This window comes from Nocardia jinanensis (genome assembly GCF_014645735.1).
Taxonomy (GTDB): Bacteria; Actinomycetota; Actinomycetes; order Mycobacteriales; family Mycobacteriaceae; genus Nocardia; species Nocardia jinanensis.
The window spans coordinates 173,014-395,379 of sequence record NZ_BMMH01000004.1; the positions used below are offsets into that span (position 1 = coordinate 173,014).

The following is a 222,366-nucleotide window of genomic DNA, read 5'->3' on the forward strand; positions in this document are numbered from 1 at the left end:
GGGGCACCTACAACTATCGGGAGACCGTGTCGCCCTGGTTCCGCAGCCTGTTCACGGTGAGCCCGCAACCCGAGCTCATGGTCGGCACCCCGTGGACGTTCCAGGCACACGGCCTGTTCGTGCTCGCGCTGCTCGCCGTATGGCCGTACACCCGTCTGGTGCACATGTTCTCGGCCCCGGTCGGATACATGGTGCGGCCGTACGTGGTGTACCGCAGCAAGGAGATCGCGGGGCCGGACAAACGCCGCTACTCCCGCGCCTGGGACGCCCCGGTCACCCCGGACCGCTGGAGCTGAACCACCCGCTGTCTCAGGGCAACGGGATGAACTCGGCACTGTCGTCGTCGCGGGCCCCCGGCGCGACGACGACCAGGCCGTCACGGTCGACGAGACCGCCGAGGTGAGCGGTGCGGATCGTAGGATCGCCGATCCAGCCGCCGCCGGGCTGTTCGCTGTATCGGGCGGGCACGATCCGCGCCACCGCGCCGGAGATCTCTGCCGCGTTGCGCAGTGGTCCGGTGGCTCGGCGCCGGGCCGGAACGCCGGTGCGGCCGCCGACTATCGCCGGTACCAGGGCGAGTAGCGTCGCGACAGCCGCGTAAGGATTGCCGGGTAGACCGAGAACAGTCGTCGTCGAGGGTATTTCGGCAACGACGGTGGATCCGCCCGGACGCAGGGCGAGCCGGGGAACCAGGAGACGGCCCCCGCAGCGGTCGAGGGCGCCGCGTAACTGGTCGGCCGCACCGCCGCCGGTGGCGCCGACCACGACCAGCAGATCGCAGTCGGTCGCGGTGGCCAGGACCTGGTCGAAACCGTGGGCGGTATCGCGCAGATGGACCTGATCGACCACCGGGACGCCGTGGGCGGCGAGCAGATCGGGCAGGATCGGACCGATCGAATCCCGGGTCTGCCCGGCCTGTAACGGGCCGGTACTGCGGATCTCGTCGCCGGTCATGACGATGCGGGCGCGGACCGGACCGTAGACGGTGGCGGTGGTGACCTCGACCGCCGCCGCGGCGGAAACGAGCGCGGGGGTCACAGCGGTTCCCGCCGGGGCGATCTCGTCGCCGGGGGCGCGATCCTCTCCGCGCCGGCGGATATCGGAGCGCAACGGGGTATCGGGCAGCCGCTCCAGTCGGCGTTCGGTGGCGGCCCGGGCGAATTCGTCGCGCAATACACGGGTCGTACCCTCGGGGACCTGCGCTCCGGTGGCGATACGCACCGCTTCACCCGGGCGCAGCCCGTCCGGACGCTGTCCGCCGGCGAAACCGATATCCGCGCGTAGCTCCCACGGGCCCTCGCCCGCCACGGCGTATCCGTCCATGGCCGAGACATCGAAGCGGGGCAGGGCTTCGGCGGCGGTCAGCGGTGCGGCCAGGGTCGCGCCCCGGGCCCCGCGCAGATCCGACCGGTGCCCGGGAAGCCGGGTGAGCCCGTGGTGCAGTGCCTCCCGTGCCCGGTCCAGGGAGAGGGGCGTGGTGTGCTCGGGCGGACTGTGCCGGGTTGCCGCGGTACCGGATTCGCCGGGACCTCCGTCTGTGCGCGTATCGAATGCGGCACGCGCCGCATCGATCTCGCCGGGGGTATCACAGTCGTCGACCCCGGGCAGGGCGACGATATTCGTGCGGTGCGGAACCAGGACTTTCATCGGCTGATTGATCACAGTGTCCAGTTCGCCCAGCCGGGCCGCCAGCGATTCGGTCCGCCACACTCCGATGAGGTACTGGGGACGCCCCGACACATCGGCGGCGAACACCGCGTCGAAGTCCGCACTGTGCCGGAGTAATTCGCTGATCGCGGAATCGGTGAGGAAGGGCAGGTCGGCGGCGAGGACGACGATATGGGAGGCCGGTCCAGCCCCGAGCGCGGCCAGCCCGGCGGCGACGGCGGCCACCGGGCCCGAGCCCGGCTCCGGCTCCCGGGTCTGCAGGATATGCCCGCCGAGCGCCGGTCGCGGCGGTCCGACGACCACCGTCCGGCCCAGGGGCGCCACCGCGGCCAGCGCCGTCTCCAGCATGGACCGTCCGCCGACCACGAGGCCCGGTTTGTCGACGCCACCCATACGGCTGGCCCGCCCCCCGGCGAGCACGATCACGTCCGGGGCCAGCGGAGAATTCGGCATACCGTCATGCTATTCGCCGTCTGGGACGATGAGCGGACCGGTGGCCCCGCGTTCCGCGTCGAAGGCTCCGGCCCGGCCGACCGCTCCGTAGCGCGCGCCCCGCGTGAACGGTCCGCCCAGCCCTGGTGCCACGATCGCATTACCCTCCACGGAGTGCCGGATTCCGGTTTCCGGCCGATACGAGGGGGTCGCCTATGCGACAAGTGCTCAGGGGCGTGCTGCTGTCCCTGCTGCTGGTATTCGCCGGGGTCACCCAGGTGGGTGTGGCGACGGCTCAGGATCCCGACCGGCCCGTGGTCCGCGTCGGCACCGAGGGCACCTATCCGCCGTTCTCGTTCCACGATCCGCGAACCCAGCAGCTGACCGGCTACGACATCGAAGTGATCGAGGCGATCGCCGACCGGGCCGGATGGGATCTCCGATTCGTCGAGACCCAATGGGACGCGATCTTTCCCGCGCTGGATTCCGGCCGGATCGACGTGATCGCCAACCAGGTCTCGGTCAACGACGAGCGCCGGGGTAAGTACGGCCTGTCCAGCACCTATACCTACTCCCACGGTGTGATCGTCCGCCGCACAGGCGACGAACGCATCCAGCGCATGGACGACCTCGCGGGACGGACCACCGCGCAGTCGAGCACCAGCAACTGGGCGCGGGTCGCACGGGAGGCCTGGGCCGAGGTCGAGGCGGTCGAAGGGTTCGCGCAGGCGGCGGCGCTGCTCACACAGGGCCGGGTCGACGCGATCGTCAACGACAACATCGCCGTACTCGACTATCTGGCCAGTACCGGATCCACGGATATCGAGATCGTCGGCGATGCCGGGGCGGAGACCAGCGAACAGGTCCTCGCCTTCCGCAAGGACGACGCGACCTTGCTCGATCAGGCGAACCGGGCGATCACGGCCCTGGCGGCGGACGGGACGCTCGCCGATATCTCGCGGAAGTATTTCCAGGCCGATGTCTCGGTTCCCGACGGCGGTGACGCCGATCTTTCCGAGGGGCGCGGTCACCGCAGCACCTGGGAGGTGGTGCGCGGTGCGGCCTGGCCGATGTTCGTCGGGCTGGTGAAGGTGACGATCCCGCTGACCGCGCTCAGCTTCGCGATCGGACTCGTGCTCGCGCTGCTGGTCGCGCTCGCGCGGATCTCCTCCTACCGGCTCCTGCACGGTCCGGCTCGTGCGTTCATCTCGATAATCCGCGGCACCCCGCTGCTGGTCCAGCTGTTCATCGTCTTCTACGGGCTGCCCCAGATCGGATTGAAGTTCGACCCGTTCGTCGCGGCCGTCATCGCGTTCAGCCTCAATGTCGCCGGCTACGCGGCCGAAGTGATCCGGTCGGCGATTCTGGCCGTACCGAAGGGGCAGTTCGAGGCGGCGGCGACGATCGGCCTGGGGTACGCGCAGACGCTGCGCCGGATCATCCTTCCGCAGGCGACCAGAACCGCGGTGCCGCCGCTGTCCAATACGCTGCTCTCCTTGCTCAAGGACACGTCACTGGGCTCGGTGGTGCTGCTGACCGAACTGTTCCGGGAGGCGCAGCTCGCGGCGGCCGAGAGCAACGACTTCCTCGCGCTCTACTCGTTCGCCGCGCTGTACTACTGGGTGATCTGCGTCGCGCTGTCCGCCGCGCAGAAGCGACTGGAGATCCGATTCGACAGGTATGTGGCCAAATGACCGACACCACCGAGCGCAATACCGAACCCGCCCGTATCCGGGTCCAGGGGCTGGAGAAATCCTTCGGCGACCGGCAGGTCCTGCGCGGTATCGATTTCGAGTCCCGCCGCGGGACGTCGACCGTATTACTGGGTCCCTCCGGATCGGGTAAGACCACTGTGCTGCGCTCGCTCAACGCGCTGGACACCCCGGAGCGCGGCGTAGTCGGTATCGACGAGGTCGAGATCGACTTCGCCCGCCTCCCGCCGGGCCGGGCCGGGCGCCGGGAAACGAGTCGCCTGCGGGCGCAGAGCGGGATGGTTTTCCAGTCCCACAACCTGTTCCCGCATCGCACCGTGCTGGAGAACGTGATCGAGGGCCCGGTCGTCGCGCAGCAGCGTCCGCGCGAGGAGGCCGTCGCCGAGGCGAAAGCCTTGCTCGACCAGGTGGGACTCGGCGACCGCGCCGCCGCCTACCCCTTCCAGCTGTCGGGAGGTCAGCAGCAGCGGGTCGGGATCGCGCGTGCCCTGGCGCTGAAACCGCGAGTCGTGCTGTTCGACGAGCCGACCTCGGCGCTGGACCCCGAACTGGTGGGCGAGGTGCTCGCGGTGATCAAGGACCTGGCCGCTCAGGACTGGACGATGGTGATCGTCACCCACGAGATCCGTTTCGCCGCACAGGTCGCCGATCAGGTCCTGTTCCTCGACGAGGGGGTCATCGTCGAGCGGGGCCCGGCCGACCGGGTGATCGGCGATCCGCAGCAGGACCGGACGCGGCGGTTCCTGAAACGGATTCTCGATCCCGGCTGACCGGCCACGGGAGACAGGTGGCGGGTGGGGATCCGAGGGCGAGTTCGGCCTCGGCGGCCGGGCCGCGGACGAACGGCCGGGCCTGCGGTAGTCCTGCGGCGGACCGCGCTCGTTCGGTGGCTCAGTCGAACGGATGGCGCGCGGTACGCAGGTCGACTCGTCCGTCCGTGACGGGTACCCCTTCGGTCGCGAGCAGCCGCAGTTGCCGCTGTGCGAGATGGGCCGACGGTCTGCCCGAGGCGCCGAGTACCCGGTGCCAGGGCAGATCGGCGGCATCGGTACGCATGATCCAGCCCACTGTCCGCGGGGTGGACAGGCCCGCCGCCGCGGCGATATCGCCGTAGGTCGCGACCCGGCCCGCGGGGATCGACGCGACCAGTTCGCGGACGCGCTCGATCTGTTCGTCGGTGGTGACCATCGGACCTACAGTGCGGCGCGGATCAATGCCGCGGTCTCGTCGGGCAGGATCTGGGCGACCATATGCTCGCAGTCCCATTCGTGCACGGTCAGGTCGTCGCCCAGCCGGTCGGCGAGAGCGGTGAGCAGCACCGGTGTGACGAACGGCGGATCCACCTTCGTGGCCCGGACCACCACGGTCGGGAGACCTGGTTCGGGAAGTACGACCGTACGAGCGAGCTGGCCCCAGTACGCGATCAGGGCCGCCGTATCCACCCGCCATCGCATCCGGCCGTTCGCGGCGGGCACCAGGTGCTCGTCGAGTTCGGTCCGCAGCAGTTCCGGGGCGACCGCGCCCCAGCCGGTGGCGAGTTTGTCCATCCGGGCCTCGTCGGTATCGGTGTAATCGGGCGAATCGAGGGTGGCCTCGGCGATCTCGTGCAACCACGCCGGGTCCAGCGCCACGGCGGGGTCGAGCAGTATCAGGCCGCGGACCAGCTCCGGGTGCAGCCCGGCCAGACGCAGTGCGCACGCGCCGCCGAAGGAGTGGGCCACCACCAGCACCGGCGCGTCGGTTTCCACGGTGATCAGCGCCACCAGATCCGTGACGATCGTTTCGAGGTCCCACGGCGGCAGCGCGGTGGAACGGCCGTGTCCACGCAGGTCGGGGGCGATCACCCGGATATCGGGCAGTGATCCGGTGGCCAGTGCCTCCCAGCGTTTCCCGTGGCCGGTGAGGCCGTGCAGGGCCAGTAGCACCGGCCCGGTGGCCGGGCCGAAACGATGAACATGCAGTGTGGACACAGTGACATTCTTATCCGAGCGCACCGACGCCCCGGCGGGCGCGGGTCCGACGTGGTCTCGGCGGTGTCGGCCCCGTCTGTTGCAATAGCCGTCGTGGTGCGTTCGGATAGGCCGGTGCGGCTGGTGCGCCGGAAAGCGGCGGTTCCCCGGGCTCGGACCTGGGGTGCCGATCTCGGCGCGCTGTTCACCACCACTCCGGCGATCACCGCCGCGCGATCGGGCGCGAACCGGATCTGGCGGGTGCTGGGCGGGCCGGGCACCGGGAAGTCCGCCCTCCTGGTGGATGTGGCGGCCACGCGGATCGCGGGCGGCGCGGATCCGGAATCGGTGCTGCTGCTCACCCATTCCAAACAGGCGGCAGGTGCCGCCCGGGACGCGCTCACCGAACGGCTCGACCACTGGGCGGTATGTGCGCCGGTTGTCGAGGGGCTCGCGGATACGGCGGCCGACTCGATCGGCACCGACCCGCTGTTCGCGCTCCCCGATGCGAATTCCTCGCCGCCCGCAGCGGTTCTACCCGGCGTCGCCGGCGCGACCCGGGAGCCGCTGGCCCGCACCGTCCACTCCTACGCCTTCGGGATACTGCGGCGCCAGGCCGCGCGGCACGGTAACCCACCGCCGCGGCTGCTCACCGGCGCCGAACAGGACGCGGTGCTGCGGGAGATGCTGCGCGGTGATCTGGCCGATATCGCGGCCGGAGCCGGCGAGCTGTGGCCGCGGCGATTACAGCCCGCGCTGGGCCTGACCGGTTTCGCCGACGAACTGCGCGACCTCATGCTGCGGGCCACCGAGCGCGGACTGGGCCCGGAGGACCTGATCGAACTCGGTCGGCGCCGCGACCGGCCCGACTGGGTGGCCGCCGGTGGTTTCGCGTTGCGCTACGAACAGGCGATGCTGCTGCGCTGGTCGGTCGGGGTGGCCGCACCGGAGGCGTCGGCGCCCGCCCTGAACGCGGCGGAGCTGGTCGGCGCGGCCCTGGACGCACTGGCCGGCGATGCCGAACTACTGGCGGCCGAACGGGCCCGGTTGCGATGTCTGCTCGTCGACGACGCCCAGCATCTGGATCCGCAGGCGGCGCTGCTGGTGCGGGTGCTGGCCGAGGGTGCCGCGACCACGGTCGTCGCCGGCGACCCCGACCAGGCGGTTTACACCTTCCGCGGCGCGGATGCCCGGTTCCTCACCGAACTCGAGGTGCCGGCGGCCCGGCGCGTCGTCCTCTACGACAACCACCGATCCGGTCCGGCGATCAACACCGCCACCGCCCGGATCGCGTCCCGGCTGCCGGGCGCCGCCGCCCACCGGGTCGTCCGGGCCGACCTGGGACCCGAGGACCGCGGCGAACCGCCACCGGAACCCGGAGCCGATTCGCCGACCCCGGCGGAAGTGCGGGTACGCGTACTGGGCAGCCCGGCCAAGGAAGCCTCGCTGATCGCGGACCATCTGCGCCGCGCCCATCTCACCGAAGGAGTGCCGTGGTCGCAGATGGCGGTTGTCGTACGTTCGGTACCGCTGCTGCTGCCGCCGCTGCGCCGGGCCCTGCTGGCGGCCGGGGTACCGATCGCGCAGCCCGCGAACGATATCCCGCTGGCGCGCCGCCGCGGCGCCGCGTGGATGCTGCTGGGCCTGCGGGCGGTATTGGCGGGGGAAGCCACACCGCGCGGTAGCGGGTCCACCGAATCCCTCTTCGGTCCCGACGACGCGCTCGATCTGCTGGCCGGACCGCTCGGCGGGGCGGATTCGATCAGTCTGCGGCGGCTGCGCCGCGGTATCCGCCGCACCACGGTGGAACTCGGCCGCACACCCGGTCCGTACACTGCCGCGGCGGCGGACTCCCTGGTCGAACCGGTCGACGAACCACCTGTCCTCGATCCCGAGTTCACCGACGATCCCACCGCGGACCTTCCGCCCCGGGACCTTTTCGCCGATATCAGTCGTCATGCGGCCGACGCGGACTGGTACGGGCTCGACGAGCGCTACTCCGCCGATCCATGGGACGGCTTCCCACCCGAACCGCCGGCCGACGACGAGGACTTCCCGCCGGAGCCGTACTCGGCCGCCGGTCATGCCGCCGACTCGGCTGAGGGGTTTGCCGCTGACTCGCACGGTGGTCCTGGCGTCGACTCGGCCGACCTGCCCGCCACCGGCTCGGCCGACCTGCCCGCCACCGGGTCGGCCGACCTGCCCGCCACCGGCTCGGCCGACCCGCCCGCCGCCGGGTCGGCGGGTGCCATCGACACCGGGTCGGAATTTCCGGCGTCCACGGAATCCCGCGCTGCCCGAAGCGAATCGGGGTATCCGACCGCCGAGCCGGAAACCGGCGCGGTCCGACGCGTAGCCGGGAACGCGGTGGATGCGCCGACGACCGGTGTTCCCGGCCCGGTCGCCGATCCCCCGGGCGACTCCGGGGAGCCTGGATCCCGCGTTTCCGCCGCCCCCGACCGGCCTTCGGTGGAGGTATTGCGGGATCTGCTGCTCGGCTCCGGCGACGACCGGATCGTGGCCGGCCTCACCGAGGTCGAGATCGCACCACTGAACCGGGCGGCCCGCGCGCTGGACCGTGCCCGCCGGGTTCGGCGCGACGGTGGTGGGCTCGAGGATGTGCTGTGGGCGCTGTGGACCGGGTCGCGGCTGGAGCGGCGCTGGCTGGCGCAATCCGGGCGTGGGGGAGCGGCGGGTATGCAGGCCGACCGCGATCTCGACGCCGCCGTCGCGCTGTTCGACGCGGCGGCCGCCTACACCGACCGGCTGCCGGGCGCGACCATCGAGGGGTTCGTCGAATATCTGCTCCAGCAGCAGATACCGCAGGACCGGGCCGTGCGATCACACCGGGAAGAGGCGGTGGATCTGCTGAGCGCTCATGCGGCGGCCGGCCGGGAGTGGGAGGTCGTGGCCGTCGCCGGGGTGCAGGAGGGGATCTGGCCCGACCCCCGTCCTCGGGGCACACTGCTGCATACCGAGGATCTGGTGGACGATATCGCCGGGATCACCGAACGGGTCAGTCGGGCCGCGCCGATCCTGGCCGAGGAACGGCGGTTGCTGTTCGTGGCGTGCAGCCGTGCCCGGCGCTCGCTGCTGGTGACAGCGGTGGAATCGGTGACCGGCGACCGTGATCTGGTCCCGTCCCGGTTCCTGGCCGAGCTGCTCGGCGGTGATACCGACGGCGAACCCGGTGCGCTGCCGATCGCCGAACCCGGCCGGGTGCTCGCTCTGCACGCGCTGATCGCCGAATTGCGCGCCGCGGTCTGCGACCCGGGCGCCGGGGAAGAACGCCGCGGACGCGCCGCCCGGCAGCTGGCCCGGCTCGCGCTGGCCGGGATCCCCGGTACCGCCCCCGACGACTGGTACGGCGTACCCGCACTCAGCTCCACCGAGACCCTGTGGGACGACGACGCGCCGATCGCGCTGTCCCCGTCGACCGTGGAACTGCTGCGGACCTGCCCGCTGCGGTGGGCGCTGGAACGTAACGGCGGCTCGGACGGCGAGAACCCTTACGCCGTGAAGGGAACCTTGGTGCACACTCTGGTCCAGGCGCTGGCGGGCCGGGTACCACTCGAGCAGGTCCGTGCCGAACTCGCCGGGAGCTGGTCCAAAATCGATCCGGAGACCAACTGGTACTCCCGGCAGGAACTGCGCCGCACCGAAGCGATGCTGGACGCGTTCGTCGCCTGGGTGCGCAACACCCGTGGCGAACTCACCCAGGCCGGTATCGAGGTACCCGTCGACTGTGTACTGCCCGCCCCGGCCGACGATGCGCCCGAGGTCCGGATCCGCGGCCGGATCGACCGGCTGGAACGAGATGCCGAGGGCCGGTTCGTGATCGTCGATGTGAAGACGGGCAAGAACCCGGTCAGCGAAGCAGACGCGGCCCAGCACGCGCAGCTGGCCACCTACCAGGTCGCGGCCGCCGCGGGAGCCCTGGAGGAGGGGGCCACCGGCGATCCCGAACCCGGCGGCGCCCGGCTGGTCTACGTCGGGTTGCCGGCGTCCAGCGGGATCGCGAAGGAACGAGTCCAGCCCGCCCTGGACGCCGAAGCACTGGACACCTGGCGCGAGACCATTCACGCCGCGGCCGCGAGTACCGAAGGTCCCGGCTTCCTGGCCATCCGCAACGAGGGCTGCCGGCACTGCGCCGTGAAGAACAGCTGCCCGGTGCAGGACGCCGGGCGTCAGGTGACCGACGAGTGAGCGCCCGGGTCTCGCCGGGTCAGCTGGCCGACGCGCTCGGACTCCCCCCGCCGACGGCGGAACAGGCCGCGGTGATCGCCGCACCGCCCGGTCCGGCGCTGGTGGTGGCCGGGGCGGGCGCGGGCAAAACCGAGACCATGGCGGCCCGGGTGGTCTGGATGGTGGCAAACCGGCTGGTCACACCCGAGGAAGTGCTCGGACTGACCTTCACCCGGAAGGCCGCCCAGCAGCTCACCGCCCGGATTCGCACCCGGCTGGCCCGCCTGGCCGGATCCCGGCTGCTGCGCGATCTCGATCCCTCCGGCGAACTACGTGCCACCCTGGCCGGTGCGGAACCGGAGATCAGCACCTACCACTCCTACGCCGGCCGGCTGCTGCGCGAGCACGGTCTGCTGCTCCCGGTGGAACCGTCGGCGGCCCTGCTCACCGAAACCCAGCTGTGGCAGCTCGCCCATCAAGTGGTGCGCGGGTGGGACGGAGATCTCGATTCCGACCGTTCGCCGTTGACGGTCACCGAGGCGGTGCTCGCGCTATCCGGTCAGCTGGCCGAACATCTGGTGGAACCCGAGGAACTCGCCGAGGCGCACACCGAACTCGAGAAACTCGTGCACACCCTCCCACCCGGGCCGCGGCAGCGCGGGGGTCCGAACAAGGATCTGCTCTCGATCCTGCGCGCGCAGCGCGAGCGGGTCGCGCTGCTTCCGCTGGTCCAGCAATTGCGGGAGACGCTGCACCAGCGCGGCGCCCTGGATTTCGGGGCCCAGATGTCGCTGGCGGCGCGGCTGGCCGCCGAGCATCCCGAGGTGGCCACGGCCGAACGCGCTCGATTCCGGCTGGTACTGCTGGACGAATACCAGGACACCGGCCATGCGCAGCGCGTCCTGCTGTCCGCGCTGTTCGGTGCCGGATATCCGGAGCGGCCCCGCGGTCCGCGCGCCCGCGCGCCCGAGCTCGCGGTGACGGCGGTCGGTGATCCCATGCAGTCCATCTACGGCTGGCGCGGGGCCTCGGCCGCCAACCTGCCGCGCTTCACCACCGATTTCCCGATCGGTCCGGGTGTTCCGGCGCCGGTGCTACCGCTGCTCACCAGCTGGCGCAACCCGCCTGAGGCGCTCGATCTGGCGAATATGGTCGTGGAACCGCTGCGCGCGGCCGCCCGGGCCGGTGGCGGAGTCACCGTCGACGCGTTGCGCGCGAAACCGGGTGCGCAACCGGGTGTCGTCGCGCTCGCGCTCACCGAGACGGTCGCCGGCGAACGCCGCTGGATCGCCGAGCGGATCGCCGCCGAATGGGCGGCGGCGCGCGACGCCGAACGGCCGCCCCCCACCTCCGCGGTCCTGATCCGCCGCAATGCCGATGCCGCCGAACTGGCCGAAGGGTTACGCGCGCAGGGGCTCCCGGTCGAGATCGTGGGCCTGGGTGGATTGCTGTCGACGCCGGAGGTCGCCGATATCGTCGCCACCCTGCGCCTCATCGCCGAACCCGCCGCCGGTAACGCCGCCGTCCGGATCCTCACCGGCGCCCGCTGGCGCGTCGGCAGTGCCGATCTGGCCGCGCTGGCCCGGCGCGCCCGCGAACTGTCGATCAGCCGAGACCCCGGTGGCGATATCACCGATTCCACGACCCTGGCGGCGGCCCTGCACGAGGTCTCTCCCGAACCTGCCGAACGGGCCGGTCTGGCCGATGCGATCGCTGACCCCGGTCCGCCGGACCGCTATTCGGCGGCCGGGTACCGGCGGGTCACCACGCTGGGACGGGAACTGGCGATGCTGCGCGAACGGGCAGCGCAACCGCTGACCGAACTGGTCGCCGATGTGGAACGCACTATCGGTGTCGGCGTCGAGAGCCAGGCGCGCCGCGCACTGTCCGGTTCCGGTGCCGGACGCGAACACCTGGACGCTTTCGCCGAGGTGGTCGCCGGATACGCAGGCGATACCGGGGCGAACCTGGGCGGCCTGCTCGCCTTCCTCACCGCCGCCGAATCGGTGGAGAACGGGCTGGAGCCGGGCGAGGTCGAGGTCGCCCCGGATCGCGTCCAGGTGCTCACCGTGCACGCGGCCAAGGGACTGGAATGGGAGGTGGTCGCGGTACCACATGTCACCCGCGACGTATTCCCGTCCACCCGCGGGGTCAACACCTGGCTGGGTGCTCTGGCCGAACTGCCCACGACGCTGCGCGGTGATCGGGCCACCGCGGAATCACCGGACGGGGTTCCGGTGCTCGACCTGTCCGAGGTCACCGATCGCGCCGAACTGCAACGCGGTCTCACCGCGCACAAAAAGGCGCTGGCACGGCGGAGATTGGACGAGGACCGTCGCCTGTTCTATGTCGCCCTCACCCGGACCGAACGCGTCCTGCTGGTTTCTTCCCACTACTGGCCCGAAACCGGAGACAAACCCAAGGGCCCCTCGGAATTCCTGCTGGAGGTGAAAACCGCCGCCGAGCTGCCCGGCAGCGGAGTCGAGATCGCGTACTGGGCCGCCGAACCCGAACCCGGCGAACCGAATCCACTGGCCGCCACCCCGGTGACCGCTGCCTGGCCCGGGGACCCCCTCGGCGACCGCCGTGGGGAGATAGAGGCGGGCGCCGCACTCGTGCACGCGGCGCTGACGGAATTCGCCGACGGCGCGGACGTGCCGGAACCCGACGAGGACCCCGACGGCTGGATCGCCGATGTCGACGCGCTGCTGGCCGAGTACCGGGCCGGTGCGGCCGCGGCGGTGGAGGTCGAATTGCCGACCCAGCTCCCGGCGACGGCGCTGGTCGAGATGCGCGCCGACCCAGGCCGGCTGGCCGCCCGGCTGCGCCGCCCGCTGCCGTATCCGCCCAACCCGCTGGCCCGCCGCGGCACTGCCTTCCACGCCTGGGTACAACGCTGGTTCGCCACCGATCAGTTGCCCGGCCTGGACGATCTGCCGGGCGCGGCCGACGCGGGGGCGGCGGCCGACGCCGAACTGGCCCGGATGCAGGACGCCTTCCTGTCCTCGCCCTGGTCGGCACGGCGCCCAGCCGAGGTCGAGGTGCCGTTCGAAACCACTATCGCCGGGGTGGTGATCCGCGGCCGGATGGATGCGGTGTTCGCCGAACCCGGCGGCGGCTGGACCGTCGTCGACTGGAAGACCGGCGCCGAACCCGGCCCGGCCGACGAAGCCGCGGTCGCGGTGCAGCTGGCGGTCTACCGGCTGGCCTGGGCACGGTTGCTGGCGGCGCGGACCGGGGAAACCGAGGAGCGGATGCTCGCGCGGATCGGCGCCGCCTTCCACTATGTGCGCAGCGGTCGCACTGTCGCGCCGGCGCGTCTACCCGGTCCGGAGGAACTGGTCGCGCTGCTCACCGAATCGACCCGCCGGGACGAGGCCGGAAATCAGACGGGCCCGGCGCGCTGATCCGGCGTCGATCCGGCCGGAACTCGGCCCGCCGGGCCCACGCTCATCGGGATATCAGTCCCGCGGCGAGCGGCGGCTCACCGCCAGTGCCCGGGAGATCAGCGGCCATTGCAGCGGCAGCCGCAGCAGCCAGACCGCTTTGATCACCGAGGGTGCCTTCGGATTGCGCACCGTATCCACGGCCAGCTGGATATTCGCCGGGAACACCGCGATGAACAGCAGCGCCGCCAATCGACCGCCGAGCCGTCGCGTCCGCGGGATCAACAAAGCGGTGCCCACGCCGATTTCGGCGACCCCGGACCAATAGGTGTAGGTGCGCGCCTTTCCTGGCAACTGCGGGGGAACGGTCGCATCGAACTGTTTGGGAGCCACGAAATGCAGGACGCCGGCGCCGAGGAGTAGCGCGGCCAGTCGAAGCGCCGGGGTGCGACCGGAATCCGGTGCGCCCGCCGGGGTGATATCTGCCATGGCACCACCATAGATACCCGTCGCGATCGCGTGCCCGACGTGATGGCGGGCGAACGGGTAGGCTCCCGAGCTGTGTCGGAGGGACTGAGGGTGACCGGTGTGCGGGACGACCGGGCCGGTGAAGGATGTCGCCGGTGAGCTCGCGGTTCGCCGACCTCGGAAGCCGGGCCCGCGGCGCGGCCGGGCCACCGGATTTCGCGTTGGTCGGGCTGCTTCGGATCCCGGAGGCCCAGAGCAGTCCCTGGATATCGCTGACCAGGCGGGTGCTGTTCGCGGTCGGGCTGTTGTGCGCGGCGGCGATCGTCGTCTATATCGGCCGGGACGGGTATCGCGACAGCGCCGACGAGTCGGTGACCCTGCTGGACGCCTTCTACTACGCGACCGTATCGCTGTCCACCACCGGGTACGGGGATATCGCACCGGTCACCCCGTCGGCCCGGCTGGTGAACATCTTCGTCATCACCCCGTTGCGAGTGCTGTTCCTCATCGTCCTGGTCGGTACCACCCTGGCGGTACTCACCGAACGTTCCCGCCAGGCCTTGAAGATCCAGCGTTGGAGGCGCACCGTGCGTAATCACACCGTCGTCGTCGGGTACGGCACCAAGGGCCGTACCGCTATCGACGCCATGCTCGGTGACGGCGTGCAACCCGCCGATATCGTCGTCGTCGACACCGACGCGGTGAGCCTGGAGGCGGCCTCGACCGCCGGACTGGTCACCGTGCACGGCTCGGCCACCCAATCGGATGTGCTGCGTCTGGCGGGTGTCCAGAACGCGTCCTCGGTCATCGTGGCCACCAATCGCGACGACACCGCGGTCCTGGTCACTCTCACCGCCCGGGAGCTCACCAAGAAGGCCAAGATCGTCGCCTCCATCCGTGAATCGGAGAACACCCATCTGCTGCGGCAGTCCGGTGCCGATTCGGTGGTGGTGTCCTCCGAGACCACCGGCCGGCTGCTCGGGATCGCCACCACCACGCCCAGCGTCGTGGAGATGATGGAGGATCTGCTGACCCCGGAGCACGGTTTCGCGGTCGCCGAACGTGAGGTCGAACCCGGTGAGGTCGGTGGATCGCCGCGGCACCTCAGCGATATCGTGCTCGGCGTCGTGCGGGCCGGTGAGCTGGTCCGCGTCGGTGAACCGGAGGTCGATGCCCTGGAGTCCGGCGACAAACTGCTCTACATCCGTCGCGCCCGCTGACTCGCCGCGGCCGTTACCGGGCCGCGATAGTCTCGGAACGTGGCCGTATTCCAGCTCAACCAGATTCCCCTGCTGTCCCGTTCGGCGCTCGACCGTGCCGACCATCTGCGTATCGACGCGCAGGCGCTGAAAGAGGGCTGGGCCACGGCCCGGCTGCTCCGGGTCGGGCGGCGCGGTGCGGTGCGGTACGAGTCGGGCGCGCTGGTCTGGGATTCCGCCCTCGAGCTGGCGGCCGAGCCCAGTCCCGAGGCCGTATTCCTCGGTGTCGACGACGGTGTCCACCTGTGGGCGGTCGCCGATGCCGCGCTCACCGGCACACTCCGCGATCTGCGCCAGCTCGCCGATGCCCCGATCGACGATTTCACCGCCGGGGTGCTGTCGGCCGCGCTCGCGCTGATCAACTGGCACGCCAGCGCCGCCTTCCACGGGATCGACGGGACGCCGACCGTACCGGCCAAGGGCGGCTGGTCCCGGGTGGCCGAGGACGGCCGCGAGGATTTCCCGCGCACCGACCCCGCTGTGATCTGTCTCATCCACGACGGCGGTGATCGAGTGCTGCTGGGCCGCCAGCAGAGCTGGCCGGAGACGATGTTCTCGCTGCTGGCCGGGTTCGTGGAGGCGGGGGAGTCCCTGGAACGGTGCGTCGAGCGGGAGATGCGGGAGGAGGTCGGGCTCGATGTCCGCGATATCGAGTATCTCGGCAGCCAGCCCTGGCCGTTCCCCCGGTCGCTGATGCTCGGCTTCTGCGCGCAGGCCGACCCCGGACAGCCGCTGGTCTTCTCCGACGGCGAGATCGCCGAGGCGCACTGGTTCACTCGCGACGAAGTGCGCACCGCCTTGGCGGCGGGTGGCTGGCGGGCCCGGCCGGAGGAGGGCGCGGCCACACCGGCGACAGGTGCGCGGCTGCTGCTGCCCGGTTCGATATCGATCGCCCGGACGATCGTGGAATCCTGGGTGGCCGCCGGCCGGTGACCGACGTCGCGCCGCCCGCTCATCGGCGCGCCGCGATGTTCACCCTGCGCGAAGACCGTCCGGCGGGGCGGACCGGCCGGTTCGTCGCGCCTACTATGGACGACATGCAGCTTCACGAAGCGCCGGCCGAGAACGGTTCGCGCGCGCTCCCCGGACAGCACCCGGACGTCATGCCGGCGGGTGAGGCGGAATGAGTGATCTCCCGTTCGGATTCTCGCATGGCGACGACGATGATCGAGGCCGCGGCGACAAACCGGGCGGCGGCGGTGACGATCCCTTCGGTTTCGGTGCCGGTGGCGCCGGATTCGATCCGGCGTCGCTGGGTCAGATGCTCTCCTCGCTGGGTCAGATGCTCAGCGGTATGGGCCAGGGAATGACCGGCGGTGGCAGCGGCCCGGTGAACTACGACGTGGCCAAGCGATTGGCCCGTCAGCAGCTCGGCAAGACTGTTCCGCCGGTGTCCGGAGGTGCCGCCACGGCGGTCGCCGATGCCGCGCATCTGGCCGAACTGTGGCTCGACGATGCGACCACCTTCCCAGCGGGCGCGACGAGCACTGTCGCCTGGACCGCGAACGACTGGATCGAGAAAACGCTGCCCACCTGGCAGCGGCTGTGCGATCCGGTGGCCCAGCAGATCTCCGGTATGTGGACCGCCGGGTTGCCCGAAGAGGCCCGCGATATGGCCGGCCCCATGATGGGCATGCTCGGTCAGATGGGTGGGCTGGCCTTCGGCTCCCAGCTCGGTCAGGCGCTGGGGCAGCTGGCAAAGGAGGTGCTGACCGGCACCGATATCGGTCTGCCGCTCGGCCCGGCCGGTACCGCCGCGCTGCTGCCCACCGCTATCTCGGAGTTCAGCGAAGGACTCGAACAGCCGGAGAGCGAGATCATGGTGTTCCTCGCCGCGCGCGAGGTCGCCCATCAGCGGCTGTTCGTCCATGTGCCCTGGCTGCGCCAGCAGGTCCTGGGGGCTGTCGAGGACTATGCGCGCGGGATCACCATGGATTTCTCCGCGCTCGAGGACGCCGCCCGCAATCTCGATCCGTCCGCGCTCACCGACCCGTCCAAACTCGAGGAGATCCTCGCCCAGGGCAGTTTCGAACCGCAGACCACGCCCGAGCAGAAACAGGCCCTGGACCGGCTGGAGACTCTGCTCGCCCTGATCGAGGGCTGGGTGCAGGTGGTGGTTGCCGCCGCGGTGGGCGATCGGCTGCCCGGCGCGGGAGCGCTGGCCGAGACACTGCGCCGCCGCCGCGCCACCGGCGGGCCCGCGGAACAGACCTTCGCCACGCTGGTCGGTCTGGAGCTGCGGCCGCGCAAACTGCGCGAGGCGGCGACGCTGTGGCAACGCCTCAGCGACGATGCCGGAATCGCCGCGCGCGACGGTGTGTGGGCGCATCCCGATCTGCTTCCCGACGCCGCCGATCTCGACGCACCCGCGGGTTTCATCGATTCGCTGATCGGCGGGGGCGCGGGCGTTTTCGACGACCCGCTCGCGCAGCTGGCCGCGACCGAGGCCGCCGAACGCGCGGCGGCCGCCGGGAAGCCCGAGGGCGGTACGGAACCCGGCGACGGTGCCGGGGATACCGAGGGCGGCGAGCAGCGTCCCGATACCGATCCGGAAGATCCCGGCTCCGGTAAGAAGTAGCGCCGGCCCGGCCCCGGACAGGACTGTCCGGGGCCGATTCCGCACAATTTCCCGCGAGACCGGGAAAGGGTCGCGGATATACCCTCCACCTGGGTGAACAGGGTTTTTCCACAGGCCGCGAACCTGTGGATAAACCGGTCCGGCGAACTCGTTGCGCCGCAACGGCACTCGCATACTGCTCGTATGACGACGCTCCGGCCACGTGGTCCCCTCCTGCACCCCCGGGTGCCGATCCTGGTCCGCTCCACCGGGCAGGTCCAGCTCGGCTGGGATCCGGATACCGCTCTGCTCTGCGGTGTCCCGGGTCTGGAAACGCAGCAGGTGCTCGGGTTCCTCCGGTTGATGGACGGGCTGAACAGCAGACCCGCGATCATCTGGCAGGCCCGCTCGCTCGGTCTGGAACCCGGGCAGGCCACTGCCCTGTTCGAGGTGATCGATACCGCGGGCCTGCTGGTTCACCCGCCCCGTCCCGCCGGTCGCGTGCGCACGATCCGGGTGCACGGAATCGGCCCGCTCACCGACGCCATCACCGCCGGCCTACGCGATCTGGGGATCCGCCCGCAGCGATCACGCGAATACCGCGGTGATATCGACGGCCGGGCCCGCCCCGCCGACCTCGTGGTCCTCGCCGACGCACTGATCCCCGATCCGCGGTTGGTGCGCGATCTGTCCCATGCGCGGACCGCGCACCTGGTCGTCCGGCTACGCGACGGCAAGGGGATCGTCGGCCCGCTGGTCCAGCCCGGGCGTACCAGCTGCCTGCGCTGCGCGGACCTCACCAGGGTCGACCATGACGCGGACTGGCCGCGACTGGCCGCGCAATTGCTCGGACGCGTAGGTCACGCCAGCCCGGCGGGTATCGCCGCGGTGGCCGCGCTGGCACTCGGCGAATTGGAGACAATTATCGCTTGTGAACCGGGCCGTGCACCGGAGACGCTGGACCGAACCCTCGAACTCGACCTCGATACCCGGTTCCTCGACCGCCGCTTCTGGGCGCCGCATCCCCGCTGCGGTTGTCTCGGGAACGCCACTGGGGACGGCATGTGATGCCACTCACATTCGACGCCGAGGGTAATTCTCTCGGGTTTTCCGTGGCAGATAGTCGGGGTTGTCGGCCATGATGGGGGAGTGTCTGAGATCGTGCGCCGGCCTATGTCCCGCAATGCGAAGTTGGCAAAAATTCCGCTCGGGGTAGCGGGGCGCGCCGCGGTCGGTTTCGGCAAGAAGCTCGCGGGCGGCGATCGCAAGGAGATCAACACCGAGCTCAACCAGAAGGCGGCCGAACAGCTGTTCGCGGTGCTCGGGGAACTCAAGGGCGGCGCGATGAAGTTCGGCCAGGCCCTCAGTGTGATGGAGGCCGCGGTTCCGGAGGAGTTCGGCGAGCACTATCGCGAGGCCCTCACCAAACTGCAGGCCGCCGCGCCCCCGATGCCCGCCGCCACCGTGCACCGGGTCCTCGACCAGCAACTCGGCACCGATTGGCGTAAGCGTTTCCAGGAGTTCGAGGACACCCCGGCCGCCTCGGCGAGTATCGGTCAGGTGCACAAGGCGGTCTGGTCGGACGGGCGCCCGGTCGCGGTGAAGGTGCAGTACCCGGGCGCGGACGAGGCGCTGCGCGCCGATCTGCGCACCCTGAACCGGATGACCGGCCTGTTCGCGAAGGTGATCCCCGGCGCCGATGTGAAACCGCTGCTCGCCGAGATCACCGAGCGCACCGAAGAGGAACTGGACTATCGCCACGAAGCCGCGAACCAGCGGGCGTTCAGCAAGGCCTACGACGGGCATCCCGAATTCGTGGTGCCCAAGGTAGTCGCCAGCGCCCCGAAGGTGATCGTCAGCGAATGGCTCGACGGCACACCGGTTTCCGCCATCATCAGCGCCGGACAGGCCGATCCGGAGGGCACCGGTGTCCTGCGCAACCGGGTGGCCGGACTGATGGGCCGATTCCATTTCTCGGCCGCCGAGACAGTGGGCCTGCTGCACGCCGATCCGCATCCGGGCAACTTCATGATCACCCCGGAGGGCAAGCTCGCGGTGATCGATTACGGCGCCTGCGCGCCGCTGCCGGGCGGTTTTCCGGAGATGCTGGGCCGCATTCTCGCCTTGGCGGTCGCCGAGGAGTACGGCCAACTCACCGAGATCCTGCACGCGAACGGCTGGGTGCTGCCCGGCAGAACACTTACCGAAACCGAGATCGAAGAGTACCTGCGCCCGTTCACCGACCCGATCCGCACCGAATCGTTCCACTTCACCCGGCGCTGGATGCAGCGCGTGGCGGGTAAGGCGACCGATTACTCCTCCCCGGAGATGAAGACCGCGCGGGCGATGGTGCTGCCGGCCGAATACGTGATGATCTTCCGCGTGCTCGGCGGGTCGATAGGGATCTGCGCTCAGCTCGATGCCGAGGTGCCGTTCATGCAGTTGGCCTCCACCTGGCTGCCCGGTTTCCGGGAGCAGCGCGACAGCGCCTGAAAAGCGTTCCGGCGCAACAGATCATCCTCGGTGGGTTATCCGCGTGGCACTGCGGCCCTCGATAGCACCGCACAAGCGAACGAGCCGCTCATCGGCGAAGCGATGAGCGGCTCGTTTCCGGTGTCGGTGTGTACCTGTGGGGCACACTGAGTCCCTATCAGACACAGCTGGCGACCTTGCGCGGCCGGCCCCGCGGGCGTTTGCGGGCGATGACGACCCCCTGATCGAAGATCTCGCCGCCCCAGACGCCCCACGGCTCCCGCCGATCGATGGCCGCGGTCAGGCAGCCCTTACGGATCGGGCAGGAAGCGCACAGCGCCTTGGCCTCTTCCAGCTGGCCCGGGCTCTCGGCGAACCACAGGTCGGGATTTCCGGCCCGGCAGGGCAGGGCGGGAAGCCGCTGGTCCGCGGGCTCGGTTGCCACGGTGCTACACGCCACATCAGTGGTGGCCGACGGCCAGCTCTGGGTGGTGGTGACCACGTCGTTCTCCTTCAGCTTGTTGTGCAGCGGTTCGGTGTTCGTTCTGCGGAACCGGTGCCTTGTGGGCTGAAGGCCAGAAAAACAATTCTGGCCACGGTTCCGCATCTGCGTCCCGTGGCCAGGAGGTGTGGGGTTGATCCCTACCTTGGTCGGCTGTGGGGCCGCCTGTTCACGGTCGCTCGGTGTCCTTTGCGAAGGCTTTCCGGACGCTTATCTGCCACTGCGGGTGCGGTGACGGGATCGATAGCGAAGGAGCCGACAGCTGCGAATGCAGCCCCCGGGTGCCAGTTCGCGATGGACTGGTCCTGCGGTTCGACGATGCTCGGCTGATGCGAATAGCGGATACGCGCCTGCTCACCGGCAATATCGAGGCAGGACAGGCCGGTCCCCTGCAAAGCGAGGAACCCCCGGGAAGCAGCGGACGACCGCATATTCGGCGTTACGGCGACGAAGCCGTAATTCGTTGTGCCGTTCATCTGACTGCCTCCCTCCTGTACTCGTGGTCGTGATCTCGACTGTGTGTCAACTGTGCGCGTGGATGTAACCCTCCCGAGCGCGATTTCCACCTTAAGCAATCTCGCCGGAGTCGACAACCTATTTTCTACCTGCGGTTTTGCCGGGTTCGCTGCCGGGGCCGCTCTCAGTGGGAGATCGAGCGGCGCCGGGACCGGATGATGGCCAGTACCTCCGCCCCGTATTTGCGCATCTTGCTCGCGCCGATACCCAGCGCGGCCAGCGCGGCTTCGTCCTCGGGCAGCTGCTCGGCGATCGCGGTCAGTGTGTTCACACCCAGGATCCCGCGCGGGTCGACCGCCAGTTCGGCCGCCTTCTCCCGCCGCCAGTCCTGCAGGGCGCCGAGCAGTTCGGTATCCGGTTGTCCCACACAGTTCTTGCACCGGCGCAGCAGCAGTGCCTCCGAATCGAGCAGCGCGCGACCGCAAATCCGGCACACCGGGCGGTTCGCGTCGGTGGCGGGCCGGACCGGCGTGACTATCCGGGAGGCGGGGGAGCCGTCGGGTACCAAACCGGTGAGGAACCGGGAGCGCCGCCGGGTCCGGCGATCGCCGTCGCCGCGACTCAGCGCCCACGACAACAAGAGATGGATCCGGGCGCGGGTCACGCCCACGTACAGCAGCCGGCGCTCCTCCTCGAGTGCCGCCGTATCGGCGACCGAACCGTCACCGTTCAGGGTGTAGGAGATGGGCAGGGTGCCGTCGCTGAGCCCGACCAGGAACACCGCGTCCCACTCCAGGCCCTTGGCCGCGTGCAGTGAGGCCAGCGTCACACCCTGCACGGTCGGTGGGTGCCGGGCCTCGGCCCGCGCGGCCAGTTCGCGCAGCAGTGCGGCCGCCGTCAGACCCGGTTCGTGTTCGACGAGCTCCTCGGTCAGCCGGACCAGCGCCACCAGCGACTCCCATCGCTGGCGGGCCTGCGCACCGGCCGGTGCGGAAGCGGTGAGACCGATCGGAGCCAGGGCCGCCCGCACCAGGCTGATCAGTTTCTTCCCGGCGGTGGACGCCTCGGGCAGGTCCTCGCGGGCCGTGGTCCTGCGTAGTTCCTGGACAGCCTGGCGTACCTCCGTTCGCTGGAAGAAACCCTCGCCGCCGCGTACCTGATAGGCGATACCGCGTTCGGTCAGCGCCTGCTCGTAGGCCTCGGATTGCGCGTTGATCCGGTACAGCACCGCGATCTCGGCGGCCGGTGTGCCCCCGGCGAGCAGATCGTCGATCCGCCGGGCCACATCGGCGGCCTCGGTGGCCGATTCGTCGTATTCGGCGAACTCCGGTTCCGGCCCGTCCGCCCGCTGCCCCACCAACTTCAGCCGGGTCCCCGCGATCCGGCCCTGTGCCATCCCGATCACCCGGTTGGCGAGATCGACGACCTGCGGCGTGGACCGGTAGTCGCGCTCCAGCCGCACCACGGTCGCGTCCGGGAACCGGCGGGAGAAGTCCAGCAGCTGCCCGGGTCCGGCGCCGGTGAACGAATAGATGGTCTGGTTGGCGTCCCCGACGACCGTGAGGTCATCGCGTTCCCCGAGCCAGGCGTCCAGCACCCGCTGCTGCAGCGGGGTGACGTCCTGGTATTCGTCGACGACGAAACAGCGATAGCGTTCGCGGAACTCGTCGGCGACCGACGGATAGTCCTCGAGCGCGGCGGCGGTATGCAGCAGCAGATCGTCGAAGTCCAGCAGCAGACCCTCCGGCGTGGTCTTCACCGATTCGTAGGCCGCGTAGACCTCCCCGACCCGAGCGGGGGCGAACGGCGTCTCCCTCCGGTGGGCGTCGGCCGCCGCGGCGTAGTCCTCGGGCGCCACCAGCGACGATTTGGCCCATTCGATCTCGCCGAGCAGATCCTTCACACTCTCGGTACCGGACGCCAGACCTACCCGGTTCGCGGCCTGCGCGACCACCGGGAACTTACGGTCCAGCATCCGCCACGGCACCTCGCCGACCACCTGCGGCCAGAAATACCGCAACTGCCGCAGCGCGGCGGCATGAAAGGTGCGTGCCTGCACGGTCGATGCGGAATCCCCGAGCCCGAGCGCCCGCAGCCGCCCACGCAGTTCCCCGGCCGCCCGCGCGGTGAAGGTGACAGCCAGCACCTGATCGGCCCGCACCTGCCCCGCCGCCACCAGATGCGCGATGCGATAGGTGATGGTGCGGGTCTTCCCGGTACCGGCGCCGGCGAGCACACAGACCGGCCCCCGCGGCGCACGAACAGCGGCGGCCTGCTCCGGGTCCAACTCGGATAGATCGACTGCGCCCACCCCGGCAGTGTATTTCCAGCGCATGGCACAGGCGTCGCCGGTGCGCCGAGGCCCGCACTTCTGTAGCGAAATGGGGAAGCGGAGCAGCGCCCCGATCACGTGCGCAAGCGGTCGGCCATCCATAGATCGGCGGCCGACGAGCACATACGGAGTCGCGAGAACCGACGGAGTTGTGGGCCCACCCAGGTGATCGAGGTGCACGTCTGCACTCGGCGACTATCGGGCGCTCGCGGAGTTGGGTGGCTACCCAGGCGGGTCGAGGTGGTCTGCACTTACTTTCTGTCTGTTCCGGATGGTTCGCCTCTGTGGGTGGGCCGGTCCTGGTTTTTGAGCGTGTGCGATGTGCGGTCGGCGGTTCGTGGGTCGGCGACTATCGGGCGCTCGCGGAGTTGGGCGGCTACCCAGGCGGGTCGAGGTGGTCTGCACTTACTTTCTGTCTGTTCCGGGTGGTTCGCCTCTGTGGGTGGGCCGGTCCTGGTTTTTGAGCGTGTGCGATGTGCGGTCGGCGGTTCGTGGGTCGGCGACTATCGGGCGCTCGCGGAGTTGGGTGGCTACCCAGGCGGGTCGAGGTGGTCTGCACTTACCTTCTGTCTGTTCCGGATGGTCCACCTCAGCAGGCGGGGCCCGCCCCGGTTCTGGAGCGACGTAGCGAAGGAGCGCAGCGACTGAGCGAAGGAGTGAAGAACCGGGGTTAATAGGGCCCCGCCAGCGGCGCCGAAGGCGCCGCAAATAAACACTGCAATAAACGGGACCGGACGGGTGTTGCTCTCTGCGTGACTGATGTGACCGCGGACCTGACCATGTATTCGACCACCTGGTGCGGCTATTGCCGTCGGTTGAAGACCCAGCTGAAAGAGGCCGGGATCAGCTACGTGGAGGTCGATATCGAACAGGATCCGGCTTCGGCGGAGTTCGTGGGCAGTGTGAACAACGGCAACCATGTGGTGCCGACAGTGAAGTTCGCGGACGGGTCGACCGCCACCAATCCGTCCCTGGCCGAGGTGAAGCAGGCGCTGGCGCGCCAGGGCTGACCCTTCCCGGCCTCATGGGGTCGAGTGGTAGTGGATCTCATTGCTCGCGCGCGCGTGCCTGTCCCGCATTGTGCGGGTACGCATGGCTAGTGTTGACCGGGTGAATCGTCGGCTCATCACGCTCCTGGTCGCCCTGTTCCCGGTTCTGCTGTTCGGTGTGGTGGGCAGTGTGTACACCGTGCCGTTCGTGGCGCTGGGGCCCGGACCCACCTTCGATACGCTGGGCGAAGTGGACGGCTTGGAGGTCGTGCAGGTGTCGGGCGCGGAGGTCGACCGGACCAACGGTCACCTGAATATGACCACAGTCGCGGTGCGGGACGGTCTGACGATCTTCGAGGCGCTCGGTTTCTGGGTGAGCGGCCGGCATGGGATCGTGCCGCGTGCCGAGGTGTACCCGCCCGGGGTGTCCCGGGAGGAAGTCGACGAGTCGAATGAAGCGGATTTCGCGACATCGGAGAGCAATGCCGAGGTCGCGGCCATGCATCAGCTGAATCTGCCGACCGCGGTGCTGGTGCACGAGGTCTCCGCGGACGGCCCCGCCCATGATGTGCTGCGGGCCGATGATCAGATCGTGAGCGTGAACGGTAAGACGGTCGCGACCACTCAGGACGTGGTGGCCGAGGTATCGAGCCGGGCTCCCGGGACCGTACTCACCGTGGTGTACCGGCGGGACGGTACCGAGCAGACCGCGAACATCACGCTGGGGGCTCGGCCCGACGACAAGGCCAAGGGTTTCTTGGGGCTGACACCCACCGAGTCCGCGGCGCCGCCCGTGCAGATCGATTTCAACCTGGCCGATATCGGCGGCCCGTCGGCCGGGCTGATGTTCAGCCTGGCGCTGGTGGAAAAGTTGAGCCCGGGAGATCTGGACGGCGGTTCCTTCATCGCGGGGACCGGAAGTATCGACGAGAACGGCAAGGTCGGTGCGATCGGCGGTATCCAGTACAAGATGATGGCGGCCAGGGAGGCGGGGGCGGAGACGTTCCTGGTGCCGGCGGGTAACTGCAACGAGGCGAGCCAGCGGGTCCCCGACGGGCTGCGACTGGTGCGCGTGGAGACCTTGGCCGGTGCGGTGCAGGCGCTCGAGGATCTGTCGGCGGGCCAGAGCGCGCCGAACTGTAGCTGAGACCCGAACCGGATCCACGCACCGTCTTCTCCGGATGGGCCACCGCCGATGAACACAACCCTATTCGCCGGTGTCCTCGAACGTATGCCGCAGCGCTTCCACCAGGTTCGGTGCGAGGTTGGGGTAGGTGCGTAGATCGAGGTCGGCGTCGGCCTCGTCATCCTCCTCGGGCCGTAACTGCAGCAGGCACAGGCTGTTTCCCGATCGCAGTACAGCCGCGAACAGCCGGGCTTCGCGCCGTCCCGGGTGTGCGTGGGCGGCGGCCCGGCCGGCCGCGTCGGCGGCGTCCGCGTCGGCCAGCAACGGGGTGAGTGCCTCGTCGAGATCGTCCTCGGCGTCCGGAGGGAGAACCACGATCTCCTGTACCAGTACACAGCCTGCGACCGCGGGGGGCCAGCTGGTGGTGGCGAGGAACTCGTCGAGTGCCATCGATCCGCCGGCCACATGGTCGGGCAGGGGGTCTTGGGCGATCGGTGTCAGTTCGTCGGTGGCGTCTACCTGATCTATCAGCGCGGGTTCGGCGGCCACCAGGTCCGCGGTTCTGACCAGTGCGAACATCTGCGGTGATCTTTCCCAGCCCTCGGCGTCCACGAACTCCGCGACCTCGTGGACGGAACGGGCAAGGACGATTTCGGCATGCAGATCGGCGCTCACCGGACCATCCTCGCATCCGCCGCGGCGACATCGCATAATAGACACCGCTGGGCGGAGCCCACCCGAAACCAGCGCAAGGCCGGAGCGAATGCGGAGGTACGCCCAACCCCGCGGTCGCGAACATGTCCGTTTTCCGTAAAGTGGGCGCAGAGGGTCCGTACGGGCCCGACCGCAACATTTCGGACTGCGGCGCAGCGGCCGGTGGCGCTACCGGTCAACTCGCCGCCGGACCCTGGAGAGTGGCATCGTGGGCATGCGCCCCCCCGCCGGATTACCGTCGCTGTCCCGGCGCAGCCGTCTGCTGCTGGTGGCGGCGGTGGTGCTGGCCGCACTGCTGTTGGTAGGGCCCCGGCTCATCGATACCTATACGAACTGGCTGTGGTTCGGGGAGGTCGATTTCCGCGGTGTATACCTGACTGTGCTGCTGACCAGGATCGCGGTTTTCGCGGTGGTCGCGCTCGTGGTCGGGTCGATCGTCTGGCTCGCACTGTTGCTGGCCTACCGCTCCCGTCCCGTGTTCGTACCGACTTCGGGAGCCGGTGATCCCATCGCCCGGTACCGGACGACGGTGCTGGGCAAGCTGAAGTTGTTCGGGCTCGGTATCCCGGCGTTGCTGGGGATCTTGTCCGGGCTGGTCGCCCAGTCGAACTGGGTCACCGTGCAGTTGTTCCTGCACGGGGGCTCCTTCGGCCGCACGGATCCGCAGTTCGGACTCGATGTGGGCTTCTACGCCTTCGATCTGCCGTTCTACCGGATGGTGCTGAACTGGCTGTTCGTCGCGGTGGTGATCGCGTTCTTCGCGAATCTGGTGACGCACTACATCTTCGGCGGGTTGCGGCTGACCGGCCGCGAGGGTGTGCTCACCACCCCGGCACGGGTTCAGTTGGCGGTGCTGGCGGGATTGTTCGTGTTGCTGAAGGCCGTCGCCTACTGGTTCGACCGGTATCAGCTGCTGATGAGTAATCGGAAGGAACCCACCTTCAACGGTGGTTCGTTCACCGATATCAACGCGGTACTGCCGGCCAAGCTGATCCTGTTGTCCATCGCGGTCATCTGCGCATTGGCCTTCTTCGCCGGAATCGTCCTGCGTGATCTGCGGGTGCCCGCTATGGCGGCGGCGCTGCTGGTGCTCTCCTCGGTGCTGGTGGGCGCGGTGTGGCCGCTCATGGTGGAGCAGTTCTCGGTGCGGCCGAACGCGGCGGAGAAGGAGAGCGAGTACATCGAGCGCAATATCGATGCGACCCGCCAGGCCTACGGGATCACCGACGACAAGATCGAATACGTCGATTACAAGGGTGAGAGCAGCAAGAATCCGGTGAACGTGCCGGTCGACCACGCCACTATCGCCAACGCCCGGCTACTGGATCCCAACATCTTGTCCCCCACGTTCACCCAGTTGCGGCAGCTGAAGAACTTCTACGGTTTCCCCGAAGCGCTCGATATCGACCGGTATTCGCTCAACGGCCAGGTCCAGGACTACATCGTGGCCGCCCGCGAACTGTCCCCGGCCACCCTGAGCGGTAACCAGACGGACTGGATCAACAAGCACACGGTCTACACGCACGGCAACGGGTTCGTCGCCGCACCCGCCAACCGGGTCAACCGGCCGCAGTCCGAGGATCCGAACGCGGCGGGTGGCAGTAGCGATTCGGGTTACCCGATCTTCCTGGTCAGCGATCTGTTCACACCGAAGGACCAGCAGCGGATCAAGGTCGATCAGCCGCGTGTCTACTACGGCGAGCTGATATCGCAGTCCGATCCCGACTACGCCATCGTCGGTACGAAGGACGGCCAGAACCCCCGCGAGTACGACACCGACCAGGCCCGCTTCACCTACGACGGCGCCGGTGGCGTGGCGATCGGGAACTGGTTCAACCGGCTCGCGTTCGCGGCCAAATACGCCGAACGCAACATTTTGTTCTCCTCGGCGATCAGCGCCGATTCCAAGATTCTCTACAACCGGTCGCCGCGCGACCGGGTGCAGAAGGTCGCACCGTGGCTGACCCCGGACGGCAACGCCTATCCGGCGGTCGTGGGTGGGCGCATCGTCTGGATCGTGGACGCCTACACCACGCTGGACAACTATCCCTACGCCCAGACGACCTCGCTCGAGGGAGCGGTCGAGGACAGCGTCGATCAGCGCACCGGCCGGTTGCTGCCGCGTAAAGAGGTCAGCTACATCCGGAACTCGGTCAAGGCCACGGTCGACGCCTACGACGGCACCGTGAAGTTGTACGAGACCGACTCCAGCGACCCGGTGCTGCAGGCCTGGCGGGGTGTGTTCCCGGACGCGGTGATCCCGCAGGACCAGATCAGCCCCGAGCTGCGCGAGCACTTCCGCTATCCGGAGGATCTGTTCAAGGTGCAGCGCGAGATGCTGACCAAGTACCACGTGGACGATCCGCGCGAGTTCTTCACCAACAACGCGTTCTGGTCGGTACCCGCCGACCCGACCGTGGAGGGTGTATCGGCCAGCCAGCCGCCGTACTACGTGCTGCTGGGTGATCCGGAGAAGAACGGTAAGCCGGTGTTCAATCTGACCAGTGCGATGGTCGGGTACAACCGGCAGTTCCTGTCCTCCTATATATCGGTGCGTTCCGACCCCGACGGCTACGGCAAGTTCCGCATCCTGCAGTTGCCGACCGATACCCAGACCCAGGGTCCGCAGCAGACACAGAACACGATGACGACAGCGCCACAGGTCTCCCAGGAGAAGACGCTGCTGTCGAACTCGAACAAGATCAGATACGGCAACCTGCTCACGCTGCCGGTGGCCGACGGCGGCATCTTGTACGTGGAGCCGTTCTACAACGAGCGCAATACCGGGCAGAACACGGCGACGTTCCCGCAGCTGCTGCGGGTGCTGGTGAGCTACCGCGATCAGGCCGGCAGCGTGAAGGTCGGTTACGGATCGACCCTCGCCGACGCGCTGAACCAGGTGTTACCCGGCGCGGGTGCGCTGGCCACGCCGTCCGGCGGTGATCCGGCCACCCGGCCCAGTCCCGGCGCCGCGCCGCCGCAGCAGTCTCAGGGCGATGAAACCGATGAGCAGAGCTCGTCCACGCCCAATGGGACGGCGCCACCGCCGGTGAGTTCCGGATCGGCTGCCCAGGATGCCGCGGCGGCGGATCTGAACCGCAAGATCGAGGCGGTGCGCACCGCGATGCGCACCGGCAACTTCGAGGACTTCGGCCGGGCGCTGGATGATCTGGAGACCGCCGTGAAGGCCTACCAGGACGCGGGCGGCAGGTAGACCGGACAGCCCGGCGCGGTCACCTGGCCGACGGGGAAGTATCGAAGAGGCGCTGCCATCCATCCGGATGGCAGCGCCTCTTCGATATGTGGGGCAGTACGTGCCTGCCGCGGGCGACGTCGGGGGTGGGGGTCTCGTCGGACGATTTCGCCCGGTGGCAGCGGCGGATGCCGGGACCCGCGCAGGGCCCCGACTCGTCGCGGAGGTGGCGGAACTGGTCAGCACGCTGATCGGTTCGGGCGACGAGGGTCGACGCCGGTGCGTCGAAACAGCGCTCATCTGGTGCCGGACCGCACAGCGCTCATCTGGTGCCGGACCGCACAGCACTCATCTGGTGCCGGACCCATTGGCCGGGTCAGCGAGCTGTCGGCGCGGTGGCCCGGGATACGAAAGAGGCGCTGCCATCCGGGTGGATGGCAGCGCCTCTCGTTACGCACCGGGTACCGGCGCGCTCAGTGCGCGCCGGTAGGGGTCACAGGTACGAACCGCACACCGGCCAGGCGCCGGGTCCCTGGGTGTCGAGCACGTTCTCGGCGACGCGGATCTGTTCCTCGCGGCTGGCGTTGGCAGCGCTACCGGCACCACCGTTGGCCTCCCAGGTGCTCTGGGTGAACTGCAGGCCGCCGTAGAAGCCGTTGCCGGTGTTGGTGGACCAGTTGCCGCTGCTCTCGCACTGGGCGACTGCGTCCCAGTTGCCCGATTCGGCGGATGCGGTGGCCGTGGAAAGACCGAAGGGGACGGCAACGAGAGCTCCGGCGATAGCGGTCATGCCGAGGGCGCGGGTGCTGAACTTTCGGGTCTTGGTCATATGCGAATCCCTCCCTGTGCCCACCAGCAGCGCGTTGGAAGCTGCGTGCCCCTGTCCCCAGGTGATGTCGGGGTTTGATCCGAACCGTGGGACAGGGTTTCCGGTGTTCTCCGGTTCGGCCGGCCCGTCCCGGTTGGTCGGGGCCTGGGAACGACGGTAACGAAGAAATCTCGTCAGATCACGTATCGATAACTGTCAATACATCGATTGGTGCAAACCGGGAATATGCGGAAAACTCCAGGTCATATCCGGAATTACCCCTTACCCAAGCGCCTCTGTAACGACACGGATATGTGACAGGCATCACTCGAAAATCGTAATTCGTGTCACGCATATAGCGTTCGAGATACGAGGCAATCGCTCCGTTAACATTTCGATGTCGTCTGGCCGGAGGTATCCGCGTCGATATGAAGTGCCGGGAGATCGACGGGTGTCGATGGGACCGGAGATGGTTCGCGAGGCGAAGGTGTCCCCTTTTTCGCGCCGAAGAATGCATCGATGAGCTGGTGATTTGGTAGTAATCCGAAGCCGTGTGTAATGTTGTGTTCACCCAACGCGGGGTGGAGCAGCTCGGTAGCTCGCTGGGCTCATAACCCAGAGGTCGCAGGTTCAAATCCTGTCCCCGCTACTGACGAAGAGGCCCCGGAACAGCTGTTCCGGGGCCTCTTCGTTTCTCTCGTATGCCGCCGAATCAGGCGATGTCGAAGTCGAGCCCGGTATCCGTCCACTGCGGCCGTCTCGTCTCGGTGGCGCCGGCGGAGGCCGCGAACTGCGCGCCCGCTTCCTGGAACTTTGCTTCCGTACGCCCCGTGGCTGCTGCCGGTGTCGCCGGGCGGCCGCCGCCGGGCTGTGGCGGTTGTCGAAGGCCAGCTCAACGGCATGTTTTGGAGTTGGGGGCGGCAGTGCGTACTGTTGGAGACACCCAACGCGGGGTGGAGCAGCTCGGTAGCTCGCTGGGCTCATAACCCAGAGGTCGCAGGTTCAAATCCTGTCCCCGCTACTACAGGAAAGATCCCGGAGAGAATCTCTCCGGGATCTTTCCTTTTCCATATTGGGTGGATCGCCACCGGGACCCGGTTCTTCGCCGGAGGCGGGGCTGAGCTCTCGAAAGATCACCGCGCCGAAGGCTCGTATCCGGCGTGGGTGCTGTGCTCGCCGCGATGTCGCATCCGGTGACCACCACTCCCTGCGGTGCCCATATCCGGCTCGCCGCATCGCCCTGATGGCAGTGCCGGGCAGGGCGGTGCCACGAGCTCGCGCGGTAACTGTGGAGGCCGTCATCCGTTCGTGGGCCGGTGTGGGTGCATCGACCCGGCGCCGCGGGCGCCGGTGGCCGGATCCGCTGTGCCACCTGATGAAAGAGCAATCTCCTGGCTATTACATAGAGAAAAGGGGATCGGCGGCCGTTCCGGGGGATGGATATATTCCGAAACGGGTGGTCCAGAGGAATTTCCGAGGAGGCGAATGGATGATAGCGGAAATGCATCTCGTAAATTACAACGATGCGATTCGAGCGGGTTTCCGGGACCGACGCGCGGACGGCGGGAGGCTGTGTCGGGGCCGCGTGAACGGTCAACGGGGCCCGCGGGTTCGAAGTGTGCGGAGCGGACGCGATCGTGGATCGCGGTGCGGCACAGCGCCGCCGGAACGTGCGGCTGTGCTGCGTTGCCCTGTGGCGGTAGACCTGGTTTGCTGAGGCCACTGCCACGAATCGGAGGAATGAGGCGTTGTGCCATCTGATTTCATGCTGAAGGCGGTCAATGCCGCGCACCGAACATTGCTGCGCATCAGCTTCGGCCGCCTCGGAACCGAGTACTTCGGGATGCCGGCGCTGGAGCTGACCACTATCGGTCGCAAGACCGGCCGACCTCGCTCGGTCATGCTGACCGCGCCGATCGTCGACGGCGACGATTACATCATCGTCGCGTCCCGCGCCGGCGATCCGACGCATCCGGCGTGGTACGGAAATCTCCGGGACGATCCCGCCGTAGAGGTTTCGTTCCGCAACGGACCCCGTCGCGCGATGACCGCCCAAATCCTCACGACGGAGCAGCGGGCGCCACTGTGGTCCCGAATCGTCGCCGATTACCCGGTCTACGGGGACTATCAGAAGCGAACCGCCCGTGAGATCCCGCTGGTCCGGCTCACCCCCACGGTCGAAAACGCTTAGTCGCCGAGCGCGATGCCGCCGAGTGCCGAGTGCGTCCGGCGGTAGTGGCGGGCCTACGCGCCGGTGTGCGCGTGGCGGCAGCGCACACGCCGATGTTCGAGCGTCCGGTGAAGGTGGTGAACGATCTGGTGCCCGGCCTCACACTCTGTTTTCGCTCGGCTGGGCCGGTTGGCGATCTCAGCCGTTGCGACTGAGGCTCGGTGGCGCGGGTTCGGACTCTGTGGCCTGTGCCGCGGCGACCGGATCTGTCATGATGTCGCGCCACCACGATTCCAGCCGGCTGGGCTCCGGCCAGATCACGGGTGCGTGCTCGGCGGTCAGTTCCACGTCGTTCTCCTCGGGGCCGGTGTTGTCGGGCATCCTTGCCTCCTGTACGCGTGGTGCGCCGGCGGATCGCCGCGTGTTTCCTACGCTGCTCCGATTGCGCCGCCCCCGTGACCGGTGTCGCCGGAATTCCCGCGACCGAGCAACGTAGTGACAGCAGATCGCCGGACCCGCCCGGTACCAATGTGCCGCAATTCTAGCCTTTTTCGATCCGGCTGCCCACGGATTCGTCTCCGCGTGGATCCCGCGAGTTATTCGGAGCGGAACCGCCTGGTCGCACGGTATTCTGGATGTGTCTGTGCGAGAACACCTTCCGATCCTACTCGAACTCCGCCGCGGGACGCTGTAGACAAAACGACCGGTTTGTAAGATATGGCGAATGTATTGCGTAATGTGTGCGCGCAATCCTGAATTAATACCGGTGTAAATGTACTTTCATTTGATCGTGCAGAACGGCGCGGCATATGAAATCTCGGTGAAGAAATCGCCGTTCGGGCGGGTGGAAGGGAGCGGGGGCGGGAGCGGGCCGCTCGGAGAGATCGTGCTGAGTACACTGCGACTCATGTCGATGGCGTCGTCGCGGTCGCGGATTCCGGGGGCGGTCAGCGGCTACGAGGCGCGCTGGGAGCAGCACAACACCGAGCGTCAGTTGCGTATCCTGCGGGCCGCGGTGGAACTGCTCGAGGAGAAGCCGCCGGGCGCGGATGTGCCCGTGCGGCAGATCGCCGAACGCGCCGGGGTCGCCAAATCGGTGGTGTACCGGCAGTTCAGTGGCCGGGAGGATCTGGACCGGCGTATCCGGTCGTATCTGATCGACGATCTGGGGGCCGTGCTGGACGCGCAGCTGGACGTATCGTCCGGTTCGGTGCGCGAGATCATCACCCGCACGGTGCGCGCGGTCGCGGACTGGATGGGAGACCATCCCAGCCTTGCCGCGTTCGCCCGGTCCGGCCCGCCGGCGGGCGGCCCGGAAAGCATCGACGCGATCTCCAGTCTCAAAATCCGGATATCGGAACGGTCACGCGAACTGATCGAGGCGATCGCCCGCGTCATCGGCGCCGAATCGGCTGCGCTGGAGCCGGTGCCGTTCGCCGTGGTGACCATGGTCGAAGGGGTGCTCGTCGCATGGGCGGCCGACCCGGGGCAGAGTCGGCCTCGCGCGGAAATGGTCGCGGATCTCTCCGACTACGCGTGGTACATCCTCGACGGCGTGGCCCGGACGGCAGGTGTCACCGTCGACCCGGATCGAGAGCTGGCGGAGGTGGTGGCCGGATTGCGCGGCGGGGACTCGTGACCGCGTCGGATCCGGTACCGGGCCGAACGTCGTCGGTCGGCCCGGCCGTTCCGGGTCAGGCCACCGAGGCCCGGACCCGGCGTTCGGGTTCGCTGCGGTATCGCGAGCGGTCGCCGGCGATACCGAGTGCCTTCCACAGCCGGGAGGTGACCGGATTCATCAGGCCGAGCTCATCGGCGAGGGTGCGCATATCGCCGAAGTAGCCGGACAGGATCCGCCGGGAGTGGGGACTGCGCCAGAACGCCTCTTCCATCACTTCGCGCGGGACATCGAAGCGACGCGCGAACTCCGGCGGCGGTGCCATGATCTCCCCGGCCAGCCAGCGCAGCGCCAGCGGGAAGGAGACACCGCACAGTGCGGTCGAGACCGGGCCGAGCTTGGCGATATGCGCGCGCAGGAACTCTCCCGCGAAGGAGATGTGCCGCGCTTCCTCGGCAATGTGGATCTCCATCGTTCGCACCACCAGCGGAGGCAGGTTCGCGCCGTTGCGGATCATGGCTTTCTGGTAGTGATCGATCGGTTCCTCGCCGCCGAGGATTCCGAGGAACAGCACCACATGCGCGTAACCTCCGGCCACGCCGATGAACGGCGAGAGCGCCCGGAAGATCGGCCGCATACCGGGGACGTCGTCGCCGATCCGGTTCACCAGCTCCTGGAACATCTGGATGTGGTTGCACTCTTCGGTCATCTCGTGCAGGCAGTAGCGGAACTCCGGTGACCCGTTGGGCAGTTTCGCGATGTACTGCATCATCCCGCGGATCAGGACGGTTTCGAAGGCCGCGCCCACCTTGATGGTGTTGGCGATCCGCCACCGGCCGATCTCGATCTGCTTCTCGGGCGGCAGTTCCCGATACCAGCGGGTGGCACCGAGCGGATCGTATTCAGGGGACAGGATCCATCGGGGGTCGTCGCGTTCGACCGCGAGTTCGGGCGCATCCCAATCGATATCGAGATACGGATCGAACCGGCGGTGCACCGAGCCCTCCGACAGGGTTTCCAGGGTCTCACGGTACCGGGTGTCCAGCTTGGGAGCCCGCGGCAGAGTCGACGGCGTCATCGGTGCCTCCTCGTGCGTATGGCGTACATCTCTCTACGGACGAATTTACCGGGACTCTGCGTCTCAGTAAACAGAGCGCGGTCCGCCGGTGCGCAATTGTGCTTTTCACGAGGAGGGATGGGGCCGAACGCGACGTAAAGACTTCGCCGCCGGGCCGCCGGCGGTGGAACGCTTCGACGGCGTATCCGGGTCGCTATCGGGAGGCGACGGTACGGGTGTGCACTCGCAGCGTCTCGACGCGATCCCGGGTGGGATGGAAATCCAGGATGATCAGGGACGGACCTTCCGGGAGGTCGGCGCTGATCGTCACCGAGCGACCCGCCGCCAATGTCTTGCCCTGCCGCAGGCCGCGGGCCCGCGCCGCCAGTTCCGCGGTGGTGAGCGACTCGCCCGACCACAACCGCACAGCGTCCCGGTCACCGGCCAGTACGGCGACGCCATCCGTATCGCCGGCGGCCAGCGCCGCGCACAACCGGTTCGCGATCCGTTTCCCCGCGCTCCCGATACCGGTGCACGCGCGCGCCATTCCCGTGAGGCCCCGGGCACCCTGGTTGCGGAGCAACAGCCCACCGAGCCGGGTGCCGGCGCGAAGACCCTTCGGCCCGGTCCTCATGAGCTGTCCGATCATGGGGACGAGCTCCCAGTAGGCGGCCAGATATCCGATGCGCAGCGCGCCGTCCTCCTCCACCACCTCGTAGCGCAGATGCATCGGCACCCGCACCCGGGCGCCGGTGGACATGGTGATGGTGATGGTGAGATCGCGGAGCACAGTCGCGGGACCGGCGAAATCGTGGGCCACGTCGAAAGCGATGTCGTTGGGGGCGATGAAAGTGTCGTAGAACCGGGCGATCGCGTCGTTACCGATATGCGGGGCCGAGCCGACCGGATCGTTGACCACCGCGTCCGTGGCGAACAGGCCCACCCACGCCGTCCGGTCGTGCGCGGCCACGGCTCGAGGGGAGGCGAGTACTGCCTCGCGCAGATCCGCGGCGGTCGGGTCCAACGGCACGGTGACTCCTTCGGCTGGCCGGATTCCGCGCCCATAATAGAACACGTTCTATGGGTGTCCGGGTGCTGTAGCCCAGCCTGCTTGTGAAAATGTCGGTGCAGTACGGCATCATCTGTGCACGCAGCTATTCGACGAACAAGTGAGATTGCCCGGAGTGCCCCATGCCGTCGCGAACACCATCGAACGCGAAGCCGAAACCTCTGTCCGACAACGACCTCGACCAGATCGCCGCGGAGATCGATGCGGGGCGTCCGCCGATGGTCTGGTTCACCACCGCCGCGGTGGGGGTGACAGAAGGGCGGTCGGGCAAGGTGGTCTCGCTCGGCGACCCCGCCGACGGTGACTTCCTGCAGATCCGGCCCACCGGGTCCAAGGATGTACTGTCCTTCGGTCCCACCGAGGTCACGCTGGTCAAACCGCAGCGTGACAAACCGGCCACCCCGCCGTCCAAACCCGCCCCCGAGAAGAAGGAACAGCCCGTGACTCCCGCCGCGTCCCCGTCCACCCCCGCCCCCTCGGCCGCGGACCGGAAACCGGCGGGTGAGGCCCCCGCCGCGGCGAAGAGCGCTGCTCCCGAAGCGAAACCGGCCACGGCCTCGCGGACCCCCGCCGCCGCCAAGGCGACCAAGGCCCCCGCCGCCCGCAAGACCAAGGCGCCGGAGGTCACCGTGACCATCAACGGCACCGTCGACGGCGAGTGGACTGTCGATGTCGCCGCCGGTAAGAAGCGGACGGTCCGCGCAGTCCCGGTCACCGGTACGGCGGTGGCGCAGGCGGCGAAACTGCTGCCGGCGGAGGTGTCCGAGGTAGTGGATGGTCTGCTGGAATCGGTGCGGGGCGCGCAGGAGGCCAAGGTTCAGCAGTTGCAGGCCGAACTCGAACAGGCGCGCAAACTGCTCGACGAACTGTCGGACTGATACGAATCCCGCCGGTGCGGATCCCTCCCTCGGATGGTCGACAGTCCATGGGTAGGGCCCGCCCCGGTTCCGGAGCGATACAGCGGAGGAGCGCAGCGACAGCGCGTGCGATGTGTAGTCGGCCATCCATAGATCGGTGCCCCTCGGGCGCTTACGGTGTCGCGAGCCCACCCGGGTGACTCCGCACAAGCCTTCCGTCTACTCCGGACACCTCAATAGGCGGGGCCCGCCCCGGTTCTGGAGCGAAGGAGTGAAGAACCGGGGTTGACAAGGGCCCCGCCCGCCCCGCCGAAGGCGGGGCAAATAAACACAGCAAATCTATACAGCGGTTTCCCGTGGGCGCCAGCCGTGTCGGCTCGGTTCGGCCGGGGTGTATCGGATCGAGTCGTGGAACATGTAGCCGAACCCGCGCCGCTTCGCCAGATACATCGCCGCGTCCGCGTCACGGATGAGGTCGTAGATACTGGCGTCGATATCGCGTGGTCCGCCGCAGGCCAGGCCGATACTGGCCGTCAGCGGTACTTCGCCGGTGCTGAGCTGGAACGGTTTCATGAACACACCGAGCAGGCGCTCGGCCATCTTGGTCGCCTCCATGCGTTCCAGCGGTGCCAGGACGATGAACTCGTCACCGCCGTAACGGGCCACCACATCGTCGCGGCGCACAGTGGAGCGGATCCGGTTGGCGGCTTCGGCGATCAACTCGTCGCCGACGGTATGCCCGTAGCTGTCGTTGATCGCCTTGAACTCGTCCAGGTCGATGAAAAGCAGACAGAGCGAGCGTTCGGCCCAATCCCGATGGTCGCGATGCAGCACTCGCAAGAGCGCGGAACGGTTCAGCAGCCCGGTGAGCGGATCGTGGTCGGCCTGGTATCGGGCGCGCCGTTCGCTGCGGGAACTGTGCCCGATCGCCCGTTCGCTGCGGATCAGCAGTCCGATGAGCAACAGCGCCAGCACCGAGGACACGATGACCTGGTCGAGCGGGCTCAGCGAAGCCCGGGCCACCGGTACCAGCGACGAGAGCACCAGGGCGACGGCGATAACGCTGGCACGCTGGCGGGAATGGTGGAGCCTGATCGATCGCGGCGCGCCCAGCGCCGACATGGTCGGATGCAGGGCGGCCGCCCCGGCCGCCAGGTACGCGCCGATCAGCGGTAGTACCAGCACAGCCGGATCGATGGTGAGTGTACCGGCCGCGGCCAGTCGGTAACCGAGATCGGTCGCCAGTACCCCGGCCAGGGCCAGGTGCAGCAGGCGCAGCGATGTCTCCGAGCGGCTCGACGTGGCCAGCGAATGCGCCAGCAGGGTGAGCAACAGGGCATCACAGATCGGTAGCACCACCGCCGTAACCGTGTTCACGCCCGGGATATCGGAATGCAGGACTGGTGCGATGAGGAAGATCCAGGACGCCAGCAGCGCACCGAGCCCGATCAGTATCGAGTCCAGGATGACATCGGGGTGGGCGCGCGCCTGGCGCGGCCGTAGCCACAGCAGGGTCGTGAGGCCGGTGCCGATATAACCGGTGAGTGTGAGGATCTCGTCGAGAGGGGTGGACGCGTAGGTGGTCAGTTCGCGCAGCACTGTTCCGGCCGCGAAGGGGAGAGCGGCCGCGGCCAGCAGATACCACGGCAGCGGATGCGACGGTCGATGCCGGCGCAGGCCGAAAACGATCATGACGACGGTTCCCGTGGCGGCCAGGAGAGTGGCCAGTACGGACAACAGACGGGACCCGAGTATCAGATGTACCACTAGCGGCGAGCCCACCATCACGGAAAATATTGCACCGTAACGTATCCGGTGGATGCCGTGCCGCCCTGCTCCCTGCGGTTCGCTGATGATCATCAGCCCCCCTTTGATCGCTCCATTCCCGGTGAAATCGAGTCGCGTCGCAGGCCTGGGTCCTTATCTGTCTGTCGTGCTCTACCTGCCCATCGAGCCGCGGCTGACGAAAACCGAGTGTTCCTGTACGAGGGGATGTCCGAGCCGCTCGCGGTGCGATCGACCCACCAAACCTGGACTATGGATCCGATGATGACACGCAGTGTCGAATTTGTCGCTCTCTTGGCACAACAACGTCGTAACAGCTGTCTCGATGGTGGCGGCGCGGCGGATATCTGTCACCGGCGGGCGGCTCGTACGGTGGTCCGGTGACTGAACGTGAGGAGAGCGCCGACGCGCGTCGTCGGTGGTCGGCGCCGGGCCGGGTCAACCTGATCGGTGAGGCTGCCGATAGCGATACCCCTTGTGGTCACCTGTGTGGGCGCCCGGCACGCCGACGATCTGGTCCGGGTGAGTTCGCGCCAGCGGCCGGGTGAATCGGTCCGGCTACCGGCCGGGGCGCTGTCCACCGAGCGGGACCTGCTGCCGGGGTGGGCGCGTTACCCGCTCGGGGTGGTCGCGGAGTTCCGGCGCCGCGGGTATGGGATCGAAGGTCTGGAACTGGATTTCGACGGTGCGGTACCCGCGGGCGCCGGGCTCTCCTCCTCGGCGGCGCTGTGCTGTGCGGCGGCGGTGGCGGTCCGGGACCTGTGTGCGCCGACGGTCGGTGACCGGGAACTGATCGATATCGCGCGCGCGGCCGAGAACGATTATGTGGGCGCACCCACCGGGATCCTCGATCACGCCGCCTCCATACTGTGCACCGAGGGGCATGCGCTCTTCCTCGACGTGCGCGCGTTCGTCGCCGCCGAAACCGGCGGTTTCGAACAGATCCCGTTCGACCTTGCCGCGGCCGGCCTGCGGCTGCTCGTCATCGATACCGGGCAGACCCACGACCACGCTGGTGGCGGGTACGGGACTCGCCGCGCCGAATGCGCCGCCGCCGCGTCGGCTCTCGGGGTCGGATCGCTGCGCGATATCGATGAGGTCGGCGAATTGTCCGGGCTCACCGACCCGGTGCTGTACCGGCGGGCGCGGCACGTGGTGAGCGAGAACGACCGGGTGCGCGCGGTGGTGGCGCTGTTGCGGGCGGGTGCCGACCCGCGGGAGATCGGTCCGCTGCTGAACGGGGGACACGATTCGCTGCGTGACGATTTCGAGGTATCCACCGAGGTGCTCGATGCCGCGGTGGACGCCGCCCGGACATCCGGCGCGCACGGGTCGCGCATGGTCGGCGGTGGCTTCGGTGGCAGCATTATCGCGCTGGTGGATACCGCCGACGCCGGCCAGGTGGAGGATGCGGTTCGGGAGCGGCTCGCGGGCATCGGGTTTCACGAACCGCGGACCTTCGAGGCCGTGCCCGCGGCGGGCGCCGGGCCGGTCGGCTGATCCGGCCGGTGCCGCGGGACCATCGCGGCACCGGACCGGGGCGGTCAACCCGCGGTGCGGATCCGGCGCAGTGCGCCCACGAGGATGTCGACCACGAGGAAGGCCAGCAGGCTCAGGCCGAATACCGGAGCGAACCAGCCGATCAGTGCGGCCGCGGCCAGCGCTGGGACCGCCAGGATCGCCGAGCGGCGCAATGCGCCGCGGCGTGGCGGTTTGCCCACCGCGAACATGCCGGTCGCCGGGGTGGGCCGGCGCCGCCACCACATGAGGTATCCGCGCGCGATCACCGTGATCAGCCCCACGGCCGCCGCCAGCAGCAGTAGCTGGTTGAGCAGCCCGAACATCAGGCCCATGTGGAGCTGGATGCCCCAGTTCGCCAACTTCGCCATGAACGGCCAGTCGGCATAGGGGAGCCGATCGGTGACAGTGCCGGTGGGTCCGTCCACCGCCACCGAATTCGCTGTGAGTGTGCCCGACAGCCGCCGTTCCTTCACGGCGAACGCCGTGCCGTCGGCCGCCGGAATCGTGATTTCCGCGGGCCGCGTGACACCGGTCGCTCGCGCGGCGGCCTGGACTCCGTCCAACTGCTGGATCCGGTCCGCCGGAACCGTATGCCCGGTCGTATGCCCGCCGTGGTGGTCGGTGTGTGTGGTCCCGGCCGGCGCCGCGCCGGGCAGCGTGGTCTCCACCGCGGGTGTGGTCCAGCTGAGATTCTCCCGGAGCTTCTCGATATTGTCGCCGGCGTAGGTCGACCAGGTCAGACCCGTGGCCGACAGCAGCAGCGCCACCGGCAGGATCCAGATCCCGACCACCGCATGCCAGTTCAGCCGGCGTTCGCGCTCGTTGCGCGCGAGGTTCGGCACGAACAGCCATCGCACCGAATCACGCTGCCGCCGAGCCCGCACCCGCCGTATCCACAGCGCCAGCCCGGCGAGGGCGATCAACCACAACCAGGACGCCGCCAGTTCGGAGTACAAACGGCCGGGCTCACCCAAGTGCAGGTGACGGTGCACCTGGGACACCCACGCCCGGAAGGGCAGCGCACCGGAACTGCCGTACACCACCGATTCGCCCACCGGCTGCGCGGTCACCGGGTCGACGAAAACAGCGTGGCGCTCGGATTCGCCCAGGGCGGGATCACTGAACAGCACCCTGGTGGTCTCGCCCGGCGCCGGGGCCGGGGCGACCGCCACCAGGGTGAGGTCCGGCCGGACCGCGGTCCCGGCGGTCACCTGCTCGGACAGCGGGCGTTCGGGGCCGCGGGAATCCACGTACAGCAGATCCCGGTTCACGAACGATTCGATACTCGGCGAGACCGCGTAGAGCCCGCCGGTCACGGCCGCGATCAGGAGAAACGGTCCCACGAAGAGACCGGCGTAGAAGTGCAGCCGCAGCGTGAGTGCGCGGAAGGCGCCTCTGCCGGGCCGGGGTGTGCTGGTCGCCGGGGCAGCGCTGTCGGGCGCCGCGGGGACCTCGGTGGTACTCATCCTTGTTACCTGCGTCCTGTACTGGTCGGCACCCGGCGGGGAAGTAGCCGGGGTGCGCGGGACGCGGCGCGCACCGAGGGCTCGGGGTCGCCGCGCTGAGGGGGCCGGTGTCACGGGAGCAGGCGCGTGCGGGTCACCACAGCGAGGCGCAGCGCCCGGCCGAGACAGCCGGGTGGGAGATCAGACCAGGACGGCCCGCGGCGGTGCGCGGGTGCGATCTATATCGGCCGCGAAGATCCATGCGACGATCCGGTCGCGGTGCAGGGCCCGCAGCAGGGGCGGGTCCGGGACGACCGGGTGCCGGGGCGCGACCGGAACCAGCCGGGCCAGTGCTGTCGCGACGACGCGATAGGCGAATTCGGCCCCGCGCACGATCGTCGCGGCGGCGCAGGCGAGGAGGAGATGCGCCGCGAGCATGGTGGGGGTCAGTTGCAGATCGCCGTGGTGCAGATGCCCGGATCCCCAGCCGAGGCAGATATGGCCCAGCAGCTGCCCGGCCAGCAGTGCCGTGGTGAGCCCGGGCGTACCGGTGCGCAGCGGGCGCAGCCCGGTGACCAGGGCACCGACCGCCGCGGACGCGAGAGCCAGCAGTACGACGGCGGTGCCGTCGGGTGGGCTCGTCTCGGCCGCCCCTCCGTGGGCGGCCACCGAGACGGCCCCTGAGATCAGGCCGGCCGCCGCACCGCGGACGCGAGCGGCGCCGCGATGGTCCACCCGGTGGGTGGAGCCGAACCTGATACGCACTCGGGGATGATATCCGACGGCCGGGTTCGACCGCGGCGAACCGATACCCGCCCCCGCGGCGGGCGGCCGCATCCGGGGAGGTCGCCTGCGGCTCGGCGACCGCGTGGGACCCCGCCCGGACACCTCGATACCACTATTCGGCGGGATCTGCTGAGCCAGGCACGGGGAGACCGCGCCCTCGATCGATGCCACGCGGTCTCCGGAAGACGCCGACGACGGCGAAGCCACCGCCGGAGGGTGGGGCGTCGTATCGTCCGGCCCGCCGCGGCGGGACAGGCTTTCAGCTGCCGGGTTCCAGCTCCGTCAGCGGTTTCCGCAGCAGTTTCCCGGTGGCGTTGCGCGGCAGCTCGTCGAGGAAGACCACCTCGCGCGGGACCTTGTAGCGCGCCAGGTTGGCCCTGACGTAATCCTTGATCTGCTGGGGGTCGCGTGTCGAATCCGGGCCCGGGACCACCACGGCACGCAGCCGTTTCCCGAACTCCCGATCGTCTACACCGACCACCGCCGCCTCCAGCACATCCGGCCGTTCGGCGATGAGGTGCTCGACCTCCTGTGGGAACACATTCTCGCCACCGGAGACGATCATGTCGTCGTCGCGGCCGTCGATGAACAGCAGGCCGTCGGGGTCCAGATGCCCGACATCGCCGCTGGACATCATGCCGTCCACGGTCTCCTTGGTGCGCCCGTCGGTGTAGGCCTTGAAGGCGTGCGGGTTGTCGATGAAGATCGTGCCGGTGACATCGGGCTCGGTGATCCGCTTGCGGTTCTCGTCGTAGAGGGCGATCCGGACGCCGACCGGCGCCCGGCCCGCGGTGGTCGGCGATTTCTTCAGTTCCTGCGGTGTCGCGACTGTGATCACCGCGCATTCGGTGGAGCCGTACAGGTTGTAGAGCACATCCCCGAAGTGTTCGCCCGTACGCACCACCACATCGGGCTGGATCGCCGAACCCGCCGCGAAGATCACCCGGATCGACGAGACGTCGTGGCGGTCCAGCACCTCTTTCGGCTGGTCCAGGATGCGCTGCAGCATGGTCGGGACCACGACCAGTGAATCCGCCCGGTAGCGGGCGATATTGGCCAGGGTGCGCTCGGGGTCGAAGCGGCGCTGCTGGAAGACCACCCGGTTACCGAGCGCGAGTCCGAGGGAGAACTGGGACAGTCCGGTGCCGTGGAAGATGGGTGCGGCCATCACCATCGTGCCGTCGGTCGGCAGCGGCACCCGGTCGATGAACTGGGCGGTGATGAACGGGCTCACCTTGTCGCGCGGGGCGCCCTTGGGTGTTCCGGTGGTACCACTGGTCAGGATGACCGTCCCGCCCGGTTCGGCCGGGGCGGCCAGGGGGTCGGTGGACTGTCCCTCCGCGAGGGATTCGACCGTGGGGATCGCGGGGTCGGCGTTATCGGATTCGTCGACCCAGGTGAGGATCCGCGGGATATCGGCGGGAATGGCGCTCATCAGCTCGAAGAACTCGCTGTCGTGCAGCACCGCTTTGATCTGCTCGCGTTCGGCCACATCCGCGAACTGCGGTTTGGCGAATCCGGTGTTCATGAGCACCGCGCGCAGACCGAGTTTGCCGGCCGTCAGCATGCTCAGCACCATGCCGCGGTGATCGCGGGCCAGGACGGCCACCACGTCACCGGGGCGCAACCCGCGTTCGGTGAGACCGCGGGCGAAGGCGTTCGAGCGATCGTCGAGTTCGCGGAAGGTGAGTTCGCCCTTCTCGTCGACGATGGCGGGGGAATCGGGCCGGGTCTGCGCGGCATGCATGACCACGCCGGCGAACGGGCCGTATTTGGACGCGTTGCTCATCGACCGGATGGCATGGTCGAGCCGCAGCGGATCGAAGAGGCCGCGTTTGCGCATCACGTTCACGGCCAGGGCGATATCGCCGGCTCTGCGAACGGGGCCGGGCAGCGACAATGGCATCGGTGACAACCTTCCGCGGCGTACCGCCGGGATCGGCGGCCTACCTCCTCGAGCTCCAGTGCAAGCCAACCCTAGCAACCGTGCGCGGGACCGCCATCCGATTGTCTCGGACAGTAGAGAAACCGGGACATTACTGTGAGATATCCCGGTTTCCCTGTCGAGAAATGTTGTCAGACCTCGTATTCCACCAGCACCCGGCGCAGCAGTTTGCCGGTCGGGTTACGGGGCAGATCGTCGAGGAAGACCACCTCGCGCGGCACCTTGTACCGGGCGAGGTTCTCCTTGACGTAGGTCTTGATCTCGGCTTCGTCCGGGGTGTGCCCGGGTTCGGGGACCACGAACGCGCGCAGTCGCTTGCCGAACTCCGCATCGTCCACGCCGACCACCGCGGCGTCGAAGATATCGTCGCGTTCGAGCAGCAGGTTCTCGACCTCCTGCGGGAAGACGTTCTCACCGCCGGACACGATCATGTCGTCGTCGCGGCCGTCCACCATGAGCAGACCATCCTCGGTGAAATGGCCGACATCGCCGCTGGACATGTAGCCGTCGATGATCTGCTTGTGTCGGCCGTCGGTGTAGCCCTCGAAGGGGGCGCCGCTGCGGACGAAGATCCGGGCGGTGACGTTCTTCGTGGTGACGGCCTTGTCGTTGTCGTCGTAGAGGCGGACATCGCAGGTGAGCGGCGGGCGGCCGACGGTGCCCGGGGCCTTGGCCAGATCGGCCGGCTGGGCCACCGTGGCGATGGCGACCTCGGTGGAGCCGTAGAGGTTGTAGAGCACGGGCCCGAACACCTCGGTTGCCTTGACGCACAGCTCCGGCGACAATGCCGATCCCGCCAGGATGATCCCCTTCAACGCGGACGTGTCGTACTTCGCGCGCACCTCGGCGGGCAGTTCCACCATCCGATGCAGCATGGTCGGCACCGCGACGAGCAGTTCGGCCTTGTGGTCGGAGAGCATCTTCAAGGTGGCCTCGGCGTCGAACCGGCGCCGCATGACGATCTTGTTGGTCAGGCCGATGCTCACCAGGTACGTACCCAGGCCGGTGCTGTGGAAGATCGGCGAGACGATCACGACGGTGCTGCGCTTCGGGAACGGCATCCGGTCCAGGAATTGCGCGGTGGCCACAGGGCTGGCCTTCTCGCGTGGGGCGCCCTTCGGTAATCCGGTGGTACCGCTGGTGAGGATGATGAAACCACCCGGTTTGGCCGGGGCGGGCAGGGTTTCGGTGCCGTTCGCGGCGATGAGGTCGTCGAGTGTTCTCGCGCCCTCGGGCAGTTCGGCGCCCTCGTCGACCCAGGTGAGGAATCGGGGCATATCCGCGGGCAGGGCGTCGAGCAGCCCGAGGAATTCGCTGTCGTGCAGCACCGCCTTGACCTTCTCGCGTTCGCACACCTCGGCGAACTGCGGTTTGGCGAATCCGGTGTTCATCAGCGCGATCTTGACGCCGAGTTTGCCGGCTGCGGCCATGGAGAGGATCAGGCCGCGATGGTCGCGAGCGAGGATGCCGATCACGGTGCCCTCGGTGATGCCCGCGCTCCGAAGCCCGTGGGCGATCTTGGTGGACTGTTCGTCCAATTCCCGATAGGTCAGCTCACCGCGCTCGTCGGCCAGTCCGGGCGCATCCGGCGCGATCCGCGCGGAATGCATGATCAAAGTGGCCTGCGGGATATAGGTCTTGGAATCCTTCAGCGTCCGCAGCGTTTCCCCCGGATTCTTCAGATCGATGAATCCACTGGACTGCAGCAGCCCGTATGCCTTGACGACTTCCAGCGTATGCGCCAGATTCACCTTCGAACACCTCCACAGATCCTCGCGTCGGCACTCGACCTAGCGATTCCGAACGGCATATCGGTGGTCACCGTAGCAGTGAAAGTGTATTCGCTCACAACGTACGCTCCGGACAAAAAAGACATCTTTGAGGGGCCGGCGAGTCGGCCGGCCCGGGGCTGTGGCGAATATTCGACACAGCCCCGGGGCCCGGCCCGCGGCCGATGGGCTCAGTTGTAGACCGAGCCCATCGACGGGAATGTGATATCCCCGCGCACATACCGGAACCCGTCCGGATGCTCCGCGCTCACCGGTACCGGCCACCGGTGCCACAGGTTGCCGTACACCGCGGCGACGATCATGCCCGGGCCGGGATCGATCGGCCGGGTGCGGATGGTGGTGTCGGCGATGATGTCCCTGTGCTCGGTCAGCTGCTCGATACCGCTACGGCCGTTGCTGAGATTCAGCCACACCACATCCAGCCGCGCGCCGGTCTGGTTCGGGGCGATCGTGCCCGGTCCGCCGAAGAATCCGAACCGGAAACCGTCGACGTTCAGCGACAGGCCGGACCCGTAGAGTCCCGCCCCGCCGCCGCGGCCCACGGTGGATTCGGCCGGGATCTGGAACGGCTGCGCGGGCAGCGCGGCTTCGCGTGCGGCGGCGGCCACTCTCGCATCGCCCAGCAGCCGGGACACCGCCTTTTCGGCGGACGGATCGCCGGCCGCGGCGGTGTGCAGTGCCTGAGTTGCCGACGCCCAATCGACCTGGGCGGGTTCGGCGGTCGCGTGCCCGGTGAACAGCACTGTGGCCGCGGCGGTCACGACCGTGCAGGTGAGGAGTCGACGGGCAAAAGCCGGTATGCGCATAACCAGTCTCCTTGCAGAGGCGATGTACGGGGTACTGCTCAGTGACTCGGTGACGGGTGCAGCAGGTGTGGAACGTGTGGAACTCGTATCGGCGCGGCGCGGTGCCGAGTGGAAAACGGGGCCTTCGGCGCCGATCGGGACGGTCCGATCGAACAAACACTGTCACTCGGTCCCGGTGGTGTCCAGGACCGCCGCGCGGCCGGTCGGTCGCGGTTCTGTCTCTGCTGCCGCGCGCCGGCGATCAGTCGGCGGTGACGGCGCGTTCGAGCAGGTGCTGCAGGGTTCGCTGTTCCTGCTGGCTGAGTGGCTGCAAGGGGGAGTCGGCCGCGAGCAGATCGAGCAATCGCTCGCGCAGGGCGCCGCCCGCGGCGGTGAGTACGAGTTGTTTCGCGGGCCGGTCGATGGGGTGGGCGCGCCGTTCGACGGGCGGCGACCACGATCGGGTCCGCTCGGCGGCGGCGCGGCGTCGTCTGGTCGACGAGCTCGCCGAAACAGGTGACCTCGCCTTCGGCAACCATTTCGCCGATGTCGTCTTCGGCACGGTGATACGCGACGGTGACGGCAGCACGACGTGGGTGCCGCTGCCCTGAGAGCCCGGCCGACCCTTGGGCGCCGAGGGCACAGGCTGCCGGAACAGCGGAAAAGCGAAACCCGGTGTGGGCTTCACGAGCCCACACCGGGTTTGCGCCTACTTGAGTTCGGCGCTGGTCTTGCCCAGGACCCGGCGGGCCACGATGAGTTGCTGGATCTGCTGGGTGCCCTCGAAGATGTCGAGGATCTTGGAGTCGCGACCCCACTTCTCCAGGAGCAGTCGCTGCGAGTAGCCGACAGCGCCGGCCAGTTCGACGGACTTCAGCGTCACATCGGTGCCGGTGCGGCCCGCCTTCGCCTTGGACATCGACGCCTCGAGCGAATTCGGCTTCTTGTTGTCGGCCATCCAGGCGGCCCGCAGGGCCAGCAGATAGGCGGACTCGTAGTCGGCCTCCATCCGCAGGAATTCGGCCGCCGCGGCGTGCTGATTGTTCACCGGGGTGTCATAGGAGATCTCGATACCCGCGTCGGTCAGGATCGCGCGCAGTTCCTCGAGTGCGGCGCGGGTGACACCGATGGCCATGGCCGCGACCATGGGGCGGGTGTTGTCGAAGGTCTGCATGACCCCGGCGAAACCCTTCTCCACGTTCACTTCCGGGCTGCCGAGGATATTGTCCTTCGGGATCCGGCAATCCTGCAGCAGCAGCACCGCGGTATCGGAGGCCTTGATACCGAGCTTGTGCTCGAGCCGGGCCACCGACAGACCGGGGGCATCGCGTGGGACGACGAACGATTTGATGGCGGCGCGGCCGAGCTTGCGGTCCACCGACGCCCACACCACGATATGCGTGGACCGCTGACCGGCGGTGACGAAGATCTTCTCGCCGTTGAGCACCCATTCGTCGCCGTCGAGGACGGCGGTGGTGGTGACCGCGGCCGAATCGGAGCCGAAGCTGGGTTCGGTGATCGCCATCGAGGCCCACACCTTGCCGAACCGTTCCAGCTGTTCGTCGGTGGCCACCGCGGCGATGGCCGCATTGCCCAGGCCCTGGTAGGGGATGGACAGCATCAGCCCGACATCTCCCCAGGAGGTTTCCAGGGCATTGAGCAGCGCGGACATATTGCCACCGTTGGCGTTGAGGAGCACATCGGTGGTGGGCGCCTCGTCATCGGAGCGGCCGCCGCTGGCACCGCTGATCTTCTGCGTACCGGAATCACTGAGCCCGTCGACCATGGCGGCCATGGTGTCGAGCTCCACCGGGTATTCGTGCTCGCCGAGATCGTATTTGCGCGAGATCGGACGGAAGATCTGCGAAGCCACCTGGTGCGCCTGATTGGCGCTGGCCCGCAGCTTCTTGGGAAGTTCGAGATTGATCATGAGAATCTCCTGGCGATGAACCGGAAAGTTGTTCGGAGGTGGGTGGTCCGCCTCAGAGCGTTGGGGGTGTCGGCCGGTTGTCCGGCTTCGATCGGTCAGCCGCGGAGGAGTGAAGACCCGGGGTTGATAGGGCCCGAACCCCGCGGCGCCGGAGGCGCCGCCGACTACACCAGCACGACGCCTTCGGCGACCGCGATACCCCTCAGATCGCGGTACCAGCGTTCGACCGGGTGTTCCTTTGTGAAGCCGTGGCCGCCGAGCAGCTGGACCCCGTCCAGCCCGACGCGCATACCCTTGTCCGCCGCCAGTTTCTTGGCCAGTGCCGCTTCCCGGGCGAAGGTGAGGCCCTGTTCGGCGCGGGCGGCGCCGCGCAGTGTCACCAGACGCAGACCGTCGAGTTCGATGGCGATATCGGCCACCATGAACGCGACTGCCTGCCGATGGCTGATCGGTTCGCCGAAGGCCTCACGCTCGTTGACGTAGGGGATCACGTAGTCGAGTACGGCCTGCCCGGTGCCGGTGGCCAGCGAAGCCCAGCCGAGGCGGGCGAGCTGGACTGCGTCGCGGTAGTCGGCGGCGTGCTGCCCGGCGTCACCCTCGCCGAGGATCGCGTCGGCGGCGACGGCCACATCGTCCAGTACCAGCCGGCCCAGCCCGGCCGCGCGCAGGCCCATGCTCGGATCGGCTTCCACCGACAGTCCCTTGGCGTCGGATTCCACCACGAACAGCGCCGGGCGGCCGTCGAGTTCGGCGCCTACGACGAAGATCTCGGCGTCGGCGGCCGCGGGGACCAGGCTCTTCACGCCGGTCAGCTTGTAGCCGCTGGGGGAGCGGACGGCTTTGGTCTGCAGGCTGAACGGGTCGAAGAGAGCGCGGGGTTCGCTGATGACGACAGAGGCCTGCGGCACGTTCTCGCCGGTGAAGGCGGGCAGATAGGTCTGCTGCTGGGCGTCGGTGCCCCACTGGGACAGCGCGACCGCGACGCCGCTGGGCGCGAGCAGAGGTAGGGCCAGACCCATATCGCCGTGCGCGAGAGCCTCGGCGACCAGCGAGTTGGTGACGGCACCGCGTTCGGTGGCCGCGCCCTCGAGTTCCTCGGGCACGTTGATCAGTGTGATGCCGAGTTCCGCGGCCCGGCCGAGCAGATCTTTCGGCGCCGCGGCGGCCTCGTCGGCATCGTATGCGGCCGGGCGCAGGATCTCGGCCGCGAACTCGCGCACTGTCTCGACGATCATCTGCTGTTCGTCGGTGGGGGTGAGGTCGAAGTAGTCCTTGGTCTTGGACTCGTTATCGGGTAGCCGCTTGGGTGCCCCGCCGCCGGCGACCTTGTTGAAGGCGCGGGTGGCCGCACCGAGGGTGCGGAAACCGGTTTTGGTGCTCTGGTAGGTGACCCGGTCGATGGGCTTGCGCAGGTTGTACTTCTCGGCCAGCTCCGAACCGGTGATGGTGGACATGACCCGCATCGCGGCGCCCATCCAGTCCCGTTTGGGTTGGTGCAGGCCCACCCCGTTCTCCTGGCGGACGCCGTTGTGCGACCGCCGTTCGGTAGCGCTGTCTCGAATGCTCATCATCACCTGTTTCTCGCGCGGGGGTGAGGGTCGGCCCCGGGTATCTTACTGCGGAGTAAGGCTATCTTACTGCTGAGTAAGAACGGCGTCGAGTGGTCCGCTGTTCCTGGTGAGCGGACACCCCCGGCGAGGACACAGGTCAGGAAACCGAGACGCCCGCCCCGTGCTGCGGGGCGGGCGGGCGGTTGTTCCGGAGTTGCCGCGGGTGGGAGTCGCGAACTCGGATTCCGCGGCCCGCGACCGGTTACTCCCGCACGTACCAGCGCAGGGTCGCGTACGCGGTGAGACCGGCGAAGAGGACACCGACCGGCATGACCATCAGCGCGGTGGTGAAGATATCGTCGAACGTGATCTGGGGGAACACATTGCTGGCGAAAAGGTCGCCGAGCGCGCGGTCGATCACCAGGGGGCGGGCCAGGAACAGACCCGCCGTGGCCAGCAGACCGCCCGCCAGGGCGGCGGCCACCGCCTCCAGCAGGAACGGCAGCTGGGTGTACCAGCGGGTGGCGCCCACCAGGCGCATGATGCTGACCTCCGTGCGCCGGGTGAACGCCGCGATCTGCACCATATTGGCGATCAGCAGCAGCGCCGCCACCGCCTGTAGCAGTGCCATACCGAACGCCGCGTTGCGCAGCCCGTCGAACAAGCTGACCAGCCGGTCCACGATGTCCTTGTCGTTGCGGACCATGCCGACACCGGGCTGACCGTAGAACTGCTCGTAGATCGTCGGATACAGCGAGGCGTCGCTCATCTTGACCCGCAGCGAGGCCGGTAGCGGGGTCTCACTCACGTACTCCGCCAGTTCCGGCTGGTCCTTGAAGGTTTTCTCCTTCGCTTCGCGGACCGCCGCGTCCCGATTGAGGTACTGCACGTTCTCCACGCCGTCGACAGCCTGGAGGTCGGCCATCAATGGGCGGCACGGATCGTTCACGCAGTCGGGATCGGTCGCCGAGACCTCTTCGGTGAGATACAGCCGTACCTCGAGCCGGTCCAGGAAGTACTGCTCGGTCTTGTCCGCGATACGTACCGCCAGCAGACCGCCGCCGAGCATGGTCAGCGAGACCGCGGTGGTCAGGATCATCGCGATGGTCATGGTGACATTGCGGCGCAGACCCTCGGAGACCTCGCCGAACAGGAATCCCGCCCGCATTACCGGCCCACCTCGTAGCTACCCATTGCCTGATCGCGGACCAGATTGCCCTCGTAGAGCTCCACCACGCGCCGTCGCATACCGTCCACGATCAGCGGATCGTGGGTGGCCATGAGCACCGTGGTGCCCATCCGGTTGATGTGCTCGAGTAGCAGCATGATCTCGTAACTCGTCTCGGGGTCGAGGTTGCCGGTGGGCTCGTCGGCCAGCAGGACCAGCGGCCGGTTGACGAAGGCCCGCGCGATCGCCACCCGCTGCTGTTCGCCGCCGGACAGTTCGGTCGGCAGCCGATCTGCCTTACCGCCCAATCCGACCAGTTCGAGCACTTCGGGCACGGTCCGGTCGATGAACTGCCGGCGTTTTCCGATCACCTCCAGGGCGAACGCCACGTTCTGGGCGACGGTTCGCTGCTGCAGCAGCCGGAAATCCTGGAAAACACACCCGATTCGCTGCCGCAATCGCGGCACCTTCCGCCCCGGCAACCGGTCGACCCGGAAATCGGCGACCGAAATCTCGCCTTCGGTCGGTATCTCCTCTTTGAGCAGCAACCGCATGAAGGTCGATTTACCCGAACCCGACGGACCGATGAGGAAAACGAACTCACCCTTGTCGATGTGGACGTTGATGTTTTCCAGCGCCGGTCGCGTAGCGGTCGGGTACGACTTGCTGACGTTGCGCAGGGTGATCACGAGGAGACAGTGTAACCATTCGATAACGAAGCGTCCCGCTGGCTGTGCCGCACCTGCTACCGGACCGGAATCACCTGAACAGGGACCTGGTGCACGGCGGGTACGGCGGGCGCGGGCACCGGTTTCGCGGGTGCGATCTGGTCCGGTTTCACGAACAGGTACAGCACGAAGGTCGCCACCCAGCCGCACGCCAGGATCAGCGTCGATCTACGGGCGCGCATTCAGACCCTCCCGGCGCATGGCCGCGGCCACGCGCACCCGTAGCTCGCGACTCACCTCGAACTGTTTACCCGGCAGCGTCCTGGCGACCATCCGGATGTTCATCTGATCCACGGTCAGGTCCTCCACACCCATCACCGTCGGCTCGTCGAGGAGCAGCGGTTCGAGGCGGGGGTCCTGATAGGCCTGACCGCCCACCTCGTGCAGCACTTCGTTGATCCGGAGGATATCGGCAGTCGCCGAGACCGGCACATCGATCGCCGCGCGGGCCCAATCCTTGGACAGATTGGTGACTTTCACGATCTGGCCGTTCGGGACGGTGATCACCTCGCCGTCCGGGTTGCGCAATTTGGTGACCCGCAACGTGACGTCCTCGACGGTGCCCTCGGCCGGATCCTGGATACCGGTCACCGCGATCCGCACCACATCGCCGAACCCGTACTGCCGTTCGGTGATGAGGAAGAATCCGGCCAGGATGTCCTGGACGATGCGCTGCGCGCCGAAACCGAGCGCCGCGCCCAGCACCGCGGCGGGTGCGACCAGGCCCGACATCGAGAACCCCAGTCGCCCCAGCACCTCCATCGCGACCAGCACATAGGCGACGGTCAGCACCACCCAGGTGAGTACCTGTGCCAGCGCGTGCCGGTGCTTGGCCTCTTCGGAACGGACCAGCGCGTCACCGCCGCGGAACCCGGAATCGATCTTCTGGGTCACGCGGTCGCGCGCATAGGTGGCGAAACGGGCGAACAGCATCGACCCCAGTACCAGCAGCACGATCTCCAGACCGGACGACCGTAGCCACGAGGTGACATCCGAAGACAACCCCGGCGCCGCCAGGGACAGCGCCAAGGCCTGCGCCCCCTCCGAATGCATCAGACCACCTGCTCTCGCATGCACCGAACGGCTCGCGACATCCCGGAATCGGGAATCGCTAGCCCTCCTGCAGCACTGTACTCATCCGCCAGCGGATCCCGGATTCGATGAATCCGTCGATATCGCCGTCGAGTACCGCCGAAGGGTTGTTCACTTCGTAGTTCGTGCGCAGATCCTTGACCATCTGGTACGGATGCAGCACATAGGACCGCATCTGATTACCCCAGGAGGCGCCCTCGTTGGTCTTGAGCGCATCCATCTGGGCACGCTCTTCCTGCCGTTTGCGTTCCAGCAGTTTGGCCTGCAGCACCCGCATCGCGGAAACCTTGTTCTGCAGCTGGGATTTCTCGTTCTGGCAGGTGACCACGATCCCGGTGGGGATATGGGTGATCCGCACCGCCGAGTCGGTGGTGTTGACGCTCTGTCCACCGGGCCCGGAGGACCGGTAGACATCGACGCGGATATCGGTTTCCGGGATCTCGATATGGTCGGTGGTCTCCACCACCGGCAGCACCTCGACCTCGGCGAACGAGGTCTGACGGCGGCCCTGGTTGTCGAAGGGGCTGATCCGGACCAGCCGGTGGGTGCCCATCTCCACCGAGAGCGTGCCATAGGCGTACGGAGTCTTGACCGCGAAGGTGGCGCTCTTGATACCGGCCTCTTCGGCGTAGGAGGTGTCGTAGACCTCGACCCCGTACTTGTGCCGGTCCGCCCAGCGGATGTACATCCGCATCAACATCTCGGCCCAGTCCGCGGCGTCCACCCCGCCCGCGCCGGAACGGATATTGACCAGCGCGTCACGTTTGTCGTACTCGCCCGACAGCAGGGTGCGGACCTCGAGGGCCTCGACATCGGTGTGCAGTGCGGCGCGCTCGGCATCGGCGTCGGCCAGCGCGCTGGTCTGCGCGTCGCCCTCTTCTTCCTCGGCCAGCTCGTAGAGCACCGGAAGATCCTCGAGCCGCTGTCGTAACTCCGCTACCCGGCGCAGTTCACCCTGAGCGTGCGACAGCTCACTGGTGACCCGCTGCGCGTGGTCCTGGTCGTTCCAGAGCTCCGGATCGGCGGCCTGGTGCTCCAGCTCGTCGATGCGACGGCGCAGCTCCTCGATATCGAGGACCGATTCGACGGTCTTGAGAGTCGCGTCGAGTTCGGCGAGGTCGGCGGTAACGTCTGGATGCACGGTGTTCAAGGCTACTAGGAGCGTCCATCGAGGTGAAACCGCGCGGGCGGGTAGCGGCCGGACGAGGCCACGCTCAGCTCGGAACAGCGCGCAGGTTGCCGGGCCGGTGGCCGGCGAGACCGTCCAGCGCGGCGGCCGTCGCCGGGTCGGCGGGCAGGTGGACGATCAACTGCTGATCGTCGTCGGCGAACAGGTCCAGCGTCTCGTACGCCAGCCGCAGGGCCCCGGCCTCGGGGTGCGTCACTCGGGTGACACCGGTGGCCGCGGGCAGATTCGGCACGGTGGCCACCCGATCGGTGAACGCCGCGCCCGCGGTGATGGTGAGCTGGTCGGCCAGCGCCGCGATCTCCGGGTCGGCGCGGAAGGGGCCCTGTTTGAGGGTGGCCACCAGCTGGTCGGCCAGATGATCCCAATCCGGATAGACCTCGCGGGCCCGCGGATCGGTGAAGGTGAAATGGGCGAGGTTGGCGTAATGCTCCCCGTCCAGCGCGCCGGTCGGCTGCATCAGCCGTCGGTAGCCGTCGGTGCAGGCCAGGACGTCGGTGAGGCGGTTGACCACCACCGCGGCCGCGGGTTCGAGCTGATCGAGCAGCGCCTGGATCGTGGGCCGGATCTCGCGCCCCGGACGGGCCCGGCCCATGCAGTGGAAACCGGTATCGGCCTTGGTCAGCCGGTACAGGTGGATACGTTCGGCGGAGGTGAGAGCGAGAGCGTCGGCCAGGGCGGCGAGCACCTGCGGCGAGGGGTTGCGGTCGCGGCCCTGTTCGAGACGGGTGATGTATTCGACGCTCACCCCCGCCAGCGTCGCCAGCTCCGAGCGGCGCAGGCCGGGTGCCCGGCGGCGCGCGCCGGTGGGCAGCCCGACCTGGGCCGGTGCGACCGCGTCGCGCCTGCTGCGCAGGAACAGGCCCATCTCGTTCTCGCTCACAGTCCCACGGTAACGGCGCGGTACGCGCTCAGGGTGACCGTGGCACTACCACTCTCGGCACGGTCTCCCAGCCGGGCGCGCGGCGCGGCAGATTCGATTCCGGCGGCCGCCGGGCCGCCCGAGAGAACGGAGCACACCATGTCCACTACGCCTCTGCGCCTCGCGGTTGTCATCGGCAGCGTTCGGGAGGGCCGCTTCGGGCCGGTCGTCGCCTCCTGGATCGCCGCGCAGGCCGCTGAGCACGATCGGTTCGAGATCGATGTGATCGACTTGGCCGAGGCCGAGATTCCGCTGGCGCTGCCCGCTGTCTCCCCGGCGCTGGAACCGAATCCGGAGCGGCCGGCGGGGATGCGGGATCTGTCCGAGCGCCTCGCCGCCGCCGATGCGTTCGTCATCGTGACCCCCGACTACAACCGTAGTTTCCCGGCCTCGCTGAAGGCCGTCATCGACTGGCATTTCACCCAGTGGCAGGGCAAAGCGATCGCGTTCGTCGGCTACAGCGGGGCCAGCGGCGGGCTCCTGGCCATCGAACAGCTGCGTCAGGTGTTCAACGAGCTCGATGCCCACACGGTGCGCGAGTACGTCTCGTTCCCGCGCTACTACCTGTTGTTCGGGGAAGACGGAAAACTGCTCGCGCCCGAGGAGCCCGCGGCCGCGGCCCGGGTGATGCTCGACCGGCTGAACTGGTGGGCGGAGGCGCTGGTGGCGGCCCGGTCGGTGGCAGTCTGAGCGATGGACCCGGCCCCGGCCGCGCGCGACGGCACGGCGCGCGACCGCTCCGGAACCGACTCGATAGTGTTCCGGGTGTGGCTGCTCACTCCTCTGACCTCGAACTCGCATTGCGGCTGGCCGACGAGGCGGACGCGATCACCCGGGAGCGGTTCGGCGCCCTGGACCTGAAGGTCGATGCCAAACCGGACCTCACCCCGGTATCGGATGCCGATCTCGCTGTGGAGGAGGCGATCCGCCGGATCCTGCGGCACGGCCGCCCCGCGGACGCGGTCCTCGGTGAGGAGTTCGGCGGAACGGCCGAGCTCACCGGTCGGCAGTGGGTCGTGGACCCGATCGACGGCACCAAGAACTTCGTCCGCGGCGTCCCGGTATGGGCCACCCTCATCGCATTGCTGGAGGACGGTGTCCCGGTGGTCGGTGTGGTGAGCGCGCCCGCGCTGGCCCGCCGCTGGTGGGCCGCGGCGGGGCAGGGCGCGTGGTCGAGTTTCCATCCCGGGGCGCCGCAACCGATCAATGTGAGCGCGGTATCCGATCTCGGTGCGGCCAGTCTGGCGTTCTCCAGCCTGTCCGGCTGGCGCGACCGCGGTCTGCGCGAGAAGTTCGTCGACCTCACCGACGCGGTCTGGCGGGTCCGCGGCTACGGCGACTTCTTCAGCTATTGCCTGGTGGCCGAGGGGGCCGTGGATATCGCGGCCGAACCCGAGGTGTCGCTGTGGGATCTGGCCGCTCTGGACATCTTGATCCGGGAGGCCGGTGGCACCTTCACCTCTCTCGACGGACGGCCCGGGCCGCACGGCGGGGACGCGGTGGCGTCCAACGGGCCGCTGCATCAACAGGTTCTGGCCCGGCTCGGCGAGTAGTCCGGGCCCGCGCCAGCGCCTGCGGGAGCGCGGACGGTGCGATTCCGGATCCGGTGACTGTCCCCGCTCCGGCGCACCGCGAGTGGACGTGACCTGCGCGCATGGCCGACTATGGAGCGATGTCGCTCAGTACGCAGGAGGCCGATCTCTTCGAGGGTGCCCGGGGCCGCCTGCAGGCGATCGCCTACCGCATGCTGGGGTCTGCCGGAGACGCCGAGGACGTGGTGCAGGAGGTGTTCCTGCGCTGGCACGCGGCGGACCGGGACCGGATCGAGACGACGGAGGCGTGGCTGACCAAGGTGCTCACCAACCTCTGTCTCAATCAACTCGCCTCGGCGCGGGTCCGGCGGGAAACCTATGTGGGGCAGTGGCTGCCGGAGCCGGTACCGGCCGGAGACCCGATGCTCGGCCCCGCCGAGACCACGGAACAGCGCGAATCGGTCTCCCTCGCGATGCTCACCGTGCTGGAACGCCTCGCACCCAACGAACGGGTGGTGTACGTGCTGCGCGAGGCGTTCGGATACACGCACCGTGAGATCGCGGAAATCCTCGAACTCACCGAATCGAACTGCCAGCAGATCTACCGGCGGGCCAGACAGCATGTGGGTGACGGCCGATCCCGTACCGAGGTCGATACCGCCGCCGCGCGCCGCATCGCCGAGGAGTTCCTGGCCGCGGCGCTCAGCGGCGATACCGGGTCGCTGATCCGGGTGCTCTCCGGGGATGTGGTCGCCGTGGCCGACGGTGGCGGCCGGATCCCGGCCCGTAAGACGCCGGTCCTCGGTGCGCCGGCCGTCGCGCGCTACCTGGCCGGTCTGTTCCGGCCCACCGCTGCCAGGCGGGCCTACATCGGTGGCGAGCCGATGTTCTACGCGGTGGTCGTCAACGGCGACCCGGCGGTGCTCGTCGAGGTCGGCGAGCGGGTGTTCGGTGTGTTCGGCCTCGAAATGGACGCCGCGGGCGTCGCTGCGGTGCACGTGCAGGTCAACCCGGAGAAATTGGCCCACCTGGCGCGCCGATGGACCGCCGCCGGTGGTGAGCCACCGCTCGACATTCGATGGTGACCCACCTCACATCTCGTTTCTGTCAGGGTTCGCGCCGCTGTCCGGTTCAGGTAGTGAACACACAGCAGACAGGAGCGAGCCATGAAGCACCGCATCGTCGTTCTCGGAGCCGGTTACGCCGGAGCCATCGCCGCCGGTCGCCTGGCCAAGCGGTTGCACCGCGACGATTTCGAGATCACCCTCGTCAATGCCGATCCGGACTTCGTCGAACGGGTACGGATGCACCAGCTCGCGACCGGGCAGCAACTGGGGCGCCGCCCGCTGCGTGAGGTGTACGCGGGCAGCGGCGTCCAGTTCCGGACAGCGCGTGTCACCGCGATCGATGTGGACCGCAAGACCGTCGATATCGTCGGTGACCGCGCCGAAACCCTCGGTTACGACACCCTCGTCGACGCTCTGGGCAGCACCGCCGCCGACCACGGCGTACCCGGTGTCGCCGAATACGCGCACACCGCCGCCGGTAAGGAAGGCGCGCTGCGGTTGCGGGCGCGGCTCGGCGATTCGGCCCCGGGTACGACCGTCCTGGTGGTCGGGGGCGGCCTGACCGGTATCGAGACGGCAGCCGAAATCGCCGAATCCCGTCCGGACCTGACGGTCGCGATCGCCGCCCGCGGCGGCGTCGGCGATTGGCTGAGCGACAAGGCCAGGCGGCACCTGGTTACCGCCTTCGACCGGCTCGGCATCACCGTCCACGAGCACGCCGACATCGTGCGGATCACGCAGGACGGAGCGGTCACCCAGGACGGCGGGAAGATCGCGGCGCAGGTGACGGTGTGGACCGCGGGTTTCACCGTCCAGCCACTCGCGGCCGCGACCACCCTGGCGGTTTCCGATACCGGACGGATCATCGTCGACGGGACCATGCGCTCGGTGTCGCATCCCGACGTCTATGCCATCGGGGACGCCGCGTTCGCCGAAGGCGTGGGCGGCGCGCCACTGCGCATGTCCTGTGCCACCGCGACCCCGATGGCCTGGCAGGCCGCCGACGCGCTCGCCGCGCGGTTGACCGGCCGCCGGGTTCCCGAAAAGCCGATCGGCTATGTCACCCAGTGCATCAGTCTCGGTCGCCGCGACGGGATCATCCAGCGCGTGACCCCCGCGGACGAACCCACGTCCACGGTCGTCACCGGCCGGATCGCCGCCCGCATCAAGGAGTTCGTCTGCGCCGGTGCGGCCTGGAGTATCGCCCACCCGACGGTGCTGCTGCCGAGCCGCCGTCGGCGGCTCACGGCGCCGGGAGAAGTGGGTCCACGCCTCGTCGCGTCGTGACGCCGATCGCGGCCGGGTGTGCGCGGTAGCCCCTCGGGCCCCTCGGGTTCGTTATCGGTGAGCTGGTACCGGAACGGCAGATGACCCCGGGCCCATCGGGCGCGGGGGTCGTCTGCCGGCTTCGTCAGCCCATGGTCTTGGCGCCGTCGATCGCCTCGCGGATGATGTCCGCGTGACCCGCGTGCTGTGTGGTCTCGGCGATGATGTGCAGCAGTACCCGGCGCGTCGACCAGTGGGTCTCCTGGAACCAGGGCGCCTTGGGCAGCGGCCACTTCGCGTCCAGATCCGGGAGGGTGGCCACCATCTCATCGGTCCGCCGGGCCACCTCGTCGTAGGCCGCGAGCACCCCGGCCAGGGTCTCGCCGGGCAGCATGCGGAACTCGTTCTCCCGGGCCGCGAAGTCCTCGGCGGTCAGCTCGTCGAAATCCTTCGAGGTCGAGGTTCCGTCGACGATGAACTCCACCCAGCCGCGTTCGCACCCGGTGACGTGCTTGATCAGGCCGCCCAGGCACAGTTCGCTGGGTGTGGGGCGCGCTCCGGCCTGGTCATCGGTCAGCTCGCGGGTGGTGAAACGCAGGAAGAACCGCGCGGCGCGCAGTTCCGCCAGCAGGTCGGCTCGTTCACCGGAGAGGGCCGCGCCGGTGCCGGTCTGGTGGAGGGTGGAGATCTCGCTCATGGTGTTCGCCTTCCGTCGGGGAGTGCAGTACTCGGTGCGTTTCCGCGTTCGAGACTTACGGTATGACCCTTAGCGGCCACTTTCCGACCTCAATTGCGAGCTGGTGGAAATTACGATCGAAAGTGGCCGTGAGCCGCGGTGATGCTCACCTTCGGGTGGCGTCGGCGGGGGTGAGGTCGATTCCGGGCGGTGGACGCAGGCGCCGCAGGGCCCCGTCCATACCCGTCACGAACAGTGCCCAGGATCCGCCGTCGCGCGCGATCCGCACCGAGGTGGCGCCGTCGGGTGGCGTCCGGACCGGATCGGGACGTTTGATCAGGCCGGTGACGACGGCACAACCGGTCCCGGTCGCCGGGTCGACCCGGTAGACGGCGCCCACCCCGTGATCGGCGACGTACAGGTCACCGTCACGGGTGGCCTCCATATCGTCGGGGACGGCGAGCAGAGCCGGGGGACCGGCGACGACCCGGGCGTCGGCGGGTGAATACAACGGGACCCGGAAGATCCGCATGGTCAGATTGCCGGTGTAGATCGACTCACCGTCCGGAGCCAGGGCCAGGCCGTTGGTCAGCGGCAGCGGCGACCACGATTCGGTGAACTCGCCGGTCGACGGCCGGTACCGGGCGATCCCGGACGGGGCCCGCAGTACGCCGATCGTGCTGATCAACAGATCGCCGTCGGGGAGCAGGAGCAGGCCGTTCGGTCCGTTGAGTCCGGTGCGGAGCACGGTCACCGCGCCGGTGTCGAGGTCGTAGCGTTGCAGGGTGCCCGGTGGGTCGGTCAAACCGTCGCCGGTGAGGAAGTACACCGAACGCCCGGCCACTCGTACACCCGCCGGATGCTCCAGCCCGGTGACCAGCTTCTCGAATGTCCCGTCGGCCGATACATGGGCCAGGTAGCCGTCGACGATGCCGGTGACATAGAAACCACCGGCCCCGTCGGAATCCAGGTTCTCCAGATTGCCGACCCCCGCCACGAGTGTGGTCGCTTCCCAGCCGTCCGCGCACATGACCGGAAATCCCTGTGCCTGCGCCGGTACCGCGCTCACCCACGCCGCGGCCGCTGTGGCCGCGGCGAACAACGCCCATCGAGCACGTGATCGTGTCCTGGATGCCATATCGGACAACCTAAGTGATCGGATGCCGTGCCGCCGGATCCGCGCGCCCGGCGTGGGCCCGGTCGCGGTCCCCGGCGGGCCGGGCCGGGCACCGGGAGTATCCACATGTGTGCAATACGCGCGGGACCTCGATGTGCGCGCCGGACACCCCTCGGGTCGTCCGGAGGTGCTCGTAGGATGGGCCGCGTGGAATCCCCCGAAGCGCTCACCGTATCCCCTGTCGAGTCAGGTGCCGAATCCGATGCGGCACAGCGGATTCTGAGCCGGGTGTTCGGTTACGACAGTTTCCGGGGCGAACAGCGCGCCATCGTCGACCAGGTGATCGGCGGCGGCGACGCACTGGTGCTCATGCCCACCGGCGGTGGTAAATCGCTGTGCTATCAGATCCCCGCCCTGGTCCGCGACGGTGTCGGGGTGGTGGTCTCGCCGCTGATCGCGCTCATGCAGGACCAGGTGGACGCGCTCAGCGCGCTCGGGGTACGGGCCGGCTTCCTCAACTCCACCCAGTTCCCGGATCAACGGCGCGCGGTGGAGGCGCAGTACGTGGCCGGTGAACTCGATCTGCTGTACCTCGCGCCCGAACGGCTGCGTATGGAATCCACCGTCGAGCTGCTCGAACGGGGTTCGATCGCGCTGTTCGCGATCGACGAGGCGCATTGTGTATCGCAGTGGGGCCACGACTTCCGCCCGGACTATCTGGCGCTGTCCATGCTGCACGAACGCTGGCCCGATGTGCCCCGGATCGCGCTCACCGCCACCGCGACCGAGAAGACCCGCGACGAGATCATCACCCGGCTGGATCTGGGGGAGGCGCGGCGGTTCGTGGCCAGTTTCGACCGGCCCAATATCCAGTACCGCATCGAACCGAAGAACCGGCCCGACCGCCAGCTCCTGGATTTCCTGCGCGCCGAGCATCCCGGGGATGCCGGGATCGTCTACTGCCTGTCCCGCAACTCCGTGGAGAAGACCGCCGCGTTCCTCACCGAGAACGGTATCCGGGCGGTCCCGTACCACGCGGGCCTGGTCCATCGGACCCGCGCCGAGAACCAGGCCCGTTTCCTGCGTGAGGATGGTCTGGTGGTCGTCGCGACCATCGCGTTCGGTATGGGTATCGATAAACCGGATGTCCGTTTCGTCGCCCATCTCGATCTGCCCAAATCGGTCGAGGGCTATTACCAGGAGACCGGGCGCGCCGGCCGGGACGGACAGCCCTCGACCGCCTGGATGGTCTACGGCCTACAGGACGTGGTCCAGCAGCGCAAACTCATCGAGACCTCCGAAGGCGATACCGCGCACCGGCGCCGGTTGCAGCTGCATCTCGACGCGATGCTCGCCCTCTGTGAGACGGTCGACTGCCGCCGCGCCCAGTTGCTCGCCTACTTCGGCCAGCCACCGCAGCCGTGCGGGAACTGCGATACCTGCCTGAACCCGCCCGAATCCTGGGATGGCACCGTCGCCGCGCAGAAACTGCTCTCGGCCGTCCTGCGCCTGAAACGGGAGCGCGGCCAGAGCTTCGGCGCCGGCCATCTCATCGATATCCTGCTCGGCAAGCAGAACCAGAAGGTGCAGCAGTACGACCACCACGAGCTCAGCGTGTTCGGGGTCGGCACCGATCTGCGTGATACCCAATGGCGCGGAGTGGTCCGTCAATTGCTGGCCCAGGGTCTGCTCGCGGTCCATGGTGATTACGGGGTGCTCACCCTGACCGAGGCCAGTGAAGCGGTGCTCTTCGAAGGCCGCACTGTCCGGTTGCGCCGCGAACCCGACCGGCCCACCCCCTCGCGGGCGGCCCGCAGCGCGAAATCCGGTCGGTCCGCGCCCGTCGATCTCGACGCCGCCGATACCTCGCTGTTCGAGAAATTGCGGCAGTGGCGAGCCGAAACCGCCAAGGAACAGGGTGTTCCCGCCTATGTGGTGTTCCACGATGCCACCCTGCGCGATATCGCTGCGCGTAAGCCCGCCGATCTGGGTGCGCTGGGCACGGTGAACGGCGTGGGCGAGAACAAGCTGGCGCGTTACGGAGAGCAGGTTCTGGAGGTGCTGGCGGTCGGATGAGCCGCTTCGGACGGAAGTCTGTGCTGCGTAACCGCTTTCATCCGATGATTCCTCCCGCCAGTGACGATAGGGGCCTGGACAGAGGATTTAACCTGGCAGTATGTCCAACAAGCACACCCCGTGGTCGCGGTCACGCCACCGCGCCGGCTTGTCCGCCGATCAGTTCGGCAGCTTGGACCCACGCGTTGTGCCTGCCGTGACCAGTGATCGCCCCGGGGTTGCCGGGTCGTTCGAATCGCCTCGTCTTCTCGGATCTGCCGCACAGCAATCCGGGGCCGGCGACGATACGCGATCGAGCGCGGCCGAGCCCGACGGTGACGATGATCCCCCCGAGTGTCCGCGGACCCGCGCGCGGGATGTAAGCGGCGATGAACTCTCCGCGGCGAGTGGACCGCAGCCTGTTCCCGGCCGATCGGAATCCGGTTCGGCGGGCTACGAGTCCGGAGAGTCTCCCGTCGACGCTTCGGATGAATACCTGTCCGCGGAAGCCGCCTTCGCCGATACTGTGCCGCAGCAGGTGCCCCCCGCTCCGCCGCCGGCGTCGTCCCCCGTGCCGCCACCGGCATCACCGCTGGAGCGCGCGCGCCGAGACCACTACGCGGGACCGCTCCCCGAAGCCGGTAGCCCGGCGGACATCGCCTGGCCGGTGCCGGAAACCGAAGCCCTGGAACTTCTTCCCGTGAACGGTCATGCACTGCTCGGCCTGTGTATCGGGGTCGCGGTGCTGCTCGCGGCAGGCTTTTTCTATCTCGGTCGTACGAGCGGCCCGAACCATGCCGCTGCCCCCACCGCGGCCACCGCCGTATCGACAATGACTCCCCGCGAGACCGAGGCCCCGGCGCCCGCGGAATCCCCCGATATCGGGGCCGGTTTCGCCTGGGGGAAGGTTCTCACCAACGACGGCAGCACGCTAACCATCAAGAGCGAGATCAATCACTCCGAGATCGTCGTGCGCACCGACCAGCACACCAAGGTCTATGTGTTGGTCGCCACTACGATCGAGGCCATCGCCGAGGGTGCGCCGATCCTGGTCTACGGCCGTAAGCGCGCGGACGGGTCGATCTTCGCCGACACCATCACCGGCGTATCGCTACGCGCGCTGGGCCCCGGCTAGAACCGGTGTTCGGGTGGCCGGGACTCGGCCCGGCGGAAATCGGAGTCAGCGGCCACAATCCGACCGCAATTCGAGAACAATCGACAGTATGGCCAATACGAGCACGCGGACGCTGCGCCTGTTGTCGCTGCTACAGACCCACAGGTACTGGCCCGGTAATGAGCTGGCCGAACGGCTGAAAGTGTCGCCACGGACCCTGCGCCGCGATATCGACCGGCTCCGGGAACTGGGGTATCCGGTCGTCGCCCAGCGTGGTGTCGACGGTGGTTATCAGCTCGCCGCCGGGGCGGCGCTGCCCCCGCTGATGGTCGACGACGACGAGGCCGTGGCGCTCGTGGTCGGACTCCAATTCGCGATGCAGGGCATGGTCGAGGGGGTGGCGGAGTCCTCGGTGCGCGCACTGGCGAAAGTGGTGCAGGTGATGCCGCCCCGGCTACGCAAACGGGTGGAGGCCATCCGGGCCATGACGGTGCCGGGCGACTGGGGCGGCGGAAGGGCCGGCGCGGGTCCGGACCCGGCGGTGCTCACCGCCGTCGCGCTGGCCTGCCGCGACAGCGAACGGTTGCGTTTCACCTACACCGCCGCGGACGGTCGCCGCACCGATCGGCATGCCGAACCGCATCGCCTGGTATCGCTGGGGCGACGTTGGTACCTGGTGGCGTTCGACCTGACACGCCACGATTGGCGCAGCTTCCGGATCGACCGGCTCACCGGCCCCGAGGGCGACGGGTCGCGTTTCCGGCCCCGCGAACTACCCACCGCCGACGCCGCGGATTTCGTGCGGTCCGGGGTGGACAATATGCCGCATCTGCACCGGATCGATGTGCTGGTCGACGCCCCGGCCGAATTCGTCCGGCAGCGCCTCGGCCGCTGGGGCAATGTCGAGGAGATCGATACCGGCCGCTGCCGGGTCTCGATGAACACCGATTCACTGGACTGGCCCACGATGTCGCTGGGGTCGCTCGGCGCCGACTTCCGCGTCCTGGAGCCCCCGGAACTGATCGAGCACATACGGGATTGGGGCGAGCGTTTCCGCCGCGCCCATCCGGCGCCCGCCGAACCACCGGCCGCATCGTGACCGGGCGGGACGCAGATCATCCCACCCGATCCTCGTCCCGCGGGTTCAGTCCGTGCCGGTGGGCCGCACCGCACGCAACCGATGGGGCGGCTGTTCCCCGGTGATCCGCTCCGTCACACCCGGGGCGACCTCTCCTTTTCGCAGCGCCTCCGCGAATTCGGTGGTGGCGGTGGCAAGCAACTCCGGATGGGAGAACGGCATCCAGTGACCGGCGGGGACGTCGCGGCGCCACAGTCGTGACACCCACCGCGCCGTATCGTCGTAGCCCGCGGGCCGGACCGCGATATCGCGGCCCGCCACGATGAGCTGGACCGGTACGTCGGTGGTCCGTTCCCGCGGCTCGAGCAGGTGCGCGAAGATATTCGCGCGGTAGATGAGCAGGCCGTCCACCATATCCCGCTTCAATGTCGGGCCGAAGAAGATCGTCGAGGGCGCGGTGTCGTTCATGATCTGGATGACCCGGCGCCAGCGCTGCTCGGTGGCGAGCAGCCCGAACACCAGTCGCGGCAGGCCGGGGGTCATGAAGAACCCGGTATAGGCCGAGGACAGCAACTGGGTGAGCGGGTGCCAGATATTGCGCGGACTGGGCCGGCCGAGCCGGTCGCGAACCCATTTGCCCAGGTGGTCCAGATTCGGACCGGATACCGAGGTGAACGAGGCGATACGCCCGGCCGCCCGCGGCTCGCAGACGGCCTCCCAGACCTGCACCGAACCCCAGTCGTGCGCGAGGACGTGTACCGGTTGTCCGGGGCTGACCGCGTCGGCGACGGCGAAGAAGTCCGCGGCCAGTTCCGTGAGCCGGAAATCGGCGACCCGCCCGGTCCGGGTCGAGGCACCGTGCCCGCGGGTGTCGTAGGCCACCACGTGGAAGTTCTGCGCCAGCAGCGGGATCACCCCGTGCCAAAGGTGATTCGTATCGGGCCAGCCGTGTACCAGCACTACGGTTTCGGCGGCCGGATCGCCGTATTCGTAGACCGCGAGGTCGAAGGCGCCGCTGCGAACCGTACGCCGGGTCGCGGTGGGTTCGTGGTCGGTTTCGGTCACGCTTACTCCTCGGTGCTTACCGGTGCTAGAGGTCGAGTACCAGACGTCCACCCGCACAACGTGATACACACGTCAGCAGAGCACCGTCGGCGCGCTCGGTGGGGGACAAAACGGAATCGCGGTGGTCGGCGGAACCGGACAGGACGCGGACCTTGCAGGTTCGGCAGAATCCCTGCCGGCACGAGTACGGCTGGTCCGGCCGGTGTGCGAGCAGCACATCCAGAGCGGACCGGTCTGCCGGGACATCGAGTACCTCGCCGCTGCGGGCGAGTTCGATCTCGAAGGGCACGCCGTCGACGATGGGCGGCGCCGAGAAACGTTCGGAGTGCAATTCGACCCCGGGTATGCCCCGTACGGCGGCGGCGACCGCGCCGATCATCGGGGCCGGGCCGCAGCAGTACACGGCGCTTCCGCGGCGCACCCCGTCCACGAGTTCGGCGCCTGCCGGCAGCCCGTACCGGTCGTCGGTACGCACGGTGACGCGCGCGCCGAAGCCTTCCACTTCGTTCAGGAAGGGCAGGGTGTCGCGGGCGCGACCGGTGTACAGCATGGTCCACTCGACGCCGAGGGAATCGGCCGATCTCATCATGGGCAGGATCGGGGTGATACCGATCCCCCCGGCCACGAAATGCAGCCGGGTGGCGGGCGATCCGTGACCTGGCACGGCGAAGGGAAACGCGTTGCGCGGCCCCCGCACCACCAGCGCGGAACCGACCGAGATATCCCGGTGTACCTCGTTCGAACCGCCGTCGCCGTCGGGTATGCGGCGCACAGCGATCCGATAGGTCCGCGTATCGGCCGGATCACCGCACAGCGAGTACTGCCGCAGCCGCCCCGAGGGCAGCTCCAGATCCAGATGCGCGCCCGGCCGCCACACCGGCAGCGCCCGGCCGTCCACCGCGGCCAGCCGCAAGCTCACTACATCGTTGTCGGATGCCCGCACCTGCCGCTCGACGACACGGACCCGGATCCGTCGATCGTCCGCGCGGGGCGCTACATCGCGCCGGTTGGTGAGCGCGGTCCAGCGCATCCGGGCGTTCACCATCGCGTCGAGCAGGCGCAGCGTCCGGTCCCCGTGCCGCCTGCCGTACAGATCAGCGGGTAGCGGGAGCGTCGACGCCGGTCGCGGGTTCGCGACGGTCACGATGCCGCCCGGGCGGCCGGGGACTGTGCCAGGTAGGCGATGGCCTGAGCGGTGGACCCGACCGATGCCGGGCTGTACCCCGGTTTGCAGGTCGACAACGCGCTGATCAGCAGGGCCGGGATCCCCGGCAGCGCGCCCCGGCTCATCGCTCCGAGGATCTTCAGCAGTAACCGGGGGTAGCTCAGGTCGGGTAGCGATCCGTCCTCGTGCACAAGGTATTTCGTGCCGCGGACCAGCAACACCAGGAACGACGGGAAAACCAGCAGCATCAGCGCGCCCCGGCGGAAATAGCCCACGCCGAAGTACTCGGCGACCTCATGGGCCACATGGCGATGTTCCACTTCCTCGGCGCCGTGCCAGCGATACAGATCGAGCATGCGCGGATCGGCGTCGAACTTCTCCAGATCGCTGTTGAGCACCCAGTCGCCGAGGAACGCGAAGAAGTGTTCCAGGGAGGCGATCACCCCGAGCCGGTCGACCAGCTGCTGCCGACCAGCGCGGGTACCGGTGCCCTGCCGCGGGCCGACGGTCTTGCGGAACAGGTATTCCGCGTGCCGGAGGAAGGGCTCCGGATCGATACCGTTGGCGGTGAGCAGCATGTCGTGAGAGCCGGCGTGGGTTTCGGCGTGCATCGATTCCTGGCCGATGAAACCGAGCATATCCTCGCGCAGTTTCGCGTCCCGGACGAACGGGAGTGCCTCGCCGAAGGTGGTCAGGAAGCTGCGTTCGCCCTCGGGCAACAGCAGGTTGAGCGAGTTCATCACATGAGAGGCGATAGGTTCGGTGGCCATCCAGCGCAGCGGGATACCGGCCCAGTCGAAGCGCACGTCGCGAGCGTTCAACGCGACATTCCCCGGATCGGTCGCCCGCAGGGGGGCGGCTCTGCCGAACAGCCTCATCGATCCTCCTCGATCGTCACCAGTACCGCGCGCGACGCGATCGCGGCGGCAGTTCACCGGCAGATACGATCATACACATAAGTGGAACGACGGGTTACAGAAAAGGTGGGTTACAGAAAACTTACCCGCCGGTAGGCCTGCTCGGCGGTTCCCAGTTCGCGACCAGATTCAGCAGGCCCGGGAACCGGGCGTCCAGATCCTCGGCCCGGACCACATTGCGGCGTTCCAGGCCGTGTTGCCACTGCCGGATCAGTCCCGCCTCGCGCAACACCCGCCAATGATGAGTGCGTGTCGACTTCGGCCGGTCGATCTCGAACCAGCCGCAGGCTTGCGGTAGGCCGCCCGAATCGAGGTAGTAAGCGCGCACGATGCTGAGTCGCAGTGGATCGCTGAGCGCGGCCAGTACGGTTTCCAGGCGCAGTTCCGCGCGGGTGGGTTCGGGCAGCAATGCGCCGGGTGCGACCGTGTCGCCCCGGTGAGAGGTGGTATCCGGCACGGCTCTCCTCGGCTCGTAATCCAGTACGACAATTATCGTACTGGATGCTACAGTTCGACTCCGTTCGTACTTGTTCGAGAAAACTCGTACATGAGTCAGGAGCGCACTATGGCCGCAACTGCCGTACTCGATGCCCACGCGCCGGGGGACCGGCTCGTGGGTCTGCGTGTCTGGTCGGCCGCATGGCCGATCGCCGCGGTTTTCGTCCTCGCCAACGCGGCCACCCCGCTGTATGTGCTCTGGCAGGCCGAATTCGGTTTCAGCAAGAGCACTCTCACCGCGGTTTTCTGCTGCTATATGGCCGGTATGGCCTTCGCCCTCCTGGTTTCCGGGGTCACCTCCGACCGCCTGGGCCGAAAGGCGGTGCTGGTGCCCGCCCTTGTGCTGGCCATCGCCGCCGGACTGATCTTCGCTGCCGCGCCGGGCACCATCGCCCTGTTCGTCGCACGCACCCTGACCGGGATAGCCAGCGGCGCTATGGTTTCGGCAGGGGTGGCCGCGGTGGCCGATATCGCGGGGCCGTCCCGCACCCGATCCGGGGCGCTGGCCGGCGCAGTCGGGATCGCGGCCGGTACCGGGCTCGGTCCGCTGCTGGGCGGGCTCCTCTCCGAGACTCTGCCCGGGCCGACCGTCACCGTCTTCCTGCTGGAAACCGTCTTCCTGCTGGTGGCGCTGGCGATCGTCATCGCGGTACCGATCCCGCGCGCCGCCGGCCGCCACGGTGACGCCTGGATCCGCGTGCCCCGGGTGCCGCGCCCGAACCGCCGCCGGCTACTCGTCGCCGTTACCGTGGCCGGTTCCGCGCTGACCACCACGGCGTTCATGCTGTCGCTGGCGCCGTCGCTGCTGTCGGAGCTGCTCGGGACGACGAACCGGATCGTTCCCGGAGTTCTGGCGTGCTTGACCTTCGCCGTCGCCACCGGCAGCCAATTCGCGCTACGCGGTCTCCCGGTGCGCCGCTTGCTGCTGGGCTCGGTGCTGAGCACCATCGTCTGCGTGACGGCCCTGGTCGTCGCGGTCGATACATCCTCGGTGGCCGGCCTGGCCATCGCCGCGGTCCTGGCCGGGACCGCCTACGGACCGGGGATGCTCGGCGGACTCGCCCTGCTCAACTCCGATATTCCTGCCGCGCGGCTGGCCGAAGCCAACGCGGCACTCAACATCGGCGCCTACGCCTTCGCCGGGCTTCTGATCCTGGGTTTGGGCGTCCTCAGTGACCATCTCGGCTTCGCCACGGGTGTCACGTTTTTCGCGATCGTCGCCGCGACCGTGGCGCTGGCCGGTGGGTCGCTGGTCGTCACCGGACTCCGGTCGGGTGGCGAGTAGCGATATCGCGGCCCGGCCCGCCACAGGCCGGGCCCGCGCGCGCAGGAGAGTGGCCGAATATCCGCCCGTATCAGGGACCCATTCTGGAATCCCGCACCCTCGACCGCGAGGCCACTCCGGCGCCGAGACGGTCAGAACATGCCGTTGGGTATCTGCTCATCGGCGGGAACCGGTTGGACCACATCCCAGTGTTCGACGATCCGATCGCCGACCAGCCGCCAGATATCGACAACCGCGGTTCCCCGCTCGTCCTCCGGAGTCGTCATGCGGTAATGCACGACCACGTGATCGTCGTCGGCGACAACCCGCCGCAGTTCGAGCCGGGCGTTCGCTACGGGTGCGTTGGAAATGAACTCGATGAACGCGTCGCGCCCGGACGGGTTGCCCGGGCTGTGTTCGATGAAGTCCTCCCGCAGCAGGGTGCGCAGGATTTCGGTGTTACCGGCCGCGAACTCGGTGAATCCGTGGACGACGAGTCGCCTGTTGTGTTCGGCGCGGCTGTCGGTGCTGTCGGTCATCCGCTGACACTCGCACGCTGTGACCGGCGCCGTCGATTACCTGGGTGGTAGTGGCGAAGGGCACCCGACCTGGTGATACTCGAGCTGTGATCGAAGACGGGCCCATCGGTGTGCTGCTGCGGGAGTGGCGGCACCGCCGGAAACTCAGCCAGCTCGACCTCGCGATCCAGGCGGATGTCTCACCACGCCACATCAGTTTCGTCGAAACCGGCCGAACCGTTCCCAGTAGCGCGATGGTGCTACGGCTGGCCGAACACCTGTCGGTGCCACTGCGCGAGCGCAACCGTCTGCTTGTCGCGGCCGGATATGCCCCGATCTACCGGCAGCGCCCCTTGGACGATCCCGATATGGCGCGGGTGCGGCAGACGCTGGAACGGTTCGTGCGCGCCCACGAACCGTATCCGGCGCTGGCGGTCGATCGCCGCTGGAACCTCGTCCTCGCCAACGACGCGGTCGAAATCCTGCTCGACGGTGTAGACCCGGCGCTGTTGCGGTCGCCGGTGAACATGATGCGGCTGGGGCTGCATCCCGGAGGTTTCGCACCCCGCGTCACCAACCTCGCTCAGGTGCGCGCGCATCTGCTGCCGCGGCTGGCCCGCCAGGCGGCGCAGAGCGGGGATCCCGAACTGAACGCGTTGTACGACGAACTGATCGCCTACGGTCCCCGCGCCGACCACCCGCAGCCGGATCCGGCGGAGATCGCCCTGCCGATCCATCTCGAATACCGGGGTGCCCGGCTGTGTTTCATCAACGCCGTCACCACTTTCGGCACCGCCTTCGATATCACCCTGGCCGAAATCGCTGTCGAGACCTACCTCCCGGCGGATACCGCGACCGCGCGATTCCTGGTGGGTGGGGCCGAGTCCGCGGCGCCGGTGCCCTCGGGCGCATAGCGGGAGTCCGAAACCGAAAAGAAAAGCCCGCAGGTCTGTGGTCTGTGGCCTGCGGGCTTCCAGTGGAGCTGCCGGGAATCGAACCCGTTCTTGATGGCTGGTCACGGTGTCGAAATGCGGTCTACCTGCGGAAATGGTTCACGGCACATCACGCTGAATCAGTCGTTTTCACGCCCGGTTGTGCCCAAAATGTGCCCACGGCACCGGCGCAGCTCGAGTGATTCTCCGGCTCGAGCTACGCCCGGAATAGCGCGACGGTGATCCCGGCGAGCCCGAGGGCGAGCAGCACTAGGGCGATATCGTGGCCCGTCACAGCTGCACGACCGGCCAGCGGTGCCCACGGGGGTAGACGCACATTGGCGTGACGAGTGCGGCGTGTTCGGTGATCGCGTGCCGTACCGAGTCGGCGTGTTCGAACGACGGCACGACGACCGCGGCGGCGGCGTGCTCCATGATGGCGCCGGCCACGATGAGCGCGGACGCCAGCGGCCCGGTATCGAGGCGCACCGTCCACACGATTCGGTAGCCGTGATGCTCGGCGACCTTGTACACATCCACACCGTCACCGTGTGCGTCTCTGCGGATCAGCGCGATAGCTCGCGGTTGTTCCTCGACCACTGTTCACCCCTGCATCCCCGACTCACCATTGGATTGCACCCACCGCCGGGGCCGGGGAGGTCAACCCGGCGGCGGGGCTGGTGAGAAGCCTTGTGCAGGGCCCGGTCGTGCCGCTATGGCACTTTCAGAGGGTAGGGAACCGAAGTGCCACATCAGTATTCGAGTTGGATAATGTCGGCGAGCTCGCGCATCTCGGGTGTGAGCGTGCGGCGCCTGGTGATGATCCGGCTCAGGATGTCACCGGCCGATCGCTGTTCGACGAACCACGGTCGAGCTTCACGCGACAGTTTCGCCAGAACCTCGAACGCGTTGTCGTAGCGCTGTAGCTCGAGCTGGGCAGTGGCCACGTCCAGGAGATGGCGGTTGCGGTTGTCCGATGTCGGGCGGAGGTCCGGCGGGATCTCGCGCGCCAGCCGCAGCGCGATGTCGGGCCGGTCGTCTATCACCGCGTTCTCTACCCGCTTCATTGCGACGGTGGCCGGATCGAACGTCGTCCAGTACTGGTGATACGGGGCGCGTTCGGGCCGCATCGCAACCGCGCCGGCCGCGGCGAGTCGCATCATGTCCTCGGCTTCATCGGGCCGGTTGTCGCGCACAGCCGCGGCCGAACCACGCAGCAGAAGCCAGCCCCAAGTGGAAATCTCGCGGCCGGTAGCAACCGACAACCGCGGCTCGACCCGATCGGCCCACCGAGTGGCCAGATTCCGCACCTGGTCGAATCGTCGTTCGACAATCAGCAACCAGCACAGTGTGATCACCGCGGATGCCGCGTCCAGCACATTGCCGGTGGATTCCGCGTCGGATAGGGAGCGGTTCAAGGCGAGGAGTGCCGAGTCCGGTTGCCGCGTCTGTATCAGGATTGAACCAGCCAGTTGCAGCACCCGCGAACGCAGCAGCGGCGCCGCGGTGTGGCTTTCGCGGACCAACCGCGGGAGCACCCGGGCGAGTTGGTCGTACTTGTTGTCGTGGTACAGCCGGGTAGCGTGCGCGAGTGCCGCCTCGAGGCCGGGCGTCGGCTCGGCCTCATCGGTTGGGGATGTGAGGGCTTCGCGGGTGGGGGCCCACAACGCCACATTGGCCCCGGCTGCGGGCTCGGGTGGTGCGGGTGTCGGGCCCAGCAGGGTTGCCAGCGGCCGACCTAAGGCCACCGCCAGGCGGCGCAGAGTGTCTATGCGGGCGTCGTCGCGTTCCCCCTGCTCGATTTTGCGGATAAGCGACAGCGACACCCCGGCCGCCTCGGCAAGCTCGCGCTGGGTGAACCCGCGCCGCTTCCTCAGACTCTGTAGTCGCTCCCCAAGGTCCATGTGTTCAGGCTAAGTGCGGCACAGTCACACCGACCAGAGGCAATCAGGAGACTGAGACCTCGGCCAGCGACGTTCGTGAACTCGGGCAATGCTGCGGCCCGGTAGCGGTAGCGTTCCACGCCATGACATTTGAACTCGAGCCTTGGTGGGAACTCGACCTTTCCGAATCCGGCATCGAATACGACAACGACACCCGCGTCGTGCGGGATCTGCGTAGCGGCGAGAGCATCGGCCTGGCCGACTTCATGGTCGGGACCGGCACGGATCTCACGGCGAAGACGGTCGCGGATATGGTCCGGGTCCGGGGGAAGACGCCCCCGGGTGTCGGGACCTGGCACAAGGTCGAATCCGAGTAGCGATCGCGCCCAGGTTTCGGGGGCCGTACAAAAAAATTCGTGACTGGACCTGGAGTCACGGACCCCCCACCCCCTGAATATTTCGAGGGGTGGGGGGTCTGCTCTCCGCCTATCGTCCCCGGCGCTGCGGGGGTACGGGGATGACGACCATTGGCACCTTCCGACCGCCGACTTTGGCGCCGGCCACTGCCCAGGTGCGACCTCCTCGGCGGGTGATCTCGAATCCGTACGCTCTGACTGCAGGCATGGCATTGGTCCTTTCGTGTGCGTGATGGTGAACCACGAACGCCCCCGTCCGCTGGAGCGTCGGCCGGGGGCGTTCGTGTGTGGCGTGCGCTGGCAGGTCTGCGGGGCGGAAGGGGTCCGAAACCGAAGGGGTTCGGACCACGCCCCTCGCTGCCATACAGTCCCGTTCTCGCCCGGCCACGGGTGAGCGGGTGAGCTTGACGCGCGCCAGGCTCTATATGCCGGGCCAGTGACCCGGAAGGGCGGCCGCTGGCGCGAGCTGGGCGAGCCAGGTTTCCGCGGCCGGGGCGCTGTGGAGTTGAGCGATCCAGAACTCGCGACGGTTCGCGGGCACCCTGCCATCGGCTACCGCGGCAGCGACCAGTTCACGGTGTCGACGTGAACGTTCCTGCGCGGCTGCGGCGGCGACAGCCGGGGTGAGCCCGTGACGCTGGATCGTCTCGTCGGTCAGGAAGCTCACGGGGTCACCGTGCCGGTGACGACCTTGACCGCCTGCGGACGATCGACGGCATACGCGGGCACTGCGTAGACCTGGACGATCTTTTCACGGTTCTCCCGCTTGTCGATGATGTCGACGGTGAGCGGTGCCTCGAATCCGACCGTTCCGGCCTTGCCCTTGGCCGTGAGGTACACGCGGCCTTCGGGAATGTACGGGTTCGTCACCAGGGTCAGCCGGGCGGCGGCGAGTACCTGCGTGAGTTCGACGCCGTAGCCGATGCTGAGGTTCGTCGCGTCCTGTGGAGAGGTGACGAGCGTATCGAGGGTGATGCCGAGGCGGTCCTGTTCGGCGGCCAGGCGGGCGCGCATCATGTCGGCGAGCGGCCGTTCCGCGTTGGGAGTGATCCCGGTATCGGGGCCAACCGTAACGAAGGTGTCCCATGCGGCGGTCGCGACGAGACTCGCGGGCCCGGCGGCGTCGATGGCCTCGAGCGCCTTGACGTTGAGCTTTCGCAGCAGAGTGTTCGATAGCTGCAGCATCTTGTTGTTCAGGGCGGAGATATCACCGCGGGCGATCTCCTCATCCGTGACCGACACCTTGGCGCCGTAGTCGCGGACCGCGGCGAGCCGGTATTCCGGGTCGATCGCGCGGACCGCCTGGTATTCGTCGCCGGGCGCGCGCTCGACAACGTCGTCGGCGGTGTAGCGGGCGGCGCTGGACAGCCGCGGGTGCAGAATGCCGCCACCCTGGACCGGCTTGCCGTGCGGGGAGAAGAACAGCGAGACCAGCTCGTTGCCCTCTGCGAGTTCGTCGAGCTTCGCGCGGATCCAGGTCGGGTGAGATAGCACCGCCGAGACAGAGATGATGTTGTTGTCGACGCTCGGGGTCAAAATGCCCATCTGCGTTGTCCTTTCCGGGTCAGTACAGGCTGATGGCGGCGAGTGCGCCGGTGGTGGCGGTGTCGACGGCGTAGCCCACAGCCACCCCGGACGCCTTCGGTATCGCCTTACCGGCCGTGCCCACTTCGACCTCGGCGCCAGCGGTGAGGTTGGCACCGGCCACGATTCGCAGGATCCGCGCGTTTCCCCGGGCCAATCCCACGAGTTCGCCACTGGCGGCGTCGTACTTGGCGACACCGGCGGTCCGGCCGCCGGCGGTAGCTGTGGCGACGGTGAGCAGGCCCGCAGATCGGGCGCCACTGATTGCTACGAAGGTGGATGCGGCGATTGCTGCGCTGGCGCGGGCAGTGACATCGCGCCCGTCGTATACGTCGATGCTCAGATCGGGCATTTTGTTACGCCTTTCGCTCGAGGTAGTCGGCGACGGCTTGCGCGTCGATCAACCACCGGCCGCTCTGCCGCCGCGCCGGGAGCGTTCCCCGGCGGCACAGTGCCCGCACGTTCTCGTGCGAGCATCCGAGCTGTTCGGCGACTGTCGCGACGTCGAGCGCGTCATCCGTCACTCGCCACCGTGGCACCGGTACCGCTGCACTCAGTTCCGTTGTTCCGGACACGGAACGCGCGGCCGCCGACAGCTGGGCCTCGAGTTCGAGCACTCGGGGCGTGGGTCGCTGATACCGGGTATCGAGTATCCGAGTCAGTTGCCGCAGTGCGGCCGACAAGAATGCCGCGTCGTCGGCGGTGATCGACACTCCCGGCCGTGCGCTCACTGCGGCGGCCGATCGCCGATACAGTGCAGCGCGGCCAATCTGTCGAGCAATTCGGTCGGCTCGTCGAGACCACGCGGCAGCCGGGCCAGAGCCCATGCCAGCGGCACCACTACATCGGCGATATCGGCGCCCTCGGCGAACAACGCGTCGGCGGCGTGCGCCACACCGGCCTTGTCGCCCCGGTACCCGTGCAGCACCACCGCGGTCGCGGCCCGCTCGATTCGCAACGTGCGCCGTGTGGCCTCGAGGTCTTCGTGGTTCTCATCGCTCATGACTCGCTCGCCTTCTTCGGTCGACCGCGGGATGGTGGCGCGTGCACGATCCCGGCCCACACGCCGAGCGCCTGGCCGCCGAGCTCGGCGGCGGCGGTGGCGCATTGGTCCTGGACTGGGCAGCGCCGGCAGATCTTGAGCGCCGGGGCGTAGCGCGCTTCTCGCGCGGCGTCTGTCTCGCCTGGCACCGGATCGGTATCGAACAGCGGTGCCCGGCCAGCGCACGCGGCACCGGTCAGCCGCTGGTCTATGAGCTCTGCGAACGGGTGGTCGCGTATGGCCCATTCCCGCCGGAATCGCGCTGTCATCTCGCACCGCCGCAATATGCGTTGTGTCCTGCTGGGCTACGCATCGGCGTTCCGCTCGCGCCAGGCCGCGAGTGCGTTGCTGGCACGTGTGCCGCCCCAGTTCATCCGCGTCTGTACATCCCGTTTGGACGATGGCGGTGGAGTGAGCGCGTCCAGCCCATCAACGTCGGCCTCGAGATTGCCGGAGTCCTCGCCACTGATAGTGAAGCTCGGCGCCCGGTCGGTGTCGGCGGGTGCGTGAATAATTGGCTCGAGGACGCCGTCGATCGTGCTGGGTTTCAGCTCGAATCGACCGGCGACGGGTTCACGAGCAGGCGGGCAATGCTGGCGCACACCACCGTGTCGGTCCTTGTTGACGGTCAGCCACGCCGAGCCGCCCTGTCCGGGCGCGAATGCGTCTTTCACCGTGACCCGCAGGGACACACCGCCGATGGCGCGGCGCTTGGCGGTGGTGCCGCTCTGGCCGAGCTTGCGCGACTCCGCGCCCTTGGCGAGATGGTCGATTACGAGCACCGCGGCGCCGGACTTCGCCAACGGCTTCAGCACGGCACTGTGTGCCGTGGTGTATTCGTCGGCCGAGTTCGACGACGACCCAAACAGCGGCAGCATTTCGCCGAGACTGTCGACGATCGCGATATCGGGCCGCCACAGCTTCATGTCGGCAACGACGGCGACCAAGTGCCGGCGGTCGTCGGGCTCGACGTAGAGGAACCGCTCACGGTCGGCGAGCGCGGCCGTGGACGCACCGAGCGCGAGCAGCCGGGAGACGGTGGCGGCCGGTCCGTTGTGGTCCATGTCGACGACCAACACACTGCCGTCTCCGTATTCGCCCAGCAGTTCGCGGGCCGCCGAGAGGGCGAGCCACGACTTCCCGGACTCCGGGTCGCCGAACAGCGAATTGACCTCACCCGCGTAGAACAGCGCGTGCTGATCAGTTCGCACGCCGTAGGAGGGGCGCGGCGGCTCGGGCAGCGTGCCGTCCAGCATGGCGGCCACGTCGAAATAGCGCCCGTAGTCCATCGCGTGAGGCTGGTCCGGGACCGGTCCGGGACCGCTTACGGACCACTCGGAGTGGTCCGCTGGTCCCTCGGAGTTGCGGACCACTGAATCGAAGTATTCCGCCTGGTCAGCGTCGTGAACGTGGTCCGTGGTCCTGGTCCCCGACCCTAGGGGCGCGGACCGCGGACCACTCAACTCGCCGAGCTGTTCGCGGTAGTACTCCTTGCAGGTGAAGCACACCGGATCGAATCGCTCATGGTTGCGGCAGTGCGCCGTGGGCGCGGGTAGAGCCGTCATGCAACACTCCTGCTCTGCGTGCGGCGCAACGCCGCGGCCATGGCATCGACTCGCGCCCGGATCTCGTCCGGATCCGCGTAGCTGAGCGCTCTGTTGATATCGGCCAGCCACGCCCCGGCCAGCCGGTAGAACTCCTGGTCGCGCTCGGCGGTATCGAGCACGCGGCGCACACGGGCCCCGTCAGGTGAGTACGCCGTTTCGTCGACGAGCATCCGATCCAGCGCGCGCGACGCCTGCCGACACGTCCGCCGGCGCTCGGCCTCGAGGCGCCGCTCGGCCGGACGCGCATCGGGTACGTCCCGTGCGGCAGTGGTCGCCGCGTCGGCCACGGTCCGCCCGAGGATCGGGCCCAACTGCGCGCCGACGCCGTACAGCTCGAGCGCGCTATCGTTGTGCGAGGTCACCCCGACCCCTTTCTGCGGCCCCGGACGTTGCTCCGGGGCCGCGATCGTTGGTCAGGAGCCGGAACGGCCGTCGACGAGTTGGCTTGGCGCTATGTTCAATGCCTGTGCCAACAGCACGACCTCAGCCGCTTCCCAAGTAGCGCGACCGGCAAGCTTGGCGGCGAACCGGTCGGCCCCGATCCAGTCGACGAATCGGGATAGGTCACCCGGAAGGTTTTCGACGGCGGCCGCGATGTTCGTGCTTGCCGCCGCGATCCGCGCCTGAACGGTGCTCATCGGGTCTGACTCTTGGCTGACGGCCGGAGCGAACCACGCATCGGCATCGACGCCCAGCGCTTCCGCGAGCAGCAGCAACTGAGTGGCCGTCAGCTCTCCGTCTCCGTCGAGAACAGCGGACAGGTGGTGAAGCCCGAGCCCCGACAGATCCGCCAACTGCGGCACCGACATCCCGGACCGCTCGACCGCTGCGGTTATCCGCTCGTACACACTCACCGCCCGCCGTTCGCCTCTCTCGGCGATCTCGGCACGGTTGGCGAAGTGCGCCGCGGCGATATCGGCGACCGCGCGCCGCTGGGCTTCTCGCTCGGCGGCGTCGCGGTCGGCACACCTTGAACAGATGAACACCTGACCGCGAGGGCCGAACCCGACCGGCCGCATTGGCCGATCCGGGTCACGGTCGCGCAGCTGGTCGTAACCACACCCGGCCACGCACTCGAAGCCATCGGCCTGAGCGTCGGACAGGGCAGCAGGATCGAACCGGACCGGGTCTACTCTGGTCATTGGGATCTCCTCATGTGATGGGTGGGCTTCCATGGCCCGGTGAGCGGTTGCACCCGCTCCCGGGCCGCTTTCGTCGACAGGGGTACGCATTAGGCGCACTCGACGGTGTTGCGCCGCTCGTATTCCTCGACTGCGGCGAGCGGGTAGAGCACCTTTTTCCCTGCCTTGATGTAGCTGGGGCCGCGGCGCAGGTAGCGCCACTGCGCCAGCGACGCCTCCGACATCCCGTACCGCTCGGCGAGCTGGGCTGGCGTGATCGCCTCTGCCATATGCCCTCACCTGTCCTGTTCGATAATGTTGATTGACTGTCAAACTTTGTTGTTCAACGGTCACAGAATGCGCTCATGGCGGGTCAATGTCAATAACGGTCTATTAACTGACAAACTTTGTCGGTACGCTGCGGGGCATGGCAGGCAAAGAACCGGAGTACGGACAAACAGCCGAGACGGTGGCGGCGAACATCACGCGCCTACGAACCGCGCAGAATCTCACCTACACAGACGTCTCTGAGCGGGTCAAAAGCGCAGGTTGGTCGCTCACGCCGGTGGCGGTTCGGCGAATCGAGAACAAGCAGCGCAAGGTGTCGCCCGATGACTTGACCTCACTCGCCGTTGCACTCAGGGTGTCGCCGACAACGCTGCTGATGCCGCCGCATCGGACTGCTGGCGATGATGTGGAATTCACGGGAGGGCGAGCCCCTGCCATGCATGTCTGGGAGTGGCTGCGTGCGGAGTCGCCTTACCCGCTGCACCGCGGCAGCGAGGATGTGAACGTCTCCATCGCGCGGTTCCAGGCCGACAATTGGCCTGGTTGGTTCCTCGAGACCGAACGCCTCCTCGAGGAGGGGCGCCGGGCGCGACACATCCGGGCCGCCTTCGCGTGGGCAGAAGACGAGCAGGCAGCAGGAGAGCGGGCCGCGACTGATGGCGACGATTGAGCCCTACGGGACGAAATCAGGGAAGCGGTACCAGGTCCGCTACCGAAAGCCGGACGGGAAGCAGACCAAGAAGCGCGGTTTCCGCCGCAAGATCGACGCTGAGCAGTTCGCAAACACGGTCGAGGTCAAGAAGCTGACCGGCGAGTACATCGCTCCGTCGATGGGGCGGATGACGGTTGGCGAGCTGGGGCCGAAGTGGCTCGCCCGGCAGGTTCACATCAAACCGTCATGGGCTGAGCGCGTCGATTCGATTTGGCGAGTGCACATCGAACCGCATTGGGGTGCAAGGCAACTCGCATCTATCGAACGCCCGGAGGTCAAGGACTGGATCGCGGGTATCAAGCGGGCACCATCGACCGTCGCCGATATTCACGCTGTGTGGTCGATGATCCTTGACGAGGCGGTGGAGGAGAAGCGCATACCGGCGAACCCGGCAGCGAAGATGGATCTCCCACGGCGTCAGCTGGTCGAGCACAACTACCTCACGCACGACCAGGTGGCCGCACTCGCCGCTGAGGCGAAGCACTCAGAGATCGTGATGCTGCTCGCCTATTCCGGCATTCGCTGGGGGGAGATGGCAGCTCTACGGCCACGAGACGTCGACCTCGAGCGCAGACGCATTCGAATCATGCGGTCCGCGTCCAAGGTGAATGCGCGCAGTGTGATCGGGGCGCCGAAGACGTGGGAGATTCGGACGGTCGCCGTTCCGGGAGAGGTCGCCAAGATGCTGCACTCCGTCGTAGGCGCGCAGCCGAACGCGAACGGTCTGCTGTGGGCTCGGCCGGATGGCGAGCCGCTGCGGCCGCCGACGACCACGCACTGGTTCGGGGGAGCGGTGCGCCGCTGTATCGCGGCCTCGATTCCCCGTGACGAGGACGGCGAACAATCCGGGTCGGCGACATTTCCGCGGGTGACGGCGCATCAGCTCCGGCACACCGCGGCGTCGTTGATGATCGCCAGCGGCGCCCATGTGAAGACCGTGCAGCGCCAGCTCGGGCACAAGACAGCCACGATGACGCTCGACAACTACGGCCACCTGTTCGAGGACGATCTCGACGATGTGGCCGAACGGATGGGCGGCGGACTGCGGGCAGCCGCGCTGAGATGTGCCCAAAATGTGCCCACACCGCCGAAACTGCGGGTCGTCAGCGCATGAAAAAGGCCCCTCACCTGGGTTGCAGGTAAGGGGCCTTCCAGTGGAGCTGCCGGGAATCGAACCCGGGTCCTCCGCCGCTTCATCAAGGCTTCTCCGTGTGCAGTTCGCTGGGCCTCTACTCGGATCTCCCGGTCTCGCGAACAAGCCGGGATGACGATCCCAGTCGCTGTTGGATGTCCCGTACTACTCCGCGACCGAATCGCACGGTGAGCCCTCTAGCTGATGCCGGCACCGAAGCCGAGGGCATACCTCGGGCCGACAGAGACGCTATCGCTTAGGCAGCGAGAGCGTACTCGCGCTGATTGGAATCGGCGCTTAATTGGTTGCAGCGACGCTTACGGTGGTCTCTTGCCTGCACCGACACGCTTCCCTTGAATCTACGTACGCAGTCGAAACCGTTCAGCCCCGTGCGTCCCGGCACCTTGCCGGGCTAGTCATGTTAACACCTGGCCCGTCCCCGTTCATTCCCGTTTTCCGGCACCACCGCGGCTGCTCAGCGCATGCCCTTGATGCGGCGACCGATCTCACGGGTGACCTCGCGTTCGGCGGTACGCCGGGCCAGATCCTGCCGTTTGTCGTAATCCTGCTTACCTTTGGCGAGGGCGAGTTCCACCTTCACCTTGCCGTCGGAGAAGTACATCGACAGCGGTACCAGGGTCTGGTTGCCCTCGCGGGATTTGCCGACCAGGCGTTCGATCTCCCGTTTGTGCAGCAGTAATTTGCGGGTCCGGCGCGGTGCGTGGTTGGTCCAGGTGCCGTGGCTGAATTCGGGGATGTGCAGGCCGCGTAGCCACACCTCGCCGTTGTCCACGGTCGCGAAGGCGTCCACCAGTGAGGCCTTGCTCTCACGCAGACTCTTGACCTCGGTACCGACCAGCGCGATCCCGGCCTCGTAGGTGTCCAGGATCGTGTAGTTGTGCCGTGCCCGGCGGTTGGTCGCGATGACCTTGCGCCCCTTCTCCTTCATAACGACAACCTTAAGCGGCCGCGGCAACCCGATTATTCCCGGTTGCCGGTCAGCCGGGTTGCAGGATCAGATAGAGGACGAAGACCGCGACGAAGACGATGACCAGCAGCACCGTGGAAAGGCGTGGCCTGCCGGCGCCGGTCGGCCGGATCCGGCGATCGAGCCAGCTGGTCTCGACAGCCGGGTCTGTGCTCCGGGTCCGCGGTGGGCCGTCTGCGGGTTCGCCGGAGCGCTCGCCCCCGTCTCCGCCGACGGTGTCGTCGGACCCGTCCCCGGATACCATGCTCGCAGACTAGCCGTGCGGGCACATATTCGCGGACGGGGCGCGCGAATACGGTGTCAGCGAGCGTTTCTCAGGATTCGCAACGTGATTCCGAGGCCCACGAGGATGCTCGCGGTGGCGATCAGTGCGGTGGCGAGGGACTGGGTGATGGCGGCGATACCGGTGCTGAAGATGAGGCACGTGGCAAGAGCCAGCAGCGCGGTGCCCCATTCCATACCGGCGATCCGGGCGGGTCGGTTTCGCAGTGCTGTCATATTTTCGGAGTACCCGGCGCCTTGGGTTATCAAACCGTTACTGCCGTAATCTCCGGAAATGTGATAGCCGACCCGCGGGTCTGCCGTACGGGGTATGCGGTGGCGAGCCATGGCAGAACCTCCGTTTCGGAGTCGGTGCGGCGATGTGTTCACCGTAACGGAAAAATCTCCGGCTGGACACCGGGCGGCAAATCTGGAGACAACCATCACAGCGGAGCCCGGCGAATCGTGAGATTGTGCGGTCCGCTCGTGATCTTTCGGGAAAAATGCCTGTTCCAAGACATGTGGTCGGTTTCGGAGGGCTGATGAGACCTGGAGAATCCGGCGGGGGTGGTGGGCGGACCTGCCGTCGGCAAATCGTTTGCTGATAATTAACTGTAGCGGGCCTGGGGCCTCATCGATGCGGAGTGTGGAGCCGGCTGCCTAAGCTCGTGGTATGTGCAAGCCGAACCGACGTGTGCCGCGGTCCCGCGTTCTGTCCGGCCGGCGGGATCCGGCCGCGGGGACGCAGCGGTGACCGACTGGTACGAGCGCACCGGTCGAATCGCCGCGCTGACCGGCGCCGGAATCTCCACCGACAGCGGTATCCCCGATTTCCGTGGCCCGCGCGGGGTGTGGACCGAGGATCCGATCGCCGAACTGCTGTCCACCTACGACCACTATCTGGCCGATCCCGTCCTACGCGAGAAATCCTGGCTCGCCCGCCGCGACAATCCCGCGTGGAAGGCCGAACCCAACGGCGCCCACCGTGCGCTGGTGGACCTGGAGCGGGCCGGCCGGGCGCTCACGATCGTCACCCAGAACATCGACCGGCTGCATCAGCGCGCTGGTTCCACGCCGCGGCGGGTGGTGGAGATCCACGGCAATATGTTCGACGTGGTCTGCGTGCAGTGCGACTACACCGCCTCCATGGCCGGCACCCTGGAACGGGTTGCGGCGGGCGAAGCCGATCCACCCTGCCCGCTGTGTGGTGCGGTCCTGAAGGCCGACGTCATCATGTTCGGCCAGGCTCTGGACCAGCGCACGCTGGTCAAGGCGGCACTGGCTGCCGAGACGGCGGATATCTTCCTGGCCGTCGGTACCTCGCTGCAAGTGGAACCGGCAGCCTCGTTGTGCGGGCGGGCGGTGGCGGCGGGGGCCGATCTGATCATCGTGAACGCCGAACCCACACCCTATGATTCGCTGGCGACCGAAGTCGTGCGCGAACCCATCGGGACCGCGCTACCCGCGTTGGTCGGCCGTATCCTCGGCCGCTGAGACCGGGCCGAGTACCCGGTCCAGATAGTCGTTGGCGAATCGGCCCGCGGGGTCATAGTGCCGGCGGACCGCCGCGAACCGGTCCCACTCGGGGTAGCGCCCGTGCAGCGTTTCCGCCGTCTGGAAGTGGCGTTTGCCCCAGTGCGGACGGCCGTCGTACGCGTCGAAGATCGCCTCGCAGGCGCGGAAGAACGGTTCGTGGTCCATTCCCTGGTACTGGTGTACCGCGATATAGCAGGTCGCGCGGCCGCCCGCGGGAGAGAGGAACGCATCGTCGCCCGCCACCCAGCGCACCTCGATCGGCATCGGGCTGTCGAAACGTTTCGCCGTCTCCTTGATCTCTCTGATCGCCGCGGCGGAATGCTCGCGGGGGATCGCGTATTCCATCTCGGTGAAGCGGAACAGCCGGGGGCTGGTGAACACCCGGTAGGAGCGGTCGACCTGGCGCCGGTAGCTGCCCGCGTAGGCGGCGCCGCGCTGGATCCACGGAATGAGCGAGGGTCTGCGGCGGGCGAGCCGGCACAGCCCGTCGAACACATGGTTGGACAGCAGGATATCGGCGAACCAGTCCACCGTTTCCGATCGTGGTGCGGGGGCCAGATCGACTCGATTGTTGCGTTTGGTCATCGCGATCGGGCTGTGCGCGAACATGTAGAACTCGAAATGGTCGTTGCCGTCGATATAGGCGTCGAGGTCTGCGAGCACTTCTTCGACCGGCACCGGGCGCTCGATGCCCTCGAGGACGAACGAGGGCACCAATCGCAGAGTGAACGCGGTGATCACACCCAGGGCGCCGAGTCCCACCCGTGCGGCCCGCCAGGCCTGCGGACCGGACTCCTCGGTGAGTTCCACGATCCGGCCGTCGGCCGTCATCAGTTCGACCGCGTGCAGGGCGGCGGAGATATTCGGTAGCTGCCCGCCGGTGCCGTGGGTTCCGGTGGCGGTGGCGCCCGCGATGGTCTGGACGTCGATATCGCCGAGATTGGGGAATGCCAGGTTGTGCGCGTCGAGCCGGGTGTTGAGCGCCGCGAGCGTCATACCGGCCTGTACGCGGGCCAGTCCGGCTTCCCGGTCGACGTCGAGTACCCGGTTCATCCGGGACAGATCCAGTAGGACGCCGTCGGTGAGACAAGTATCGGTGAACGAGTGTCCCGAGCCCGCGACGCGGACGCGATGCCCGTCCTCGGCCGCTCGGGCGAGTTCGGCGGACAGTTCCGCGTGATCGCGCGGCGCGCACAGCCGCGTCGGCGTGCACTGCTGATCACCGGCCCAGTTCACCCATAACTTGGTCACTCGTCCAACTCTAGGGGAAAGTGGCCGCCGATGCGGAGAAACCAGGAGACGAACCGGAGGTCGGGGCTCAGCGGCGGCGGGGGCAGAAGGGCCCCGGCTTCGCTGCCTTGGCCCGCTCGACCTCGGCCAGGCTGAGGGCGTTCACGGTCAGCGGCTGCGGTGGTGAGCTCGTCGCCCGGATACCGTTCAGGGTGATCGCCATGTACCGCCGCCAGATATCGGAATCGATGGGTCGGGCGAATTCGGCCAGCGAATCGACCATGTAGATCAGTGCGAACAGATCGGTCGCCTCGATACCCGGCTGCACCACCCCGGCCTCCCGGGCGCGGTCCATCACCGCCGCGACCGCGGGGCCGATCTCGTCGCGGGGGCAGCCGAACCGGCCCGGTTCGTCACCCAATTCGAGCATGACCTCGCTGAACCCGCGGTTGGTCGCCATCCGCCGGCATGCGTACTCGAAAAGTCGTACCAGCCCGTCCCAGGGGTCCTCCGCGGCGAGCGCCTCCTCGGTGGCCTCGGCGAATTCACGGATATGCCCGGCGAAGACCTCGGCGACCAGTTCCCGCTTGTTCGCGAACCGCCGATACACCGTGCCCACCCCGACACCCGCGCGTTCGGCCACATCGTCGAGCGTGATGTCGAGACCGCGATCGGCGAACAACTCGCGTGCGGCGTCGACTATCCGCTGCTGATTCCGCGCCGCGTCGACCCGGAGCCGGCGCGGCCGGGGCGCGGTGGTGGCGAGGTTCACATCCGGCATGGTAGCAACATACGAATTAACCGTAATCGGTTTCGATCCCGCCGAGTGGATCCCGGAACAGCCACCGGTGGTGCAGGTCCGGATCTCTCCACAGCGCGCGAAGGCGATGCGGCAGCGGTAGGCGAGGCGTGGCGCTCGGGATGCCGCTGCCGTGATCGGCTACCGGACGTGTTCGGGCGGGAAACTCCGTCCTCATTTTCCGGATGGGAGCGGCCCGGTGCGTAGCCGTCGGGCAACCGGCGCCCGGTCCGCTCGTCGCTGTGGGTTCCGGCCCCTCGATGCGCTCCGTTCGGGAACTTCTGCCGCAGCGGTGATCCGGCAGCTTCCCGGCCCGCGACTGTCGATCGCCGGCACGAGGAAGACGCTGGTCATCGATGCTCTCGCCCCATATCGGCCTATTCGCGAAGTTTCCGGCGCCCGATACCGGCGATGGGTTCACCACCCCGTCCGGCCGTTCCGCCGTGGTTCGTACACTGCTCGGATCGGGAGCCGCCGGTGTGCGGTTCGCAGACCGCGGGCAGCGGTGACGGTCGTTCACCGCAGACCGGTCGTGACCGCACGAAGGCCACCCGATAGGCGGATGGCACGACGGGGCAACGCAGTACAGCACGAGCGCAACGCAGGACGGTACGAGCGCGAGAGGGGTCGGGTCATGAGAGTGTCGGGAAGGTCCGGATCAGCGGCCGCGGCGGCGTGCGCGGGGTGCGCGCGTTGACGGCGGGTTATGCGGCCACCGAGGGAGCGCTCGGTGCCGTGGCCCGCTACACGGTGACCGGACCGGACACGGCACCCGCTGGATCCCGGCCGCCCCGAGCCGTATCGGCGGTTAGCATTGTTTGCTCGGCGCTACCGGGTGCGTCCATCGCCGCGATACTTCTCGCAGCCGCGACCCCGGGGCCGCTCCGGTGATCACGATGACCAGCCGCGTGCGGCCGACCACGAAGGGAGACCCGAGCATGGCCCACAATCGAGCCGGACGGCCCGCCCGCCCAGGCGATCTGGTGGATGTTCCGGGACTGGTGACCGCCTACTACAGCCGCGTGCCCGACCCCGCCGACCCCACTCAGCGAGTGATCTTCGGTACCTCGGGGCACCGGGGCTCGAGTCTGGACGCCACTTTCAACGAAGCGCATATCCTGGCCATCACGCAAGCTGTCGTCGAATACCGGGCGACCCGGGGGATCACCGGCCCGGTCTATCTGGCCCGCGACACCCATGCCCTGTCCGAACCCGCCTGGACCACCGTCCTGGAAGTGCTGGCCGGCAACGATATCGGCGCTGTGGTCGATTCCCGCGGCCGCTACACCCCCACGCCCGCGCTGAGTCACGCGGTGGTACGCCACAATCGGGACGGGGCGCGGCACCAGGCCGACGGCATCGTGGTGACCCCGTCGCACAACCCGCCCCGCGACGGCGGCATCAAATACAACCCCCCACACGGCGGTCCGGCCGATACCGGCGCGACCGACAGCATCGCCGAACGCGCCAACGAACTGTTGCGCGGTGGTCTGGCCGGAGTGAAGCGCGCCCCGCTCACCCGGGCGATGGGCGAGGTCGGCCGCTACGACTACCTCGATCACTACATCGCCGAGCTGCCCGCGGTGCTGAACCTCGACGCCATCCGGGGCGCGGGGATACGGCTCGGCGCCGATCCCATGGGCGGCGCCAGCGTCGACTACTGGGAGGAGATCGGCCAGCGTTACGACCTCGATCTCGAGGTGGTGAATCCGAGCGTGGACCCCACCTGGCGTTTCATGACGCTCGACAGCGACGGGCAGATCCGGATGGATCCCTCGTCCCCGCATGCCATGGCCTCGCTGGTGTCCATCCGCGACGATTACGATATCTCGACCGGTAACGACGCCGACGCCGACCGGCACGGCATCGTCACCCCCGACGGCGGGCTGATGAACCCGAACCATTTCCTCGCGGTCGCCATCGAATATCTGGTGGCCAACCGGCGGGGCTGGGACGCGCTCACCAAGATCGGCAAGACCGCGGTCACCTCCTCGATGATCGACCGGGTGGTGAGTGTGCTCGGCCGGGACATCTACGAGGTGCCGGTCGGATTCAAATGGTTCGTCCCCGGGCTGTTCAGCGGCAGCCTCGCCTTCGGCGGCGAGGAGAGCGCGGGCGCGTCGTTCCTGCGGATGGACGGCACCGTATGGACCACCGAGAAGGACGGGATCCTGCTGGCCCTGCTGGCCGCCGAGATCGCCGCCGTCACCGGGCAGAGCCCGTCGACCCGCTATCACGAGCTCGAACGCCACTACGGCAGCCCCGCCTACGCCCGGATCGACGCTCCGGCAGAACCGGAGCAGAAGAAATTGCTCGCCGGTCTCACTCCCGAACAGGTGACCGGCGACGAGATCGCGGGCGAACCGATCACCGAGGTGGCGACCCGGGCCCGGGGCAACGGCGCGGCGCTGGGCGGGCTGAAGGTGAGCACCGAGAACGCCTGGTTCGCGGCGCGGCCGTCGGGCACCGAGAACAAGTACAAGATCTACGCCGAGTCCTTCCACGGGACCGAACACCTCGCGAAGGTCCAGGAGGCGGCCCGGGAGATGGTCGGACGGGTGCTGGCTGACGGGTAGGCCGCAGGCCTGCGCGGTCCCGGACGTGCGGAACAGGGCCGCACCGACCCCGGGACCGGTAAATCCCGCGCCGACGCGGGGAATTGTGGAGTCCGCCCCGGCGTTGAGTGCCGGGGTGAGTGGTGAGGCCGTGGCAGATGATCGACCCGGGTCCGGGAGCAGGAACGGATCGGGTGGACAGGCTACGGTGCGGGCGCCGGGATTGCGGCGCCTGATTCCGGCCCGCCGGCGCGTGAACCCATCGCGCAAACCCCCGCTACCCAGCGAGATATGGGTCCTGATCAGTGCCGCCTTCTGTGTCGCGATCGGGTTCGGCCTGGTTGCGCCGGTGCTGCCGCAGTTCGCGCTCGGCTTCGGCGTGGGTGTCGCGGCCGCTTCGGCCATCGTGAGCGCCTTCGCCGCGATGCGACTACTGTTCGCGCCGGTCAGCGGCCGATTGGTGCAGTTGCTGGGGGAGCGGCGGATCTATCTGGTCGGCCTGCTCATCGTGGCGATATCCACCGGCGCGAGCGCTTTCGCCCAGACCTACTGGCAGTTGATGGTGCTGCGATCGCTCGGTGGGGTCGGGTCGACCATGTTCACCGTCTCGTCGATGGCGCTGGTGATCCGGCTCTCCCCACCGACCGAACGAGGCCGCGTCACCGGACTGTGGTCGACCTGCTTCCTGATCGGCGGGTTGTCCGGGCCGCTGATCGGCGGTGCCCTCGCCGGCTTCGGGCTGCGTGCCCCGTTCCTGATCTACGCGGTCGCCCTGCTGCTCGCCGTGGCGGTCGTCTATTTCAACCTGCGCGACTCCCGTATCACCGAATCCGAATCCGGCCGGGATGTGGCTACCGTCAGTTTCCGGCAGGGACTGGCCAGGCCCGAATACCGGGCGGCGCTGTTCTCCAACTTCGCCAGTGGCGCCGCGGTGTTCGGCGTCCGGATGGCGCTGGTCCCGCTGCTGGTGGTGGAGGTGCTGGGCGAGCCGTCCGGGATGGCAGGGGTCGCGCTCACTGTTTTCGCCGCCGGTAACGCGACGGTGCTGTTCTTCTCCGGGCGTTTGTCCGACCGCTACGGCCGCCGCCCGCTGCTTATCTCCGGCGCCCTGGTGTGCGCGGTCGGCACCACGGGTCTGGGCCTCGCCCCGACCATCACCTGGCTGCTGGTCACCTCGTTCGTCGCCGGTATCGGGTCCGGTCTGTTCACCCCCGCCCAGCAGGCGGCCGTCGGCGATATCATCGGCAACCGCGCCCGCGGCGGCACCATGCTCGCCGGATTTCAGATGGCCCAGGACCTGGGGACGGTCCTGGGGCCCATCGTGGTCGGCGTGATCGCGCAGCGGCTGTCCTATGGTGCCGGTCTCGCCGTCACCGGATCGCTGCTCGCCGTCGCCGCCGTGGCCTGGCTGATCGTGCCCGAACCGATGGACCGCGCCCCCGCCGCCCCGGAGCCGGACACTGCCTCCGTGGGCCCCGGAGTCTCCGTATCGAAGACCGCGGACGACGGCGCCGGGACCACGGAGACGACCGCAAGCTTCCCGGGTCTCGAAAACCGGTCGGAAAACAGGCACTGACCCGGGCCTGCGGGATTCGCGCGTGACCGGTTCGCCCGGATACGGCAGAGTGGTCGCGTGAGCAACTCGCCGTCCGAATACACGCCGCGGCCCATGTCCAACCGGACCACTTACGCCCTCGGCGCGCTGGCGCTGGTGCTGATCGCGTTGATCGTGGTCTTCGCCTACCGCTGGGGCAGTCGCGAGGAAGCCCAGGTGCGCAACGACGGCTACGGTTCGGTGCACGACGCGGCGGTGACCGCCGCGCTGCAAAGCGACGGCGGTGTGCGGCTCGGCCACCCGGAGGCCCCCAAGACGATCGAGATCTACGAGGACCCGATGTGCCCGTCCTGCGGCACTCTGGAAACTCTGTACGGACAGGAGCTCGCCCAGAAGCTCGACGAGGGCGAACTCGCCATCCGCTACCGGTTCGTCAATTTCCTCGACCCCAAATCCTCCAGCGGCGACTACTCCACGCGTGCGATCGCCGCCCTTCAGTGCGTGGCGGATACCGGTTCCGGCGTCACCTACTCGAAGTTCCACGAGACGCTGTTCACCACCCGCCAACCGGACGAGGGCTCCGAGCTCAGCGATGACGAACTGCTCACCATCGCGACCGAATCCGGCGCCACCGAACCCGCCCGCGAGTGCATCACCTCCGGTGCCCGCCGCGGTCAGGTGGCCGATCAGGCCGCCGCTACTCTCGACGACCTGACGGCGGCCCTCGACGGCGCCGCGGCCACCCCCAGTGTGTTCGATGTCGCTACCAAGATCGACGTCAACGAGCCGGACTGGGTCCAGCAGCTGGGGCCGTGACCTCGGTTTTCATCCTGAATCCAGGCGATTTGGCTCCGGGTGTCCAGGTGGTGTAACTTCGTTCAGGCAGCCGGGGAACCGGCGGTGATCATCCGGGGCTATGGCGCAGCTGGTAGCGCACCACACTGGCAGTGTGGGGGTCAGGGGTTCGAGTCCCCTTAGCTCCACCAGGGATTATAGGTTTCTCGCATGATGGAATAGCCCGGTTTTACGACACCTTCTACGACAACGGGCTATTCCGCATATCCAGCAGATTCGTCGTGAGAGTCGCCGAACAGGGGTTTTAGTTCGTTGACGGCGTCGCGTTGCACCTGCTCGATCACCTCTGTGTATGTGTTTATCGTCATACTGATCGAGCTGTGCCGGAGGATCCGCTGAACGGTCGCCGCATCCACGCCCATGGTGAACAGCAGGGTGGCGCAGGAGTGCCGAAGATCGTGCACTCGTAGGCGCGGGAGCCCGGCCTGCTCGCACAGACGGGCGAACATGCGGTTGACGTTGCGGGGCTCGATCGGGCCGCCGACTGCGGTAGTGAACACCAGTCCGGAGTCGCGCCATTCGTCGCCGGCGGCGAACCGATGCTCGCCCTGGATGCGCTGGTGCTCGCGCAAGATCGGAACCAGCGGCGAGGGTAGCGGCAGGGTGGTGTTGGAGCCGTCGGTCTTGACCGGGGTGAGCTGCAGGCGCCCGTCGACGCGTTGCAGAGCCTGTCGGATGGTGATCCGCCCACCGGCCAGATCCACATCGTCCCAGGCCCAGGGCTTCCCCGCGCCGCAACCCGAGAGCCAGCGCCACGGCCCACAGAGCGTGCAGGCGGTGGTCTGCGGCGGCGGCCAGGAAGCGGATGGCCTCGGTGCGGGTGAACCGGCGGCCCGCAGACTTGGCTCCGCCGGAGACGTGGACCGATCGGGCCACGTTGCGGGCGAGGACCTCGTCGTCGACCGCGTCCTGCAGCGCGGCCCGCAGCACCCGCAGCACCCGCAGGACGTGGCGGATCGAGCTGATCGAGAGCACATCACCGCAGCATTCCGGGGTGTTCTTGGCGCAGCAGCGGGGTGTGCGGCGGGCGGCGTCCTTGCCCTGGGCGCAGCACTGGCACCGCGTCCGCAGGCCGTTGATAAAGGCGCGGACGTGCTGAGTGCTCAGTGCTTTGAGTTTGCGCTTCCCCAAGGCCGGCACGATGTGCAAGCGGATGTCTCCTCGGTAGGTGGCGTAGGTGGTGCGGCGAATCGACGGCCCGACGATCTCCTCGAGCCAGTGCGCCATGTATTCGGCGACGGTCATCGTGGTGACCTCGACCGGGATACCTTGGCGCTCCATCTCCTTGAGACGGGTGCGTTCGGCATCGGCCTCTTCCCAAGTGGAGCCGTAGACGCTGATGCGTTTGCGGGTGCCGTCGGTGGCGGTGACGAACAGCTTGAGCTCGTAGAGGCCGTCGCGGCGGGCGCTGATGTTGCCGGAGCCGTTCGGGTTTTTCCGGCGGCGGGCAGAGTTGTTCTTGGACATTACTGTCCCCTTTCGAGCAGGTCGGCGAGGTAGGCGTCGAAGGATGCACGGACGATCCGGCGCGACCGGCCGACGGTGACCGAGTGCAGTTTGTTCGACCAGATCAGCTGGTAGATGCTGTAGCGGGAGACCCGCAGGGCGTCCGCGGCTTCCTGGACGGTCATGAACGGATGCTCGGTCATCGCGGACCGCCTACCGAGTTCGTCTGGGCTGCGCCCTGCCGAATATTCGCGGTGGTGAATGGATTCCACGACTGTGGGTGTCCCGGCATCGCGGCGGGCGATGCCATGTGCACCGGCTGAGGCTGCGGCGCAGCCAGTGGCCGGATGAGGCCGTCACCATGGTGAGCGAGACGACCGACACCGCGAGCGCCGTCGGTTGGACCGACCGTCTCGGAGCGGGTCTCGCGGCGGGGTCGAGTAATCCGATACCAGGGGTGGGAACCGGCTCCCCGGAGCCGGTGGGTAGAAGGGATCAGGATCATCTGCATGCGGCAGCCGCCTTTGCGTGCTGTCCACTGACCTGTCCCGACTCAAGGAAAGCCGAACCGTGGCACCGGCGCGACACTCCCGTGCGCGCACCTCGCGGCGAATCCCCCCGGCGGTGATGCGCCATTGCAGGTCACACCCCATGCGTAGGGCTCCGGCAATTCGTGCAGAATTTTCGGCGCCACGGCGTGTCGTGTGAGGGTCAGAGGTCGGCGTCTGATAGACGAAGAGCGGTCACTGCATCGAATACATCCAGTACTCGGCAGGGTCCTGCACCCCGATGCAGGACCTCGCTCACTTGCTGGCCGGTTCAGGCTGCGTCGATTGCGGCCAGCGCGAACTCACACTCCACCGGCTCCCCGTGATGCCGACCCTCGCACGTGATCGCCCCGAACCTGCGGTCCAGCGCGGTCAACCGACGCCGCGACTCCGCCTCGAGGTCATCGATCCGGGATCCGGCGATCGCCTCGTAATTCTCGAGCTGGCCGGCGTTGTCCTCCAGTGGCGGCAGCCCCGCCGCCTGCCACATCCGGAAGTACAAGCCCACCGATTCGGTGTTCAACGGGGCGCGCATCGGCGCCTCCGACAACGCCGCCCACACTTCCGCCGCCGTCCCCGGCTGCGTCGGTTTGCTGGCCGCGATCCGATCCAGGATTTCGCGGCAGTGCGCCCGGAACAGCAGTTCGTGCTCCACCCGCTGATGAGTGGGCTGCAACAGCGAGAACCCGTGCCACACCCACGCTGCCTGTCCAGGGTGGCGTTTCTGCGCGGCCTGGATCTCTTCCTCGGCCCAGTCGATGCGTTCGAATACCTCACCCAGCCAGCCCACCATTTCGTCCGTCCCCGGCAGCAGCTTCTCTACCGACGACAGGGCAGAGGTCATGGTGCTTTCCATCGAGATTTACCCTCCCAACAGGGAGGGCGGGCACCGTAATACGGTGCCTGCCCTTACTTTTCACATTGAATGCGTTCACAGTCAGCGGTGAGCTGCCGCCTTCCCCGGCGTGCAGGGCCCCGCTCGATCTCTGGGCGTCCCGGGGTATCGATCGGCCCTCGTCGACTCTGCCCGGCGGTAGCGGCAGTCACCGCCTTCGTCGTGGCCGCCGACCTCCAGGTACGCCGGATACTCGTGCCCGGTCGGGGCGAACGCGATCAGGGTGAGCCCACCCTCGTCGACAGCGATGTGGGCGTCGTCGGCCACAGCGTTCAACCATTGCCGAAGAGCGCCGGGAGAAATTGACACGGGATACTCCTTCCTTGACATCGGGCCGGCCACCAAACCATGGGGTGATGGCCGCGGGCAGGATTGATTCGCGCCTTTACAGACCGCACGTGACCTTGATCGGGCAGGATGTCGGCGGCGCAGTTGTGCGCGAGATCGACGCGGCTGTTGATGGTTTCGACGTTGCTGGTCAGGTCCAGTGGTGGTTGCGTCCGCGGCCCGTGGTGGTTGAGGTGGCGCACGTGCCGGTGCCGGACACGCCTAAGAATTGAGGACGGCTGGAGACCATAGGGACGCGACCAGTTTCCCCGGTCTTTGTTAGTGCCCTGGCCTACAGTCATCCTGATCGATCACCGCAGGGGTCCATGGAATCAGGGGAGTGCAGGTGGGTAGACGTCGTCGCCGCTCGCTCAATACCGGCGTGCTGGGCATGGCCGGTATCGCCGTGTTCATCGTCGGGAGGCAAAACGACGACCACAGTGGCGCTGGACTTCGGCCGTATCACCATCGCCCCGGACCTGGTGCTGTATCTGTTCGGGACGCCCGGACAGGACCGTTTCTGGTTCATGTGGAACGAGCTGTCCTCCGGCGCGCTGGGTCCGGTCGTTCTCGCCGACACGCGGCGGCTGTCGGATTGTTTTGCTGCCGTGGACTATTTCGAGTCCCGCCGGATTCCGTTCGTGGTGGCGGTCAATTGTTTCGACGACGCCGACATCTACGCCGGCGACGAGGTCCGCGGCGCGCTCGACCTGTCCGACGCGGTACCTGTTCTGCTGTGCGACGCCCGCGATCGGAACTCGGCCAAGCACGTCCTGATCTGTTTGCTCGAGCACGTCATGGCCGTGGCCGCGGCACCGCATCCGGGATTGCCCGGCTGAGGGCCCGGTGCTTCGGTGGGAGGGTGACCGTTGCGGATCAATGTGCGCCGCCACCGTCAGCCGTGGAGGTGACGGTGGCGCGGCCGTGCTCGTCGAACCGGCGCCGATCGCGTGTCTTGATCGGCGCCGGCTCGATTCATGCCACAGGTGCGCCTTCCTCGTCCAGTGATTCCTGGATGGCGGCCTGCGCGGCGTGTGGCAGGGTGTGCATGATTTCGCGCACGCGTTGCTTGCGCCGTTGGACGGCCTGTCGCACGGGCATGCCGGGGGTAGCCTTCATCTGCGGGATGATGCCCTCCACTGCTTCGGCGCCGCCGTGGTGGTGGCCGGCATCGACAAGAGCCTGCTCGCGAGCCATCTGAGCCTCGTCCTTCTCCTCGGACATGCCGATCGGGCCGATCATGCGGCCGTTGAGGAACTGCTTGACCACCGGCTCGTCGGAGGTGAGCAGCACCTCACGCGGGCCGAACATCACCAGCCGGCGACGGAAGAGCATGCCGATATTGTCCGGCACGGTGCGGGCCAGGTTGATGTTGTGCGTCACGATGAGGATCGTGGCGTCGATCTGGGCGTTGATATCGATGAGCAGCTGCGACAGGTAGGATGTGCGCACGGGATCGAGCCCGGAGTCGGGCTCGTCGACCAGGATGATCTGCGGGTCCAGCACCAGCGCACGGGCCAGACCCGCACGTTTGCGCATACCACCGGAGATCTCACCGGGCAGCTTGCGTTCGGCGCCGAGAAGACCCGTCATCTCCAGCTTCTCCATCACGATCTTCTCGATCTCCGATTCCGACTTCTTCGTGTGCTCACGCAACGGGAAGGCGACGTTGTCGAACAGGTGCATGGAACCGAACAGCGCGCCGTCCTGGAACAGCACGCCGAACAGCTTGCGGATCTCGTAGAGCTCCTTGTCGGAGCAGGTGGTGATGTCGGTGCCGTCGATGTGAATGGATCCACGCTCCGGCCGCAGCAGGCCGATGAGCGACTTCAGGAAGACCGATTTACCGGTACCGGAGGGCCCGAGCAGCGCACTGACCTCCCCGGGCGGCAGGGTCAACGAGACGTCCTGCCAGATACGCTGCGAACCAAAGGTTTTGACAATACCTTCGGTCCTGACCTCGACGCCCATGGTGATTCCTTCGAGTCGGTGAGTTCCGTCCGATCGCACGGCAGGACGCGGGATGTCCGCCGCACAATGGAAGTATTTTAATCTATATTCTAATATTGAAGGTGGTTTGGTCGCGCCCTGTGTGCGCCGGCCGTTTCGGACAACAGATCGGACCAGCCTCGCGGCGGCCGACCTACAGCGAAGTGGGTAGGAAGATGAAACAAGCGCAACTGTCCCGCCGGATCGAGGGCAAGGTGGTCGCCGTCACCGGCGCGGCGCGGGGGATCGGGCTCGCCACGGCGAAGGCGCTGCACCGCCGTGGCGCCAAGGTGGTCATCGGTGACATCGACGAGGCGGCCGTCAAAGGGGCTGCCGCGGAACTGGGCACCGATGTCGAAGCCGTTCGGCTCGACGTCACCGACGAAGCCTCGTTCGCCGATTTCGTCGCGCATGCCGAGCGCCGGTACGGCACGCTGGACGTCTTGATCAACAACGCGGGAATCATGCCGATCGGGCCGTTTCTCGACGAGGAGTCGGCGCTGTCTAAGCGGGTGCTGGAGATCAACGCGGGCGGCGCTATGATCGGTATGCGCAGCGCGCTTCCCGGGATGATCGGCCGGGGAGCGGGCCATATCGTGAACGTGGCGTCGGTGGCGGGGAAGTCGCCGGTGCCCGGCGGCCTGAGCTACGCCGCGAGTAAAGCGGCGGTGATCTCGGCGACGGAGACCGCGCGGGTCGAGTGCGCGCGGTCGGGGGTGTCGTTCACCTGCGTACTGCCGTCGTTTACCAACACCGACCTCATCGCGGGTACGTCGGGAACCAAGTTCATCGCCAATCTCGAGCCCGGCGAGGTGGCGGAGGCGATCGTCGCAGCCATCGCCGCCCGCAAGCCGGATGTGTATCTGCCTCGGATACTCGGTCTCGTCGTGTGGTCGCAGCCGCTGCTCGGGCGCCGCCTGCGGGATTGGGCCAATCATCTGATCAAGGCCGACAGCGCATTTCTCGCCTTCGACGCGGATGCCCGCAAGGAATACGATGCGCGGATCGGCGCCCGGGCAGTCGAAGAAGGGGGGCGCCCGGCCGGTGGCGCCACGAAGCCGGAGAGTCGTTCGTGAACTGGGGCCCGGAGGCCTGGGCAGGCACCCCGGCTGCTCCTGGCCGCCGTGTCGATACGGAGCGTTACCCGGCGGTGTCGACCACGCCGGATGGGGTGCGGCGGCGGGCTCGTTCGACGAGTTCGTCGAGGAGTCTGCGCAGTGTCCACTCCAGGGCTGCGATATCCCGGCCGGCGTCGACTTGCTGATAGCCGACCAGCAGGTAGATGCCCCACTGGGCGTAACGCAATGCCTCCTCGTCCTCGGAGACCATGCGGGCCGCTTCCAGGACGACCTGCTTGCGCTGCAGGTCGACGGCATCCTGCACCTCCTTGACCCGCGGATCGACCTTGCTCCAGGCGCGGATCTCCGCCTCGGCCCGATGCGGCAATGCGAGGGTGAACTGCAGCAGGGCCTCCAGTTGGTCGATGGGGTTCGCACGTCGGCGGGCCGACTCCGCCAGCTGGGTGGTGCGGGCCGACAGCCAGTTGCCGAGGAACTGGTCGACGAAGTCTCGCCAGTTCTCGAAGTAGTGGTAGAACGATCCCGTGGTGACGCCGAGGCGTTTGCATACCGGCGCCAGCTTCACCGCGCCGTATCCCTCGGAGGAGAGCAGTTCGAGGGCGGCATCGAAGTAGTCCTGCGGGGTGGCGATCGTGGCCATGATCCTCCATCGTGATGGCGCCGCGGGTCCGGCCTTGTGCATAAGTCAACTTATGCTTACGATACCCCCACCGCGGTTGTGACGGAGGCCACGTAGGAGCGCAATGGGCTGCCGCGGCGACGGTCCGTTCGGAATCGTTCACGTCGGTGGGCTGGATAAATTTAATCAAAAATATATTAATTCATATCCGACAACTCAGCCGGAGAGGTACTGCCACCATGTTCCCTGGCGTACATGCCGTTTCCACGCCCGACAAGCCTGCCGCCATCATGGCCGGGTCGGGGCGTACGTTGTCCTATCGTGAACTCGACGAGAACTCCGCGCGGCTCGCGCGGGTACTCTACGACGGCGGGCTGCGCCCCGGCGATGTGATCGCGATGGTTTCCGACAACACCCTCGAATGCTTCGAGATCTACTGGGCGGCTCTGCGCTCGGGTCTGTATGTCTTGGCGGTGAACCGTCATCTGTCGCCGGCCGAGGTCGCCTACATCATCGATGACAGTGACGCCCAGGTCGTTATCGCTTCGGCCGGCGTGGGCGAGCTGGCCGGCTCGATGCCCGAGCTGGTCTCCGGAGTGCAGCGCTGGCTGGCGTTCGGCGGGCCGATCGACGGCTACGAGAGCTACGAACAGGCACTGGCCGCGGCGGGACCGCGGCTGACCGAGCAACCGCGGGGACAGGACATGCTGTACTCGTCCGGTACGACCGGGCGGCCCAAGGGAGTCAAACCGCCGCTGCCCGGGATTACCGTCGACCAGCCCGGCGACCCGTTGACCGCGGTCGCGGGCAAGCTGTTCCGGATCGATTCCTCGGATGTGTACCTGTCCCCGGCGCCGATCTACCACGCCGCGCCGCTGCGATGGTGCGGCGTGATCCACGCTTACGGCGGCACCGTCGTGCTGATGGAGAAGTTCGACGCGGAGCAGACGCTGGCGGCAATCGAGAAGTTCAGTGCCACGGCGACCCAGATGGTGCCCACCATGTTCGTGCGGATGCTCCAACTCCCGGAGGAGACCCGGCGCCGCTACGACACCTCGAGTCTCCGGTTGGCGCTGCACGCCGCCGCGCCGTGCCCGCCGGAGGTGAAGCACGCCATGATCGAGTGGTGGGGCCCGGTGCTGGCGGAGTACTACGGATCCACCGAAGGCAACGGTCTCAGCGTCATCACCACGCCCGAGTGGCTCCAACGCCCCGGTGCGGTCGGCCGGAGCATGCTCGGGCCGGTGCACATCTGTGACGACGCCGGCAACGAACTGGCCCCGAGGGAGATCGGCACCGTGTACTTCGAACGCGAGACGCTGCCGTTCGAGTATCACAAGGATCCGGACAAGACCGCCGCGGCGCAGCATCCCCAGCATCCGAACTGGACCGCGGTGGGCGATCTCGGATATGTCGACGAGGACGGTTACCTGTATCTGACCGATCGCAAGTCGTTCGTGATCATCTCGGGCGGGGTGAACATCTACCCGCAGGAGGTCGAGAACGTGCTGACCCTGCATCCGGCGATCTTCGATGTCGGCGTGATCGGTGTACCGGACGCCGAGATGGGACAGCAGGTCAAGGCCGTCGTCCAGCTGCATCCCGGCGTCGCACCCGAGGATTCGCTGGCCGAGGACATCATCCAGTACGTCCGTGATCGCATCGCGAACTACAAGGCGCCCAAGACCGTCGATTTCGTCACATCACTTCCCCGGACCGCCACCGGCAAGCTCGTCAAGCGTGAGCTGGAGAAGCGCTACTCACCGGCCTGATGCGGCGTCGGTACCGCCGGGGCCGGACGGCCCGGAGCATCCGATAGTCCAGTTACCACACGAAACAACACGGAGACGATGAGATGTCCACATCGCATTTCGACCAGTCGGTCGAGGCCCCCGCGGTTCGAGCCGTCGTGGCGCAAGCCCGAGACACCTTCGCTTCGGGCCGGACGCGATCGGTGCAGTGGCGGACCGAGCAGCTGCGGAATCTGGTCAGATTGCTCGACGAGCGCGAAGAGCAGATAGCGGCGGCGCTGGCCGCCGATCTGGGCCGCAGTCCGGCCGAAGCATGGTTCGGCGATATCGCCTCGACACGCGGTGAAGCGGTCTACGCACTGAAGCATTTGCGGCGCTGGCTGCGCAAGCGGCGGCAGCCACTGTCGCTGATCCAGTACCCAGGCTCGGCCTGGGTCCAGTACGAACCGCTCGGCGTGGTCCTCGTCATCGGTCCGTGGAACTATCCCGTCGTCCTGACCCTCGGCCCGCTGATCGCCGCGCTCGCCGCGGGTAACGCCGCGGTGATAAAACCCTCCGAGCTCGCCCCGGCGACCTCGCAGCTGCTCGCGCGGATCGTGCCGGAATACTTGGACTCCGAGGCAGTGTTCGTGGTCGAGGGTGACGCCGCCGTCACCCAGGATCTGCTCGCCCAGGGCTTCGATCACGCGGTCTTCACCGGTGGCACCGAGGTCGGCAAGAAGATCATGGCTGCCGCGGCCCCCACGCTGACGCCGGTGACGCTCGAACTCGGTGGCAAGAGCCCGGTGGTCGTGGCCGCCGACGCGGACCTCGAGGTGGTGGCACGCCGCATCGCCTGGGTGAAATTCATGAATTCCGGCCAGACGTGCATCGCCCCGGACTATGTCCTCGTCGATGAGCGCGTCCGGGATGCTTTGGTCGATCGATTGGCCGCCACCGTCCGGGAGTTCGCCGAGGACGACGACCCCGTGGGGCGGCGCATCGTCAACGAGCGGCAGTTCGACCGGCTTGCCGGCTACCTGGACCGGTCAGCCGGTCGTATCGTCCTGGGTGGCGGGTCGCAGAAGTCGCAACTACGGATCGAGCCGACGATCCTGGTCGACCCCGATCCCGACGACGCGGTGATGCGGGAAGAGATCTTCGGGCCGATCCTGCCGGTGCTGTCGTACACCTCGCTCGACGAGGCGATCGCCTTCGTCAACGCCCGCCCGAAGCCATTGTCGGCGTATTACTTCAGTAAGTCGAGTGCGGTCCAGCGTCGTCTGGTCGATGAGATCGCCTCGGGTGGCGCCGTGGTGAACCATATCGCGATGCATTTCCTCGTTCCGCAGCTGCCGTTCGGCGGTGTCGGTGCCAGTGGAATGGGTGCTTACCACGGTAGGTGGGGCTTCGAGGCGCTCAGTCACCGCAAGCCGGTGCTGAAGAAGACATTCCGGCCCGACCTGCAACTCGTGTACCCGCCCTACACCGAGAAGGCTATGAAGATCATGCGCAGACTCTTCTGAGCCTGCGGCCGGGTACGACAGCGCCCCCGGGATCGGAGTCGGCAACGGCGCCGAATCCGATCCCGGGGGCGCTTCGAGTATGTGGAACCGCCCCTCGGGGCTACTACGCCTGCGGTGGCAGTTGCCTGCCGATGATCTCCTTCATGATCTCGGTCGTACCGCCGTAGATGGTCTGAATCCGGGTATCGACGTACGCGCGGGCCACCGGGTACTCCTGCATGTAGCCGTATCCGCCGTGCAACTGCAGGCAGCGATCGATGACGCGCTTCTGCAACTCGCTGACGTACCACTTGCCCTTCGCCGCGTCGACGGCACTGAGCGTGCCGTCGTTGTACGCCACGACCGAACGGTCCACATACGCCTGCACGATATCGAGTTCCGTATCCATCTCGGCGAGTTCGAAGCGCACATGCTGGTTGTCGCCGATCGGGCGGCCGAACGCCCGGCGGGTGAAGCAGTATTCGCGAGTCTCCTCGAATATGGCGCGCGAGACGGCGATCGCCCCGGCGGTCACGCCGAGCCGCTCCCTGGGTAGGTGGCTCATGAGCGCGTGCAGGCCGCGGCCCACCTCGCCGAGGATATTGCTCGCCGGTACGCGAACGTCGTCGAAGAACAGCTCGGCGGTATCCTGGCCGGGTAAGCCGATTTTCTCCAGCTTGCGCCCCCGGGTGAAGCCGGGCATATCGCGTTCGACCACGAACAAGGTGAAGGCCTTCGTGCCGCCGGCCGGGTCGGTGCGCGCGGCGACGATCACCAGATCGGCCATGATGCCGCTGGAGATGAAGGTCTTCTGGCCGTTGAGGATCCAGTCGTCACCGTCGCGCCTGGCCTCGGTCCGGATGCCCTGCAGATCGCTGCCCGCGCCCGGTTCGGTCATCGCGAGCGCGCCGACGGTTGTCCCCGCGGCGAAACCGGGTAGCCAGCGCTGCTTCTGCTCGTCGGTGGTGAGGTCGATCAGGTAGTGCAGGACCAGATCGTCCTGGAGCGCGATGGTCACCGCGAACGACAGTGCGTGCGAGCGGGCGAGCTCTTCGCAGGCGACCATGCGGTAGCGGTAGTCGGACTCGCCCGATCCGCCGTACTCGGCGGGCACCTCGAGCGCGTAGACGCCACTCTTGGCGGCGGTTTCGAACACGCTCCGGTCGATCCACCGCTCGGCGTCCCATCGCTCGCGATGGGGGACCACCTCGCGCTGAACGAACTCGCGCACCGTATCGCGGTAGAGCTCGTGATCTGCGGTGAAGAGGTTGCGTTCCATGATCGGCGTCCGTTCGTGAGGGGCGGTTGGTCGTCTGAATTTAACATGTATTCGAAAAATTCAGCGAGCGGCACGGAGGTCGACGTTGGTTGACTCGCCAGGCAACAGAATTTATATTAGATTCAAATAGTGAGGTCCGTGCGTCGCCCAGGTCAGTGCGCCGGCGGGCCGATCGCTGCGGCGGAGGTAGGTGGTGGATATGTCGAACGACGAGGTTCCCGGCGAAGTGGTACTCACCCGGGATCGCGGACCGATCCGGGTACTGACCCTCAACCGGCCGCATCGAAAGAACGCGATCGACCTGCCATTGCGGTATGCCCTTGCCGAGCGGCTGGAAGAAGCGATGGCGGATATCGATATCCGGGTGATCGTACTGACCGGCGCGGCCGGGACCTTCTGCTCCGGGGGCGATATCTCCACGATGAGCCGCCAGAGCCCCGAGAGTGCCCGTCCGCGGGCCGAGGCCGCCCAGCGTGTTGTCCGCGCGATCTGGACGGGCGGTAAACCCGTGATCGCGGCGGTCGAGGGTGCTGCCTATGGTGCGGGGACATCGTTGGCACTTGCCTGTGACCGGGTGGTCACGGCCGCGGACGCGGTATTCAGTACCGCGTTCACGGGCGTCGGCCTGGCCGGTGATATGGGCATCTTCGCCTCCCTGCCCGCGCGGGTCGGCCCGGCGCGCGCCAAGCAGCTGATGCTGCTACCGGAGAAGCTCTCCGGTGAGCACGCCTGCCGGCTCGGGATGGCCGACCTGGTGGTGGAGCCGGGGCAGGCGTTGGAGCGCGCGCTGCGTGACGCCGAGGCGATGGCCACCGCGCCGCCGCTGGCCGTGGCGGCCATGAAGTCGCTGTGGGAGAGATGGCCTGCCCGGCCGGTCGACGTGCTCGGGTACGAGGTCGAGGCGCAGGTGCGGCTGTTCGGTAGCGAGGACTTCGCCGAAGGCGTCGAAGCGTTCCGGCAGCGGCGAACGCCACGGTTCGTCGGCAAGTAGCCGGTGACACCGGTAGTAGAGCCATCGAGGAATGGAGTACGGGAGATGACAACGGCGACGGATGCTGCTCCGCGCGTGGACTATTCGCGTCTGATAGAACCCGATCGGGTGCACGGTTCGCTGTACTCGGACCCCGCGGTGTTCGCCGACGAACTCGAGCGGATCTGGTACGGCGGCTGGGTGTTCGTCGGCCACACGAGCGAGGTCGCGCAGCCCAACGACTATGTCCGCAAGCAGATCGGCCCGCAGGACGTGGTGATGACCCGGGACGGCGACGGCCGGGTGCACCTGCTCGCCAACCGGTGCCCGCACCGGGGGAACCTGGTGTGCGACGCACCGCGCGGCAACTCGAGTTCGTTCCGGTGCCCATACCACGGGTGGACCTTCCGCAATACCGGAGAACTGCTCGGCTACCCGTACAACAAGGGCTACGGCGGCAAGGGAAAGCTCGACATCGGTATGGGTGCCGTCCCGCGCGTGGAGGAGTACCAGGGCTTCGTGTTCGGGAGCTTCAACCCCGATGTGGTGCCGCTTACCGAACATCTCGGTGCCGCCGCGGGCGAGATCGATCGGCTGGTCCGGCTGTCGCCCGCGGGCCGTGTCCGTCTCGACGCGGGCTGGTTGCGGCACCGCACCCGCGCGAATTGGAAGTTGCTCGCGGAGAACGAAACCGACGGCTACCACCCGCAGTTCGTGCACGGTTCCATCTTCTCGGTGACCGGCTCGACGATCGGGCCGCTGTACAGCGACAACTCGACCGCGGTGACCAGGGCACTGGGTAACGGGCACAGCGAGAACGATCTGCGGCCGGAGTTCCGCAAGTTCGCCGAGCCGATGCGCTGGTTCGGAACCACCGAATCGCGGGTTCCCGACTACGCGGCGGCGATGCGGGCGCGGCACGGGCACGAGGCCGAGCGCATCCTGATCGAGGGCGCACCGCACGTGATGATCTTTCCCAACCTGTTCATCGCCGAGATCCAGGTCTTCAACATCCAACCGCTGTCGGCCACCGAATGCATCCAGTACTCCACGGCCGTGCAGTTCGAGGGGGCGCCTGAGCTGAACCGGCGCATGCTGTCGCAGTGCATCGGTTCGGTCGGACCTGCCGGTATGTTGCTCGCCGACGACACGGAGATGTACGAGCGTAACCAGGTCGGGGTCGGTCAGCTGCGCCCGGAGTGGCTGACCCTGCGCCGCGGTCTCGTCCGTGAGTACACCGACGACGACGGCTTCCTCGTCGGTGGTGCGACCGATGAGACAGCCATGCGCGCTTTCTGGCGCCACTACACGAAACTGATGGAGGCGCGATGACCACCGCAGCAGAAACCACTGTGGCAGAACCGGGGCCGGCCGTTACCGACCTCGAGGAGATCGCCCGGTTCCTCTACCGCGAGGCACGCTTGGCGGACGAGCACGACTACGACGCCTGGGAACAGTTGTGGACCGACGACGCCAAGTACTGGGTGCCGACGTCGGATTCGCTGCTCGCCCCGGAAACGCAGATGTCGGTGATCTACGACAATCGCCGCCGGATCGGCACGCGGCTGCAACAACTGCGCACCGGCAAGAGATACGCTCAGGCACCTCCGTCGAATCTGCGCCGGGTGGTCTCGAATATCGAGATCCTCGACACCGAGGGCACCGATACCGTCGTCGGCGCGAACTTCATGCTCTTCGAATCGAAGCCGCGCGGGATCGAGATCTGGGCCGGCCGTACGACGTATCGGCTCCGGCGGGTCGCCGGCGAGGTAAAACTCGCCGCCAAGACGGTCGTCCTGGTCAACAACGCCGAAGCCATACCGACCCTCGGATTCCTGATCTAGGGCCCCGGATGAGCATCGGGATCGTGGCGAGCGAATTCGCCCAGGTGGCAATTTCGGTGGACACGTCGGCCCATGACGCGCGGCTGCGGCTGGAGGATCTGCGCACCGGGCGGGTGCGGTATTTGGACGCGCTCGAGCTGGAAACCATTGTGTGGCTGCGCGAGGAGCATCTGCGCGGGCTACTCGATCCGTCCGCGGATCGATGGCGCGAGGACGATCCGCTGCGTTGACCGCTCGGATCCCACCATATGAACGGACACGGCGCGGCGACACAGCACCGCCGCGCTCTACCGGGCCGACAACGAGCCCACGGCAATCATCGGGAGGAACGATGAAGATCGAACTGGACCGGGGGAAGTGCACCGGGCTGGGAATCTGTGAATCGCTCGCACCATGCCATTTCGAGGTGAACGACGAAGGCGAGTTGCAGGTGCTGAAAGAGACCGTGACGGAGGACGAGCGGGCCGAGGTGGAGGAGGCGGTCGCCGGGTGCCCGACCGAAGCCCTGCGACTGTCCGAATAACGGCTCGGTCACGGGACCGCGGCCGCTGCTGACACCGCCGATTGTCTTCCCGCGTAACCGCCCGGGCACCCGGCCCGCGGTGGAGCCTGCGCTCGACCGCATGCCCTGCGAACCAGCGGCGCATCACCTCCCCGAAGTGCCCGAATCGGCGCCGCGCCCGCTCGATCCGACGCCCGGCCGCGTTCTCCGGCGCGGAGTGCGCGTGCGGACTGGGAGTGCCGTGGCGAGCAGGTCGATGAAAACGATGCCTGATCCACGGCGAACGAGTCCGGCCTCAGCTCGCTCGCGTCGACCGCGAATGCTCGAGAATCCGTTCGGCGATGAGCGCCGCGACGTGCTCGGGAGACTTGGGCCCTCGGAACATGTCGGCCGGGTGACGAGCACATCATCGAGCAGATGCTGATCCGCGGCACCGTGCGGGCGCAGCGGGGGTCGGCGTGGTGCGGCGGTATCCGAACCGGGCATGAGCGCCCCGATCGCGTCCGTGTTCGACACCATTTTCGGGACGAGCCGAAGTACGGCGATCTCGGCTTCCTCGCGGAGAAGGGCGCGTTCGAGCTGCCAGTCCCCGGACAAGACCTTCTTGGACAAGGGGAGTCGATCGGGGGAATGGTGTATGCAGGCCGCCGGGGGCAGGGGAGGAGCAATCATGTGCCGGGCTCATTGCCTCGGCGGACTTTCCTCGAGGCGGGGCGGTTTCCCGAGACGGCGGGGATTCTTGCGTTCACAGGAGCGGTAGCGCGGGCTCTCCCTGGCAGGGTGCCGGATAGCGTACGTCGCCACCATGCCGCACTCGTCGGAGCGGCGGACCTCGCAAAAAGTTTACTTGATCTTCAATTATCGGCCGGTGTGGGAGGTGCGTACCCACGCGGACAGCCGGGCGGTGACAACGGTCCGGTGCGACCGTTGTCACCGCCCGGTGTGTCCAGGCTACGACCGGGTCAGGCGAGGCGCTCGATGATGGTGACGTTGGACTGGCCGCCGCCTTCGCACATCGTCTGCAGGCCATAGCGGCCGGAGGCGCGTTCCAGCTCGTTGAGCAGCGTCGTCATCAGGCGTGCCCCCGAAGCGCCGAGGGGGTGGCCGAGCGCGATCGCGCCGCCGTTGACGTTTGTTTTGTCCGGATCGGCGCCGGTGTGCTCGAGCCAGGCGAGGACGACGCTGGCGAAGGCTTCGTTGACCTCGAACAGATCGATGTCGTGCACCGAGAGACCGGTCTTCGCCAGCGCCCGGTCGGTGGCGGGCAACGGCGTGGTGAGCAGGTTGACGGGGTCGGAGCCGAGCACCGACATGTGATGGATCCGCGCGCGCGGCGTGAAACCGTGGGTGCGGACCGCCTCCTCGGACGCGATGAGCAGGGCCGAGGACGCATCGGAGATCTGGCTCGCGACCGCCGCGGTGACCCGGCCGCCCGGAGTCAGCGTCTTCAGCGACGCCATCTTTTCCAGGGAGGTGTCGGCGCGTGGGCCCTCGTCGTGCTCGAGCTCCCCGACCGCGACGATCTCGGACTTGAATCGTCCCTCCTCGCGGGCACGCAACGCGCGATCGTGGCTACGCAGCGAGAACTCCTCCATTGCCGCGCGATCGAAGCCGAAGTCGGCGGCGATGCGCTCCGCCGAGACGAACTGGGAGATTTCCTGGTCTCCGTACCGTGCATGCCAGCCCTGCGATCCGGTCCACGGGTCTTTCGCGCCGTACGGCTCGCCTGCGACGAAGGCGCTGAAGATCGGGAATTGGCTCATCTTCTGCACGCCGCCGGCGACGATGAGGTCGGCGGTACCGCTCATCACCGCCTGCGCGGCGAAGTGCACGGCCTGCTGCGACGAGCCGCACTGGCGGTCGATGGTCACGCCCGGCACGCTTTCGGGAAGACCGGCGGCCAGTGCGCTGGTACGCGCGATATCGCCGGCCTGGGAGCCGATTGTGTCGAGGCAACCGAAGATGACATCCTCGACGGCGGCCGGGTCGAAGTCACCTCGGTCGACCAGCGCGCGAATGGAATGAGCGCCGAGGTCGGCGGCGTGGATCCGGGCGAGCGCGCCGTTGCGGCGTCCGACAGGGGTACGGACGGCGTCGACGATATAGGCCTCGGGCATTTTATCTCCTTGAGAGCGAAGCGAACTCTGATTCTCAGAGCGAGTGGGGAGCGGGAGCGCCGAGCCCGTGACGGACCAGCGACTGGGCGGTGGATATCACTGCGGTGATGGATCCGGAGCGGGGGCTCCACCACTCCGGAGTCCAGTTGAGCGCGCCCATGACGAGCATGCGTGCGACGCGCAGGTCGAGATCCGGGCGGATACTGCCCTCGGCGTGCGCCTGCTCGAGCAGCCCACGCCACAGTGCGAGGTACTCACCGCCTTCGGTGCGCAAGCGATTGCGGACCTCGTCGGGCAGTTGCCCCAGGTTCCGCGTGACCGCGGTGGCGAAATCCGAGAGGTGTAGTTCGACATCGAGATGGGCCGCCACGGCGATACAGATGCGTTCCATTGCGGAGGTGTCTGCGGGTAGCTCGGCCAGGGCGGTCTCGACATGGTCGCGTAATCGCTGCTGACCGACCGCCATCACTTCGGCGATGAGTTCGTCTCTGGACTCGAAGTAGTAGTAGACCGCCGGTGCGCGCAACCCCGCCTGCGCCGCGATATCGGCGAGTCGAGTCTCGGAATAGCCTCTGGCGCTGATGACTCGAGCGGCCGCGGCCAGGATGCGATCTCGGGTTCCGGCGGCGTTGCCGTTTCGGGTTCGGCCCCGGCCCGTTGCCCGCCGGGCTTCTTGTCCGGGGGTCACGGCATCGAGTATCCGCCGCTCACCGAGAACACCTGACCGGTGACCTGGCGGGCGGCGGTCTCCGAACAGACCCAGGTGACCGCGGCGGCGATATCGTCGGCCACGGTCAAGCGGCGCAGCGGTATGCCCTTCTTCAGTGACTCGATCTGCTTCTCGTCGAAGACGGTGTCGCGGCCGGCCGACCACAGACTGGAAGAGCCGACCGCCGCGTCGTTTTCGGGGATGACGAGGCCGGGGCAGACGACATTGGAACGGATTCCATGGCGGCCGTGCTCTTTCGCGATCGTTCTCGCCAGCGCGATCACCGCCGCTTTCGTGGCGCCGTAGACGCCCTGGCGTATCTCGCCGAACGCGGCATCACTGGAGATGAAAACGATCGAACCGACGCCGGCTTCGCGCATGACGCCGAGGGCGGCCTGGCTACAGGAGATCGCGGCGAAAAGGTTGACCTCCACCAATCGCTGCCAGCGGGCACGGTCGGTGTCCTCGGCGATGAAGCCGGGGACGCTCCAGCCGGCGTTGTTCACCAGCACGTCGATACCGCCCCATTGCGCCACCAGGCCGGCGACCACATCTTCGGCGGCCCCGGGCCGGGTGAGATCGGCCTCGGCGATCTCACAGGCGGTGGCGCCCAGTTCGAGCGCCTCGGCCCGGACCTTGGCAGCTTGATCGCCGTCGATATCACAAATGGTCACGCGCGCGGCCTCCGCCGCGAAGCCGTGCACGATGCCGCGTCCGATATTCGACGCGCCTCCGGTCACCAGGACACGAGCCGCGCGCAGTCCGAGATCCATAGGTGTCTCCTCGTCGAGTCTGCGGTGGTTGACGTCCCCATGTTAGCTAATTTATCTTAGATTCGAAAATAGTTAACTTCGAACGGAGGGTGCATGAGGGTCTTCGACGGGATCGCGGAACTGGTGGCGGTGAAGGGTGAGCAGCTCGGGTCCAGTGACTGGCTGCTCATCGATCAGAAACGGGTCGACACCTTCGCCGAGGCCACCGGCGATCACCAGTGGATCCATGTGGACCCCGCGCGAGCATCCGACGGTCCCTTCGGGTCGACCATCGCGCACGGATTGCTGACGCTGTCGCTGCTGCCGTCTTTCCAGCACGAGATCTTCCGGGTCGACAACGTGACGATGGCGGTCAACTACGGTCTGAACAAGGTCCGGTTCCCCGCGCCGGTGCCGGTCGGTGCAAAACTGAGGGCGACCTCGTCGGTCGTGGAGGTGACCGAGCTGGACGGCGCGGCCCAGGTCACGCTGTCGACGGTCATCGAGATCGACGGCTCCGGCAAACCGGCCTGCGTCGTGGAGTCGGTCGTCAGGTACATCGCATGAGTGGCGGGCTGGTCGAGGGAAAAGCCGCGCTGGTCACCGGCGCCGCGCAGGGAATCGGATTCGAGATCGCGCGGCGGCTCGCCGAACACGGGGCGCGGGTCGCTGTGGTGGACCTGGACCGGGACCGCGCGCGAGCGGCGGCCGCCGATATCGGCGGCGGGGCCATCGCGCTCGGCTGCGATGTCACCGACGAGACCTCGATAGAGGAGTCCGTCGCCGCCACGGTGCGGGAATTCGGTTCGCTGGACGTTCTGGTGAACAACGCCGGAATCACCAGGGACGCGTCGTTGCGCAAGATGCGCGTGGCGGACTTCGAAGCGGTGATCGCAGTTCACCTCAAGGGCACCTGGCTGGGGGTGCGCGCGGCCGCGTCGGTGATGCGGGAGGCGGGTGCGGGTTCGATCGTGAACATCTCCTCGTTGTCGGGCAAGTCCGGCAATCCGGGCCAGACGAATTACAGCGCAGCGAAGGCGGGCATTGTCGGCCTGACCAAAGCGGCGGCGAAAGAGCTGGCGCACAAAGGTGTTCGTGTCAACGCGGTGCAGCCGGGTCTGATCAGGACCGCGATGACAGAGGCGATGCCGCCGGAGGTCTTCGCCGAGCGGGAAGCCGCGATCCCGATGAAGCGCGCCGGTGACCCAGCGGAAGTGGCGGGCGCGGTGCTGTTTCTGGCCTCGGACCTGTCCAGCTATATGACGGGCGCGGTTCTCGAGGTCGGCGGCGGGCGGCTGATGTGAGCGGCCCTGCCGAAGCCGGGGATCTGCTGGTCGATCGGCCCGCCGCCGGGATCGCGCGCATCACGCTCAACCGGCCGGAACGGCTCAACGCCATGACCACCGGCCTGCTCGATCGGCTGGTCCGCGCGCTCGACGAGATCGCCGGGGCGGGAACAGCACGGGTCGTCGTGGTGACCGGGGCGGGGCGGGGGTTCTGCGCCGGCTTCGATCTCGACGAGGTCGCCGAAACCCGTGACCAGGGTATTCCGGGCCTGCTCGCGCGCCAGGAACGCTGGGCGGACGCCGTGCGGCACGTGGTGGAGTTGCCGATCCCGGTGATCGCCGCGATCGACGGTCCGGCGGTCGGGGCGGGAATGTCGTTGGCGCTGGCCGCCGATCTGCGCGTGGCGACCGAGCGTGCGTCCATGGCCGCCGCGTTCGTCAAAATCGGACTGTCCGGCGCCGACCTCGGCTTGTCCTGGAGTCTGCCGCGCCTGGTCGGTGCCGGCCTGGCCGCCGACCTGATGTTGACCGGGCGCCGGATCGACGCCGCCGAAGCACTGCGCGTCGGCCTGATCAACCGCCTGTGCGCGCCGGACGAACTGTGGACGACCGCGGCCCGGCTGGGCGGCGAGATCGCCGCGAATTCGCCCTTCGGAGTGCGGCTGACCAAGCAGGCATTGCGCTACGGGGTGGACGCACCGGGGTGGTCCGCCGCTGTCGAATTCGAGAACCGCAACCAGCTCCTGGCCTCGCGGACCGCCGATATGGCCGAGGCGTTGACGGCGGTGCGGGAAAAACGCGCACCCATATTCGAGAACAGGTGAGTGCGATGAGCGAGGACGAATCGGCAGTCGTGACCGAAATCGACGGGAAGGTGGGGCACATCCTGCTGAACCGTCCCGAGGCGATGAATGCCATCACGGTCGAACTGGGGCGCCGACTCGACCACGCACTGCGGAGGTTGGCGGGGATCACCTCCGTGATCGTCATCCGCGGTGCCGGCGGGAACTTCTCGGTGGGCGGTGACTTCAATGAGCTGGAACGGCTGCGCGCGGCCGGACCGGAAGCGCTCGCACCACTGTTCGACAACTTCGCTCGCGCGTGTGCCACGATCGGTGAGCTGCCCGTGCCCGTGGTCGCAGCGGTCGAGGGTTATGCGATGGCCGGCGGTTTCGAGCTGATGCAGTCGTGCGATATCGCCCTGGTTCGATCCGACGCCCGGTTGGCCGACAACCACGTGAATTTCGGCCAGGTGCCCGGCGGCGGGGGGTCGGTTCGCCTGCCGCGGCTGGCCGGTCTGCCGCGAGCGCTGGGCCACCTGCTGAGCGGCGAGCGCCTGACCGGCGCGCAGGCAGTGGCGTGGGGGATCGCTTATCGCGACTTCGAGCCAGGGGAGTTCGAGTCCGGGATCGCGGAGTTCGCCGCTCGCCTCGCCACCAAGGCCCCTGCCGCGCTGGCCGGGATCAAGTCCCTGGTGCGCGCCGGAGTGGAACTGCCGCTCGACCGAGCGCTGCTGCGGGAACGCGACGCGGTGATCGCGCATGTGTCGGGTGCGGACGCCGCGGCGGGTATCGCCGGATTCACGACACGAGAGTGAGGAACCCCTTCGATGAGCACAGCGTTGATCGATTCCGGCCCGGTACTGCTGGACCTGGACGAGCACGGCATCGCGCGGCTGTCACTGAACCGTCCGGACGCCGCCAACGGCATGGATGTTGCGCTACTGCAAACGCTGCACCAGGCTGTCCTGCGTTGCCACGGCGAATCCGATGTGCGTGTGGTGATCCTGTCCGGCCGCGGCCGGCACTTCTGCGCGGGTGGTGACGTCAAGACCTTCGCCGAGAAGGGAACCGAGCTGCCCGACTATCTGCGCGAGGCCACCGCATGGCTGCAGATCGCGGTCTCCGCGCTCACCCAGCTGCGGGTTCCGGTGATCGCGGCCGTCCACGGATTCGCCGCGGGTGGTGGCGGTCTCGGACTTGTCTGCGCCGCTGATCTGGTCGTCGCGACCGAGTCGGCGAAGTTCATGTCCGGCGCAGTGCGCGTCGGCATGGCACCCGACGGGGGCGCGACGGCGACTCTCACACAGCTGGTCGGACTGCGTAAGGCGCTCGAGATTCTGCTGACCAACCCCACCCTGACCGCAGCGGAGGCTCGCGATATCGGATTGATCAACAAAGTGGTCTCCGACGACTCGCTGGACGACGAAGTGACGGTGCTGGCACGGACACTGGCCGATTCGGCGCCGCTGGCGCTGGCCGCCACCAAACGGCTGGTGTGGGGCGGTGTGGGTGCGAGTCTGGAGAACCAGTTGCCGCAGGAAGCGCGCACGGTTGCCGAACTGTCGGGCACCGCCGATGCGCGAGAAGGGCTCGCGGCCGTGCTGGAGCGCCGGGCCCCACGGTATTCGGGACGTTGAGCGTCCACGGGCCTACCAACGGAGGTGCAGCCCATGACAACATCCGATGATATCGCGATCGGCGATCGGCCACCGCTGAGGGAGTCGCTGTGGCAGCGCGACGAGTCGACTCCGCTGATCGACCACACCGTCGGCTCGTTGCTGGCCGATCGCGCGCGGGAGCGGCCCGGTGTGCTCGCCCTCGTGGGCACCGGGCACGGCGACGGAACGGAACGGCGGCTCACCTACGGTGAGCTGTTCGACGAAGCTGCCGCGGTATCGAAGGTGTTGCGCCGCCTCGCCGGGCCCGGTGAACCCGTGGCCCTGTGGGCCCCCAATGTCATCGAGTGGCCGATCATCGAGTACGGGGCCGCGCTGGCCGGTGTGATACTGGTCGCGCTCAATCCTGTGCTGCGCCAAGATGATCTGGCCTATGCCCTGAACCATTCCGGGGCACGGGTGCTGCTGCACGCGGACCGTAGTCGCGACTACGATATGGCGGCGGTGGTGGCCGCGGTGCTGCCCGGTTGCCGGGAACTGCGTCACGTCATCAGCCTGTCGGACTGGGCCGGGTGGCTCGCGGACGCGACGGGCGACGAACCGGGCCCGCTGCCCGCGGCGGACGATCCCGCGATGCTCCAGTACACCTCCGGCACGACCGGCAACCCGAAAGGTGTGCTGCTGCGCCACCGTTCTCTGGTCAATGTGGCGAAATTGACAATGGAAGCCTCCGGGCTGGAAGAAGGAGCGGTCTGCGTCAACCCGTTGCCGATGTTCCATACCGCGGCATGTGTGATCGGCACACTCGGGCCGCTGTGGTTGGGGACCGCTGCCGTGCTGGTGGAGCGGTTCGACCCGGCGGGCACCCTCGCGACGATCGCTCGCGAAGACGCTGCTGTCCTGTTCTTCGTCCCCACCATTCTCGGCGCGCTGGCGGACAAGGCGCGGGAGCTACCCGATCCGCCGCGGCTGCGCGCGGCACTCGGAGGCGCGGCGAATCTGCCGCCGGTGCTGATCGAGTCCGCGCGTACGGTGTTCGGCGCGACGGTGCTCAATCTGTTCGGTCAGACCGAACTCGCGCCCGTGCTGTCGATGACCCGGCCGCACGACAACTCGGCCGACCTCACCCGGACGGTGGGTAGACCATTACCCCAGGTGGATTGCAAGATCATCGATCCCGTGACGGGTGCGACGCAGCCGATCGATGTGCCCGGCGAGATATGTGCCCGCGGGTATCAGCAGTTCATCGAGTATCTCGGTGATCCTGTCGCGACCTCGCATACGGTCGATGCCGACGGCTGGGTGCATACCGGCGATCTCGGGGCGATGGACGAACGCGGCATGCTGACCGTGACCGGCAGGCTGAAGGAGCTCATCATCCGGGGCGGGGAGAACATCGCCCCCGCCGAAATCGAGGCGTGCCTGACCGAGCACGAGGCTGTGGCGCAGGCCGCCGTCGTCGGGGTCCCGGACGCGAGGTGGGGCGAGACCGTCGGCGCCGTGGTCCGGCTCGCGGGCCCGGCCCGCGCGGGCCTGCGCGACGAACTCGCCGAGCACTGCGCGAGCCGGTTGATTCCGGCGAAGGTGCCACAGCGGTGGGCGGTGATCGGCGAGTTTCCGATGACGCCGACCGGCAAGCTGCGCAAATTCGAACTCGCCGACGACCTGGTGAACGGCCGTCTGGATCCGCTGGCATGACGGTGCGATCCAGGACGGCACCGGGACACGAGGAAACAACCATGACTTCCGCCATCGACGTCCGGCGCGGGGTGCTGCGCGAGCGGTTTCCGCTATGGACGCCCCGGACACTGGGAAGCTGGCTGGACCTGTGCGCCGAGGACTATCCCGACCGTCCGTTCGTCATCACCGACGACCGGACGCTCACCTACGCGGAGACCGCGGCCTGGTCCGATCGGTTCGCGGCGGGACTGCGCGAACTGGGCGTGCGGCCGGGCGATCGGGTCGGCTTGTTGATGGCCAACCATCCGGAGTTCTTTGCGCTGAAATTCGCCATCGCCAAGGCGGGCGCCGTCGCGGTCCCGTTCAACTATCTGTACCGGGCGGCCGAATTGGCTTATGTGATCGAGCAGTCCGGTTGTTCGGTGCTGATCACCATGACCGAGTTCGCCGGGCTCGATTATCTGGCGATGCTGGACGAAGTGACGCAGGGCTGGCCCGAGGGACGCGCCACCACGCTTCCCGATCTGCGATATGTCGTCGTGTTCGACGAGAGCGGTCATCCGCCGGCACCCGGCGTGCTGACCATCGACGATGTCCATGAGCTGGGCGCAGGCCGGGCCCGCCCCGAGCCCGCGGAGCGGGGGCCGGACGATATCGCCGATCTGCTCTATACCTCCGGCACGACCGGCGCGCCGAAGGGCGTTCTGGTGACGCACGACGCGGTCCTGCGCACCGCCTATGCCTCCGCCCTGACCAGAGCGTTCGAGGACGGGCGCCGAATTCTCTTCTCGCTGCCCTCCTATCATATGTTCGCCTACATCGAGGGGCTGCTCGCGGCGATGTTCGTCGGCGGCGCGATCATTCCGCAGACCGCATTCGATTCCGTGCGGTACTTCGCGGGAATCCAACGGCACCGGGCCACCGATATCCTCTGCGTTCCGACAATGACCATCGCGCTGCTGGAAAGCGAGCGCAGGCCCGAATTCGATCTGTCCTCGCTGACAGCGATACTGTCGGGGTCCGCCCCCGCCCCGATCTGGCTGTGGGAACGAGCGCGGGACGAGCTCGGCGTCACCGAGATCGTCACCGGGTACGGAATGACCGAATGCGGTGGCGCGATGACGCTCACCCTGCCCGAGGACGATCTGCGCTACGTCGTGGAGACGGTCGGCAGGCCCAAGCTGGCGGGTGCCGCGGGAGTCGACGGCGCCGATGCCCTCACCGGGTACTCGACGGTCGATCCGGCCTCCGGCGCGCCGCTGCCCGCGCACCGGGAGGGCGAACTGGTCTCGGCCGGCCCGACGACCATGCGGGGATACTGGGGCAAGCCGGCGGAAACGGCCGCCGTGCTGCGCGATGGAGTGCTCCACTCCGGAGATCTCGGCCGGGTCCGCGAGGACGGCTACCTGGAGGTTACCGGGCGGACCAAGGAGCTCTACAAGAGCGGCGGCGAACTGGTGATGCCGAAGGAGATCGAGGATCTGCTCAGTGGCCACCCCGGCATCAGCCAGGCGTTCGCGGTCGGAGTTCCCGACCAGCGATGGGGCGAGGCGGGATGCGTATGCGTGGTCACGGCGCCGGGCGAAAACATATCCGCCGACGCGGTGATCGCCATGTGCCGCGATGAACTGGCTCGCTTCAAGGTTCCCAAACACGTGTTGTTCCTCACCGCGCAGGAACTTCCGACGACGGCGACCGGAAAAGTTCAGAAGCACGCGCTCGTGCGCTGGGCACAGGCGCGTCTCGCGCAGGCGGCCGGGGGAGGGGAGGGCTGATGCCGGTCGATGTCGATGCCGCGGACCTCGAGCTGCGCCGCTGGATACGGTCCGGCGATATGGTCGTGTGGGGACAGTCGTGCGCCGAGCCGCAGACCTTGACCGAGGCGCTGGTCAGTCAGCGCGCCGAGCTGGGTTCACTGCTCGGATTCCCCGGTATTCCGGCGACGAGAACGGTGCGGCCCGAGCACGGCGATCACCTGTCGCTGTTGTCCTACTGCGGGACAGGTTCGAACCGGGAACTGATTCGCGCCGGAATGCTCGATGTGCTGCCGTGCCACTATTCGGCGCTGCCTGCCCTGCTCGGCCAGGGACGCCATCGGGCCGATGTGGTCCTTGTGCAGGTGGCGCCGGAGGATGATCGGGGCAGGTTCAGCATGGCTGCCGCCAACGAATACCTCGGTGCGGCCATCGACTCTGCCCGGGTGGTCATCGCCGAGGTCAACGACCAGGCACCGGTGACCTATGGCGACCGAAGGCTACAGAGCAAGGATATCGATGTCGTCGTCCGGACCTCCCGGCCGCTTGCGCAGATGCCCGTGCGGCCGACTTCGGAGATCGCTCAACGCATCGCTGCCACGGTGGCCGAACAGATACCCGACGGTGCGACGCTCCAGTTCGGGATCGGCGCGATTCCCGAGGCGATTCTCGGCGCACTGCGGGGGCATCGGCACCTCGGGATCCACTCCGGCCTGCTGAACGATGCGGCAGTGGACCTGATCGAGGCAGGCGTGGTGACGAACCGCAGGAAGTCGGCCGATCCCGGGGTATCGATCGCGGGCGTGCTCATGGGTTCTCGCCGGGTTCTCGACTTCGCTCACCGCAATCCCAGGGTGGAGTTGCGAGGGACCGCATACACGCACGATCACGCGGTTCTGGCCGCACAGCGCCGCTTCACCGCGATCAATTCCGCGATCGAAGTGGATCTCACCGGTCAGGTCAATACGGAGGTGGCCGACGGCACCTACGTCGGCGCGGTCGGCGGCGGAACGGATTTCCTGCGCGGCGCGGCGCGGTCGGCGGACGGACTGCCGCTGGTCGCCCTGCCGGCGACCGCGGGGGGACGCAGCCGGATCGTGCGCGAACTGAACGGTCCGGTCAGTACTGCCCGGTCGGACGCGGGGGTGATCGTGACCGAGTTCGGCGTGGCGGACCTGCGCGGCGTGCCGCTGCGGGAACGCGCCGAGCGGATGATCGCGATCGCGCACCCGGATCATCGGACCGCGCTGGCGGAGTCCGAACAGAGAAATGAGGTTCTGGCATGAGACGAGCCGCGATCGTCGGTCCACTACGCACCCCGGTCGGTGGGTTCGGCGGTGCGCTGCGCCCACTGCCCGCCGAGGAACTGGCCGCTCTCGTTGTGCGAGAGCTGGTGTCGCGCAGCGGTATTGATCCGGAGCGGATCGATGACGTGGTGTTCGCCCAGTCGTATGCGAATTCGGAGGCGCCGTGCATCGGACGGTGGGCGGCCCTGCGCGCCGGGCTACCGATCGAGGTGCCCGGCTTCCAGCTCGACCGCCGGTGCGGCGGCGGGCTCCAGTCGGTCGCCACGGCCGCGATGCTGGTCCAGACCGGCGTCGCCGATGTCGTCGTGGCCGGCGGAGTGGAGAGTATGAGCAATGTCGAGCACTACACGACGGCCGCCCGCTGGGGTAGCCGGGCTGGCGGGATCGTGCTCCACGACCGCCTCGACCGGGGCCGTGAGCGCTCCCAGCCGGAGGATCGGTTCGGCCGCATCAGCGGGATGATCGAGACCGCCGAGAATGTCGCCCGGCTGCACAATATTTCGCGGGAGGATGCCGACGCCTACGCGGCGCGCAGCCAGCAGCGGGCCGCGAAGGCGTGGAACGACGGCCGGTTCACCGACGAGATCGTACCGGTGCCGGTACCTCAGCGCCGAGGTGAGCCCGTGGTGGTCGACCGCGACGAGGGCCTGCGGCCCGACACCACCGTCGAGGGGCTTGCCCGGCTGCGCCCGATCATGCCGGATGGCACGGTGACAGCGGGCAATTCGTGCCAGCAGAACGATGCCGCGGCGGCGTGCCTGGTGGTCGCCGAGGAGGTGCTCGCCGAGCTGGAACTGGAGCCGATGGCGTTCCTGCGCGGCTGGGCTGCCGCCGGTTGCGATCCGGCAACCATGGGATTGGGGCCGGTGCCCGCGGTTGCCAAACTGTTCGCACGCACCGGTGTCGGCTTCGACGATATCGATCTCATCGAACTCAACGAGGCCTTCGCCTGCCAGGTACTCGGCGTCCTCGCGGGCTGGGGTGTGTCCGATCGGGAGGTCGGTGATCGGCTCAATGTCAACGGTTCGGGCATTTCACTCGGGCATCCGGTCGGCGCCACCGGAGTCCGCATCCTGACCAGTTTGGTGCACGAATTGCGCAGGCGCGGGGGCGGTCTCGGACTGGAGACCATGTGCATCGGCGGTGGCCAGGGCATGGCCGCGTTGATCGAGGTCGTATGAAGCTGCAGGAGGTATCGACCATGGTGACCGGTGTGTCGTTGACCGGATACGCCACCTACGTGCCTGCTCATCGGCTGGACCGGGGTGAACTCGCCACCGCGCTGGGCGCGGGCAGCGGCAGGGGACAGCGTGTGGTGGCGTCGTTCGACGAGGACAGCACCACGATGGGTGTGGCCGCCGCCGCGCCGGTGCTGCGTTCGGCATCCGCCGCCCCGGCGGCCCTCTATTTCGCGACGACGTCCCCCGTCTATGCGGACAAGACCAACGCTTGTGCGGTTCATGCCGCGCTCGCGTTACCCGGCGAGACGTTCGCCGCCGATCTCGCGGGTTCGGCGCGATCGGCGATCGCCGGGTGGCGAGCCGCCGCGGCGACGGGCGGACTGCTCGTGCTGTCCGATGTGCGCATGGGGCGGCCCGGTTCGGCCGATGAGCGTGACGGCGCCGACGGCGCGGCCGCTTTCCTCTTCGGCGATCCGGCCGACGCGATCGCCGAGGTGATCGGCGAGTATTCGTTGTCGGCGGAGGTCTTGGACCGCTGGCGGGCGCCGGGCGATCCGCGCGGCTCGCAATGGGAGGAGCGGTTCGGTCTGGAGGCGTATCTCCCGCTGGCGAAACGGGTCGCGGGCGAGGCGCTGTCGGCAGCCGGGCTCGCCACCGCGGACCACCTCGTGGTCGTCTCCCCGAACTCGGCGGTGCGCAAGAAGGCGGGTTCCATTGCCGCTGCTATCCCCTTGGCGGAGGTGCCGCTCGGTCATGCGGGAGCCGTCGACTTCGGGTTCGGCCTCGCGCATGCCTTGGACATCGCGCGTCCCGGTGAGACGATTCTGCTGCTGTCGGTGGCCGACGGCTGCGACGCCGTCGTGTTGCGGACAACGCCGCGTCTGGCCCGGGGGCGCCAGGCGGTGCCGCTGCTGGCCCAGTGTGCAGGCGGTGTCCCGGTGAGCTATCCGACGTACCTGACCTGGCGTGGCTGGCTGGAACGTGAACCACCGCGAAGGCCGGAGCCGGACCGTCCGGCCGGTCCGCCGAGCGCGCGGGCGGCCGCGTGGAAGTTCGCGTTCTCCGGAAGCGTCTGCCGCCGTTGTGCTTTCGTGCATCTGCCGCCCGCCCGCGTCTGCAAGCGGTGTTCGGCAGTGGATGATATGGACCGCAAGCCGTTGAACGCGAGCACCGGAACTGTGGCGACCTACACCGTGGACCGGCTGGCGTTCTCCCCCTCGCCGCCGCTCGTCGAGGCGGTGATCGACTTCGACGGCGGCGGGCGATACACGCTCGAGGTCGCCGACGCACAACCCGATCAGCTCGCGGTCGGCACGGCGGTCGGCCTGACTTTCCGCAAGCTGTACGAGGCGGACGGGGTTCATAACTACTTCTGGAAAGCGCGCATCCTCGAGCCCGGCGAGCGCGCCTGGGAACCACCCGCCTCTCTGCAAGGAGTAACCCCATGAGCAGCAGTGGAATTCGCGATCGCGTCGCGATCGTCGGCATGGGCTGCACCCGCTTCGGCGAGCACTGGTCGGCCTCGGCCGAAGACCTGCTGGTCGACGCCGCCACCGAAGCAGTGCGGTCCACGCCGGGTATCGCGCTCGGCGATATCGACGCCTACTGGCTGGGTACCTTGGCGTCGGGGCAGTCGGGGCTCACGCTCAGCCGCGCCCTCGCGATCGACTACAAGCCGGTGACCCGGGTGGAGAACTACTGCGCGACCGGTTCGGAGGCCTTCCGCAACGCGTGTTACGCGGTGGCCTCGGGTGCCTATGACCGCGTGATGGCGATCGGCGTGGAGAAACTCAAGGATTCCGGTTACTCCGGGCTGCTGCGCACCGATCCGCCGAGTGACGGGACCGCGACCGAGCTGAGCTTGACCGCGCCTGCGGCCTTTTCGTTTCTGGACCCGGCCTATTGCGCCCGGTATGGCGTCGCCCCGGCCGATATGCGCGCCGCGATGACCCATGTGGCGTGGAAGAACCATTCGAACGGCGCGCTGAACCCCAAGGCGCAGTTCAGATCGGGGGTGACCAAGGAGGCCATCGAATCGGCCCCCAAGGTGGCGGGCCGACTGGGTGTGTTCGACTGCTCGGGCGTCTCCGACGGTGCGGCCGCCGCGCTGATCGTTCGCGCCGAGGACGCCCCGCGCTACACCGACCGGCCGATGTACGTGAAGGGGCTCGCCCTGGCGGCGGGCCCCGCCCTGGGGGCGACCGATCCGGGCTACGACTACACCACTTTCCCCGAGGTGGTCCGCAGCGCGCGCGACGCCTACGCCCAGGCCGGTATCACCGACCCACGCCACGAGATCTCGTTCGCCGAAGTACACGACTGCTTCACGCCCACCGAACTGGTCCTGATGGAGGATCTCGGTTTCGCGGAGCGGGGCACGGCATGGAAGGAGAGCCTCGACGGCGCCTTCGACCGCGGCGGCCGGCTCGCGGTGAATCCCGATGGTGGCCTGAAGTCGTTCGGGCATCCGGTAGGCGCCAGCGGATTGCGCATGCTGTACGAGTGCTGGCTGCAGTTCCGTGGTGCGGCGGGGGAGCGGCAGCTGCCGGATCCGACGTTGGCGTTGACGCACAACCTGGGCGGGCGTCCGGGTAGCTGCGTCTCATTCGCTTCGGTGGTCGGTGTCGCGCCGGGCTGACCGGGAGTCCCTTGACGCGGGCGTGTTATTTTATTTATATTCGATTAAATACTGGAGGTGGAGAGCATGACCGGAGTCGAAGGACGGGTCGTCGTCGTCACGGGCGCGGGCGGTGGTCTCGGGCGCGAGTACGCGCTGTTGCTCGCGCGTAGCGGGGCGAAGGTCGTCGTCAACGACCTGGGCGGCGCCCGCGACGGCTCGGGTGCGGGCACGTCGATGGCGGACGCGGTCGTCGAGGAGATCCGCGCCGGCGGCGGCGAAGCCGTCGCGAACTACGACAGTGTCGCGACCGAGGACGGCGGCGCCGGGATCATCGCGACCGCCCTGGACACCTTCGGTGCCGTGCACGGCGTCGTCAACAACGCGGGCATACTGCGCGACAAGGCGTTCCACAAGATGAGCGCCGATGAATGGGGCGCCGTGCTCGCGGTGCACCTGTACGGCGGGTATCACGTAACGCGCGCGGCGTGGCCGCATCTGCGGGAACAGGACTACGGGCGTATCGTGGTCGCGACCTCGACCAGTGGTATCTACGGCAACTTCGGTCAGTCGAGCTACGGCGCGGCCAAGGCGGGCCTGATCGGTCTGATCAACACGCTGGCGATCGAGGGAGCCCGGTACGGCATCCTCGCCAACGCCGTCGCACCCATAGCGGCGACGAGGATGACCGAGGACGTCGCGCCCGCGGAGGTGCTGGAAAAGCTGCCCGCCGAACAGGTCGCTCCGGTCGTCGGATATCTGCTCAGCGACGAGTGCACTGATACGGCGACCGTCCTGGTCGCCGGTGGCGGGCAGGTGCATCGCGTCCAGCAATTCCAGTCGAAGGGGCTGACCTTCACCGGAACCCCGTCGATCGAGGAAATCGGCGCCTGGTGGCCGCAGATCACCGATATGGACGGCGCGGTTCCCGGCACCAACCCGGTCGGCTGATTCATCCGGGAGAACGAGAGAGTGGGAACGGCATGACGATCGAGAACCTGACCGTGGTCGGAGCCAGCCTCGCTGGTTTGCGCGCGGTGGAGGCGGCACGCAAGGCGGGCTTCACCGGCACGGTGACCATGGTGGGCGCCGAAGAGCACCTGCCGTACGACCGGCCGCCGCTCTCGAAGGCCTATCTCGATCCGCTCGGCGACGGCGCGGAACCAGATTCGACACAGTTCAGGACGGAGGACTACCTGCGTTCCGAACTCGGCGTCGAACTGGTACTCGGAGCGCCCGCCACCGGCCTCGACGTCCACGAGCATGTGGTGGAAGTAGGCGGGGATCGTCAGGTTCCGTACGGCGCCTTGGTGATCGCGACCGGCGCGTCGGCGCGGCAGCTTCCGGGGGCGGAGGGACTCGCCGGGGTACACACCCTGCGCACCCTGGATGACGCGATCGCCGTGCGTGCCGCGCTGGAAGCGGGCGCGCGGACGGTGGTCATCGGAGCCGGGTTCATCGGATCGGAGGTTGCCTCGGGAGCGCGTAAACGTGGTCTCGAGGTGACGGTGATCGAAGCGCTGCCGACACCGCTGGTGCGCTCCATCGGCGAACTCATGGGCCCGTTGTGCTCGACACTGCATGTGCGCAACGGCACCGACCTGCGCTGCGGCGTCGGCGTGGCCGGGCTGGAAGGCAACGGCCGGGTCGAACGCGTCGTGCTCGCGGACGGGACGTCACTCGAGGCCGACCTCGTCGTCGTCGGAATAGGTGCGGTGCCGGCCACGGAGTGGGTCGAAGGATCCGGTGTGGCGCTGGACAACGGTGTGGTGTGCGACGAAACCTTGCGCTCGGGCATCGAGGGCATCTACGCCGCGGGCGATGTGGCGCGCTGGCACAACCCGCTGTTCGAGCGCTCGATGCGGCTCGAACACTGGACCAGTGCCGCGGAACAGGGGGCCTTCGCGGCCAGGAATGCCCTGAATCCCGTCGCCGCGAAGCCGTACGCGACCGTTCCCTACTTCTGGTCCGATTGGTACGACAGCAGGATCCAGTTCGTCGGTGTCCCGGCCACCGACGAAGTGCGTATCGTCGACGGCGACCTCGAACGGGACGGGCACTGTGTCGCCCTGTACCGGGAAGGTGACCGGCTGGCCGGCGCCCTGACGATCAACGGGCAGTCGGTCATCATGAAGTACCGGGGGCTGTTGATGAAGCGCACCGGCTGGGCCGATGCCCTGGCCTTCGCCGAGACGAAGCGTCGCGCACCGATCTCCTGAGAGTTGCCGAGCCCGACGTCCTGGCGTTTACCGCGAGTGCCGGAGGTGGTCGGTGAGATGCCGCACGACCCGGATCCCGCCGGGTCGTGCGGCTGGATCTCGACCGCCCCGACGGCTCGACACGCACATCGGATCATGCAGGTTCACGCGCACGGGCGCGGTTCACCGGAAGACCGGCGCCGAGCCGTGCCGGCGTGTCCGGTCCGGCAGGCTCGCCCTGTGCCGGACCGCAAGCGCAGGCACGCCCGTTCGATCTTCCGCAGTCTCGGTCCGATACTCGATTTCCAGTGTGAAAGTTCTGAGGTCGAACAATTCGCCGAGGCGATAGGCGAGCGCCGGGCCGATATCGATGTCACGCTCGACTACGACGTCCCGATATGCCTTCGTTGCCCGGTCGGCGCCTGCGGGCCTCAGGATAAGTGTGGTCGGGGGTTTCGTCGAGTGTGGACCCCGCTCGATCTGCGCACCCGGGCATATGTGTCGGTACGGCAAGGGGCGCCCGCACACGGTGCGGGCGCCCCTTGCGCTCAGTCGCCGAGCCCCCCGCGAGTGACGAGCTGTCCGACGATGACGTTGCGCTGGATCTCGTTGGTACCTTCCCCGACGATCATCAGCGGCGCGTCTCGGAAGTAGCGTTCGACGTCGTATTCGGTCGAATAGCCGTATCCGCCGTGGATGCGTACGGCGTTCAGCGCGATCTCCATGGCGACCTCGGAGGCGTAGAGCTTGGCCATCCCCGCCTCCATATCGCAGCGCAACCCCGCGTCGAAGCGTTCGGCCGCGTGCAGCACCAGCTGGCGGGCGGCCGTGAGCTTGGTGGCCATATCCGCGAGGTAGTGGCCGATCGCCTGGTGCTGCCAGATCTGCTTGCCGAAGCTCTCGCGCTGCTGCGCGTAGGCGAACGCATCGTCGAAGGCCGCGCGCGCCACGCCGAGGGCGCGGGAAGCGACCTGGATACGCCCGGTTTCCAGGCCCTTCATCATCTGCGAGAAGCCGCGGCCCTCGACCCCGCCGAGCACGGCACCGGCGGGCGCGCGGTAGCCGTCGAACGACAGCTCGCAGCTCTCGACGCCCTTGTATCCCAGCTTGGGAAGATCGCGCGACACCGTGAATCCGTCGCCCGGTTCGACGAGCAGAATGCTGATTCCCCGATGCCGGGGGGAGGCCTCGGGGTCGGTCTTACACAGCAACGCGGTCAGCTGGGAGCGCCGGGCGTTGCTGATCCAGGTCTTCGAGCCGTTGACTACATACGAATCACCGTCGCGCCGGGCGACGGTGCGCATGGCTTGCAGGTCCGACCCGCCGCCGGGTTCGGTCAGCGCCATGGTCGCGCGGATTTCCCCAGTGGCCATACGCGGCAGATACCGCTGCTTCTGTTCTTCGGTACCGAAGGCAACCAGCAGTTTCGATACCACCGTATGCCCGCCCATGGCTCCGGCCAAGCTCATCCAGCCGCGGGCCAGCTCCTCGGTGACCGCGACATAGCACGGGGTCGATACCGGCGCTTCACCATAGGGTTCGGGGATCGCGAGTCCGAAGATCCCGAGCTGCTTCATCTGCTCGATCAGTTTCTCCGGGTACTCGTTCGCGTGTTCGAGGTCTCGGACGACCGGCCTGACCTCTCGGTCGACCCAATCGCTCACGGTCGCTACGACGGCCTGTTCCTCGGCGGACAACGGGGCCACGACGTCTCCTTCACTGCGGCGGCACTCTGACCATTGAGTTTAACATGTATTAAATTTATCGGCTTGAGTGAAGTCGGGAGCGGCTGATGGGTCGTGGACTACTCGGCACACCCGGCGATCCGGGCGAGTCCCGGTCATTCGTATGTCGAAGTGGGCTGATGGTCACTTCGATCGGACTGTGATCCGGTCTACCGCTCGACCCGGAGGCGGCCGCATTAGCGCCCTGAGGTCTAATATTAATTAAATTAATGAGGAGGTTTGATGAGTGGAATCGGTTCGACCGGGCAGCGGGCGTGCCTGGCGGTCCCCGGTGCCGACGAGCGAAAGCTGGCGAAGGCCGCCGCGCTCGATGCCGACGAGATCGTGATCGATCTCGAGGACGCGGTGGCCCCGGCGGGCAAACGTGCCGCTCGCGCGGCGGTCGCGTCGTGGCTGTCGTCCGGCGTACGCCTACGGGGACGCGTGGCCGTCCGGGTGAACACTCCCGGCACTTCGTGGTGCCACCGGGATATCGAGGCGTGCGTAAGGCTGGAGACCGTCCATTCGATCGTGGTTCCGAAGGTCGAGTCGGCCGCGGACCTCGCGTTCGTCGGCCGGTTGCTCGACGGGCTCGAACTCGAGGTGGGTCGCGAGCGCCCGGTCCGGGTCCAGGCGCTGATCGAGACGGCGGCCGGTCTGGCCGGTATCGCCGGCATCGTGGCGGCCACGCCGCGGTTGGACTCCCTGGTGCTCGGGTACGCCGACCTCGCGGCGTCGATCGGGCGTTCGGTGGCGGCCGGACCGGGCGCCTGGGTCGCGATCCAGGACACGGTGCTGGTCGCCGGTCGGCGCGCGGGACTAGCGGTCGTGGACGGTCCGCACCTGGGTGTTGCGGTGGACGATACCTTCCTAGCCGGGGTGCGGCATGCGGCCGACGCGGGATTCGACGGGAAATGGGTGATACACCCTGGACAGATCGACGCCGTCACCGCCGCTTTCACGCCTGCGCCGGACCGGATCGAGTGGGCCGAGCGTGTGGTAACGGCACTGTCCGAAGGTCACGGAAGCGGCGTCGGGGCGATCGATGTGGACGGGCAGATGGTGGATGAAGCTGTCGCGGCCGTCGCGCGTCGTGTACTCGCACGGGCGGATGGGGGACTGCGATGACCGCGGGTGACGGGCCGTACTTCGAAGACCTCGCGCGGGGGCAGGTCTTCGACTGGGCGCCCGCGGTCACGCTGACCGATGGCCATGCCGCGGTGCACCAGGCCATCGTGGGTGACCGATTGGCACTTGCGCTCGACCGTCCGCTGTGTGCGGAGGTCGTCGGCGCAGGGCCAATCGCGCATCCGGCGTTGGTGTGGGACACCGCTATCGGGCAGTCGACCCTGGCGACGCGACAGGTGAAGGCCAATCTGTTCTACCGGGGCCTGGCCTTCCGGCGCGTTCCCTTGATCGGGGACACGCTGCGGACCTGCACCGAGGTCGTCGCCCTGCGGCAGAACCGGTCCCGGCCCGGACGGCGCCCCACCGGGCTGGCCGCACTGCGGATCACCACCGTCGATCAGATCGGGCGGCCGGTGCTCGACTTCTGGCGGTGCGCCATGGTTTCGCTCGGTGATCCGGCGATCGAGACCGGCTATGACGACGATCTCGATGCGGTGGGCACCGACCGACCCGAAACAGATTGGACCGCCCTGGTCACCGATTGGCGACTCGACCGGTTCGCCGAGCGGATCAAGGGCTCCGGTCGACCACGGCCACAGGAGGGCAGCACTCACGCATGTGGTGGTGATGTTGTGTCCAGCGCACCGGAACTGGCACGTACAACACTGAATATCGCGGCAGTGCACCACGACGAGGAGGCCAGCGGTGGCACCCGATTGGTCTACGGGGGACACACCATCGGGGTGGCCCTGGCTCAGCTGACGCGCGCGTTCCCGAATCTGGTGACCGTCCTCGGCTGGCGCAGCTGCGACCATCTCGGACCGGTGCACGAGGGCGACACACTGCGTAGTTCGGTCACCGTCGACCGGGTGCGCCCGGGGCCCTCCGGTGGCGCGATCGTGGAACTGACCTCCTCGGTCGTCTCCGCGGCGGATCAGCCGGTGCTGAACTGGCGGCTCACGGGCCTCATGGTCTGAACGGTAGCGGCGCGGGCCATCCGGCACGGTGGTCCGCACCACCACTCGACCGCCGGATGCCGGGCGGACTCGGCAGGGTCAGCGGACACCCTCGTAGAACGTATGCCACACGACGCTGCTGAGGCCGTCGATGATCTCCGAGCCGTCGAACTGCGAATTGTCGCGTTCGTCGTGACCGAGCCATTGGTAGAGGCAGCGCTCGATCATCCAGGTGATCCAGGGAGTCACGCCGGGGACATCGACGTCCGAGCGGATGCTGCCCCGCCGTTGCTGATCGCGGAAGTGCTGGGCCATGTATTCGATCCGGCGGGCCATCACCTGCCCGTACTGTTCCCTGACACGTGGATCGTAGGCGGCGGCTTCACTGACAGCGGCCAGCATATGGCGGTGGGTGAAGTAGGCACATACGACTTGCCGGAGCGCTTCGGTCAGCACTGCGCGATTCGACTTGGGCGGGAGCTCCAGCCACGGCCGCGCCGCTTCGCCCATGATCACCGTGACATGATCGGCGAGCTCCAGCAGCAGTGCGCCCTTGTCCTCGAAGTACATGTAAAAGGTCGAGCGCGCGATATCGGCCTCTGTGATCAATTGTTCGACGCTGATCTCGGCGAAGCCGATGCCGGTGCCGAGGATGCGCTCGACGGAATGCAGCAGGCGCTGCGTGATCTGGTCGCGTCTCTCGGCCCGGGTCACCCGTGCCTTGCGAATGGTTGATCGCACTGTACGCACCCCCTTCTACCTCGACGTGATCGGATCAGTGTACGGCCGGGTACATCGTTCGATCGAGAACGAGCCGGCTGGATGGCGGCGTATGGTGGCTCGCGGTGCTGGGAGGGGCCACGCCATCGAGCCACCGGCCGAGTTGTCCACGGACCCGCGGACAACTCGGCCGGTGTGATCGGACTACTTGCCGTACGGCGGATAATCGGGCGAGGACGGGAAGCAGTGCAGCAACCCGGGGTCCTTCTCCACCAGGCGGTTCCAGTACTTCCGGTAATGCCGGAAGGTCATGAAGTCCTGGTCCTCACCGTAGACAACCTGGCCGTCGTATTCCCATTTCACCAGCGACCACCAGTTGAGGATATCGCTGTTGACCGGCCACTTGAGCCAGTTCATCGACTGGCCGACGGCGTGCAGCTCCCGGCCGAGCTCATCGACGGCGTCGATCACCTGGGTGAGCACCCGGCCGTCACGGCCGCGCTCGGCGCGCCGGGTCCCTTCGACTACCCGCGCCTTGATGCCGTCGCGGATGTAGAAGCCGGTCGTCACGGTTTCGGTGGTGCCCTCGATGGGGTCCTCATCGAACGACAGCGTGGTCTGCGGGTCGTAGAGGTGCCATCCGCTGTCCGCCGAGGCGAAAACATATGGCCAGCCCGCGCGCAGCGGGTCCTTGATATCCGCGTGCCGTGGGCCCCAGCCGCGGTCGCGCAGCGCGCCGCAGTCGATGTCGAGTACTTCACCGTCGATTTCGACGGTTCCGCGGAATCGTCCTGCCTGCTCGTAATGGCCGACCGAGAATTCACCGTCCTTGGATACCCAGTTGGCGATGCCTGGATCTTCGTCGCCGGTTTTCGAGAGCTTCATGTAGTGCGGTTCGGCCACGGCGGTCCAGGTGAGATCGATCTTGACGCCGTGGCGGTCGTATCCGAACCGGTATTCGCGCTGCGGTTCGATCATCTTGCAGCTCAGCGAGTTCGACAACTCGAAGTTGAACATCTCGGCATCCGGCGGGATGGCGAGATGCTGGTCCCAGCCGTAGTACCGGCAGTTGTATACGTCCTCGCCGGTGTGATCCCAGATCGCCGGGCCGGCCACGACGAGGTTCATATTCGGCCGGAAGTAGAAGTAGATGAACCCGCACAGGTTCCGCTCCGGAACAGTGAAACCGAGCAGACTGTTCTCGCTCCAATAGGGGTCGTCGCTGCGTTTGTGGAAATACTCGTCAGCGGCGTTGACCTCGTCGCTCCAGCCCATTCCTACTCCTTGTGCGTTGGTGTGTCCCTACGGCGAGCGATGCCGAGGCGATCGGGGAAGCTGCCCGCCAGGGGCAGCGGCAGATGGCTGTTCGATCCCCGTCCGAGCGATATCCGCTCGCACGTTCCGTCGTGAACGGCGTATTCACCGTAGGCATCGAGCCGGACGAAGGTCAAGAAGAATTCTAATATCACTTCACAAAATCCTTCGAGGATCATGCCCGTCCCGGGCCGGATCCGGCCGCTGCGCTCCGACCTTCGGCGACGGCATTCGGCTGGTTCCGCTGAGTGCGCCCGGGCTTGAACGCGGCGGAACGGCGCGTTCCGGCGGAACCGGCGGCTCGACTCAGTCCTGTGATGATCTTGCTACGACCGGCAGATTTGCCGATTCTCTGCAGGGTGCGAGCCCGATGTGGTGTGGTCGTAGGTGGAGTGCATCGCAGCCGATCGAGGTGTGAATAAGGGGTGTGATTGACAACACTCCGATAGCCGTACATACTGTTCGAACGCTTCATGCGAACCCGATGCATCTGGGGTATTGAATCTAGTTTTTATTAGAAAAATGGCGATCTGATCGGGCCGAGCCCGGTCGTCATTGCGACACCAGGAGAGATACGAATGACGCAGTCCGCTACCCCGGGCACCGTTGCCCGGGATCCCATCCCCGTGGCCGTCAACGCCGCTGATATGACTGTCGAATGGTTCCGGTCCGCGCTGGTGGATCACGTCGGGCCCGACTCCCCGGCGATCACCGCGGTCGAACTCGACCCGATCGGGGGCGGGCTGCTCGCGCGGATGGTGCGAGCTCAGCTGACTTATGCCGGTCCGACCTCGGCACCGGCGTCGGTGGTGGTGAAGTTTCCCTCTGACGACCCCGGCAGTTCCGGCCTGGCGCAGGCCATGGGGATGTACGAGCTGGAAACGGCCTTCTACCGGGACATCGCTCCGCTGCTGGCCGATATGAGTCTGCCGGCCTGCTATCACTCGTACTTCGATCCGGAGACGAACGCCTTCAATTTGGTTCTCGAGGATCTCAGTGGGCAGACCAGGCCCGGTGACGTCCTGCAGGCGAGCAGCCTCGACGACTGTGCGAGCGTGCTGGGTGAACTGGTGAACTTCCAGGCGCCGCTGTGGAACTCCCCGAAGGTGCAGGCACTGGAATGGCTGGCGAACCCGGCCAGGACGTTCGCGGTCTTCGACGGACTGACGATGGGTCTCGAGCCGTTCCTCGAACGCTTCGGCCATGGGCTCGAGCAGGATCATGTGAAGCTGTTCGAGTCGGTACTGCCCAGGGCCGGCGAGTGGGTTCGCGGCTGGCAGCCCCCGACGGTCGTGCAGCACGGCGACTTCCGGACCGACAACTTCCTCTTCGGGACCGACCCGGGTGCCGGCGCCACGGTCATCGACTTCCAGACCGTGCGGCTCGGCCCTCCCGGGGTCGATCCGGCATATTTCCTCGGTTCCTCGTTGCCGACCGAGACGCGACGGTCGGCCGAGCGGGATCTGATCGGTGACTACCACCGGAAGCTGGTCGCGGCCGGTGTGAGCGACTTCGATTTCGACGCCTGCTGGGCCTCCTACCGGGAAGGCGCCCTGTACGGAGTCTTCCTGTTCGTCGGCGCCGCCAGTCAGGTCGAATCGACCGAGCGCGGTGACCGCCTCATCGTCGATCAGATCCGCCGTTACGCCGATATGGCATTGGACCTCGACTCCGTCGGCGTAGCCGGCCTCGCATGACCCTGCGCCCGTCGAGCCTCCCGCCGGATACATCCGCATCCGGCGGGATCCGCTCGAACCGGCCGGGTGACTCATCCGTGGGTGTCCGATCCGCTGGTCACCCATAGAGCTCGGCAGCGCGATGCGGAGCCTCCGGCTCGGCGAATCGGTTGCGCGGTATCGAAGAAGTATCTGGAGGAAAAGAATGACCGAACAGACGCAGGCCGCTCCATCAATGATGGAAGCCTTCCGTGGCGTGTGGGACACCTGCCCGATGTTCAAGGAATTGCGCCAGCACGCGCCCGTGCTGCACATCCCGGAAATCGACGCCTGGATTCTGAGCAGGTATGACGATGTGATCACGGTGGTGCGTGACTCGGAGCGCTTCGGTGCCATGCCGGCGGACCTCGTCGGTGAGGTGCCCGACGAACTCAAAGAGTCGCTTCCGCACGGGTACGCCCCGTGGCAGCCGGCCCTGGTCAACACCGACCCGCCCGAGCACGACCGAATCCGCAAGCTTGCCGCGAAACCGTTGACGCCCGCGGCCGTCGGCAAGCGTGAGGGGCAGATCCGGGAGGCGGCCACCGGCCTTATCGAGCCGTTGATTCCCCTCGGCCGTGCCGATCTGGTCGATCGCTTCGCGACGCCCATGCCGGTGCAGGTGCTGATCAAGATCCTCGGAGTGTCACCGGAGGATTACAAGCAGTTCCATCAGTGGACCCTCGGTATCACCGAGCTGTTCGTCCCCACGATCTCCGAAGAGCGTCGTCTCGAGTTGGCGCGCGAACAGGTCGCTTTCAACGAATACCTGACGGAGGCGATCGCCGCCCGTCGCAAGTCCCCGGGCGATGACCTCATCAGCGGTCTGATCCTGGCCCAGGAACGAAACGAGAAGAGCCTGACCGACCGTGAGGTGCTCGGTATCGTCGGGCAGCTGGTGATCGCCGGATTCGAGACCAGCGCGGGCGCCATCAGCTTCTCGCTCTACAAACTGTGCGAGCAGCCGGACCTTCTCGCGAGGGTGCGCGACGACGTGACGTTGATCCCGAAGGTCGTCGAGGAGTCGCTGCGCCGGCTCACTCCGGCGCGCGGGGTCGTCCGGCGCGTGAAGGAGGATGTCGAATTCCACGGGCAGACGATCCCCGCAGGCGCCAACATCTTCGCGCTGGTGCAGTCCGCGAACAATGACGAGAGCAAGTTCTCGTGCCCCGAGCGTTTCGACATCGATCGCGACGCCCAGGAGATGCGCAACAGTATGCACTTCGGTGGCGGCGTACATGCCTGTATCGGTCAGTCGGTCGCACGGTTGGACGCGCGGATTGCCATCGAAACCGCTATCACCCGGCTTCCGAACCTGCGGGTCGCGCCCGGCCAGCAGATCCAGGTTCAGGACGGGATGATCTTCCATCGTCCCGAGAAGCTCGAGTTCGAGTGGGATGTCTGATATTTCGTATGCGCTGACCTCGATGCCCATGCCCTCTGTGCACGCGCGACGGGCGAGGCCGGCGGATGCCACCGATACAAAGGAGTACACACGCCGTGAAACGTCGATCTGAAATCATATGTACCTGGGGCGGTATCGTCTTCGCGGTGCTGTTCTTCGTCGGCTTCGTGTTGTTCGCGCGCTTTCTCCCGCCCCTGAGTCCGAATGACAGTGCCGCGCGGACGGCGGAAATCTACCGCGACAACACGAATGGCATCCGAATCGGTCTGGCCTTGTGCTATTTCGGTACCATGGCGTTTCTCGCCTTCGGCGCCGGTATCACCGGACAGACGCGGCGGATCAAGGGTGTCGCATCGACGCTCACCATTCTCCAGACAGCGGCGTTCGCGGCGGCATCACTGCTGCTCATTCTGCCGATCACCATGTGGTTCGCGGCAGCTTTCCGTCCAGACACGCAGCCTGCGGAGAACATCCAGATCTTCAACGACTTCGGATGGATTTCCTTCATCGCGGGATTCCCGCCGTTCGTCGTGTGGATCGCGGCCACCGGTTGCGCGATCCTGTCCGACAGCAGGGCCAACCCGCTGTTTCCGCGGTGGTCCGGATACTTCAGCCTGCTGATGGCATTCATTCAGGCGGCGCCGCCGGTTCTGCTGGTCTTCTTCAAGACGGGTCCGTTCGCCTGGAACGGTGTGCTGTCCTTCTGGATCCCGTTGACCGACTTCTTCGTGTGGTTCCTCGTCATCACGGCTCTCACCTTGAAGGCGATCGACCGGAAGTACGAAGACGAGGAGCCTGCTGCGCCTGCTGCGTCATTCGAGGCCGCAGGTGGGGGCGCCAGTCGTGCGTGATGCGCACGGCGCCATCTTTTTCACTCCGGTGAGTCCGGGCCGGAGGGGCCGCTTCAGACGGCCCGTCCGGCCCGGACTCGCGGGATGCCCAGTAATGCGTATCGGACCGCGAAGAGGATCAACATGCTCACGGTAGGCACCAGGGCCGGCAGCGTCGCCGGCCGAGGTCGTCGGAATGTAACCGAGAATGCCAAGAGGATTCCAGGCGAAGAGGGACTCTGGGTATTTCTTCTCGGCGACATGGTCATGTTCACCGTTATCTTCGCCACCTACCTGTACTACCGCGGTGCCGAGGCCGAACAGTTCGAAATCGGCCGCAGCACCCTTGACCAGAGTCACGGCGTGATCAACACGCTCCTGCTGCTGGTGAGTTCTCTGCTGGTGGTGCGCGGCGTTCGTGCGATCCGGATGCGAAACGCGGCCGCTGGTATATGGCTTTTCGCCGGCGCGCTCGCGTGTGCTACCGGATTCCTCATCATGAAGGTCATCGACTACAGCTCGATCGTGCGCAACGACTACATATCCGTCGGCGGAAACTTCTATCCGTACTATTTCGCGCTGACGGGCCTGCATCTGGTTCACCTCCTCGTCGGTGTCGGCGGCCTGCTGTATCTGCTCTATCAGGCCCGCCGCCCCGAGCGTGCGGCAGACAACCGTGGCGCCATCGAGGGGGCGGCCTGCTACTGGCATATGGTCGACCTGCTGTGGATGGTCATCCTTCCGCTGCTCTACCTCATCAAGTAGGAAACATGGAAACCACCACTGCATTCATCCGAGATCGAGTGACCGTTGTCTGGGGCTTCTTGGTCGCGGCGACCCTGTTGTCGTTCTGGCTCGGTGCCGAGCACGGTATCTCGTCGGACAACATGCGTACGGCCGTGATCTTGCTCGTGGCATTCGTCAAAGTTCGTTTGATCGGCCTCTACTTCATGGAATTACGGGACGCGCCCATGGCGTTGCGTGGAGCCTTCGAGACGTACTGTCTCACGGCCTATGTCACGTTGACCGCGTTCTACGTTGTCGCCTAGCAGGCGATACTTGCCGGGATCGCCGGCCACCTTCCCCTGTGCCCCGTACATATCGCGCAGCAGGAGGGTGGCCGGCGAATTCCGTGTGTGCGGTGCGGGATGCGAGTCCGGGAACTTGCTGCACGCCAATATTGCCGGATTTAATCTAAAACAATCCTATTTAAATAGGCGTAGCGATGAAATAAATTCCGAGCCCGAAAAAGTATTTCACGTAAGACGACTTATGTTACGCTGAGCGTGCAGTGAAACCGGGCGCACTCGGATGGTGGAGAATCGAAAGAACTCATCCTTCGATCCGATGTGACGCCCGGCCTCCCTCTGTAACCAGTTGATCGGCCATCGGTCGGTGTTCTGCACTGTATTCAATCCACAATAAAAGTGTCGAATGGGTCGCTTTCATGCCCGAGTGGTGCGTATGTGACCCGATCTCGATCGGTGGCCGATGGGTCCCGGTTCCGACGCCGGTCCGTCGGGTTCAGGCCGCCGGTAACTTCGACGAAATCAGCTTCACCCACGGCTCGATTCTCGTGCACCGGAGAATCACAATGAAGAATCAAGGACGGCTCGAATGACTGCCGCGACGACTACCCTGCCCTCGGAAGCCGAGTGGCACCGTGTCCCTCGAGATGAGGACGATCCGGAGCCGACCAGGCTTCGGCGGACCGGTCCGGGGATCGGCGGCCGCGCCCTGAACTACCTCCGCACGACACCGGTTCAGTCGATGGCGACGATAGGTCGATCCGTCCGGTTGACGGCGGCCGTTGTCCGGTACGCGGTGATCGGTGCGACGCGCCTGCGGCTACCGATTCACGAAGTCGCACTGCAGATCTGGTCGCTGTTGAAGGTCACCACGCTGCCCGCCTTGCTGATGGCCGTGCCGATCGGGGCGGAGGTGGCGGTTCAGGTCGGCGGCATCATGAACCAGGTCGGTGCGAATTCCCTGGCCGGCGCGGCGAGTGGCCTCGGCGTCGTCGGCCAAGGCGCGCCGATGGCGGCCGGATTGCTGATGAGTGGGGCGGCCGCGTCGGCCATCGCGTCGGATCTGGGCGCACGGGCGGTCCGGGAGGAGATCGACGCGATGCGCGTTATGGGCGTCGATCCGGTGGAGCGACTGGTCATGCCGCGTTTTCTGGCCATGATCGCGATCGCCCCGGTGCTGTGTATCACTATTATCTCGGCCGGCGTCTTCGCGGGCCTGGCCATCTCGAACCACGTATCGGGCGTGGTGCCGGGAAGCTTCTGGCAGTCGTTCGGAGCGTTCGCCACACCGACCGACCTCGCCTTTTCCGTGCTCAAGGCGGTGGTGTTCGCCGGGATCGTCGTACTCATCGCGAGCCTGCGCGGGCTGGAAGCCAAGGGTGGGCCGAAGGGCGTGGCCAATGCGGTCAATGCCTCGGTGGTCCTCAGTGTCTTCTGCATCTTCATGACGAATCTGTTGATCAGCCAGCTGCAGACAATGTTCTTCCCGGCGCAATTGGCATGAGGTGATGGATATGACAAGTACGAGTACATCCGCGAAATATCAGCCGTTTCCGGTGCTGCTGAAACCGTTCCGGTCACTCGGTCGTGGCGTGCTGGGGATGTTCGCCGAACTCGGCCAGATCGCCGTGTTCGCGCTCAAGACGATCTATCTGTTACCGACGACGGTGCGTCACTACCGCCAGCAGACGATGAAGACCACCAACAGCATGGCGTGGGGGTCCGGGTCGATCATCGTCGACGGCGGTGTCATCAGCCTGATGTTCTTCCTCGGTGTCGCGGTGGGCGCTGTGGTCTCCATTCAGGCGTTCACGGCTCTGGATCTGCTGGGATTCGGACCGCTGACCGGAATAATCGGCTCGTTCGCCAACATTCGGGTGATCGCGCCCATCATCACCGGAATCGGGTTCGCGGCGCAGGCCGGATGCCGGATGACAGCGGAGATCGGATCGATGCGGATTTCCGAGGAGATCGATGCGACCGAATCCATGGGCCTGCAGGCGATACCGTTCGTTGTCGGTACCAGGCTCATCGGGGGCATGTTGGTCGTGCTGCCCGGATATCTGATGGCGCTGGTCGTGAGCTTCGTATCGGGCAGTTTCATCGTCAAGGTCATGCATCGACAACCCGCCGGCACCTACGACCACTACTTCAGTCAGTTCCTGAGCGTTCCCGACCTCGCGGCCTCCGTGGCGAAGGCCCTGATCTTCTGTGCGGTCGTCACGATCATCCACTGCTACTACGGGTACTTCGCCACCGGCGGGCCGGCAGGCGTCGGCGCTGCCTCCGGGCGAGCGATCCGCGCGAGCCTCGTCGCGATCGTGGTGCTCAATTTCTGCATGACGGTCGCCATCTGGGGCCTGAGTCCGCTGCTGCAGTTCAAAGGGTAGGAAATGAGTAGAACGAGGAACCAGGATTTCCTCCGGGGTACCGACGAACAGCAATCCCGAGTGGTTTACCTGGCCGCGGCCGCGACAATCGCGGTCGTCGCGGTGATCGTCGTATCGGTCGGCTGGGTGTATCCGCGCTTCGCGCCCGATGACGATCTACGGCTGAGCCTGGATGTCCCTTCGGTGGGGCCGGGAGTGGCGGCCGGCACCAAGGTGATCATGCACGGTGCGGAAGTCGGTGAAGTGACCGCGCTCGACGAGGTGGCAACCGGGATCGTGCGGGTAGGTCTGTCGATGCAGCCGGATCGGATCGAGGGCCTGACCGACACCTTCGACGTGGACTTCCGTCCACAGAACTACTTCGGCGTGACCGCGATCAATGTGATCGCTCGTCCCGGTGGACGGAGCCCGGAATCAGGGCAGGTGCTCGACCGCATTCCCGTCGGCGATTTCACGATGTCGACAATGCTGGAGACCGGCTCACTGGTCATCGACGGCACACTGACGAAGTCGATGATCGAAACGCTGGACGAAATCATCCGCTACACCGACGGACTCACGCCGATGATCGAGGCCGGGGTGGTGGTCGCCGATCGGGCGGCCGAAGCGCAGCAAGCTGTGCCGAGCCATCTGATCGGCCGGATGAACGACATCCTGGCGGTTCTGCCTGCCTTCAGCGATCAGGCGATCGGCGTGCTGGACTCGCTGTACCAGACGAAATTCAATCGGCAACCGGACGGATCGTACGGCGTGAACGACGAGTTCATGGACGAGACCGACGAGGCCATGGAGATCATGTCGGTGGATGTGTTCGGTGGCGCGGGTAACCTGCTCGCCTCACACGGCGCGGAGCTGACCCCGCTGGTCTCGATTATCGAAGCGCTCGTCGACGGTATGCCGGGAATGATGGCCAACGGCGCGGTGGCGCGCGATCTGCGGGTCTTGATCGACCGTTACAACAGTGCGTTCACCACATCCGGTGATCGGAAAACCTTGAACCTGCGCCTGGTGCTCGATGACCTACCCGGAGTAGCCGCACCGATCGCGGCAGCGGGAGTACAGACGCAGCCGACCCAGGAGGCCCCGAAGTGAGGTTCCGAGTCGAGTTCGCGAAATTGCTGGCGAAGATCGGTGCCGCAGCGCTGGTGTCGGTGCTGCTGTTCGTGATCATCATCAACGCCATCAAGAACCCGATCGATGGCGATCAGCAGACCTACACGGCGGAATTCACCGATGTATCGGGACTGCATGTCAACGGTGACATTCGCGCGAAGGGCGTCCAGATCGGCAAGATCCATTCGATCGAGTTGCGGCGCAAAGGTGATGCCACCGTAGCCGACGTCGGGTTCTCACTGGTCACGCCGCATCGGCTGACCGAGAACACCACGCTGGCGGTCAAATACCAGAATCTCACCGGTGTCCGGTATGTCGACATGCAGGTCCCGGAGCCTGCCGGTCCGCCGGTGGATCACCTGACAACGCATCGCACGCGGCCCTCCTATGACATCACCGAGCTCTTCAACGGCCTGCAACCCGTACTCGCGACCATGGGCGCGGAGGAGATCAATCAGTTCACCGAGAACGCGATAGCGCTGCTACAAGGCGACGGTGAGGGGCTGGCTCCCATGCTCGACAGTGTGCAGAAACTCGCCGACCTCGCACACGACCGCGAACAGGTGATCTCTACCCTCACTGCGAATGTCTCCCGCATCTCCGATGCCCTCGGCGGCAGATCGACGCAGGTCGTCGAGTTCTTGAAGGCGATGAGCTTCCCGGTCGCGCGGGCCATGACCGTACTGGAGGAGATGCGCAAGACGGCGCAGTTCGGTCCGGCGTTCACCCGGCCCTTGCAGAAGTTGATCCACTCCATCGGCCTGACCGAGGATCTGGATGTCGACCGATTGCTGGGGGAGGCGTTCCCCTCACTGACGGATGCGGCAGGTGCGCTGCGCCTGCTGCCGGTGACCCTGGCCGGTCTCCAACTGCCCCATGTCACCCAGGAGCCGGGCGTGGTGGCCTGTAGCAACGGCCTGGCTCAGCTTCCCACCGAGGTCCAAGTCCTCTTGAACGGCAGCGAGGTCGTGATATGTCAGCCATCGTGAAATTTCGGAAGGTCCGCAACGGGACGAGCGGGCCGGCGACAGCCCGTCGGATCGGCCGGAGTGACACCGCGATCGGTGCCGTCGTGGTCCTCGTCACCGTCGCGATACTGGCCGCGGTGACGGTGTATTACCTGAATCCGCCCGGCCGCACAACGATCGCGTTCGAAACCACCGACGCGGCGGCATTGGATATCGGCCAGGACGTCCGGGTCGCCGGCATCTCGGTCGGTACGGTGACGAAGATCTCGGCACTTCCGGCGACTGTCCGGGTAGAGGCCGAACTCGACAGCGATACCTTTGTCGGCACCGACTCACAGGTATCGGTACGCATGTTGACGCCGGTGGGTGGCTACGCGATCACCGTGGTCCCCAGCGGGAGTGAGCCGTTGGGCGATGCGGTGATCCCGGTGGACCGAGTCGATGTCCCCTACTCGATCGCGGATGTGCTGCAGGCCTCGCCCCGGGTGACCGACGATGTCGACGGTGCGGTCATCGATGCCAACATCGAGCAGGTGGCCGATGCGCTGGAGCACAATTCGCCCTCGGTGGGCTCGCTGATCGAGGGTATGAACAGCATTGCCGCGGTCATGGATCGCCAACGCGATCAGGTGCATCAGATCGCCGGCCTGGCCTCAGAGTATCTGGAGACGTTCAACAACGATCGAGAGTTCGTTTTCCACTTCATTCGCGAGGTCGAAATCGTGGCGAGTACGTACAACACGGCCGCCGCGGGATTCAACGAGAGCTATCACCGGCTGGGCGACGTCCTCCGCAGGCTCACGTCGGTGGAGAAGTTCTATCTCGGTCACAAGGACGAATTGAAAGCCGCGGTGACCAACTTGCGAGGTGCGATCGAGGACACCCAGACCCATCTCGGGCCTGCGATCGACCGGCTGCTGGCGTTGAAAGGACAGTTGGAAGCATGGTTGACGCCCGAGGGGATGGCGGCCATCGGTGGCGGAACGGTACTGGCGTCGGAACTGTGTGTTCCGATTCCGGGGCGGACGTGCTGAGATGATCACCAAGCGCAGAGTTCTGGTGGCCGCGGCAGCCACCATCGTCGGGATTACCGCTGTCACCGCGGTCGGATACGCGGTCGGTGCGGAGGACACCCGCAGCATCGGGTCCGGCTACTGTGCCGCGCTGCCCGACGCGATCGGGCTGTACGCCGGCAACGCGGTGACCCAGATGGGGTTGCGGATCGGCACCGTCGAACGGGTGGAGCCGAAGGGCGAACGCGTCCAGGTCACCTTCAGTCTGGACGGAACCCGGCGAGTCCCGGTCAACGTGCAGGCGGTGACCCGATCCAAATCCTTGCTGGCCGACCGAAGTCTCGAGCTCGTCGGCAACTACGAGGAAGGACCGCAGCTGAGAGCGGGTGACTGTATTCCGCCCGAACGGACCCACACCCCGAAGAGCATTTCGGAGATCGCCGGTTCGGCGGCCGATTTCATCGACGCGATGGCGCCGGCCGACGGCAACCAGAGTATGGAGCGGGCCATCGCCGGTATGGCGGACGCTATGCGGTACAACGGCGTCCTCGCACAATCGCTGATGCTGCACGCTTCTGCCGCCGTGTCGGGCCCGGATCAGCTGATCGCGGATATCGGCACGAGCATCAACAATATGGCTCCGCTGACCGACGACACACTACGGAACTGGTCGACGCTGCGCTCGATCTTCGACCAGCTCCCCGCAGTCGTCGCCGCGGGCCGGGACCTGTGGCAAGGGCCCATCGACGTCGTGCAGGGCGTCGCCTACCTGACCCCGGTTTTGCTCGACATCCAACAGAACTACGGCAACGACATCTGGCCGGTCGTGCACGGTGGCGTCGTCGATGTAATCGCGCTGGCGGCGACCAGGTCGAAAGATATCCAGGCTCTGCTCGGCACAGTGCCCGCCATCGCCGACCTGATGCGACAGCAGTCGGGAACAGGTGGATTGACGCTCCGGTACCGCACTCCGACCGTCGAGTTCGGCAACCCGGATGCCCCCCAGCTGTGTGAGGTGCTCAATCGAATGCTCGCCGGCAGCTGCCAGATATCGGACGGGCGGGTTCGAGTTCCTGCCACCCGTCTGCTGGATCTCGTTGTCGCGAAAGGGAATCAGCCGTGAAACTCTCGACGAGAATCAGGTCCGGAATCGGTGTCCTCGCACTGTCAGGCGCCGTTCTGGCCACATCGTCCTGTTCGCTCGGACCGAAGGATGTACCGGTATTCCGGGGCACGCCGAGCAACGGGTACGACGTGACGATCGAGTTCGCCAGCGTCATGAGCCTTCCGGACGGCGCACACGTCATGATGAACGGCTTGAAGGTCGGTGCGGTGGATGCGGTCGAGGTCGCGCCCGAGTCGGCGCGAGTGACGGTCCGCTTCGACAGCGATACGCGCGTGCCGGACGATGTCCGGGCCGTGATCCGGCAGAACACGCTGCTCGGCGACACCTACATCGGCCTGGATCGTTCGGCCGGCGACGCGGCCACCGGTTTCCTTGCCGAGGGGGCAACGATTGCGGTGGACCGCACCGCCTCGCCGCCCCAGCTCGAAGACACGATCGCGGTTCTCGCCTATTTCGTGAACGGCGGCAGCATCCAGCGCATCCAGGACGCCATGTCCAAGATCAATACCGTCATGCCCGAGATGGCCGACGTACGCAACATGGCCTCCACCGTGGCGGTGGACCTGCGCGATCTGGCACAGAACACCGGTGAGATCGATAGGATGCTGAACGGCTTCGACGCGACCGCCCAAGCCATCAACACCAGATCCGATGTCCTGTCCACGGTGTTCACCGACACCGCGATCCACTTCTGGTATCGGTGGGCGCACAACATCGTCGGGTACGTGAGTAAGGCGCTGCCCGGGATCGGCAGCATCTTCGAGGGCGGCAACTGGATGGTGCCGATGCTGGAGTCGCTCGCCGACACCTCTGCCATGGGCCGGCAGATATGGGACGACGCCCCGGCCACCGCAGCGCAACTATCGGAATTCCTCCGGACCACCGTCCTGCCGTTCGCCGAGCGCCCCGCGGTCGACGTCCTGTCCGTCGAGTCGGCCAGCGGAAATCAGATGATCGGCGACGTCGAGAACCTGCTGCGCATGTTGGGAGCGGTCAAATGATTCTCACCCGAACCCGGATATCCGCGCTCGGTATGGCGGCCATCGCGGCCGGCTCCTTTCTCTACATGGATTCGCTGGGTCTGCGGACCGAGATCCTCGAAGACCGGCGTTCGGCAACGATGTCCATCACCGATACCAATGGGTTGCTCGTCGGATCGAAGGTACTGCTACGCGGCGTCGAGATCGGCAACATCACCGACGTCGACACGGATGCCCAGGGCGTCCGGGTGAGCTGGAACTACGAATCGGGCTATGAGATCCCGGTGAGCAGTCGCTTCCGCGTCGACAACTTGTCGGCGCTGGGGGAGACCTACCTGGCGGTACTCCCGGACACCGGGTCGGAACCCTATTTGGACGACGGAGCGGTCATCCCCCCCGACCGGGTGAAGGTGCCGACCACATTCAAGGAGCTCTCCGAGCGCTTGACACAATTCCTCGAGCAGGTGGAGCCGGCCCGGATTCAAGAATTGTTCCACGAGCTGGACACCGCGCTGCCCGAGGACGTCCGAGTCCTCGGCGATCTCGAGGCTGCAGGAGAACTGCTGGCCGCGACCATAACCAGAGAAGCCGACAACCTCTCCACCGTCATGGACACCGTGCAGCCACTGCTGCTCGACAGTGCGACAGTCCCCGGCGATCTGGCGGGGACGACGCCGGAGCTGGCGGGATTCGGTCACGGTTTCGCCGAGTTGGTCGAAGGCATCCATTTCGCGATGGTGTTCGCGCCCCTGCGCGACTCCGTGAAGTACGGGGCGGCGCCTTTCATTGCGGACGGACTCCAGGTGTTCCTCGATCTGAGCGCGGCGGACCTGAACGTGCTCGGCGTGGATCTGCTCCCCGCGGCGCGCTCGGCCAGTGCCGCGATGCAAACGGTCGATGTCGGCCGGCTGCTGGACAACGCCATGCGGGCGACCGAGTCCGGTGATGCCGTAACGGTGAACGTCCAGGTACCGGGGGGTGGTTAGCTGCGAGTTCGGTGCAGAGACCAGCCATTCAACCCGGAGAAAGTACTGCTGTCATGATTCTGAAATCGGACGAACTGGAAGATGCTGTAGCGGCGGAGGAGGCTCGCGAGGAAGAGGGCCCGGACTCCGCCGGATCCGGCACGCCGCCGGAGGCAGGCGCCCCGCCGAAGCAGGCGCGCTCACGTCTCGGCGAGCAACCCGTCACTCTGCGAACTGTGGGCATAGTGGTACTGATCGCTTGTCTGGTGGCGGCGGTCGGCGTACTCGGCTGGCAGGTGCGCGCGAAGGCGAATGAACTCGACGACCTCCGCGCTTCGGCCGCCGTCCGCGAGCAGGTCGAACAAGTTGCGCTCGACTACGCAACCGGCGCCGCCGAAATGAATTTCCGAGACCTGGCGGCGTGGCACGGTCGTCTGACGAAGGGCACCACACCGGAGCTGTCCGACCGGCTGACGAGGGCTGCCTCCTCGATGGAACAGATCATCATGCCGCTGCAATGGACATCGACCGCCAGGCCCATCGCGGCGAAGATTCTCTCGGAATCGAACGGCATCTATTCGGTGAGCTGCTTTGTCAGCGTGCTGACGAAGAACAGTCAAGCCCCGGACGGTATTCAGTCGACGGCAACGTACCAGCTGTCGATCGACAGCGAGAACAATTCGGTCATCACCGAGATCGGCGGGATAGGCTCCGCGCTGCCCACAGCCCCTGTGAACGAGCCGCCGGCGCCGCCGAGCGGGGCCGTTCCAGCACCCGGTCTGGCTCCGCCCGGTGGATAGTAGCGCGCCGGATGGTCGAGGGCGGCGATGTGCTGCCGCTCTGGACCCGCGCCGCCGCATCGCGGAGCCGGCCGGCCTGCCTTTGGAACGCGAGCAACGGGCAGATGGCCGCCCGCACGTAGGAATGTGCGGGCGGTTGACCCCCGCGTTTTATTAATCTATCTTCAATTAAGTAACTGCCATGAACCCGGTAGTTGGTATGGAATCATCGACGATCGTTTCGACCGATCGTCAGGAGGGAGTCTCGTGATGAAAGTTGTACTGGACCGGACAAAGTGCACCGGGTTGGGAATCTGCGAGTCGCTGGCGCCTGCCTTTTTCGAGGTCGACGACAACGGTGACCTCCTCATGCACAAAGAAGACGTCACCGAGGATGAAATGGCCGAGGTCGAGGAAGCCGTGAACAGCTGCCCCACCGAGGCTTTGCGGATTCTGCGGGAGTCCGCGACTGCGGCTTCCTCCGCGTCGCACTGAATCAGGAATATTACGCCTTGACGCCGCGTCCGGTATGCCTCGGCGACCGGTTGCGGCGCGTGGTGTGTTCAGAACCGGCGTCGGGTGCGCCGATCCCGTGCCGGATCATGGATTGAGCCGTGCGGATCACCGTCTCGAGCGAGCCGCGTCGCGGTGTCCACCATTCTGCCGCCCAATTGAGCGACCCCATGATCAGCATCTGGGCGATGGGTAGATCCATATCGGTGCGCAGCTGCTTCTCGGCGTCGGCGTCCTTGATCAGCCTGCGCCAGATGGCGCCGTAGTTCGCGTCTTCGGCCATCTGCCGCGCTCGGATGTGGTCGGGTACCTGGCCACTGTTGCGGATCGCCGCGGTCGCGTAGTCGGAGAGTTCGAGTTCGTGACGCAGATGTGCTTCGACCGCGACAAGGATGCGATCCAGTGGCGAGACATCGCTGGAGACCTGCTCCAGCACCTCCTCGACATGCCTGCGCATTTCGGCGACACCGCTCCACATGACCTCCTCGATCAGGTCTTCACGCGAACCGAAGTAGTAGTAGATCGCCGGCGCCTGTAGTTCGGCGTATTCGGCCACATCGGACAGGCGCGTACCCGAGTAGCCCTTGACGCTGAGGACATGCGCGGCGGCATCGAGGATGCGCTGACGGGTACGCGCCGATTTCGACTCCGCGGACTGCGCGTCGTCGGCAACGGGCTGCGCCCGACTTTTTCTAGCCATGATTCAACTATAATGCAGTATATCGGGGCCACCGGGACCGGAGGCGCATATCGGTCGCGTCGGAACGACAGGGCAGCCGAGCGCTGGATCGCTCGGATGTCGGCTCCTCTCGACCTATAGCGGGCAGACTCATTGCCGTGCGCCGCGGTGCGTGTTGCGAACGTCGGTTCATGGAACGCAGCAGCGACAAATCGGTGTCAGCGCAGCGCCGGCCCAGGCAGCCTTGGATAAGGCCGAGGTCCTTCGGTCGGGATGCGTGGTGTCTTCGGTGCCGATCGGCGAGGGTGTGGACCTGTCGATTCGCTCAGCTGGGTCCGATGCCGATCAGTCGACGGTTTGGTGACCGGGATCGGTGTCCCGACCGGACGGAGGAGACATTCTGCGACTGGTCGGGTAGTGAGCCGGTGGTGGCCGAGTTTGCCCACGCGCGGCTGCGGAGACCCGCCATGGCTCGGGCCACCGTGCCCGTCCGCCGGCACCGCGGCCGCGCCGGCCACAATGGCGGGAGCGGCAAAAAGGTTCGGCCCCGGACCCCGCCGGCAGGCGATTGTGGGGCCCGGGGCCTACCGTGCTCGAGAGCTGGTCGTGAATATCAGTGCGCGACAGGGCAGCCGGTCGTAGCGTGCATCTGTTTGACCGCGCCGGCGAAGTTGCCGACAAGAAGTTCCGGTTCGGTCAGCGTGAGGTCGGGGACGCGGTGAAAGAGCTGATCGAACATGTGACGAAGCATCGATTGGGCGAGGAAACTGCCGATGCAGTAGTGTGGGCCTCCGCCTCCGAATGCCACATGTCCCTGCGGCTTCCGGCTGATATCGAACTTCCACGGATCTACGAATACGGACTCATCCCGGTTGCCGGAGGCGTAGAACATCACCACCCAGTCACCCTTGCGGATCTGCCGTCCGCCGAGCACCGTGTCCTGCGTGGCAGTTCGCCGGAAGGTCATGATCGGGGACACCCACCGCAGGACTTCCTCGATCGCATTGTTGATGCGACCGTCGAAGTCTTCGAGAAGGTACGCGAGCTGGTCGGGATTCTCGAGAAACGCCTTGGTTCCCAAGTTGATCGACGTCCGGGTCGTATCATTTCCGGCGAACGACAACAGAACGAACATTGTTGCGAGTTCCTCGTCGGTAAGCGTTTTACCGTCGACTTCGGCGCTGACGAGATTGGACCACACATCGTCCCGGGGGCAAGCCCGTGTCAACTCGGCGAACTCGAAACCGATTGTCAGATTGCCGATCATTCCGTCCGCGAGTACCTCGGCGGGCGGCCTTCCATGCGCGACATCGGGATCGTTCCATGCGGCCATCTCGTCGGCATTGTGTGCTGCCTGATCTCGGTACTGCTCGGGCAGTCCGGCGATATCGTAGAAGGTATTCATCGGCATCTGCTTGGCGACATTCTGCACAAAGTCGCCCTCACCGAGCTCGAGCAGACGGTCGACGATCCCGGCGGCGCGGGCGCGGATGCTCTCCTCGAGAATCTTGATCTGCCTCGGGGTGAATGCGTTGCTCACGAGCTTGCGCATGGTCATATGCTTATCGCCATCCATCGCAAGGAACCCTGAGGCGGCCTCGAGGAGGTCCGGGGGAACTTCCTCCATCTGGATTCCCTCGCCGGAACAGAAGAGATCCGGCCGCCTGCTGACGTACTTGATAAGCTCATGGGAGGTAACCGCCCAGTACCCGTCGTTCTCGGGCGCCATGAGGCCGCCTTCTGCGGGAGGTTGCCAGCTCACCGGCCGATTCTTCCGCAGTTCGGCCAGTCGAACGTCTCGCTCCCGCGGGCTCATGGCCCAGAAGTTCAGGCTGGAAACTTCGACCGGATCGTACTCACGATCTGCAGGCGGTGTGGTCATCAGTGATTCTCCTGTGGTCTTTCCGAGGTCATACGCGTTCGATCAGGCCCGCTGTTCTGCTCAGACCAAGAGGTCCTCGCGACCGTCCTGCTTCAGGTGGTCGACATAGGTGGGGTAGAGCTTGCTGCCCAGCGGAGCCAGCCTGAGCATGCTCGCGAGATCCCCCCCGATCTTGATTTTGCCGCGCGCCATCGCAAGCGCGAGATTGACCTTTCCCTGCCAGTAGGCATTACCGGTGTCGGCAGTCATCCGCATGGTCGCGGTCGACCTCCCGAAGTGCTCCTCGCCGAGTTCAACCACGCCGGCAGGTGCGTCTACGACCAAGAAGGCCTGCGGCTCGGAGAACTCGAAGCCGAGAACGACGCCGGTGGCGGCCAGCTTCGGACCGATCTCCGGATCGGCAAACGCCTGCTCGAAGATCCCGCCGATGTACTTGCGAACCTCGCCCGCATCCTTGAAGGCCATGTCCGTTCCTTTCCCATGGGGCAATGCCCAGCGATGCCTAATATATCTTTGATTAAATTATCTTCCGGTAAGTCGCCGAGCCTCTCGAGTGGACGCGAGTGGGGTCTGGGCGTATGGCGCGACTCCCGGGATGTGTGAGTATCATAAGCATAAGTCAACTTATGTACAAGGTCGGGGAAGCCCTGAAACGGGGCGCTCCCGGCTGCAGCCTCAACGATCATGGCTGCTGGCCGATACTCCGGATCCGATTCAGACGTTCGAGGCGCTCAGGGTTATGGGCGCTAGTCCAGCCCGCGTTTGCCCGGTGTCCAGAATGGCTTGGTCACGATGCTGCGGCGGTTCCAGCCCCGGTCTTTGGCGAGGTGGTTGCGAATCATCTGGATGGTGCGTGCTTCGCCGGCCAGGCAGGCGGCGCCGGGGGCAGCGGGCAGGTTGAGGGCAGCGGCGTCGACGAGTTGCTCGGAGGAGGCCGCCGACGCGCCGTTGCGGGTGATGCGGTCAAGGGCCGGTCGCCGGGCTGCCACTTCTGCCCGACCAACTTTGGGCCGGCGAGGCGGATACGCATCGAGGTCGGTGTGAGGTGTTCGATCTCGTCGATATGCCCGCCGGGCATCATTTGGCTGCCCAGGTCGAACAGGCCGCCGCCCACAGTCGAAGTGTCCTTGTTGGTGTTGTTCATCGTGCCTCCACTGTCACCGTTTCTGGTCGTCGTCGGTCGAGTCTGTGCCAGGCAGTTGGGGAGGTTGCCTTTTCACGCACGCGGGCTGGGTGTGAGCTTCCTTAGGCTCACTAACGGTAAGGTGGCTATCGCTCGAATGGTGGCCAATCAATACCCCGCAACGGCCAATCGGGCACGGGGCGCACGCAGTGGCCTTGGCTACGGGAAGGATCGGCGTCATGAGTGCTTCGGGGAGTGCCGATCCGGTGACGCGGATATCGTCGCCGATCCTGAGTATCGAACGCGGCGAGGGTGATGTGGACGATCGGTTCGAGACCCACTCCCATCCCGAGCACAAGCTGCTGTGGAGCGCGACCGCCACCGTGCTCGCCACCACGTCGTCACGTGACTGGCTGATCCCGCCCGGTTACGGGCTGTGGATTCCGGGAGGAGTCGAGCACGGCGGGGCCGTCCTGCGTCCCGGTGAAGGGGCGGCTATCACCTTCGCCGCCGGTCAGGGCTCCCTCGCCTGGACCGAGCCCACGGGTGTTCGCGTGGGTCCGCTACTGGGCGAGCTCATCACCTACCTGCATCAGGTCGAGCCACAGGAGCCGGGCAGGCCACACGCCGAAGCTCTCATGTTCATGCTGCTCACTCCGCAGCCTGCCCACGACATCCAGGTCTCGATGCCGACTGATCCGCGGGCTCGTGCCGTCGCCGAACGGCTGGTCGCAGATCCTGCAGACCAGCGTGAGCTCGGTGCCTGGGCCGACTACGTCCATGCCGGCGTCCGGACCCTGTCGCGGCTCTTCGTCAATGAGACCGGACTGAGCTTCGCTCGATGGCGCACCCATGTACGTATCCGAGCCGCCATCGGGATGCTGGCCGATGGGGTGGCGGTCAAGGCCGTCGCTCATGCGGTCGGTGTAATCGGTGATAACGTCGTCCGGCTCAACTCGGTGGTGCTTAGCAGCAAGGCGACCGCGATGCCGGTGCGGTCATTGCTTGCCGCGAAGTGCAGCAGTACGCGCGAGGCAGTGGCCGCGACCTGCAGGATCCCCGCGAGCCGTTCTGCTGCGTTGGCGAGGATCCGAGATAGATGTCGGCGAGCAGGGCGCCCTGGTTCGGCGCGGTGACTTCGCGTTGGACAGCAACGGGTGCGCGGGCATTGAACTCCCGCGGGCTACGCAGATCGATGGCCGTTTTGGCGGCCAGTGGGCGACAGCGGTTGGGTGGGCGTCGCCCGGTGTAGGCAGTGCGCTGCGGTGGACCGGAACGGGTGGGCCGCTTACCTTGGGTCGGAAGCCCGTCGAGATCACGGAGGTTGAGAAGGATATCGAGGTCGGTGACGGTCACATCAACTTCCTTCTGAAATGGGACGCGGTGCGGTCGAGGGCCACCACGACCACAAGCACGACCAGGACAATTGTGAGGACGTTTCCGTATTCGAAGAGCCGGAGTTGCTGGGTGAGTTCCATGCCGATGCCGCCTGCGCCGACGATGCCGAGGAGCGACGCGGCACGCACGTTCCCGTCGAGCATGAGGAGGGTGTAGCTGGCGATGGTTGGGGCGGACTGGGGCAGCAGGACCCAGCTGATGCACTGGGGGCGGGTGGCGCCTGCGGCGGCGGCCGCCTCCCACGCGTGCATATCCATGGTTTCGAAGATGTCGGCGAACAGCCGGGCCATCCCTGCCGCCGATCCGATGATGATGGCGAGGGCGCCTGCGAGTGGTCCCAACCCGACGGCGGAGACGAACAGCAGCGCCCATATCAATTCCGGGATGGCCCGGGTGATGTTGATGGATGTACGTGCAGCGTGGTGTAGCCAGGCCTGACCGAAGACAGATCGCGCGCCGCACAGCGCCCACGGCAGCGCGAGGGCGCCGCCGACTGCGGTGCCGATGGCCGCGATGGCGAATGTTTCGCCCATGAGACGGACAGCGGTAGGGAGGATCGACAAGTCGGGCGGGAACATGCGACCGACGAAGTCTGCGATATGGGGGAGTCCGTCGACGAGGGCATCCAGCGAGAACTCGGTGGTCTCCGCCGACCACAGGACAACCACGGCGGCGGCGAGGAGGCCGGCGACAGTCGGCCATGACGGACGCCGTAATGCGGCGAGGTCGGATGTCGATGCAGGGGAGAGCGGGACGCGATCGGTATCGATGGACATTACGGCGCCCCCATCAGTTCACGCTCAGTATCTGCGTAGAGAAGGTCGAGGTCGGCCGTGGTCACCGAGCCTGTGGGGCGGTCGAAGGCGAGTTTCCCGGCCCTCAGTCCCACCAGTCGGTCCGCGACATGCCGCGCCAATTCGACATCGTGGAGATTCAGCACTGCGGTCAGACCTTCGATCCGCGCCAGTCGCACGATGTCGTCGATGACGCCGCGCGCGAGGACGGGGTCGAGATTGGCGACCGGCTCGTCGGCCAGTAGCATGTCGGGTTGCTGTGCGAGCGCGCGGGCGATCGCTACGCGCTGACGCTGTCCACCCGACAGCGCGTCGGCGCGCTTGCGGAGTTGGTCCTCGAGACCGAGTCGGCGGATGCTGTCGACGGCGATCTCCCGATCGCCGCGGCGTACGTAGTGCAAGAGGCTCGGCAGCGACCGCTGGTAGGCGAGGCGCCCGATCAGTGCATTCGACAGCACTGTCGCCCGATCGACGAGCTGGAACTCCTGAAACACCAACCCCACTCGTGCATGCGCTCGACGCTTGGCGCCTCGACGCAGCGTGCGATGGTCGACTCCATCGTGCAGCACCCGCCCCGAAGTCGGGGCCGCCAGGCCCGCGAGACAACGCATGAGCGTCGACTTCCCGGCCCCACTACGACCAAGCACTGCGACGATCTCGCCCTGCGTCACCTGCACGGATATCTCGTGTAATGCCGTGGTGCCATCGGAGTATCGATAGCTCACCGCATGGGCCTCCACCCGGGGCACGCCGGTTTGTATCGACGTCATTTCCGCGACAACTCCGCGAGGTCCACACCGAGTTCGGCTGCGGCGTCACGGAAGATTGCGAAATCGCTGTCCTGGGCCTTGTCGAATCGGGTTGCCCCGACCACTCCGAGGGCCGCTGCGTTTTTGCCGCCAACGAACGCGCGCACGATGCCCTGCCCCAATGCTGGATCGAGGTCCTTTCGTGCAATTACTACGAGTGAGACTGGAATCGGGTCGGACTCGGCGACGATCGCTTGTTGGGTGCCGTCGATCACCCCCTTGTCCACCATCGTCTGGTAGGACGATCGCGCGTCGGCGGCACAGTCGACCGAGCCCTGCTTCACGGCGAGCTCGGCGGTGTCATGACCGCCGGCGTAGATGCCCTCGATGTCGGTTTCCGGGTCGATCCCTGCACGCTTCAGCAGGAGCTTGGGAATGTAGTTGCCACTGGTCGATCCGGCGTCGACGAACGCAACCTTGCGCCCACGAAGATCATCGATCGAGTTGATGCCGACGCCTGTGCGGCATACGAACACTGAACTGTAGGCGGCGCCCCTCGCCACCACGAGCGGCTCGACACCGGCGACGGCCTGGGCGAGCGGCGTCGGAAACGGGCTGAACATGGCCACATCGATCAGTCCGGACCGCATGGCCTCGACGATCGACAGGTAGTCGCTGGTCGGCTTCACCTCCACAGTCTTGCCCGTTCCCGCGGCGATCAGCAAGGTGAGAGGCTCGAACTTTGCCTGCAGGTTCGCGTTGGCCTCTGAAGGGGGCAGCCCCACCTTCAGCACATCGGGCGCGTTGCCTTGTGTGGTGTCACCACAGGCGGTGACACCACACAGGATCACCGCGCAGGCAGCAGCGGCCAAGTTGCGGCGCAGTACCGGGTTGATGCTCACGGGCGGGCCTTTCCGAAATATGTCCGAGGTAAGTGCCCGAATATTCATCTAGACAAGTTTCTTCGGCGAAACTCAGAAGAATCCGGGCAGTGAATGCCATCTGAACAGGTATGACTCGAGTAGGATGCGAGCTGGATCGGCTAAGCGAGACCTCTAGACTAAATGGATGCCGAGCAAGATCTCCACGAGCCGGGTGCCGCTCTACCGACAGGTGCAGGACGTCCTATTACAGCGACTCGACAGTGGCGCACTGCTCCCGGGCGACCGGCTGCCACCCGAGACCGACCTGGCCGCTGAGCTCCGCGTAAACCGGCTCACAGTCCGCCAGGCGATCGGAGAACTGACCCGAGCCGGTCGTCTGGTCGCGCGGCAGGGGTCGGGTACGTTCGTCGCGCCACCGCCTCAGCACTTTCCCATCGAACTCGCCCCCAGCTACATCAACGACGCCGACGGTCTCAGTGAAGCCTTCAGAGCCGTCGGCCGCACGCTGACGGAGTCGCTGGTGGCGAGCGAGATTGTGCTCGGTGGCAGCGCGCCACAGGTCGAGAAATACCTGCCAGGAAGCCGATTACGGCGAATCGACTCTGTACTCGAAGTCGACGGCGAACCCTGGTTCGCGAACTCGCTGTGGATGGATGACCGACGGTTCGCTGGGATCGAACGACACCTCCAGGACGGCGTCTCGCTGTACACAGTCTGGCGTGACGCCTATGGCGTACGAATGAAGGCAGCCTGGCGTTCATTCGCCGCAGCGGCAGCCTCGCCGCGCGTATCGGAAGTGCTCGGCGTGCCTGCGGGTGCACCAGTGCTGCTGCGCGACGGCCTGAACCTCGATGGAGACGGCACCCCTACCGTGTACATCAACCGCTCCTGCCGCGGCGATCGTGTGCAGTTCGTTGCGAACTACCTGCATTAGATTGATCCACAGATGTCAGTTCCCGCGCCCGGGGCGGCGATGCACATGCCACATCCAATGGGCATCGGGTCACCGGGCTATGAATGCCCTGGTCAACCCGGAGCACCGCCTATGTGTGACGGGCCAGTTCGAGGATGTGTTCCGGTTCTGTCCGTTGGAACAATCGATTGGCAGCTGCGCGAGGAACCGGCACGCTCGGTTTCGCATGCTCCGTACTCGTTGGGCTTTCGACGGAGGCGGTAGAACGTAGCGAAGCGGAAGGTTTTGGCACATAACATGAATTCGCCAGAAGTAGAAGCCGATGGGGCCAAGCTGCGGTTGGACCCGAACGACCCGAGCTTCATCCTTGATCCTTATCCAACATACGCTAAATTGCGTGACGGATGTCCCGTCGCCCACAGTGCGCAGTTCGGCGGTTTCTGGATGTTGAGCCGGTACGCCGACGTAAAGGAAGCGGCGCGGGATCCTGAGCTGTTCACCTCGTCCCAGGGCGTGACATTGCCCCCGATCGGCAATCCCATGCCGTTCCTGCCGATCGAATTAGATCCGCCGGAACACATTAAATACCGGCGCGCGCTGCAGACATGGTTCTCGGTGCGGGCTATGGAGAAACTCGAACCGGAGATCCGCGAGGCTGTCACCGGGCTTATCGACCAGTTCATCGACCGCGGCGAGGCCGACTTCAGTGGTGAACTCGCCGGACCGTTGCCGCCCATCGTCATCGCGTTGCTGCTCGGTCTACCGCGAGAGGACTGGCCGCGATTCCGCGATCAGGCCGAGAAGTTGGTCGCGGCTGCGGAGGAGGAGGATCAGGAAACCAGCGCCGCGGTCGGCTTGGAACTGATGGGATAGCTGCACGGACAGATCGAGGCCCGGCGGGAGGCGCCGACCGACGATATCCTGCCTATCTCGGTTATCTGGCTGATCGAAACTACTCACCGAAGACGGTGCGAGCCTACGGCTTCGACCTTGTGATATTCGGCCGTTGGTTGCTCAGCGAAGGGCTCGGTATCGAAGATGTAACCACACCGGTGCTGCTGCGATTTCTGGCTGCGTGCCGAGCGGCGCGGCTTCCGGGACAGCCAGGGGCCCGAACGTGGTGGACCTGGCGGGTCACCGGTTGGACGGATACGCGGCAGCAACGGTGAACCGGCGGCTGGTGGCGGTGTCGGGGATGTTCGCCTTCCGCGCGATGCGCGACCCAGCCCTGCGCAGTCCGGTGCCGAAAGGCCGTGAAGCCCAGCGGTTCGTGCCTGGTGAGAAGATCGGTCTGCTGGCACATCTGGCCCGCAAGACACGCCCACGCTCAGCACTGCGGGTGCGGGAACCGCGGCGGCTGCCACGACCATTAGCGACCTCTAGGGCAGCCCGGTTGCTGGCGAGTCTGCGGACATGGCGTGACCGCGCGATCGCCGGCTGATGCTCTACTGCGGCCTGTGATCATGCGAGGTGCTCGCGCTGGAGGTCGCCGATGTCGACATCGGGCGGGGCTGGATCCGGGTCTGGGGCAAGGGCGCCAAAGAACGCGCGGTCCCGCTCGACACAGATCTGGCCCGCGTGATCCAGGGTTACCTGCTCGTCGAGCGACCCGAATTGAGTTCGGCGCGTTTGTTTCTGGTGTCCAAAGGTTCGAACCGGGGCCAGCCGCTCACCTCTGCCGGGCTGCGGACGATCTTTCGTTACCACCGGCAGCTCTCCGGTGTCACCGCCGGGCACCCGCACGCGTTGCGGCATTCGTTCGGCACCGCACTGGCCGAGGCCGGGGTCGATCTGTCGGTGATGCAGGCACTGCTCGGTCACACCCATGTCGACGCCACCGCCCGCTACATCCATTTGACCCCGAAGCGGGTGAAGGAGGAATTCGATGCCGCTCGCGCACGTATTCGCCGCCAGGAGTGACGCCGACGACATCCACCACACCTACCTCGCCGAACTCGCGCGCACCGGCCGAGGCAGCGCCCCCTACTACAGCTCGGCGCGCACGTTCCTGCAGCATTGGCCCAACCCGCAGGACTGGGCGAGCGAACCACTCGAGCTGCGGTTGTCGGCGAACTCCTCGACGCGGCCGTTCGTCACGTTCCTGATGCTGCACGACTATCTCCGGCCCGGTTACGACTACCTGCTCGAACGCAAGATTTCGAGCCTCTGGCGCGAGATCGACGCGTCTCCGATCGGAGGCGACCTTGCCCGATTCCTTTCCACTGCACGAGAACTCGGATTCAGCCAACGGGTCCGCACTGCGACCGGGTCCCAGGCGCCGGCGCGGCTGTTGATCCAGACCGGGCGCCGACTGCACCAGCTCACCGTCCCCGATCTCGACGAGTTCGCCGACGCCTGTCGCGACCGCCGCGATCGCACCGGCAAGGGCTGGCACCACTACAAGGCCGCCCTGGTCTGCACCCACCTGGTGTTGTTTCACCTCGGTGTCCTGCCCGAACCGCCACGTCGCGGCGGGCCCTGGGACTTCACGGTCCGTCTCGACGGCATCACCCCGGCGATCGCGGAGCGATGATCGACTATCTCAACGCCAAACGCGGCACTTGCACCCGCCACACCGTCTCCAGCATGGCCACCCGGCTCACCGGGTTCGGCCGGTTCCTCACAGACCTCGACCCCGCCCTGACCCGGCTGACACTGCTGGACCGCCGCCGCCATATCGAGCCCTGGCTCGCGAGCTTGGTCGATGCGGTGAACAGCAAGACCGGCAGCCGATCGGCGTCGCCGACCACGCCCGCCGCGTCGTCGCGGTCAACACCTTCCTCACCGAGATCACCGAATGGGGATGGACCGACGCACGATGCCGGAAACTGGTGTTCCGCAACGACGTTCCCTTCCTGCCGGAACCGCTGCCACGCTACATCCCGGTCGACGCCGACCGCCGCCTCGCCCAAGCCCTGCACTCGAGTGACCACGAACTCGCCGCCTCGGCGCTGCTGCTCGCGCGAGCCTGCGGCCTGCGGATCGGGGAACTGCTCGACCTCGAAATCGACTGCCTCCACGAGATTCCCGGCGAAGGAGCCTGGCTGAAAGTCCCACTCGGAAGACTCGACACCGAACGCATGGTCCCACTCGACGACGAAACAGTCGAACTCATCGACCGGATCATCGAAATACGCAGTCCCGGAAGACCTGTACCGCACCCACGCACCGGAAAACCGGCCCAGTTCCTGTTCACCCACCACGGCGGACGACTCGCCCAGCAAGCCGTCCGCCTCGAGCTCGGCCGCGCTGCAACCATCGCCGGGATCGGGCACGTCACCCCGCACCAACTGCGCCACACCTACGCAACCGCCCTGGTCAACGCCGGTGTCTCACTGCAATCGTTGATGGCGCTGCTCGGGCACGTGTCCGCGCAGATGAGCTTGCGCTACGGGAAACTGTTCGACACCACCGTCCGCACCGAATACGAACGCGCCCTCACCCTGGCCAAGGACCACCTCACCGCGCTGCCGACCACACCCGCCGGCACCAAAGCCCTACCGTTGGCCGACATCACCGGCGGCCGGGACTGGACCGACACCCCAGTGTTGAAATCACTTCTCGCCGGGGGCTTTTGCCTGCGCGCATCGGCCCAGGGCGCCTGTCCTTACGCCAATATCTGGAATCGGCGATCGGGCTCTACAGACCGAGTTGATCGACCGGCACACCGGCACTCCACCCATTCCCGACCAGCTACCCACCATCGCCGGCCGCACTGGCATCGACCTCAACCCCCTCGACGTCACCAACGACGAGGACATGGCCTGGCTCGACAGTCTCGTCTGGCCCGAACACCACGCCCGCCGCGAACGTCTCCGCCACGCCGCCGGGATCGCCCGCGGGACTATCTCGCTAAATCCACAGTCCCGTTTCCGGATCGCTCGGCGTCAGTCGGGGCGGCCCTCGGATAGCGGAGTCGCTGCTGGGTACGGAACTACGCGGAACCGCCGATTTCTACGCCGGTCGTTCCCATACCTGGAGACGAGTCACGGAAACCGGCAGTGACCTGTGGGTTATCGGAAGTTTTGCCGGTTATCGGATTTATCGGTGCTTAATATAAGCGGCGTGGCGGGGATTCTCGGTTTCTCCTACGCGGACGCCGGCGCTCTGGTCGGCGGTCTGGTCGGCGGCTTCACGCCTGCCGGATTCGTGGGGTCCGCAGTATTATCGGGCACCTTGGCCGGTGTCGGTGCCGTAATGGACGGCCGCGATATGAGCGGTGTGCTCACGGAAGCAGGCGTCGCAGCGATCGGTGCGGCCGGCGGTGGATGGGCCGGCGGTGAGCTGGCGCGGGCGGGTATGAAATTCGTGGCGCCACGATTGGCGAAAGCCGCCGCCGACGGCGCGAGCGGGGGCCTGCAGAAGATCGGGCTGGAGGCCGCCGAGACCGTGCTGGGTACAACCGGTCGGTACGACGCCGGCCTGATTCCCGCGGTGGCCGCGGGATTCGCGGGATTCTGGGCCACCGATCAGGGCAAGATGCTGACCATACCCACGGTCGATATCGGCAATGGTGGCTGTCCGGTGGAAATGCGGAGTCTGCAGATGCCCGCCGAACTCGTCGGCACTGTCGGTGATATGTACCGGAAACTCCCGGCCTACCTGTGCGATGTGTGGCGCTGTTTCGGTACCGGAAATCAGCCGACCACGCCGACGGTGAAATTGCCCGTCCGCGTGACCGCTGAGGAAACCGCCGGTATCCCCGCCTACGCAGCGAAAGTCGGAGAGTTCAATACCATGATCGACGGTTTCGTGCGCCTGGATCGCCAGGTCCTGGATCTCGTTGCGGCCGGTGTCAAGGACATCGATGAGCAGGGCCGGCTGGCGGTGAGCCGGCTCATAGAAACGGTGAACAAGGACGCGGGAACCGCGCCACCCAGCGGGAAATCGCTGGAAACCTACGCACTGGACAGAGCGAACAATGCTTTCGCGGACGGCCGGGAGATCCTGTCCCAGGCGATCGTCATGAGCCGGGGCGTGGCCGGCGATGTGGACCAGAACACCGACCGGATGAACCGCCCGCCCGAAACCCCTGAGCCCGAACCAGAAGGTCCAGGAGGTCCCGGAGGCCGGTGAGAAGTATGTGTGGTGGACGGCCGGTGGCCGGGCGGCCAGGAGCCTCCGGCCGGCCGCCAGGTCCTCATCGATCGCGGCTTGCCACCGTCGCGGATTGCGGCGGCGGCGCTCACGCGCTGCGGCGAGCCCGGACAGCAGCGGGCCCAGCCAGGCGTCCGTGGCCCGAGCAGGTGGGACCTTCAAGTTCTGGCTGGTGCTGTCGCCGTGGATTCGGCGTGTGATCGCAATATCGTGAACCCGTCACCGACGCAGCCTGCCCGTGCCGCGCGGCTCCCCGGCGAGAGTCGGAGTGAGAAGGCAGCACCCGCATTTTCGACGGACGCGACAGCTACTACCACCTCGACCTCACCCGCTGCGGGGCCGCGCCGACCGAGGCCGCGGGCGCGCTACACCGGAACTCGCCCCGCTGCCGCAACGTGCTCTGCCGCCTCCCGCCCGCCCCGGACTGCGAGGCATTGCTTGCCGGTGCGTGCTCTGGTTCGGTGATGCACACGGAGCAGCAGTGTTTCGACCCGGTCGGATGCCTGGATGGGTCAGTGCGGCAGGTCGTGTGTGTGCGCCTTCGTATCAGGCGTGGACGGCCGGCCGGAGGTAGGGCGGTTGTCCTTCCTCGGCTTCCATCTCCTGGGCCCTGTGGACCAGGTGCTGCAAGCAGCCTCGGCCGACGCCATATGTGGCTCGGGTCAGGCGGCGCGTCCGGCGGCGGGTTCGCCGAGGGCCTGCTCCCGCAGTGTGGCCAGGATGCGGGTGAGGATGCGAGAGGCCTGCATCTGGGAGCAGCCGATCGTCGCGCCGATCTCTCGCTGGGTCTTGTTCTCGAAGTAGCGCAGGATCAGTACGCGGCGGTCGTCTCGGGGAAGTTGCGCGAGTAGTGGTCGCACCGCCGCTGCGTCCTCGAGTAGGCCGTAGCAAGGGTCGATGCTGCCGAGCCGGTCGGCATGGGACAGCGCGAGGTCGCCGCTGTCGTCTTCTGCGCCGGGGGCGGCGTCGAGGGGTTCGGAGGTGTAGCCCTTGGACGCGATCAGTGCCTGGGTGATCTCCTCGACATCGGTGTCGAGTGCGGTGGCGAGGTCGCGGGCGTTGGGGGTGTGGCCCAGTTCCTGCATGAGCAGAGGTGTGGTGGCGGTGATCCGGCCGCGGAGTTCCTTCAGTCGGCGTGGGACGCGGATGGCCCAGCTCTGATCGCGGAAGTAGCGGCGTACTTCTCCCATGGCCGTGGGTACGGCGAAGGAGACGAATTTGGTGCCGGCCGCGGGATCGAATCGGTCGACGGCGTGGACGACGCCCATGCGCGCGGTTTGTTGTAGGTCGTCGAAATCGATACCGCGGCCGGCGTAGCGGCGAGCGATGTGGTCGGCCAGTGGCAGGCAACGCCCGATGATCTCGTCGCGCAGTTCGGCGTGGTGGGGGTCGGCGGGGTCGAGGGCGGCGAGTTCGCCGAGGAGGGGTTCGATTCCGTCGTAGGTGTCGCGGCCGCGGTCGGCGCGGCGGGCGGACGGCGACGGGGCCGGTCGGATGCTGCTGGAGTGTGCTGTCACGGGGAGTTCCTCACGTGCAGATGATCGAAACTGTGCGCGTCTGTGCGCGTCCTGCCGATATGGGTGCGATCTGCCACTCTCGTGTCGGCAAGGAACAATGAATCGGCTCTAGGCCGACGGCGAATTCCAGTGCGGATATGGGACGTGTGATTCCGCCGGGGATGGGTGGCGCCGGTATGTAGGACACGGTCGCGGGCGCGGATGAGTTCCCGCTGGAGCCGGGCATCGAGGTCATGCGGTCGCGGTCGGGTGGTGTCGCATGATCTCGTCCCACCAGTCGGCCAGCGGGCTGGGTTCGGGCCAGCGCACTACCGGTAAATTCGCACCTGCCGCGGTCGCGGCGGTATCGCTCCGGACGGTAACGGGTTTGCTGTTCATCAGGCTGTTCTCCTGTCGTGCCCGCCGGACGCGGGACTCGCGGTGTTGCGCTCCGGGCGTTTTCGAGAAGGACCCGACCGGGCCGGTCCTGGTGCCAACCGGTCCCCGCAACGGCCCGGCTGCCTGCCGGTCGGGTGTGACGGCCGGCGGGCGGTTGTCAGAAGTAGCCGGCCTGGCCGCTGGAACGCGCGGAGCTGATTCCTCGGCCGACAGCGCCGCCGTTATGGGCGGGACGACGATATCGGCGGTGATGAGCGCGGGGGATGCCGAGCAAGAATCCGGCAATGAGGAGGACGGCTCCGAAAATGATCATGAACAAGAACCTGATCTCTGACATCGATGAACTGTCTTGGGGTGGAGACGGACGGTGCGGTGGCCGACATCGGTGGTGTCGTGCGGGTGGGCGGGCAGCGATACGGGCGGTATCGAGATCGCGGAGCAGGGGCATCGATGCCCGGTCCGCCGGCGGCGGATACAGCTCAGCCGATCCTGCGGTGGCGATGGCGATTTCGAAGCCTTCTCGGCCTGCTATCGCTTCAGTACACTCCGCCCAGAGCGTAAAGTCAACGCTGTAGGTCTACGGTGGTGCCACTGCGGCTCCGATCTGAAAGACGAGGTCGTTCAGCCGCTCAGGGAGCACACCACCGGTAGGGTGCCGGCCCGAGCCGATCGCTTCACCCACGTCGCGACATCGACCTCGCCGGTGCGACCAGCACCTGAATATGTTCTTGTCCTTGCTTCGCACCGAGCACCTGAGGCGCTTGCCAATGCGTACTATCGACCACGTCACCGACCGGATCGGGTACTCACCCAGCGCACCCGGCCTCGGCCCGGCCACCTCGGTGCCGGAGCCGGGCCCGGGGAGACGACTCCGCCATCTCGCGGCGGGATTCGCGTGGACCTTGGTGTTCGCGTATCTGCTCGCCGAACTCGTGACCGCCACGGCATGGAAATCCGCCTACAGCTTCCGTCACGACACGATAAGCGACCTCGGCATCACCACCTGCACACCGCATGCGTGCTCACCGCTGCATCTGCTCATGAACGCCACATTCGTGGCACTGGGCTTGGTGACCATCGCCGGAGCTGTCGTGTTCCGCGACTACATCCCGCACGGACCGCGCCAATGGTCGATCGTGGCTCTCGCCGTCATCATCGGGCTGAGCACTGCCGCGACCGGGCTTTTCCCATCCGGCGACCGCATCGTCGTGCACATCCTGGCCGTGATGCCCGCGTTCATATCGCGCCACATCGTATTGATCCTGCTCGCGATCTGGCTGTGGAAACACCGCCGCCTCGTCGCGCTGTGGTCGGCATTCTGCGCCTCGACCGGGATCGTCGGCGCGGTGCTGATGATGATCGGCCTGCAGGTCGGAATCACCGAACGGCTGGTCCTCTACCCGCTACCGGCCTGGATGGCCGTGACCGGCACCGCAATCGTTCTCACACCGCTACGAGACGCTCTACGGCGATGAGGACTCCGCACCCCCGACGTGCCGGGTCGGCCGCCGAGCCACCCATAGAGCCCGCGATTTCAAGCGTAGACCTACACTGTTGACACCAGGTCGTGAGCGGCGTCTACTGGAAGTACTTACAGATCCGAGGGATCGTCATGATTGTCATCATCGGACTCGTCATCCTGATCGCCGCCGTGCTCGTCGGTGTCGCGGGAGTGTTCGCCAACAGCGGCTCCGCGCATACGTTGACCGACGACTTCGCGGTGTTCGGCTACCACGTCACCGGCTCCACCGGAGTGCTGTTCCTCTACGGCATCGTGGTCGGCGGTATCGGAATCGCCGGCCTGGCACTGCTGCTGGCAGGCGCCCGGCGTAGCGCCCACCGTCGGCGGGCCGCCCGCCGCGAACTCGAAACAGCGCGTCGCGACTACTCTGCCGGCGCGGCGCGCCCGGCGCAGCCGATCGGGGCGGAGCGGGAAGCCCCCACCTACTACACCCACACCGGCACCACCGATATCGCCGGTGAGGCGTCCGGTAACGCCGCCGCGCCGTATCCCGGTGAGCAGCCCGCACCCCGCCGCCGCGGCCTGAGCCAGATGTTCGGTCGTGCCGGTGCTCGATAGGCGGGCGCTCCGCAGCGGCGCCGAAGTCGGTCGCCGCGGCCCATCGGCCGCCCACCCGCCGTATGAGATCCCACGCAACACCCGAGGTCGGGCACCCTCGTCGTGATCGTCCTCGAAGCCTCACCCACCCCGAATGAACAGGGGCCGTCGCACGGTCCCGGTCAGGAGCGCCGCGATGACGCTACAAAATGAGCGGATCCCGCTGGATCGCGCTACCCGCTTCTCCCCCCGCAGTGGCCCGCCGCCGGCGTCGCGGCGGCTGCCGACACCGAGAGCACCGCGACCCGGGGCAGTGGACGGCGCCTGGTGGCCGCGCACCGACGACCTGGTCGCCGAATTGGCCGCTCTCGATTTCGAGGCGCTACAGCGCGGGCGGGCCCGCCCGGTCGATCGCATTATGTACAACATCGACGATTGGCGGCCCGCGCCGAAGCGGACGGCGCTCGGCGGGCGTTCGGTTCGGCTGGACGGCTACCGGCATCTACCTGCACATACCCTCAGTGTCGTCGGTCTGGACCGCACCCGCCTCGTGCTGCTGGTGATTCCCGCGCGCACCGAGGCCGCGACCGCGCAGGCGCTGCTGTCCGCCGCGTCCCGGCCCGGCAACGAACTCACTGCCGCCGAACTGGTGGCGGCCACCGACCGGTACAGCCTCGAGTACGCACAGAACGCGGACGCATTGCGTCGCTGGGACGACGAAGGTGGTCGTGCAGCGGTCCCGGCGGGCCGGCTCTCCTCCTCTGCGGGGGCCTGGGCGACTCCGGGGAGGCCGATATGACACATGACCCACAGAGCACGGGCGGCGGCCGCGACTCCGGCCGATTCCAGGCCACCACCGGCGGCGGGCAACCGTTCGCCGTACCCACCCGCACACCGCGACTACGGCTCGGCACTCCCGCGGAACGTTCCGGATGCGTCGACGGTGCTTGGTGGCCCAGGACCGACAACCTCACCACCGAACTGCACGATCTGATCAGCGTCCTCACCACGCGACTGGGGGCCACCACGCGGATCGCCTTCGACTGGAACTCGCTGAGCCTGTCCCAGCGGGGCATCGACCCTCCGGATGGGATCGAGGTCACCGGGCCACTACCGGACCAACCAAGCATGGTGATGTACGTGTTCGGTCCGCACAACCGGTGCATACGATTACTGGTGATCGATCCCGCCGCAACCGCGGCCCGCGCCGAGGCGCAGATGCGCGACGCCGTGAGCGCGGCGGCGGACCATTCGAAACCATGAACCGGCCCTCAGGGGAGTCGCTCCGGGCGGGGTGCCGCAGCCGGCGAGTCGGCAGTTGACCGCGTGACCTCGGGACGAGGGGCGGCGGATACCCGAGAGGGTGTGTCGTCACGACGCCGATGAGCCGACACCTCCCCGGGCAGTCACGGCAAGCGCGGGGCGGCGGCACGTTCACCTGAACGGAGAGGTGAAGGTGAGCTCGAAATCCTTGCCCAGCCGATCGAGCGTTTCCGGGTTGCCGAAAACGGCTTCGCCGGCCCAGTCGTCGCCCCGGGGATACACCGGACAAAGACGCTCGACGGACCCGCGGCCGAGCGTGTGCAGATACGTGGCAAAGATGAGTGAGGCTTCCATCTCCTCACGCTCGCCACCGGGGTACACCGGCCACGATTCGGTCGTGCCGTTCCAGTCGAACAGGAGTTCCCATTTCGCGCCGTTCTCGACCAGTCGCACGTTGGTGACAGTCGCCGAGCCTCGGGTGCAGGAGGCGATGGACTCCAATTCGGCCCTGTACCACTCCAGCCGACTGTCGTGGTCGGTGTCGCCGATCCCTTCGAATGTCCCATAATCGACTGTGTATCGAATCCCGAGTGCACTGAGCAGACCGCGCAGGGCGTATTCGGCGGTGTGACCGAGTAGCTCAGTGGGCCGTCGAGTTCGACGGGCTTCAAAGTCTCTCCGGGCGTGGAAGGCTCGATGATGCCGAGGTCGACGATCCGTTCGACCATTTCTCGGACGGTACGTTCGGGTGCCACTGTTCTCCTCGGGCGGTGCGGAACTCTCGTGTCGGCCTGACACCCGGCAAGGACAGGTTCGTATCGGCCGTGATCGCGCAGGTCCAGGCTGCGCACTCGGGTACCGATCGACCCATGCCGAATCGAAGGGGCGACCTCCGAGCTTGCGCCCGCCTCATGACATAGGCTGTGGGCTCGGCGACACGAAGTGTATATGTGCCCGGTTCTGCGCTCGAACAGAGATACTCGCAGTGCTCGATCTGGATCTGCTGAATCGTAGCGTCATCTTTCCTGCTCATGGTCCGCTGACCAGCAGTGTTGTGCTCGCGTCTGCGGCAATCGTTTCTTTCGGTTCAATGGCCGCCCTGGATGAATCACACGCAATGAAGGATCGATATGAAGAGCGAAAAGCGCGCTTGGCTCGCGATTTTTACAGGAACCCTCATAGCCGTCGGTGGCGGGGCGATCGCCGCACCGCCCGCATGGACGCAGCCGTCGGCGCCGCAGTCGCAAGGAGCCGGGGGCGATATTCTCCGTGCGGAAGCGTCGCAACTGGCGGTATCGGCCCCGGGACTACCCGGGACGATACCGGCGAAATCGATACGCCTCACCTACGCCAGCAGTGATACCCATAATGCGCCGACCACGGTGGTGGGAACGTATCTGGAGCCGATGCAGCCGTGGACCGGTCCGGGTGAACGCCCGTTGGTGGCGTATGCGGGTGGCACACAGGGGCAGAGCGCGGAGTGCGCGCCCTCGGCGATGGTGTCGCAGGTAGTCCGGATCCAGCCGCCGGCCGACGTAGTCTTCGAATACGACATCATCGCGATCTATCAACTGCTGGCCCGCGGCATGGCGGTAGTGATGACCGACTATCACGACTTCGGCACACCGGGCGTCCACAACTTCCTCAACCGCAAAACACAGGGCTACGCGGTATTGGACTCCGCCCGTGCCGCGTTGCGGTTGCCCGACACCGGCTTCACTCCCGCCTCGCCGGTCATACTCTATGGTTACTCCCAGGGCGGGATGGCTTCCGCGGCCGCGGCCGAACTGCAAGCGGAGTATGCCCCCGATCTGAATGTGCGCGGCGCCTACGTGGGCGGGCTCCTGACCGGCCCCCAGGACTTTATCGCGCGCAGCGACGGCCGCTCCGGCGTCGCGCCGGCCATCGGATGGATCCTCAACGGCATCGCCGCTGACTATCCCGACACCCGTCCGGTGCTCGATGCTGCGCTCAACGACACCGGTAGGGCGATCATGCACGACTCGATCGGTAAATGCGGCGGCGGCCTCTCCAGCAATTTCGCGCATCCGCAGAACACGTCGCGCTGGACCACCAGCGGGCTGCCGCTCACCGCCGTGATCGATGGCTCTCCGGAACTGAAAAGGGCATTCGACGAGCAGCGGCTCGGCGGATTCGCCCCATCGGTGCCGGTACGTATCTATTCGGCCAGGAACGACGAGGGAGCTCCGTACCCGGCCGTTCGCGGTATCGCCGCGAATTGGTGCGGTGGTGGTGCGGCCGTTCAGCTGGATTCGGACGCTTCGGTACCTGCCATCCCCGCCGGATTCCTGGGCACCCACGATGTGGCTTTCTTCCCGTCACTGATGACCTCACAGCAGTGGGTGACCGATCGCCTCGCCGACGTGCCGGCTCCCGTGAACTGCGCGGCCCTACCTTAGTCCTGCGGAGGCACAACCGATTCGGGCACCCGGATATCCCGATCGGACAGCAGGCCAGCCACCACGCATTATCGGCTGATCGCATGCGCGTGTCGTCGTACCATGCCCGGCCACCGTCGGTCCACGGCCCACTCTGCCCTGGACCGACCCGGGCCGAGCGTGCCGAGACCCGAGGCGTTCAGCGTTAGCCCTTTTCAGCAGCCATACCCCATTTGAGTGCGCCGGTCGGATTAGCGAGACGTATATGACAATCCTCAGACGCGGGAACGCGCGCGATCACAAACGCTATCTCTGGATTCTGAGCACCATAGCGCCCGGTTGCGCGCTACTACCGGCACCACTGGTGGACTCCACGGGGCTGGTGCTGTTCTGGTGGATCGGTCCGATCCTCGTGTTGGTGGTGATCCCGGTCCTGGACGTCGCGATGGGCCGCGACGGAAGCAGTCCGCGGGACGAAGACTATGAGGCGTTGTCCAACGATCGTTATTACCGCTGGTGCACGTTTCTCTTCCTGCCCATCCAATGCATCGGTCTGGCTATCGCGGGATACCTGTGGTCCGGCTCCGATCTGGGGCTGGTCGACAAATTGGGGCTGGCCGTAACGCTGGGAATCGTCTCCGGTATCGGCATCAACGCAGCCCACGAACTCGGCCATCGGGTCGAACGTCTCGAGCGTTGGCTGGCGAAAATCGCGCTGGCGCAATCCGGGTACGGTCATTTCTTCATCGAGCACAACCGCGGCCACCATGTCCGCGTCGCCACGCCCGAGGACCCGGCAAGCGCTCGCTTCGGCGAGTCACTGTGGGCGTTCATACCGCGCAGCGTAGGGGGCGGCTTCCGCTCGGCACTTGTTCTGGAGCGAGAACGCCTGTCACGCAAGGGGGAAAGGTGGTTCAGCCGGGACAACTGCCTGTTGCAGGCATGGTCGATGAGCATCGCGTTGTTCGGTTCGCTCATTCTCGTCTTCGGTCCCGTCATCATCCCCTTTCTGGTGCTGCAGGCCGTGATCGGTATCGGTTTGCTCGAGACCGTGAATTACCTCGAGCACTATGGGCTGCTACGAGCGCGCCGCGCCGACGGCCGTTACGAGCGGTGCTCACCTCGTCACAGTTGGAACAGCGACCATCTGGTCACCAACGTCTTCCTTCTCCACCTCCAGCGCCACAGCGACCACCATGCGAACCCCGGCCGCCGCTACCAGACACTGCGCAGCTCCGAAGAGGCCCCGCAGCTGCCGTTCGGCTACGCCACCATGGTCCTGCTCGCCACCGTCCCACCGCTGTGGCGCGCGGTAATGGATCACCGGGTCCTCGCCCACTACAGCGGCGACCTCACGCTCGTCAACAGGAAACTCGAGGGTGGCCGAGTGAATCGGCCGATGCCTGTTGATCGGTGAGTAGCGTGACGGCGGCATCGTATTCGGCCGGTTCCCGGGTGGAGATCCGCACCTCGACGCGCGCCTGTGCATCGCGATCAGCGCCGACCGATATCGAGAATTCTGCCCCTGGTCTGCCGAAAGTTACCGCTCACCTGCCTGTGCGAGTATCCGGCGTGCCGCGACGGCGACCGCTTCGTCGAGCATCTGCCCGTCCACTCACACGCCTGTCGGAACTGTTCGTCGGCGGCGATGCCGAGATGGGGGCCGTCGATCGCGGCGATACCGGCCGCGCGGGCAGCGATCAGCACGCGGTCCTGTACTGCGAGCCAATGTTCCGGTCGTGCGGACCGTGATCGGCCCAGTGCCGCGCCGAGGTCGGCGTATCCGGTGATCACGGCCTCGAGCCGGGTGGCGGCCGCGGTGATCTCGTCGATATTTCGTATTCCGAGCGGAGTTTCGACAAGTGCCTGTAAGCCGATCCCGGTTCCGGCCAGAGCATGATCGACATGGATCACATCCTGCGCGGACTCGGTTTGGGCAGCACGATGCTCGAAAGCGCGGGTAGCCCGGCACACGCTGCGAGGTCGGTACCGGCGGGGCGAGTTCCCACACCGTGATCGGGTTGCTCGAACCCCACCTCGACAGCCCGATCGTCGAGGCCGCGCAGTCGATCACGGTGGCCGGCGCCGATACCGCAGTAGCGGCCGGACTCGGCTGCGAACAGGGCCATCCCATGCTCCGTGTCGACCGGCTCTACTCGGACGCCACCGGCCGGACCGTCGATCTGTCGGTCAGTTACTTTCTGCCCGAGCACTACACCTATCGGGTGACACTGGTCACTTCTTGTGGCTGTCCCAGGAGACGCTGAACCAGCCGTCGAAGGAACGCAGCAGGGCTATCAGAGCCGCCTCCAGCCGCCAGTCCGACTCGGGTACGCACAGCTGTAGCCGATCCCCGAACGGCCGGAAGTCCAGGAGTAGCCGGCCGCCCGTGCGCCACCTGATGCGCCGAGGGGCGCGGGGGAGGCCGCTGTTCTCGAAGAGGGCGGCGAGGAACATGAATGGCATCAGCGGGAACACCGACCAGCACACGAGCCACCAGAAGATCCGGCCCTTGTAGCCCACTGCTTCACCCGCGCCGGGCCGGCTCACCGTCCAGCGGGTTCGTATACCTCTGCCTTTGAATGCCTTCTCGCGTACGAGAGTGCCGATGACCTCGCCCTGTGCCCCGAGCACCTGATACGTCGCCACTCCGTTGCCTGCCGATCGGGTCACCACGGTGGCCGCCCGGCTGCCGCGGTGTTCGTCGGCCCACAGGACGAACGAGCGAGCGCCGGTGTCGCGCGCCGCGAGGTATGCGGGTATACCGCCGGGCGGGAGCTCGCGCTCCACATACGCGACAGCCCGGGGCCTCCCGGATTCGTCGGTGAGCTCGACCACGTTCCTGACACATGGAGGGGGGCCGACTCGCTCCAGGTCCGCGAGCTTCACTGGAGGAATCCTCATGGTCAGATGGGCTGTCACCCTGCATACTCCTTTGTGCTGATTCCGGTGAGTGTGGAGAAGGCCGCCCTGTCGGCGCCGGCCATACGATCGGAGGTCAGGCGCCGCCCTTGCCGGTGACGGAGACGGCGGCGGGGTCCAGACCCGGCGCCGCCGTCCGGGCGAGTTCGAGGGCATCGTCCTGGTCCGCTGTACGCGCGACGACAATCCGCACGGAGGTGGATTGCAGAGTCGCGCCGGCGATCGGGTACTCGGCGGCCACCGCCTCGTATGCGGCGATCGCCTCGGTCGGGAGGACACCGTTGGTGTCGGACTGGACGCGGAGACCGGGGTGCGCGTCGGATCGCGTGGCGACCTCGACCGATGTGACATCCGACAAGGGTTGGTACCGGCCGCCGTCGCCGACCAGATCGTCGAACACCACCATGGCGTCGGCGGAGTCGACGACGGTGACCTTGGCTTTCCAGCGATAGCCGATCTTCGAGGTCGAACTACCGATATCGCCTTCCACCACCCGTTCGTCGGCCGTCAGTGATCGCCACAGTGCCACGATTTCGTGGGTTCGTGTCTCGTCCGCGTCGACGGTGAAGGTGATTCCGGCTGCCGTGATCCGGCCGGTGACCGAATTGTTCTGCGCGACATACTCTCTCAACTCGCTCGCGCGCTCGGCCACACGGTCGGGCGGGGTCCCGTCCGCGAGGATGAGAACGCCCGTCGCGGTCCCGTTGAAGGGCAGAATGTTGTACCCGTTGGTGTCGACCTTCTCGACATCCGCCGTACCACCCCAGTCTTTTTCGAAATTCGCCGCGAGCGCGCTGCCTTTGTCGATGGCGCAGCTGGTCAGCAGGGGCAGGGTCAGTACGAACGCGATGATCGGTATCGACCACCGCGCGGTGTCGCTTCGCACTGCTGTCTCCTCTGGAACGGGTGAGCAGGCCCGGAGCGGATCGGTCCCGGGCCCGGCCTGCGAGTAGTCATGGCTGCCGTAGCCTACGGCGCTGTTCGCCGGCGGGAAGGCCGAGCGCACCTTCCGCGCGCGGCCGAAGACACCCAGCGGGCACTCACCGGTCCCGATATTTCGGACCCCACCACCGAGCAGTCGCTCCTACCTGCACACTGAGTGCGGAGCGGCGCGTGACTCCGGTCACCGCGCGTTCTGTGCACGGGTGAGCGAGAGGGATCACGAATGTCGGAGACCACAACGCCGGAGCCGGTCGTCCCCAAGGGACAGCCACCGGCTACCGAAACGGCCTCATCGCGGGCGGCGACGCGCCGCGCCGTCTGGAACACACTGCGCGGATCGTCGGGCAATCTCGTCGAGTGGTACGACGTCTACGTCTACACGGTGTTCGCCTCGTACTTCGAAAGCCACTTCTTCGATTCGGCGGACAAGAACTCCACTGTCTATGTGTACGCGATCTTCGCCGTCACGTTCCTCATGCGGCCGGTCGGCTCGTGGTTCTTCGGCCGGTACGCCGACCGCCGGGGCCGCCGCGCCGCGCTGACCTTCAGCGTCTCGCTCATGGCGGCGTGTTCGCTGGTGATCGCGATCGTGCCGGGACGCGAGACGATCGGTGTGGGCGCGGCCGTGATCCTGATCCTGTGCAGGCTGGTACAGGGTTTCGCGACCGGCGGCGAGTACGGTGCGTCGGCCACCTATATGTCCGAGGCGGCCACGCGGGAGCGCCGCGGCTTCTTCTCGTCCTTCCAGTACGTGACCCTCGTCGGCGGTCATGTGCTCGCCCAGCTCACGCTGTTGGTACTGCAGGTGTTCCTGGACAAGCAGGAGATCTCCGATTTCGGCTGGCGCATAGCTTTCTTCATCGGTGGCGTGGCCGCGGTGGTCGTGTTCTGGCTGCGCCGGAGTATGGACGAATCGCTGACCGAGGAGCAGCTCGACGCGGTCCGGCGAGGCGAGGATTCCGAATCGGGCTCGCTTCGTGAACTGCTGCGGAATCACTGGTGGTCACTGCTGGTGTGCTTCCTGGTCACCATGGGTGGCACCCTCGCGTTCTACACCTACAGCGTGAACGCCCCGGCCATGGTCAAGACAGCGTTCGAAGGCCGGGGTATGACGGCCACCTGGATCAACCTGGCCGGATTGGTCTTCCTCATGGTGTTGCAGCCGGTCGGCGGTCTGATCAGCGACAGAGTGGGCCGCAAGCCCGTCCTGGTGTTCTTCGGGATCGGCGGCGTCCTCTACACCTGGTTCCTCATCAGCTTCCTCCAGGACGCCACGTCGGCGGCGGCGACAATTCTGGTGACCTGCGTCGGCTACATTCTGCTCACCGGCTACACGTCCATCAACGCCATCGTCAAAGCCGAACTGTTCCCCTCGCATATCCGCGCTCTGGGTGTCGGTATCGGATACGCCCTGGCCAACTCGGCGTTCGGCGGTACCGCGCCGATGATCTACCAGGCCGCGAAGAACGGGGGACATGTCACCTGGTTCATCGTGTACGTGACGGTCGTCGTCTTCGCCTCACTCCTGGTGTACTTGTTCCTCCTGAAGAACAAGAGCGAGACGGCACTGGATCGGGAACAGGGGCGCGCCTTCGGGTAGTGCCAGGGCATTCACCTGCGCCGGATGAGTTCGGGCCACGGCCGGCCTCTACAGCGGTACGGCGACGGTGATCATGCACGCGGTGGCGTCGGTGGAACGCACGTGTTCCGGCGTCAGCTACCGGCCAGGCGCCACAGCGAGGTGACTTCCGCGGCCCGGGCGGTGTGGAGGGGATCGGTGGTGTCCCGGGCTCGTGGATGCCGCGGCCTGATATCGGTCTTGTCCACCACGCGCAGGCCCGCTGCCTCGATACCGGCCAGCAGGTCGCCGCGCGTCCTGAGCCCGAGGTGCTCGGCGAGATCCGACAGGACGAGCCAGCCCTCGCCTCCCGGTACGAGGTGAGCAGTGAGCCCGTTCAGGAAATCGTGCAGCATGCTGCTGCCCGGGTCGTAGACACCTTGCTCCACGGCGGAGGTCGGTCGCGCCGGAATCCAGGGCGGATTGCAGACCACGAGGTCCGCGCGCCCATCGGGATAGAGGCCGGGGCCGCTGACGTCGATATACTCGGTCAATCGCAGCCGGCCGACGTTATCGCGCGCGCAGGCCAGGGCGCGCGGGCTGATATCGGTGGCCACAATATGGTCGATTCCCCGGCGGGCCAGGACGGCCGCCAGCACGCCCGTTCCCGTGCCGAGATCGAACGCGGTGCGCCGACCCGTGCCACGGGCTGCCGGTGCGGGTAGTGGCGCAGCGGCGACGAGATCGACATATTCGCCTCTGACCGGTGAGAACACGCCGTAGTGCGGGTGAACGAAGTCGTCGAGGGCCGGTATCCGCACACCCTTGGTGCGCCACTGATGTGCTCCTATCACACCGAGGAGTTCGGTGAGCGGGACAGCCATCGGCCGGGACGGTGGGCCGTAGGCCTCGGTGCACGCCTGCCGCACCTCGGGGGCCCTGCGCAAGTCCAGACGGTAGTCGTCGTCCAGCAGGACGAGGAGTCTGCCCAGTACGCGGGCGCGGTGGTGCCGAGCCCGGCGGTGCAGGTGGAAGGACGCTGCCGGGGTTTCACCCGGCGGTGGAGGCTTCCGGTCGACCCGGCGGCTCATCGCGTGCAGCAGCTGACGTGAATTCTGGAAATCGCCCCGCCACATCAGGGCGGTGCCTTCGCAGGCCAGACGGTACGCGACATCGGCTCTCATAGTGTCGTCCGCGCAGACGACCCGGTCGGGGGGCGGCGCCGCGCTCTCGGAATGCCAATGGGCCGAGCGCTGTTCGTTCGTCTCGGTCCAGTGGATCGTGGACACCGGGTACTCCTCGTGGTCGGACGTGCAGGGGGCGCGAAGTGCACTTCGATGAGGAGCGGGCGAACGATCCGTGCCGCGGTACGAGGGCGTGGCCAGGGCCGGCCGGGCTAATGCTCCCGCGTCGAAGCGCGGGCGGGGAGATCGCCGAGGATGCCGAGTACCACGATCAACCCTTTCGGAGTGAAGATGTCAAAGGTTTGCACAGTCTTCTCGCTGTGGGCAAACCACAGTGTGGTGGTCGGGCGTTCCGCAGCGCTGGAGTTATCCGTGGTGCCGCGGCGACAGGCTCTCGGTGCCCGAGTCCGATGGTCGGATCGGCCGGCATCCGCCGGTCGCCGCCGCCGAGGAAGAGCTCGGCACTTCGGTGCGGTGGCGGTGTTCGTCAGCAGTGGAAATACCGCAGGCAGGTGGAATCCGGATCGGTCGGTAGCGTGCTCGGACAAGCACGATAAGAAACTTACGACGGGGCGCGGTGTGCGAGTAGAGAATCGGCGGGCTGTGTGGAGGCGGCTGCGGACGGTCGGTGCGGTGGTCGCGGCGGTGGTGTCGCTGACCCTGGCGGGTGGGGCGGTGGCCGGTGCCGGGCCGATCGGCGCTCCGGTCCTGCGGGCCCCGGTCGGCGGATATCAGGAGCTCGTCGTGCCGTCGGGGATGGGCCCGATCGAAGTGCAGGTGCAGTGGGCGGCGCGTGGTGGCCGGTCGGCGCTGTATGTGCTCGACGGCCTCCGGGCGCCGCGCGATCACAGCCAGTGGACCAGCGATACCGATGTGCTGCGGCAGTTCGCCGGTGACAATGTCACGCTGGTGTTCCCCGTCGGCGGACATTCCAGTTTCTACGCCGACTGGTATCGGCCGAGCAGCACCAACGGACAAGTCACCCCGTACAAGTGGGAGACGTTTCTCACCGGGGAGCTGCCGGCCTTCTTGGCGCGATACGGCGTTTCGCGCACGAACAACGCGATTGTGGGTGCCTCGATGGGCGGCGGGGCGGCCCTGACTCTGGCCGCGCACCACCGAGACCAATTCAAGTTCGCCGGATCCTTCTCCGGTTTCGTGAATCCGACCTTCCCGCTGTGGAACGAGGCAGTTCGCGCCGCGATGTGGGACGAGGGCCGGTTCAACGTGGACGATATGTGGGGCCCGGCCGGTGACCCTGCCTGGTATCGCAACGATCCGACCGCGCAGGCCGAACTGCTGCGGGGTCTGCCGATGTACGTTTCGGCCGGTAACGGCCTGCCGGGGGCTCCGGATGTGCCGTACGGATTCGGTAACACCGTGAATGCGATGACCTTGGAGTCGATGGCCGCGGCCGCCGCGGGGATCTTCCGGGATCGAGTCGCGTCGCTGGGTATCCCGGCTCGTGTCGATATCGTCTCCGGCACCCACACCTGGCCCTATTGGGGGCAGGCGATCGCCACCGCCCGGCCGATGATCCTCGACGCGCTCGGTGCCCACTGACCCAGGTCATCGCTGAACATTCCACGATCGGCCAGACGGCCGATTCCGTGACCCGCGCCATTGCGTGTTCGAAATATACTGAGCCGGAATCTATCTCGAAGGGTGAGCTTTCCCTTCGCACCGGGCCGGCGGCTCGACCCGGATCCCTGAGGGCGTCCACGGGGGTTCTCGAATTCCCGAACGGGCGGTCCGGTATCCGTGGTACTTAACGGCTTGCGCCGAACGAGCGGGAATGCCGCCGAACCATTCGCCTCGAGTCAGGGCCCCTCCTCGGTGTCCCTCGAATCGGCCCGACGTCCAGGGGGAACCCATGCTGGTAGCGAGGAACCTGATCGAACTCGGTCAGGGCATACGCCGGCGGCTCGACGTGGTGGCCACCAGATGGGCCCGTGGGGCGGCACACGATCTCAGCACCACTGCCGGTGGGCAGGTCAGGGGTACTCGCATATTCGCGGAGACCGGTGAGCTGTCCCGCGAGGAGATCGAGCGCCACGTTCTGGACAGGGACTATCGCGGCGCGGACGCGCACGCGGTCTCGGCGGCCGGGAGGGCGGTGCGGGACCTGAGCGAAGAGCTGATCATGCGGTCCTCGCTGCGAGAACTCGAACGGAAGCGATGGACGCTCGGACGCGAGTTGGACGCCCGTCCGAATGCGCGGGAGGGGTTGATCCGCAAGCTGGAGGAGGCCGAACAGGAACACCGTGAGCTCACAGCGGCGCTGGATCGGCATATCGCACGTCGCGAAGACCTCGGCGTGCAGCGATGGGAGGTCCGCAACAGTGATCAGGCCGTCAGGGAACTGCGGGATTCGGAGAATCGGCGGCGTGCGGCCCGGGAGCGCATCGAGGCGCTGAAGGACCGGCGAGAGCAACTGCGTGGGGAGCTGCGGCGGTTGCGGGGTGACACCACCGCGGACGGCGGTCATGAGGTTCTCAGCGCTGCAGATCCCGGAAACTCAGTGGCGCCGGAGCCGCGCTGGCGAGATCTGGAGACCCCCCATGACGACCGAGCCGCAAGGGAGCTGCGGGATCTGACAGAAGCACGCAGGAACGTGGATTGGATGGTGGGCGAACAAGCGAAGGAGCAGAAGCGGCTGGAGAAAGAGATCCAGCGGCTGGATAACGAGGTGCCGAAGGAACGGGAACGTCAGGAAAGGGAGCAGGAGCGGCGGGAGAACCAGGAGGTGAGGGACCGGGAGCGGCAGGAGCGGGACGCGAGAAGGGACCAGGAACGTCGGGAAAGGGAGCAGGAGCGGCGGGAGAACCAGGAGGTGAGGGACCGGGAGCGGCAGGAGCGGGACGCGAGAAGGGACCAGGAACGTCAGCAGAATGCGGCAAGAACAGAAGTGTCGGCTCTGCATTCGGTCGGTAGCACCCCGGGCGGCAGCCGCAGAGTTGCTGTTGCAGATGAGGCGGACACGCCCCGAGGCGTGAGCGAGCCAGGTGTTGCGGGTTCTGGTGGGACCTCGGGTGTTGGTGGTGGGTCGGTTGCGGGTTCTGGTGGGACCTCGGGTGTTGGTGGTGGGTCGGTTGCGGGTTCTGGTGGGACCTCGGGTGTTGGTGGTGGGTCGGTTGCGGGTTCTGGTGCGACGTCGGGTGTTGGTGGTGGGTCGGGTTCCCATTCGGGCCGCAGCACCCGGAATGTTGCTATCGCCACTGGTGTCGGGGTCGCTGCGGTCGCTACCGGTTTCGGTATCAGCGCTGTTGTCGATCCCGATACTGCCGATGCTGAAACCAAAACTGGTGATGAGGATTCTGCTGGTGCCGCCGGTGCTGATGCCGGCAATAACGGTTCTGGTGCGGCCGGCGATGCGGCTGGCGGCGCGGCTGACGGCGCGGCCGGCGATGCGGCTGATGATGCGGCTGATGATGCGGCTGGCGATGCGGCTGATGATGCGGCCGGCGGCGCGGCCGGCGATGCGGCTGATGATGCGGCCGACGGCGCGGCCGGCGATGCGGCTGGCGGCGCGGCCGGCGATGCGGCTGATGATGCGGCTGGCGGCGCGGCCGGCGATGGGAGTTCTGGCGGTACCGACGATGCGCGAGCTGGAATTGTGGGTTCTGGCGGTGGCGCGGCCCCCGCGGCCCCCTCAGCCCCTGCTGGTGCCGCGGCCCCTGCTGGTGTTATAGGTTCCGGGGGTGGTGCTGAGAGCGGTCTCGGCACCGGTTCCGGTAGTAGCACCGTTTCCGATGCGAGTTCCGGCACCGATCTTGTTTCCGGCGCCGGTGCCGGCGGCGCCTCCTCGAACGATTCCGCCGAGGGGATTACGCGTACTGCGGGCAATCCGACAGCCCAGCCGGACTACGCGACGGTTCAGCCACCGTCGGGAGCTCAGCTCGCCGGGGGGAGCGGACTCGATCCTTCCAGTCTGATGCTGCCGTTGATGCTGTCGAATCTGCAGGACCCCGGCCTCGCCGACAGCGATCCAGGTGAGTACGACGAGCACGGTCCCGGCCGGGACCACGATTCCGGCTCATCTCGAGGAACGCAACATCCCACCGCGCCGCCCTCCGCTGACAGGCCGGCCACCACACCATGGCCCCACCAGCCTGTGGCGGAGGAGACAGCAGCCACACCGGCCGACCGGGAGACCGGTGAGACCGCGCCACAGCCGGTGTCGTCGCCTGCTCCTCGGGGACGGGACAAGGACGAAGGGATTACCTACACCCATGAGGCAGACGGTGTCATCGAGTGGGTTTCCGCGAGTGTTGCCCATGCCTTCGATATGGCATATGGCAACAAGAGCGGTACCGACGCGAAGGCCGCGTACGCCGATACGCACGCGAGGTGGTCCGATGTGAAGGAACTGGAACCGGTCGACCCGTACGATCTGATGAGCGGTGACGTCGTCACCTTCGATAACGGGTCGGGGATCGCACGGGTGCAGCGTACGGAAGGTGATCCGGAAGGCGGCGTCGTGGAGATCGTCATCAAGGGCCGATTGACGCCGGTCGACTCTGTGATGGCCGACGGGGCAGGAGAACTCGGGCGGTTCGCGGGTTTCGGGCATCCACGCGGTATCGAACCGCCCACACCGGAGGAGCGGGCGGCCGGTGCTGCCGTCCCGACGACTGCTGACCAGGCCGGTGACACAACTACGCTCGTCTGATCGGTGCCGTGGAGTCGATGGCCGGGCCGACATTGCCACGTACTCGTCCGAGCTCGCCCGCCGAGCGGATGGCCGCGATGGTCGCGGGGCGATATGATCGACCCGATGACTACTCGTACTGATCAAAGATCGGGGGTCCTGTTCGTACAAGGTGAGTGCTGATGCGCACCCCGAATACGAACAGTGACGATTCCCGCCTTTCCTTCTGGCTGCGCGTGCGTGAGTTCGCCGTGCCGCCCGCCATGATCGAGACCGCGACCGCCCGGCGAAGCGTCGGAGACTGGGCCGGGGCATGTGCCGCAGCAGGTTTCGATACCGATATCGATATGCGGTCGCCGGCCCGCGAGCACGGCCGGGAGGTGGCGGATCAGGTCCGTGCCGATCTTCGCCATCTCGCTCCTGATCTGCTGCGGTGGCACCTGCCCAGGATCGCTCCCGACGGATTGCTGCGGCCGGGCCTGACGATCACGCTGGCCCGATACGGCCCGCTGGATACTCGAAGACCCTGCGGCGGACGCAATTCCGTACACCTGGTGGTTCGGACCCCGCCGGCCTGGGCGGACTCCGGTCAGCGAATCGGCCTCGCACTGTGGGACGGAACAGGCTCCGGTGCCGGCGTGCATCCGCATCCCCGTCCCAACCGGCGTTTCCGGCTCGATCTCCACCGCCACCTCTGGGACGCCGGCAAAGCCGGTGATCTTCGGATACGTTCCGGGGCAGCCCAATCCACCGATCCGGGTGGTGTCGATCCCGGGCTGCGGGCGATCGTGCCCGATGGTTGCGCCGTCGACCGATTGGTGGCCGAGGCACGGGTTCTGCTGCGTGCCGAAGGACGGGAAACCGGCCAGTTGCGGGTGCGGTTCGGGGCACGGCAGGAGGTGGTTGCGGAGCTGGCCGCGGACGGCGAAGAGCCGCCCGCGTTGCGGATCGCGCAGTCGTATCCGCGGGGTGGGATATCCGCGTTGCCGGTCCTACCCTATGCGGCGACCTGGCTGCCGCCCGATCTGGAACTGATCCGTGCCGGGGCGATCGCGGCCGAGGGGCTGCATCCACTGGTCGCTTCGGCGCTGGTGCCGGGCTGTTCGCCGGCTCGTCCGTCCCGGACTACCGGCCCGCTGGACCGTGCGCATCTGGTGGTGTGCCGAGGTGAGCAGCACCGGATCGGGCTGGTCGACGGTGCGCTGACCGCGCTCGATCACGACCCCGCCGAGATCCGGCGAGAGGAACTGCTGGTCGCTTTGACCGGCACCCCGCTGCCGTGCCTACAGGCCATCGATCGAGCCCATCGTCATCCCGACTGTCTCGCCGGCGTCCGGGAACGTCTGTACCACGGCGATATCGCCGGCGCGCTGGCCGTCGTCGAGGGCCTGCTCGGCCCCGGCGCGGTGCTACGCGACGGCCCGCTACGCGACGAGTTGGAGAGCTCCGCGCAACAGCGGATCACCTATGGACTGTTCAGGGCCGGTCTGGCCGGAACCGGACCCACCCGGATGCAGCCCACTCGTCGTCGCGATCACCGCGCGCACCCGCGAAACTCCTGCTCCCGCTGACCGATATCGCGTATTCACGCCACGCCCACTCGATTCTTCTCGACCCGAAGGTGATTCATACATGCCTATTTACCCGAAGTGCGCTCCCGTCTCCGACCGAGCGCACACCTCCGAACTCGACGTCGCCGGCGAGCTGCTGGCTCTGCTCGGCGAGGTGACCACCGAACCCCGTCCCGATACCCAACTGGAGGCCCTGACGCTGGCTGTGGCCGCCGACCTGCCGGTACTCCTCTGGGGTGAACCGGGGATCGGCAAAACGGCGGCCCTCACCCAACTCGCCGAGTCTCTGGATCTTCCGCTGACCACTGTGATCGCGAGTGTGCACGAGCCGTCGGACTTCTCGGGCCTGCCCATCATCGGCGACGACCCCGCGGAGCACGGTGTCCCGATGGCCCCACCGGACTGGGCCGTCCGACTCGTCCGGGCCGGCCGCGGCCTGCTGTTCCTGGACGAACTGTCGACGGCGCCGCCGGCCGTACAGGCCGCTCTGCTCCGCCTCGTCCTCGAGCGGCGGATCGGTGCACTCCGGCTGCCGCCCGGCGTCCGTATCGTGGCCGCCGCCAACCCGCGTTCCTCGGCGGCCGACGGTTGGGAGCTGAGCCCGCCGCTGGCCAACCGATTCGTGCATCTGCACTGGACCCACGACCACGACGTGGTCGTCCGTGGCCTCGGCGGGACCTGGCCGCGTGCGACCCTGCCCCGGCTCGAGCCGGAAAAGTTCGCTGCGGCAGTAGCTTTCGCGCGCAGCGCGGTCTGTGGGCTGCTCGCTGCCCGCCCCAATCTCGTGCATCAACTGCCCAGCGGTGAAACGCGCCGGGGCGGAGCCTGGCCGTCGCCACGTAGCTGGGATATGACACTGCGACTGATCGCCTTCGCCACGGCGGCCGGCTCCGCCAAAGATGTTCTCTCCCTGCTGGTCCGGGGGAGTGTGGGAGACGGCCCCGGGTTCGAACTACTGACCAGCATCGATCGGATGGACCTCCCGGACCCCGAGGTCCTGCTCGCCGACCCGGCCGCCGCCGATCTGCCCGAACGGGGTGACCTGCGCCGAGCCGTGCTCGACGGAGTCGTGGCGGCGGTCCGGCGGCATCCGGCGAAATCTCGCTGGGACGCGGCCTGGGCGGTGCTCGTCAAGGCAGTGGAATCCGGTGCACCGGATCTGGTGGTAGTCCCCGCGACGACCCTTGCCACGCTGCGGCAGGACAACTGGGATGTACCCGCATCGATCGAAGAGCTCGCCGGAATGGTGTCGGTGGCCCAGGGTGCGGATCGCGCCGCGGCCCGCGTCGCGGCGAAGGCAGGCCGATGACAAACTCACCGGAGCTGGACTCCGGCAAACTCTTCGCCGCCCGCCTGCACGCCGTCCGGGCCCGGCCCTACCTGGCGACCGCCCTGTTCGCGCTGCACATCGTCGAATCGCGGCGAGTCCCGACGATGGGTGTGGACCGGTACTGGCGGTGCTACGTCTCGCCCGCGTTCGTGGATTACATGCCCGTGGAGGAACTCGCCTCGGTGCTGGTGCACGAGGTATCGCATCTACTGCGCGACCATCACCGCCGGAGCGACCGATTCGCCCGCGAGCACGATCTGACCGGTCCGGCGGAACGGCTGCGGATGAATATCGCCGCCGATGCCGAGATCAACGACGACGCGTTCGGTGACGGGTTGGTCCGGCCCGAGGGAGCTGTCCTGCCGGAGACCCTCGGTTTGCCCGACGGCGAGCTCATGGAGGACTACCTGCGCCAGTTCCGTCTCGGGACACATACCGACGATCTGGCCTGGCTCGACTGCGGCAGCGGCGCCGACGGGCTCGACCGCGAATGGGAGCTGGGACCCGACGGTGCGGACGGTCTCAGTGAACAGGAGCACGAGGCAGTCCGATTCCGTGTGGCGCAGGGCATCATCGGCCGCCCGGGGAACGCGCCCCAGGGGTGGCGACGCTGGGCGGAGGAGGCGTCGCACCCGCCGCAGCCATGGCGGGATCTACTCGGAGCGGCCATCCGTTCGGCGGCCGCCGCGCCCGGTGCCGGCGCGGACTACACCTATGGCCGGCCGGCCCGCCGCTCGGCCGGGGTGCCCGGGGCCGTGCTGCCGAGCCTGCGGCGCACCCCACCTCGGGTCAGCGTGATCATCGATACCTCGGGCTCGGTCAGCGACGCCGAACTGGGCAGCGCGCTGCTCGAAGTGGCCGCCATCTCCCGGGCCGTGGGCGGGCGCCGGGACCTCGTCACCGTGCTGTCGTGTGACGCGGCGGCACGGGTCGTGCATCCGTTGTGCCGTGCGGAGGGGATACCCCTGGTGGGAGGTGGGGGTACGGATCTGCGCACGGGTTTCGGCAAGGCGCTTCGCGCCCGGCCCCGCCCCGATGTACTCGTCGTATTGACCGACGGCCAGACACCGTGGCCGAGCAGCCGGCCCGGGTGCCGGACGGTGGTGGGGCTGTTCCGGCGGGCGAGTTCGTGGAGTGAACGCGATCCCGATTACCGTCCGGAGGGACCGCCGGAATGGGCGCGGGTAGTCGAAGTCGGCGTATCGAGTTGATGTGGTCGGCCGTTCTCCGTCCGGCAGATCTGCGGAGCCGATGGCCGGGCAGTGATCGCGAGTAGACGCGGCACCCGCCGCTGTGTCAACGTTGTAGATCTACATAGGGCGCGTACGCCTCGAAGAACGGAGCTTTTGTGACCGCTGAACCGCCGGGCAACCGGAGGAAAGCCGCGGCCGGTCGCCGGGACAGCCCGGTGACCCGGGCGGCCGTGCTGAGCGCAGCGCTCGCGATCGTCGATCGCGACGGGGTCGACGGGTTGTCGATGCGGCGTCTGGCCGAGGCGGTGGGCCGGGATCCGATGGTGATCTACCGGCATGTGCCCAACAAGGCGGCTGTTCTCGATGGTGTCGCGGAGGTGGTGTTCGCGGAATTGTCGGTCGATCCCACGGCATCGGATTGGGTCGCCGAAGTGCGTCGTGTGGCCCGGGAGTTCCGGCGGGTGGCCTCGGCGCATCCTCGGGTGGTGCCGCTGCTGGTGACCCGGCCGCTGGCGACCCCGCTCGGCCAGCGCCCGCCTGCGGTGGTGCGGCCGCTGGAGGACATGCTCGTGCTTCTCACACGTGTCGGGTACACCGTGGTCGACGCGTTGCACATCTATCGGGCGCTGTTCGGTTTTCTCTACGGGCACGTTCTCAACGAATTGCAGGAGATCGTGGAGCGCCCGGAGGAGACCGACGATCTGCTGCGGCTGGGGTTGTATCGGCTGCCGATCGGTGAGTTCCCGCTGGTTCGGGGTTTGGCACCGGTGCTGGCGGCCTATGACGGCGCTGTGGAACTCGAGCGTGGACTCGACATCCTGCTGGCCGGTCTCGCGGCGACGTTGCCCGGGCCGTATCCCGCCATAACACCCGGGGTGGGTGGCGCCACCCTCCCCGGGCCCGATGATGCGCCCGCCGCGCGGTGACGGTGCGTCATCGCGGGTCCTGCCGTCGTGCCCCGGCCGGGCCGAGGGTGGCGGCGAGACCGGCCAGTAGGGTGTCGAGGCCGCGTTCCAGTTCGGTGACGCCATCGTAGGTGGCCAGCTGTGATGCGAGTCCGCGCAGCAGCGGGAACTCGCCGATAGGTAGATGCTGCAGGCCGAGGCGCAGCAGGTCGGTGGTTTCCTCCGGTCGGTCGACGACTTCCTGTACTTCGTTGAGGACGTGCCCGTAGAGGAAACCGAACAGCGCCCGATAGATGCGCAGAGCGTCGCCTTCGCTGAAATCGGCCCGGGTGAGCAGGACCAGAATATGTTCCAGTGGGCGCAGGGTGCCCGGTGGCCGCAGGCCCAGTGGGGTGGCCAGGGAGCGAGTGACCAGCAGCGGCACCGCATGCGGGTGCGCCACGGCGAGCCTGCGGAAATCCCGCGCGACGAGGCGTAGCTGGTGGCGCCAGTCGGGGTCGGTGGAATCGACGGCCAGTTGCTCGAACACGAACTCGGTGACGCCGTCGAGAAGTGCGGCCTTGTTCGCGGCATGTCGATAGAGTGCCGCCGGGTCGCGGCCGAGCCGGCTGCCCAGGCGTCGCATCGACAGCCGCTCGATGTCGTCGCGGTCGATGATCTCGAGCGCGGCGGCCAGTATGGCCGGACGGGTCAGTGGATGCGCACTGCGATCGTCTGGTCGGTCACGGCCGGCGGCCGGGCCGGCCCTCGTCCTGTTCATCGCACGTTCCGCCTGTTCATATGTTGTTGATAACACCGTAATTCTACACTGTAGACATACGGTGTATCCGAGCCTAGGGTGTGGGTATGGCTGGGTTCATGCCCCGCACCACCCGGCAATTCGAGGGTACGAACAATGGCAATCACCGAAGTCGGTGTCTACGCGCACCTGAGTCCCGCCGATGTCGAAGCGCTCGGTCTCGACCTCGACGCGATCCGACGTGACATCGTGGGGAAGCGGGGCGCTCGGGACGCGGCATACATCCGCCGCACCATCGCCGCGCAGCGGGGTCTCGACGCGGCCTCTCGTCTGATCATCGCCGTGAGCCGGCGCGGAACGGGCTGGGCGCTGGGGACTGCCGGACTGGCGGTGGCCAAGAGTATCGAGAACATGGAACTCGGTCACAACGTCTGTCACGGCCAATGGGATTGGATGAACGACCCCGAAATCCATTCCGGTACCTGGGAATGGGATATGGCCGGGCTGTCGTCGCAATGGCGCTACGCCCACAACTTCCGTCACCACATGTACACGAACGTGGTCGGCATGGACGAGGATATCGGCTTCGGCGTGATGCGGGTGACCCGAGACCAGCCGTGGCGGCCGCGGCTGCTATTGCAGCCGCTGCAGAATCTACTGTTGGCGGCGGTGTTCGAATGGGGTATCGCCCTGCACGATCTGTACTCCGAACGCGATCGCGCGATCACCTCCGAGGGGAAGACCGCGGAGACCAAGGCGTTCGTGAGGAAGATCGGCAGACAGGTCGGCAAGGATTATGTGCTGTTCCCGGCGCTGAGCGGGCGGCGATGGCGTCGCACCCTCGCCGCGAACGCGACAGCCAACCTCGTGCGCAACCTGTGGGCGTATCTCGTGATCTTCTGCGGGCACTTTCCCGACGGCGCGGAGAAATTCTCACCCACTGTGGTCGAGGAGGAGACGAAGGCGGAATGGTATCTGCGGCAGATGCTCGGCACCGCCAATTTCGACGCCGGTCCCGCGCTGGCGTTCCTGAGCGGGAACCTGTGTTACCAGATCGAACACCATCTCTTCCCGGACCTGCCCAGCAACCGCTACGCCGAGATAAGTCACCGGGTGCGGGCGCTGTGCGATGTATACGATCTCCCCTACACCACCGGCCCCCTGCTGCGCCAATACCTGCTGACCCTGCGCACCATTCACAAACTCGCCCTGCCGGACAACTTCTTGAAAGCCACCAGCGACAACGCACCCGAGACAGCTTCGGAGAAAAAATTCCACGGCTACAACCAATCCGGCAACAGCGACTCCGGCGGCTCGATCGGCCGTCGGGGCCTGCGCTCGGCGCTACGCGCGATAGCGGCGCAGTCGAGGCCGGCCGGACGAAGAAAGGTGAAAATGTGCGGATCCGAACCAGCGGGCCTCCGAGTACCTCCCCGGAGCCCTGTGGAGGCGGGTTACCTCCGTCGGGCAGCGATATGAGGCCGTGCTCATGAATACGGTCACCGTCTCCTACGCGCATCTGTTCCGGCTCAGTGACGAGTGCGGGATCTTCGAGCACGCGCGGCTCACCGAGCCCCTCGTCGAATACGGGTACTGCGTAGACGATGTCGCACGCGGCCTCGTCGTCGCCGTTCGCGAACCCGAGCCCACGCCGGCGTTGCTCGACCTCACCAGGGTGTATTTCGACTATGTGATCGATGCGCTGACGCCGGACGGACGTTGCCACAATCGGCGCGGATCGGACGGGCACTGGCAGGACGAACCGAGCCTCGACGATCATTGGGGCCGGGCGTTGTGGGCACTCGGCACCGTGGTCGCACACAAGCCCGACCTGGCGCAGACCGCGCTGGCGCGGTTCATGGTCGCTGCCGAGCAGCGGCCCCTGTCCGCTCGCGCCATGGCATTCGGCGCTCTGGGTGCGGCCGAGGTCCTGCGCGTGTATCCGGAAAACCGTTGTGCACGTAGATATTTGGACTATACAAAGGATCTGATCGGTGCACCGGCGCGCCGGTTGGACTGGCGCTGGCCCGAGCCGCGACTGGAGTATGCGAACGCTGTATTGGCCGAAGCGTTGCTCGCGGTCGGCTCGCTGCCCGGTAAAGAGCGTATACAGGCGGACGGATTGGCGATGTTGCGCTGGCTGCTCGAGACCGAGACAGCCGGTGATCACCTCTCCGTCACCCCGATCGACGGTTGGGCGAGCGGGGAACCTCGGCCCGGCTTCGATCAGCAGCCCGTCGAGGTCGCGTGCCTGGCCGACGCCTGTGCCCGTGCCTACGACACCACCGGCGACCAGCGTTGGAAGGATGCCGTCATGCTGTGCGAGGCCTGGTTTCGTGGCGTGAACGACATCAGCACTCCGCTACTCGACCCGGACAGCGGCGGTTGCTCCGACGGGCTGGAACATACCGGCCGCAACGAAAACCAAGGCGCCGAAGCGACACTCGCGCTGATCTCCACTCAACAGCAGGCCCGGCGATTGGCGCAGGAGCCGTCGTAGCCGACGTACGACCCGGCATATCCCTCGACCGGTCGATCCGACGTCTCGGACGAGCCCCCGAACCGAATTCCATGGTCGGCCGCAGCAAGGCCGTGACAGGAGTATCGATCATCACGCCACAACCGAACGCGTTCGATGCTCGTCGGCGGGAGTCGTCGACTCGCCGCCTGCGGCTGGAATTGGATGCCGCGGACGAAAAGGCCGACGGTGTGTGGTGGCCGTACAGCCGGGATCTCGTCGCGGAGCTCGCGGGTCTGTTCACGGTGCTGCAGCCCGGCTTCGGACACGTCCGGCGCGTGATCTATCACCTCGATGAATGGTCGACCACGCCAGGGGAACTGGAAAGCGCCGGACGGCGGATTCGGCTCGACGGTTACCGGCATCGGCCCGCGCGCACGCTCGATATCGCCGGGGCCGGCACTACGCTCACCCTTCGGCTCATCACCCCGGCCGCGGACGCCGATATGAGCGCGGTCCGGCAGCGCTGGGATTCCGAAGGCGGGGCGGGCCCCGATATCGAAGCGTGGCTCAGGGCCAGGCGCCGTTCGGCGCCGCGGCGGGGCCGGTGAGCGGGCCTGGTCCGAGTGTCGGTACGACAAGTGGCCGGCCGGGGCGTCCGACGGTGGTCGGTATCGTCGCGCGAGCCTCGGATCTCGGTCGGTGCGGCGGGCATCGGAAATCACACCGCAGTGCGATTCCGTCTCATACCAGGGGATTACCTCGAACGAGAATCCGGCCGATAGCTTCGGTGTATAGAATTCGCCATCCCGACCCGTCGCCCCGAACAGTGCCCGCTGGATCAGATCTCCGATCTATATCGCCCGGTGGGCATCGAACGGGCGGAGGCGGGACCCCGACCTACTCTCAGGAAGATCTATGACGACACCGGCCTTGGCTACTGAGTCATCTCCACGGTCATCGCGGCGCAGCGGCGCCGACGGCGATTACGCCCGCTTGCTGCGCCGGATCTCCGCCGCGGGACTGATGAACCGGCGTCCCGTCTACTACGCCGTTCGGCTCAGCCTCGTCGGTATCGCGTTCGTGGCAGGCTGGGCGGCGTTCGTCCTGGTCGGCGATTCGTGGTGGACGCTCATGGTCGCGGCGTTCATGGCGGTGTCCTTCGCTCAGGTCGCGCTGGTCATGCACGATGTCGCGCACCGCCAAGTCTTCCGGCTGCGACGGCCGACGGAGATCGTGGGCCGAGTCGTCGGCAACGCCGGCATCGGCCTGGGCTACGGCTGGTGGCAGGACAAACACACCCGCCATCACGCCAACCCGAACCACGAGGAACTCGATCCCGATGTCGCGCCCGACGTTCTGGTCTGGTCACAACGCCAGGCCCGGGCCAGCCGAGGTCTGACTCGTCTCATCGGGCGGGCACAGGCGTACCTGTTCTTCCCGCTGCTGATGCTGGAGGGCCTGAACCTCCACGCGGCGGGCGTGCGGGCGCTCAGGAATCGATCGGTCAAACACCGCGCGTTGGAGGGTGCGCTGCTCTTCGGCCACTTCGCCGCCTATCTGGCCGCCTTGTTCGTGATGCTGCCCGCCGATAAAGCCTTCGCGTTCCTCGCTGTCCACCAGGCACTGTTCGGCCTGTACATGGGCTGCGCTTTCGCCCCGAACCACAAGGGCATGCCGACCCTGACCGGCGACGACCGCCCGGACTACCTACGCCGCCAGGTGCTGACCTCTCGCAATGTCCGGGGTGGCGTGCTGACCGACCTCGCCCTCGGCGGGCTCAACTATCAGATCGAGCATCACTTGTTCCCAAGTATGCCGATGCCGAATCTGCGTCACGCCCAGGTGATCGTCCGCGACTACTGCGCCGAGATCGGTGTGCCTTATCACGAGACCGGGCTGATCGCCTCCTATCGTGAGGCGCTGCGGCACCTGCATCAGGTCGGCGCACCTCTCCGCGCTGGCGATTGATTTCCGGGCACCGTGCCCGGTCGATCCTGGAGCGGCTCGAGGACTCCTCGAGCCGCTCGCTCGAATCATCGAAATTCGTGCTCACCCTCGAGGCCGGTCGGCCTCCGACCGCAGAAACGATGATGCGGGGCCCGGCCCGTCAGCGTTTCATCGCCCGAGGCCGGATCCACCACCGAATCCGGCCTCGCGGTGGCTGGTTCAGTAGTAGACGCCGGCGAGCATGCCCAGCATGTTCAGAAAGATGATGTATTTCAGGAAGCCAGGCATAGCGATCTCTCTCGATTGTCGGTGCCGGTCGTCGAACGGCGTCCACTTACGGATCATCGTTCGAGTCCCGCAAATCATTCTTGAACATCTGCGCCGCTTGATCTTTCGACAGGCGATGCGGATTCGTTACAACGCCCCCGTCCTGCTGCTCCACCACCTGGAGTGCGCACCCCCGGTCGTCGCGCCCGGCGGTGTCCGGAGCTGACCGCCCCGTCCTCCGGGAACCGGGCGTTGATCCCCGGGCGAGCGAGCTCGCCGACCATTACCTGCGGCCCATGGACGAGCCCGAGACCGACCGAACGGGTGGGCGAGCACGACTGGATCGTTATCGGTGCATCCGACCCGGCCGATACCACAGTGATCCTGCTACACGCGCAGACCATTGAGACGGTCTGCTACGACACCGACGCCTGAGACTCGAACGTCGAGGACAACTTCGTCCTCGTCGAGGAATCCTGGCGGTCGAATATCCGCGACCGACCACCGGGCGGAAAGCCGAGCGGTGGCAGTGCTGTTCGCCCGTGCGCGTTCACGGGAAGAACGCACCCGATTATGTCAGGATCGGCCCGCTGGGAATGGGTGCCGGTAACCGAAATCGGAATACGCTCGGGTGGTATCGGAAAGTCGAATCGTCCTCGTTCTCGAGGGATTCCCACTGTTTCATGTTCGGAAATTGTAAATTCCGCGGTGGTGCAGTCCTGAAAGGGAACCGTCCTGACGGTGGTCCCGGTGGAGCGGGTGCACGGACTGCGGTATCGGAGCGAGTACGCACGTCACCGCAGCTGTGTGGCGTGTTCGGAAACGTCTGGTGAAGGGCATTATTTGCGTAGGTGGCCCCCTGGCCACTGCCGTTCCGTCCGTGCCTGTCGGTGTGGTCCGATGCGTAGCTATCGGTTGTGGGTGGCTACGCGCGCGCCCCGAATTTACATTCTCCGTAGTTGAGTAAATCGCTACGACACGGTTAGCGTGGATTTGCTGGTGGGTGATTCTGCTCAGTATTCGATCAAATTCGTGTGGTGGTGGGAGCAGGCGAAATACGGCCCGTTTCCGCGGCCCCGGTTCAATCGGAGATGTGGGGAGGAGCTCATGGCGGTAGAGAGAAGCCTCACCGATATCGGTCTCCGGGCGGTCAGGCGTCTGAAAGACGCGACCGCCGGGATAGCGTTGGGAAAGGCGGACGATCTCCACGGGCGGGCGGCCGCACAACGGGGTGCGGTTGGAAAGTTCGAACACGACAGCGAGCTTGCAGAGAAACAGTCGGCGCTCCAACCTGGTGATCAGGGTGTGGACGCCGATGGGAGAACGCCCTCTGGGCGGGCGTTGTCGGATTTCACTCGAGAGGCAGCGATGCGGTCCAGGTTGCGGGACATGGAGCGAAAGCGGTGGAAGCTCGCGCAACAACTGGAACAGCGCCCGAATGCGTGGGAAGGACTCCGCACCGAAAGGCTGGATCGAGCCGAGCTGGAGCACCGCAGGCTCAACGCCGAGGTCGAGGACATTGTCGAAGCTCGGAGGGCCTGGGGAGCGCAGCCGTGGGAGGTTGCCAACAGTCCGCAGCGCATCAGGGAATTGCGGGATTCGGAGAATCGGCGACAGCAGGCGCGGGATCGGGTGGAGGCGCTGAAACTCCGGCGGGAGGAGCTGCGCGCGGAGCTGGGGAAGCTGCGGGGTGACGTCACACCGGAGGACAGGTCCGGGGCGGCCCGTGCCGGTGATCAGCAGAGCCGGGTGACAGCGGAGTCGCGGTTACAGGATCTGGAAATTCGTTATGACGACCGGACCGCCGCCGGGTTGCGGGATCTGAAAGGCGCGCAGCAGAACGTCGAGTGGATGGTGGGAGAACTGGCGAAGCAGCAGAGCGGGCTGGAGCGAGACATCGGACGGTTGGAGGGCGAACTGACGAAGGAACAGGAACGTCTGGCAGAGCGGCGAAGTCAGCAGCCGCAACAAGTCTTGATCGCGGCGCAGGGGATGAAGATTCCGGACCGCCCGGAGAGACCCGGGCAGAAGAGCGAGGGGCAGGAGCGCCAGGACAAAGAGCAGAAGCAGCAGGACAAGGAACAGAAGCAGCAGGGCAAGGAGCAGGACAAGGAACAGAAGCAGCAGGACAAGGAGCAGGACAAGGAACAGAAGCAGCAGGACAAGGAGCAGGACAAGGAACAGAAGCAGCGGGACAAGGAGCAGAGCAAGGAACAGAAGCAGCGGGACAAGGAGCAGAGCAAGGAACAGAAGCAGCGGGACAAGGAGCAGAGCAAGGAACAGAAGCAGCGGGACAAGGAGCAGAAGGAGCGGGACAAGGGGCAGGAAAGCCAGGAGAAGAAGGATAAGAGGGCCGCCAATTTGCGGTCGGTCGGTCTCGCTGGCGTTGGCATAGCGGCCGGGGCCGCAGCTGCTGTCGGTTTCAGCGCTGCTATCGATGCGGGTTCGGGGGACAGCGCTGGTGATGCGGATTCGGACGGCGCTGGTGATCAGGTTTCGGGGGATAGCGCTGGTGATGTGGGTTCGGTGGGTGCTGGTGATGTGGGTTCGGTGGGTGCTGCTGCCGGTCCGGGCTATGTGGGAGGCGGTGCCGCGGTGCCCACCGGTGTCGAGCCAGGATCAGCACTCGGTTCCGACCCCGTTTCTGCTTCTGGCATCGGCTTCGACGGCGACTCATCGAGTGGCCTTTCGGAAGAGAACGCCCGTGCCCAGAACAACCTGCCGTCCCCGGGGAGCTTCGGAACAGACCCAGCCGCCCTCGGAACTCCGCTCAGCGGGGGACAAGGATTCGATGCGGCCAGTCTGTTACTGCCGTTGATGTTGTCGAATCTGTCGGATCCCGGGCCGGCCGATCCCGGTCCGGACGAAGGTAGCGAAAACGATTCCGATCGGTATCACGATTCCGATCCAAGTCGGGGAGCGCAGCCCATCACCTTGCCGCCACCCGCGCAACAGGCGGTCACCACGCCGTGGTCCCGTCAGGCGTCGGCCGATGAGACATCGGTGGCGGATCCAGGACGGCAAGCCGGTGAGACCGCCCCGCGGTCTGTTCTGCCTTCCTCTCCCGCGGGGCCTCCAGACGACCGTCGGAGCGTCGTGTACACCCACACCGGAGACGGCGTGACCGAGACGGTGTCGGCAAGCGTCGCCGCCGCCTACGAAAGGGCATACGGCAACAAGAGCGCTACCGATGCGAAGGCTGCTTACACCGGTACAGACGCCGAATGGGCCGACGAGAAGATCTTGGAACCGGTCGACCCGAACGATCTGATGAGCGGCGACGTCATCACATTCGACAACGGATCGGCGATGATGCGGGTTCAGAACGAGGAAGGCCACCCCGACGGTGGCAAGGTGGATGTCATCATCAAGGGCGAGCTGACGCCGATCGAGGCTGTTATGGCGGAGGGTGCGGGAGAGCTCGGCCGGTTCGCCGGTTTCGGACACCCTCCCGGAATCGAACCGCCCGCGTCGGAGGGGCGGGACGCAGGAGCTGCTGTGCCGACGACAGGCGACCAGTCCGGTGATACGACCGTGCCCGTCTGATCGGAAACCGGAAGTGCCGCCGACCGTCTCGGGCACGCGTTCTCGGCACGCCCGTACGCGACCGGCATCTACTCCTGAGAGCCCGGGACGGTCGTCGCCGGGCATTCCGAACCGGCACCGGCGTCGCCGAGTCGGCGCCGGTTCGGAACCTGTCTCACAGCGGCAGCAGGTGATGCTTGCGCGGGTAGCGGATGACCTTCTTATCGCGCAGCAGGTTCAGCGCGCGCCGGAGTTCCAGGCGGGTGGCCGACGGCTCGATCACGCTGTCGATGTAGCCGCGCTCGGCCGCGATCCACGGGGTCGCGACGGTCGCGTTGTAGAAGTCGATCATCTGCCGGCGCAATCCCTCGCGCTGTTCCTCGGGGGTGGCGTCGAGGACCTTGCGCTGGGTCAGGCCGACGGCGCTTTCGGCACCCATGACCGCGATGCGGGCGGTGGGCCAGGCCAGGTAGATATCGCAGCCGAGGGCCTTGGCGCCCATAACGGCCCATCCGCCGCCGTAGGCCTTACGGATCACCACGGTCACCTTCGGGACGGTGGCTTCCACGTAAGCGAACAGGAACCGGCCGCCGCGCTTGATGACGCCCACCTTCTCCTGTTCCACGCCGGGGAGGAAGCCCGGGGTGTCGACCACCAGGACCAGCGGGATCTCGAAGGCGTTGCAGATATGGATGAAATGCGCGGCCTTGTCGCTGGCCTTGGCGTCGAGCGCACCCGCCAGTACGGTCGGCTGGTTGGCGACTACACCCACCGGCTTGCCGTCGACGCGGGCGAACCCGGTGATCAGATTCTTGGTGGCGGCCGCACCGATCTCGTGGAACTCGCCGTCGTCGAAGATCCGCAACAGCACGTCGTGCATATCGTAGACCGCGTTGTCCGAATCGGGGACGAGCGTGTCGAGCGTCAGATCGGACTCGGTGACCGTCGGCTCCAGTCCGGGATTCACGACCGGGGGGAGCTCGACGGCGCTCGACGGCAGGTAGCTCAGATAGTTGCGGACCCACGCGAAGGCGGCCTGCTCGTCTTTGGCGACATGGTGGATATTGCCGTAGCCGGCCTGGTTGTAGGCGCCGCCCAGCTCCTCCATATCCACTTTTTCGCCGATGGCGTCCTCGATGATCTTGGGTCCGGTGACGAACATATGCGCGCTCTCGGTGGCGACCACGACATCGGTGCAGATCGGCTGATACACCGCACCGGCCGCGCAGTTGCCCAGGATGAGCGACACCATCGGCACTGCGCCCGAGAGCGGTTCCATCATGGTCGCCAACTCGCCATACCAGCGCAGCGAGGTGACGGCCTCCTGGACCCGCGCACCGCCGGAGTCGTTGATACCGATCAGCGGGCAGCCCATCTTCCCCGCGAGTGCCATGATCGCGGCGACCTTGCGGCCGAACATCTCGCCGATAGTGCCGCCGTACACGGTCTGATCATGGGAGAACACGGCGACGGGCCGGCCGTCGACCAAGCCTCGCCCGGTGACCACACCATCGCCGTAGAGGGCGTCCTTGTCGGCGGGATTGCGCACGAGAGCACCGACTTCGATGAAGGTACCGGGGTCCAGCAGCATATCGATGCGGTCGCGGGCGGACGGTATGCCTTTACGTGCTCGTTTGGCGGCTCCCGCCTCGCCGGCCGGTTCCTGCGCGATCTCGAGCTTCTTTCGCAGGTCGGCAAGTTTTTCGGCGGTAGAACTCATCTATAACTTCCAGTTTTGTCAGCAGGAATACCGCACCGGGATCGGGGGCGGTAGCCACCGTACCCGGACCCGTGATCGTCCGGGTTTGTGAGCTCTCACCGATTGCTTTCCGCGGACCGAAAACGGGTCGTGCACCGTGTCGGCGGATGGCGTCGACCCGTCAGTGCGGGAAGATCGGCCGCCCCCCGGCTACCTGTTCTCCACGGTTCTGGCGAGGATGCCGAGAGTGGCCCGCAGTCCGGCCTCGGGAATGATCGGGAAGATTCCCGCTTCCCGGTAGGGCTGCGCGATCTGACTCCAGTCGTAGTACGACGTCACCAGGGTGCCGATCTCGCTGGGCGCCAAGCGGTAGCCGTAGCGGTGTTCGATCGGCGGCTGGATTGTTCCGGAGATCGTCCACTCGATATGGGAGCCCTGTTCGAACGCGGTGATGATCACCGTGACGTCGTATTTCCCCATAGGGAAGTCGTTGAGCGATTCACGATCCATATGCACGACGAACTCGTCCCCCACAGCGGTGACGAGCTCGCCTTCCGCGGACTGGAGCATGCCCGAACTGTCGATCGCCACATGACCTGCGGGCGAGCACAGCAGGGCGAAGATCTCGGCCGGTTGGGCCGCGATCTCGCGTTGGACCTCGAACCGTTCTTCACTCATGAGAACCACCCTCGCACAAATCGTCATGTGGCCGTCGACCGGCAGGGGCTCGTACCGCGGCGGCGAGGGTGGATCGCACCGTGTCGCAAGGCGATCCACCCTTCACGGGCACCGGGCCGGCCGTCCTACCGAGCCGGGCCTGTCCGAGTCGGGGCGTATCTATCCGTGGTGGGCTTCGGCGGTGGCTTTGAGCTCGGCGAGCCAGGTCTCGAGACCGGCGCCGAGGAAGCCGGTGGAGGTGGGTACGTCCGCCTCGACCTGTGCGCCGTTCCAGTTCTCTTCGGTGCGCACCAGGACGCCGCCGTCGACCTCGGTGAAGTTCCAGACGTGTGTGCCGTTGTCGATGTGCACACCCTCGCCGACGGCGGGGCCGGTCCAGCGGATGCACTTGTTCTGCTCGAGCTGCTGGACCGAGGATGTGATGGACAGTGTGGTGGCGGGGGAGAGGGTGGTGGCCGGTACCGGAGTGGTCCACCGGAACTGCGAGCCCGGCTGCAACGGGCCCTGATCCAGGCGCTCGATGGTCGCGACAGCCTGCTGCCACTCGGACCAGCGCGCGACATCGGTGTGCAGGTTCCACACAGTGCTCAACGGTGCGTTGATCACCGTCTCCGCGCGGTAGTGGATCGGGGCGGATTCGTCGATGCCCTGCCCTTGGCACGTGAGAGCCGCCGGGTCGGTGGGCGCGGCGGAGCCGGTGGGCGCGGCGCTCGGTGCTGCCCGGCCGGCCTCGGCGGGGCGAATGTCGTCATCGCTGCCGCATGCGCTGACGGCCGTCAGCGCGACCGCCGCGAGCGGGATCAGGAACAGGGCGCGGCGCTTACCGGACCGGCGGCGGATCTGCGAATTGGACATGGTCACTCCTCATTTCATGGGCCTGAGCCGACTGCCTCCGAGTTAGTGCCACTCGGATTAGTTAGAAGCTATAACGAACTTGTGTGAGTGTCAATAGTGAAAGTGATAGGGTCTAACAAGTGCGGAGACGATGACCGGACACAAGGAGGCCGACGATGGGAGCCAGGGCAACGGGTTCGCGCGAGCGCTATCGGACCCAGGTGCGCGAGGAGATCAAGCAGTACGCGTGGGAGCAGATCGCCACGGCCGGTGTCTCCGCGCTGTCGCTCAATGCGATCGCCAAACAGGTGGGTATGAGCGGCCCCGCCCTGTACCGCTATTTCGCCAGTCGCGACGAATTGATCACCGAACTCATCCGCGACGCCTACCGAAGCCTCGCCGACGCCCTGGAAGCCGAACTCGACTCCGGGTCCGGCGTATCCGGCCTGGCCTACGCGGTGCGGGACTGGGCCCTGCGCGACCCGCAGCGGTACTTCCTCATCTACGGCACGCCCCTCCCCGGCTACCACGCACCCGAGGACACCACCGCGATCTCGAACCGGATCATGGTGGTGCTGCTCACGGCCTTCTCCGCACTACCTCCGGCGCCGCAGCCGACACCTTTCGACGTCCACCTCGAAAGCTATCGCCGATGGGCGGGCGACGCCTCTGTACCGGCGTCGACGTTGCGCCGCGCGTTGTCCTTCTGGACCCGGCTGCACGGCGTCCTCTCCCTCGAACTCGCCGGTCAATTCACCGGAATGGAGTTCGACCCCGCCCTCCTGTTCGCCGACGAGCTGAACACCCTTCTTCCCGCCGGCCCGACAGGCTCGTCCGGGTCCTGAACCGCCGAGAGCCCCGCGACCACCGAGCGGATCATGCCTCCCCGGTGCTCATCGGTCGCCGAAGAAGGCCCGGATATCGTCGACGAGGAGTGCGGGCTGCTCCTGGGCCAGGTAGGCGCCGGCCTTGTCGATCTCGGTCCAGCGGGCCACCGTTGTGTCGCGGTCGGCGAATCGGCGGACGGTGACATCGCCCGCCGCGACGACGAACGCGGTCGGCACGGTCACCTGCGGCTTGGGCGCCCACGCTGTCGGGTCGTGGGCCAGGTCGTGGTAGCTCTGTGCGATCGAGCCCGATGTGGCGGTGAACCATTGAACGCTGACATCGGTGAGCATCCGGTCCCGGGAGATCGCCTGTTCGGGCAGGTCGGCCTGCGGGTCGCTCCACTCTTTGAATTTCTCCACCACCCAGGCCAGCAACCCGATCGGCGAATCGTCGAGACCGTGCGCGATGGTCTGCGGTCTGGTCGACATGATGATGTTGAACCCGATCCCGTCCCGCATGAATGTGTCGATCGTCGCCATCCGTCGTTGCTCGTCCTCGGTCAGACCGTCGACGTTCTCGTCCGGCATCGCGACGTAGGCGTTGACGTGCAGGCCGGTCAGCCGGTCCGGCACCTGGCGGCCCAGTTCGAGGGACAGGTTCGCCCCGCCTCCACCGCCGTGCGAGCCGAACCGGTCGTAGCCCAGCCGTGTCATCAACTCGGCGAATGCGGCCGCGGTGCGCGGCACGGTCCAGCCGGTATCGGTCAGCGGAGTGGAGAACCCGAAACCGGGCATGAACGGGATCACCAGGTGGAAGTCGCGCGAGAGCGGCTCGATCACATCGAGCAAACCCATTGCGCCACCCGGGTTGTCGTGCAGCAGCAACAGCGCTTTCGCTTCCGGCCGCTCGTTGCGGATGTGCTTGAAGTGGATCCGCTGACCGTCGATCTCGGTGGTGAACTGCGGCCACCGGTTCAGCTCCGCCTCGGCCTTGCGCCAGTCGAATTCATCCCTCCAGTAGTCGGCCAGCCCGCGCAGGTAATCCACCGGGACTCCGCGGCTCCAGTCCGCGCCCGGCAGGGCGGGCGTCCAGCGAGCCCGGGCCAGACGCTCGCGGAGATCGTCCAGATCCGGCTGCGGAATATCGACAACGAAGGGGTGGATGGCGCTCATGAGTTCTCCTTTGGAACGGAATGTTTCCTTCCGTCATTACTATAGCGGAATATTCCGTTCCGTTTCAAGTCCGGACTCGTGACGCGTGCTCGATGCCGTGTTCCACCGTTACTCGGACCGCCGACCGTTTCGAGATCGCCGATCTGTTCACCCGCTTCGCTCGTCTACCCGACGAGCGGCGGTGGGACGACACCGGCACCATTTTCACCGGGTGCGGTGCGCCCCGCTCCGGTGGCAGCGCCGCGGTCAGTCGATGGGGAATGTGGTCCGGGAGAGCTGCTCGGAGATCTCCCAGATGCGAGCGGCGTCCTCGGCGCTGCGCAGCGGCGGGTACAGCCGTTGTTCGGCGGGCGGGCCGCCGAGGTGGCCGGGGCCGCCGGGTCCGTAGAGGCGGCCGGCTTCGGCGCCGGGGTCGGTCGCGGCCAGGAGGGCGGGCAGTGTCGCGGTGTCGACGGTGCCGAGCAGGATGCCACGGGCCGAGAGCGCCCGGATCAGGCGGACCTGGGGGGTGTCGCGGTTCCGGCCGAGCTCGGGGCGGGCGGCCAGGAGGCTGGTCGGGGCTACTCCGGGGTGGGAGAGGTTGCTCGTGATGGTCCAGCCACGGGCCTTGCTACGGCGGTCCAGCTCGAGAGCGAACAGGCCGAATGCGATCTTCGACTGGCTGTAGGCGCGCTGCCCGTTGTAGCCGCGATCCCAGTTCAGGTCGTCCCAGTTGATCGTGCCACTCCGCGCGGCGATGCTGATCTGTGAGGTCACCCGGGCGTGGCCGGCGCGCAGCAGCGGAAGAATATGCCCTACGAGGGCGAAGTGGCCGAGGTAGTTGGTGCCGAACTGGAGCTCGAACCCGTCGGCCGTGGTCTGCCGGGTCGGCGGGGTCATCACTCCGGCGTTGTTGACGAGGAGGTGGACGGGCTGCCCCTCCTCACGCAGGGCGTGGCCGAGGGCCACGACCGACGCCAGCGAAGACAGGTCGAGACTGCGCAGCGAGAGCTTCGCGTCCGGGTGACGCTGCCGGATCCTCGCGATCGCGTCCTCGCCCTTCCCGGGGTTCCGGACGGGCATGATCACCTCCGCGCCGGCCCCGGCCAGTCGCGCGGCGATACCCGTTCCCATCCCGTCGCTGGCGCCGGTGACGATCGCGCGTTTTCCGGACAGGTCGGGCACGGTGATATCGATGGGTCGACGTGGCATTGTTCTGCTCCTCGTATCGGTGTGGGCTGTGGCGCGCTCGGGCCGCCCGGGTCGTTCGTCGGCTTCCACACCCGGGCCACGTCATCGAGCGTGGGCCGAGAGCAGCGGCTTATCCAGGACCTCTCGATCACAGGTTCGCCAGGTCACCTGTCGACGCGGACGGGGGGATCGGCGATCCGTGGATACCGCTGCTCGCGGGCGGTAGAAACGAAGCAGGACCCGAGTAGAAGGAGCGCCATGATCGACCGCACCGGGCTGGCGGAGTTTCTCCGTAATCGGCGTGGGGCACTGCAACCCGAAGATGTCGGTCTCCCGCGCGGCCCACGTCGCAGGACCGATGGGTTGCGGCGCGAGGAAGTCGCGGCCCTGTGCCATATGTCGGCCGATTACTACTCCCGGCTCGAGCGGGGACGCGGTCCGCAGCCGTCGCCCCAGATGCTCGTATCGATCGCCCAGGGGCTGCACCTGTCGCTCGACGAGCGGGATCACCTGTTCCGTCTCGCCGGCCACAACCCGCCGACACGAGGGGTGTACAGCGAGCACATCAGCCCCGGCTTGCTGCGCGTCCTCGATCGCCTGAACGACACACCCGCCGAGATAGTCACCGAACTGGGCGAGACCCTGCGGCAGTCTCCGATGGGTGTCACGCTCACCGGAGACTCGACCCGCTACACCGGGCCCGCCCGCAGTATCGGCTTCCGATGGTTCACCGACCCCGCCGCCCGGGAGTTCTACGCGCCGGAAGAACATGCGTTTCTCACCCGGATGTACACCGCGGGGCTGCGCGAGATCGCCACCCTCCGTGGCCCCGATTCCCGAGCCGCGGAACTCGCCGACCTGCTCCTCGCGCGCAGCGCGGAGTTCCGGCGGGTGTGGGACGACCACGAGATCGGGATACGCCCCCGCGATGTCAAGCACTTCGTCCACCCCGAGGTCGGCCCCCTGGAGCTGACCTGTCAGCGGCTCGTCGACCCGGGCCAGGCGCATATGCTTCTCGTGTACACCGCCGTCCCCGGCAGCGAGAGCTACGACAAACTCCAGGTGCTATCCGTTATCGGAGCGCAGGTACTCGGCTGACGCCGAACTGCGCGGGCCCGAGTTCGACCGATACATCAGCCGCGGGTTTCGATTCGCAGGTCGCCGGCGGTCATATTCCGGATGTGATCACTGGCGAGCATAGGGTGCGGGAAGCCGAGTTCGATCGCGCCGGCCTCGTCGTGGCGGGCCGGTCGGGGGTCGGTGAAGTCGACCTCCGGGCGCCCAGATCGTCCTCCGGCCGCGGGGTACGGGCCCCGATGATCGGTGCCGTCACACCCGGGTTCTGTAGTGTCCAGGCCGGCCCGACCCGGCCGGCGTCCGGTCACCGGACTTTCGGTTGCACCCATCTGCGTATCGCGTCGAGAGTTGTTTCGGGCGAGGTGTTGAAACAGTACTTCACTCCCGGCGAGAGTGCGTTGACCACATTGACGATTCGCTCGAACAGCAGAGTGTGCTCGGGACTCACCCGCAACCCGGCGCCGATCATCACGACCGCGAAGGGCGTGTCCGCAGCGCACCCGCGGAGTACGGTTTCCGCTGTATCGGGATCTGCGGGTAGCAGACACGACACCACATCGAGCCCCGCATCGTGCAACGCGCGATCTCCCGCGGCGATCCTCGCGGTGAGTGTCTCCTCGTCCAGACCTGGTATCCGACTGTAGTCGAGTGCGGTGGGGTGTAACCCGACGGACAATATGGTCGTCGTCCCGCTGGTGACATTCATCGTGTCTGTGTCCTCCTGTTTCGAAATCCGGATGAATACAGCTGTGACCGCGACGATCAGTAGCGCGACGCCTATTACGATCAGCCTGGTTCGCGGGCCCGGTCGCCGGCCGGAGTGATCGCCGATCACCATGGGGTGCGACCGTTGCGGTCGAAGAAGCCACCCGTGGGCCCGGTGGACTCGATGCCGGCCAGATCGACAATGGCATCTGTACCCTCGGTGACCGTCTGGAAGCCGGTGTGACCGGTGAGGTCGGTCGCCGTGTAACCGGGGTCGACGGCATTGATCCGGATATCGGGGAGAGCGCGAGCATACTGGCTGGTGATCATGTTGAGCGCGGCTTTCGATGCCGGGTACCCGAGCGTGGGCCGCACGAGGCCGGCCAGGGCCGGGTCGGTCATGGTCGCTATGGATCCCATCCCACTGGACACCATGACGATCCTGGGATTCGGGCTGGCGCGCAGCAGCGGCAGAAACGCGTTCGTCACCCGAACAGCGCCGAGGACGTTGGTTTCGAACACGGCCCCGAGGTCGTCGGCCGGTGTCTCCGCCGGCGGGGTCGACGGCCCACCGACACCAGCGTTGTTGACGAGGACGTCCAGCTGCCGAGTGCGAGTCGTCACGAGATCGAGGGCCTTCTCCACTGATTCGTCGCTGGTGACGTCCATCGGGACGAATTCTGCTCGCAAGCCCGCCCGAGTCAACTCTCGTACTGCCGTGGTGCCGCGGTCGATGTCTCGCGCGGCCAGGAACACCTGCCAGCCCATAGTCGCGAACCGCCGTACGGCTTCTCGCCCCAGCCCCTTGTTCGCCCCGGTGACCAGAACAGTCGTCGCGATCGCGGTAGTTGTCATACCTGCAGCATCGCGATCGTCGAACCGTCTCGCCAGGACCGCTCACCCATGGGACCGGCAGTACCATTCCGTCGATCGGATACCGAGGGCACGATGGAACAATGAACAGAGCCGAGCTCGCGTCCGTGCTGCGTACCGCGCGCTCCCGGATCAAACCCGGGGATGTCGGACTGCCGTCGGGACAGCGCCGTCAGGTTCCCGGACTGCGGCGTGAAGAGGTCGCCCACCTGGCGGGGCTCAGTGTCGACTACATCGTGCGGCTCGAGCAGGGACGGGGGCCGAAACCCTCCGCGCACGTGCTGGGCGCGCTGACCCGTGCCCTGCGCTTCAACGACGAAGACCGCGATCTGGTGTTCCGGCTCAGCGGCTGTGAACCGCCGCACGAGGGATATGTCCCGACACTGGTGAGTTCCAGCGCGCTCCGGACGATGGACCGGATCACCGGCCACGCGGTGCTGGTGCTATCGGCCAAATCGGATGTGCTCGTGTGGAACCCACTCGCTGCCGCGCTGCTCGGAGACTTCTCCGAATGGCCGCCGCCCCGCCGGAACCTCATCTGGCAGCGATTCCTCGGCGGCGGCCTCGACCGGGTCGTACGGACGCCGGAAGAGGAGGCGGATTCCGCCGCTCACTGCGTGGGTTGTCTCCGCACGGCGCAGGCCCGGTATCCGGAAGATCCGGATCTCATGCGTCTCGTCGCCGAGTTACGCACCGGCAGTGGATGGTTCGATGATCTGTGGTGCGCTGGGCGGTCCGGTTCGATCCGCGCCACGACCGCGACGATCGACCACCCCGAGTTCGGCATGCTCACTCTCGACTGCGACACCCTTCTGGTACCGGACACCGACCAGACGTTCGTCATCTACTCGGCCCCGCCGGACACACCGGAAGCCACCGCGATGGACCTCATGCGTATCACGGGGATCGAACGATTCACCTATTGAGCGCAGGCATATCACTCGGCAACGACATCTGCGAAATATCGGCCCCCGCACTCCGCCGCACCCGGCCGATGTTCGGGTGATGGACTTTGCCGAGCCGGCCCGGATGTCGGACTCGTCGCCGGACATCTGGACTCGGCGGACTCGCAGAGGGGGCAGCCATCGTGTGTCGCCGCCGCCGTCGGATATAACCACACCGGTCATAGGACTCGGCCCTGCGCCGACAAGTAGATGGGCCGCTCACCAGTGCGGATGATCGGTCCGCCCCAGGCCGCGCCGGTGATCATTCCTTCGCGCTGTATCTCGACGAGTCGCTCCGCGGACCAGTCGGCGCCGTCCCGTGAATATCCCATCGCTTGCAGACCTCGGCTGAAAGCTTCCGGATCCACTTTTCCCAGTGTGCCGAGCAGCGATGCGTCGAGCGGTTGATTCACGTTGTCCGCGACGAAGCCCGAGACGAGGATGTTCCCGTTCCCGACCGGCACCCGCTCCTGCATGATGAGTTCGTTGTCGGTCGCGGCTATCTTCCCCCGCGGACGCACCAGTGCCAGGGCATTGTCCGATGTTCGATCGGCGTGGGCCATGATGTAGTCGAAGGCGCCGACCTCCTGTCCGGCCGGGCTCCTGGTGTCATGGGACCCGCCTCGGTTCAGGACGTATTCCTGGAACGAGCCCTTCCCCAGTGGTCCGACGAAAGTCCTGGTGGGTGGGACAACGCTCAACCCCAGTAAGAGGCTCGCATCGTAGGCATGCGCTTCGTTTTCGGTGTACTTCTCGTTCTCGCGCCATTTGTAGATGCCGACCGGAGTGCTGTCGTAGGCGACGAGGAAAGCATTGTTATGGTGCAGATCGGTGAATCTCAGTTGCTCGCGCGGGGGCAGATTGTGGATACCGACCGGCCGGCTGGGATCGAATGCCGATGTGGCCGGATTCTTTTCCCGAACTGCGCCGCCACTCATCGGGCCGGACGCTGCCCGGCTTCCCTTCGTATTCAAGGCGTCGACCACCCCGTCCACCCCGTGCAGGACCTGGGCGCGGGAACGCGTACCGCTCGCCATCGCTGAGGCCGCCCTACCGAGGTTCCAGGTCAGCGTGTCGGGGAGGACCTGGCATGTTCGAATGAGTTTCGAAGGGCCGAACATTGTTTACCGCACCGCCTCTGTAGGTCGTGCGTCCACTGTGCACGGCCGCCGCAATGCTGCCGCCGCGCGGAGTTGCCACCGTGGCCGACTCGCGGGGCTCATCGTGGGGTGCGTCGTAGATCGGTGAAGAACTGGTGGCCGATCGGCGTCCAGCGTCCGTGTTCGGCGAGGGTCGCCAGCCCGATGGTGAGATCGGCGGTGAACTGTTCTTGTCGCTGCCGCACGAGAGCTCGTTCCCGATCGTCGTCAGGGCGATAACGGCGCATCGCTTCCGCGAGGCGTGCGGCGACCAGCGTCGCGTGCAGTACCCGGGTGAGCGGGCGAGCGACGGGCCGGAACGGGGAAGGGGCGCGGTCGGATCCATTGGTGAGCAGCTTGTCGACAGCCATCCGAGCTACCAGCTCCAGATGGGTGGCTTCGTGGACGAGAAGCTCGTAGAGCACGACGGGCCGGGTGAGTCCGGCGCGCAGGAATACGGCCCCGTATATCTGGGTCAGGGTGGCCGATGAGGAAGCGCGGGCCGAGCCCTTCGTCCAGCGGATCTCCCGCACCAGGGTTTCGGTGACACCGCCCATCTCCGGCCAGCTGCCGGCCAGCAGGGTGAGCGCGTTTCGCGTGCCGTCGAGGGTCGCCGGTCCGGGTGTCACGGATTCCAGCTCGACCGAGAGGCTGTCGTTGCGCCGCTGATCGTCGACGAATTTCTCCAGCGCGTATTCCACCCACCGGGGCGGGGTATCGCCGATGGTGGCCAGATCGAGTGGCGGAGGCGGCCCGGCCACGATCCGCTCGAGTTGCGCCACCGCCCGGTGAGCCGTGGCGAGCCGGCTCCGCTCGTCGGCCAAACCCACGAAGTGGGCGTGAGCGAGTCCCGGTGTGGTCCAGTCGGAGTCGGCCAGAGCCGGTAGCAGGGTTTCGACGCGGGTCGCGAGCCGCGGATCCCCGGGGTGGAGGAGGGCGATGCAGGTGTCGGCGACCTGTTGGTTCAAGGCTGTGCTGTAGAGGCGCCGGAGCGCCCGCCCTCCGTCCGGCGACGGGAGCCAGCGGCCGAGATCGCCGTCGAGTGGAGTTGCCGCCGAACGGAGAGTCATATCGGTTTCCGATCAGGTCCGCGAACTATCGGCCGCCGGCCTCGTGGACACTGTCTTCGTCGACGATACCACCATAAATATTGCTGAATCCGTCCATATCGTCGAGAGACAGATCGACATTCACTGATTTATCGAACATGGCATCACTCCAGAATCGTGGTGATAAAGACCCCGTCAGACTAAGGCGCTCGAGCTGCGAAAACGATGTCCGTCTTGCCACTCCTGGCGACAATGCCATCGAATGTGCAATTTGCACAAACCTCTACGAGGATTATGTCCTCGCGGCATATTGCCCGAGATCGAACCGCTGGCTAGGCTCGGATTACGCTTACTGTGGAATTCTGTAAACTTTCTATTGATTCGTCCCACGGAAAGTGCCGGATTGGACCGAAATTCGCCCGGTGATATGCCCATCAGGAATTTCCCTCGTATCGCGATACCGTCGAATTCCATGGCTATCGGCCGTACCGGTTCTCCGAGTCCGAGAACCGGTACGGTCGGCCCGAGTTCAGCGATACCGCTCGAGGCGCGGGCAGGAGCCCGGCCCCTCCCCGGGATACGAGTGTGCGCCGTGGCGGTGGGGATCAGTGCTCTGTACACATCCGGCCGGCGATTCCAGCCGGTCCGAGTTCTCGTGCTGAGTCGTGATGGTCGCGGCAGCCGGTGTCGGTGGGGATCGGATCGGATCCGGGACGGGAACGTACGCCGACGCGTCGGCGGTCGTATCGAGGTGGGGTAGATGGTCGCGTTTCCGGAGGGGTTCCCGCCGGCGTGGTGCGAGCAGGTGATGGGGCCGTATCCGCAGGGGGACGCGGGCGAGATGTGGGCCGGGGCGGCGGCGTGGTCGGCTGCGGGGGATGCGTGCCGGGCCGAGGCGGATCGGCTGGAGGCAGTGGGGACGTCGGTGCCGGGGCAGTTCGGTGGTGCGGCGGGTGGGAAGTTTCAGCAGCTGGTGGCGGAGTTGGAGGCGGAGAAGCGCCGGCAGGCCGAGTTCTGTGCGAGCTTGGCCGCGCAGTGCCGGGAGGCGGCGTTGGGGACCGACCTGGGCCAGATCACATGGCGGTGTATGGCGTTGGTGCTGATGGTCGAGTTGGTGGCGGATATGTTCCTGGCGGGGGGTGCGCCGGTGGCGGCGGCGGCGCATCGGGCGGCGGCGCGGGCCGGGTGGCGGATGGCGTTGACGCGGTTGGTGGCGTCGTTGACGTTGTCGGGGCAGCGGTTCGCGGGGTCGCGAGTGGCGATATCGGTGGGTGCGGGGGTGTCGGGCGCGGGGCTCGGTGGCGGGATCAATTGGGGTGCGCAGGTATGGCAGCAGGTTCAGGGGCGGCGTGCGGAGATCGATCGGCAGTCGGTGGTGACCGCGGCCGGCGGCGGTGTCGCGGGTGGTGTGGCGGGCGCCGGGGTGTTCTCGCTGCGGTCGGTGAACGCGGTGCTGGCCCGGCTGCACGGATCGGGTACCGGGGTGGGGACCGCGGGCGCGGCGTTGTTCGCGGGTGGGGTGTCGGGTGTCGCGGGTGGGGTCGGTGGTGCGGTGGGTGCGGCGGGCGTAGCGAGTGCGTATGCGGGGGCATGGGCGCCGCCCCGGGAGAACGAGATGTGGACGAGCATGGTCAATGGTGTGCTGGAGGGGCTGTTTTCCGGTGGCGCGCATACAGTGCACGCTTATCGCGACGCCGCCGGCTCGCGAACTCCGGCGTCCGAGGCGGCCGGTTCGGACGAGCGGAACCCTGGTGACCTCGACGGCGCTATCGCTCGCCGGCTGATCGCCGCCGGCTTCCCGGACTCCGTGCCCCATGCGGCGGCCGGGCACCCGGCCCGCACCAGCACTGCTACTCCTTTCCCGCGCGCGGACGACCTCACCCGTACTGCCGTCCAGGGCACAGTTGCCGAAATGATCGATACCCGCGCCGTATCGACGGCCGCCCCCGGGACCGGGCACGCGATCGCGGCGAACCCGTCGTCCGCAGCCCGCCTCGACGACTTGCCCGGCGCCCGAACGGGTGCCGACCCGGCTGCCGCCTCGGCGATCAGCGGAAGCACGCGCGGCTTCGGCTCCGCGACGATCACGGCGAACCCGCTCGTTCCAGATCCCGCGGCCCAGGTCGCAATGGCTGCAACGGCCACGACCCCGCTGATCGGTCAGCTGCCGGGCGTTGCGGCGGACACCCCGCCTGCCGTCGGTGGACCGGGGGATACGGGCACAACGGTAACCGCCGCCGCCGATATCGACCCGGCCGTTGCGCCCCACACCGGTGCTCGATCTGCATATCCCGATACAGCGTCCGCCCATACCTGCCCCCCGATCGAACCCGCGGCATCCCGCTGGACTTCGACAACCACCGACTTCCCCGGCCCTCGCGGAGGCACCCCGTGGTCGCGTGAGCACATCGCCGAGCCTGCCCCGATCGAACTACCGCCCGCCGCGCACACCACTCCTCCCCGGTACTCGCCTACCGCCGCCTTCTCGGCCGAGGTCGCAACCGGCGCACCGGTATATGCCGCGATCCCAGTAGCTGCTCCGAATTCGTCCGACCCCACCGCCGCCGCCTCAACCGGCCGCCGCACCGCAGCCATGCTCGGCACCGCCGAGTCCGCGGTACGTGCCCGGCTCACCCGCGGATCCACCGAAACCAGCACGATCATCACGCCATCTCGTACCGCACCACCTACCGGCAGCCGGACGACACCCGAACCACGAGGAAGCGCCACACCACTGGCCGGCGACGTATCGCCGCGCGGCGAATCCGAATCCGGGGCCGGAAAGCCGCCCACGACAACCGAAACGAGCTCCATCCTCGCTCCCGGCGGCGCAGAGGCTGCCGCCGCCGGTGGTGATGGTGGTCGTGATGGCGGCGGTGGTTCCAGAGGAACCGGCGACGGATCTCGGGGAGGTGGTGACGGTTCCGGGAGCGCCGGCGAGGGTCGCGACGGTTCCGGTGACGCCGCCGGTGACGACCAGGACGGGGCGAGCGAGGCTGTGCGGCCTACAGTCACCGCGCCCCGGACCGTCGCCCGGACCGGTGAGCATCCGGGCCGAGAGCTCAGGACACTGCGTGCGGCCGCCGGTCTCACCCAGACGGAGATAGCGAAGCTGGCCGATATGAGCCAGCAATCCATCAACCGTTACGAGAACGGATCGGCGCCGGCGCCGGCGCATGTGGTCGAGGCGTACCGGCGCGCGGCTCTGCGGGCCGGCCCCTCACGCGCCCGGGACATCGCGGTGAGTGTTGTGCACCTCGACAACAAGGAACTCGGCGCGCGGCTCGGCCGGCTGCGCACTACGGCCGGTCTCACGCAGACGGAAATGGCGGTGCGGGCCGAAACGCGTCAAGATGCTGTCTCGAGGTTCGAGCGGGGAGCGCGGAGACCGCCGCCCGAGGTCATCGCGGCGTATCTCGATCTGGCCGCTGACGTCGATACTGTGCAGGAAGTGAGCGGGTTCGCACCCGGTCCCGCCCCAGCCGAACAGACCGTCGGCACAGCTTCCGGCTCCGATGTTCGCGACCCTCTCGGTGATGAACTGCGCGGTATCCGCCGGCACCATGGTCTGACCCAATCGGAGTTCGCTGACCTTCTCGGCGTCGACCGGTCGACGATCAGCACCTGGGAGACCGGACTGTCCCGGCCTTCTCCGGATAATCTGTGGGTGTTGATCCGCAAGACGGCGATACCGGCGGAGACGGTGAAAACCCTCTACGAACGCCACTATCCGGACGCCGCGCCCAGTCCGCTGATACCTGGGATCGACGGCCCTCCCGACACATACTCCCAGTGGGCCGGTTGGCTCCGCGGTCTCCGGGACCGGTCCGGAATGAGTCAGCTGGAATTCGGACGGCTCATCGGCGTCGGGAAGGCAACGATCTGGGCATGGGAGATCGGCAGATACCAACCCCGGTTGAAGAACCTGCGGACGCTCAGGGATGCGACCGGGATGTCCAGCGGGACACTCCGTGCTGCGATGGAACACTTCTCCGGGAATCCACCGGTAGACCGCGATCCACCGGAGTGGGAGCAGCGATTCTGGGATCTGATCGCTACCCGGCCCGGCTCCGCGGAAGAACGGCGACTTCTGTACGGGATCACCGAAACCTACCCGTACACCATCTATTCGACGAAGATCGTCACCCTGCCGGAATTCATCCGGTCCACAATCCCCAGGCGCACCGATCCATCCCGGCACGACGACCTCGCCCAGCAGATGCACATAGCGATATGGCGGGCGGCGGCAAACCACGATCCGATGCTCGGCCCGTTCGAACGGCATGCGGCGAAAACTGCCCACGCCACTGCTCTGCGCGCCTATCACGAGGACAAGTACCCGAATGTCGACAGGATGACCCGCACCGCAGTAGTTTCGATCGCCGGGTACCGTCGGCAGCATCCGGGCATATCGAACGGCGATATCGATGAATTCGAGATCGCGGCGCGATCAGGGATAGATCCGGATCGCGTTCGCGAAGCCCTGCGAATCCTGTGGCGGGAGCCGGTCGTATCCACGGATGCGCCCCCACCCGAGGAGCGCGCGGAGTTCCAGCTCGCTGATCAATCGGCCCACGCGGACAACACAGACCTGCGCATGACTGTGCAACAGGCACTCTCGGCCGAACACAGCCGTCCCGATCTGGCGGAAGAGCTGGTGGTGCGATGCTTCCTGGGCAACCAACCGGTGGACGAAGCGGCCACAGAGCTCGGGCTCGAACGGCTCGACGCCCAGGGAATTCTCGACGAAGCCGTCCCGATTCTCCGAGAGGCGCTGGCCGACCGGGCGGATATGACGTGAATTGTCGCAATCGCTTTGCCGGTATCGCTCGGTCGTTCGCGTCGATGGTCGTTTCGAGGTGAGTTGGTTGGTCGCTCTGCCCGAGGGGTTTCCGTTGGCGGTGTGCGAACCGGTTATGGGGCCGTATCCCCGGGGGAATCCGGAGGGATTGCGGGCCGGGGGAGACGCGTGGGCCGGGGCGGCGCGAAAGTGTCGCGCGGAGGCCGACCGACTCGACCGTGTGGCGCTGTCGGTGCCGGGGTGTTTCACCGGCGCTGCGGGGGACGGGGCGCAGCGTGTGCTGGCGGAGTCGGCGGCGCGGAAGCGGGATCTGACCGCGTATTGCGAGGGTAAGGCCGCGGAGTGCTACGAGACGGCCAACGTGATCGAGTTGGGTCAGGTTACGTGGATTGTGATGGGGTCGGCGCTGGTAGTGGAGCTGCTGGCGACGCTGGCGATGCCTGCGGGTGGGGTCGCCGCCGCGGCGGGGGTGCGGGTTGCGGCGCGGAAGGGGTGGCAGCTGGTATGGGTGCGCTTGATCGAGTCGGTGATTGCGGTGTGTGCCCGGTTGTCGGCGTCGCGTGCGTTGTTGATCGGCCAGGGGATCGTGGTGGGTGGGGTGTTCGGTGGTGGGGTTTCGTGGGGGGCACAGGTGTGGCAGCAGCAGCGTGGGGATCGGGAGGTCATCGATTGGGAGACGGTTGTGGTGTCCGGTGCCGGTGGCGCGGCCGGTGGTTTGGGTGCGGGAGTGCTGTACTCCCGGCCGGTGGCGGGGTTGCTGGGGCGGTTGCACGGGTCGGGTACTCGGCGGGGGAATGTGGCGGGGTTGCTGGTGGCCGGTGGTGCGGCGGGCGTGGCCGGTGGGGTGACGGGCACGTTGGGGGGTGCGGTGGCGGCGAGTGTGTATGCGGGGGGGTTCACGATGCCCGAGGGGGCGGAGTTCTATCTCGGTGCCCTCAACGGCGCGTTGGAGGGCTTGTTGTCCGGGGGCGTGCACACCGTCGGTAATTCGGCCCCCGTCCCGACCTCACCCGCCGGACCGCTCGGCCGTTCCGGCCGGCCTCGACCGGGGCTGGGCGACCTCGAGGCCCTCGTTCGTACGATGACCGAGGCCGGGCCCGCTTCGGTCCCGGCCGCCGGGCACCCGATGCCGACCGCGCCCTCCGTGGACACCGACGGCACCGCGCCCCTGGTTCGAGTGGTGGGCGACGACAACACCTCGGCCGCTACGCCTTTCCCCGCCGTGTCGAACTCCACTGCCACGGTCGCGGCGATCTCTTTCCCGCTTTCCAGCAGCGACCGGACGAACACGGGTGTCCCGCGAACCGTCGCCGATCCCGCCATAACCGTCGGCGACGCGGGGGCCGGTACCTCCACTACTACGCGCCTCGACGCACTCCCCGGCCAGAACACGCGGGTCTCCCTGGTGGGCCACCCGGAAATCGCTACCCGATACCCGGTCGCGCCCGGCGAGGCGTCCGTGACCACCGCCCTCCCGGCATCCACCGGGCCGTCCACACCCCCACCGGCTGTGGACGCCGATCCGACAACATCCGCCCACACCACAGGCGGCACAGCACCGAGTGCCGACAGCGCAGGCATTCCGGTCGATGCCTACATATCCGACCCGCCCGCCCATTCCCCTGTCAGTGCCGGCGCTGCGGGGGCCGACGGCCGAGCCGGCAGGCAGACGAACACCCCGTGGACGTCCATCGCTGAGTACAGCACCTCGCCCGAACCGCCTTCGGTGCACGACAACTCATCAACCCGGCATCCGCAGACCCGCAGCCCCGGGTCCGGCAACCCGGCACCGGTACCGGCATATTCCGCATCCGCTACCAGAGGGCCTTCTCTACCCGCAGCAGCCACACCCATCGGCCGGCCCATGATGACCGGGCGCGGCGTTACCGCGATCACCACGCCACCTACCTCGGCCACTCCATGGCGTACACCCCGGTCGGGCGTGGGCGTCGTGCCGCCCTCCGGGATAGGCAATTCCGCCGACGGCGACCACATGATCCCCACTCCCGTCCGGCCTACCACCACGACAACCGGGCTCGAACCCGGCACTCGCGTCACCGCAGGACCCGAGCCCGGCGCCGATGGAGGTGCCGGTGCCGGTAACCGCGGCAGCGACTACGGCGGAATCGATGGCGGCAACAACAACGGCGATAACAAAAATAACGAAAACGACAACGGCGACAATAACAACGAGACCACATTCGGCGACTGGTTCCGTGCTCTTCGTAAGAGTCACAACATGACCCAGCTGGAGTTCGCCGAACGGCTCGGAGTCGCGATGTCGTCCATCAGTAGGTGGGAATCGGATAAGAACAAACCACTACTCGAACAGCTACGGACACTTATCGACAAGGGCCTGGTACCGGAAAGCACCCTGCAATCCACCTACCGCAAGTTCTACAGCGACCCCGGAAAGTTCCCCGACGGACTTCCGCCCCTGGTGCCCCAGGTTCACGACCCCACCGTATACCCCACCTTGGGTGCCTGGCTGGCCGATATCCGCCAATCCAACACTATGTACCAAACCGAACTCGCCGAACTCCTCGGCGTCGACGAGTCATCCATCTACTCCTGGGAAACCGGCAGACACAGACCGCCGCTCGAATACCTCCGGCGGTTCCTCGATAGGGATGTGGTCGACAATGAAGCATTGGAGGCTGCGTACCAGCACTTCTACCGGGATCCCGGCAACTTCCCCGAAGGGTTGCCGCTGCTCGTGCCACGGCTGGACGAGCCCCGGCGCTATCCGAGCATGGGCAGCTGGCTGGCCGATATCCGCAGATACCGAGGCATGTCCCAAACCGAGTTCGGGGAGCTCCTCGGTGCCAACCAAATCCAATCCGGTCGGTGGGAAACCGGGTCGGCCAAACCTTCACTCGAACAGCTACGGATACTGATCGACGAGGGCCTGGTACCGGAAAGTGTCCTGCAATCCGTCTACCAGAAGTACTACATCGACCCCGCAGATTTCCCCGGCGGAATTCCGCCACTGATGCGCCAGGTAGACAACCCCGCCGTTTACCCCTCCTTCGGTGCCTGGCTGGCCGACGTCCGTAGACAAAACAGCATGAAACCACCCGAGCTCGCCGAACTTCTCGGGCTCACCCGGGCATCCATCTTGAACTGGGAATCGGGTGTTTACAAACCTCCGATGGAGCAGCTACGGAAACTGCTCGATGAAGGCCTGGTATCGGAGAGTGCCCTGCGATCCGCCTATGAGCACTTCTACATCGACCCGGCAGAATTCCCGGACGGCCCCCCACCCCTGTTACCGTTCCGGATCCACGACCCCGCTGTCTACCCCTATTTCGGCGCCTGGCTGGCCGATATTCGCAGACACAGTAAAATGACCCGATCCGAATTTGCCGAACTTCTCGGGCTCACCCGGGCATCCATCTTGAACTGGGAATCGGGTGTTTACAAACCTCCGCTGGTGCAGCTACGGAAACTGCTCGATGAAGGCCTGGTATCGGAGAGTGCCCTGCGATCCGCCTATGAGCACTTCTACATCGACCCGGCAGATCTCCCGGGCGGACTCCCGCCCCTTGTGGTCCAGATCGACAACCCCGCCGTCTACCCCTCCCTCGGCGCCTGGCTGGCCGATATCCGCAAACAGCAGAATATGTACCAAACCGAATTCGCCGAACTCGTCGGTTTCGGCAAGGATTCCATCCAAGAATGGGAAACGGATCAGCGATACCCTGTGCTGCGGAATCTGCGGACGATCCGTGATGCCACCGGCACGTCTGCCGATGCGTTACGTGCCGCCATCGAACACTTCTACCGAGATCGGTCTGCGCACCGTGACCCTCCGGACATCGAGGAGAAGTTCTGGGAGCTGATCGCCACCGCACCGGATTCCGTGGACGAGCGCAGACTCCAGCTGGAAATCGTCGAACACTATCCGTACACCGGCTATTCGGGAGAATCGCGCACACTGAAGGAATTCGTCGACCGCAGCATTCCCCGGCGAACCGATGCCGGACGGCGCGATGATGTCGCCCAACGGGTGTATCTCGGGATATGGCGGGCGGTCGCAACCCACAACCCGATGCTCGGTTCGTTCGATCGGCACGCGTCGGCAACGGCACGCGGCAGGGTGCTGGCCTCGTACTTCGAGGACAGGTATCCGGATCTCGACAGCCCGACCCTGCATGATGTGGTGAAGGTGAAGGGGTATCTCGATCGGCAACTCGAAATACCCGGCGGCGGTACTCCCGGCGTGCCCGAGATAGCGGCCGAACTGAGAATGAAACCGGACCGGGCCCGAGAGGCGCTACGCATTCTGCAGCAGAAGCCGGGAATAGCGGTGAACGCAGCCCCACGCGAAGGGAGCCGGGGATTTCAGCTGGCTGATCCCACCGACGATATGGCCGACGCGACCTTGCGCCTGACCGTGCGTGAAGCCCTCACCGCCGAATTCGACGGATCCGACCTGGTATCGGCCGAAGAAGTGGTCATGCGTCACTTCACCTACGGCTGGCCGCTGGCGGAGGCGATCGCCGACCTCGACCTGGAACCCGCAGCTGCGCAGGACATTATCGACAGGGCGCGTCCGGCGCTCCGCGCAGCTCTCAGCGAACCCGGTGAAACCCGGTGAACCCGCGGACCGTTCCGGCGCGGAGCTGCTGGGCACACGCCGGATATCCGCGGCGAGCCGACGGTCGACCTCGGGCGAAGGGGCCACCGAAAGGAGCGGTGCCTCCCCCTGAGTGCAAGATATTCTGATCGAAACGCTCTCCGTTCTTTGTCGCGTATCCGCTGATCGGCGGGCGAGGACGTGACCGGTGAGCTCTGAAGCCGCACGGAGGGAATGTGGGCGAGTCTTTTCATATCGATCCGGACGCGGTGCGTGCCCTGACCGAGGAACTGCGCGATATCGCCGAGAGCGCGGCCCGGACAGCCCGTGACCTACAGGATGCGCTCACGGCCGCCGGCATGACCGAAACCGCGGCCAGCTGGGGCGATGACGAGATGGGCCGAGCGTTCGCGGAGTATTACCTGCCGAGTGCCGATGAGGGTATCGTCGCACTGGAAAGCAGTGCCGGCGTCCTCCGGAATATGGGTTCCCTTCTCGCCGAATCCGTTTCGGGTTTCGAAGGGCTGGACGTCGCGGCCGGCCGGTCCGTGCCCGCACGGGCCGAGGAGCCGGAGCCGCCGCTGCCGCGCTCTGGGGTGTGGTCGCCCGATAACCAGCGCTCCTCTCCTGCGGACGTTCCCACTACCGATACCCCTGCCGGTACCGGCGGGTACGACGCTGACCCGGGCGCACCGGTAGCGAACCCCGCGACCACACCAGGGGCGGAGGGTTCGGTGGAAAACAGCGATTCCGAACCCGGGACGCAAACCACACCCGGCGCGAGCGAACCCACGACCGATACGCCGGCCGCGCCGGCAACCGGCCGCCCGGACGAGCACAGCGCCGCTACCGGACCGTCGACCCCCAGTCGGTCCACGACCGGCCCCGCCCGCACGGAAAGCACACCGGCACAGACACCCCGGAGCGCCGAGCGGCCCGCACCTGGGGACCGCGTTTCCGCCCGATCGCCGTGGTCCGGGCATATATCGGCCGCGCAGTCGCCCGCCGGAGACCGCCCTGCCCCGGCTGCCCCACGCGTTTCCGGACCGGACCAGCAGGGCGGCCCGCCCCGAGCCATCCCGCCCCGAGTCACCCCGCCCCGAGCCGCACCACCAGGACGCGCCGGCCACCGCGACCGAGATGAGCGGCCCGCGGCCGGGGCACCGAACCCGCGCAGGACGAGCCCCCAGAGCGCTCGAACGCCGCCACCATCGGTCACCGACCCCGCCGTAATGCGCATAATCGACGAGTTGGCCGCCCGGCACGGCCTCCAGACGATCGGGTTCGATACAGCCGGCCTGGACGGACCCACGGCACACGAGATCGCCGCGGCCGTCGATCAGGTGCTGGACCGGCACCACACCATCGACCTGCGGGCACTGGAAATCGCCGATCTGGACGGCGCGCTGCCCGCACGGTTGGACCGGCCGGTCGTCTCCGGCGCCGGCGAACCGGAAGTCCGGGCGGCGCATATCGTGCTGGACCTGGCCGCGACCACCGACCCTGCCGCCCTGGCCGCATCCCTCGAGGTGGTGACCAGCGGCCGCCGACCGGCGCCAGGTTCCACGGATCGCCCGCTCTACGCCACGCTGGTCCGGGAACTCGGCCGAGCGTTGGCGGCTGCGGGCGACAACGCGGCACACCGCCTGACCCAGCGCACGCTGATCGCCGAATACCTGCGAACAGCCGACCTCGGCCATACGAGCGATTCGCTCGGCCGGATAGTCGGCGGCTACCGGCACTGGCGCGATCGGCTCAGCGGATGCTCCCCCACCACCCGCTTCGACCCGGGCGCCGCGCTGGCGGAGGCATTCACCGAGGTAGAGCTACGCGGCGATCGGGCGAGTCCGCCGGCCAGAGCGCTGCACCAACTGCTGGTGGACACCGGCCGGCAAAATTCCTGACTGTTCGTATCTCGCCGCTCGGGTCGGCGGGGTGCGGCGACAGCTGATCGGTCTGTGAGCTCGGGCCGCTACGTCCGATGGCACGCTCCGGGTGAAATCCGCCGGGCCGGTATTCGCGACCGGGTGCGTCCGGCTGCGATGCGCGGCATCGCCGGACAGCCGACTGTGCACACCGCACTACCGCGGGCCCGAATTGTGGCGGTTCGGACCGTTTCTCCATCCACGTACCGTCATTAATCTCGGAGTACCTCCGCATCCGGAGGGAGATGATGTCCCGTACTCGGATCGACCCGGCCGACCTCCCGGCGTGTGCTCTGCCCGGGACGACGCATCCGGTCCGATTCGGCTCGAAGGGGTGCCCAGATGGACCGGAACCAATTCGAAGACTTCGGTTCGGCCACTCGCGATATGCGCGCGCGGATGCACGACATGCTCGATGCCTACGAGCAGCAGCAAGCACAGGTCGGCGAAGTGCGGCAACAGCTGACCGATCTGCGGGTTCAGGCCGTCACATCCGACGGCTCGATCCAGGTGACCGTGGATTCCGCCGGGGCGGTGCTCGAGGTCCGGGTGACCCCGGCCGCCATGCGTGGCACCGCCGGTCAGCTGAGTGGGCTGCTCACCGATACCGCGCGCGAGGCCGCCCGGCTGGCGAAGGAGCACAGTGAGGCCGTGATGGCGCCGCTGGCAGACCTCGCGGGCGGTATGCCTGATTTATCCGAGATCGTCCCCGGAGCGCCGAGCCTGCGAGCGGATCGTGACGCAGCCGACCGGATGAAAGTATCGAACGCCGGAATTCCGGACGGACTCGACGACCCGGATTGATCGACATCCGCCTCGAATCACCCGATATCGGCTCGGACCGGCCCTTCGGGACCCTCGAACAGGGCGGAGACGCATGTGCGAGTGGGGACCTGGGAAGCGCTCAGGTGGTCCGGCCATCGTCGAGATCAACTCGCCGGGCGAGTCCGCGTAGAAGGGGCGGCCCCGGCCGCCTCCTGGAAGTCGGCGATTGCCCCGCCATGGTCCCTCGCCCAGTTCGTCAGGACGTCGATGGGCTCGACGAGGGTCCGGCCGAGGTCGGTGAGGCTGTACACGACTCGCCGTGGTGCTTCGGCACGGCGTTCGACCAGACCGTACTGCTGGAGCCGGCGCAGCGTCTGGGTGAGGACTTTGCGCGAGATGCCACCTATGAGGTCGACGAGCTCACCGTGCCTGCGCGGTCGCCGGCTGAGCCCGAAGAGTACGAGCACGGTCCATTTGTCGGAGATGATCTCGACCGCCAGTCGGGTGGGGCAGTCGGCGAGGAAGACCGGTCCGGCGGTGTTCTGCATGGAATTCGAAGGTACCAGGAGGTAACCCAGGGCTCCGTAGCGTTCTCCGGAGCAACGAATTCAGCGCCAGATGCGGAGGAGTCACCATGCCACGAGTCGTCGTGTTCGACCAGTTCGGCGGGCCGGATGTCATGCACATCGTCGAGGAGCCGGTCGTCGAACCCACGGCCGGTGAGGTACGGGTCAGGATCGAGGCGTTCGCCGTCAACCCGCTCGACCAGATGATGCGTTCCGGTAGCCTGCCCGCGGCCGTCGCCCTGCCGCACGCTCGCCTCGGCGTCGAAGGAACCGGCATCATCGACGCGGTGGGCCCCGAGGTCACCGGGCTGGAGGCCGGCGATCCGGTCATCCTCACGGCCGTTCCGGACGCGAGCGTCAGGGGTAGTTACGCCGAGTACGCCACGGTCCCCGCGAGCCGGGTCCTCGCCCGGCCTGCCGGGCTCGGAGTCGCGGAGGCGGCGGCGATCTGGGTCGCGTACTCGACGGCCTACGGCGCGCTCGTCGAGAAGGCGAAGATGCGTCCCGGCGACCACGTCCTCATAACTGCCGCGTCCGGCGGTGTCGGCCGGGCGGCGATGCAGATCGCGAATCAGATCGGCGCCGTGCCCATCGCTATCACTCGGCACGCCGCGAAGAAGGACGACTTGATCGCCGCCGGCGCCGCCGCGGTCATCGCCACCGACCAGGCGGACATCGTCGAAGCCGTTCGCCACCACACCGGCGGGACCGGCGCCGATATCGTCCTCGACCTCGTCATGGGCCCCGGTCAGCAGGATCTCCTGGAGGCGGCCCGCCCCGGCGGAACGCTGATCGCCGCGGGATTCCTGGATCCTCGGCCGACACTCTTCCCGGGAGGCACGCCGCTCACGATCTACGGTTACCGGAGTTTCGAGCACACCCTCGACGCTGTGGTGGTGCAGCGCATGGCGGCCTTCTTGAACGCCGGTGTACGCCTCGGCGCACTGTGGCCCGCCCTCGACAAGGAGTTCGCCCTCGACGACGTCGTCGAGGCACACCGCCACCTCGAGAAGGGGCTCCACGCCGGGAAGAAGATCGTCGTCACGGTTTAGGTCGTGTCCCGAAGCGGTGCCATCAGGGTGCCGGCCAGCACCCGGATAACACCGTGCCATCAGGGCTACGTCAGCGTTCTCTGGTGCTCCTGACGGTAGGCGATGTGCTCGTCGCTTCGCCCTTCACGCAGCTTTCGGACCCACTCGGGGTCGGCGAGCAGGGCGCGGCCGAGTGCGACGAGATCGAATTCGCCGCCTGCGTGTTGCTTCAGGAGTCGATCGATGCCGGTGACGTTCGAATCTCCCCGACCGGTGAAGGAGGTGGTGAACACCTCGTCGAGACCGACGGAACCGACCGTGATCGTGGGCAGTCCAGTGATCTTCTTGGTCCAACCGGCCAGCCCCAACTCGCCGTCTGTACCGGACAATTCGGGGAAGGCCGGTTCCCAATGCCTGCGGGTGGAAGGGTGCAGAATGTCGACACCCGCTCGGACGAGCGGGGTGAGCACACGGGCGAGTTCGTCGGGTGTAGCCGCGATACGCGCGTTGTAGTCACTGGATTTCCACTGCGAGTACCGATACACGATCGCCAGGTCGGGGCCGACGGCTTCGCGGATCGCCGCGACGACCTCGGCGGGAAAGCGAACGCGGGCCTCGACCGTGCCGCCGAAGTCGTCGGAGCGGAGATTGGTTCGTTCCCAGAGGAATTGATCGAGGAGATAGCCGTGTGCACCGTGCAGTTCGATACCGTCGAATCCGGTGGCCTTCGCGTTGACGGCGGCGCTGACCCAGGCGTCACGCAATGCGTCGAGGTCGGCCGCGGTCAGTGCGCGACCGGCTGCGGTTCCGTCGAGGTCGAGTCCGGATGGGCTGACGGATTCGATATCGGGATTGAGTTCGGGCTTGTCACCGCGGCTGACGCCGAGATGCCACAACTGCGGGATGATCTGCCCACCCTCGCTGTGCACGGCGTCGACCACCGCTTTCCAACCGGCAAGGCTCTGCTCCCCGTAGTGGCGCGGCACCGAGGTAGCGGGTCCTGCGGCCGGGTCGGGGATATAGGTGCCTTCGGTGATGATCAGTCCGACACCGCCCGCGGCGCGCCGTCGGTAATATTCGGCGACATCCCTGGTCGGGATACCGCCGGGCGAGAACATTCGAGTCATCGGCGCCATCGCGAATCGATTGCGCAGGTGTAGTGATTTCACATCGAACGGTTCGAACAGGCCGTCCACGGGCTGCGATGTATCGGTCACAAGCGGGTGCAACGTCGGCCGGTTCGACGGCTATTCCGTCGTGTGACGTCGGTCCTCGGCCGGTGGACGAGCGAGACCGGACACAACGCGTAAAGGCCCGGCACGAGATCACGCACCCCCGGTGTGAGCGGTGGCGGCCGAGGCTTCGCGCAGTGGCGCGATCTCGCGTTCGATGCGCTCGGTCATCACGACGCGACGGTCCAGCGCGTCCTGCCCGACGGGCAGGCGCAGTGGCAGCTGTGCGCCCGACGCCACCCGATAGATGAAAGCGGCGGCCTTGACCGGGTCGCCGAGTTGGGTGTGATTGGCCTCGTCCACCCAGTCCAACGTGACGTGAGCCGGTGTTCCGTCGTACTCGGCGATGCGGACCCCGGGCAGCTGTACCGAGGATGCGTCGAGGAAGTCGGTGCGGAAGACACCGGGCTCGACGACCATGCTCTGGATGCCGAACGGCTCCAGCTCGGACTCCAGGGCCTCGCTGATCCCGGCGACGGCGAACTTGGAGGCAGAGTACATGCTCACGCCCGGTTCGCCCTCGAATCCGGAGCGCGACCCGATGTGGACGAGCTTGCCCTTGCCCGCCCGGCGCATGATCGGCAGGACCGCGCGGGTGGTGTTGATCAAACCGAACACGTTCACGTCGAACAGCGAACGCGCCTCGGCGTCGGTGATCTCCTCGAGCGCGCCGAGCAGCCCGCGGCCGGCGTTGTTGACGAGCACGTCGATCGAACCGAACCGGTCGACGATCTCGGCCACCGCCGAAGCGATCTGCGTCTCGTCGGTCACATCGAGGCGCACCGGCAGCGTGTTCGGGTGGTCGCGGATGTCCGCGGGCAGGCTTTCGGGGCCGCGAGCCCCCAGAGCGACCTGCTCGCCCCCGGCCAGAGCGGCGCGGGCGATCTCGAGACCGAGGCCGCGTCCGGCGCCGGTGATCATCCAAACAGACATGGAGTGGATTCCTTTCCGAAAGGGTTGCTGAGCGGTGTTGCCGCGGAATCACGACTCATCCATCATCAGCGGGTCCGAGAACGTGGTGAAGGCCCACGCTTTCCTGGGACGGATTGGGCACCCCTCGCCCCCGCCATGGGCGATCGTGGCTGGGACACTGGAGCTGTGTCCGATCAACTGGAGCCCCGCCTGGCTGATTTCCTTCGCGCGGCGCGCGCCCGGCTCACCCCGGATCAGGTCGGTATGGCCGACGCCGGTCGGCGGCGCGTGGCGGGGTTACGGCGCGAGGAACTCGCGATGCTGGCGGGCGTGAGCGTCGACTACTACACCCGCCTCGAGCAGGGGCGCAGCAAGAGCGCATCCCCCGAGGTGCTCTACGCCATCGCCGACGCGCTCCGGCTCGACGGCGCCGAGCGGGCGCACCTGCACACGATCGCGAGGCCCGCCCCCGCCCGCCGCCGCCGGGCGGCCAAACCTCAGCGGCTGCACCCGGCGACGCGGACCCTGCTCGATACGTTCGACACTGCTCTCCGGCCTGCCTTCGTGCTCGGACGCCGGCTCGATGTGCTAGGGCAGAACCGCCTCGCCGCGCTCCTGGTCGCCGACTTCGACAACATGCCCCCGACCGAGCGCAACCAGGCCCGTTTCGTCTTTCTCGACCCGCACGCCCGCGAACTCTATGCGGACTGGGAACAGGTCGCGGCCGACACCGCCGCCATGCTTCGTATGGACGTCGGCCGGCACCCGGCAGACCCCGGACTGGGGCGGCTCGTCGGTGATCTGTCGATCCAGAGCTTCGAGTTCCGGCGGCTCTGGGCCCGCAACCGTGTGCACGAGCGCAGCGTCGGCACGAAGCGGTACCACCACCCACTCGTCGGTGACCTCACGATCACGTACCAGGCGCTCTCGCCCGGTGACGACCCCGAACAGACCCTGTTCGTGTACGACACGGAACCGGGATCGAGCTCGGCCCACGCACTGCAGCTCCTCGCCGCGAAGATCACTCCCACACCCACTGGTCGATTCCCGCTGTCCGCCAGTAAGTGATGTGGTCCTCGCGAGCCGGCATATCCGTCCCTTCGGCTCGGTGAACCCAGGGGGTCGGGGCAGGCGGCGGTGCGTCAGGCTTCGGCCATCGGCCGCTCACCGCGCAGCACGATGCCGAGGCGATCCGGGAACACGGCGAACACGTGATCGAGCTGGCCGGGCGACATCATCCGGTCCAGTGCGGAGGTGACACAGCCTGCGGTGAACGTGACATCGCCCGCCGAGATTCCGGCGCGCTCCGCGAACTCGTCGACGAACTCCGCGACGCCGTGGTTTCCCGGTACCCGGCTGGGTACCCATCCCTCGTACCAGATGCCGCGCAGGAAATCGGGTAGTTGGGCGGCGAGATGGGCGGAATTGGGCACGCCGATCCGGTCCCGGACGGTGTGCATCCACGCGCGCAACGCCCGCAGCGCGAACGTGAGATCTTCGGTACCCAGAGCGTCGGCGACGGCCCGCAACCAGGTGTGTGCGGTGTGCATGCCGGCGGCAAGGGGATCATTGTGATGCGTCATTGGTGCGCCTGCCTTCCGAGTGGCCGGTCCGATGCGCGGGTCGATACCGTAATTCTACGGTGTTACCAGCGGAAACAGCAGGTTCGATTCCTGCCTCCACGGCCGCCCGGAGATCGATACACGCCCGGTCGGCCGGGCGCTCTTGGCCGCCGGGATCAGGGCGGCACAGTGCGGGCGGGGTGACGGCCACTCGGAACAGCCGGCTACAGCGGAGCGCGCCCGCGCTCGACACCGCGCGGGACTCCTTCGGCGCGGAAACCCACCTTCTCGTAGACGTGGTGGGCACGTGGATCGAAGGTAGGGGCAGACGGAGCGAAATGTAATGGATACGAAGCGGTGCACGATCATCCGTGCATGACGATCGCACGGAAATTGGCCACGACAGCCGCTACCGGACTCGTCGGTGCGGCGATGGCCGTGACAGCGCCGGGCGTCGCCGCCGCCGATCCTTGCCAGCTCGGGGTATCCAACGTCGGACCCCGGACATGCGCCACGACGGAGGTCCGGACGGCCCCGGCATGGACGCTGGGGAACGGTGTCTGCGTCGGAATGCTGAGTGCCGCCGGAGTCGCCTACGACGGTCCCCTGGACCGGTACCACGCCTTTCCGGGAACTGCCCATTCCATAGAACTGCGGATTACGCAGGGCTTCTCCCCACTGGGCGATTTCGCGCCGACCATCCTGGCTTGTGACGTCACGGCGATCGTCGACTGGCGGAACCTCGATACCGGCCGGAGCGGCTCGGTGAGCCATTTCGTCCCTGCGGGCAACACGAGTTCCCGACCGTTCTACCTGCACGTGGACTCGGGCCCGGGGCGGGTCGCGCTCACCGTGCGCACCGACCGTTCGAGCGTTCCGGCGACGGCCGAAGTGTTCGTCCCCTGACCGCACCGCACCGCACCGATCCGGCCGGCGATATCGGCGCCTTGGATGCGCGGGAAGTCGATCGGGCCTCGCCACCCCGACCGTGCCCGCGGGTCTCCCAGGCGGCCGTACGCGCCCTCGCGGGTCCACAGGTCGGTGTTGTTCAGTGCTACGGCACTCACCCGGACCAGCATGTGGGGCAGAGTCTTGCGTCGAGTGATCTGCGTCACATTGCGAACCGATTTCGTTGACCTAAATGTTTATTGAGGTTTCAGGATGGTCTCACGCGAACTTCACAGCCTCAGGAGATCAACATGAGCACCGCGACCACTATCGCCGCCCGCATCCCCGCACTGAATCGTCCCGTCGCCCTGTTCGGCGCGATCGGTGCCGCCCTGCTGGCCAACCTCGTCGTCTGGCTGATCGGCGCGGCTGCCGGCGGCACATTCGAAGCGACCAACGCGGGCCAGGTGCAGAGTGTGGCTCCCGGCGGAATCATCACGTTGACGGTGGTTCCGATGCTGATCGGTCTCGGCGCGGCAGTGCTGCTGTCCTACAAGTGGATCGGTGTGCTGCGCGTCGCCGCGGTGACCGGCTCGGTGCTCGCCGTCGCCACCATCGGCATGACCGTGAATGCCGACTTCGACACCGTGTCCACGATCGCGCTGTCGATCACGCACCTGACGCTGGTCCCCGCCATAGTCGTCGCGACCGAGGGGCTGCGCCGCAAGCTGATCGAAGGGTGACATGCACAGACGGGAGGGGTGCGCA

At 67.0% G+C, this 222,366-nt stretch carries 203 protein-coding genes, 3 tRNA genes, 1 other RNA gene and 5 pseudogenes (1 of these 212 only partly in view); 118 read left to right on the top strand and 94 right to left on the bottom strand.

Annotation, left to right across the window (positions count from 1 at the left end; genetic code table 11):
* On the top strand, positions 1-296 hold the end of the coding sequence (gene narI / locus IEY68_RS11985; protein ID WP_058854400.1) for a respiratory nitrate reductase subunit gamma. Its footprint begins 445 nt before the window's first position; the window shows 296 of its 741 coding nt (coding positions 446-741); the start codon falls outside the window, past its left edge; it ends in the stop codon at positions 294-296.
* A 13-nt stretch (positions 297-309) separates the two neighbouring features.
* Here the strand turns inward: narI and IEY68_RS11990 are convergent, their stop codons facing one another.
* Positions 310-2,121, bottom strand: coding sequence for an NTP transferase domain-containing protein (locus tag IEY68_RS11990; protein WP_058854399.1), 1,812 nt, complete (start codon positions 2,119-2,121; stop codon positions 310-312).
* Between the two features lie 194 nt (positions 2,122-2,315).
* Here IEY68_RS11990 and IEY68_RS11995 point away from each other — a divergent pair, with 194 nt between their 5' ends.
* Together IEY68_RS11995 and IEY68_RS12000 are read left to right on the top strand one after the other, a co-directional pair.
* Positions 2,316-3,794 (top strand): ABC transporter substrate-binding protein/permease, encoded by a 1,479-nt coding sequence (locus IEY68_RS11995; protein WP_082681270.1) that lies wholly within the window; start codon positions 2,316-2,318, stop codon positions 3,792-3,794.
* Positions 3,791-4,582, top strand: coding sequence for an amino acid ABC transporter ATP-binding protein (locus tag IEY68_RS12000; protein ID WP_058854398.1), 792 nt, complete (start codon positions 3,791-3,793; stop codon positions 4,580-4,582). Before IEY68_RS11995 ends, IEY68_RS12000 begins: the two co-directional genes overlap by 4 nt.
* A 121-nt stretch (positions 4,583-4,703) precedes the next feature.
* Here IEY68_RS12000 and IEY68_RS12005 read toward each other — a convergent pair whose 3' ends face one another.
* Both IEY68_RS12005 and IEY68_RS12010 read right to left on the bottom strand, forming a co-directional pair.
* Positions 4,704-5,000, bottom strand: a complete 297-nt coding sequence (locus IEY68_RS12005; RefSeq protein ID WP_058854397.1) for an MGMT family protein — start codon at positions 4,998-5,000, stop codon at positions 4,704-4,706.
* Positions 5,001-5,005: 5 nt separating this feature from the next.
* A complete protein-coding gene (locus IEY68_RS12010; RefSeq protein WP_058854509.1) occupies positions 5,006-5,782 on the bottom strand; it encodes an alpha/beta fold hydrolase in 777 nt (258 codons plus the stop codon).
* A 96-nt stretch (positions 5,783-5,878) separates the two neighbouring features.
* Here IEY68_RS12010 and IEY68_RS12015 point away from each other — a divergent pair, with 96 nt between their 5' ends.
* Both IEY68_RS12015 and IEY68_RS12020 read left to right on the top strand, forming a co-directional pair.
* Positions 5,879-9,967, top strand: a complete 4,089-nt coding sequence (locus IEY68_RS12015) for an ATP-dependent DNA helicase (RefSeq protein ID WP_062998129.1) — start codon at positions 5,879-5,881, stop codon at positions 9,965-9,967.
* Complete coding sequence (locus tag IEY68_RS12020; RefSeq protein ID WP_058854396.1) at positions 9,964-13,353, top strand: ATP-dependent helicase; 3,390 nt, start codon at positions 9,964-9,966, stop codon at positions 13,351-13,353. Before IEY68_RS12015 ends, IEY68_RS12020 begins: the two co-directional genes overlap by 4 nt.
* Positions 13,354-13,407: 54 nt before the next feature.
* Here the strand turns inward: IEY68_RS12020 and IEY68_RS12025 are convergent, their stop codons facing one another.
* Positions 13,408-13,821, bottom strand: a complete 414-nt coding sequence (locus IEY68_RS12025) for a DoxX family protein (protein WP_058854508.1) — start codon at positions 13,819-13,821, stop codon at positions 13,408-13,410.
* Between the two features lie 134 nt (positions 13,822-13,955).
* Between IEY68_RS12025 and IEY68_RS12030 the strand changes: the two genes are divergently transcribed.
* The 6 genes from IEY68_RS12030 to IEY68_RS12055 all read left to right on the top strand — a co-directional run bounded on the left by IEY68_RS12030 (position 13,956) and on the right by IEY68_RS12055 (position 20,109).
* The gene (locus tag IEY68_RS12030; protein ID WP_058854395.1) at positions 13,956-15,020 is read left to right on the top strand and encodes a potassium channel family protein; all 1,065 of its coding nucleotides are present in this window, start codon (positions 13,956-13,958) and stop codon (positions 15,018-15,020) included.
* Positions 15,021-15,059: 39 nt separating this feature from the next.
* Complete coding sequence (gene nudC, locus IEY68_RS12035; RefSeq protein ID WP_058854394.1) at positions 15,060-15,992, top strand: NAD(+) diphosphatase; 933 nt, start codon at positions 15,060-15,062, stop codon at positions 15,990-15,992.
* Complete coding sequence (locus IEY68_RS12040; RefSeq protein WP_058854393.1) at positions 15,989-16,186, top strand: hypothetical protein; 198 nt, start codon at positions 15,989-15,991, stop codon at positions 16,184-16,186. Before nudC ends, IEY68_RS12040 begins: the two co-directional genes overlap by 4 nt.
* Positions 16,183-17,637: a zinc-dependent metalloprotease gene (locus IEY68_RS12045; RefSeq protein WP_058854392.1), complete on the top strand. Its 1,455-nt coding sequence runs from the start codon at positions 16,183-16,185 to the stop codon at positions 17,635-17,637. Before IEY68_RS12040 ends, IEY68_RS12045 begins: the two co-directional genes overlap by 4 nt.
* 183 nt (positions 17,638-17,820) lie before the next feature.
* Positions 17,821-18,684 (top strand): TOMM precursor leader peptide-binding protein, encoded by an 864-nt coding sequence (locus IEY68_RS12050; protein WP_058854391.1) that lies wholly within the window; start codon positions 17,821-17,823, stop codon positions 18,682-18,684.
* A 105-nt stretch (positions 18,685-18,789) separates the two neighbouring features.
* Positions 18,790-20,109, top strand: a complete 1,320-nt coding sequence (locus tag IEY68_RS12055) for an ABC1 kinase family protein (protein WP_082681267.1) — start codon at positions 18,790-18,792, stop codon at positions 20,107-20,109.
* A 157-nt stretch (positions 20,110-20,266) separates the two neighbouring features.
* Here IEY68_RS12055 and IEY68_RS12060 read toward each other — a convergent pair whose 3' ends face one another.
* A complete protein-coding gene (locus IEY68_RS12060; RefSeq protein ID WP_058854507.1) occupies positions 20,267-20,548 on the bottom strand; it encodes a WhiB family transcriptional regulator in 282 nt (93 codons plus the stop codon).
* A 682-nt stretch (positions 20,549-21,230) separates the two neighbouring features.
* Positions 21,231-23,381, bottom strand: a complete 2,151-nt coding sequence (locus IEY68_RS12065; RefSeq protein ID WP_058854389.1) for a UvrD-helicase domain-containing protein — start codon at positions 23,379-23,381, stop codon at positions 21,231-21,233.
* A gap of 776 nt (positions 23,382-24,157) precedes the next feature.
* Between IEY68_RS12065 and IEY68_RS12070 the strand changes: the two genes are divergently transcribed.
* Both IEY68_RS12070 and IEY68_RS12075 read left to right on the top strand, forming a co-directional pair.
* On the top strand, positions 24,158-24,388 hold the full coding sequence (locus tag IEY68_RS12070) for a mycoredoxin (protein ID WP_058854506.1): 231 nt from the start codon (positions 24,158-24,160) through the stop codon (positions 24,386-24,388).
* 100 nt (positions 24,389-24,488) lie between these two features.
* A complete protein-coding gene (locus tag IEY68_RS12075) occupies positions 24,489-25,514 on the top strand; it encodes a YlbL family protein (protein WP_189094221.1) in 1,026 nt (341 codons plus the stop codon).
* Positions 25,515-25,574: 60 nt separating this feature from the next.
* On the opposite strand, the gene IEY68_RS12080 is transcribed toward IEY68_RS12075, so the two are convergent.
* Positions 25,575-26,204 carry a PPA1309 family protein gene (locus IEY68_RS12080; RefSeq protein WP_058854387.1) on the bottom strand — a complete coding sequence of 210 codons (630 nt, stop codon included), beginning with the start codon at positions 26,202-26,204 and terminating at the stop codon, positions 25,575-25,577.
* A gap of 211 nt (positions 26,205-26,415) precedes the next feature.
* Here IEY68_RS12080 and IEY68_RS12085 point away from each other — a divergent pair, with 211 nt between their 5' ends.
* The gene (locus tag IEY68_RS12085) at positions 26,416-29,421 is read left to right on the top strand and encodes a UPF0182 family protein (RefSeq protein ID WP_058854386.1); all 3,006 of its coding nucleotides are present in this window, start codon (positions 26,416-26,418) and stop codon (positions 29,419-29,421) included.
* Between the two features lie 472 nt (positions 29,422-29,893).
* Here the strand turns inward: IEY68_RS12085 and IEY68_RS12090 are convergent, their stop codons facing one another.
* Positions 29,894-30,229 (bottom strand): transglycosylase family protein, encoded by a 336-nt coding sequence (locus IEY68_RS12090; protein WP_058854385.1) that lies wholly within the window; start codon positions 30,227-30,229, stop codon positions 29,894-29,896.
* 554 nt (positions 30,230-30,783) lie between these two features.
* Between IEY68_RS12090 and IEY68_RS12095 the strand changes: the two genes are divergently transcribed.
* From IEY68_RS12095 to IEY68_RS12105, 3 genes are all read left to right on the top strand, one after another.
* Positions 30,784-30,857: transfer RNA gene (locus IEY68_RS12095), tRNA-Met, on the top strand.
* A 298-nt stretch (positions 30,858-31,155) separates the two neighbouring features.
* Positions 31,156-31,229, top strand: a tRNA-Met gene (locus tag IEY68_RS12100).
* Positions 31,230-31,958: 729 nt separating this feature from the next.
* Positions 31,959-32,399, top strand: coding sequence for a nitroreductase/quinone reductase family protein (locus IEY68_RS12105; RefSeq protein WP_058854384.1), 441 nt, complete (start codon positions 31,959-31,961; stop codon positions 32,397-32,399).
* A 177-nt stretch (positions 32,400-32,576) separates the two neighbouring features.
* Here the strand turns inward: IEY68_RS12105 and IEY68_RS12110 are convergent, their stop codons facing one another.
* On the bottom strand, positions 32,577-32,759 hold the full coding sequence (locus IEY68_RS12110; protein WP_058854383.1) for a hypothetical protein: 183 nt from the start codon (positions 32,757-32,759) through the stop codon (positions 32,577-32,579).
* Positions 32,760-33,285: 526 nt separating this feature from the next.
* Here IEY68_RS12110 and IEY68_RS12115 point away from each other — a divergent pair.
* The gene (locus tag IEY68_RS12115) at positions 33,286-34,017 is read left to right on the top strand and encodes a TetR/AcrR family transcriptional regulator (RefSeq protein ID WP_063916496.1); all 732 of its coding nucleotides are present in this window, start codon (positions 33,286-33,288) and stop codon (positions 34,015-34,017) included.
* A gap of 55 nt (positions 34,018-34,072) precedes the next feature.
* Here IEY68_RS12115 and IEY68_RS12120 read toward each other — a convergent pair whose 3' ends face one another.
* The gene (locus IEY68_RS12120; protein ID WP_058854382.1) at positions 34,073-35,074 is read right to left on the bottom strand and encodes an AurF N-oxygenase family protein; all 1,002 of its coding nucleotides are present in this window, start codon (positions 35,072-35,074) and stop codon (positions 34,073-34,075) included.
* 193 nt (positions 35,075-35,267) lie between these two features.
* The gene (locus IEY68_RS12125; RefSeq protein ID WP_058854381.1) at positions 35,268-36,083 is read right to left on the bottom strand and encodes a nuclear transport factor 2 family protein; all 816 of its coding nucleotides are present in this window, start codon (positions 36,081-36,083) and stop codon (positions 35,268-35,270) included.
* Positions 36,084-36,244: 161 nt separating this feature from the next.
* Between IEY68_RS12125 and IEY68_RS12130 the strand changes: the two genes are divergently transcribed.
* On the top strand, positions 36,245-37,000 hold the full coding sequence (locus tag IEY68_RS12130) for a DUF6319 family protein (RefSeq protein ID WP_058854380.1): 756 nt from the start codon (positions 36,245-36,247) through the stop codon (positions 36,998-37,000).
* A 318-nt stretch (positions 37,001-37,318) separates the two neighbouring features.
* Here IEY68_RS12130 and IEY68_RS12135 read toward each other — a convergent pair whose 3' ends face one another.
* Positions 37,319-38,764, bottom strand: coding sequence for a GGDEF domain-containing protein (locus tag IEY68_RS12135; protein WP_229718758.1), 1,446 nt, complete (start codon positions 38,762-38,764; stop codon positions 37,319-37,321).
* A 380-nt stretch (positions 38,765-39,144) separates the two neighbouring features.
* Here IEY68_RS12135 and IEY68_RS36105 point away from each other — a divergent pair.
* Positions 39,145-39,207 (top strand): annotated as a pseudogene (locus IEY68_RS36105) (hypothetical protein); the annotation flags it as partial.
* A 7-nt stretch (positions 39,208-39,214) separates the two neighbouring features.
* Complete coding sequence (locus tag IEY68_RS12140) at positions 39,215-40,264, top strand: galactokinase (protein ID WP_229718735.1); 1,050 nt, start codon at positions 39,215-39,217, stop codon at positions 40,262-40,264.
* A gap of 44 nt (positions 40,265-40,308) precedes the next feature.
* Here IEY68_RS12140 and IEY68_RS12145 read toward each other — a convergent pair whose 3' ends face one another.
* The 14 genes from IEY68_RS12145 to IEY68_RS12210 form a co-directional block, all read right to left on the bottom strand.
* Entirely contained in the window at positions 40,309-41,751 is a 1,443-nt protein-coding gene (locus IEY68_RS12145; protein ID WP_058854377.1) for a PepSY-associated TM helix domain-containing protein, read from the bottom strand.
* A gap of 180 nt (positions 41,752-41,931) precedes the next feature.
* Complete coding sequence (locus tag IEY68_RS12150; RefSeq protein WP_229718736.1) at positions 41,932-42,495, bottom strand: hypothetical protein; 564 nt, start codon at positions 42,493-42,495, stop codon at positions 41,932-41,934.
* Positions 42,496-42,775: 280 nt separating this feature from the next.
* A complete protein-coding gene (locus tag IEY68_RS12155; protein ID WP_058854376.1) occupies positions 42,776-44,422 on the bottom strand; it encodes an acyl-CoA synthetase in 1,647 nt (548 codons plus the stop codon).
* 170 nt (positions 44,423-44,592) lie between these two features.
* Complete coding sequence (locus IEY68_RS12160; protein WP_058854375.1) at positions 44,593-46,212, bottom strand: acyl-CoA synthetase; 1,620 nt, start codon at positions 46,210-46,212, stop codon at positions 44,593-44,595.
* A 209-nt stretch (positions 46,213-46,421) separates the two neighbouring features.
* A complete protein-coding gene (locus tag IEY68_RS12165) occupies positions 46,422-47,057 on the bottom strand; it encodes a hypothetical protein (protein ID WP_058854374.1) in 636 nt (211 codons plus the stop codon).
* A gap of 241 nt (positions 47,058-47,298) precedes the next feature.
* A complete protein-coding gene (locus IEY68_RS12170) occupies positions 47,299-47,724 on the bottom strand; it encodes a winged helix DNA-binding protein (protein WP_189094222.1) in 426 nt (141 codons plus the stop codon).
* A 21-nt stretch (positions 47,725-47,745) separates the two neighbouring features.
* Entirely contained in the window at positions 47,746-48,966 is a 1,221-nt protein-coding gene (locus tag IEY68_RS12175; RefSeq protein ID WP_058854372.1) for an acyl-CoA dehydrogenase family protein, read from the bottom strand.
* Positions 48,967-49,130: 164 nt separating this feature from the next.
* The gene (locus IEY68_RS12180) at positions 49,131-50,540 is read right to left on the bottom strand and encodes an acyl-CoA dehydrogenase family protein (protein ID WP_156426127.1); all 1,410 of its coding nucleotides are present in this window, start codon (positions 50,538-50,540) and stop codon (positions 49,131-49,133) included.
* Positions 50,541-50,778: 238 nt separating this feature from the next.
* Complete coding sequence (ftsX, locus tag IEY68_RS12185) at positions 50,779-51,684, bottom strand: permease-like cell division protein FtsX (RefSeq protein WP_058854370.1); 906 nt, start codon at positions 51,682-51,684, stop codon at positions 50,779-50,781.
* Positions 51,684-52,373, bottom strand: coding sequence for a cell division ATP-binding protein FtsE (gene ftsE / locus IEY68_RS12190; RefSeq protein ID WP_058854369.1), 690 nt, complete (start codon positions 52,371-52,373; stop codon positions 51,684-51,686). Before ftsE ends, ftsX begins: the two co-directional genes overlap by 1 nt.
* 56 nt (positions 52,374-52,429) lie before the next feature.
* The gene (locus IEY68_RS12195) at positions 52,430-52,594 is read right to left on the bottom strand and encodes an Rv3103c transmembrane domain-containing protein (protein WP_156426126.1); all 165 of its coding nucleotides are present in this window, start codon (positions 52,592-52,594) and stop codon (positions 52,430-52,432) included.
* On the bottom strand, positions 52,581-53,465 hold the full coding sequence (locus IEY68_RS12200; RefSeq protein WP_058854368.1) for a mechanosensitive ion channel family protein: 885 nt from the start codon (positions 53,463-53,465) through the stop codon (positions 52,581-52,583). Before IEY68_RS12200 ends, IEY68_RS12195 begins: the two co-directional genes overlap by 14 nt.
* 58 nt (positions 53,466-53,523) lie before the next feature.
* Positions 53,524-54,645, bottom strand: coding sequence for a peptide chain release factor 2 (prfB, locus tag IEY68_RS12205; protein WP_058854504.1), 1,122 nt, complete (start codon positions 54,643-54,645; stop codon positions 53,524-53,526).
* A 73-nt stretch (positions 54,646-54,718) separates the two neighbouring features.
* Complete coding sequence (locus tag IEY68_RS12210) at positions 54,719-55,573, bottom strand: helix-turn-helix domain-containing protein (protein WP_058854367.1); 855 nt, start codon at positions 55,571-55,573, stop codon at positions 54,719-54,721.
* Between the two features lie 138 nt (positions 55,574-55,711).
* Between IEY68_RS12210 and IEY68_RS12215 the strand changes: the two genes are divergently transcribed.
* From IEY68_RS12215 to IEY68_RS12230, 4 genes are all read left to right on the top strand, one after another.
* Positions 55,712-56,302: an NADPH-dependent FMN reductase gene (locus IEY68_RS12215; protein ID WP_058854366.1), complete on the top strand. Its 591-nt coding sequence runs from the start codon at positions 55,712-55,714 to the stop codon at positions 56,300-56,302.
* A 77-nt stretch (positions 56,303-56,379) separates the two neighbouring features.
* On the top strand, positions 56,380-57,165 hold the full coding sequence (gene hisN / locus IEY68_RS12220; RefSeq protein WP_058854503.1) for a histidinol-phosphatase: 786 nt from the start codon (positions 56,380-56,382) through the stop codon (positions 57,163-57,165).
* Between the two features lie 119 nt (positions 57,166-57,284).
* Positions 57,285-58,229, top strand: coding sequence for an RNA polymerase sigma-70 factor (locus IEY68_RS12225; protein WP_058854502.1), 945 nt, complete (start codon positions 57,285-57,287; stop codon positions 58,227-58,229).
* Positions 58,230-58,310: 81 nt separating this feature from the next.
* Complete coding sequence (locus tag IEY68_RS12230) at positions 58,311-59,498, top strand: NAD(P)/FAD-dependent oxidoreductase (RefSeq protein WP_058854365.1); 1,188 nt, start codon at positions 58,311-58,313, stop codon at positions 59,496-59,498.
* A gap of 124 nt (positions 59,499-59,622) precedes the next feature.
* Here the strand turns inward: IEY68_RS12230 and IEY68_RS12235 are convergent, their stop codons facing one another.
* Together IEY68_RS12235 and IEY68_RS12240 are read right to left on the bottom strand one after the other, a co-directional pair.
* The gene (locus IEY68_RS12235; protein ID WP_058854364.1) at positions 59,623-60,174 is read right to left on the bottom strand and encodes a DinB family protein; all 552 of its coding nucleotides are present in this window, start codon (positions 60,172-60,174) and stop codon (positions 59,623-59,625) included.
* Positions 60,175-60,319: 145 nt separating this feature from the next.
* Entirely contained in the window at positions 60,320-61,291 is a 972-nt protein-coding gene (locus IEY68_RS12240; RefSeq protein ID WP_058854363.1) for an SMP-30/gluconolactonase/LRE family protein, read from the bottom strand.
* Positions 61,292-61,477: 186 nt separating this feature from the next.
* On the opposite strand from IEY68_RS12240, the gene recQ reads away from it, so the two are divergent.
* From recQ to IEY68_RS12255, 3 genes are all read left to right on the top strand, one after another.
* Entirely contained in the window at positions 61,478-63,346 is a 1,869-nt protein-coding gene (recQ, locus tag IEY68_RS12245) for a DNA helicase RecQ (RefSeq protein WP_229718737.1), read from the top strand.
* Positions 63,347-63,446: 100 nt separating this feature from the next.
* A complete protein-coding gene (locus IEY68_RS12250; protein ID WP_189094223.1) occupies positions 63,447-64,460 on the top strand; it encodes a hypothetical protein in 1,014 nt (337 codons plus the stop codon).
* Positions 64,461-64,548: 88 nt separating this feature from the next.
* Positions 64,549-65,538 carry a helix-turn-helix transcriptional regulator gene (locus IEY68_RS12255; protein ID WP_058854360.1) on the top strand — a complete coding sequence of 330 codons (990 nt, stop codon included), beginning with the start codon at positions 64,549-64,551 and terminating at the stop codon, positions 65,536-65,538.
* Positions 65,539-65,583: 45 nt separating this feature from the next.
* Here the strand turns inward: IEY68_RS12255 and IEY68_RS12260 are convergent, their stop codons facing one another.
* The 4 genes from IEY68_RS12260 to IEY68_RS12275 form a co-directional block, all read right to left on the bottom strand.
* Positions 65,584-66,582: an alpha/beta fold hydrolase gene (locus tag IEY68_RS12260; RefSeq protein ID WP_082681264.1), complete on the bottom strand. Its 999-nt coding sequence runs from the start codon at positions 66,580-66,582 to the stop codon at positions 65,584-65,586.
* 25 nt (positions 66,583-66,607) lie between these two features.
* Complete coding sequence (locus tag IEY68_RS12265) at positions 66,608-67,627, bottom strand: PDR/VanB family oxidoreductase (RefSeq protein ID WP_082681289.1); 1,020 nt, start codon at positions 67,625-67,627, stop codon at positions 66,608-66,610.
* A gap of 95 nt (positions 67,628-67,722) precedes the next feature.
* Positions 67,723-68,625 carry a metal-dependent hydrolase gene (locus IEY68_RS12270; protein WP_058854358.1) on the bottom strand — a complete coding sequence of 301 codons (903 nt, stop codon included), beginning with the start codon at positions 68,623-68,625 and terminating at the stop codon, positions 67,723-67,725.
* 121 nt (positions 68,626-68,746) lie between these two features.
* Complete coding sequence (locus IEY68_RS12275; RefSeq protein ID WP_058854357.1) at positions 68,747-69,121, bottom strand: ArsR/SmtB family transcription factor; 375 nt, start codon at positions 69,119-69,121, stop codon at positions 68,747-68,749.
* Positions 69,122-69,229: 108 nt separating this feature from the next.
* Between IEY68_RS12275 and IEY68_RS12280 the strand changes: the two genes are divergently transcribed.
* Complete coding sequence (locus IEY68_RS12280; RefSeq protein WP_058854356.1) at positions 69,230-70,447, top strand: MFS transporter; 1,218 nt, start codon at positions 69,230-69,232, stop codon at positions 70,445-70,447.
* A 131-nt stretch (positions 70,448-70,578) separates the two neighbouring features.
* Here IEY68_RS12280 and IEY68_RS12285 read toward each other — a convergent pair whose 3' ends face one another.
* Entirely contained in the window at positions 70,579-70,965 is a 387-nt protein-coding gene (locus tag IEY68_RS12285) for a nuclear transport factor 2 family protein (protein ID WP_058854355.1), read from the bottom strand.
* Positions 70,966-71,051: 86 nt separating this feature from the next.
* Here IEY68_RS12285 and IEY68_RS12290 point away from each other — a divergent pair, with 86 nt between their 5' ends.
* Positions 71,052-71,858 (top strand): helix-turn-helix domain-containing protein, encoded by an 807-nt coding sequence (locus IEY68_RS12290; RefSeq protein WP_229718740.1) that lies wholly within the window; start codon positions 71,052-71,054, stop codon positions 71,856-71,858.
* 309 nt (positions 71,859-72,167) lie between these two features.
* Here the strand turns inward: IEY68_RS12290 and IEY68_RS12295 are convergent, their stop codons facing one another.
* A complete protein-coding gene (locus tag IEY68_RS12295; RefSeq protein WP_058854354.1) occupies positions 72,168-72,476 on the bottom strand; it encodes a hypothetical protein in 309 nt (102 codons plus the stop codon).
* Positions 72,477-72,628: 152 nt separating this feature from the next.
* Positions 72,629-73,780 carry a helix-turn-helix domain-containing protein gene (locus IEY68_RS12300; protein WP_058854353.1) on the bottom strand — a complete coding sequence of 384 codons (1,152 nt, stop codon included), beginning with the start codon at positions 73,778-73,780 and terminating at the stop codon, positions 72,629-72,631.
* 122 nt (positions 73,781-73,902) lie between these two features.
* Between IEY68_RS12300 and IEY68_RS12305 the strand changes: the two genes are divergently transcribed.
* Positions 73,903-74,136, top strand: a complete 234-nt coding sequence (locus IEY68_RS12305) for a hypothetical protein (RefSeq protein WP_058854352.1) — start codon at positions 73,903-73,905, stop codon at positions 74,134-74,136.
* A gap of 460 nt (positions 74,137-74,596) precedes the next feature.
* Here the strand turns inward: IEY68_RS12305 and IEY68_RS12310 are convergent, their stop codons facing one another.
* The 10 genes from IEY68_RS12310 to IEY68_RS12355 form a co-directional block, all read right to left on the bottom strand.
* Positions 74,597-74,842: a hypothetical protein gene (locus tag IEY68_RS12310; RefSeq protein ID WP_058854351.1), complete on the bottom strand. Its 246-nt coding sequence runs from the start codon at positions 74,840-74,842 to the stop codon at positions 74,597-74,599.
* The gene (locus tag IEY68_RS12315) at positions 74,839-75,720 is read right to left on the bottom strand and encodes a major capsid protein (protein WP_058854350.1); all 882 of its coding nucleotides are present in this window, start codon (positions 75,718-75,720) and stop codon (positions 74,839-74,841) included. Before IEY68_RS12315 ends, IEY68_RS12310 begins: the two co-directional genes overlap by 4 nt.
* A gap of 19 nt (positions 75,721-75,739) precedes the next feature.
* Positions 75,740-76,111, bottom strand: coding sequence for a capsid cement protein (locus IEY68_RS12320; RefSeq protein WP_058854349.1), 372 nt, complete (start codon positions 76,109-76,111; stop codon positions 75,740-75,742).
* A gap of 4 nt (positions 76,112-76,115) precedes the next feature.
* Positions 76,116-76,490, bottom strand: a complete 375-nt coding sequence (locus IEY68_RS12325) for a helix-turn-helix domain-containing protein (protein ID WP_189094224.1) — start codon at positions 76,488-76,490, stop codon at positions 76,116-76,118.
* Positions 76,487-76,762, bottom strand: a complete 276-nt coding sequence (locus tag IEY68_RS12330; RefSeq protein ID WP_058854347.1) for a hypothetical protein — start codon at positions 76,760-76,762, stop codon at positions 76,487-76,489. The genes IEY68_RS12325 and IEY68_RS12330 overlap by 4 nt, the downstream gene beginning before the upstream one ends.
* Positions 76,759-77,070, bottom strand: a complete 312-nt coding sequence (locus tag IEY68_RS12335) for a WhiB family transcriptional regulator (protein ID WP_058854346.1) — start codon at positions 77,068-77,070, stop codon at positions 76,759-76,761. Before IEY68_RS12335 ends, IEY68_RS12330 begins: the two co-directional genes overlap by 4 nt.
* 36 nt (positions 77,071-77,106) lie before the next feature.
* Complete coding sequence (locus IEY68_RS12340; RefSeq protein WP_199804916.1) at positions 77,107-78,090, bottom strand: AAA family ATPase; 984 nt, start codon at positions 78,088-78,090, stop codon at positions 77,107-77,109.
* Positions 78,091-78,362: 272 nt separating this feature from the next.
* Positions 78,363-78,770 (bottom strand): hypothetical protein, encoded by a 408-nt coding sequence (locus tag IEY68_RS12345; protein ID WP_058854345.1) that lies wholly within the window; start codon positions 78,768-78,770, stop codon positions 78,363-78,365.
* A gap of 51 nt (positions 78,771-78,821) precedes the next feature.
* Entirely contained in the window at positions 78,822-79,550 is a 729-nt protein-coding gene (locus tag IEY68_RS12350; RefSeq protein ID WP_156426124.1) for a hypothetical protein, read from the bottom strand.
* A gap of 89 nt (positions 79,551-79,639) precedes the next feature.
* Positions 79,640-79,819 carry a helix-turn-helix domain-containing protein gene (locus IEY68_RS12355; protein WP_058854343.1) on the bottom strand — a complete coding sequence of 60 codons (180 nt, stop codon included), beginning with the start codon at positions 79,817-79,819 and terminating at the stop codon, positions 79,640-79,642.
* Between the two features lie 137 nt (positions 79,820-79,956).
* Between IEY68_RS12355 and IEY68_RS12360 the strand changes: the two genes are divergently transcribed.
* Both IEY68_RS12360 and IEY68_RS12365 read left to right on the top strand, forming a co-directional pair.
* Positions 79,957-80,487: a helix-turn-helix domain-containing protein gene (locus IEY68_RS12360; protein WP_058854342.1), complete on the top strand. Its 531-nt coding sequence runs from the start codon at positions 79,957-79,959 to the stop codon at positions 80,485-80,487.
* Positions 80,474-81,643 carry a tyrosine-type recombinase/integrase gene (locus IEY68_RS12365; RefSeq protein ID WP_058854341.1) on the top strand — a complete coding sequence of 390 codons (1,170 nt, stop codon included), beginning with the start codon at positions 80,474-80,476 and terminating at the stop codon, positions 81,641-81,643. Before IEY68_RS12360 ends, IEY68_RS12365 begins: the two co-directional genes overlap by 14 nt.
* Positions 81,644-81,681: 38 nt before the next feature.
* Here the strand turns inward: IEY68_RS12365 and ssrA are convergent.
* The 4 genes from ssrA to IEY68_RS12385 all read right to left on the bottom strand — a co-directional run bounded on the left by ssrA (position 81,682) and on the right by IEY68_RS12385 (position 83,147).
* Positions 81,682-82,050, bottom strand: a transfer-messenger RNA (tmRNA) gene (gene ssrA / locus IEY68_RS12370).
* A gap of 86 nt (positions 82,051-82,136) precedes the next feature.
* Positions 82,137-82,610, bottom strand: coding sequence for an SsrA-binding protein SmpB (gene smpB / locus IEY68_RS12375; protein WP_058854340.1), 474 nt, complete (start codon positions 82,608-82,610; stop codon positions 82,137-82,139).
* A 49-nt stretch (positions 82,611-82,659) separates the two neighbouring features.
* Entirely contained in the window at positions 82,660-82,893 is a 234-nt protein-coding gene (locus tag IEY68_RS12380) for a WLR motif membrane protein (protein ID WP_058854339.1), read from the bottom strand.
* Between the two features lie 56 nt (positions 82,894-82,949).
* Entirely contained in the window at positions 82,950-83,147 is a 198-nt protein-coding gene (locus tag IEY68_RS12385) for a hypothetical protein (RefSeq protein ID WP_058854338.1), read from the bottom strand.
* A gap of 513 nt (positions 83,148-83,660) precedes the next feature.
* On the opposite strand from IEY68_RS12385, the gene IEY68_RS12390 reads away from it, so the two are divergent.
* A complete protein-coding gene (locus tag IEY68_RS12390) occupies positions 83,661-84,404 on the top strand; it encodes an SIR2 family NAD-dependent protein deacylase (protein WP_058854337.1) in 744 nt (247 codons plus the stop codon).
* Here the strand turns inward: IEY68_RS12390 and IEY68_RS12395 are convergent.
* A complete protein-coding gene (locus tag IEY68_RS12395; protein WP_058854336.1) occupies positions 84,369-85,697 on the bottom strand; it encodes a D-arabinono-1,4-lactone oxidase in 1,329 nt (442 codons plus the stop codon). The genes IEY68_RS12390 and IEY68_RS12395 overlap by 36 nt on opposite strands.
* A gap of 67 nt (positions 85,698-85,764) precedes the next feature.
* Positions 85,765-86,457, bottom strand: coding sequence for a TetR/AcrR family transcriptional regulator (locus IEY68_RS12400; protein WP_156426123.1), 693 nt, complete (start codon positions 86,455-86,457; stop codon positions 85,765-85,767).
* Between the two features lie 956 nt (positions 86,458-87,413).
* Here IEY68_RS12400 and pgm point away from each other — a divergent pair.
* From pgm to IEY68_RS12420, 4 genes are all read left to right on the top strand, one after another.
* Positions 87,414-89,051, top strand: a complete 1,638-nt coding sequence (pgm, locus tag IEY68_RS12405; protein WP_058854498.1) for a phosphoglucomutase (alpha-D-glucose-1,6-bisphosphate-dependent) — start codon at positions 87,414-87,416, stop codon at positions 89,049-89,051.
* A 232-nt stretch (positions 89,052-89,283) separates the two neighbouring features.
* Positions 89,284-90,606 (top strand): MFS transporter, encoded by a 1,323-nt coding sequence (locus IEY68_RS12410; RefSeq protein ID WP_082681284.1) that lies wholly within the window; start codon positions 89,284-89,286, stop codon positions 90,604-90,606.
* Between the two features lie 57 nt (positions 90,607-90,663).
* The gene (locus tag IEY68_RS12415) at positions 90,664-91,401 is read left to right on the top strand and encodes a DsbA family protein (RefSeq protein ID WP_229718741.1); all 738 of its coding nucleotides are present in this window, start codon (positions 90,664-90,666) and stop codon (positions 91,399-91,401) included.
* Between the two features lie 94 nt (positions 91,402-91,495).
* A tRNA-Ala gene (locus tag IEY68_RS12420) sits at positions 91,496-91,571 on the top strand.
* Positions 91,572-91,634: 63 nt separating this feature from the next.
* Here the strand turns inward: IEY68_RS12420 and IEY68_RS12425 are convergent.
* The 5 genes and pseudogenes from IEY68_RS12425 to IEY68_RS12445 all read right to left on the bottom strand — a co-directional run bounded on the left by IEY68_RS12425 (position 91,635) and on the right by IEY68_RS12445 (position 94,638).
* The gene (locus IEY68_RS12425) at positions 91,635-92,144 is read right to left on the bottom strand and encodes a tyrosine-type recombinase/integrase (RefSeq protein ID WP_063001075.1); all 510 of its coding nucleotides are present in this window, start codon (positions 92,142-92,144) and stop codon (positions 91,635-91,637) included.
* 376 nt (positions 92,145-92,520) lie between these two features.
* Positions 92,521-92,907: pseudogene (locus IEY68_RS37080) on the bottom strand (N-terminal phage integrase SAM-like domain-containing protein); the annotation flags it as partial.
* Positions 92,907-93,089, bottom strand: a complete 183-nt coding sequence (locus IEY68_RS12435; RefSeq protein ID WP_058854333.1) for a helix-turn-helix domain-containing protein — start codon at positions 93,087-93,089, stop codon at positions 92,907-92,909. The gene IEY68_RS12435 and the pseudogene IEY68_RS37080, both read right to left, overlap by 1 nt.
* A gap of 616 nt (positions 93,090-93,705) precedes the next feature.
* Positions 93,706-94,278: a hypothetical protein gene (locus tag IEY68_RS12440; protein WP_063001079.1), complete on the bottom strand. Its 573-nt coding sequence runs from the start codon at positions 94,276-94,278 to the stop codon at positions 93,706-93,708.
* A gap of 93 nt (positions 94,279-94,371) precedes the next feature.
* The gene (locus tag IEY68_RS12445; RefSeq protein WP_156426122.1) at positions 94,372-94,638 is read right to left on the bottom strand and encodes a hypothetical protein; all 267 of its coding nucleotides are present in this window, start codon (positions 94,636-94,638) and stop codon (positions 94,372-94,374) included.
* Positions 94,639-94,727: 89 nt separating this feature from the next.
* Here IEY68_RS12445 and IEY68_RS12450 point away from each other — a divergent pair, with 89 nt between their 5' ends.
* Positions 94,728-94,889 (top strand): hypothetical protein, encoded by a 162-nt coding sequence (locus IEY68_RS12450; protein WP_156426121.1) that lies wholly within the window; start codon positions 94,728-94,730, stop codon positions 94,887-94,889.
* A gap of 93 nt (positions 94,890-94,982) precedes the next feature.
* The gene (locus IEY68_RS12455; protein ID WP_082681262.1) at positions 94,983-95,495 is read left to right on the top strand and encodes a GTP-binding protein; all 513 of its coding nucleotides are present in this window, start codon (positions 94,983-94,985) and stop codon (positions 95,493-95,495) included.
* Positions 95,496-95,631: 136 nt separating this feature from the next.
* On the opposite strand, the gene IEY68_RS12460 is transcribed toward IEY68_RS12455, so the two are convergent.
* A complete protein-coding gene (locus IEY68_RS12460; RefSeq protein WP_058854329.1) occupies positions 95,632-96,627 on the bottom strand; it encodes an ABC transporter ATP-binding protein in 996 nt (331 codons plus the stop codon).
* A 194-nt stretch (positions 96,628-96,821) separates the two neighbouring features.
* Here IEY68_RS12460 and IEY68_RS12465 point away from each other — a divergent pair, with 194 nt between their 5' ends.
* Positions 96,822-97,721, top strand: coding sequence for an SDR family oxidoreductase (locus IEY68_RS12465; protein WP_082681261.1), 900 nt, complete (start codon positions 96,822-96,824; stop codon positions 97,719-97,721).
* A gap of 64 nt (positions 97,722-97,785) precedes the next feature.
* Here IEY68_RS12465 and IEY68_RS12470 read toward each other — a convergent pair whose 3' ends face one another.
* On the bottom strand, positions 97,786-98,364 hold the full coding sequence (locus IEY68_RS12470) for a TetR/AcrR family transcriptional regulator (protein WP_058854328.1): 579 nt from the start codon (positions 98,362-98,364) through the stop codon (positions 97,786-97,788).
* Between the two features lie 218 nt (positions 98,365-98,582).
* Between IEY68_RS12470 and IEY68_RS12475 the strand changes: the two genes are divergently transcribed.
* Positions 98,583-100,115: an acyl-CoA synthetase gene (locus tag IEY68_RS12475; protein WP_058854327.1), complete on the top strand. Its 1,533-nt coding sequence runs from the start codon at positions 98,583-98,585 to the stop codon at positions 100,113-100,115.
* Between the two features lie 83 nt (positions 100,116-100,198).
* The gene (locus tag IEY68_RS12480) at positions 100,199-101,599 is read left to right on the top strand and encodes an aldehyde dehydrogenase family protein (protein WP_058854326.1); all 1,401 of its coding nucleotides are present in this window, start codon (positions 100,199-100,201) and stop codon (positions 101,597-101,599) included.
* Positions 101,600-101,702: 103 nt separating this feature from the next.
* On the opposite strand, the gene IEY68_RS12485 is transcribed toward IEY68_RS12480, so the two are convergent.
* Positions 101,703-102,857 (bottom strand): acyl-CoA dehydrogenase family protein, encoded by a 1,155-nt coding sequence (locus IEY68_RS12485; protein ID WP_058854325.1) that lies wholly within the window; start codon positions 102,855-102,857, stop codon positions 101,703-101,705.
* Positions 102,858-103,056: 199 nt separating this feature from the next.
* Between IEY68_RS12485 and IEY68_RS12490 the strand changes: the two genes are divergently transcribed.
* The 5 genes from IEY68_RS12490 (at position 103,057) to IEY68_RS12510 (ending at position 106,194) form a co-directional block, all read left to right on the top strand.
* On the top strand, positions 103,057-103,848 hold the full coding sequence (locus tag IEY68_RS12490) for an enoyl-CoA hydratase/isomerase family protein (RefSeq protein ID WP_058854497.1): 792 nt from the start codon (positions 103,057-103,059) through the stop codon (positions 103,846-103,848).
* 45 nt (positions 103,849-103,893) lie between these two features.
* Positions 103,894-105,159: an aromatic ring-hydroxylating oxygenase subunit alpha gene (locus tag IEY68_RS12495; protein WP_058854324.1), complete on the top strand. Its 1,266-nt coding sequence runs from the start codon at positions 103,894-103,896 to the stop codon at positions 105,157-105,159.
* Entirely contained in the window at positions 105,156-105,671 is a 516-nt protein-coding gene (locus tag IEY68_RS12500) for an aromatic-ring-hydroxylating dioxygenase subunit beta (protein WP_058854323.1), read from the top strand. The genes IEY68_RS12495 and IEY68_RS12500 overlap by 4 nt, the downstream gene beginning before the upstream one ends.
* A gap of 20 nt (positions 105,672-105,691) precedes the next feature.
* Positions 105,692-105,901 (top strand): hypothetical protein, encoded by a 210-nt coding sequence (locus IEY68_RS12505; protein ID WP_444543819.1) that lies wholly within the window; start codon positions 105,692-105,694, stop codon positions 105,899-105,901.
* Positions 105,902-106,002: 101 nt separating this feature from the next.
* On the top strand, positions 106,003-106,194 hold the full coding sequence (locus IEY68_RS12510) for a ferredoxin (RefSeq protein ID WP_058854321.1): 192 nt from the start codon (positions 106,003-106,005) through the stop codon (positions 106,192-106,194).
* A 941-nt stretch (positions 106,195-107,135) separates the two neighbouring features.
* On the opposite strand, the gene IEY68_RS12515 is transcribed toward IEY68_RS12510, so the two are convergent.
* The 3 genes from IEY68_RS12515 to IEY68_RS12525 are packed head-to-tail and all read right to left on the bottom strand — an operon-like array spanning position 107,136 to position 109,772.
* A complete protein-coding gene (locus IEY68_RS12515; RefSeq protein ID WP_058854319.1) occupies positions 107,136-108,290 on the bottom strand; it encodes an acetyl-CoA C-acetyltransferase in 1,155 nt (384 codons plus the stop codon).
* Positions 108,291-108,324: 34 nt separating this feature from the next.
* A complete protein-coding gene (locus IEY68_RS12520; protein WP_058854318.1) occupies positions 108,325-108,978 on the bottom strand; it encodes a TetR/AcrR family transcriptional regulator in 654 nt (217 codons plus the stop codon).
* A complete protein-coding gene (locus tag IEY68_RS12525; RefSeq protein WP_058854317.1) occupies positions 108,975-109,772 on the bottom strand; it encodes an SDR family NAD(P)-dependent oxidoreductase in 798 nt (265 codons plus the stop codon). Before IEY68_RS12525 ends, IEY68_RS12520 begins: the two co-directional genes overlap by 4 nt.
* Positions 109,773-109,865: 93 nt before the next feature.
* Here IEY68_RS12525 and IEY68_RS12530 point away from each other — a divergent pair, with 93 nt between their 5' ends.
* The 13 genes from IEY68_RS12530 to IEY68_RS12590 all read left to right on the top strand — a co-directional run bounded on the left by IEY68_RS12530 (position 109,866) and on the right by IEY68_RS12590 (position 124,193).
* Complete coding sequence (locus IEY68_RS12530; protein WP_058854316.1) at positions 109,866-110,318, top strand: MaoC family dehydratase; 453 nt, start codon at positions 109,866-109,868, stop codon at positions 110,316-110,318.
* Positions 110,315-111,055 (top strand): 3-oxoacyl-ACP reductase FabG, encoded by a 741-nt coding sequence (fabG, locus tag IEY68_RS12535; RefSeq protein WP_058854315.1) that lies wholly within the window; start codon positions 110,315-110,317, stop codon positions 111,053-111,055. Before IEY68_RS12530 ends, fabG begins: the two co-directional genes overlap by 4 nt.
* The gene (locus tag IEY68_RS12540) at positions 111,052-111,861 is read left to right on the top strand and encodes an enoyl-CoA hydratase/isomerase family protein (RefSeq protein WP_063916489.1); all 810 of its coding nucleotides are present in this window, start codon (positions 111,052-111,054) and stop codon (positions 111,859-111,861) included. The genes fabG and IEY68_RS12540 overlap by 4 nt, the downstream gene beginning before the upstream one ends.
* Before the next feature lie 5 nt (positions 111,862-111,866).
* Positions 111,867-112,634 (top strand): enoyl-CoA hydratase/isomerase family protein, encoded by a 768-nt coding sequence (locus IEY68_RS12545; RefSeq protein WP_058854314.1) that lies wholly within the window; start codon positions 111,867-111,869, stop codon positions 112,632-112,634.
* 12 nt (positions 112,635-112,646) lie between these two features.
* The gene (locus IEY68_RS12550) at positions 112,647-113,456 is read left to right on the top strand and encodes an enoyl-CoA hydratase/isomerase family protein (RefSeq protein WP_058854313.1); all 810 of its coding nucleotides are present in this window, start codon (positions 112,647-112,649) and stop codon (positions 113,454-113,456) included.
* Positions 113,457-113,489: 33 nt separating this feature from the next.
* Positions 113,490-115,133, top strand: a complete 1,644-nt coding sequence (locus IEY68_RS12555) for a class I adenylate-forming enzyme family protein (RefSeq protein WP_082681259.1) — start codon at positions 113,490-113,492, stop codon at positions 115,131-115,133.
* A 41-nt stretch (positions 115,134-115,174) separates the two neighbouring features.
* Positions 115,175-116,890, top strand: a complete 1,716-nt coding sequence (locus IEY68_RS12560; protein ID WP_058854312.1) for an AMP-binding protein — start codon at positions 115,175-115,177, stop codon at positions 116,888-116,890.
* The gene (locus IEY68_RS12565) at positions 116,890-118,155 is read left to right on the top strand and encodes an acetyl-CoA hydrolase/transferase family protein (protein ID WP_058854311.1); all 1,266 of its coding nucleotides are present in this window, start codon (positions 116,890-116,892) and stop codon (positions 118,153-118,155) included. The genes IEY68_RS12560 and IEY68_RS12565 overlap by 1 nt, the downstream gene beginning before the upstream one ends.
* Positions 118,152-119,357, top strand: a complete 1,206-nt coding sequence (locus IEY68_RS12570; protein WP_058854310.1) for an acetyl-CoA C-acetyltransferase — start codon at positions 118,152-118,154, stop codon at positions 119,355-119,357. Before IEY68_RS12565 ends, IEY68_RS12570 begins: the two co-directional genes overlap by 4 nt.
* 20 nt (positions 119,358-119,377) lie before the next feature.
* Positions 119,378-120,805 carry an OB-fold domain-containing protein gene (locus IEY68_RS12575; protein WP_058854494.1) on the top strand — a complete coding sequence of 476 codons (1,428 nt, stop codon included), beginning with the start codon at positions 119,378-119,380 and terminating at the stop codon, positions 120,803-120,805.
* The gene (locus IEY68_RS12580; protein ID WP_058854309.1) at positions 120,802-121,995 is read left to right on the top strand and encodes an acetyl-CoA acetyltransferase; all 1,194 of its coding nucleotides are present in this window, start codon (positions 120,802-120,804) and stop codon (positions 121,993-121,995) included. The genes IEY68_RS12575 and IEY68_RS12580 overlap by 4 nt, the downstream gene beginning before the upstream one ends.
* A 66-nt stretch (positions 121,996-122,061) precedes the next feature.
* Complete coding sequence (locus IEY68_RS12585; protein ID WP_058854308.1) at positions 122,062-122,925, top strand: SDR family NAD(P)-dependent oxidoreductase; 864 nt, start codon at positions 122,062-122,064, stop codon at positions 122,923-122,925.
* Positions 122,926-122,957: 32 nt separating this feature from the next.
* Positions 122,958-124,193, top strand: coding sequence for an NAD(P)/FAD-dependent oxidoreductase (locus IEY68_RS12590; protein WP_058854307.1), 1,236 nt, complete (start codon positions 122,958-122,960; stop codon positions 124,191-124,193).
* 527 nt (positions 124,194-124,720) lie between these two features.
* Here the strand turns inward: IEY68_RS12590 and IEY68_RS12595 are convergent.
* Entirely contained in the window at positions 124,721-125,878 is a 1,158-nt protein-coding gene (locus tag IEY68_RS12595; protein WP_058854306.1) for an acyl-CoA dehydrogenase family protein, read from the bottom strand.
* Positions 125,879-126,139: 261 nt separating this feature from the next.
* On the opposite strand from IEY68_RS12595, the gene IEY68_RS12600 reads away from it, so the two are divergent.
* Positions 126,140-127,024: an HpcH/HpaI aldolase/citrate lyase family protein gene (locus IEY68_RS12600; protein ID WP_058854305.1), complete on the top strand. Its 885-nt coding sequence runs from the start codon at positions 126,140-126,142 to the stop codon at positions 127,022-127,024.
* Positions 127,021-128,001 carry a MaoC family dehydratase gene (locus IEY68_RS12605; protein ID WP_058854304.1) on the top strand — a complete coding sequence of 327 codons (981 nt, stop codon included), beginning with the start codon at positions 127,021-127,023 and terminating at the stop codon, positions 127,999-128,001. The genes IEY68_RS12600 and IEY68_RS12605 overlap by 4 nt, the downstream gene beginning before the upstream one ends.
* 78 nt (positions 128,002-128,079) lie before the next feature.
* Here the strand turns inward: IEY68_RS12605 and IEY68_RS12610 are convergent, their stop codons facing one another.
* Entirely contained in the window at positions 128,080-128,694 is a 615-nt protein-coding gene (locus tag IEY68_RS12610; protein ID WP_058854303.1) for a TetR/AcrR family transcriptional regulator, read from the bottom strand.
* Between the two features lie 210 nt (positions 128,695-128,904).
* Positions 128,905-129,975 carry a DUF7064 domain-containing protein gene (locus tag IEY68_RS12615; RefSeq protein ID WP_058854302.1) on the bottom strand — a complete coding sequence of 357 codons (1,071 nt, stop codon included), beginning with the start codon at positions 129,973-129,975 and terminating at the stop codon, positions 128,905-128,907.
* A 617-nt stretch (positions 129,976-130,592) separates the two neighbouring features.
* On the opposite strand from IEY68_RS12615, the gene IEY68_RS12620 reads away from it, so the two are divergent.
* The 15 genes from IEY68_RS12620 (at position 130,593) to IEY68_RS12690 (ending at position 144,821) form a co-directional block, all read left to right on the top strand.
* Complete coding sequence (locus IEY68_RS12620; RefSeq protein WP_229718742.1) at positions 130,593-131,711, top strand: phosphotransferase; 1,119 nt, start codon at positions 130,593-130,595, stop codon at positions 131,709-131,711.
* Between the two features lie 184 nt (positions 131,712-131,895).
* Positions 131,896-133,134 carry a cytochrome P450 gene (locus IEY68_RS12625; RefSeq protein ID WP_229718743.1) on the top strand — a complete coding sequence of 413 codons (1,239 nt, stop codon included), beginning with the start codon at positions 131,896-131,898 and terminating at the stop codon, positions 133,132-133,134.
* A gap of 95 nt (positions 133,135-133,229) precedes the next feature.
* Entirely contained in the window at positions 133,230-133,985 is a 756-nt protein-coding gene (locus tag IEY68_RS12630; protein ID WP_058854300.1) for a hypothetical protein, read from the top strand.
* Between the two features lie 123 nt (positions 133,986-134,108).
* Positions 134,109-134,729: a cytochrome c oxidase subunit 3 gene (locus IEY68_RS12635; RefSeq protein ID WP_189094225.1), complete on the top strand. Its 621-nt coding sequence runs from the start codon at positions 134,109-134,111 to the stop codon at positions 134,727-134,729.
* Between the two features lie 5 nt (positions 134,730-134,734).
* Positions 134,735-135,013, top strand: coding sequence for a cytochrome C oxidase subunit IV family protein (locus IEY68_RS12640; protein WP_058854298.1), 279 nt, complete (start codon positions 134,735-134,737; stop codon positions 135,011-135,013).
* Between the two features lie 721 nt (positions 135,014-135,734).
* Positions 135,735-136,496, top strand: a complete 762-nt coding sequence (locus IEY68_RS12645) for an MlaE family ABC transporter permease (RefSeq protein ID WP_156426120.1) — start codon at positions 135,735-135,737, stop codon at positions 136,494-136,496.
* 97 nt (positions 136,497-136,593) lie between these two features.
* Positions 136,594-137,382: an MlaE family ABC transporter permease gene (locus tag IEY68_RS12650; protein WP_229718759.1), complete on the top strand. Its 789-nt coding sequence runs from the start codon at positions 136,594-136,596 to the stop codon at positions 137,380-137,382.
* 3 nt (positions 137,383-137,385) lie between these two features.
* Entirely contained in the window at positions 137,386-138,474 is a 1,089-nt protein-coding gene (locus tag IEY68_RS12655) for an MlaD family protein (protein ID WP_058854297.1), read from the top strand.
* Positions 138,471-139,484, top strand: coding sequence for an MlaD family protein (locus IEY68_RS12660; RefSeq protein ID WP_058854296.1), 1,014 nt, complete (start codon positions 138,471-138,473; stop codon positions 139,482-139,484). The genes IEY68_RS12655 and IEY68_RS12660 overlap by 4 nt, the downstream gene beginning before the upstream one ends.
* Positions 139,469-140,497: an MlaD family protein gene (locus IEY68_RS12665; protein ID WP_082681255.1), complete on the top strand. Its 1,029-nt coding sequence runs from the start codon at positions 139,469-139,471 to the stop codon at positions 140,495-140,497. Before IEY68_RS12660 ends, IEY68_RS12665 begins: the two co-directional genes overlap by 16 nt.
* Position 140,498: 1 nt before the next feature.
* Positions 140,499-141,599, top strand: coding sequence for an MlaD family protein (locus IEY68_RS12670; RefSeq protein ID WP_063916491.1), 1,101 nt, complete (start codon positions 140,499-140,501; stop codon positions 141,597-141,599).
* Positions 141,600-141,730: 131 nt separating this feature from the next.
* Positions 141,731-142,603 carry an MlaD family protein gene (locus IEY68_RS12675; protein WP_229718744.1) on the top strand — a complete coding sequence of 291 codons (873 nt, stop codon included), beginning with the start codon at positions 141,731-141,733 and terminating at the stop codon, positions 142,601-142,603.
* A complete protein-coding gene (locus IEY68_RS12680) occupies positions 142,600-143,568 on the top strand; it encodes an MlaD family protein (protein ID WP_058854294.1) in 969 nt (322 codons plus the stop codon). Before IEY68_RS12675 ends, IEY68_RS12680 begins: the two co-directional genes overlap by 4 nt.
* A gap of 53 nt (positions 143,569-143,621) precedes the next feature.
* Entirely contained in the window at positions 143,622-144,347 is a 726-nt protein-coding gene (locus tag IEY68_RS12685) for a hypothetical protein (protein ID WP_189094226.1), read from the top strand.
* A gap of 249 nt (positions 144,348-144,596) precedes the next feature.
* Positions 144,597-144,821, top strand: a complete 225-nt coding sequence (locus tag IEY68_RS12690; protein WP_058854486.1) for a ferredoxin — start codon at positions 144,597-144,599, stop codon at positions 144,819-144,821.
* A gap of 10 nt (positions 144,822-144,831) precedes the next feature.
* On the opposite strand, the gene IEY68_RS12695 is transcribed toward IEY68_RS12690, so the two are convergent.
* From IEY68_RS12695 to IEY68_RS12710, 4 genes are all read right to left on the bottom strand, one after another.
* Positions 144,832-145,539 carry a TetR/AcrR family transcriptional regulator gene (locus IEY68_RS12695; protein WP_058854293.1) on the bottom strand — a complete coding sequence of 236 codons (708 nt, stop codon included), beginning with the start codon at positions 145,537-145,539 and terminating at the stop codon, positions 144,832-144,834.
* Positions 145,540-146,131: 592 nt separating this feature from the next.
* Positions 146,132-147,400 carry a cytochrome P450 gene (locus tag IEY68_RS12700; protein ID WP_156426119.1) on the bottom strand — a complete coding sequence of 423 codons (1,269 nt, stop codon included), beginning with the start codon at positions 147,398-147,400 and terminating at the stop codon, positions 146,132-146,134.
* Positions 147,401-147,460: 60 nt separating this feature from the next.
* Positions 147,461-147,865, bottom strand: coding sequence for an SCP2 sterol-binding domain-containing protein (locus IEY68_RS12705; RefSeq protein ID WP_058854291.1), 405 nt, complete (start codon positions 147,863-147,865; stop codon positions 147,461-147,463).
* Between the two features lie 281 nt (positions 147,866-148,146).
* On the bottom strand, positions 148,147-148,389 hold the full coding sequence (locus tag IEY68_RS12710) for an SIP domain-containing protein (RefSeq protein WP_058854290.1): 243 nt from the start codon (positions 148,387-148,389) through the stop codon (positions 148,147-148,149).
* An 820-nt stretch (positions 148,390-149,209) separates the two neighbouring features.
* Here IEY68_RS12710 and IEY68_RS36110 point away from each other — a divergent pair.
* A pseudogene (locus IEY68_RS36110) lies at positions 149,210-149,437 on the top strand (helix-turn-helix domain-containing protein); the annotation flags it as partial.
* Here the strand turns inward: IEY68_RS36110 and IEY68_RS36115 are convergent.
* The 4 genes from IEY68_RS36115 to IEY68_RS12735 all read right to left on the bottom strand — a co-directional run bounded on the left by IEY68_RS36115 (position 149,437) and on the right by IEY68_RS12735 (position 152,366).
* Positions 149,437-149,613: a tyrosine-protein phosphatase gene (locus tag IEY68_RS36115; protein WP_229718760.1), complete on the bottom strand. Its 177-nt coding sequence runs from the start codon at positions 149,611-149,613 to the stop codon at positions 149,437-149,439. The pseudogene IEY68_RS36110 and the gene IEY68_RS36115 overlap by 1 nt on opposite strands.
* 262 nt (positions 149,614-149,875) lie before the next feature.
* Positions 149,876-150,697 carry a phosphonate ABC transporter, permease protein PhnE gene (gene phnE / locus IEY68_RS12725; RefSeq protein WP_058854288.1) on the bottom strand — a complete coding sequence of 274 codons (822 nt, stop codon included), beginning with the start codon at positions 150,695-150,697 and terminating at the stop codon, positions 149,876-149,878.
* Positions 150,697-151,485: a phosphonate ABC transporter ATP-binding protein gene (phnC, locus tag IEY68_RS12730; protein WP_058854287.1), complete on the bottom strand. Its 789-nt coding sequence runs from the start codon at positions 151,483-151,485 to the stop codon at positions 150,697-150,699. Before phnC ends, phnE begins: the two co-directional genes overlap by 1 nt.
* Entirely contained in the window at positions 151,482-152,366 is an 885-nt protein-coding gene (locus tag IEY68_RS12735) for a phosphate/phosphite/phosphonate ABC transporter substrate-binding protein (protein WP_058854286.1), read from the bottom strand. The genes phnC and IEY68_RS12735 overlap by 4 nt, the downstream gene beginning before the upstream one ends.
* Positions 152,367-152,532: 166 nt before the next feature.
* Here IEY68_RS12735 and IEY68_RS12740 point away from each other — a divergent pair, with 166 nt between their 5' ends.
* The 9 genes and pseudogenes from IEY68_RS12740 to IEY68_RS12765 all read left to right on the top strand — a co-directional run bounded on the left by IEY68_RS12740 (position 152,533) and on the right by IEY68_RS12765 (position 158,337).
* Positions 152,533-153,282, top strand: a complete 750-nt coding sequence (locus IEY68_RS12740; RefSeq protein ID WP_058854285.1) for a GntR family transcriptional regulator — start codon at positions 152,533-152,535, stop codon at positions 153,280-153,282.
* A 276-nt stretch (positions 153,283-153,558) separates the two neighbouring features.
* A complete protein-coding gene (locus IEY68_RS12745; protein ID WP_156426118.1) occupies positions 153,559-154,134 on the top strand; it encodes a cytochrome P450 family protein in 576 nt (191 codons plus the stop codon).
* 95 nt (positions 154,135-154,229) lie between these two features.
* A complete protein-coding gene (locus IEY68_RS36120) occupies positions 154,230-154,430 on the top strand; it encodes a hypothetical protein (RefSeq protein WP_229718745.1) in 201 nt (66 codons plus the stop codon).
* On the top strand, positions 154,379-154,702 hold the full coding sequence (locus IEY68_RS36125; protein ID WP_058854283.1) for a hypothetical protein: 324 nt from the start codon (positions 154,379-154,381) through the stop codon (positions 154,700-154,702). The genes IEY68_RS36120 and IEY68_RS36125 overlap by 52 nt, the downstream gene beginning before the upstream one ends.
* Positions 154,703-154,731: 29 nt before the next feature.
* Positions 154,732-155,181: a tyrosine-type recombinase/integrase gene (locus IEY68_RS36130; RefSeq protein ID WP_058854282.1), complete on the top strand. Its 450-nt coding sequence runs from the start codon at positions 154,732-154,734 to the stop codon at positions 155,179-155,181.
* Complete coding sequence (locus IEY68_RS36135; protein ID WP_058854281.1) at positions 155,147-155,794, top strand: hypothetical protein; 648 nt, start codon at positions 155,147-155,149, stop codon at positions 155,792-155,794. Before IEY68_RS36130 ends, IEY68_RS36135 begins: the two co-directional genes overlap by 35 nt.
* Positions 155,795-156,092: 298 nt before the next feature.
* A pseudogene (locus tag IEY68_RS36140) lies at positions 156,093-156,599 on the top strand (tyrosine-type recombinase/integrase); the annotation flags it as partial.
* A 286-nt stretch (positions 156,600-156,885) separates the two neighbouring features.
* On the top strand, positions 156,886-157,266 hold the full coding sequence (locus IEY68_RS12760) for a DUF2332 family protein (RefSeq protein WP_267886568.1): 381 nt from the start codon (positions 156,886-156,888) through the stop codon (positions 157,264-157,266).
* 60 nt (positions 157,267-157,326) lie between these two features.
* The gene (locus tag IEY68_RS12765; RefSeq protein ID WP_058854279.1) at positions 157,327-158,337 is read left to right on the top strand and encodes a hypothetical protein; all 1,011 of its coding nucleotides are present in this window, start codon (positions 157,327-157,329) and stop codon (positions 158,335-158,337) included.
* A 683-nt stretch (positions 158,338-159,020) separates the two neighbouring features.
* Here the strand turns inward: IEY68_RS12765 and IEY68_RS12770 are convergent.
* Complete coding sequence (locus IEY68_RS12770; protein WP_229718747.1) at positions 159,021-159,875, bottom strand: SigB/SigF/SigG family RNA polymerase sigma factor; 855 nt, start codon at positions 159,873-159,875, stop codon at positions 159,021-159,023.
* Between the two features lie 231 nt (positions 159,876-160,106).
* Positions 160,107-160,253, bottom strand: a complete 147-nt coding sequence (locus tag IEY68_RS12775; protein WP_156426117.1) for a hypothetical protein — start codon at positions 160,251-160,253, stop codon at positions 160,107-160,109.
* A 767-nt stretch (positions 160,254-161,020) separates the two neighbouring features.
* Between IEY68_RS12775 and IEY68_RS12780 the strand changes: the two genes are divergently transcribed.
* The 4 genes from IEY68_RS12780 (at position 161,021) to IEY68_RS12795 (ending at position 163,575) form a co-directional block, all read left to right on the top strand.
* Positions 161,021-161,728, top strand: coding sequence for a DUF998 domain-containing protein (locus IEY68_RS12780; RefSeq protein WP_082681253.1), 708 nt, complete (start codon positions 161,021-161,023; stop codon positions 161,726-161,728).
* Positions 161,729-161,865: 137 nt separating this feature from the next.
* On the top strand, positions 161,866-162,333 hold the full coding sequence (locus IEY68_RS12785; protein ID WP_189094227.1) for a hypothetical protein: 468 nt from the start codon (positions 161,866-161,868) through the stop codon (positions 162,331-162,333).
* Between the two features lie 175 nt (positions 162,334-162,508).
* Positions 162,509-163,111, top strand: coding sequence for a DUF5994 family protein (locus tag IEY68_RS12790; RefSeq protein WP_156426116.1), 603 nt, complete (start codon positions 162,509-162,511; stop codon positions 163,109-163,111).
* Positions 163,108-163,575, top strand: coding sequence for a DUF5994 family protein (locus IEY68_RS12795; protein ID WP_058854277.1), 468 nt, complete (start codon positions 163,108-163,110; stop codon positions 163,573-163,575). The genes IEY68_RS12790 and IEY68_RS12795 overlap by 4 nt, the downstream gene beginning before the upstream one ends.
* Positions 163,576-163,746: 171 nt before the next feature.
* On the opposite strand, the gene IEY68_RS12800 is transcribed toward IEY68_RS12795, so the two are convergent.
* Positions 163,747-164,028: a hypothetical protein gene (locus IEY68_RS12800; protein WP_156426115.1), complete on the bottom strand. Its 282-nt coding sequence runs from the start codon at positions 164,026-164,028 to the stop codon at positions 163,747-163,749.
* A gap of 677 nt (positions 164,029-164,705) precedes the next feature.
* Between IEY68_RS12800 and IEY68_RS12805 the strand changes: the two genes are divergently transcribed.
* Both IEY68_RS12805 and IEY68_RS12810 read left to right on the top strand, forming a co-directional pair.
* Positions 164,706-165,995 carry a lipase family protein gene (locus tag IEY68_RS12805; RefSeq protein WP_058854275.1) on the top strand — a complete coding sequence of 430 codons (1,290 nt, stop codon included), beginning with the start codon at positions 164,706-164,708 and terminating at the stop codon, positions 165,993-165,995.
* Between the two features lie 244 nt (positions 165,996-166,239).
* Entirely contained in the window at positions 166,240-167,391 is a 1,152-nt protein-coding gene (locus IEY68_RS12810) for an alkane 1-monooxygenase (protein ID WP_058854274.1), read from the top strand.
* 77 nt (positions 167,392-167,468) lie between these two features.
* Here the strand turns inward: IEY68_RS12810 and IEY68_RS12815 are convergent, their stop codons facing one another.
* On the bottom strand, positions 167,469-167,888 hold the full coding sequence (locus tag IEY68_RS12815; protein ID WP_058854273.1) for an aldolase/citrate lyase family protein: 420 nt from the start codon (positions 167,886-167,888) through the stop codon (positions 167,469-167,471).
* Between the two features lie 92 nt (positions 167,889-167,980).
* On the opposite strand from IEY68_RS12815, the pseudogene IEY68_RS12820 reads away from it, so the two are divergent.
* Positions 167,981-168,241 (top strand): annotated as a pseudogene (locus IEY68_RS12820) (UTRA domain-containing protein); the annotation flags it as partial.
* Here the strand turns inward: IEY68_RS12820 and IEY68_RS12825 are convergent.
* Positions 168,210-168,812 (bottom strand): hypothetical protein, encoded by a 603-nt coding sequence (locus IEY68_RS12825; protein ID WP_199804913.1) that lies wholly within the window; start codon positions 168,810-168,812, stop codon positions 168,210-168,212. The pseudogene IEY68_RS12820 and the gene IEY68_RS12825 overlap by 32 nt on opposite strands.
* A 160-nt stretch (positions 168,813-168,972) precedes the next feature.
* A complete protein-coding gene (locus IEY68_RS12830; protein ID WP_058854271.1) occupies positions 168,973-169,782 on the bottom strand; it encodes a hypothetical protein in 810 nt (269 codons plus the stop codon).
* A gap of 279 nt (positions 169,783-170,061) precedes the next feature.
* On the opposite strand from IEY68_RS12830, the gene IEY68_RS12835 reads away from it, so the two are divergent.
* Positions 170,062-171,438 carry an MFS transporter gene (locus IEY68_RS12835; protein WP_058854270.1) on the top strand — a complete coding sequence of 459 codons (1,377 nt, stop codon included), beginning with the start codon at positions 170,062-170,064 and terminating at the stop codon, positions 171,436-171,438.
* A 113-nt stretch (positions 171,439-171,551) separates the two neighbouring features.
* Here the strand turns inward: IEY68_RS12835 and IEY68_RS12840 are convergent, their stop codons facing one another.
* Complete coding sequence (locus IEY68_RS12840; RefSeq protein ID WP_058854269.1) at positions 171,552-172,685, bottom strand: methyltransferase; 1,134 nt, start codon at positions 172,683-172,685, stop codon at positions 171,552-171,554.
* 498 nt (positions 172,686-173,183) lie between these two features.
* Here IEY68_RS12840 and IEY68_RS12845 point away from each other — a divergent pair, with 498 nt between their 5' ends.
* The 6 genes from IEY68_RS12845 (at position 173,184) to IEY68_RS12870 (ending at position 182,251) form a co-directional block, all read left to right on the top strand.
* On the top strand, positions 173,184-174,143 hold the full coding sequence (locus IEY68_RS12845; RefSeq protein WP_229718748.1) for an alpha/beta hydrolase: 960 nt from the start codon (positions 173,184-173,186) through the stop codon (positions 174,141-174,143).
* A 310-nt stretch (positions 174,144-174,453) separates the two neighbouring features.
* The gene (locus tag IEY68_RS36755) at positions 174,454-177,252 is read left to right on the top strand and encodes a hypothetical protein (protein WP_268241624.1); all 2,799 of its coding nucleotides are present in this window, start codon (positions 174,454-174,456) and stop codon (positions 177,250-177,252) included.
* Positions 177,253-177,413: 161 nt separating this feature from the next.
* On the top strand, positions 177,414-178,802 hold the full coding sequence (locus IEY68_RS12855) for a hypothetical protein (protein ID WP_082681207.1): 1,389 nt from the start codon (positions 177,414-177,416) through the stop codon (positions 178,800-178,802).
* Between the two features lie 61 nt (positions 178,803-178,863).
* Positions 178,864-180,111 carry an AAA family ATPase gene (locus IEY68_RS12860; RefSeq protein ID WP_058853964.1) on the top strand — a complete coding sequence of 416 codons (1,248 nt, stop codon included), beginning with the start codon at positions 178,864-178,866 and terminating at the stop codon, positions 180,109-180,111.
* A complete protein-coding gene (locus tag IEY68_RS12865) occupies positions 180,108-181,343 on the top strand; it encodes a vWA domain-containing protein (protein WP_058853963.1) in 1,236 nt (411 codons plus the stop codon). The genes IEY68_RS12860 and IEY68_RS12865 overlap by 4 nt, the downstream gene beginning before the upstream one ends.
* Before the next feature lie 137 nt (positions 181,344-181,480).
* On the top strand, positions 181,481-182,251 hold the full coding sequence (locus IEY68_RS12870; protein ID WP_058853962.1) for a TetR/AcrR family transcriptional regulator C-terminal domain-containing protein: 771 nt from the start codon (positions 181,481-181,483) through the stop codon (positions 182,249-182,251).
* Positions 182,252-182,258: 7 nt separating this feature from the next.
* On the opposite strand, the gene IEY68_RS12875 is transcribed toward IEY68_RS12870, so the two are convergent.
* Positions 182,259-182,990 (bottom strand): TetR/AcrR family transcriptional regulator C-terminal domain-containing protein, encoded by a 732-nt coding sequence (locus IEY68_RS12875; protein ID WP_058853961.1) that lies wholly within the window; start codon positions 182,988-182,990, stop codon positions 182,259-182,261.
* 135 nt (positions 182,991-183,125) lie between these two features.
* Here IEY68_RS12875 and IEY68_RS12880 point away from each other — a divergent pair, with 135 nt between their 5' ends.
* From IEY68_RS12880 to IEY68_RS12900, 5 genes are all read left to right on the top strand, one after another.
* Positions 183,126-184,448, top strand: a complete 1,323-nt coding sequence (locus IEY68_RS12880) for a fatty acid desaturase family protein (protein WP_082681204.1) — start codon at positions 183,126-183,128, stop codon at positions 184,446-184,448.
* Between the two features lie 10 nt (positions 184,449-184,458).
* Positions 184,459-185,469, top strand: a complete 1,011-nt coding sequence (locus tag IEY68_RS12885) for a hypothetical protein (protein WP_058853960.1) — start codon at positions 184,459-184,461, stop codon at positions 185,467-185,469.
* Between the two features lie 92 nt (positions 185,470-185,561).
* Positions 185,562-186,038, top strand: coding sequence for a DUF5994 family protein (locus IEY68_RS12890; RefSeq protein WP_156426082.1), 477 nt, complete (start codon positions 185,562-185,564; stop codon positions 186,036-186,038).
* 307 nt (positions 186,039-186,345) lie between these two features.
* Entirely contained in the window at positions 186,346-187,398 is a 1,053-nt protein-coding gene (locus IEY68_RS12895) for a fatty acid desaturase family protein (RefSeq protein WP_058853958.1), read from the top strand.
* A 1,878-nt stretch (positions 187,399-189,276) separates the two neighbouring features.
* The gene (locus IEY68_RS12900) at positions 189,277-191,190 is read left to right on the top strand and encodes a hypothetical protein (protein WP_189094230.1); all 1,914 of its coding nucleotides are present in this window, start codon (positions 189,277-189,279) and stop codon (positions 191,188-191,190) included.
* Positions 191,191-191,344: 154 nt separating this feature from the next.
* On the opposite strand, the gene IEY68_RS12905 is transcribed toward IEY68_RS12900, so the two are convergent.
* From IEY68_RS12905 to IEY68_RS12915, 3 genes are all read right to left on the bottom strand, one after another.
* A complete protein-coding gene (locus IEY68_RS12905) occupies positions 191,345-192,889 on the bottom strand; it encodes an acyl-CoA carboxylase subunit beta (protein WP_058853956.1) in 1,545 nt (514 codons plus the stop codon).
* A gap of 189 nt (positions 192,890-193,078) precedes the next feature.
* Positions 193,079-193,546 (bottom strand): SRPBCC family protein, encoded by a 468-nt coding sequence (locus IEY68_RS12910; protein ID WP_058853955.1) that lies wholly within the window; start codon positions 193,544-193,546, stop codon positions 193,079-193,081.
* A 159-nt stretch (positions 193,547-193,705) separates the two neighbouring features.
* A complete protein-coding gene (locus tag IEY68_RS12915; protein ID WP_058853973.1) occupies positions 193,706-194,401 on the bottom strand; it encodes an SRPBCC family protein in 696 nt (231 codons plus the stop codon).
* A 155-nt stretch (positions 194,402-194,556) separates the two neighbouring features.
* Here IEY68_RS12915 and IEY68_RS12920 point away from each other — a divergent pair, with 155 nt between their 5' ends.
* Positions 194,557-195,225, top strand: a complete 669-nt coding sequence (locus IEY68_RS12920; RefSeq protein ID WP_058853954.1) for a TetR/AcrR family transcriptional regulator — start codon at positions 194,557-194,559, stop codon at positions 195,223-195,225.
* 48 nt (positions 195,226-195,273) lie between these two features.
* Here the strand turns inward: IEY68_RS12920 and IEY68_RS12925 are convergent, their stop codons facing one another.
* The gene (locus IEY68_RS12925; protein ID WP_063001091.1) at positions 195,274-196,380 is read right to left on the bottom strand and encodes an epoxide hydrolase family protein; all 1,107 of its coding nucleotides are present in this window, start codon (positions 196,378-196,380) and stop codon (positions 195,274-195,276) included.
* Positions 196,381-196,626: 246 nt separating this feature from the next.
* Positions 196,627-197,571, bottom strand: a complete 945-nt coding sequence (locus tag IEY68_RS12930; protein ID WP_058853952.1) for an SDR family oxidoreductase — start codon at positions 197,569-197,571, stop codon at positions 196,627-196,629.
* Positions 197,572-197,808: 237 nt separating this feature from the next.
* Here IEY68_RS12930 and IEY68_RS12935 point away from each other — a divergent pair, with 237 nt between their 5' ends.
* Entirely contained in the window at positions 197,809-198,648 is an 840-nt protein-coding gene (locus IEY68_RS12935; RefSeq protein ID WP_058853951.1) for a helix-turn-helix transcriptional regulator, read from the top strand.
* Positions 198,649-198,931: 283 nt separating this feature from the next.
* Here IEY68_RS12935 and IEY68_RS12940 read toward each other — a convergent pair whose 3' ends face one another.
* Positions 198,932-199,333, bottom strand: a complete 402-nt coding sequence (locus tag IEY68_RS12940; RefSeq protein ID WP_058853972.1) for a hypothetical protein — start codon at positions 199,331-199,333, stop codon at positions 198,932-198,934.
* 125 nt (positions 199,334-199,458) lie between these two features.
* Complete coding sequence (locus IEY68_RS12945) at positions 199,459-200,187, bottom strand: SDR family NAD(P)-dependent oxidoreductase (protein WP_058853949.1); 729 nt, start codon at positions 200,185-200,187, stop codon at positions 199,459-199,461.
* A 101-nt stretch (positions 200,188-200,288) separates the two neighbouring features.
* On the opposite strand from IEY68_RS12945, the gene IEY68_RS12950 reads away from it, so the two are divergent.
* Positions 200,289-201,131, top strand: a complete 843-nt coding sequence (locus tag IEY68_RS12950; RefSeq protein WP_058853948.1) for a helix-turn-helix transcriptional regulator — start codon at positions 200,289-200,291, stop codon at positions 201,129-201,131.
* A 197-nt stretch (positions 201,132-201,328) separates the two neighbouring features.
* Here the strand turns inward: IEY68_RS12950 and IEY68_RS12955 are convergent, their stop codons facing one another.
* Positions 201,329-202,186: a hypothetical protein gene (locus IEY68_RS12955; protein ID WP_058853947.1), complete on the bottom strand. Its 858-nt coding sequence runs from the start codon at positions 202,184-202,186 to the stop codon at positions 201,329-201,331.
* Between the two features lie 182 nt (positions 202,187-202,368).
* Positions 202,369-203,358, bottom strand: a complete 990-nt coding sequence (locus IEY68_RS12960; RefSeq protein ID WP_058853946.1) for an aKG-HExxH-type peptide beta-hydroxylase — start codon at positions 203,356-203,358, stop codon at positions 202,369-202,371.
* A gap of 739 nt (positions 203,359-204,097) precedes the next feature.
* Here IEY68_RS12960 and IEY68_RS12965 point away from each other — a divergent pair.
* The 4 genes from IEY68_RS12965 to IEY68_RS12980 all read left to right on the top strand — a co-directional run bounded on the left by IEY68_RS12965 (position 204,098) and on the right by IEY68_RS12980 (position 215,446).
* On the top strand, positions 204,098-208,138 hold the full coding sequence (locus tag IEY68_RS12965; RefSeq protein WP_058853945.1) for a helix-turn-helix transcriptional regulator: 4,041 nt from the start codon (positions 204,098-204,100) through the stop codon (positions 208,136-208,138).
* A 115-nt stretch (positions 208,139-208,253) separates the two neighbouring features.
* A complete protein-coding gene (locus IEY68_RS12970; protein WP_444543820.1) occupies positions 208,254-212,738 on the top strand; it encodes a helix-turn-helix domain-containing protein in 4,485 nt (1,494 codons plus the stop codon).
* 215 nt (positions 212,739-212,953) lie between these two features.
* The gene (locus tag IEY68_RS12975; protein WP_058853941.1) at positions 212,954-214,621 is read left to right on the top strand and encodes a hypothetical protein; all 1,668 of its coding nucleotides are present in this window, start codon (positions 212,954-212,956) and stop codon (positions 214,619-214,621) included.
* 363 nt (positions 214,622-214,984) lie between these two features.
* The gene (locus IEY68_RS12980) at positions 214,985-215,446 is read left to right on the top strand and encodes a YbaB/EbfC family nucleoid-associated protein (protein WP_058853940.1); all 462 of its coding nucleotides are present in this window, start codon (positions 214,985-214,987) and stop codon (positions 215,444-215,446) included.
* Between the two features lie 125 nt (positions 215,447-215,571).
* Here the strand turns inward: IEY68_RS12980 and IEY68_RS12985 are convergent, their stop codons facing one another.
* On the bottom strand, positions 215,572-215,955 hold the full coding sequence (locus IEY68_RS12985) for a winged helix-turn-helix transcriptional regulator (protein WP_058853939.1): 384 nt from the start codon (positions 215,953-215,955) through the stop codon (positions 215,572-215,574).
* 86 nt (positions 215,956-216,041) lie between these two features.
* Here IEY68_RS12985 and IEY68_RS12990 point away from each other — a divergent pair, with 86 nt between their 5' ends.
* Positions 216,042-217,025 carry a zinc-dependent alcohol dehydrogenase family protein gene (locus tag IEY68_RS12990; protein WP_058853938.1) on the top strand — a complete coding sequence of 328 codons (984 nt, stop codon included), beginning with the start codon at positions 216,042-216,044 and terminating at the stop codon, positions 217,023-217,025.
* A 65-nt stretch (positions 217,026-217,090) separates the two neighbouring features.
* Here IEY68_RS12990 and IEY68_RS12995 read toward each other — a convergent pair whose 3' ends face one another.
* Positions 217,091-218,221 (bottom strand): NADH:flavin oxidoreductase, encoded by a 1,131-nt coding sequence (locus IEY68_RS12995; protein WP_058853937.1) that lies wholly within the window; start codon positions 218,219-218,221, stop codon positions 217,091-217,093.
* Between the two features lie 108 nt (positions 218,222-218,329).
* Complete coding sequence (locus IEY68_RS13000) at positions 218,330-219,169, bottom strand: SDR family oxidoreductase (RefSeq protein WP_058853936.1); 840 nt, start codon at positions 219,167-219,169, stop codon at positions 218,330-218,332.
* Between the two features lie 165 nt (positions 219,170-219,334).
* Between IEY68_RS13000 and IEY68_RS13005 the strand changes: the two genes are divergently transcribed.
* Positions 219,335-220,216 (top strand): helix-turn-helix transcriptional regulator, encoded by an 882-nt coding sequence (locus IEY68_RS13005; RefSeq protein ID WP_189094231.1) that lies wholly within the window; start codon positions 219,335-219,337, stop codon positions 220,214-220,216.
* A gap of 74 nt (positions 220,217-220,290) precedes the next feature.
* Here the strand turns inward: IEY68_RS13005 and IEY68_RS13010 are convergent, their stop codons facing one another.
* A complete protein-coding gene (locus IEY68_RS13010; RefSeq protein ID WP_058853934.1) occupies positions 220,291-220,731 on the bottom strand; it encodes a DUF2267 domain-containing protein in 441 nt (146 codons plus the stop codon).
* Between the two features lie 354 nt (positions 220,732-221,085).
* Between IEY68_RS13010 and IEY68_RS36150 the strand changes: the two genes are divergently transcribed.
* Both IEY68_RS36150 and IEY68_RS13020 read left to right on the top strand, forming a co-directional pair.
* Positions 221,086-221,616, top strand: a complete 531-nt coding sequence (locus IEY68_RS36150; RefSeq protein ID WP_229718749.1) for a hypothetical protein — start codon at positions 221,086-221,088, stop codon at positions 221,614-221,616.
* Positions 221,617-221,909: 293 nt separating this feature from the next.
* Positions 221,910-222,341 carry a DUF6069 family protein gene (locus tag IEY68_RS13020; protein WP_058853933.1) on the top strand — a complete coding sequence of 144 codons (432 nt, stop codon included), beginning with the start codon at positions 221,910-221,912 and terminating at the stop codon, positions 222,339-222,341.
* Positions 222,342-222,366 lie beyond the last annotated feature (25 nt).

What these genes read in the sequence shown, in the direction of transcription:
- IEY68_RS11990 (WP_058854399.1), bottom strand. Translation starts at nt 2,121, where the DNA reads ATGCCGAATTCTCCGCTGGCCCCGGACGTGATCGTGCTCGCCGGGGGG.
- IEY68_RS11995 (WP_082681270.1), top strand. Translation starts at nt 2,316, where the DNA reads ATGCGACAAGTGCTCAGGGGCGTGCTGCTGTCCCTGCTGCTGGTATTC.
- IEY68_RS12000 (WP_058854398.1), top strand. Translation starts at nt 3,791, where the DNA reads ATGACCGACACCACCGAGCGCAATACCGAACCCGCCCGTATCCGGGTC.
- IEY68_RS12005 (WP_058854397.1), bottom strand. Translation starts at nt 5,000, where the DNA reads ATGGTCACCACCGACGAACAGATCGAGCGCGTCCGCGAACTGGTCGCG.
- IEY68_RS12025 (WP_058854508.1), bottom strand. Translation starts at nt 13,821, where the DNA reads ATGGCAGATATCACCCCGGCGGGCGCACCGGATTCCGGTCGCACCCCG.
- IEY68_RS12045 (WP_058854392.1), top strand. Translation starts at nt 16,183, where the DNA reads ATGAGTGATCTCCCGTTCGGATTCTCGCATGGCGACGACGATGATCGA.
- IEY68_RS12050 (WP_058854391.1), top strand. Translation starts at nt 17,821, where the DNA reads ATGACGACGCTCCGGCCACGTGGTCCCCTCCTGCACCCCCGGGTGCCG.
- IEY68_RS12055 (WP_082681267.1), top strand. Translation starts at nt 18,790, where the DNA reads ATGTCCCGCAATGCGAAGTTGGCAAAAATTCCGCTCGGGGTAGCGGGG.
- IEY68_RS12065 (WP_058854389.1), bottom strand. Translation starts at nt 23,381, where the DNA reads ATGCGCTGGAAATACACTGCCGGGGTGGGCGCAGTCGATCTATCCGAG.
- IEY68_RS12070 (WP_058854506.1), top strand. Translation starts at nt 24,158, where the DNA reads ATGTATTCGACCACCTGGTGCGGCTATTGCCGTCGGTTGAAGACCCAG.
- IEY68_RS12080 (WP_058854387.1), bottom strand. Translation starts at nt 26,204, where the DNA reads ATGCGATGTCGCCGCGGCGGATGCGAGGATGGTCCGGTGAGCGCCGAT.
- IEY68_RS12090 (WP_058854385.1), bottom strand. Translation starts at nt 30,229, where the DNA reads ATGACCAAGACCCGAAAGTTCAGCACCCGCGCCCTCGGCATGACCGCT.
- IEY68_RS12110 (WP_058854383.1), bottom strand. Translation starts at nt 32,759, where the DNA reads ATGCCCGACAACACCGGCCCCGAGGAGAACGACGTGGAACTGACCGCC.
- IEY68_RS12115 (WP_063916496.1), top strand. Translation starts at nt 33,286, where the DNA reads ATGTCGATGGCGTCGTCGCGGTCGCGGATTCCGGGGGCGGTCAGCGGC.
- IEY68_RS12120 (WP_058854382.1), bottom strand. Translation starts at nt 35,074, where the DNA reads ATGACGCCGTCGACTCTGCCGCGGGCTCCCAAGCTGGACACCCGGTAC.
- IEY68_RS12130 (WP_058854380.1), top strand. Translation starts at nt 36,245, where the DNA reads ATGCCGTCGCGAACACCATCGAACGCGAAGCCGAAACCTCTGTCCGAC.
- IEY68_RS12135 (WP_229718758.1), bottom strand. Translation starts at nt 38,764, where the DNA reads ATGGTGGGCTCGCCGCTAGTGGTACATCTGATACTCGGGTCCCGTCTG.
- IEY68_RS12145 (WP_058854377.1), bottom strand. Translation starts at nt 41,751, where the DNA reads ATGAGTACCACCGAGGTCCCCGCGGCGCCCGACAGCGCTGCCCCGGCG.
- IEY68_RS12155 (WP_058854376.1), bottom strand. Translation starts at nt 44,422, where the DNA reads ATGCCATTGTCGCTGCCCGGCCCCGTTCGCAGAGCCGGCGATATCGCC.
- IEY68_RS12165 (WP_058854374.1), bottom strand. Translation starts at nt 47,057, where the DNA reads ATGCGCATACCGGCTTTTGCCCGTCGACTCCTCACCTGCACGGTCGTG.
- IEY68_RS12175 (WP_058854372.1), bottom strand. Translation starts at nt 48,966, where the DNA reads ATGATCAATCTCGAACTTCCCAAGAAGCTGCGGGCCAGCGCCAATCAG.
- ftsX (WP_058854370.1), bottom strand. Translation starts at nt 51,684, where the DNA reads ATGCGGGCGGGATTCCTGTTCGGCGAGGTCTCCGAGGGTCTGCGCCGC.
- IEY68_RS12195 (WP_156426126.1), bottom strand. Translation starts at nt 52,594, where the DNA reads ATGCGCGCCCGTAGATCGACGCTGATCCTGGCGTGCGGCTGGGTGGCG.
- IEY68_RS12200 (WP_058854368.1), bottom strand. Translation starts at nt 53,465, where the DNA reads ATGCATTCGGAGGGGGCGCAGGCCTTGGCGCTGTCCCTGGCGGCGCCG.
- IEY68_RS12215 (WP_058854366.1), top strand. Translation starts at nt 55,712, where the DNA reads ATGTCCACTACGCCTCTGCGCCTCGCGGTTGTCATCGGCAGCGTTCGG.
- IEY68_RS12225 (WP_058854502.1), top strand. Translation starts at nt 57,285, where the DNA reads ATGTCGCTCAGTACGCAGGAGGCCGATCTCTTCGAGGGTGCCCGGGGC.
- IEY68_RS12230 (WP_058854365.1), top strand. Translation starts at nt 58,311, where the DNA reads ATGAAGCACCGCATCGTCGTTCTCGGAGCCGGTTACGCCGGAGCCATC.
- IEY68_RS12235 (WP_058854364.1), bottom strand. Translation starts at nt 60,174, where the DNA reads ATGAGCGAGATCTCCACCCTCCACCAGACCGGCACCGGCGCGGCCCTC.
- IEY68_RS12240 (WP_058854363.1), bottom strand. Translation starts at nt 61,291, where the DNA reads ATGGCATCCAGGACACGATCACGTGCTCGATGGGCGTTGTTCGCCGCG.
- IEY68_RS12250 (WP_189094223.1), top strand. Translation starts at nt 63,447, where the DNA reads ATGTCCAACAAGCACACCCCGTGGTCGCGGTCACGCCACCGCGCCGGC.
- IEY68_RS12255 (WP_058854360.1), top strand. Translation starts at nt 64,549, where the DNA reads ATGGCCAATACGAGCACGCGGACGCTGCGCCTGTTGTCGCTGCTACAG.
- IEY68_RS12265 (WP_082681289.1), bottom strand. Translation starts at nt 67,627, where the DNA reads ATGGTGAACGCCCGGATGCGCTGGACCGCGCTCACCAACCGGCGCGAT.
- IEY68_RS12270 (WP_058854358.1), bottom strand. Translation starts at nt 68,625, where the DNA reads ATGAGGCTGTTCGGCAGAGCCGCCCCCCTGCGGGCGACCGATCCGGGG.
- IEY68_RS12280 (WP_058854356.1), top strand. Translation starts at nt 69,230, where the DNA reads ATGGCCGCAACTGCCGTACTCGATGCCCACGCGCCGGGGGACCGGCTC.
- IEY68_RS12285 (WP_058854355.1), bottom strand. Translation starts at nt 70,965, where the DNA reads ATGACCGACAGCACCGACAGCCGCGCCGAACACAACAGGCGACTCGTC.
- IEY68_RS12300 (WP_058854353.1), bottom strand. Translation starts at nt 73,780, where the DNA reads ATGGACCTTGGGGAGCGACTACAGAGTCTGAGGAAGCGGCGCGGGTTC.
- IEY68_RS12305 (WP_058854352.1), top strand. Translation starts at nt 73,903, where the DNA reads ATGACATTTGAACTCGAGCCTTGGTGGGAACTCGACCTTTCCGAATCC.
- IEY68_RS12315 (WP_058854350.1), bottom strand. Translation starts at nt 75,720, where the DNA reads ATGGGCATTTTGACCCCGAGCGTCGACAACAACATCATCTCTGTCTCG.
- IEY68_RS12320 (WP_058854349.1), bottom strand. Translation starts at nt 76,111, where the DNA reads ATGCCCGATCTGAGCATCGACGTATACGACGGGCGCGATGTCACTGCC.
- IEY68_RS12330 (WP_058854347.1), bottom strand. Translation starts at nt 76,762, where the DNA reads ATGAGCGATGAGAACCACGAAGACCTCGAGGCCACACGGCGCACGTTG.
- IEY68_RS12335 (WP_058854346.1), bottom strand. Translation starts at nt 77,070, where the DNA reads ATGACAGCGCGATTCCGGCGGGAATGGGCCATACGCGACCACCCGTTC.
- IEY68_RS12340 (WP_199804916.1), bottom strand. Translation starts at nt 78,090, where the DNA reads ATGGACTACGGGCGCTATTTCGACGTGGCCGCCATGCTGGACGGCACG.
- IEY68_RS12350 (WP_156426124.1), bottom strand. Translation starts at nt 79,550, where the DNA reads ATGACCAGAGTAGACCCGGTCCGGTTCGATCCTGCTGCCCTGTCCGAC.
- IEY68_RS12355 (WP_058854343.1), bottom strand. Translation starts at nt 79,819, where the DNA reads ATGGCAGAGGCGATCACGCCAGCCCAGCTCGCCGAGCGGTACGGGATG.
- IEY68_RS12360 (WP_058854342.1), top strand. Translation starts at nt 79,957, where the DNA reads ATGGCAGGCAAAGAACCGGAGTACGGACAAACAGCCGAGACGGTGGCG.
- IEY68_RS12365 (WP_058854341.1), top strand. Translation starts at nt 80,474, where the DNA reads ATGGCGACGATTGAGCCCTACGGGACGAAATCAGGGAAGCGGTACCAG.
- smpB (WP_058854340.1), bottom strand. Translation starts at nt 82,610, where the DNA reads ATGAAGGAGAAGGGGCGCAAGGTCATCGCGACCAACCGCCGGGCACGG.
- IEY68_RS12380 (WP_058854339.1), bottom strand. Translation starts at nt 82,893, where the DNA reads ATGGTATCCGGGGACGGGTCCGACGACACCGTCGGCGGAGACGGGGGC.
- IEY68_RS12385 (WP_058854338.1), bottom strand. Translation starts at nt 83,147, where the DNA reads ATGACAGCACTGCGAAACCGACCCGCCCGGATCGCCGGTATGGAATGG.
- IEY68_RS12400 (WP_156426123.1), bottom strand. Translation starts at nt 86,457, where the DNA reads ATGCCGGATGTGAACCTCGCCACCACCGCGCCCCGGCCGCGCCGGCTC.
- pgm (WP_058854498.1), top strand. Translation starts at nt 87,414, where the DNA reads ATGGCCCACAATCGAGCCGGACGGCCCGCCCGCCCAGGCGATCTGGTG.
- IEY68_RS12435 (WP_058854333.1), bottom strand. Translation starts at nt 93,089, where the DNA reads ATGACCGAGCATCCGTTCATGACCGTCCAGGAAGCCGCGGACGCCCTG.
- IEY68_RS12440 (WP_063001079.1), bottom strand. Translation starts at nt 94,278, where the DNA reads ATGACCTCTGCCCTGTCGTCGGTAGAGAAGCTGCTGCCGGGGACGGAC.
- IEY68_RS12455 (WP_082681262.1), top strand. Translation starts at nt 94,983, where the DNA reads ATGGAATCAGGGGAGTGCAGGTGGGTAGACGTCGTCGCCGCTCGCTCA.
- IEY68_RS12460 (WP_058854329.1), bottom strand. Translation starts at nt 96,627, where the DNA reads ATGGGCGTCGAGGTCAGGACCGAAGGTATTGTCAAAACCTTTGGTTCG.
- IEY68_RS12465 (WP_082681261.1), top strand. Translation starts at nt 96,822, where the DNA reads ATGAAACAAGCGCAACTGTCCCGCCGGATCGAGGGCAAGGTGGTCGCC.
- IEY68_RS12470 (WP_058854328.1), bottom strand. Translation starts at nt 98,364, where the DNA reads ATGGCCACGATCGCCACCCCGCAGGACTACTTCGATGCCGCCCTCGAA.
- IEY68_RS12475 (WP_058854327.1), top strand. Translation starts at nt 98,583, where the DNA reads ATGTTCCCTGGCGTACATGCCGTTTCCACGCCCGACAAGCCTGCCGCC.
- IEY68_RS12480 (WP_058854326.1), top strand. Translation starts at nt 100,199, where the DNA reads ATGTCCACATCGCATTTCGACCAGTCGGTCGAGGCCCCCGCGGTTCGA.
- IEY68_RS12485 (WP_058854325.1), bottom strand. Translation starts at nt 102,857, where the DNA reads ATGGAACGCAACCTCTTCACCGCAGATCACGAGCTCTACCGCGATACG.
- IEY68_RS12490 (WP_058854497.1), top strand. Translation starts at nt 103,057, where the DNA reads ATGTCGAACGACGAGGTTCCCGGCGAAGTGGTACTCACCCGGGATCGC.
- IEY68_RS12495 (WP_058854324.1), top strand. Translation starts at nt 103,894, where the DNA reads ATGACAACGGCGACGGATGCTGCTCCGCGCGTGGACTATTCGCGTCTG.
- IEY68_RS12500 (WP_058854323.1), top strand. Translation starts at nt 105,156, where the DNA reads ATGACCACCGCAGCAGAAACCACTGTGGCAGAACCGGGGCCGGCCGTT.
- IEY68_RS12510 (WP_058854321.1), top strand. Translation starts at nt 106,003, where the DNA reads ATGAAGATCGAACTGGACCGGGGGAAGTGCACCGGGCTGGGAATCTGT.
- IEY68_RS12515 (WP_058854319.1), bottom strand. Translation starts at nt 108,290, where the DNA reads ATGCCCGAGGCCTATATCGTCGACGCCGTCCGTACCCCTGTCGGACGC.
- IEY68_RS12525 (WP_058854317.1), bottom strand. Translation starts at nt 109,772, where the DNA reads ATGGATCTCGGACTGCGCGCGGCTCGTGTCCTGGTGACCGGAGGCGCG.
- IEY68_RS12530 (WP_058854316.1), top strand. Translation starts at nt 109,866, where the DNA reads ATGAGGGTCTTCGACGGGATCGCGGAACTGGTGGCGGTGAAGGGTGAG.
- fabG (WP_058854315.1), top strand. Translation starts at nt 110,315, where the DNA reads ATGAGTGGCGGGCTGGTCGAGGGAAAAGCCGCGCTGGTCACCGGCGCC.
- IEY68_RS12545 (WP_058854314.1), top strand. Translation starts at nt 111,867, where the DNA reads ATGAGCGAGGACGAATCGGCAGTCGTGACCGAAATCGACGGGAAGGTG.
- IEY68_RS12550 (WP_058854313.1), top strand. Translation starts at nt 112,647, where the DNA reads ATGAGCACAGCGTTGATCGATTCCGGCCCGGTACTGCTGGACCTGGAC.
- IEY68_RS12555 (WP_082681259.1), top strand. Translation starts at nt 113,490, where the DNA reads ATGACAACATCCGATGATATCGCGATCGGCGATCGGCCACCGCTGAGG.
- IEY68_RS12560 (WP_058854312.1), top strand. Translation starts at nt 115,175, where the DNA reads ATGACTTCCGCCATCGACGTCCGGCGCGGGGTGCTGCGCGAGCGGTTT.
- IEY68_RS12565 (WP_058854311.1), top strand. Translation starts at nt 116,890, where the DNA reads ATGCCGGTCGATGTCGATGCCGCGGACCTCGAGCTGCGCCGCTGGATA.
- IEY68_RS12570 (WP_058854310.1), top strand. Translation starts at nt 118,152, where the DNA reads ATGAGACGAGCCGCGATCGTCGGTCCACTACGCACCCCGGTCGGTGGG.
- IEY68_RS12575 (WP_058854494.1), top strand. Translation starts at nt 119,378, where the DNA reads ATGGTGACCGGTGTGTCGTTGACCGGATACGCCACCTACGTGCCTGCT.
- IEY68_RS12580 (WP_058854309.1), top strand. Translation starts at nt 120,802, where the DNA reads ATGAGCAGCAGTGGAATTCGCGATCGCGTCGCGATCGTCGGCATGGGC.
- IEY68_RS12585 (WP_058854308.1), top strand. Translation starts at nt 122,062, where the DNA reads ATGACCGGAGTCGAAGGACGGGTCGTCGTCGTCACGGGCGCGGGCGGT.
- IEY68_RS12590 (WP_058854307.1), top strand. Translation starts at nt 122,958, where the DNA reads ATGACGATCGAGAACCTGACCGTGGTCGGAGCCAGCCTCGCTGGTTTG.
- IEY68_RS12600 (WP_058854305.1), top strand. Translation starts at nt 126,140, where the DNA reads ATGAGTGGAATCGGTTCGACCGGGCAGCGGGCGTGCCTGGCGGTCCCC.
- IEY68_RS12605 (WP_058854304.1), top strand. Translation starts at nt 127,021, where the DNA reads ATGACCGCGGGTGACGGGCCGTACTTCGAAGACCTCGCGCGGGGGCAG.
- IEY68_RS12615 (WP_058854302.1), bottom strand. Translation starts at nt 129,975, where the DNA reads ATGGGCTGGAGCGACGAGGTCAACGCCGCTGACGAGTATTTCCACAAA.
- IEY68_RS12620 (WP_229718742.1), top strand. Translation starts at nt 130,593, where the DNA reads ATGACGCAGTCCGCTACCCCGGGCACCGTTGCCCGGGATCCCATCCCC.
- IEY68_RS12625 (WP_229718743.1), top strand. Translation starts at nt 131,896, where the DNA reads ATGACCGAACAGACGCAGGCCGCTCCATCAATGATGGAAGCCTTCCGT.
- IEY68_RS12635 (WP_189094225.1), top strand. Translation starts at nt 134,109, where the DNA reads ATGCTCACGGTAGGCACCAGGGCCGGCAGCGTCGCCGGCCGAGGTCGT.
- IEY68_RS12640 (WP_058854298.1), top strand. Translation starts at nt 134,735, where the DNA reads ATGGAAACCACCACTGCATTCATCCGAGATCGAGTGACCGTTGTCTGG.
- IEY68_RS12645 (WP_156426120.1), top strand. Translation starts at nt 135,735, where the DNA reads ATGGCGACGATAGGTCGATCCGTCCGGTTGACGGCGGCCGTTGTCCGG.
- IEY68_RS12650 (WP_229718759.1), top strand. Translation starts at nt 136,594, where the DNA reads ATGTTCGCCGAACTCGGCCAGATCGCCGTGTTCGCGCTCAAGACGATC.
- IEY68_RS12655 (WP_058854297.1), top strand. Translation starts at nt 137,386, where the DNA reads ATGAGTAGAACGAGGAACCAGGATTTCCTCCGGGGTACCGACGAACAG.
- IEY68_RS12665 (WP_082681255.1), top strand. Translation starts at nt 139,469, where the DNA reads ATGTCAGCCATCGTGAAATTTCGGAAGGTCCGCAACGGGACGAGCGGG.
- IEY68_RS12670 (WP_063916491.1), top strand. Translation starts at nt 140,499, where the DNA reads ATGATCACCAAGCGCAGAGTTCTGGTGGCCGCGGCAGCCACCATCGTC.
- IEY68_RS12680 (WP_058854294.1), top strand. Translation starts at nt 142,600, where the DNA reads ATGATTCTCACCCGAACCCGGATATCCGCGCTCGGTATGGCGGCCATC.
- IEY68_RS12685 (WP_189094226.1), top strand. Translation starts at nt 143,622, where the DNA reads ATGATTCTGAAATCGGACGAACTGGAAGATGCTGTAGCGGCGGAGGAG.
- IEY68_RS12690 (WP_058854486.1), top strand. Translation starts at nt 144,597, where the DNA reads ATGAAAGTTGTACTGGACCGGACAAAGTGCACCGGGTTGGGAATCTGC.
- IEY68_RS12695 (WP_058854293.1), bottom strand. Translation starts at nt 145,539, where the DNA reads ATGGCTAGAAAAAGTCGGGCGCAGCCCGTTGCCGACGACGCGCAGTCC.
- IEY68_RS12700 (WP_156426119.1), bottom strand. Translation starts at nt 147,400, where the DNA reads ATGACCACACCGCCTGCAGATCGTGAGTACGATCCGGTCGAAGTTTCC.
- IEY68_RS12705 (WP_058854291.1), bottom strand. Translation starts at nt 147,865, where the DNA reads ATGGCCTTCAAGGATGCGGGCGAGGTTCGCAAGTACATCGGCGGGATC.
- phnE (WP_058854288.1), bottom strand. Translation starts at nt 150,697, where the DNA reads ATGTCCATCGATACCGATCGCGTCCCGCTCTCCCCTGCATCGACATCC.
- phnC (WP_058854287.1), bottom strand. Translation starts at nt 151,485, where the DNA reads ATGACGTCGATACAAACCGGCGTGCCCCGGGTGGAGGCCCATGCGGTG.
- IEY68_RS12740 (WP_058854285.1), top strand. Translation starts at nt 152,533, where the DNA reads ATGCCGAGCAAGATCTCCACGAGCCGGGTGCCGCTCTACCGACAGGTG.
- IEY68_RS12745 (WP_156426118.1), top strand. Translation starts at nt 153,559, where the DNA reads ATGAATTCGCCAGAAGTAGAAGCCGATGGGGCCAAGCTGCGGTTGGAC.
- IEY68_RS36135 (WP_058854281.1), top strand. Translation starts at nt 155,147, where the DNA reads ATGCCGCTCGCGCACGTATTCGCCGCCAGGAGTGACGCCGACGACATC.
- IEY68_RS12775 (WP_156426117.1), bottom strand. Translation starts at nt 160,253, where the DNA reads ATGAACAGCAAACCCGTTACCGTCCGGAGCGATACCGCCGCGACCGCG.
- IEY68_RS12780 (WP_082681253.1), top strand. Translation starts at nt 161,021, where the DNA reads ATGCGTACTATCGACCACGTCACCGACCGGATCGGGTACTCACCCAGC.
- IEY68_RS12785 (WP_189094227.1), top strand. Translation starts at nt 161,866, where the DNA reads ATGATTGTCATCATCGGACTCGTCATCCTGATCGCCGCCGTGCTCGTC.
- IEY68_RS12790 (WP_156426116.1), top strand. Translation starts at nt 162,509, where the DNA reads ATGACGCTACAAAATGAGCGGATCCCGCTGGATCGCGCTACCCGCTTC.
- IEY68_RS12795 (WP_058854277.1), top strand. Translation starts at nt 163,108, where the DNA reads ATGACACATGACCCACAGAGCACGGGCGGCGGCCGCGACTCCGGCCGA.
- IEY68_RS12805 (WP_058854275.1), top strand. Translation starts at nt 164,706, where the DNA reads ATGAAGAGCGAAAAGCGCGCTTGGCTCGCGATTTTTACAGGAACCCTC.
- IEY68_RS12810 (WP_058854274.1), top strand. Translation starts at nt 166,240, where the DNA reads ATGACAATCCTCAGACGCGGGAACGCGCGCGATCACAAACGCTATCTC.
- IEY68_RS12835 (WP_058854270.1), top strand. Translation starts at nt 170,062, where the DNA reads ATGTCGGAGACCACAACGCCGGAGCCGGTCGTCCCCAAGGGACAGCCA.
- IEY68_RS36755 (WP_268241624.1), top strand. Translation starts at nt 174,454, where the DNA reads ATGCTGGTAGCGAGGAACCTGATCGAACTCGGTCAGGGCATACGCCGG.
- IEY68_RS12855 (WP_082681207.1), top strand. Translation starts at nt 177,414, where the DNA reads ATGCGCACCCCGAATACGAACAGTGACGATTCCCGCCTTTCCTTCTGG.
- IEY68_RS12860 (WP_058853964.1), top strand. Translation starts at nt 178,864, where the DNA reads ATGCCTATTTACCCGAAGTGCGCTCCCGTCTCCGACCGAGCGCACACC.
- IEY68_RS12865 (WP_058853963.1), top strand. Translation starts at nt 180,108, where the DNA reads ATGACAAACTCACCGGAGCTGGACTCCGGCAAACTCTTCGCCGCCCGC.
- IEY68_RS12875 (WP_058853961.1), bottom strand. Translation starts at nt 182,990, where the DNA reads ATGAACAGGACGAGGGCCGGCCCGGCCGCCGGCCGTGACCGACCAGAC.
- IEY68_RS12880 (WP_082681204.1), top strand. Translation starts at nt 183,126, where the DNA reads ATGGCAATCACCGAAGTCGGTGTCTACGCGCACCTGAGTCCCGCCGAT.
- IEY68_RS12885 (WP_058853960.1), top strand. Translation starts at nt 184,459, where the DNA reads ATGAATACGGTCACCGTCTCCTACGCGCATCTGTTCCGGCTCAGTGAC.
- IEY68_RS12895 (WP_058853958.1), top strand. Translation starts at nt 186,346, where the DNA reads ATGACGACACCGGCCTTGGCTACTGAGTCATCTCCACGGTCATCGCGG.
- IEY68_RS12905 (WP_058853956.1), bottom strand. Translation starts at nt 192,889, where the DNA reads ATGAGTTCTACCGCCGAAAAACTTGCCGACCTGCGAAAGAAGCTCGAG.
- IEY68_RS12910 (WP_058853955.1), bottom strand. Translation starts at nt 193,546, where the DNA reads ATGAGTGAAGAACGGTTCGAGGTCCAACGCGAGATCGCGGCCCAACCG.
- IEY68_RS12915 (WP_058853973.1), bottom strand. Translation starts at nt 194,401, where the DNA reads ATGTCCAATTCGCAGATCCGCCGCCGGTCCGGTAAGCGCCGCGCCCTG.
- IEY68_RS12920 (WP_058853954.1), top strand. Translation starts at nt 194,557, where the DNA reads ATGGGAGCCAGGGCAACGGGTTCGCGCGAGCGCTATCGGACCCAGGTG.
- IEY68_RS12925 (WP_063001091.1), bottom strand. Translation starts at nt 196,380, where the DNA reads ATGAGCGCCATCCACCCCTTCGTTGTCGATATTCCGCAGCCGGATCTG.
- IEY68_RS12930 (WP_058853952.1), bottom strand. Translation starts at nt 197,571, where the DNA reads ATGCCACGTCGACCCATCGATATCACCGTGCCCGACCTGTCCGGAAAA.
- IEY68_RS12935 (WP_058853951.1), top strand. Translation starts at nt 197,809, where the DNA reads ATGATCGACCGCACCGGGCTGGCGGAGTTTCTCCGTAATCGGCGTGGG.
- IEY68_RS12940 (WP_058853972.1), bottom strand. Translation starts at nt 199,333, where the DNA reads ATGAATGTCACCAGCGGGACGACGACCATATTGTCCGTCGGGTTACAC.
- IEY68_RS12945 (WP_058853949.1), bottom strand. Translation starts at nt 200,187, where the DNA reads ATGACAACTACCGCGATCGCGACGACTGTTCTGGTCACCGGGGCGAAC.
- IEY68_RS12950 (WP_058853948.1), top strand. Translation starts at nt 200,289, where the DNA reads ATGAACAGAGCCGAGCTCGCGTCCGTGCTGCGTACCGCGCGCTCCCGG.
- IEY68_RS12955 (WP_058853947.1), bottom strand. Translation starts at nt 202,186, where the DNA reads ATGGCGAGCGGTACGCGTTCCCGCGCCCAGGTCCTGCACGGGGTGGAC.
- IEY68_RS12960 (WP_058853946.1), bottom strand. Translation starts at nt 203,358, where the DNA reads ATGACTCTCCGTTCGGCGGCAACTCCACTCGACGGCGATCTCGGCCGC.
- IEY68_RS12965 (WP_058853945.1), top strand. Translation starts at nt 204,098, where the DNA reads ATGGTCGCGTTTCCGGAGGGGTTCCCGCCGGCGTGGTGCGAGCAGGTG.
- IEY68_RS12970 (WP_444543820.1), top strand. Translation starts at nt 208,254, where the DNA reads ATGGGGCCGTATCCCCGGGGGAATCCGGAGGGATTGCGGGCCGGGGGA.
- IEY68_RS12980 (WP_058853940.1), top strand. Translation starts at nt 214,985, where the DNA reads ATGGACCGGAACCAATTCGAAGACTTCGGTTCGGCCACTCGCGATATG.
- IEY68_RS12985 (WP_058853939.1), bottom strand. Translation starts at nt 215,955, where the DNA reads ATGCAGAACACCGCCGGACCGGTCTTCCTCGCCGACTGCCCCACCCGA.
- IEY68_RS12990 (WP_058853938.1), top strand. Translation starts at nt 216,042, where the DNA reads ATGCCACGAGTCGTCGTGTTCGACCAGTTCGGCGGGCCGGATGTCATG.
- IEY68_RS13000 (WP_058853936.1), bottom strand. Translation starts at nt 219,169, where the DNA reads ATGTCTGTTTGGATGATCACCGGCGCCGGACGCGGCCTCGGTCTCGAG.
- IEY68_RS13010 (WP_058853934.1), bottom strand. Translation starts at nt 220,731, where the DNA reads ATGACGCATCACAATGATCCCCTTGCCGCCGGCATGCACACCGCACAC.
- IEY68_RS36150 (WP_229718749.1), top strand. Translation starts at nt 221,086, where the DNA reads ATGACGATCGCACGGAAATTGGCCACGACAGCCGCTACCGGACTCGTC.
- IEY68_RS13020 (WP_058853933.1), top strand. Translation starts at nt 221,910, where the DNA reads ATGAGCACCGCGACCACTATCGCCGCCCGCATCCCCGCACTGAATCGT.